The sequence below is a fragment of the Geminocystis sp. NIES-3708 genome (assembly GCF_001548095.1).
Lineage (GTDB): Bacteria > Cyanobacteriota > Cyanobacteriia > Cyanobacteriales > Cyanobacteriaceae > Geminocystis.
The window spans coordinates 3,633,307-3,863,992 of the sequence record NZ_AP014815.1 but is presented as its reverse complement, the minus strand read 5'-3'; the positions used below and the strand labels follow the sequence as shown (position 1 = coordinate 3,863,992).

The 230,686-nt window shown below is 32.8% G+C and carries 195 protein-coding genes, 3 tRNA genes, 1 other RNA gene and 6 pseudogenes (1 of these 205 cut by a window edge); 114 read left to right on the top strand and 91 right to left on the bottom strand.

What is annotated here, in order from left to right; translation table 11 throughout:
* The 3 genes from GM3708_RS19705 to GM3708_RS16920 form a co-directional block, all read left to right on the top strand.
* On the top strand, window positions 1-1,504 hold the 3' portion of the coding sequence (locus GM3708_RS19705; RefSeq protein ID WP_066349258.1) for a calcium-binding protein. It extends 395 nt beyond the left edge of the window; the window shows 1,504 of its 1,899 coding nt (coding positions 396-1,899); its start codon lies beyond the left edge, outside the window; the stop codon is at window positions 1,502-1,504.
* Between the two features lie 208 nt (window positions 1,505-1,712).
* Complete coding sequence (locus GM3708_RS16925) at window positions 1,713-2,888, top strand: hypothetical protein (protein ID WP_066349257.1); 1,176 nt, start codon at window positions 1,713-1,715, stop codon at window positions 2,886-2,888.
* Window positions 2,889-2,993: 105 nt separating this feature from the next.
* Entirely contained in the window at window positions 2,994-4,811 is a 1,818-nt protein-coding gene (locus GM3708_RS16920; RefSeq protein ID WP_066349256.1) for an ABC transporter ATP-binding protein, read from the top strand.
* Window positions 4,812-5,115: 304 nt separating this feature from the next.
* Here GM3708_RS16920 and GM3708_RS16915 read toward each other — a convergent pair.
* The 10 genes from GM3708_RS16915 to GM3708_RS16870 form a co-directional block, all read right to left on the bottom strand.
* A tRNA-Ser gene (locus GM3708_RS16915) sits at window positions 5,116-5,202 on the bottom strand.
* Window positions 5,203-5,258: 56 nt separating this feature from the next.
* Complete coding sequence (locus GM3708_RS16910; protein WP_066349254.1) at window positions 5,259-5,921, bottom strand: DUF4335 domain-containing protein; 663 nt, start codon at window positions 5,919-5,921, stop codon at window positions 5,259-5,261.
* Between the two features lie 50 nt (window positions 5,922-5,971).
* Window positions 5,972-7,411, bottom strand: coding sequence for a signal recognition particle protein (ffh, locus tag GM3708_RS16905; RefSeq protein WP_066349253.1), 1,440 nt, complete (start codon window positions 7,409-7,411; stop codon window positions 5,972-5,974).
* A gap of 160 nt (window positions 7,412-7,571) precedes the next feature.
* Window positions 7,572-8,630 carry a phosphotransacetylase family protein gene (locus tag GM3708_RS16900; protein WP_066349252.1) on the bottom strand — a complete coding sequence of 353 codons (1,059 nt, stop codon included), beginning with the start codon at window positions 8,628-8,630 and terminating at the stop codon, window positions 7,572-7,574.
* A gap of 71 nt (window positions 8,631-8,701) precedes the next feature.
* Entirely contained in the window at window positions 8,702-9,340 is a 639-nt protein-coding gene (gene hisB / locus GM3708_RS16895) for an imidazoleglycerol-phosphate dehydratase HisB (protein WP_066349251.1), read from the bottom strand.
* A 312-nt stretch (window positions 9,341-9,652) separates the two neighbouring features.
* Complete coding sequence (locus GM3708_RS16890; protein ID WP_066349250.1) at window positions 9,653-9,907, bottom strand: DUF6761 family protein; 255 nt, start codon at window positions 9,905-9,907, stop codon at window positions 9,653-9,655.
* 73 nt (window positions 9,908-9,980) lie between these two features.
* Window positions 9,981-10,673 (bottom strand): photosystem II repair protein Psb32, encoded by a 693-nt coding sequence (gene psb32, locus GM3708_RS16885; RefSeq protein ID WP_066349248.1) that lies wholly within the window; start codon window positions 10,671-10,673, stop codon window positions 9,981-9,983.
* 508 nt (window positions 10,674-11,181) lie between these two features.
* Window positions 11,182-12,246, bottom strand: coding sequence for a tRNA preQ1(34) S-adenosylmethionine ribosyltransferase-isomerase QueA (gene queA, locus GM3708_RS16880; RefSeq protein WP_066349247.1), 1,065 nt, complete (start codon window positions 12,244-12,246; stop codon window positions 11,182-11,184).
* A 122-nt stretch (window positions 12,247-12,368) separates the two neighbouring features.
* Window positions 12,369-13,052 (bottom strand): phycobilisome degradation protein NblB, encoded by a 684-nt coding sequence (gene nblB, locus GM3708_RS16875; protein WP_066349245.1) that lies wholly within the window; start codon window positions 13,050-13,052, stop codon window positions 12,369-12,371.
* Window positions 13,053-13,125: 73 nt separating this feature from the next.
* Window positions 13,126-13,584 carry a CBS domain-containing protein gene (locus GM3708_RS16870; RefSeq protein WP_066349244.1) on the bottom strand — a complete coding sequence of 153 codons (459 nt, stop codon included), beginning with the start codon at window positions 13,582-13,584 and terminating at the stop codon, window positions 13,126-13,128.
* A gap of 287 nt (window positions 13,585-13,871) precedes the next feature.
* Between GM3708_RS16870 and GM3708_RS16865 the strand changes: the two genes are divergently transcribed.
* Window positions 13,872-15,872, top strand: coding sequence for a ribonuclease catalytic domain-containing protein (locus tag GM3708_RS16865; RefSeq protein ID WP_066349243.1), 2,001 nt, complete (start codon window positions 13,872-13,874; stop codon window positions 15,870-15,872).
* A gap of 48 nt (window positions 15,873-15,920) precedes the next feature.
* Here the strand turns inward: GM3708_RS16865 and GM3708_RS16860 are convergent, their stop codons facing one another.
* Window positions 15,921-17,186: an RNA-guided endonuclease TnpB family protein gene (locus GM3708_RS16860; protein WP_066349241.1), complete on the bottom strand. Its 1,266-nt coding sequence runs from the start codon at window positions 17,184-17,186 to the stop codon at window positions 15,921-15,923.
* 121 nt (window positions 17,187-17,307) lie between these two features.
* Between GM3708_RS16860 and GM3708_RS16855 the strand changes: the two genes are divergently transcribed.
* Both GM3708_RS16855 and GM3708_RS16850 read left to right on the top strand, forming a co-directional pair.
* A complete protein-coding gene (locus tag GM3708_RS16855) occupies window positions 17,308-17,841 on the top strand; it encodes an HAD-IIIA family hydrolase (protein WP_066349239.1) in 534 nt (177 codons plus the stop codon).
* 39 nt (window positions 17,842-17,880) lie between these two features.
* The gene (locus GM3708_RS16850) at window positions 17,881-18,060 is read left to right on the top strand and encodes a hypothetical protein (protein WP_066349238.1); all 180 of its coding nucleotides are present in this window, start codon (window positions 17,881-17,883) and stop codon (window positions 18,058-18,060) included.
* Window positions 18,061-18,070: 10 nt separating this feature from the next.
* On the opposite strand, the gene ispE is transcribed toward GM3708_RS16850, so the two are convergent.
* Window positions 18,071-19,012, bottom strand: coding sequence for a 4-(cytidine 5'-diphospho)-2-C-methyl-D-erythritol kinase (gene ispE, locus GM3708_RS16845; RefSeq protein ID WP_066349236.1), 942 nt, complete (start codon window positions 19,010-19,012; stop codon window positions 18,071-18,073).
* A gap of 40 nt (window positions 19,013-19,052) precedes the next feature.
* On the opposite strand from ispE, the gene GM3708_RS16840 reads away from it, so the two are divergent.
* On the top strand, window positions 19,053-19,334 hold the full coding sequence (locus GM3708_RS16840; RefSeq protein WP_066349235.1) for a DUF3288 family protein: 282 nt from the start codon (window positions 19,053-19,055) through the stop codon (window positions 19,332-19,334).
* Between the two features lie 35 nt (window positions 19,335-19,369).
* Here the strand turns inward: GM3708_RS16840 and GM3708_RS16835 are convergent, their stop codons facing one another.
* Window positions 19,370-20,188 (bottom strand): DUF3598 family protein, encoded by an 819-nt coding sequence (locus GM3708_RS16835; RefSeq protein ID WP_066349234.1) that lies wholly within the window; start codon window positions 20,186-20,188, stop codon window positions 19,370-19,372.
* Window positions 20,189-20,304: 116 nt separating this feature from the next.
* Between GM3708_RS16835 and GM3708_RS16830 the strand changes: the two genes are divergently transcribed.
* Window positions 20,305-21,039 carry a bifunctional 2-polyprenyl-6-hydroxyphenol methylase/3-demethylubiquinol 3-O-methyltransferase UbiG gene (locus GM3708_RS16830; protein WP_066349226.1) on the top strand — a complete coding sequence of 245 codons (735 nt, stop codon included), beginning with the start codon at window positions 20,305-20,307 and terminating at the stop codon, window positions 21,037-21,039.
* Between the two features lie 348 nt (window positions 21,040-21,387).
* Here GM3708_RS16830 and GM3708_RS19525 read toward each other — a convergent pair whose 3' ends face one another.
* Both GM3708_RS19525 and GM3708_RS16820 read right to left on the bottom strand, forming a co-directional pair.
* Window positions 21,388-22,101: a PEP-CTERM sorting domain-containing protein gene (locus GM3708_RS19525; protein ID WP_231932998.1), complete on the bottom strand. Its 714-nt coding sequence runs from the start codon at window positions 22,099-22,101 to the stop codon at window positions 21,388-21,390.
* A 270-nt stretch (window positions 22,102-22,371) separates the two neighbouring features.
* Window positions 22,372-26,304: a hypothetical protein gene (locus GM3708_RS16820; RefSeq protein ID WP_066349220.1), complete on the bottom strand. Its 3,933-nt coding sequence runs from the start codon at window positions 26,302-26,304 to the stop codon at window positions 22,372-22,374.
* Between the two features lie 298 nt (window positions 26,305-26,602).
* Here GM3708_RS16820 and dnaJ point away from each other — a divergent pair, with 298 nt between their 5' ends.
* From dnaJ to GM3708_RS16795, 5 genes are all read left to right on the top strand, one after another.
* Window positions 26,603-27,730, top strand: coding sequence for a molecular chaperone DnaJ (gene dnaJ / locus GM3708_RS16815; RefSeq protein WP_066349219.1), 1,128 nt, complete (start codon window positions 26,603-26,605; stop codon window positions 27,728-27,730).
* A 122-nt stretch (window positions 27,731-27,852) separates the two neighbouring features.
* Window positions 27,853-28,071: a sulfurtransferase TusA family protein gene (locus GM3708_RS16810; protein WP_066349217.1), complete on the top strand. Its 219-nt coding sequence runs from the start codon at window positions 27,853-27,855 to the stop codon at window positions 28,069-28,071.
* An 8-nt stretch (window positions 28,072-28,079) separates the two neighbouring features.
* Window positions 28,080-29,171, top strand: coding sequence for a small ribosomal subunit biogenesis GTPase RsgA (gene rsgA, locus GM3708_RS16805; protein WP_066349541.1), 1,092 nt, complete (start codon window positions 28,080-28,082; stop codon window positions 29,169-29,171).
* Window positions 29,172-29,539: 368 nt separating this feature from the next.
* Window positions 29,540-30,457, top strand: coding sequence for a hypothetical protein (locus GM3708_RS16800; RefSeq protein ID WP_066349215.1), 918 nt, complete (start codon window positions 29,540-29,542; stop codon window positions 30,455-30,457).
* A 30-nt stretch (window positions 30,458-30,487) separates the two neighbouring features.
* Window positions 30,488-31,483, top strand: coding sequence for an aldo/keto reductase (locus tag GM3708_RS16795; protein WP_173645027.1), 996 nt, complete (start codon window positions 30,488-30,490; stop codon window positions 31,481-31,483).
* Between the two features lie 38 nt (window positions 31,484-31,521).
* Here GM3708_RS16795 and GM3708_RS18915 read toward each other — a convergent pair whose 3' ends face one another.
* From GM3708_RS18915 to GM3708_RS16785, 3 genes are all read right to left on the bottom strand, one after another.
* Window positions 31,522-31,698 carry a hypothetical protein gene (locus GM3708_RS18915; protein WP_173645026.1) on the bottom strand — a complete coding sequence of 59 codons (177 nt, stop codon included), beginning with the start codon at window positions 31,696-31,698 and terminating at the stop codon, window positions 31,522-31,524.
* Between the two features lie 141 nt (window positions 31,699-31,839).
* Entirely contained in the window at window positions 31,840-32,937 is a 1,098-nt protein-coding gene (gene tgt, locus GM3708_RS16790; protein ID WP_066349214.1) for a tRNA guanosine(34) transglycosylase Tgt, read from the bottom strand.
* A 125-nt stretch (window positions 32,938-33,062) separates the two neighbouring features.
* Entirely contained in the window at window positions 33,063-33,506 is a 444-nt protein-coding gene (locus GM3708_RS16785) for a hypothetical protein (protein WP_066349213.1), read from the bottom strand.
* A gap of 459 nt (window positions 33,507-33,965) precedes the next feature.
* On the opposite strand from GM3708_RS16785, the gene cobS reads away from it, so the two are divergent.
* Window positions 33,966-34,721, top strand: coding sequence for an adenosylcobinamide-GDP ribazoletransferase (gene cobS, locus GM3708_RS16780; protein ID WP_066349212.1), 756 nt, complete (start codon window positions 33,966-33,968; stop codon window positions 34,719-34,721).
* 34 nt (window positions 34,722-34,755) lie between these two features.
* On the opposite strand, the gene folP is transcribed toward cobS, so the two are convergent.
* The 4 genes and pseudogenes from folP to GM3708_RS16760 form a co-directional block, all read right to left on the bottom strand.
* Complete coding sequence (folP, locus tag GM3708_RS16775) at window positions 34,756-35,592, bottom strand: dihydropteroate synthase (protein WP_066349211.1); 837 nt, start codon at window positions 35,590-35,592, stop codon at window positions 34,756-34,758.
* Between the two features lie 98 nt (window positions 35,593-35,690).
* Window positions 35,691-37,142 carry a 9,9'-di-cis-zeta-carotene desaturase gene (gene zds / locus GM3708_RS16770; RefSeq protein WP_066349210.1) on the bottom strand — a complete coding sequence of 484 codons (1,452 nt, stop codon included), beginning with the start codon at window positions 37,140-37,142 and terminating at the stop codon, window positions 35,691-35,693.
* Between the two features lie 126 nt (window positions 37,143-37,268).
* Window positions 37,269-37,839 (bottom strand): annotated as a pseudogene (locus GM3708_RS16765) (Uma2 family endonuclease).
* A gap of 112 nt (window positions 37,840-37,951) precedes the next feature.
* Window positions 37,952-38,662 (bottom strand): PHP domain-containing protein, encoded by a 711-nt coding sequence (locus GM3708_RS16760; RefSeq protein ID WP_066349209.1) that lies wholly within the window; start codon window positions 38,660-38,662, stop codon window positions 37,952-37,954.
* A 334-nt stretch (window positions 38,663-38,996) separates the two neighbouring features.
* Between GM3708_RS16760 and GM3708_RS16755 the strand changes: the two genes are divergently transcribed.
* Window positions 38,997-40,574 carry a glycosyltransferase family 39 protein gene (locus tag GM3708_RS16755; protein WP_066349207.1) on the top strand — a complete coding sequence of 526 codons (1,578 nt, stop codon included), beginning with the start codon at window positions 38,997-38,999 and terminating at the stop codon, window positions 40,572-40,574.
* Here GM3708_RS16755 and GM3708_RS16750 read toward each other — a convergent pair.
* The 4 genes from GM3708_RS16750 to GM3708_RS16735 all read right to left on the bottom strand — a co-directional run bounded on the left by GM3708_RS16750 (window position 40,497) and on the right by GM3708_RS16735 (window position 46,676).
* Window positions 40,497-42,650 carry a glycosyltransferase gene (locus tag GM3708_RS16750; protein WP_066349206.1) on the bottom strand — a complete coding sequence of 718 codons (2,154 nt, stop codon included), beginning with the start codon at window positions 42,648-42,650 and terminating at the stop codon, window positions 40,497-40,499. The two genes, GM3708_RS16755 and GM3708_RS16750, sit on opposite strands and share 78 nt — an antisense overlap.
* A gap of 276 nt (window positions 42,651-42,926) precedes the next feature.
* Window positions 42,927-44,942: a SpoIIE family protein phosphatase gene (locus GM3708_RS16745; RefSeq protein WP_066349203.1), complete on the bottom strand. Its 2,016-nt coding sequence runs from the start codon at window positions 44,940-44,942 to the stop codon at window positions 42,927-42,929.
* A 164-nt stretch (window positions 44,943-45,106) separates the two neighbouring features.
* Complete coding sequence (gene cruF / locus GM3708_RS16740; RefSeq protein ID WP_396229635.1) at window positions 45,107-46,003, bottom strand: gamma-carotene 1'-hydroxylase CruF; 897 nt, start codon at window positions 46,001-46,003, stop codon at window positions 45,107-45,109.
* Window positions 46,004-46,199: 196 nt separating this feature from the next.
* Window positions 46,200-46,676, bottom strand: coding sequence for a DM13 domain-containing protein (locus tag GM3708_RS16735; protein ID WP_066349198.1), 477 nt, complete (start codon window positions 46,674-46,676; stop codon window positions 46,200-46,202).
* Window positions 46,677-46,875: 199 nt separating this feature from the next.
* Here GM3708_RS16735 and GM3708_RS16730 point away from each other — a divergent pair, with 199 nt between their 5' ends.
* Both GM3708_RS16730 and GM3708_RS16725 read left to right on the top strand, forming a co-directional pair.
* On the top strand, window positions 46,876-48,063 hold the full coding sequence (locus GM3708_RS16730; RefSeq protein ID WP_066349197.1) for a GNAT family N-acetyltransferase: 1,188 nt from the start codon (window positions 46,876-46,878) through the stop codon (window positions 48,061-48,063).
* A gap of 392 nt (window positions 48,064-48,455) precedes the next feature.
* A complete protein-coding gene (locus tag GM3708_RS16725) occupies window positions 48,456-51,407 on the top strand; it encodes a glycosyltransferase (protein ID WP_066349196.1) in 2,952 nt (983 codons plus the stop codon).
* A gap of 234 nt (window positions 51,408-51,641) precedes the next feature.
* Here GM3708_RS16725 and GM3708_RS16720 read toward each other — a convergent pair whose 3' ends face one another.
* Window positions 51,642-52,034 carry a hypothetical protein gene (locus tag GM3708_RS16720; protein WP_066349195.1) on the bottom strand — a complete coding sequence of 131 codons (393 nt, stop codon included), beginning with the start codon at window positions 52,032-52,034 and terminating at the stop codon, window positions 51,642-51,644.
* A gap of 103 nt (window positions 52,035-52,137) precedes the next feature.
* Between GM3708_RS16720 and GM3708_RS16715 the strand changes: the two genes are divergently transcribed.
* Complete coding sequence (locus tag GM3708_RS16715; RefSeq protein WP_066349194.1) at window positions 52,138-52,755, top strand: Crp/Fnr family transcriptional regulator; 618 nt, start codon at window positions 52,138-52,140, stop codon at window positions 52,753-52,755.
* Here the strand turns inward: GM3708_RS16715 and GM3708_RS16710 are convergent.
* Window positions 52,752-53,315, bottom strand: coding sequence for a Uma2 family endonuclease (locus tag GM3708_RS16710; RefSeq protein ID WP_066349192.1), 564 nt, complete (start codon window positions 53,313-53,315; stop codon window positions 52,752-52,754). The two genes, GM3708_RS16715 and GM3708_RS16710, sit on opposite strands and share 4 nt — an antisense overlap.
* Window positions 53,316-53,478: 163 nt before the next feature.
* Here GM3708_RS16710 and GM3708_RS16705 point away from each other — a divergent pair, with 163 nt between their 5' ends.
* From GM3708_RS16705 to secF, 3 genes are all read left to right on the top strand, one after another.
* Complete coding sequence (locus GM3708_RS16705) at window positions 53,479-54,462, top strand: alpha-ketoacid dehydrogenase subunit beta (RefSeq protein WP_066349190.1); 984 nt, start codon at window positions 53,479-53,481, stop codon at window positions 54,460-54,462.
* Between the two features lie 82 nt (window positions 54,463-54,544).
* On the top strand, window positions 54,545-55,957 hold the full coding sequence (gene secD / locus GM3708_RS16700) for a protein translocase subunit SecD (protein ID WP_066349188.1): 1,413 nt from the start codon (window positions 54,545-54,547) through the stop codon (window positions 55,955-55,957).
* 263 nt (window positions 55,958-56,220) lie between these two features.
* A complete protein-coding gene (secF, locus tag GM3708_RS16695; RefSeq protein ID WP_066349538.1) occupies window positions 56,221-57,159 on the top strand; it encodes a protein translocase subunit SecF in 939 nt (312 codons plus the stop codon).
* A 46-nt stretch (window positions 57,160-57,205) separates the two neighbouring features.
* Here secF and GM3708_RS19520 read toward each other — a convergent pair whose 3' ends face one another.
* Together GM3708_RS19520 and GM3708_RS19515 are read right to left on the bottom strand one after the other, a co-directional pair.
* On the bottom strand, window positions 57,206-57,295 hold the full coding sequence (locus GM3708_RS19520) for a type II toxin-antitoxin system YoeB family toxin (protein WP_304440347.1): 90 nt from the start codon (window positions 57,293-57,295) through the stop codon (window positions 57,206-57,208).
* 338 nt (window positions 57,296-57,633) lie between these two features.
* Entirely contained in the window at window positions 57,634-57,762 is a 129-nt protein-coding gene (locus GM3708_RS19515) for a hypothetical protein (RefSeq protein ID WP_231932996.1), read from the bottom strand.
* A 187-nt stretch (window positions 57,763-57,949) separates the two neighbouring features.
* On the opposite strand from GM3708_RS19515, the gene purB reads away from it, so the two are divergent.
* Complete coding sequence (purB, locus tag GM3708_RS16690; protein WP_066349186.1) at window positions 57,950-59,245, top strand: adenylosuccinate lyase; 1,296 nt, start codon at window positions 57,950-57,952, stop codon at window positions 59,243-59,245.
* A 90-nt stretch (window positions 59,246-59,335) separates the two neighbouring features.
* On the top strand, window positions 59,336-61,849 hold the full coding sequence (locus tag GM3708_RS16685) for a mannose-1-phosphate guanyltransferase (protein WP_066349185.1): 2,514 nt from the start codon (window positions 59,336-59,338) through the stop codon (window positions 61,847-61,849).
* 191 nt (window positions 61,850-62,040) lie between these two features.
* Here GM3708_RS16685 and GM3708_RS16680 read toward each other — a convergent pair whose 3' ends face one another.
* On the bottom strand, window positions 62,041-62,679 hold the full coding sequence (locus tag GM3708_RS16680) for a histidine phosphatase family protein (protein ID WP_066349184.1): 639 nt from the start codon (window positions 62,677-62,679) through the stop codon (window positions 62,041-62,043).
* Between the two features lie 253 nt (window positions 62,680-62,932).
* On the opposite strand from GM3708_RS16680, the gene GM3708_RS16675 reads away from it, so the two are divergent.
* The 6 genes from GM3708_RS16675 to rpmB all read left to right on the top strand — a co-directional run bounded on the left by GM3708_RS16675 (window position 62,933) and on the right by rpmB (window position 69,830).
* Window positions 62,933-63,928: an NAD(P)-binding domain-containing protein gene (locus GM3708_RS16675; RefSeq protein ID WP_066349183.1), complete on the top strand. Its 996-nt coding sequence runs from the start codon at window positions 62,933-62,935 to the stop codon at window positions 63,926-63,928.
* 136 nt (window positions 63,929-64,064) lie between these two features.
* Window positions 64,065-64,334 (top strand): hypothetical protein, encoded by a 270-nt coding sequence (locus GM3708_RS16670; protein ID WP_066349182.1) that lies wholly within the window; start codon window positions 64,065-64,067, stop codon window positions 64,332-64,334.
* Between the two features lie 519 nt (window positions 64,335-64,853).
* Window positions 64,854-65,036 carry a DUF4114 domain-containing protein gene (locus GM3708_RS18145; RefSeq protein ID WP_082714177.1) on the top strand — a complete coding sequence of 61 codons (183 nt, stop codon included), beginning with the start codon at window positions 64,854-64,856 and terminating at the stop codon, window positions 65,034-65,036.
* Window positions 65,037-65,287: 251 nt separating this feature from the next.
* Window positions 65,288-67,885, top strand: coding sequence for an ATP-dependent chaperone ClpB (gene clpB, locus GM3708_RS16665; RefSeq protein ID WP_066349180.1), 2,598 nt, complete (start codon window positions 65,288-65,290; stop codon window positions 67,883-67,885).
* Between the two features lie 224 nt (window positions 67,886-68,109).
* Window positions 68,110-69,324, top strand: a complete 1,215-nt coding sequence (locus GM3708_RS16660; protein ID WP_066349179.1) for a GNAT family N-acetyltransferase — start codon at window positions 68,110-68,112, stop codon at window positions 69,322-69,324.
* Between the two features lie 263 nt (window positions 69,325-69,587).
* Window positions 69,588-69,830, top strand: a complete 243-nt coding sequence (rpmB, locus tag GM3708_RS16655; RefSeq protein ID WP_066349178.1) for a 50S ribosomal protein L28 — start codon at window positions 69,588-69,590, stop codon at window positions 69,828-69,830.
* Between the two features lie 159 nt (window positions 69,831-69,989).
* Here the strand turns inward: rpmB and GM3708_RS16650 are convergent, their stop codons facing one another.
* Window positions 69,990-70,247 carry a hypothetical protein gene (locus GM3708_RS16650; protein WP_066349177.1) on the bottom strand — a complete coding sequence of 86 codons (258 nt, stop codon included), beginning with the start codon at window positions 70,245-70,247 and terminating at the stop codon, window positions 69,990-69,992.
* Between the two features lie 114 nt (window positions 70,248-70,361).
* Between GM3708_RS16650 and GM3708_RS16645 the strand changes: the two genes are divergently transcribed.
* The 7 genes from GM3708_RS16645 (at window position 70,362) to GM3708_RS16615 (ending at window position 79,305) form a co-directional block, all read left to right on the top strand.
* Window positions 70,362-74,030, top strand: coding sequence for a PAS domain S-box protein (locus GM3708_RS16645; RefSeq protein ID WP_066349175.1), 3,669 nt, complete (start codon window positions 70,362-70,364; stop codon window positions 74,028-74,030).
* A 100-nt stretch (window positions 74,031-74,130) separates the two neighbouring features.
* On the top strand, window positions 74,131-75,402 hold the full coding sequence (locus GM3708_RS16640; protein WP_071827683.1) for a response regulator: 1,272 nt from the start codon (window positions 74,131-74,133) through the stop codon (window positions 75,400-75,402).
* A gap of 150 nt (window positions 75,403-75,552) precedes the next feature.
* Window positions 75,553-76,386: a hypothetical protein gene (locus tag GM3708_RS16635; RefSeq protein ID WP_066349171.1), complete on the top strand. Its 834-nt coding sequence runs from the start codon at window positions 75,553-75,555 to the stop codon at window positions 76,384-76,386.
* A gap of 45 nt (window positions 76,387-76,431) precedes the next feature.
* Window positions 76,432-76,992, top strand: a complete 561-nt coding sequence (locus GM3708_RS16630) for a TIGR04376 family protein (RefSeq protein WP_066349170.1) — start codon at window positions 76,432-76,434, stop codon at window positions 76,990-76,992.
* Window positions 76,993-77,171: 179 nt separating this feature from the next.
* On the top strand, window positions 77,172-77,744 hold the full coding sequence (locus GM3708_RS16625) for a hypothetical protein (protein ID WP_066349169.1): 573 nt from the start codon (window positions 77,172-77,174) through the stop codon (window positions 77,742-77,744).
* A 105-nt stretch (window positions 77,745-77,849) separates the two neighbouring features.
* On the top strand, window positions 77,850-78,446 hold the full coding sequence (locus GM3708_RS16620) for a L,D-transpeptidase (RefSeq protein ID WP_066349168.1): 597 nt from the start codon (window positions 77,850-77,852) through the stop codon (window positions 78,444-78,446).
* A 112-nt stretch (window positions 78,447-78,558) separates the two neighbouring features.
* Window positions 78,559-79,305: a DUF2232 domain-containing protein gene (locus tag GM3708_RS16615; RefSeq protein ID WP_066349166.1), complete on the top strand. Its 747-nt coding sequence runs from the start codon at window positions 78,559-78,561 to the stop codon at window positions 79,303-79,305.
* A 294-nt stretch (window positions 79,306-79,599) separates the two neighbouring features.
* Here GM3708_RS16615 and GM3708_RS16610 read toward each other — a convergent pair whose 3' ends face one another.
* Both GM3708_RS16610 and mutS read right to left on the bottom strand, forming a co-directional pair.
* Window positions 79,600-80,142, bottom strand: a complete 543-nt coding sequence (locus tag GM3708_RS16610; RefSeq protein WP_066349165.1) for a hypothetical protein — start codon at window positions 80,140-80,142, stop codon at window positions 79,600-79,602.
* Window positions 80,143-80,229: 87 nt separating this feature from the next.
* Entirely contained in the window at window positions 80,230-82,851 is a 2,622-nt protein-coding gene (gene mutS, locus GM3708_RS16605) for a DNA mismatch repair protein MutS (RefSeq protein WP_066349164.1), read from the bottom strand.
* 329 nt (window positions 82,852-83,180) lie between these two features.
* On the opposite strand from mutS, the gene GM3708_RS16600 reads away from it, so the two are divergent.
* The 7 genes from GM3708_RS16600 to GM3708_RS16570 all read left to right on the top strand — a co-directional run bounded on the left by GM3708_RS16600 (window position 83,181) and on the right by GM3708_RS16570 (window position 90,373).
* Window positions 83,181-84,152 carry a GTP-binding protein gene (locus GM3708_RS16600; protein ID WP_066349163.1) on the top strand — a complete coding sequence of 324 codons (972 nt, stop codon included), beginning with the start codon at window positions 83,181-83,183 and terminating at the stop codon, window positions 84,150-84,152.
* Entirely contained in the window at window positions 84,140-85,168 is a 1,029-nt protein-coding gene (locus GM3708_RS16595) for a WD40 repeat domain-containing protein (RefSeq protein WP_066349162.1), read from the top strand. The genes GM3708_RS16600 and GM3708_RS16595 overlap by 13 nt, the downstream gene beginning before the upstream one ends.
* Before the next feature lie 360 nt (window positions 85,169-85,528).
* Window positions 85,529-86,635 carry a threonine synthase gene (gene thrC, locus GM3708_RS16590; protein ID WP_066349160.1) on the top strand — a complete coding sequence of 369 codons (1,107 nt, stop codon included), beginning with the start codon at window positions 85,529-85,531 and terminating at the stop codon, window positions 86,633-86,635.
* A 145-nt stretch (window positions 86,636-86,780) separates the two neighbouring features.
* Window positions 86,781-88,379: a 2,3-bisphosphoglycerate-independent phosphoglycerate mutase gene (gene gpmI / locus GM3708_RS16585; RefSeq protein WP_066349158.1), complete on the top strand. Its 1,599-nt coding sequence runs from the start codon at window positions 86,781-86,783 to the stop codon at window positions 88,377-88,379.
* A gap of 100 nt (window positions 88,380-88,479) precedes the next feature.
* On the top strand, window positions 88,480-88,713 hold the full coding sequence (secG, locus tag GM3708_RS16580) for a preprotein translocase subunit SecG (protein ID WP_066349157.1): 234 nt from the start codon (window positions 88,480-88,482) through the stop codon (window positions 88,711-88,713).
* A gap of 23 nt (window positions 88,714-88,736) precedes the next feature.
* Window positions 88,737-89,501 (top strand): matrixin family metalloprotease, encoded by a 765-nt coding sequence (locus GM3708_RS16575; protein ID WP_231932994.1) that lies wholly within the window; start codon window positions 88,737-88,739, stop codon window positions 89,499-89,501.
* A 53-nt stretch (window positions 89,502-89,554) separates the two neighbouring features.
* Entirely contained in the window at window positions 89,555-90,373 is an 819-nt protein-coding gene (locus GM3708_RS16570; protein WP_066349153.1) for a cyclopropane-fatty-acyl-phospholipid synthase family protein, read from the top strand.
* Between the two features lie 69 nt (window positions 90,374-90,442).
* On the opposite strand, the gene GM3708_RS16565 is transcribed toward GM3708_RS16570, so the two are convergent.
* The gene (locus tag GM3708_RS16565; protein ID WP_066349151.1) at window positions 90,443-91,492 is read right to left on the bottom strand and encodes a hemolysin family protein; all 1,050 of its coding nucleotides are present in this window, start codon (window positions 91,490-91,492) and stop codon (window positions 90,443-90,445) included.
* 130 nt (window positions 91,493-91,622) lie between these two features.
* On the bottom strand, window positions 91,623-92,141 hold the full coding sequence (gene ilvN, locus GM3708_RS16560; protein WP_066349150.1) for an acetolactate synthase small subunit: 519 nt from the start codon (window positions 92,139-92,141) through the stop codon (window positions 91,623-91,625).
* A 277-nt stretch (window positions 92,142-92,418) separates the two neighbouring features.
* On the opposite strand from ilvN, the gene panB reads away from it, so the two are divergent.
* Window positions 92,419-93,198, top strand: coding sequence for a 3-methyl-2-oxobutanoate hydroxymethyltransferase (panB, locus tag GM3708_RS16555; RefSeq protein WP_066349149.1), 780 nt, complete (start codon window positions 92,419-92,421; stop codon window positions 93,196-93,198).
* Here panB and GM3708_RS16550 read toward each other — a convergent pair.
* Both GM3708_RS16550 and GM3708_RS16545 read right to left on the bottom strand, forming a co-directional pair.
* Window positions 93,195-94,670, bottom strand: coding sequence for a hypothetical protein (locus GM3708_RS16550; protein ID WP_066349148.1), 1,476 nt, complete (start codon window positions 94,668-94,670; stop codon window positions 93,195-93,197). The genes panB and GM3708_RS16550 overlap by 4 nt on opposite strands.
* Window positions 94,639-95,139 (bottom strand): hypothetical protein, encoded by a 501-nt coding sequence (locus tag GM3708_RS16545; protein WP_066349147.1) that lies wholly within the window; start codon window positions 95,137-95,139, stop codon window positions 94,639-94,641. The genes GM3708_RS16550 and GM3708_RS16545 overlap by 32 nt, the downstream gene beginning before the upstream one ends.
* Before the next feature lie 233 nt (window positions 95,140-95,372).
* Here GM3708_RS16545 and GM3708_RS16540 point away from each other — a divergent pair, with 233 nt between their 5' ends.
* The 8 genes from GM3708_RS16540 (at window position 95,373) to GM3708_RS16510 (ending at window position 98,598) form a co-directional block, all read left to right on the top strand.
* Window positions 95,373-95,882, top strand: a complete 510-nt coding sequence (locus GM3708_RS16540; RefSeq protein WP_066349145.1) for a TIGR02652 family protein — start codon at window positions 95,373-95,375, stop codon at window positions 95,880-95,882.
* Window positions 95,883-95,899: 17 nt separating this feature from the next.
* Complete coding sequence (locus GM3708_RS16535; RefSeq protein ID WP_066349534.1) at window positions 95,900-96,331, top strand: VOC family protein; 432 nt, start codon at window positions 95,900-95,902, stop codon at window positions 96,329-96,331.
* A 104-nt stretch (window positions 96,332-96,435) separates the two neighbouring features.
* Window positions 96,436-96,783 carry a rubredoxin gene (locus GM3708_RS16530; protein WP_066349144.1) on the top strand — a complete coding sequence of 116 codons (348 nt, stop codon included), beginning with the start codon at window positions 96,436-96,438 and terminating at the stop codon, window positions 96,781-96,783.
* Between the two features lie 67 nt (window positions 96,784-96,850).
* A complete protein-coding gene (locus GM3708_RS16525) occupies window positions 96,851-97,852 on the top strand; it encodes a photosynthesis system II assembly factor Ycf48 (RefSeq protein WP_066349143.1) in 1,002 nt (333 codons plus the stop codon).
* 62 nt (window positions 97,853-97,914) lie between these two features.
* A complete protein-coding gene (gene psbE, locus GM3708_RS16520; RefSeq protein ID WP_066349142.1) occupies window positions 97,915-98,160 on the top strand; it encodes a cytochrome b559 subunit alpha in 246 nt (81 codons plus the stop codon).
* 28 nt (window positions 98,161-98,188) lie between these two features.
* Complete coding sequence (gene psbF / locus GM3708_RS16515; protein ID WP_066349141.1) at window positions 98,189-98,320, top strand: cytochrome b559 subunit beta; 132 nt, start codon at window positions 98,189-98,191, stop codon at window positions 98,318-98,320.
* 9 nt (window positions 98,321-98,329) lie between these two features.
* The gene (locus GM3708_RS18140) at window positions 98,330-98,449 is read left to right on the top strand and encodes a photosystem II reaction center protein L (RefSeq protein WP_071827635.1); all 120 of its coding nucleotides are present in this window, start codon (window positions 98,330-98,332) and stop codon (window positions 98,447-98,449) included.
* Window positions 98,450-98,481: 32 nt separating this feature from the next.
* Complete coding sequence (locus tag GM3708_RS16510; protein ID WP_015218560.1) at window positions 98,482-98,598, top strand: photosystem II reaction center protein J; 117 nt, start codon at window positions 98,482-98,484, stop codon at window positions 98,596-98,598.
* Window positions 98,599-98,729: 131 nt separating this feature from the next.
* On the opposite strand, the gene GM3708_RS18910 is transcribed toward GM3708_RS16510, so the two are convergent.
* The 9 genes from GM3708_RS18910 to folD form a co-directional block, all read right to left on the bottom strand.
* Window positions 98,730-98,882, bottom strand: a complete 153-nt coding sequence (locus tag GM3708_RS18910) for a hypothetical protein (protein WP_173645023.1) — start codon at window positions 98,880-98,882, stop codon at window positions 98,730-98,732.
* Complete coding sequence (locus tag GM3708_RS16505) at window positions 98,882-99,826, bottom strand: isoaspartyl peptidase/L-asparaginase (protein WP_066349139.1); 945 nt, start codon at window positions 99,824-99,826, stop codon at window positions 98,882-98,884. The genes GM3708_RS18910 and GM3708_RS16505 overlap by 1 nt, the downstream gene beginning before the upstream one ends.
* Before the next feature lie 123 nt (window positions 99,827-99,949).
* Window positions 99,950-101,383: a phosphoglucomutase/phosphomannomutase family protein gene (locus tag GM3708_RS16500; RefSeq protein WP_066349138.1), complete on the bottom strand. Its 1,434-nt coding sequence runs from the start codon at window positions 101,381-101,383 to the stop codon at window positions 99,950-99,952.
* Between the two features lie 194 nt (window positions 101,384-101,577).
* Window positions 101,578-103,074, bottom strand: coding sequence for a diguanylate cyclase domain-containing protein (locus GM3708_RS16495; protein WP_066349136.1), 1,497 nt, complete (start codon window positions 103,072-103,074; stop codon window positions 101,578-101,580).
* Window positions 103,075-103,378: 304 nt separating this feature from the next.
* A complete protein-coding gene (locus GM3708_RS16490; RefSeq protein ID WP_066349135.1) occupies window positions 103,379-104,095 on the bottom strand; it encodes a Crp/Fnr family transcriptional regulator in 717 nt (238 codons plus the stop codon).
* A 396-nt stretch (window positions 104,096-104,491) separates the two neighbouring features.
* Window positions 104,492-104,926 (bottom strand): IS200/IS605 family transposase, encoded by a 435-nt coding sequence (tnpA, locus tag GM3708_RS16485; protein ID WP_066349134.1) that lies wholly within the window; start codon window positions 104,924-104,926, stop codon window positions 104,492-104,494.
* Between the two features lie 342 nt (window positions 104,927-105,268).
* Window positions 105,269-108,514, bottom strand: a complete 3,246-nt coding sequence (carB, locus tag GM3708_RS16480; protein ID WP_066349133.1) for a carbamoyl-phosphate synthase large subunit — start codon at window positions 108,512-108,514, stop codon at window positions 105,269-105,271.
* A gap of 452 nt (window positions 108,515-108,966) precedes the next feature.
* A complete protein-coding gene (gene rpsD / locus GM3708_RS16475) occupies window positions 108,967-109,575 on the bottom strand; it encodes a 30S ribosomal protein S4 (protein WP_066349130.1) in 609 nt (202 codons plus the stop codon).
* An 82-nt stretch (window positions 109,576-109,657) separates the two neighbouring features.
* On the bottom strand, window positions 109,658-110,524 hold the full coding sequence (gene folD, locus GM3708_RS16470) for a bifunctional methylenetetrahydrofolate dehydrogenase/methenyltetrahydrofolate cyclohydrolase FolD (RefSeq protein ID WP_066349127.1): 867 nt from the start codon (window positions 110,522-110,524) through the stop codon (window positions 109,658-109,660).
* 84 nt (window positions 110,525-110,608) lie between these two features.
* Here folD and GM3708_RS16465 point away from each other — a divergent pair, with 84 nt between their 5' ends.
* On the top strand, window positions 110,609-111,022 hold the full coding sequence (locus tag GM3708_RS16465; protein ID WP_066349126.1) for a hypothetical protein: 414 nt from the start codon (window positions 110,609-110,611) through the stop codon (window positions 111,020-111,022).
* A gap of 24 nt (window positions 111,023-111,046) precedes the next feature.
* Here GM3708_RS16465 and prfA read toward each other — a convergent pair whose 3' ends face one another.
* Both prfA and rnpB read right to left on the bottom strand, forming a co-directional pair.
* Complete coding sequence (gene prfA / locus GM3708_RS16460) at window positions 111,047-112,159, bottom strand: peptide chain release factor 1 (protein WP_066349532.1); 1,113 nt, start codon at window positions 112,157-112,159, stop codon at window positions 111,047-111,049.
* Window positions 112,160-112,193: 34 nt separating this feature from the next.
* Window positions 112,194-112,576: RNase P RNA component class A (gene rnpB, locus GM3708_RS16455), an RNA gene on the bottom strand.
* Between the two features lie 301 nt (window positions 112,577-112,877).
* On the opposite strand from rnpB, the gene GM3708_RS16450 reads away from it, so the two are divergent.
* The 14 genes and pseudogenes from GM3708_RS16450 to GM3708_RS16395 all read left to right on the top strand — a co-directional run bounded on the left by GM3708_RS16450 (window position 112,878) and on the right by GM3708_RS16395 (window position 122,891).
* On the top strand, window positions 112,878-113,609 hold the full coding sequence (locus GM3708_RS16450; RefSeq protein ID WP_066349125.1) for a MerR family transcriptional regulator: 732 nt from the start codon (window positions 112,878-112,880) through the stop codon (window positions 113,607-113,609).
* On the top strand, window positions 113,606-115,270 hold the full coding sequence (locus GM3708_RS16445) for a VWA domain-containing protein (protein ID WP_071827634.1): 1,665 nt from the start codon (window positions 113,606-113,608) through the stop codon (window positions 115,268-115,270). Before GM3708_RS16450 ends, GM3708_RS16445 begins: the two co-directional genes overlap by 4 nt.
* An 89-nt stretch (window positions 115,271-115,359) precedes the next feature.
* On the top strand, window positions 115,360-115,494 hold the full coding sequence (locus GM3708_RS19685; RefSeq protein ID WP_255358407.1) for a hypothetical protein: 135 nt from the start codon (window positions 115,360-115,362) through the stop codon (window positions 115,492-115,494).
* 43 nt (window positions 115,495-115,537) lie between these two features.
* Window positions 115,538-116,272 (top strand): annotated as a pseudogene (locus GM3708_RS18135) (IS1 family transposase).
* Window positions 116,273-116,280: 8 nt separating this feature from the next.
* Window positions 116,281-117,051 (top strand): pentapeptide repeat-containing protein, encoded by a 771-nt coding sequence (locus GM3708_RS18405; protein WP_066349124.1) that lies wholly within the window; start codon window positions 116,281-116,283, stop codon window positions 117,049-117,051.
* Between the two features lie 213 nt (window positions 117,052-117,264).
* Window positions 117,265-117,822, top strand: coding sequence for a hypothetical protein (locus GM3708_RS16430; protein WP_066349123.1), 558 nt, complete (start codon window positions 117,265-117,267; stop codon window positions 117,820-117,822).
* Window positions 117,823-117,965: 143 nt separating this feature from the next.
* Window positions 117,966-118,529: a pentapeptide repeat-containing protein gene (locus tag GM3708_RS16425; protein ID WP_066349122.1), complete on the top strand. Its 564-nt coding sequence runs from the start codon at window positions 117,966-117,968 to the stop codon at window positions 118,527-118,529.
* 72 nt (window positions 118,530-118,601) lie between these two features.
* Complete coding sequence (locus tag GM3708_RS16420) at window positions 118,602-119,480, top strand: IS982 family transposase (protein WP_066342778.1); 879 nt, start codon at window positions 118,602-118,604, stop codon at window positions 119,478-119,480.
* A complete protein-coding gene (locus GM3708_RS16415) occupies window positions 119,456-119,674 on the top strand; it encodes a pentapeptide repeat-containing protein (RefSeq protein ID WP_066349120.1) in 219 nt (72 codons plus the stop codon). Before GM3708_RS16420 ends, GM3708_RS16415 begins: the two co-directional genes overlap by 25 nt.
* Window positions 119,675-119,692: 18 nt before the next feature.
* Window positions 119,693-119,773: pseudogene (locus tag GM3708_RS19680) on the top strand (pentapeptide repeat-containing protein); the annotation flags it as partial.
* Window positions 119,774-119,809: 36 nt separating this feature from the next.
* Window positions 119,810-120,397, top strand: coding sequence for a pentapeptide repeat-containing protein (locus GM3708_RS19105; RefSeq protein WP_255358453.1), 588 nt, complete (start codon window positions 119,810-119,812; stop codon window positions 120,395-120,397).
* 117 nt (window positions 120,398-120,514) lie between these two features.
* A complete protein-coding gene (locus GM3708_RS16405) occupies window positions 120,515-120,763 on the top strand; it encodes a hypothetical protein (protein WP_066349117.1) in 249 nt (82 codons plus the stop codon).
* A gap of 1 nt (window position 120,764) precedes the next feature.
* Entirely contained in the window at window positions 120,765-121,199 is a 435-nt protein-coding gene (locus GM3708_RS16400) for a PIN domain-containing protein (RefSeq protein WP_066349116.1), read from the top strand.
* 909 nt (window positions 121,200-122,108) lie between these two features.
* On the top strand, window positions 122,109-122,891 hold the full coding sequence (locus GM3708_RS16395) for a hypothetical protein (protein ID WP_066349114.1): 783 nt from the start codon (window positions 122,109-122,111) through the stop codon (window positions 122,889-122,891).
* 123 nt (window positions 122,892-123,014) lie between these two features.
* Here GM3708_RS16395 and GM3708_RS16390 read toward each other — a convergent pair whose 3' ends face one another.
* Both GM3708_RS16390 and GM3708_RS18125 read right to left on the bottom strand, forming a co-directional pair.
* Entirely contained in the window at window positions 123,015-123,338 is a 324-nt protein-coding gene (locus GM3708_RS16390; RefSeq protein ID WP_066349112.1) for a DNA-binding transcriptional regulator, read from the bottom strand.
* 76 nt (window positions 123,339-123,414) lie between these two features.
* Window positions 123,415-123,702, bottom strand: a pseudogene (locus tag GM3708_RS18125) (type II toxin-antitoxin system RelE/ParE family toxin).
* A gap of 395 nt (window positions 123,703-124,097) precedes the next feature.
* On the opposite strand from GM3708_RS18125, the gene GM3708_RS16380 reads away from it, so the two are divergent.
* On the top strand, window positions 124,098-125,306 hold the full coding sequence (locus GM3708_RS16380; RefSeq protein WP_082714173.1) for an RNA polymerase sigma factor, RpoD/SigA family: 1,209 nt from the start codon (window positions 124,098-124,100) through the stop codon (window positions 125,304-125,306).
* Window positions 125,307-125,546: 240 nt separating this feature from the next.
* Here the strand turns inward: GM3708_RS16380 and gcvP are convergent, their stop codons facing one another.
* Together gcvP and GM3708_RS16370 are read right to left on the bottom strand one after the other, a co-directional pair.
* Window positions 125,547-128,492 (bottom strand): aminomethyl-transferring glycine dehydrogenase, encoded by a 2,946-nt coding sequence (gcvP, locus tag GM3708_RS16375; RefSeq protein WP_066349109.1) that lies wholly within the window; start codon window positions 128,490-128,492, stop codon window positions 125,547-125,549.
* Window positions 128,493-128,587: 95 nt separating this feature from the next.
* A complete protein-coding gene (locus tag GM3708_RS16370; protein ID WP_066349108.1) occupies window positions 128,588-129,910 on the bottom strand; it encodes an FAD-binding oxidoreductase in 1,323 nt (440 codons plus the stop codon).
* A 583-nt stretch (window positions 129,911-130,493) separates the two neighbouring features.
* Between GM3708_RS16370 and GM3708_RS16365 the strand changes: the two genes are divergently transcribed.
* The gene (locus GM3708_RS16365; RefSeq protein WP_066349107.1) at window positions 130,494-131,774 is read left to right on the top strand and encodes a hypothetical protein; all 1,281 of its coding nucleotides are present in this window, start codon (window positions 130,494-130,496) and stop codon (window positions 131,772-131,774) included.
* A gap of 15 nt (window positions 131,775-131,789) precedes the next feature.
* Window positions 131,790-132,131, top strand: coding sequence for a hypothetical protein (locus tag GM3708_RS16360; RefSeq protein ID WP_066349105.1), 342 nt, complete (start codon window positions 131,790-131,792; stop codon window positions 132,129-132,131).
* 188 nt (window positions 132,132-132,319) lie between these two features.
* Here GM3708_RS16360 and purE read toward each other — a convergent pair whose 3' ends face one another.
* The gene (gene purE / locus GM3708_RS16355; protein ID WP_066349103.1) at window positions 132,320-132,838 is read right to left on the bottom strand and encodes a 5-(carboxyamino)imidazole ribonucleotide mutase; all 519 of its coding nucleotides are present in this window, start codon (window positions 132,836-132,838) and stop codon (window positions 132,320-132,322) included.
* Window positions 132,839-132,940: 102 nt separating this feature from the next.
* On the opposite strand from purE, the gene GM3708_RS16350 reads away from it, so the two are divergent.
* Both GM3708_RS16350 and GM3708_RS16340 read left to right on the top strand, forming a co-directional pair.
* The gene (locus tag GM3708_RS16350; protein WP_396229673.1) at window positions 132,941-133,813 is read left to right on the top strand and encodes an NAD(P)-dependent oxidoreductase; all 873 of its coding nucleotides are present in this window, start codon (window positions 132,941-132,943) and stop codon (window positions 133,811-133,813) included.
* A gap of 284 nt (window positions 133,814-134,097) precedes the next feature.
* The gene (locus tag GM3708_RS16340; RefSeq protein WP_066349099.1) at window positions 134,098-135,315 is read left to right on the top strand and encodes an HhoA/HhoB/HtrA family serine endopeptidase; all 1,218 of its coding nucleotides are present in this window, start codon (window positions 134,098-134,100) and stop codon (window positions 135,313-135,315) included.
* 135 nt (window positions 135,316-135,450) lie between these two features.
* On the opposite strand, the gene GM3708_RS16335 is transcribed toward GM3708_RS16340, so the two are convergent.
* The 4 genes from GM3708_RS16335 to GM3708_RS16320 form a co-directional block, all read right to left on the bottom strand.
* A complete protein-coding gene (locus GM3708_RS16335) occupies window positions 135,451-136,623 on the bottom strand; it encodes a glycoside hydrolase family 10 protein (protein WP_066349098.1) in 1,173 nt (390 codons plus the stop codon).
* 34 nt (window positions 136,624-136,657) lie between these two features.
* Window positions 136,658-137,545: an acetyl-CoA carboxylase, carboxyltransferase subunit beta gene (gene accD, locus GM3708_RS16330; protein ID WP_066349097.1), complete on the bottom strand. Its 888-nt coding sequence runs from the start codon at window positions 137,543-137,545 to the stop codon at window positions 136,658-136,660.
* Window positions 137,546-137,671: 126 nt separating this feature from the next.
* Window positions 137,672-138,505 (bottom strand): photosystem II manganese-stabilizing polypeptide, encoded by an 834-nt coding sequence (locus GM3708_RS16325; protein ID WP_066349095.1) that lies wholly within the window; start codon window positions 138,503-138,505, stop codon window positions 137,672-137,674.
* Between the two features lie 345 nt (window positions 138,506-138,850).
* Window positions 138,851-140,068, bottom strand: coding sequence for an ABC transporter permease (locus tag GM3708_RS16320; RefSeq protein ID WP_066349093.1), 1,218 nt, complete (start codon window positions 140,066-140,068; stop codon window positions 138,851-138,853).
* Between the two features lie 191 nt (window positions 140,069-140,259).
* Between GM3708_RS16320 and GM3708_RS16315 the strand changes: the two genes are divergently transcribed.
* From GM3708_RS16315 to GM3708_RS16245, 15 genes are all read left to right on the top strand, one after another.
* A complete protein-coding gene (locus GM3708_RS16315) occupies window positions 140,260-140,484 on the top strand; it encodes a Calvin cycle protein CP12 (RefSeq protein ID WP_066349091.1) in 225 nt (74 codons plus the stop codon).
* A gap of 123 nt (window positions 140,485-140,607) precedes the next feature.
* Window positions 140,608-141,201, top strand: a complete 594-nt coding sequence (locus GM3708_RS16310) for a DUF3177 family protein (protein WP_066349089.1) — start codon at window positions 140,608-140,610, stop codon at window positions 141,199-141,201.
* 93 nt (window positions 141,202-141,294) lie between these two features.
* A complete protein-coding gene (locus tag GM3708_RS16305) occupies window positions 141,295-141,579 on the top strand; it encodes a hypothetical protein (protein WP_066349087.1) in 285 nt (94 codons plus the stop codon).
* Window positions 141,580-141,782: 203 nt separating this feature from the next.
* The gene (locus GM3708_RS16300) at window positions 141,783-142,436 is read left to right on the top strand and encodes a HEAT repeat domain-containing protein (RefSeq protein WP_066349086.1); all 654 of its coding nucleotides are present in this window, start codon (window positions 141,783-141,785) and stop codon (window positions 142,434-142,436) included.
* Window positions 142,437-142,444: 8 nt separating this feature from the next.
* A complete protein-coding gene (locus GM3708_RS16295; RefSeq protein ID WP_066349085.1) occupies window positions 142,445-143,029 on the top strand; it encodes a chromophore lyase CpcT/CpeT in 585 nt (194 codons plus the stop codon).
* A gap of 81 nt (window positions 143,030-143,110) precedes the next feature.
* Window positions 143,111-144,289 (top strand): class I SAM-dependent methyltransferase, encoded by a 1,179-nt coding sequence (locus GM3708_RS16290; protein WP_066349084.1) that lies wholly within the window; start codon window positions 143,111-143,113, stop codon window positions 144,287-144,289.
* A gap of 103 nt (window positions 144,290-144,392) precedes the next feature.
* Entirely contained in the window at window positions 144,393-146,888 is a 2,496-nt protein-coding gene (locus tag GM3708_RS16285) for an EAL domain-containing protein (RefSeq protein WP_066349080.1), read from the top strand.
* Between the two features lie 113 nt (window positions 146,889-147,001).
* Window positions 147,002-147,460 carry an ATP synthase I gene (locus tag GM3708_RS16280; protein ID WP_066349529.1) on the top strand — a complete coding sequence of 153 codons (459 nt, stop codon included), beginning with the start codon at window positions 147,002-147,004 and terminating at the stop codon, window positions 147,458-147,460.
* Window positions 147,461-147,510: 50 nt separating this feature from the next.
* The gene (gene atpB, locus GM3708_RS16275) at window positions 147,511-148,266 is read left to right on the top strand and encodes a F0F1 ATP synthase subunit A (protein WP_066349079.1); all 756 of its coding nucleotides are present in this window, start codon (window positions 147,511-147,513) and stop codon (window positions 148,264-148,266) included.
* Window positions 148,267-148,517: 251 nt separating this feature from the next.
* Complete coding sequence (gene atpE, locus GM3708_RS16270; RefSeq protein ID WP_066349078.1) at window positions 148,518-148,763, top strand: ATP synthase F0 subunit C; 246 nt, start codon at window positions 148,518-148,520, stop codon at window positions 148,761-148,763.
* Between the two features lie 196 nt (window positions 148,764-148,959).
* On the top strand, window positions 148,960-149,436 hold the full coding sequence (locus GM3708_RS16265; RefSeq protein WP_082714171.1) for a F0F1 ATP synthase subunit B': 477 nt from the start codon (window positions 148,960-148,962) through the stop codon (window positions 149,434-149,436).
* Between the two features lie 161 nt (window positions 149,437-149,597).
* Window positions 149,598-150,122, top strand: coding sequence for a F0F1 ATP synthase subunit B (locus GM3708_RS16260; protein ID WP_066349075.1), 525 nt, complete (start codon window positions 149,598-149,600; stop codon window positions 150,120-150,122).
* Between the two features lie 4 nt (window positions 150,123-150,126).
* Window positions 150,127-150,678, top strand: a complete 552-nt coding sequence (gene atpH, locus GM3708_RS16255; protein WP_066349074.1) for an ATP synthase F1 subunit delta — start codon at window positions 150,127-150,129, stop codon at window positions 150,676-150,678.
* A gap of 157 nt (window positions 150,679-150,835) precedes the next feature.
* Window positions 150,836-152,341 carry a F0F1 ATP synthase subunit alpha gene (gene atpA, locus GM3708_RS16250; protein ID WP_066349072.1) on the top strand — a complete coding sequence of 502 codons (1,506 nt, stop codon included), beginning with the start codon at window positions 150,836-150,838 and terminating at the stop codon, window positions 152,339-152,341.
* Window positions 152,342-152,434: 93 nt separating this feature from the next.
* The gene (locus GM3708_RS16245) at window positions 152,435-153,382 is read left to right on the top strand and encodes a F0F1 ATP synthase subunit gamma (RefSeq protein WP_066349070.1); all 948 of its coding nucleotides are present in this window, start codon (window positions 152,435-152,437) and stop codon (window positions 153,380-153,382) included.
* Between the two features lie 63 nt (window positions 153,383-153,445).
* Here the strand turns inward: GM3708_RS16245 and GM3708_RS16240 are convergent, their stop codons facing one another.
* Together GM3708_RS16240 and GM3708_RS16235 are read right to left on the bottom strand one after the other, a co-directional pair.
* Window positions 153,446-154,726, bottom strand: a complete 1,281-nt coding sequence (locus GM3708_RS16240; RefSeq protein WP_066349068.1) for a molecular chaperone DnaJ — start codon at window positions 154,724-154,726, stop codon at window positions 153,446-153,448.
* A 49-nt stretch (window positions 154,727-154,775) separates the two neighbouring features.
* Window positions 154,776-155,132: a Spx/MgsR family RNA polymerase-binding regulatory protein gene (locus tag GM3708_RS16235; protein WP_066349066.1), complete on the bottom strand. Its 357-nt coding sequence runs from the start codon at window positions 155,130-155,132 to the stop codon at window positions 154,776-154,778.
* Between the two features lie 472 nt (window positions 155,133-155,604).
* On the opposite strand from GM3708_RS16235, the gene GM3708_RS16230 reads away from it, so the two are divergent.
* The 4 genes from GM3708_RS16230 (at window position 155,605) to dcm (ending at window position 159,826) form a co-directional block, all read left to right on the top strand.
* Complete coding sequence (locus GM3708_RS16230) at window positions 155,605-155,847, top strand: helix-turn-helix domain-containing protein (RefSeq protein WP_066349065.1); 243 nt, start codon at window positions 155,605-155,607, stop codon at window positions 155,845-155,847.
* A gap of 479 nt (window positions 155,848-156,326) precedes the next feature.
* On the top strand, window positions 156,327-157,403 hold the full coding sequence (locus GM3708_RS16225; RefSeq protein WP_231932992.1) for a DNA cytosine methyltransferase: 1,077 nt from the start codon (window positions 156,327-156,329) through the stop codon (window positions 157,401-157,403).
* A gap of 18 nt (window positions 157,404-157,421) precedes the next feature.
* The gene (locus GM3708_RS16220) at window positions 157,422-158,840 is read left to right on the top strand and encodes a protein NO VEIN domain-containing protein (protein ID WP_066349064.1); all 1,419 of its coding nucleotides are present in this window, start codon (window positions 157,422-157,424) and stop codon (window positions 158,838-158,840) included.
* Entirely contained in the window at window positions 158,828-159,826 is a 999-nt protein-coding gene (gene dcm / locus GM3708_RS16215; RefSeq protein ID WP_066349062.1) for a DNA (cytosine-5-)-methyltransferase, read from the top strand. The genes GM3708_RS16220 and dcm overlap by 13 nt, the downstream gene beginning before the upstream one ends.
* 143 nt (window positions 159,827-159,969) lie before the next feature.
* Here dcm and GM3708_RS16210 read toward each other — a convergent pair whose 3' ends face one another.
* Entirely contained in the window at window positions 159,970-160,392 is a 423-nt protein-coding gene (locus tag GM3708_RS16210; protein WP_066349060.1) for a MerR family transcriptional regulator, read from the bottom strand.
* Between the two features lie 540 nt (window positions 160,393-160,932).
* Window positions 160,933-161,006, bottom strand: a tRNA-Asp gene (locus GM3708_RS16205).
* 204 nt (window positions 161,007-161,210) lie between these two features.
* On the opposite strand from GM3708_RS16205, the gene GM3708_RS16200 reads away from it, so the two are divergent.
* From GM3708_RS16200 to topA, 6 genes are all read left to right on the top strand, one after another.
* The gene (locus GM3708_RS16200; RefSeq protein WP_066349059.1) at window positions 161,211-162,416 is read left to right on the top strand and encodes an argininosuccinate synthase; all 1,206 of its coding nucleotides are present in this window, start codon (window positions 161,211-161,213) and stop codon (window positions 162,414-162,416) included.
* A gap of 167 nt (window positions 162,417-162,583) precedes the next feature.
* Window positions 162,584-163,429: a prohibitin family protein gene (locus GM3708_RS16195; RefSeq protein WP_066349058.1), complete on the top strand. Its 846-nt coding sequence runs from the start codon at window positions 162,584-162,586 to the stop codon at window positions 163,427-163,429.
* 133 nt (window positions 163,430-163,562) lie between these two features.
* Window positions 163,563-163,934: a DUF1823 family protein gene (locus tag GM3708_RS16190; RefSeq protein ID WP_197671677.1), complete on the top strand. Its 372-nt coding sequence runs from the start codon at window positions 163,563-163,565 to the stop codon at window positions 163,932-163,934.
* 40 nt (window positions 163,935-163,974) lie between these two features.
* A complete protein-coding gene (locus GM3708_RS16185; protein ID WP_066349057.1) occupies window positions 163,975-164,316 on the top strand; it encodes a histidine triad nucleotide-binding protein in 342 nt (113 codons plus the stop codon).
* Between the two features lie 53 nt (window positions 164,317-164,369).
* A complete protein-coding gene (locus GM3708_RS16180) occupies window positions 164,370-166,901 on the top strand; it encodes a sigma 54-interacting transcriptional regulator (protein ID WP_066349056.1) in 2,532 nt (843 codons plus the stop codon).
* Between the two features lie 235 nt (window positions 166,902-167,136).
* Entirely contained in the window at window positions 167,137-169,788 is a 2,652-nt protein-coding gene (topA, locus tag GM3708_RS16175; RefSeq protein ID WP_066349054.1) for a type I DNA topoisomerase, read from the top strand.
* 174 nt (window positions 169,789-169,962) lie between these two features.
* On the opposite strand, the gene GM3708_RS16170 is transcribed toward topA, so the two are convergent.
* The 10 genes from GM3708_RS16170 to GM3708_RS16125 form a co-directional block, all read right to left on the bottom strand.
* The gene (locus GM3708_RS16170; protein ID WP_197671676.1) at window positions 169,963-170,484 is read right to left on the bottom strand and encodes a sterol desaturase; all 522 of its coding nucleotides are present in this window, start codon (window positions 170,482-170,484) and stop codon (window positions 169,963-169,965) included.
* A 94-nt stretch (window positions 170,485-170,578) separates the two neighbouring features.
* A complete protein-coding gene (locus GM3708_RS16165; RefSeq protein WP_066349053.1) occupies window positions 170,579-172,090 on the bottom strand; it encodes an EH signature domain-containing protein in 1,512 nt (503 codons plus the stop codon).
* Window positions 172,091-172,092: 2 nt separating this feature from the next.
* Window positions 172,093-172,761: an OmpA family protein gene (locus tag GM3708_RS16160; RefSeq protein WP_066349052.1), complete on the bottom strand. Its 669-nt coding sequence runs from the start codon at window positions 172,759-172,761 to the stop codon at window positions 172,093-172,095.
* 74 nt (window positions 172,762-172,835) lie between these two features.
* On the bottom strand, window positions 172,836-175,229 hold the full coding sequence (locus GM3708_RS16155) for a hypothetical protein (RefSeq protein WP_066349051.1): 2,394 nt from the start codon (window positions 175,227-175,229) through the stop codon (window positions 172,836-172,838).
* 18 nt (window positions 175,230-175,247) lie between these two features.
* Window positions 175,248-175,604: a hypothetical protein gene (locus tag GM3708_RS16150; RefSeq protein WP_066349049.1), complete on the bottom strand. Its 357-nt coding sequence runs from the start codon at window positions 175,602-175,604 to the stop codon at window positions 175,248-175,250.
* 443 nt (window positions 175,605-176,047) lie between these two features.
* A complete protein-coding gene (locus tag GM3708_RS16145; protein WP_066349048.1) occupies window positions 176,048-177,157 on the bottom strand; it encodes an S-(hydroxymethyl)glutathione dehydrogenase/class III alcohol dehydrogenase in 1,110 nt (369 codons plus the stop codon).
* Window positions 177,158-177,506: 349 nt separating this feature from the next.
* On the bottom strand, window positions 177,507-178,121 hold the full coding sequence (locus GM3708_RS16140; RefSeq protein WP_066349047.1) for an alpha/beta hydrolase: 615 nt from the start codon (window positions 178,119-178,121) through the stop codon (window positions 177,507-177,509).
* A 341-nt stretch (window positions 178,122-178,462) separates the two neighbouring features.
* Complete coding sequence (kaiC, locus tag GM3708_RS16135) at window positions 178,463-179,983, bottom strand: circadian clock protein KaiC (protein WP_066349046.1); 1,521 nt, start codon at window positions 179,981-179,983, stop codon at window positions 178,463-178,465.
* 241 nt (window positions 179,984-180,224) lie between these two features.
* Window positions 180,225-181,460 (bottom strand): tyrosine--tRNA ligase, encoded by a 1,236-nt coding sequence (tyrS, locus tag GM3708_RS16130; protein ID WP_066349045.1) that lies wholly within the window; start codon window positions 181,458-181,460, stop codon window positions 180,225-180,227.
* Window positions 181,461-181,549: 89 nt separating this feature from the next.
* Entirely contained in the window at window positions 181,550-182,530 is a 981-nt protein-coding gene (locus GM3708_RS16125; protein WP_066349041.1) for an ABC transporter ATP-binding protein, read from the bottom strand.
* Window positions 182,531-182,909: 379 nt separating this feature from the next.
* Here GM3708_RS16125 and GM3708_RS16120 point away from each other — a divergent pair, with 379 nt between their 5' ends.
* Together GM3708_RS16120 and coaBC are read left to right on the top strand one after the other, a co-directional pair.
* Complete coding sequence (locus tag GM3708_RS16120) at window positions 182,910-183,122, top strand: DUF2555 domain-containing protein (RefSeq protein ID WP_066349039.1); 213 nt, start codon at window positions 182,910-182,912, stop codon at window positions 183,120-183,122.
* Window positions 183,109-184,350 carry a bifunctional phosphopantothenoylcysteine decarboxylase/phosphopantothenate--cysteine ligase CoaBC gene (coaBC, locus tag GM3708_RS16115; RefSeq protein ID WP_066349036.1) on the top strand — a complete coding sequence of 414 codons (1,242 nt, stop codon included), beginning with the start codon at window positions 183,109-183,111 and terminating at the stop codon, window positions 184,348-184,350. Before GM3708_RS16120 ends, coaBC begins: the two co-directional genes overlap by 14 nt.
* A gap of 193 nt (window positions 184,351-184,543) precedes the next feature.
* On the opposite strand, the gene GM3708_RS16110 is transcribed toward coaBC, so the two are convergent.
* From GM3708_RS16110 to mfd, 4 genes are all read right to left on the bottom strand, one after another.
* Window positions 184,544-185,596 (bottom strand): DNA cytosine methyltransferase, encoded by a 1,053-nt coding sequence (locus tag GM3708_RS16110; RefSeq protein WP_066349034.1) that lies wholly within the window; start codon window positions 185,594-185,596, stop codon window positions 184,544-184,546.
* The gene (locus GM3708_RS16105; RefSeq protein WP_066349032.1) at window positions 185,586-186,695 is read right to left on the bottom strand and encodes a hypothetical protein; all 1,110 of its coding nucleotides are present in this window, start codon (window positions 186,693-186,695) and stop codon (window positions 185,586-185,588) included. Before GM3708_RS16105 ends, GM3708_RS16110 begins: the two co-directional genes overlap by 11 nt.
* Window positions 186,696-186,707: 12 nt before the next feature.
* The gene (locus GM3708_RS16100) at window positions 186,708-187,946 is read right to left on the bottom strand and encodes a DNA cytosine methyltransferase (protein WP_066349030.1); all 1,239 of its coding nucleotides are present in this window, start codon (window positions 187,944-187,946) and stop codon (window positions 186,708-186,710) included.
* A 74-nt stretch (window positions 187,947-188,020) separates the two neighbouring features.
* On the bottom strand, window positions 188,021-191,593 hold the full coding sequence (gene mfd / locus GM3708_RS16095) for a transcription-repair coupling factor (RefSeq protein WP_066349029.1): 3,573 nt from the start codon (window positions 191,591-191,593) through the stop codon (window positions 188,021-188,023).
* 151 nt (window positions 191,594-191,744) lie between these two features.
* Here mfd and GM3708_RS16090 point away from each other — a divergent pair.
* The 11 genes from GM3708_RS16090 (at window position 191,745) to GM3708_RS16050 (ending at window position 199,743) form a co-directional block, all read left to right on the top strand.
* Window positions 191,745-191,818: transfer RNA gene (locus GM3708_RS16090), tRNA-Met, on the top strand.
* Window positions 191,819-191,951: 133 nt separating this feature from the next.
* Window positions 191,952-192,233, top strand: coding sequence for a hypothetical protein (locus tag GM3708_RS16085; protein WP_144439335.1), 282 nt, complete (start codon window positions 191,952-191,954; stop codon window positions 192,231-192,233).
* A complete protein-coding gene (locus tag GM3708_RS16080; protein WP_066349027.1) occupies window positions 192,230-194,602 on the top strand; it encodes a type I restriction endonuclease subunit R in 2,373 nt (790 codons plus the stop codon). The genes GM3708_RS16085 and GM3708_RS16080 overlap by 4 nt, the downstream gene beginning before the upstream one ends.
* A 13-nt stretch (window positions 194,603-194,615) precedes the next feature.
* Window positions 194,616-194,852 (top strand): hypothetical protein, encoded by a 237-nt coding sequence (locus tag GM3708_RS16075; RefSeq protein WP_066349025.1) that lies wholly within the window; start codon window positions 194,616-194,618, stop codon window positions 194,850-194,852.
* Window positions 194,840-195,286 carry a PIN domain-containing protein gene (locus GM3708_RS16070; protein WP_066349022.1) on the top strand — a complete coding sequence of 149 codons (447 nt, stop codon included), beginning with the start codon at window positions 194,840-194,842 and terminating at the stop codon, window positions 195,284-195,286. Before GM3708_RS16075 ends, GM3708_RS16070 begins: the two co-directional genes overlap by 13 nt.
* Window positions 195,283-195,894 (top strand): restriction endonuclease subunit S, encoded by a 612-nt coding sequence (locus GM3708_RS16065; protein ID WP_066349020.1) that lies wholly within the window; start codon window positions 195,283-195,285, stop codon window positions 195,892-195,894. Before GM3708_RS16070 ends, GM3708_RS16065 begins: the two co-directional genes overlap by 4 nt.
* Window positions 195,895-196,025: 131 nt before the next feature.
* Entirely contained in the window at window positions 196,026-196,898 is an 873-nt protein-coding gene (locus GM3708_RS16060; protein WP_197671675.1) for a Fic family protein, read from the top strand.
* A gap of 63 nt (window positions 196,899-196,961) precedes the next feature.
* The gene (locus GM3708_RS19100) at window positions 196,962-197,150 is read left to right on the top strand and encodes a hypothetical protein (RefSeq protein WP_197671674.1); all 189 of its coding nucleotides are present in this window, start codon (window positions 196,962-196,964) and stop codon (window positions 197,148-197,150) included.
* 2 nt (window positions 197,151-197,152) lie between these two features.
* Entirely contained in the window at window positions 197,153-197,707 is a 555-nt protein-coding gene (locus GM3708_RS19510; protein ID WP_231932990.1) for a type I restriction-modification system subunit M N-terminal domain-containing protein, read from the top strand.
* A gap of 2 nt (window positions 197,708-197,709) precedes the next feature.
* Complete coding sequence (locus tag GM3708_RS19505; protein ID WP_231932988.1) at window positions 197,710-198,576, top strand: class I SAM-dependent DNA methyltransferase; 867 nt, start codon at window positions 197,710-197,712, stop codon at window positions 198,574-198,576.
* A gap of 666 nt (window positions 198,577-199,242) precedes the next feature.
* Entirely contained in the window at window positions 199,243-199,743 is a 501-nt protein-coding gene (locus GM3708_RS16050; protein ID WP_144439334.1) for a hypothetical protein, read from the top strand.
* Window positions 199,744-199,767: 24 nt separating this feature from the next.
* On the opposite strand, the gene GM3708_RS16045 is transcribed toward GM3708_RS16050, so the two are convergent.
* From GM3708_RS16045 to GM3708_RS16025, 5 genes and pseudogenes are all read right to left on the bottom strand, one after another.
* Window positions 199,768-200,271 (bottom strand): TniQ family protein, encoded by a 504-nt coding sequence (locus GM3708_RS16045; RefSeq protein WP_066349016.1) that lies wholly within the window; start codon window positions 200,269-200,271, stop codon window positions 199,768-199,770.
* Window positions 200,271-201,104 (bottom strand): annotated as a pseudogene (locus GM3708_RS16040) (TniB family NTP-binding protein). Before GM3708_RS16040 ends, GM3708_RS16045 begins: the two are co-directional and overlap by 1 nt.
* Before the next feature lie 6 nt (window positions 201,105-201,110).
* Window positions 201,111-202,625 (bottom strand): Mu transposase C-terminal domain-containing protein, encoded by a 1,515-nt coding sequence (locus GM3708_RS16035; protein ID WP_231932986.1) that lies wholly within the window; start codon window positions 202,623-202,625, stop codon window positions 201,111-201,113.
* 459 nt (window positions 202,626-203,084) lie between these two features.
* Entirely contained in the window at window positions 203,085-204,023 is a 939-nt protein-coding gene (gene era, locus GM3708_RS16030) for a GTPase Era (protein WP_066349012.1), read from the bottom strand.
* Window positions 204,016-205,140 carry a succinylglutamate desuccinylase/aspartoacylase family protein gene (locus GM3708_RS16025; RefSeq protein WP_066349010.1) on the bottom strand — a complete coding sequence of 375 codons (1,125 nt, stop codon included), beginning with the start codon at window positions 205,138-205,140 and terminating at the stop codon, window positions 204,016-204,018. Before GM3708_RS16025 ends, era begins: the two co-directional genes overlap by 8 nt.
* Before the next feature lie 157 nt (window positions 205,141-205,297).
* On the opposite strand from GM3708_RS16025, the gene GM3708_RS16020 reads away from it, so the two are divergent.
* The gene (locus GM3708_RS16020) at window positions 205,298-205,903 is read left to right on the top strand and encodes a superoxide dismutase (RefSeq protein ID WP_066349009.1); all 606 of its coding nucleotides are present in this window, start codon (window positions 205,298-205,300) and stop codon (window positions 205,901-205,903) included.
* A gap of 274 nt (window positions 205,904-206,177) precedes the next feature.
* A complete protein-coding gene (locus GM3708_RS16015) occupies window positions 206,178-207,278 on the top strand; it encodes a glycosyltransferase family 1 protein (protein ID WP_066349008.1) in 1,101 nt (366 codons plus the stop codon).
* Between the two features lie 139 nt (window positions 207,279-207,417).
* Here GM3708_RS16015 and GM3708_RS16010 read toward each other — a convergent pair whose 3' ends face one another.
* The 8 genes and pseudogenes from GM3708_RS16010 to GM3708_RS15975 all read right to left on the bottom strand — a co-directional run bounded on the left by GM3708_RS16010 (window position 207,418) and on the right by GM3708_RS15975 (window position 221,616).
* Entirely contained in the window at window positions 207,418-208,410 is a 993-nt protein-coding gene (locus GM3708_RS16010; RefSeq protein ID WP_066349007.1) for a CIA30 family protein, read from the bottom strand.
* Between the two features lie 277 nt (window positions 208,411-208,687).
* A complete protein-coding gene (gene opcA, locus GM3708_RS16005) occupies window positions 208,688-210,052 on the bottom strand; it encodes a glucose-6-phosphate dehydrogenase assembly protein OpcA (RefSeq protein ID WP_066349005.1) in 1,365 nt (454 codons plus the stop codon).
* 50 nt (window positions 210,053-210,102) lie between these two features.
* Window positions 210,103-211,632, bottom strand: coding sequence for a glucose-6-phosphate dehydrogenase (gene zwf, locus GM3708_RS16000; RefSeq protein WP_066349004.1), 1,530 nt, complete (start codon window positions 211,630-211,632; stop codon window positions 210,103-210,105).
* A gap of 84 nt (window positions 211,633-211,716) precedes the next feature.
* Window positions 211,717-212,277: a peroxiredoxin gene (locus GM3708_RS15995; RefSeq protein ID WP_082714167.1), complete on the bottom strand. Its 561-nt coding sequence runs from the start codon at window positions 212,275-212,277 to the stop codon at window positions 211,717-211,719.
* Window positions 212,278-212,302: 25 nt separating this feature from the next.
* Window positions 212,303-212,470: pseudogene (locus GM3708_RS15990) on the bottom strand (IS630 family transposase); the annotation flags it as partial.
* Window positions 212,471-212,743: 273 nt separating this feature from the next.
* Window positions 212,744-219,205: a tandem-95 repeat protein gene (locus GM3708_RS15985; protein WP_066349002.1), complete on the bottom strand. Its 6,462-nt coding sequence runs from the start codon at window positions 219,203-219,205 to the stop codon at window positions 212,744-212,746.
* 558 nt (window positions 219,206-219,763) lie between these two features.
* Window positions 219,764-220,213, bottom strand: a complete 450-nt coding sequence (gene ndk / locus GM3708_RS15980; protein WP_066349000.1) for a nucleoside-diphosphate kinase — start codon at window positions 220,211-220,213, stop codon at window positions 219,764-219,766.
* A gap of 134 nt (window positions 220,214-220,347) precedes the next feature.
* On the bottom strand, window positions 220,348-221,616 hold the full coding sequence (locus GM3708_RS15975; protein ID WP_231932983.1) for an MlaD family protein: 1,269 nt from the start codon (window positions 221,614-221,616) through the stop codon (window positions 220,348-220,350).
* 337 nt (window positions 221,617-221,953) lie between these two features.
* Between GM3708_RS15975 and GM3708_RS15970 the strand changes: the two genes are divergently transcribed.
* Both GM3708_RS15970 and GM3708_RS15965 read left to right on the top strand, forming a co-directional pair.
* On the top strand, window positions 221,954-224,536 hold the full coding sequence (locus GM3708_RS15970) for a M1 family metallopeptidase (protein WP_066348999.1): 2,583 nt from the start codon (window positions 221,954-221,956) through the stop codon (window positions 224,534-224,536).
* Between the two features lie 29 nt (window positions 224,537-224,565).
* A complete protein-coding gene (locus GM3708_RS15965; RefSeq protein WP_197671725.1) occupies window positions 224,566-227,445 on the top strand; it encodes a glycerol-3-phosphate acyltransferase in 2,880 nt (959 codons plus the stop codon).
* Window positions 227,446-227,589: 144 nt separating this feature from the next.
* Here GM3708_RS15965 and GM3708_RS15960 read toward each other — a convergent pair whose 3' ends face one another.
* Window positions 227,590-229,074: a DEAD/DEAH box helicase gene (locus tag GM3708_RS15960; protein ID WP_066348995.1), complete on the bottom strand. Its 1,485-nt coding sequence runs from the start codon at window positions 229,072-229,074 to the stop codon at window positions 227,590-227,592.
* Between the two features lie 790 nt (window positions 229,075-229,864).
* Entirely contained in the window at window positions 229,865-230,587 is a 723-nt protein-coding gene (locus GM3708_RS15955; protein WP_066348993.1) for a DUF502 domain-containing protein, read from the bottom strand.
* Between the last annotated feature and the right edge of the window lie 99 nt (window positions 230,588-230,686).

Sequence of the window (230,686 nt, the reverse complement as noted above, 5' to 3'; positions counted from 1 at the left end):
TAATGGTGGTAGTGGTAACGATATTTTAAGTGCCACTGGTAATAATAATATCCTTATCGGTGGTAGTGGTAATGATAGCCTTGATGGTGGCAGTAGTAATGATACTTTGATAGGAGATACTGGAAACGATACCCTTAATGGTGGTAGTGGTAATGATAGCCTTGATGGTGGTAGTGGTAATGATACTTTGATAGGAGATACTGGAAACGATACCCTTAATGGTGGTAGTGGTAATGATAGCCTTGATGGTGGTAGTGGTAATGATACTTTGATAGGAGATACTGGAAACGATACCCTTAATGGTGGTAGTGATAACGATAGCCTTGATGGTAGTAGTGGTAATGATAGCCTTAATGGTGGTAGTGGAAACGATACTCTTAATGGTGGTGTCGGTATTGATACCCTAATAGGTGGTGCAGACAATGACTTTTATTTCGTTGATAATATAGGGGATGTTGTCACAGAAGCCTTTAATGAGGGAATAGATACAGTATCTTCTACTATCAGCTATACTATCTCTGAGAACGTAGAAAATCTCATCTTAAGTGGTACAACAAATCTCAACGGTACTGGTAATGATGGAGATAACACCATAACAGGTAATACAGGTAACAATATTCTTATTGGTGGTATTGGCAACGATAACATTTTTGCTGGTCAAGGCAATGATACTATTAATGGTGGTGACGGCAATGACACTATAACTGGAAATCAAGGCAATGATACTATTAATGGTGGTGACGGTAATGATACTATTTTTGGTGGTCAAGGTGATGACACCATCAATGGTGGTATTGGCACTGATAGTCTAAGTGGTGACTTAGGTAGTGATACTTATATTATTGACGATAATATAAGTATCGTGGTTGAAAGTACTGCTGGGATTTCTGGGGGTATTGATACGGTTATTTCTAGTGTTAACTATACTCTTACCACTAACGTAGAAAATTTAGTATTAACTGGTAATACTGGTCTTGGTGGTACAGGTAACACAGGAGACAATCAGGTTACAGGTAATAGTGCAAACAACACATTGACTGGTGATGCAGGTGCAGATACTCTGATTGGTGGTGCTGGTAATGATGCTCTTATCGGTGGTATCGGGAATGATCTTCTTATTGGCGGTGCGGGTGCAGATAATTTAACTGGTGGTGATAATGTAGATCGTTTTGACTATAAAAATTTAAGAGATTCTCTTTTAGCTAACCCTGACACTATTACTAATTTTAATGCAGATGAAGACTTAATACGTGTTTTAAGACTTCCGGGAGCATTCAATAATTTAACGAGTACTCCTGTTACTGCTTTGACTCAATCAGCCATACAAGCCGTATTAACTTCGGGTATTTTTGTCGCTAATTCTGCAGCTACATTTACCGATGGTACGAATACTTATTTAGCTATTAATAATACTTCAGCCGGGTTCTCTGCTAGTACTGATGCAATTATTAATATTACTGGTTTTACTGGTACATTAGCTACTAATGACTTTACCAATATTTAGTAGTGATTTTTATGTAGGAATGTAGGATTTTTTTTTATTTTAACAACGGATTATCCCTCTCTATACATTATTTCAGTAAATAGTGAGGGATTTTTTTTGAGGGTAAATTACCAAATTTGAATTATTAACACTCTTAGGAAAAAAACATCTACAATAAGACACTGTGACTAAATAAGCTAATCTAAAAAAAGCCGATTTCCTGTAAGCCATGACACAAGAAACTAATCAAACATTAACAAATCCTATTTATTTCGTTTCCCCTAGTGGCAAAATTCATGCCGAAACTTGTCGTCATTGTCAACCTCAAAAAGAAGGATGGCAACGATTAGAGTCTTTTACTCGTGGGATTGATCAAGGTTATCAGACTTGTCGTCTTTGTTGTCCTTCTGATGTCAAAAAACAAGTTCTATCATCAAATTCTGTGGCTAGTTTATCACAGAAGCTTAATCCTGAAGAAAACACTTCCACAGTAACTGCGTCACAAAATCAGCCTTTAGAAGTTTTAATGATAGAAAATTCTACTGATAGTGAAACACCGGATACAGAAACTAAAATTACTTCTGTCGAAAAAGATTCTTCTAATCAGGATAAAACTGAAGCTAATAATCAAAAAACTCCTAAAAATAAATCTATAGATAAAGATAAAAAAGAGAAAAATCAACTTAATAGTAGTGACAAACAAGAGAAAAAAACTTCTAAAAAATCACAACCAGAAATAGAAAAAAAACGTTATAAAATTTTAGCAGGAAATGGTTGTCACCAAGCAATAGCAGAAGTTCAAGGCATCTTAATTCCACCTAGTGAACCAGATCAAAATTTCCTCTTAATCTTACCAGATGGATTTCAAATAGAGGCTACTTTTAAAACTCCAAGATTACATTGGATTGCTCGAAACCAAGAAACAATGTTAGGATCTCATTGGTTTAGAGGTTATCCAAAAATGAAGGATAATAAATTAATTAGTTTGCAAATTATTGCATGGGATAAAGGTATGCCTACTAATCCTAGAGGCTTTGAAACTTGGGAGTTTACGGGAGTATGGACAGCCCAAAAAAATATCACCGTACAACGATCAATGATGATAGAAGATGTGCGTCAAATTGCTAAGGAAACAGGGTTTATTAAGAAGTTTAAATATACTTTTATTAATAGTTTTGATTGGGTAAAAAATAAAAAATTATGGATGGGATATGTTTATAAAATTTTATGCCAAAGAAGAGGGGACACTTTAGAAATAAAAAAAGTAATACCCTATGCTTGTCCTAGATATAAGCCAGATCCCAAAGGTTTTGTTAAAAAAGATGATGCCAAAAATAATTATAGAAAAAATGATATAAAGAGTAAATATAATAAAGGAGAAAAAAAAGAATTTAAACCAAATTAAAATAAACTAAATAATCAGGATAATTAATAAAAAAAGTAAACTCAAAAGTAATGAAATTAAACTCATACCATTCTTTAATTGTGAATTATTCATTGTTGATTAATTATGGCTTCTTTTAAAGATTTAATTAAATATTATGATGACTATAAATTAACAGTTTTTTTAAGCATAGGTGCGGCAGGTTTATTTGAATTGATTGATCTTATTGTTCCTTATTTAATTGGACAAATACTTAATATTATATCAGGACAAAAAATAGATAATTTTTTACAAATAGCTGTTATAAATATTGCTGATATTGTTAACATTAATAGTAACTATAAAACTTTATCTTTAGTTGTTCTAGTAGCAATTATTTTTCTTATTACTGTTGTGAGAGCTCCTATTCAACCGTGGATTGGTTCATGGTTTCATTGGGAAATTACTCTAAAAACTCGTCGAGATTATTCTCAAAAAGTAATTGAAAAAATACTGAGTTTACCCCTTAGCTTTTATGATGAAAATAACCCCGGAAGAATTGCGGGTAGAGTCGCCAGAGGTATTGCAAATCATACATGGACATACCCAGAAATAGCTGGGCAATTATTACCTAAACTAATTAGGGTTTTAGGAATATTTTTCGTTATATTATTACTAGAAAAAAAGATTGCTATTGGCTTTATTTTTTCCTTTACCGCTATCTTAATTTTTACTTTAATACATCTAAAGAAATTAATTAAACAGGAGGAATTGTTAGATAAACATCAAGAAAATACAGAAAGCAGAACCTCAGAAATTATTACAAATATAAAAACTGTCAAGGCTTTTGCTACAGAATCTCAAGAATTAGTTAGACAAAAAAAACGATTAAATAGAGAATATAAAGTCGTCATCCATCGCATTCATTTAGGTTATGTAAAATTAGCCACATGGTCAAGAACAATTGTACAATTATCCTTATTTTTAATCTTTTTATCTATTTTAATTCCTACGGTAAAACAACAAGTTTCTATCGGTCATTTTATCACTATTTATACTGTAGCAAGTATGGCTTATGCGGAAATTGAACCCATTAGCACACTATCCGAAGTTTTTGCTCGTCGCTATGCTTCTATGATTCGTTTTCATGAATTTATGAATTTACCTTTAGGGGAAGATGCGTCAGTTTTAAACCCTCAAAATATCATCGAAAATAATTATAAATTTAACGGTAAAATACAACTCAAAAATCTCTCTTTTGGTTATCATGATAATCGTTTAGTTATTGATAAGATTAACATTCTAATTAATCCTTATGAAACAGTTGCTTTAGTGGGTAGATCTGGGTCAGGAAAATCTACATTAGTTAAACTTTTATATCGTTATTTTGAACCTTTAAATGGAGAAATTTTGTTAGATGGAATTAATATTAAAAACTTTGATATTTCTGGTTATCGTCGCCGTTTAGCTATTGTGCATCAGGAAGTTGATATGTTTAATGGTACTGTTTTCGATAATTTAATTTATGGCAATCCTCATGTCAATTTAAAAGAAGTTAAACAGGCTTGTGCGATCGCTAGAGTTGATGAATTTATCCAAGATTTACCCGAAAAATATCATACTGTTGTTGGTGAAAGGGGAGTTAGACTTTCTGGTGGGCAAAAACAAAGACTGGGTATTGCTAGAGCGTTAATCATGAATCCTGACATATTAATTTTTGATGAAGCTACTTCTAGCCTTGATTATGAGTCAGAAAGAGAAATTCAATTGGCAATGCGATCGATTTTCGGCACTCGTACTACCATTATTATCGCCCATCGTTTAAGCACTGTTAGAGAAGCAGATAAAATTGTAGTATTAGATCAAGGAAAAATTGCAGAAGTTGGCAACCATGAAGAGTTATTGGCAAGACAAGGAATTTATCACAGGTTACACTCTTTACAAGAAAGTGGAGATTTGTATTAAAACCTAAATTCGACATAGAAAAATAATGAAGACAAGACAGGTGGATAAGTAGAATAGTGATCAAGTAGACTGGAAGAAAAATTACCAATATTTGTGCATTTTTAAGGGAGTTTTATTTATTCACAAAAAATACAATCCACCTATCTGGTTGCTAACGAAAGTCAGTCATTATCGATTTTTATATCAAACTCGGATAAGTAGATCGGTAAAATTAACTTTGTATTTCATTCGTACGAAATCTGTGATAAAAATAGATCTAAACCTATTACTTATATACAATTAATTTTGCCTGAGTATCTATTAACGGAGAGGGAGGGATTTGAACCCTCGAAGGTTTTGACACCTTAACAATTTTCGAGACTGCCGCATTCAACCACTCTGCCACCTCTCCTCTAGCTATCTATTATAGTTGTCTGTGACTGTTTCAGCAAATAAGTCGATAAGTTCTTAAGGTTGATTGGGAAGTTGTGAAGGCGGTACAAGTCCATTATTATTTTGTGTGGGAGTTGGTTTTGGTTCTTGATTAGGATCTTTAATGGTGCTAGGATTGGGGATCATAAATAAAGCGATCGCAGCTAAAGCTAAACTAAAAAATCCCATAACTGCTGGAGTTGACTGTTCAATTAAAGAAATATCTCCCTGACGATGACGAGGTGACAGAGGTTGAGGGTTATCTTGGAGTTGGGGTAAAGTATAGTCATCAACAGAAAGTTGGTCGATAGTTTCCAACAAATCAAAAAACTGTACAGTACTTAGTTCAATTTGTAACTGATTATTCGTATCGTCTTTTTTTTCTTGCCATACTAAAAGATGACGGTTTTTATCAGGTATTTTACTAATTGAAATATAATTAGTATCATCAGTATATTCCCAACTATGATTTAAACCACTCAATAACTCTTGGGCATAGGCACTAACCGCTTTAATTAAATGTTCCATAAAAACTAAGCCGCCACTCAGAATAACCGGATGACCAATTATTTGACATTGAGCTTGACTTAACACCGACAAAATAGGTTGATTTTCATGGCTATTATTCTGATCAGTAAAACCCTGCAAAGATAAAATACAGTTGGGAGAAAGATATTGACGCTCGATAGAATCACTCATATAAATTTAAAATAATCAATAATAATCATTAATTGTTAATTGTTAATTATTTACAGATCAGCAAAACCTCTTTTTTTCTTAATTTTTTTAGGTTTTTTAGCAGGGGGCTCATTTCTAAAACCGGGGCGATTACCGCCAAATAATCCACCCATACCAGGCATTCCACCCATGCCGGGCATTCCGGGTAAACCACCACCCATGCTCATTTGTTGCATCATGGTACGCATCCGAGTAAAATCACTGACTAAACGAGAAACATCTTTTTCTTCATGCCCTGAGCCTTTTGCGACTCTACGACGACGATTAGGTGATTGGGATAATAATTGAGGATTTTCTCTTTCTTCCTTCGTCATGGAGTTAATCATGGCTTCAGTACGTTTTAATTGAACTTCTCCTTGCTCTAACGCTCCTGCACCAAGTTTATTCATCCCCGGAATTAATTTCATAACTCCAGCAAAAGAACCCATATTTTTAAGAAGACGCATTTGTTTGATAAAATCATTAAAATCAAACTTAGCTTCCATCATTTTCTTCTGCATTTTCTCAACATCGGCAATATCTAACTCTTCTTGGGCTTTTTCTACCAGAGTTACAATATCTCCCATATTCAGAATACGAGAAGCCATACGTTCAGGATAAAATGGTTCTAAGGCTTCTACTTTTTCCCCCACGCCAATAAATTTAATCGGTTGTCCTGAAATTGTCCGTACGGATAACGCTGCACCACCACGACTATCCCCGTCCATTTTCGTCAGAATAGCTCCCGTAATACCGATTTCTTCATGGAAAGTACGAGTAACATTAGCCGCTTCTTGCCCTGTCATGGAGTCCACTACTAATAAAATTTCATCAGGTTGAACTACTTCCTTGATTTGAGCTAACTCCGCCATCATATCCTGATCTATTTGTAATCGACCAGCAGTGTCAACAATTACGGTATCAATACCATTTTCTTTTGCATAAGCAATACCTTGACGGGCAATTTCAACGGGGTTAGTATCTTTGCCTAGCTGAAAAACAGGAATTTGGATTTGATTACCTAATGTAATTAACTGATCGATCGCTGCTGGACGATAAACGTCTGTTGCTACCATCAAACAACTACGTTTTTGTTTTTGTAAAAATAAGCCTAATTTAGCGGTAGCCGTAGTTTTACCAGCACCTTGTAAACCTGCCATTAAAATAACGGTGGGTGAAGTCTGAGCATTAGCCAAAGGTACATTACTTTCCCCCATGACTTTGACTAATTCGTCATAGACAATTTTAATAAACTGTTGTTGAGGGTTAACTCCAGAAATAACCTCTGCACCTAAAGCATTTTTTTCAACTTCGGCAACAAAACTTTTAACTACCTGAAAATTAACATCAGCTTCTAGTAAAGCCCGTCTAACTTCTTGTAAGGCATCTTGAATATTTGATTGACTGATTTTACCTTGACCACGTAACTTTTTCCATGTATCTTCTAAACGTTCCGCTAAAGCATCAAACATAATCAACTAATTTATAAAAATTCTAAAAATAATAATTTATTCTTTATAAGTCTATAATTCTAAAGGATCGTATCAATAAATAAACAAACAAACAAAAGGAAATTGAAAAATAGACCAAATTATTTCCCAATTTTCTTTCAATATTTTTTATAACCTTGACTTAAAAGTGTAATTTTTGTAGCAATAAATCTATATCAAAGTGTTCTTCTATTAAATTCTGTACACATTCGACTTTGATAGTTTCGTGTAATCTTACTGTTCCAAATGCTTGATCAACTATTTCGACAGTGGTGAGAGTATCAAAATCTACCGTGAGGATTGGAATTTCTAAATCTTCAGCACGGGCTAAAATCAATTGTTGTGGAGGAGTATGACCAGTTAAAATTAAACAGTTTGTAGAGCTTTCTAATGCCGCTAATTGTAAATCTGTGCGATCGCTTCCTGTTACCACAGCCATATTTTGTCGCTGACGAAAATATTCAAGGGCAGAATTAACATTCATTGCACCAACGGTAAGGCTTTCTACCATTAAATCTAAACGATCTTCACGACATAAAACCTTTGCTTTAAGTTGAGAAACTAATTCCCTGACACTAACACTTTGTAAAAGTCTATCGGTGGGCAACATTCCCAAAATATCGATATTCCTTGATTTAAAAAAAGGTTTAATGGTGTTTTCTAAAATGTCGAATTGTTCATGGGGAATACTATTAATTAAAACCCCTATAAGACGATCTCCAAAAACATCTTTGGCGGCTAAAATTTGGTCAATAATCAACAAAGGTTCATACTTTACCACCAATAACACGGAAGCATTAATTTTTTCTGCTACTTCTGGGGCACTAAGATGAAATAAATTTCCTTGAGTTAAATTTCCTGCCCCTTCTAAAAGAGTTAAATCAGCATCAATAGAATTACAGTATTCAATTAATTGATCTTGATAGTTACTTTCTTTACCCAAATGTTCGATGATGGTTTTTTCATCTAGTAATAATAAGGGTGATTTTAGTTGAGATTCTGGTAATTTTAAGATTTGACTGATAAATTGTAAATCTTGCTCATCTCCAAGGTTATCTAATGGATTAAAACAAGTGCCAATGGGCTTACCATAACCTAATTTAATGCCTTTATTTTGTAATTGATGAGCGATACCAAGAATAGTCGCCGATTTACCGGTATATGGCTCACTAGAAGCGATTAATAAATATTTACTTGACATAATAATTACCGAATATAATACGAATAGTTAATAAATAATGGAAATTTTAATACTTTTAATTCTAAATTTTTTTATAAAACTCCTTTAGAGCTAGGTATTTCCTGAATACGACGAATATCCATCTCTAAAGCCATACGCATAGCTCTGGCAAAGGCTTTAAAGGTTGCTTCAATGATATGATGAGAATTAATTCCATCTAGTTGACGAATATGTAAAGTTATTTGACTATGATTGACTAAAGCTACAAAAAATTCTCTGACTAATTGAGTATCATAATTTCCCACTCTTTCTGTCGGTATATTTAAACCATAGCTTAAATGTGGTCTTCCAGAAAAATCAAGAGCAACTTGAATTAAGGCTTCATCTAAAGGAGCAACAAAATGACCAAAACGATTAATTCCTTTTCGATTACCTAAGGCTTCAGCAATGGCTTGTCCTAATGTAATGGCAACATCTTCGTTTGTATGATGATCATCTATTTCAATGTCTCCTTTGGCTTGAATATCTAAATCTAATAAACCATGAGAACAAATTTGGTGTAGCATATGATCAAGAAAAGGAATACCAGTATTAACATTACATTTTCCGTCCCCATCAAGATTTACTTGTACTTGAATATCTGTTTCTTTTGTTGTACGACTAATAGAGGCAACACGGCTTTGATGAGCTATAGATTCTAAATTAGTGGGTAAAGTAGTAATAATTGACATTATTTAATTTTAAGTTTTAATCTGATTAAAAATAAAAGAGATTGATGATAATTAATTTTGTTCAAAAAAGAGTTCACGAGACTCAATTCATAACCGCCTCAATCAATTGTATCATTAGTAAATTCAATCTTTTTGACAAGTGATGAACTTAAGATAATTTGAATAAAAAAGACAAAGGGCAAAAGGTAATATCTTTAGTTGATAAAATCTTTATCTACAAAAAAGTAACCAGTCTTGCACATTGTCGGTTGATTTGTTCTCTAATTTTGATAGTGAATATAGAAATTCAGTGATAAGATGGTGAATAGATTATTAATAGTAATCGTGTTCTTTTTGCATTTGAGGCATGGCTAATTCAAAATTAGAAGGATCTCGAAGAAAGCGAAAAGCCTCTTCTTCTAAACGATGAATTTGATAGCCTTCGATTACGTTAGTGAGACGGAGACAAGTTAGATACCCTTCCATATATATTCTCAACTCTTCATAACGACTACCTCTATGCCATAAATCCACCATTCCATCGGTTAGTTTTTGATAGTATCGAATAACAAAGGGATCTGTGAGCATAATTTTTCTTCTTATCTGTTTATATTAAATTTGATAGTTATGAAATAGGATGCTTTCATATTTTTATTTTACCCTAATTACCAGGAAATCCTACATACCAAAAATAAGTGATCATTGGTATTAAAGTAGCTAATCCTAAAAGCACAATCATCCAAATAGTGGCACTACGATCATCAGTCTCTTCTGCACTGGTAAAAGTTCCATCTATGTCTAATTCTTTAATTTTTGGAGCTCCGGGATCTTCTTGTCCTGACAGAACAGCTACAAGGCGATCGCCAGCATCAATTAAAGCCTGATTGTACTGTGAACTTTTAAGAGGTACAACTATAGTTTCTTTGACAATACTATCGCTAATCTCAGGAGTTAAAACTGAAGCAACGCCCTCACCACTTTCTATGGCTGTACGATTAGTTAATGTATCTAATACTAATAGAGTTTGATGATTTTGTTCTTCAGGAGTCGGATACCATTTAGCGAAAATTTCTTCCGTCAGAGATTCTATCGTATCACCATATTCAAGACGATTAATAACAACCATGCGAGTTTCATTGCCTGTATTCGTTGCTAAATCTTTCAATTGATTGTTTAATTGAGCTTCTGTCGTTTTACTGATAACTTCCGCATCATCAATTATCCAAATATCATCCCCATTGTTAACTAAAGGTAGATCATAAACTCCCGTGGCTGAAGCGGAATTGACACCGACATTTAAAAACAATACTAAAAAAAGTAGTAAACTGGTAATTATTGCATTTACTTTTGTCATAAAATTATGATTTCCTCGTCTAATAAATATTTTTCAATTATGTCATGTTATTATGAGAAATGATCTTAAAATTAATTAATATTCCTTTGATTAAACTAATATATGACAAAAGCGATCGCTTAATCAATATCAATGGAAGGTTAACCTAATGTTTGAATGGCTTTAGAATAATAGTAGATAAATTAATCTGAAATTTTAACTCTTTTCATAGCAATAAGTATCTAAAGAAATCAAGAAAATATAAGTCATAAGTAACACGCTCAATAATAACTCATAAGAGGTTTAAATCGTTTGTGATGATAGATTTAGAAATAATAAAATTTATCGTAAATTTAGCATCCGCACTTTAAAAGCTATTTTGCCAAAATTACTGAAAATCTCTTAAATAAATCTTTTGTTTTAAATTATTGTCAAGTTAAATTACAGTTTCCTAATGTAGAAAATTGACCTATTTTCCTTTTTTCCAAAGCTAAAATTTTTTTTGCTACATATTGAACATTAATAAAATTTAACTTTCAATATTTTGATTTGGCATAATAAACATTCCATCTCCAAAGGAATAAAAACGATATTTTTCTTCGATAGCTTCTTGATAAATACTCATTAATCTTTTTCTACCAATTAAAGCACTCACTAACATTAATAAACTAGATTTTGGTAAATGAAAATTAGTGATTAAACCATCTATTACTTTAAATTCATAACCCGGATAAATAAATAAATCAGTTTTGCCAGAAAAAGGGGCTAATTTTTGTTGATGTTTATATGCACCTTCCAAAGTTCTAACTACTGTTGTCCCTACTGCAATTACTTTTCTTCCTTTTTCTTTTGTTGCTTTAATAGCATCAATAGTATTTTGATTAATTTCAATCCATTCTTGGTGCATTTCATGGGTTAGAATATTCTCTACTTCTACAGGGCGAAAAGTGCCAATGCCAACGTGAAGAGTAACCGTCGCAATATTTATTTGTCTTTGTTGTAATTCTGTTAATAGCTTTTGTGTGAAATGTAAACCTGCCGTTGGTGCTGCGATCGCACCTTGTTTTTCAGCGTAGATAGTTTGATATTGTTGAGGATTAGCCTGAGACTCAGTAACGTAAGGAGGAAACGGAATATTACCCACTTGATCTAAAATTTCCCAAAAAGACTGAGATTCATTGATTTGAAACTGTAAAAAACGTCCTCCTGTTGATTTATCTTTCCCTACAACTGTAGCTTTTAATAAAGAAGAATCACCAAACAAAATTTCGCTACCGATAGAAAAGCGTTTTCCTGGTTTAACTAAGGCTAACCAACAATTATTTGTAGTTTCTTCTACTAATAAAACCTCAACTTGTGCACCTGTTGACTTTTTACCGTATAAACGAGCAGGAATAACACGGGTATCATTTAAAACCAATAAATCTCCGGGCAATAAAAAATCAGGTAAGTTACAAAAAATACTATGATCAATTTTCCCTTCAGATTTAACAACTAATAAACGAGAACTATCCCTCGGGCTGACGGGATTCTGAGCAATTAAGTTTGGTGGTAAAAAATAATCATAACTAGATAATTGTTGATCGAGGTTCATTCACAAAAAAGACATAATACTAATTCAATAATTGTCAACTTTTCATCGTTAACTGTCAACTATTTGCAGAAATTTTTGGATTATTATTTTCAGTTTAATACTTAACAGTTAAGACAATGTAGTTAATCAATAGCTATATTTGTTAAATAATTTTTTGCTTCTTCTGCTACCGCCACAGATTTATCTTGAGAAAGAATAGTTAGAGTATTTAAGACTTCTTTTTTTTCTTCTCCAGCAAATTTACTTAATGCCTGTGCCAAACGGTGACGGATTTGCCAATCATCGTTATTTACAAACGGAATTAATAAACTTATGGCACGAATATCACCTAATTCACCTAATGCACTAATAGCAGCAGTTTGTAATAATCCATTATCAGAATTTAAGGCATCGCTTAGTAAATCAAAACCGTCAGGATGTCCTAATTCACCTAATGCAGCGACAATACTAAATTGGATTAACCAATCATCACTTTCATAATAAACTTTCTTTAAATCTGGAAATGCTTGAGTAAGTTTTAATCCAGCAATAGCATCTGCTGCTGCCGCACGAACATCTGATTCTGGATCATTATATAATCTTTCTAATAGTATTTCTAAGGATTCTTCTAAGTTTACGTCTCCCAAAGTATCTAATTGAGAAATAGCGGCATAACGTACTCTTACATTATCATCTTTAATAATTGGTTTAATTAACTCATAGGCTTTTTCTTTGTCTAATTGTCTTAATTCATTGATACCTCGGATACGTTCGCCAAAATTTGGGGAATAGATTAATTCTTTCACAGATTCGGGTGTAATAGCCATTTTATTATTTTTATTATTTTTTTATTAAGTAATTGATAATTGAAAATTGTAATAACTTTAATTTTGCGAGGGATTAATCTGATGCCATAGCACGGATAATATCACCTTGAGTAATAATACCTATTACGTTTCCCTCTTCGTTTAATACGGGAAGACGACGAATTTGTTTATCATGAAGTAATTGTGCGGCTTTTTTTACAGGTTGATTACCTTTGATCGTAATTGCTTTATTGCTCATCACATCAGCGACAGTTTGCCCTAATGCTTTATGAATTTCTTTTTCGTAACGCCCGAGATTTTGTAAATAAATGATACTATCTAAAATCATGATGTAAGGCGGAGGTTCAACTCCTGTTTCTTGCCACATTAAATCACTCTCAGAAAGTATTCCGACTAATTCTCCTTGTCCATCAATAACTGGTAATCCACTTATTTTATGTTCTACTAAAATGGCGATCGCCTCTTTCAAGGGCATTTCAGGAGTAACAGTGATGGGAGTCGGTGTCATCACCTGTGCAACAGTCTTATTCATGGTTTTATTTATTCCAACTTCTTAACACTGGTAATTGTATCAAAATGTACTGTCTGAATTTTTGATTTGTTTCAATTATTTGCAAAGTTTAGTTTTTATGTCTTAGCCTTCAGAAAATTTATTTTCAGTCCTAATTGTTTAATTTTAGGCAGTGCAGATAATAACAATATTGTTGAAACTTATTAAACTATAGTATATAGTATTGTTGTCCAATTATCAATTGTTTATTGTCCAATGTTGAGGTACATTAGATAAAGTCATCGAATTAAAGATTAAGGACTGAAAGGGTGGAAAAAGGTACTTTAGTTGAATTTAGAGTTAATAATGATCGCCGTTTAGCTGTAGTGGAAAAACCAGAAGGAAAAAAAGACTGGATTGCCATAGATGAAAAAGGAAATCTCCACAAAATACGTCCTCAGAAAGTTGATTATCAAATTGAAGGGCAATCTTTCAAATATACCGAAATACCTAAGTTTAAAACGGAAGTTGAGCCTTATGTAGATGAATCTAATTTAGAAATTGCATGGGAATTATTAGTTGAAGATTCTACTCCTGTCACACCTTCTGAATTAGCTTCTCTGATTTTTTCCGAAGAAACTCCTCCTGTTTGTTATGCGGCACACATTCTTTTATCTGATGATAAGATGTATTTTAAGAAAAAAGGAGATATTTATGAACCTCGACCTATTACTCAAGTTGAAGAAATTAAACATCAAATCGAAATAGAAACCCAAAGAAAACAAGAAAAAGAAGGATTTATTCATAAAATTCATCAGGCTTTAAAGGGCGAAGATATTCATTGGGAAGAGACAGAATTAGTTAAACTTAACTTTATTGAAAAATTTGCCCTACAACCTGATAACCCCCCAAAACAAGCCCAAGAAATTTTGGAATCTTTGGGAAGACAAAAAACAGGTGATTCAGCTTTGCAATTACTGATAGACTTAAAATTATGGAGTAAACATGAAAATATATTTTTACGCCGTAGTTCTTACCCTAATTACTTTACTGCCCAGGTGTCTGAAGTGGCTCATTCTATTCTCGATCAACTTTATGCAGGTACGATAAAAGATCCTAATCCTAGACTGGATTTAACTCATCAAAAAGTTTATACTATTGACGATGAAAGTACAGAAGAAATTGACGACGGTTTAAGTGTAGAACAATTAGATAATGGTTCATTACGTTATTGGATACACATAGCAGATCCTACCCGTTTAATTAACCCTGATGATACTTTAGATCTTGAAGCACGTAAACGCAGTACAAGTCTATATTTACCGACAGGGATGATTCCTATGTTTCCCCCCGAATTAGCTACAGGACCGATGAGTTTAGTTCAAGGTCAAATTTGCCCTGCATTGAGTTTTGCTATCACTCTTAAGGATGATGGTGGAGTTTCGGACTATGAAATTCATGCTACTCTTATTAAACCTACTTATAGGTTGACTTATCATGATGTTGATGAAATGTTGCATTTAGATATACAAGCTGAACTTCAAGTAAAACAGTTAGCAGAAGCTGCCAAAAAAAGAGCCCAGTGGCGCAAAGATAATGGATCGGTGATGATTTCCATGCCTGAAGCTATTATCAAAGTCAAAAATGACGAAGAAGTCAGTATTGAATTATTAGATCCTTCTTTTTCCCGTTCGTTAGTGGCAGAAATGATGATATTAGCAGGAGAAGTAGCTGGAAAATATTGTCAAGAACATAATATTCCTGTTGCATTTCGTAGCCAACCTCAACCTGAATTACCTCCAGAAGAAGAATTAATACTTTTACCTGCAGGACCTGTAAGATCAAGTGCTTTACGTCGTTGTATGCCTAAAAGTGGCACTGGTTTATCTGCGGCTCGTCATGCTAGTTTAGGATTAGAAACTTATACTCAAGTAACCTCTCCCATTCGTCGTTATACAGATTTACTAGCTCACTTTCAAATTAAAGCCCATTTAAGAGGTGATGAATTACCTTTTCATAGGGATAAAATGCAAGAAATTATTTTTGAGGTAATGAGTACTTCTTCTGAAGCGGTTTTAGTGGAAAGACAAACAAATCGTTATTGGAGTTTGCAATATTTACAAAAACATAGCAACGAAATTTGGCATGGTTTAGTATTGCGTTGGTTACGGGAAGATGATAATTTAGCTTTGATTTTATTAGAAGATTTAGGTTTAGAATTTCCTCATCGTTTTGATCGTGTTCCTAAATTGGGAGAACAAATTAAGTTACAAGTACACTTCTGTGATCCTCAACGGGATGAAATTCGTTTTAAAGAAGCAATAGGGTAGGATAAGTTGACACTCCATCGGGCTAAAGCCACGAGGATTCTTAAGAAGTTAACTTAAACTTACATTCAAGTCACTTATTCTTAAAGGGCTAGTCAAAAGACCCTTACACACTTGGGAAAATCCCTTATGCTTACTTTTACGTCCTATATTCCATGCCGCATTCGCATCGGCATTAACCCTGATACCATCCTTTGATTCATACAATCCCCTTTTTACTCGTTTACCACTAAAGGTATATTTATATTTAGCCGTGTTATCAGGATTATAGTTAGGAATATAGTCATTATCTAAAGCACTTGCTTTACTGGTATAGGATTCTTCCTGCTCTATGTACTGAATTCCATAAGTTTCACATAAAGATTTTAACTTCTCTTTTAACGAATAAAAAGGTATTTGAACAAAATTCTGATTATTCCTTTTTCCAATGTTAATATCTTGTTTCCAACCTTTGTTCGTCCCTACTATTAGAGTGCCAATATCTAGCCTGAGACAATTTTCAATAATATATCTAGCTGTTTTGCTTAGATAATCTCGAATTTGATTATTCCTTTTTAATAATAATCGTCCTTGTCTTTTAGTTACTCCTTTAGTACCTTGTTTGTCCTTGATTGATTGTAACTTAGCGTTTGATTTATTGTACCAGTGGTTATAACTTTTTAATTTGTGACCATCGATAATAAACGATGCCCCATTGGTACTTACACAAGTTGCTAAATTATTAAGTCCCAGATCTATACATAAGGCATTGTCAGACTTAAACTCAACAATTTGTAGTTCTTCCTCAGTAATAAATTCTACCTCAAAAAAATGGCAATTATATTTAGGATGTATTCGTACTTCTTTTAAACTTTTATCAACTAATCTGTCAGGGAAAGGTAATTTAACTTCACCATATTTAGCCTTAAACTCCCTAGACATAGGTACTTTAAAAAATCCATCTTTAACTTTAATTCTAGGGATAATTAAGCTAAAATAGCCATCTTTTTTAAGGTAGCGTGGCAGAGATATTTGATTGAATTGGTAATTTCCAGACTTAGCCTTTTTAATTAAATTAAAAAACGAACGGAAGCTTCTATCTACAACTTTTAAAGTTTGTTGAGCAATATCAGTATTTAATAATTGATAATTTTCATTAGTTTTACATTGATGGTAATTGGATTCGTAGCGAAGAAATGCTTTCTCAGCAAAAAAGAACTGCCTAACAGAGTATAGCCCTACATTGTAGAGGTTTTTTGACAATCTACAAAGTTCTTGTAAAGCTAAATACTCTGTTTGAGACAGTCCTCTAATTTGATTTTTTTGAGTTTTAAACATAGCCTTTAATTTCTCGCTATATTCTCATTATATGTCGAAGAACAAAAGTTGTCAATATGGTAAAGTAGAAATAAATATAAAGCCGCCCTAAAAGTGCGGGGTTTCTAACCCAAGAATCTTGATGAAAACATTATTTTTAGATAGAGATGGAGTTGTCATCGACTATATTCCTTATCTTAGTCATCCTGAGCAAGTATCATTACCTCAAGGTGCAGCCGAAGCATTAAAAATATGGCAAAATAGTGGTTACAAATTAGTTATTGTTACTAATCAATCGGGTATTAGTCGAGGTTATTTTTCTTTGGAAGAAGTAAAAGCTATACATAAGCGAATAATTGAGAAATATCGGTATTTTGGAGTAGAATTTGCTGATATTTTAATGTGTCCTCATCAACCTTCAGATAATTGTAACTGTCGAAAACCTTTACCCTCTTTAATTTTAAATTATAGTCAAAAATATAATATTAATTTATCTCAATCTTTTTTTATAGGAGATGCCCCCAGTGATATTGAATGTGCTTTTAATGCTGGTTGTCAGCCAGTTTTACTATTAACTGGAAGAGGAAAAGAAACTCAGGAAAAAATCTCAAAAGATAAAATATCTATTCCTATTTTTGAAAATTTATCTGATACTTTGCAATTAATTAATCATTGATAATTTACTATCAATACTGATGATTTTAATCAAGCATTTTTGAGACAATTAAATTCTTTAATTGAGATAGAGTTACATCAATATACTGATACTTTAGTATTGACATTAAAACCTTTTTTTGAGGAAAAATTAAGTAAAAAATTAATGGAAGATGGTGTTAGATTAATCCTTTTTAAACTTTATCCTCAAGGTTATTTTAATCTCAAAGATTATCTATAAAATAATTTTGTTACAGAGCAATAATGCCATGAGTACACATCTGAGCGACCCAACATTTTAAGTTTGGATCATTGATAGTTTGTTTTACTTCTAATGCGATCAATTCTGCTTGATTTTGACTATCACATAAAGCGAATACCGTAGGACCTGATCCTGACATGAGAGAACCTAATACATTTTTAGCTTTAAAGGCATCTATGAGAGCTTTGACGGTGGGGAATTGAGGTAAAACGATTTTTTCAAGGTCATTATATAATAACGATCCAATCTGGCGAGAATCTCGTTGACTAATAGCTTTGACTAAATTTCCACTATGAACTTGATGAGTTCGTTGATTAATACCGTGAGAATCGGATATATAAAGATGATTATATTGCTCTCTGTAACTGTTATAAGCCCAAGGGGTAGAAACACTTAAATTACTGTATTTTGCCAAAATAACCCATATATCGCTTAAATCTGGTAATGGTTCAATTTCTTCTCCTCTACCTGTGGCGATCGACGTTCCTCCAGAAATACAAAAAGGAACATCTGAACCTAATAAAGCTCCTAAATCTCGTAGTTCAGGTTGTGTTAAACCCAGTGACCACATTAAATTAATACCGACTAATACTGCGGCGGCGTTAGTTGAGCCTCCTGCTAATCCTGCGGCTATGGGGATGTTTTTCTCAATGGTAATATCAACACCACCAAAATTTTGAGCAGGTTTAGGAAATTGTTGTTGCATTAAATAAGCGGCTTTATAGGCTAAATTGCTATTATCAAGAGGTACTTCAGGATTTTGACAAAACAAACGAATTTCATCCGTACCATTAGCTCTTAAGTGAATTATATCCCCCAGATTCACACTTTGCATAATCATAACTAATTGATGATAGCCGTCAGCTCGATCACCTATAATTTCAAGATGAAGATTAATTTTAGCGGGGGCAAATAGGGAGTAAGATTGCATAGAATTTAATGATAGTCAAAGCAAGAATTAAGAATAGCATATGAGTATAGATCAAAAACATCCATTAGGTCATATTGATCGAGAAATTATCAAAAAAATTTTTGTAGAAGGCAAAACTGATTATAATTTAGCTGAAGTTGCACGTTTAACTATACGTTATCAGAATTTTCCCGGTGCGAGAGATATTCAATATGATTTACAGTCAATTTTACAACAGTGGGAATTAACGGAAGAAGAACTTTTTACAGAGGCGAGAATTTTACATAGTAAAGGTAAAATGTACCGAAAAAACCAAGAAGAAGATACGGAAGATTGGAGTTAAAATTTAACTTTCAAAAAAAGTAAGATGCTAATTCTTTAGATTAATATTTTCGTTTCTTTTACTAAAGTTACGTTAATCCAAGCCCCTTTATCATCATATTGACGTATTAACCGAAGTCTTTGATTCGGCTCAACTAACCATGCACATTCCACAAAAAAAGATTGGCGATTTTCGATTTTTAAAGGTGTTGTCGATGATGCCCCATCGGGTAATAATAATATCCGAATATCTTGATTATTTTCAGAAAAAGTAATAATATTTCCATCAATTTTTCCTTGAGATGTAATGTTTAATTCTGGAGTTTTTAAAGTTTGAATTATATTATTTCCTTCTTTTTTGACGATTAAATTAGTTGTATAAGAATCGGTATTACGCCAATCAGGATATAAAGTTAAAGCTTCTCCTTGCCACTCTCCTTCTAATTGATTTATGGTAAGTGGCGATCGCTCTACACCATGACCATTAGCACGAAATTCACGAATTAAGGTAACTTGTTCTAAATTACTTTCTTTATTAAACAACTGTACCATCCGCAAACGTCGGTCATCTACAAAAAAGCCAAATTCTGCCCCAAACACAGAAAAAGGGCTAAACTGTTGAGAGCCTTTGGCAAAATGTCCATCTTCAAATAAGAAAATATTACGATTAAGATTGGTAAATTCGTTAATATGAGGAGGTTCATTACTATCAAGACGATTAACCGTTAATTTAATAGTTTGATTATCGTTTAAACCTTCTAAATTAATCAAAGTGGGAGTATTTTTTATTAAAGTACCATCTGGAGAAAATTGTGTAAATGATCCTTGCCAAATACCAACATTTTTAAGTAATCGTAGCCACTGAGAAGAAGACATAAAATACAATTAACAGTGAACAATAAACAATTAATATAACAGTATATAGATTTATGAGATAATTAACTATTAATTTTTATTGTTCCTTATATTTATTAAAAATTAACCATCAAATTATGATTAATTTAGCTGAATTAAATCCTGAAGAATTAGCACAAGAAGTAGCGAAAGTCAAGTATTGGCATCATTATTTAGATTTTGGAAGAAATGTAGTTACAAAACAAGGAAAAGAAGGTAAATTTTGTCGTAAATTTCAACAATGGATTTTAAGTGGTATTCCCGAAGATTTAACTAATAAAAGTGTTTTAGACATTGGTGCTTGGGACGGATTTTATTCATTTTCAGCAGAAAAAAGGGGAGCAAAAAAAGTTTTAGCTACAGATTCTTTTATTTGGGAACAAAGAGAATTATATGGCTTAGATCATAATTTTTGGCGTGATTTCGGAGCAGGAAAACAAGGCTTTGAATTAGCAAGAAAAATTTATAATTCTCATGTAGAAGATTATAATATAGATGTTTTAGACTTACATCCTGATAAAATTGGAAATTTTGATGTGGTATTTTTTTTAGGAGTTTTATACCATATGAAATATCCCTTATTTGCTCTTGAAAAAGTTAGAAGTGTCACAAAAGAGTTATTAGTTTTAGAAACTCATATAAGCTTATTTTTCAGTTTATTTCCTCAACCTTTAATGCGGTTTTATCCTAGTAATGAATTAAGCAAAGATGTTACAAATTGGACAGGGGCGAATATTGCTTTAGTCAAATCATGGTTATTAACAGCAGGTTTCAGAAAAGCCGAATTAGTAAAATGGCGTAAAGATAGAGCCATTTTTTATGCATGGGTTTAGGTTAATTAAGGTGTACTAAAAAACCGTTTTGGCGAAGATAGTATTTCTCAGATCTTAATTGTTATGAATTTCTGATTACCAAAAAAACTTCCATTAATTATACATTGATTTCTATTTAAAAATATTCACTTACGAGTTTTTACGCATCTAAATTTCTAGTGTTTATTTCAAGCTATGAATAAAAATCTTATAATCTCAACAATTATTGTTCTATCAAAACTTATGAAGGTAATAAAAAGAACTCTCATAAGTTTTTACTAATAATTTAAGACTTGAAACAATTATTGAATTGTGCAATATTCAATCTTTGATCATTAAAGAGTTATTAAAAACGTAATAATTTCATCATTAACAAGATTGTTTTAGTTTCGATTTTTTGCGTTTGAATAATGTCCCGAAACCTAATGCTAAACCAGAACCGAGAATTGTTAAAGGTTCGGGAACTTGCTGATAAGCAAGGTTATCTATTTCAAACCCTCCACCACCAACTTGGGAGAATACCACTTTGTCAAATATACCACCAGAAAATTCAACAAAACCAGTTTCCTCAGAATCGACACTTCCAAATATCTGCGTTGCAGTGAAACTAGCTATTGGGCTTCCATTATTATAAAACAAGGCTGTTGTATTATCTGCATCTGCGAATCCCCAATTGAATCCTAAGTAACTAATATCTTTGGAAAAAGATATGCCTACTTCCCCATTATTCCCATTTGATTGAAATATTGCTAAATAATTACTACTATTAGCGACAGGTACACCTGCATTAGAACAAGGAGCGGTGGTGGTACAAAAACCAGGAGCAAACCCATCATTTCTTATATCTACAATTGGAGATGTGGTATCAAAAGTTGCAATACCTTCGGTATAAGGATCACTCAACGCTCCTAATGATAAAGAGTTAAAATCTATAGTTGTAGTACCTGATTTGGTGGTGAAAGCACCTTGATTTCCTAGAGTACCTGAATTGGGCGTTCCTTGACCGGTTGAAAGATTAAAAGAAATGGCAAGAGCATTACTACTAAACCCTAAACTGAGGATACTCGTCACACATGAAGCCATTGTAACATTTATCGCGAATTGTCTTAAATTAGATGATGTGATTTTCATTGAATAAATTCCTCTTCTTTTTAATTTTTAGTTAGCGAATTTGCAAGTATTTACTTACGAGTTTTTACTTATAAATATTTGTACTTCATAGTAGCGTCAAGATTATGAATGTGTCAATAACTGTAACAAAACTTTATATAATCTTGAATTTTTGGTCATTTAAGCTAATAGCCCACTAGTGATAGCTACTTCTATCAAAATAAAATACTTTTTCAGCTACTTCTAATTAGATATTTTTTGACGACATTCTTCTACTTCTTTAGCATATCCGCCCTTTTCGTAGCATTTAATTGCGGTTTCTAAATCACCCATTTTTAAACACACTAAAGCGGCTTTTTTCCAGTTTTCGAGATATTGCCAAAGTTGTGCTGCTTCTTCCCATTTTTCGAGATATTCACAAACTGTAGCTAATTTTTCCCAGTTAGACAATTTTCGCCAACATTCTTCGGCTTTTTCCCAATCTTGAGATTTTTCATAAGAAATAGCTGCTTTTTCGATTTCATTTATCAATAGCCATGCTTTAGCCGCTTCTTGCCATTTTTGTTGATATTGGCAAACGATAGCTAATTTTTCCCATTTCCACAATTTTCGCCAACATTCTTCCGCACTACTCCAGTTTTCTACTTTTTCATAACAAATTCCTGCTTTTTCATATATATTTGCATTTAAATAGGCTGATGCTGCTTCTTGCCATTGTTGTAGTTGTTCACGAGCATGACCAACTCTTTCCCAATTTTCTGATTTTTGCCAATATTTAGCCGCTTTTTCCCAATCTTGGCAGTTTTCATAGCAAAGTGCCGCCTTTTCTAACTGATTCGCTTGTAACCACTCATAAGCAGCTTTTTGCCATGTGCCTTGTTGTTTACAAGCATTTTCTACTTTTTCCCAATTTTCTAGTCGTTGCCAACAATCTTCTGCTTGTCGCCAATATTTTCCTTTCTCATAGCAAATACCAGCTTTTTCTAATTCCTTAATATTTTCCCATGCTACTCCTGCTTTTTGCCATTCTTCCAACTTTTCCCAGATTTCGGCTGCTAATTTCCATTTTTCTTGTTTTTCTAAAATTTTAGCAATGCGATCATTTTTTTGTAACTCACGCCAACATTTTTCTGCTAATTGCCAACATTCTCCTTCTTCGTAACATAAACCAGCTTTTTCTAATTCCTTAATATTTTCCCATGCTAATCCTGCTTTTTGCCATTCGCCTAAATTTTCCCAGCTTTCGGCTGCTTCTTGCCATTTTCCTTGTTTTTCACAGGCTAAAATAATTCTTGTCCAATTTTTCGCCTCTAACCAACATTTTTCTGCTTTTTCCCATTCTTGACATTGTTCATAACACAAGGCTTCTAATTCATGGGGGTTTGTATGATTCCAAGCAGAAGCCGCTTCTTGCCATCGATGTTGTTGTTGTAGTGATATAGCTACAAAACCCCAATAACCTAACTCACGCCATAAATTTTCTGCATTTTGCCATTGATTTGCCTTTTGATAACAGAAAGCCCCTTTTTCTATTTCTCCAATTTTAAGCCAATTTTGAGCAGCTAATTCCCAATTTTCTTGGGATTCATAAGATAATGCTAATTCTTGCCAATTTTCTAATTCTTCCCAACATTTTTGTGCAGAATTCCATTTTTGTGCTTTTTGCCAACATAAAGCTGCTTTTTCTACTTCCCCTTGTTTTTGCCAACAATTACCAGCTTTTTCCCATTGTTGCAAATCTTCCCAAATTAAGGCAACTTTATCCCATTTATCTAACCTAGTCCACATTTTGATAGCGGATTTTGTTAATTCATGTTCATGATAATATTTATCTGCCAATTGATAATATTTCTGTGCTTGTAAAGTTAAGTTTTTTGCTTGACATTCATCTCCAGCTAATTCCCAAAAATTATCCTTTTCTAAACATCTTAATTTACCATCAAAATCATTAGCTTTTTCATAACAAAATTTTGCTAATTTATAATCTTTTTCATCTTCAAAATAATTACCTCTTTTCTGCCAATCTTCTATAGATAAAACAGCCCATTTAGCTAACCATAATTTTTTATCAACTTCATTCCAACTATCAATTGCTTCGTCAAAAATCCCTAACTTATTCCAAATATCTCCTGCTTTTCCCCAATTACCTTGCTCTTCTTCCAATAATGCTTCAATTTTTGCCGCTCCAATAATATTATGATAACGTTGATATATTTGACTAGCTATTTGATAAGCTATATCAGTACCTTTTTTTAAATAACTATCTGCAATTAAACTTATTTGTACTTCAGAATAGTTATCATTAAATAAAGGTTCTAATTCTGTTTCATAACCAAAATCAACATAATCACTAATATTTGAGAAACTCCAAATTTTATCTATTTCTTGATCATAAAAATATAAGTTTTCTTTCGCAACTGTTGTACAGGTATATAAGTAACTATACTTTAAATTATCTACCTCATCATCATTTAGTTGGCTATTTTCTTGAAGAAATGAAATTTTTGTAAACATTTTCCAAACTAAAATCTGGTCAAATTCTATATCATTAATATTATCAAAATGTAAAATTCTTTGACTATCTTCAGGAAATATCGCTATTAATTTATTTTTTTCTTCATCATCGAAAACAATAATACCACTATTAATATTAAGATGAGATTTTGAATTTAAAAAATTAGAATTTATTTCAGAAATAATTAAAGGTTTTTTTGAAGATTTTAACCAAGAATAATTATGAATATTATGTCCTAATAAATTACTAGCAATTGAACCTAAATTAACAATATTATCATTATAAATAAAATTATAATTTAATTCTTGTGGCTCAATTAATTCTCTAATTTCTTTCCATTCAGGTAATTTATGATAGGATTCTACTAAGATTTTTTTTAGTTTTTTCCAAATAAAGCTGTTATTGATTATATTTATATCATTATTACCTACTAAAAATATTTGTGGAAAATTATTGTTATGGGGATGTGACTTTAATAGTTTCAAAATCAACTCTATTTGTAACTCCGTAAATTTATGAAGTTCATCAAGGTAAATTGCTTCATATTCTCCCAAATAATTATCAGGCAATTTATTTAAAAGATAACGAGTAAAATCTAACTCATCCCAATATTTCTCTGATTCTAGCCAATTTTGATATTCAATAGCTAAATTATAAATATTTTTAAAATCACTATTAGAGGGTAATAAACTTTGATTTTTAATCGATAAATATTCATCCAAAGAAATTAATCCATTATGATTTTTTAGAGCTTTTGTTGAGCCTTTAATAGTTTGTCTAATTTCTTGCCATAATAATTCAGGTTTCAGAACAAATATTTTTTTGACTTTACAAAATTTTTCAGTAAACTTATATAAAGTAATTTGTCTTTGAGATAAGAATTTTTGGGTAAATATTAGAGGATATTTATCAATAATTTTTTTTGCTAATGAAAGATAGTGATAAAAATCAATATTTTCAGCGAACCTAATATTATTACTTATTTTTCTGATTTCTTTTACTAAAAATTTATTTTCGGTAACATATAATATTTTTTCCTCTCCTTTTTTACTAAAAATATGAGCCTGTTTGAGAGCAGAATAAATAGCTGTAGTCGTTTTTCCTGTACCATAATTACCATTTAAAATAACAGGAAAAGAAGGTTTTTGATGAATAATATCATATTGTTGACTTGATAATATTTGTAAATGATTAAGTTGATTATCTTCAAGAAAATAAAAATAAAAATCATTATTATTAATAGCTAAATCTGCTTTTTCTAATTGATATTGATCATTAAATAATGACTCAATATTATTATTTTGCATAAGAAAATTATTAACAACATTAATGATTTCTGTAATAACTCCCCATTCTTTTCCTTTTTCTCGGATACTATGAAAATCTTGAGAATATTTGAAAATATTAATAATTTTGATAACTAATTTATGCTCTTTATTAAATGAGAAAAGAGCTAAAATTTGTAAAATATTTTCTTCTGAGAAAATTAAGATTTTTTTTGACTTGTTCTCTGATAATAGAGATATTTTTTCCTGACTATCGGAGTTTAATAATATTTGGTAAAAATTACGAAGAAAATCATCTCTTACTTGTAAAGATAAAGAATTGAGTTTTAACCAAACATCAAAGGAAAAACTAATCACTAAATCTGTTGAAGTCATATTATTTAAAATAATGATATATTTTTGAGACTAAAAGCTAATCACTATAGTATAGCAATGGATAATAAACAATGAGTTATTGATTAAGTTTCACAACTTTTATTTTTATCATCTTTTTTTGCTCCCCTAATCTGTGACAATTCCCAATATTTTCTTAAAAATAGATTTTTCATTCCACTGTGAAGCAATATTTATGACTTCCATGGAAGATTTGAGTAAAATAATGTTAAGGTTATAGATTAGAATGATTAGTGATAGTGTATAGAGCAGATTAGTAAAAGAAGTATTAACAAGTAATATGCCAGGCGACTACTACGAAATATTGGGCGTTCCCCGTACTGCGACAAAAGAAGAGTTAAAATCAGCTTACCGTAAAATGGCAAGGAAATATCATCCTGATGTCAATAAAGATGCTGATGCCGAAGAACGTTTCAAAGAAATTAATCGTGCGTACGAAGTTTTATCAGAACCTGAAACCAAGTCACGTTATGATCGCTTTGGAGAAGCCGGAGTTTCTGGTGCTGGTGGTGGATCTGGTTTTGATCCTAATGATATGGGCGGATTTGCTGATATTTTTGAAACTTTTTTCGGCGGTGGCTTTGGTGGTGCTACGAATACGACTGCTCGTCGTCGTGGACCTACTAGGGGAGATGATTTACGTCTCGATTTGAGATTGAAATTCCGAGAAGCAGTTTTTGGCGGTGAAAAAGAGATTAAAATTCCGCACCTTGAGCATTGTCAAACCTGTAACGGATCAGGAGCTAAAAATGGTTCTACACCAAAAACCTGTGGCACTTGTAGCGGTACAGGACAAGTTAAACGAGCTACCAGAACTCCTTTTGGTAGCTTTGCCCAAGTTTCAACTTGCCCTACTTGTAACGGTGAAGGACAGATTATCGAAGAAAAATGTGAATCTTGTGGTGGACAAGGTAGAAAACAAGTTAATAAAAAGCTCAAAATTACTATTCCCGCAGGAGTGGATACAGGTACACGGTTAAGAGTAAGTGGAGAAGGTGACGCTGGTACTCGTGGCGGTCCTGCTGGTGATTTATATGTTTATCTAACGGTTGAAACTGATTCCTATTTCAAACGAGATGGTAATAATATTTTGTCAGAAATAAGTATTAGTTATTTACAGGCAGTTTTGGGTTGTCGTTTCAAAGTTCCTACTATTGATGGAGAACATGAAATAACTATTCCAGCCGGTTTACAGCCTAATACCGTGATGAATTTAGAAGATAAAGGTGTACCTAAACTAGGTAATTCTGTTAGTCGTGGAAATCACTTATTAACAATTAAGGTAGAAATTCCTAATAAAATTAATTCTGAAGAAAGAGAGTTATTAGAAAAACTAGCTCAAATAAAAGGTGAACATACTTCTAAAAGAGGCTTTGAAGGATTCTTTGATAGTATTTTTCATAAATAATTAATGACTAACAATTAACAATTAACAATGGCAATAGTCACAAATTTATAATATAAGCATTTTCAGAAAAAAATTAAAATCAATTTACTTATTACTTAATTACTTCACAAAATCATTAATTTATGACTCAAACACTAGATTTAAGAGGTACACCCTGCCCGATTAATTTTGTCCGTAGTAAATTACAATTAGAAAAAATGTCATCAGGACAATTACTGGAAATTTGGTTAGATAGAGGCGAACCTATTGAACAAGTACCTAATAGTTTAACCATCGAAGGTTATAAAATAGAAACGATCGAAGATCAAGGAGATTTCTTTCGTTTGTCTGTTCGGGTTTAATTTTGATAATGGTTACACCTCAATTTTCTGATGAACCAGAATCGAAGTTATTTTATGGTACTGTTATAGCTGTTCAAGCTAATTTTTATCAAGTACTATTAGATTCAGTACAAGAATCCCTTTTATGTACACGTCCGACACGATTAAAAAAAATTGGTCAATCAGTATTAGTAGGCGATCGAGTTATCGTTAAATCGAGAGAGTTAGATCGAGGAGCGATCGCTGAAGTATTACCTAGAAAAACAATATTAGAACGTCCGCCCATAGCTAATGCACAACAGATTTTATTAGTATTTGCTTTAGAAGAACCTACATTAGATCCTGTACAACTTAGCCGTTTTTTAGTAAAAGCAGAATCAACAAATTTAAAGCTGTTATTAGGATTAAACAAAGCAGACTTAATTACTTTCTCAGAAAAAGAAATATGGCAAACAAGGCTAAAAAATTGGGGCTATGAAGGCTATTTTTTCAGTGTTAATACTGGGGAAGGAATTACTGAATTAAAAAATATTTTGCGGGATAAGATCACTATCTTAGCAGGACCTAGTGGTGTAGGAAAATCCAGTCTTGCTTCTTTGTTGATACCTGAATTAGATTTTCGTATCGGTGCAGTATCTGGCAAATTACAAAAAGGTCGTCATACCACTCGTCACGTGGCATTATTTGAACTTCCTCAAGGTGGTTTTATCGCTGATAGTCCGGGATTTAACCAACCCACTTTTGATTTTCCGTCGGAATCTTTAATTCAATTTTTTCCTGAAGCTAGGGCCAGATTAACAGAAAATACTTGTAAGTTTCATAACTGCATTCACAAAGATGAACCTGATTGTGCTGTCAAAGGGGAATGGGAGCGTTATCAATATTACCTTAAATTTTTAGAAGAAGCGATCGCTTATAGTGAAAAAATAGCCCATAAACGAGAAGAAGAGTCCACCCTTAAAACGAAAGTCAAAACCTTAGGAAAAAAAATTGACGAGCCAAAATTAGAAGCTAAAAAATATCGTCGGATTTCTCGTAAAGTTAGTAATCAAAAATTAGAAGATTTATACACTTCTCAATCTCTCAATTCCCTTGATGATGAGTTAGATTTTGATGGTTAAATGAATAATCATAATTTAGATACTTACCTTTGTAATTCTCCAAATTTGGTGTCAAAAATAATTTTATTGCACTAGATTTAGCGGTTGAGAGGCTAATTTTTTTTGTGTAAAAGTGTTGTTTTTTCTGAATTATTAATAAATAGATTTACTCTTTTTTATTTTATTTTAAAGTATTTTTTATAAAATAAAAGAAAAATATTAATTATTTAACTTTTAAAAATACTTTTTTTAACTTTATTAAATATTGCAAAATAAAAATAAAAATAAAATTATGATGGATAGTTTAAGCAAAAGATGTATAATAAAAAACCCAAGGGAAAATGGTACTAATAACGTACTAAAAGACAGTAAAATTTATATACACAACCATGAGTCAATTAATAGCAAAAAAAACAATAAGAAATAATACAGATCGTGCGATCGCTCTTCTTTATAGTTGTGGTGAAGAAAGTGATAATCAACTATTTTGGGAGACGATAAATGAACCCCATAAATCAATTTTAGAAGAATGTTATTACTTAAATGAAGAAGGAAAATATAATCAATTAGAACAAATTACTAATAGTATTAAATATAATAAAATTAGCTATATAAAGTTAGGAATGCAGTTATATCAAGTTAAGTATTATCGCTTATATAAAAATAACTATAAATCCTTCAAAGACTATTGTGAAAAGGCAGTTTACTATCCTGTTTGGAGAGCAAATCAAGTAATTGAATCTTCAAGTGTTGCTATTCAACTAATAAAAGCTGGGTTTAATATTATTCCTCAAAATGAAGCCCAAGCTAGATTATTGATTAAGTTAAATGAAGAAGAATTAATTAGAAAATGGCAAGAAGTTTTAGATACATATGAAGTTCATAAAATCACTGCAAATCGTATTGAAAACATTGTTTTTGGAGAACAAACTTTTAAAAAAGGTTCGTTAAAACTACCCATTCAAGTAATAAGAGAAATAGAAGTAAAAGCATCAGAATATAATATTTCAGTAGGAGATTTTATTAGTAAAATTATCACAGGAGAAATCACTATTAATGATGATGGAAGCGTCGAAACAAAGTTATATCAAAAATCAGAAATGTTAGAAAATCCTTCTACTGAAATGGTTAATAGATGGGAAAAAGACTTGAATAAATTAGCATTTCAAGATAGAAATAAAGTAGATGATTTTGCAGAAGATTTAGCTGACGAAATTAAAAATACGGTGACTGATTTAAAAATGGTGATTAAAAAGTGTTTCATAAAATCTTTCTTACAACCATTTCTTTGTGTAGAAAATCATTAAACTTATTATTTATTACTTATTACTCATTTGATGATGGAATTAAACATAAAAGTAGCGGAGAATTTATTTCTCTCTCCTATGGGATGTGGTACATGGGCATGGGGTAATCGCTTTCTCTGGGGCTATGATAAGACGATGGATAGAGAATTACAGCAAGTTTTTAATCTTCATGTTTCTCAAGGGGTTACTTGGTTTGATACAGGTGACTCTTATGGTACAGGGAAACTAAACGGACGTAGTGAAACTCTGTTAGGAAAATTTGTCAGTGAATATCGAGGAGATCATCAAAATGAAATTGCAATCGCTACAAAATTAGCGGTTTATCCTTGGCGTTTAACTCCCCAATCTATGATAAAAGCTTGTGAAAAATCAGCAGAGAGATTAGGTAGAAAAGTTGATTTAGTGCAAATGCACTGGTCTCCTGCAAAATATTTACCTTGGCAAGAAAAGCCCTTATGGGATGGTTTAGTGCAATTGTATGATCAAGGTTTAGTTAAAGGTATCGGTTTATCTAATTATGGACCAAAAAATTTACAACGGGCTTATGAGTATCTCGGAGAAAAAGGAGTCAAAATTAGTACTTTACAGGTGCAATATTCTTTGTTATCAACTTATCCTTTCGTGAAGTTAGGATTGAAGCAGCTATGTCAGGATTTAGATATTAAAATTATCGCTTATAGTCCTCTTACTTTAGGGATTTTAACAGGTAAATATCAAGACTTAAATAGTTTACCATCAGGTCCGAGAAAAGGATTATTTAAGGAGTTATTACCGAAAATTCACCCTTTATTAAAAACTATGGATGTGATCGCAAAAAGTAACGGAAAAACCATGAGTCAAGTTGCCATAAACTGGTGTATTTGTCAAGGCACAATTCCCATTCCGGGGGCAAAAAACCTTAGCCAAGCCAGAGAAAATATTGGTGCTTTAGGTTGGCGTTTATCTTCGGCAGAAGTAACAGAATTGGAAAATATTGCTTTGAATTTAGATAAGCAAATGATCCAAAATATTTTTCAAACTAATTAAATTTCAGTAATTGTTAATTGTCCATTGTTAATTATTAATTATTGTAAGCCTAACCAGCTTAATAATCCTTGTCCAGTAAAATATTCAATAGCTAAAGTAATGACAAAACCGATCATCGCCGCTCTACCATTTAATTTTTCAGAATAGTTATTAAAACCAAATTTTGGCTCTTCGATATTAGGGGTTTTTGTGGGTTGAGGCTGAGACTGAGTCATAGTTAAGAAAATTCCTGATTCAACAGTATTTATATTATTTTATTAAATTTTGCTAACATCTTAACATTAATTAACATTTGTTGAAGATCAAACAAGAAAATCAATCAATAAAAATAGTTTAATCATTTATTATTTATTAAATTACAGCCAATGTCCAAATTCACTGATAAAAGTATCATTAATAATTGCCCGACGAATTTTATTAGTAAAATTAACTAACTCGTGTAAATTATGGATAGATAATAAAATAAAACCTAACATTTCCCCTGAACGTAATAAATGGTTAAGATAGGCACGAGTAAAATTTTTACAAGTATAACAACTACATTCAGGGTCTAAAGGTGTAAAATCTTCTTTGTAGGGAGCATTTTTCAAGTTTATCCGCTTACCTTGCACTAAGGCTGCCCCATGTCTGCCTAAACGAGTAGGAATTACACAATCAAATAAATCTATGCCAGATGCAATAGCTATAACCATTTCTCTATAAGTGCCAACTCCCATGAGATAACGAGGTTTATTAACAGGTAAAAGGGGAGTAGTCCATTGTATAATTTGATGAATCAGCTCAGGTTTTTCACCAACACTAACACCACCGATAGCATAACCGGGTAAGTCTAAACTAATCAAATCTTGTGCTGATTGAGTACGTAAGTCGGCATAAATTCCTCCTTGTACAATACCAAATAAGGCTTGTTTATCGGACTTGGCATGAGCATTTATACACCGTTGCAACCATTTATAAGTTCGCTCAACAGCAATAATTACCTCATCTTTAGTGGCAGTGGCAGGAGGGCATTCATCAAAAGCCATAATCACATCCGCACCTAAGGCATTTTGGATTCTGATGGAATTTTCAGGAGTCATGTTAATAATTCTGCCATCTTTAGGGGAGCGAAATTTAACACCATCATCAGTAAGTTGTCGTAGTTTAGACAAACTAAACACCTGAAAACCACCAGAATCAGTTAACATCGGTCTATCCCAGCCGACAAAATTATGTAATCCACCAGCTTTTTCTATTATCCCTTCTCCGGGTTGAATATGTAAATGATAAGTATTACCCAAAATCATTTGAGCATTAACATCTTTGAGTTGTGCTGGAGTAATACCTTTGACAGTACCAATAGTACCAACGGGCATAAACTTAGGAGTTTCGACATCACCATGAGGAGTAGAAAAAACCCCTGCTCGTGCTTTAGTATGAGAACAGGATGCAATTAAAGAATAAGAAAAAGACACTAATCAATTAACAATGAACAATAAGCAATGAACAATTAATTAAAAGCAATTGTCCACCATCTACTATACATCTTTATTTGTTATTTCTTCATTCTCAATTCCTCATTCAGTAAAAAATCACTAAGCTAAAAATCTTCGTCTAATTGTACATCCCATTTAGCAGAAAGCACTTCTCCTAACATTTCTTCTAAATTATCAAAACCAAGATTTTTTGAGGTTTGTTGGTCTTGACAAGGTGTAACGAGGGGAATTAAGGTTAATTTGCGATTATCTTGGACTAAATCAAAGTGACTTTCTTGAGGAGATATTTGTGTTAATTGTAAATAATCAAAACTTTGAAGATTAATATATAAACTATTATTTATTACTACCGTTGCCTGATTTTTGTCATTAAAAACTTCTAAAATCCAACCTTGTCCTTGATTTTGTACTACGCCATCAAGGCTATGTATATAACGTACTTGAGTTAAATCGTTAATAAGACGTTTAATATCTTCTTTATTAACTAAAATTCCTGATTCGATAACACAAGGTGCTGGTAATTGACAATAGTTTGGTTGATGATTCATAGTTATTAACCCTTTTTTTCGCTCTTACTTACTAATTAGTTTGATTAAATCTGAAAAATATAAAAATACTACTTTGGAAATTGTGTTTTTATATTAACTGTTTTGATTTTTAGCATTTTTTGGCTATTTCGAAAAAAAACAACAATATTTGATTAATTCACTTCCTTATTAAGAAGAATTAGTTTTTGCTTATGGTTAAATTGGCAAATTCAAAATTGTTGGAATCTTAAGCTATAAGCCATAACAACAAAATCAAATGTATTAATTATTTACTCAATCTTCCACAACTCAATGGTGATGTCGAGATTGATAGAAACTTAGATTTTTTGACAAATTAGCCAAAATCTATTTTTATGTTAGTAGCAGATCCTATTAAATGAAATTTTATTGTTTGCTACGACACAATCTTAACCTAAAATTTCCTTTTTGTTTAGGTTTATTTTTATATGTTAATTGATTATGAAAAAATTGATCCCTTCTTTTTTTGGGGCAATAGTTTTTTACACAATAATTCCTCTGGCAGATTTTTTGCCTTTAGATTTTAAGAAAATAGCTCGATGGTTGCCCTGGGTAGGGATTTTATTGGGGATTATATTAGGTTTTATGACTGAAATATTAACTCTGATGGATTTTCCTCCTTTAACTAAAGCCGTTTTAATTACTGGCTTTTGGATTTTTTTAACAGGTGGTTTACATTTAGATGGAATAATTGATACAGCCGACGGTTTAGCGGTGCAAAATCCTGAAAAAAGATTAGAGGTAATGCGAGATAGTAATAGTGGTGCTTTTGGTATAATGGCAGGAATTATAGTTATTCTCTTAAAAATCACCAGTATCAGTGAAATTAATGATTATCTTTCGTTTTATCTTATTTTTTGTGCTAGTTACTCTCGCTGGGGACAATTAATGGCGATCGCACTTTATCGTTATCTCAGAGAAGAAGGAAAAGGAGCATTTTTGAAAGAAAACCTAAATTTACCAACAGATATTATTTTAGGCTCGTTATTTATAATTCCACTGCTGATTATGCAATATTTCTGGCTCAATCAATCACTAACGTTAATTAGCTTTACCTTAGTTATCGGTATAACAATCTCATTATTGATAGGATGGTGGTTTAAAAAACAATTAGGAGGGCATACAGGGGATACTTACGGGGCAACGGTAGAATGGAGTGAAGCCTTAATATTGTGTTTCCTAACTTTAGCTAAATGATAATTAACAAAGGGCAATGGGCAATGGTAAATGACTAATAACTAATAGCATCGGTAACTTTAGCAACATCATACATTTCTTTCACATCATGAACTCTCAAAATATTAGCACCTTGAGTAATAGCATAACTACAAGTGGCAGCAGTTCCCCAAATTCTTTCTAGGGGATTTTCCTTGTTTAAAATTGTACCAATAAAACTTTTCCGAGATGTACCGATTAACACAGGAAAATCTAATTTTTTGATTTGTTTAATGTTTCTTAATATCTCTAAATTTTGTTGATGATTTTTAGCAAAACCAAGACCGGGATCTAAAATGATATATTCTTTCTTAATACCTAATGCTATGGCTTGATTAATTCTTTCTTCAAAAAATTGATTAATTTCGGCAATTAAATCTTGATAATCTGTTAAATTTTGCATAGTTTTAGGATTACCCCGAATGTGCATTAAAATTATGGGTACATTTAATTTAGCTACGGTTGGCAACATTTCTTCATCGAAAGTCGCCCCTGAAATATCATTTACAATATCAGCACCGATGGCTATGGCTTTTTCTGCTACTATAGCTCTGGTAGTATCTATGGAGATAGGAATATTCGATAGTTGGCGTAACCGACTGATAACAGGAATAACTCTTTCTAATTCTTCTTCTAAGGTTACTTGTGAAGCATTAGGGCGAGTAGATTGCCCACCAATATCAACTATATCAGCACCTTCAGAAATCATCTTCTGAGCGTGTTTTAATGCCGTTTCAATATGGTTAAATTTGCCACCATCGCTAAAACTATCAGGTGTGACATTTAAAATACCCATTAAAAAAGTACGACTTTGCCAATTAAATTGATGATTACCAATAGTTAAATCTTTCATAATAAAAATTAGTTTTCTAATCCCTAGCCTAACCTCAATCTAGGAAATACATTTTATTTTCAAAACCATTGCCCATTACTTATTACTTATTACTCAATTTAGGCGATCGCCAATATTTTTGTATTAGATTTAAGAATAGCTTGGGCGGCTTGTTTTCCCGAAATAGTAGCCCCTTCCATGCTGTCAATGTAATCTTGTTGAGTGTAGCTACCAGCAAGGAAAAAATTAGAAATAGGTGTTTTTTGTGATGGGCGATAAACATCCATACCTGGTGCTTCTCGATACAAAGATTGAGCTAATTTTACGACACTATACCATGTCATGTTTAAGTCACAAGCAGAAGGAAATAAATTATGAACTTGTTTTAAGACGTGTTGGGCGATATTTTCGTTACTTTCTTTGATGAAAGGATCACCGGGTGTTAAAACTAATTGTAACAGAGAACCTTCCCCTTCTCGGTAATAATCCGAAGGGCTAGATAAGGCTAAATCTGAAAAACAAGAAAAGTCAGCATCACTGGTATAGAGTAAGTTATCAATGCCTTCAGCTTTTTCTAATTGTTTACGTTTTTTTTCACTATGTAATTCTGTTACCCAACCATCAAAACGTAGTTGAACTGTAGCAACTGGAACAGCTGTAAGTTTATAGATATTATCAAACTCTGACCATTTACGCCAATTTTCAGGAATAATTTTTTGAATACCCGGAATATCACAAGCACAAACATAAGCATCAGCAGTAATTAATTCTTCTGTTTCACCATTGGCAACAATTAAAGCAGTGACAAGGGTTTCCTCTTCTTCCTGATATTTAATTTCTCTAACACGGCGACGAGTATGGATTTTTACGCCTTTTGATTCTAAATAGTTAATGATGGGTTTATGGAGATATTCATGAGGTGAGCCTTCTAACATTCGTAATACGGATGCTTCAGTTTTTGCAGCAAAAAATTGAAAAATTGTTAACATACAACGAGCGGAAATATTTTCAGTATCAATAAAACCTAATGCGTAGGCGATGGGATTCCACATTTTATCAAGACTGCCTTGATTTCCTCCATGTTTACGAAACCAGTCAGCAAAACTGATACCATCTAAATCACGAATATTGCGCATTGCTCCTTCAAAGTCCACCAAACCCCTTACAATGGGACTTGTACCCAAGGCTAAAGAATTCGCTATTTTATCGACTGCGGAAAGTTGGGAAGTTGTAAAAAAAGCCTTTAAGCCGTTGAAAGGTGCGCCTGTAATGAAGCGAAAATCTAATTCCCCGACTCTACCACCTTCGTTGATAAATGTGTGTGTATGTTGTTTTAAGAGTAAGCTATCAATCGCACCGACTTTTTTCATTAAAGCGAATAGATTGTAATAGCAACCAAAAAAGACGTGTAATCCCATTTCGATATGATTACCATCACCATCAACCCAACTGCCTACTTTACCACCAACAAAGGGACGAGATTCAAAAATTTCCACTTCACAACCAGCGTCAACTAAATCGATAGCTGTCGCCAATCCGGCTAATCCTGCACCTACAATCGCAACTCGCATTCTTTTCTAATCTTTCTTAACTTTTCTTTACATTCTCTATTATAAAGTCAATTTCACCCCTCACTGCAATTCTGGGGAAATTAGTTAATTAAAAATCCTTTGTTATCTTTTTTTTGCTTGATTTTTTTACCAAATTAACTTCATTTCTAAGACGAAATCTTCTAATATATTTTCTCCTGATAGACTGTTAGGATAGGAGAAAATTTCTACTGGTTGATTAAAGCGATAAATTTTTACTTGTCTGGTTTCCCTGTTAATTAACCAACCTAATTTTATACCCTTTTCGAGGTATTCTAACATCTTATTTTGAGTGTCAATTAATTTATCAGTAGGGGATAATAACTCAATGACAAAATCAGGACATAATGGGAGAAATTTTTGTTTTTCTTTACTGGTTAAACTTTCCCATTTTTTTAGTGGTATTTAAGAAGCATTTGGCGATCGCACTCCTCCTTAATGTAGTTTAAAACCTCCTGAAGAATCAAACGCGATACCTTTTTTTTGCGACGATTTTAAAGTTGTAGCTGATAAAAATGTCAATATTTCTGTTACTGGTTTCACCTCCAGTGGGCGACATAATAATTAAATCTTCCTTACTATTTCTCTCAAATCGATAATCATGATTACTGACACATAATGAAAAAAATTGCTCATCGTTTAAATTCACTGAAGATAAATTTATTATTAAATTACTCATGTTTATTTATCCTCCATTGTGAAGTTTTTTACTATCAAATCAAACTAGATTGGGTAAAATAGAACGAATCCTTAGTAATAAAAATATCTTTTTGTTTTAAATTAATTAAGATTTAAAGACGTACTAAAATATTATTACCATGAGTGTCAGTGCCACAAGTAGTGTATAAATTATATTTATTTGCCATTTGTTTAACAATAGTAGTGTGCTTGTCACTAGGTTGCCAAGGGTTAGGATTTCCATAGGCATAATAAGTTTCTACTCCGTCAATACCTAATTCGTAAGCCTCAGTAATTAATTCCTCTGCACTACGTCTATAACGAAATGGATGTGCTAAAACCACTAACCCTTGTGCTTGATGAAGAGTTTTGATTACGATTTTCGCATCTGTATTTTTTCCTGTGGGTGCTTCTCCTGTTAAGTATTTTTGTATAACATCAGCTTCAGGATCAAATCCATAGCCTAAAATATGTACATTCGTACCGTTTAACTGAGAGGTGATTTCAATACCTGTCCATAAATAGGGTAAAACAGTTTTACTGTTAAGGTTATATTTCTCCTTTAGATAATTTTTAGCACGATAAAAACCTTGAACGCTATGATGATCGGTAATAGCAAAACCTTGTAAGCCAATAGAAACTGCTTGATCTACTAATTCTTCAGGGGTTAATTGTCCATCGGAGCAACGAGTGTGTAGGTGAAAGTTATAATCATGAGGGCAACTGTAACGATGAATATTTTTCCAGATTGATTCTAATTTAGCTTTATCTTGACTTTCTTTATTATTGGATAATGTAGAGGCTTTTTTTGTTTTTAACAGCATATTGTTGCTAAATGATTGCGAATTATTAAGTTTAATGTAACAAAAATTTGTAGGAATTGACGAACAAATATTAAAAAATCATTAAGAGATTTGTTATCACGGTAATATCTATTATTTATATCAGTAAAAATACTTACTATTTTATTCATTTTAATTTATCTAGGATTGCTATAGTATTTCTAATATAAGTTATGATATTTTAACAAACTATAATATTGAAGATAAAATATAAAACATACAAATAAGGGGAAAAAAAGTTAGTAATCAAAAATTTAGTATTTTAAACTAATAGAGAAGAAGAAATAATTTAAAATCAGTACTTTTAATTTTAACTATGGTAAATAATCTGAGATCACTTCGTAAATTTTGGTTAAAAATAGTACTTATTATTGTTATTCTTCTAGGAATATTTTTTAGGCTTAATAATATCGATAAAAAAATTTATTGGCACGATGAAGTTTATACATCTTTAAGGGTAGCAGGTTATAAAGATGATCAGGTATTAACAACTTTCTTTAACGGTGAAATCATTACTGCTCAAGATTTATTAGAGTTTCAAAAATTAAGTCCAAAAACTATCTTATCTGATACGATAGATTCCCTGATTCAAAATCCAGAACATCCACCATTATACTATTTATTTCTTCGTTTTTGGCAAGATTTATTTGGTAGCTCAATTTTTATTAATCGTAGCTTATCAGTCTTGTTTAGTTTATTAGTTTTTCTAGGTATTTATTATTTATCAGAACAATTATTTAACGATAATTTAGTTAATTTAATAAGTGTCACTTTAGTTTCAATTTCACCTATTCAGATATTATATGCCCATGAAGCAAGAGAATATAGTTTATGGATGCTAACAATTATTTTATCTAGTATCTATTTTTTCAAAGTAATTAAATTTAATAAAAATATCGATTGGATTAGTTATAGTTTAAGTTTAAGTGCGACTTTTTATACCTCTATATTGTCTATATTTATAGTCTTAATTAATATTATACATATTTTTTTACTTAGACAATTATTAGATAGAAAAACTAAAATAAAATTTATTATTTTTACTATTATAAGTTGTATTTTATTTATTCCTTGGCTTTTAATCATTTTGATGAATTTGCATATTCTTGAAGAGAAAACAAATTGGACAAATGTAGAACAATCTTTAGTGTTTCTAGCTAATTTATGGTGTTTACACTTTACTAGCTTATTTGTTGATATTGGCTTACCATTATATCATTGGGCTAGTTATATTTTTATAACTTTAATCTTTAGTTTAATTTTTTATAGTTTATTTTTTGTTATTAAAAATACCGATAAAAATATTTGGTTATATCTACTATTATTAATATTTATTCCTACACTAGGCTTAATTTTACCAGATTTAATTTTCGGTGGCATTAAATCTAGTATGACTCGATATTTTTTTCCTGCTTATGTTGGTGTATATTTAGTTATTGCTTATACTTTAACAAAAAAAATTGCACAAAAATCTAACATATGGTCAATAATCTTAGGATTAATTTTTACTATGAGTATTGTCTCTAATATTATTAGTGGAAATAGTGAAACTTGGTGGAATAAAGCACCTAGTTATTATAATGCGGCTATTGCAACAATTATTAATCAAGCTGAAAATCCGTTAGTTATTACCCAAAATCTAGATATTAACAAAGGAAATATTATCTCTATTAGTCATAATTTAAAACCTAATACAAAATTACAATTGTTAAATATTAATACACCTATTATTACTCATCAAGAATTTGACAATATTTTTATTTTTAATCCTTCTTTAGAATTTATAAATCAAGTAGAAAATGCTTATCAAAGTTCATTAGTGCTTATACATCCTTTTCTTTATGAAGTTGATTTTAGTAAAGTTAAGAATACTAATAAAAAAGGCTTTAATTAATAAGTAAATCGCTTTCAATTCATGGGGTGACTCTTTTAAAATCCATTGATTAGGCTGACAGAATAGTATTTTAATTATTTGGCGATATTGCAATAAAGAAAGAGGTTGAAATGTAACTTTTATTTTTTTATTTTTTAAGTCATAACTATTAATATCGAAAGGAATAATTAATTTTTCTTGAGTAAATATTAATTCTCCACTTTCGTTAATAATATTTGATGAGTCGATATTTATTTCTGCACCAATTTCACACATTTTGGTAACGATTCCTTGATATATTTGATTTGATATTTTTAACTTTATAGATTTATTAATTGTTAGCCATTGATAACTGTCTAATTTTGGTATTTCTATTAATATTATTAGAGATAATAGAATAGTTACAACATTTAGAAAATTCCAAAATAACATAACATCTGAGTTAATAAAATTTGATGTCTCAATTATGTCATTATTATTTAAACTTTGTGATAAGCTGAAAAAATTAATGATATTAATAACTAACAGAAAGATTAAAGGAGAAGCTAAATTCCAATTAAAGTAATAATGATCATTTTTAATCCCTTTAGGAGTAACTTTAAAAATAGATTTAAAAGGATTTATTAAAGTTTGTAATATTTCTAGGGATAAAGGTACAGCAGTAATGATATTATATAAGTCAGAAATGAATGCCGAACGACTGCGAAAATTTAACCAAGAAAATGTTAAAACCTGTACAAAATAAAAAGGTAAGAAAAAGTAGATAACGTCTTCAAAACTAGCTTGAATAGGATTCAACTTTAAAATATTATAGGTTAATGGTAATAATAATAAAACTAATCTCAGAGGGCTTAAAAACCATTGTAAAATTCCGTCTAAGTGAGCTATTTTTTGCCACCATTTTATATTTTTGATAAATAAGGGATTTTCTTTAATAAATAATGTTTGAATTGTGCCTCTTGCCCATCTTTTTCTTTGTCGAATATGCCCAAATGTATTTTCTGCAGATAATCCTGCACTTAAACTTTCTGCTAAGTAAATTATTTGATAATTTTTTGAAGCTAATTTAATACCCGTATGATAATCTTCACTGAGGGATTGAGTTACAAAACCGTCTATTTCTTCTAAATATTTTCTTTTTACGACAAAAGAACTTCCTGCACATATTGCACTATTAACACTATCTTTTACTTGCTGATAATAACGATAAAAAATTTCGACTTCTGTCGTTATGTCATTTTCTAAACCCAAATTTCTGGCAATGGGATCAGGGGAATAAAAACTCTGATAGGTTTGTAATAAGCCTATTTTTAGATCTTGAAAAAAACCAACAGTGCGTATTAAAAAATTGGTAGTCGGCACAAAATCAGCATCAAAAACTACGATTAATTCACCATTAGTTTGAGTTAAAGCATTGTTTAAATTTCCAGCCTTAGCATAGATACGATTTTCACGAGTAATATAACCGCATTTTAATTCTTGGCATAATTGTCTAATTTCTTGTCTATTACCATCATCCAAAAGATAAATTTTCTTGTGGTTATATTCTATTAATTGACAACCAACAATGGTTCGTTTTACTACTTCTAAAGGTTCGTTATAACTGGGAATTAAAATATCTACCGTTGGCTGATAAATTCCTGATTTTACAGCTTCTGACATTCTATCAGCTTGGAGTTTTCTATTCTTGATTTTGAGAGTTAAAATAGTTTGAAAAATTGGGCTAATTATAAAAGCTATTTCTATTAAAAATAAACCAATACTAAATATACTATTAATGGGATCATTTAAATTAAGTGTAGAATGAGATCGCCACCAAAAATAACGTATCATAAAAAATAAAGAAGTCAAAACTATTATGATTCTTGACCATTGTTTTTGTTGAGGAGATAATATAATTGTTACTTGGATAATAAAAATGGCGATAATAAGAGGTAAAAATAAAATAAAATTAGAACTATTTAGCCATGAAAATAATTGAGTAAAACAGTCAATAAAATTATTACTATAAACTCCCGTAAGTAAAATAGCGATAAAACTACTGACTAAACCTACGGAGATTATTCGATTGGCATAAATTTTATATTGAAGATTCATAATAATATTTCAAAGTTTTATAGAGAGATTTTTTAAATACTGGTAAAGATATAAAAAAGCCAAGTTTTATTATAAGTTATTTTTTAAAACCGAGATGATTTTAATTCTATCGAATATAAATGAAAAAATATAAAGATTTATCTGAGAAAAATTTAATCTTGATCAATTTATATTAGTTGTAAAAATATGATAAAAAAGTATTGATAATTAACAGTTAAAAAAATTGAACATCAAAAATTATAAATAAATAGTTAACTATGAGAAATTTATAAATTATTAATTAAGAGTAATTTTTAAAATCGATAAATCATCATCAAAGTTGCTAGATTTATTAATTATATGTACATGATCAATTACTTTTTGTAAATCTTGATTCTGCTCTTTTTGGACGTTTAACAGTAAATCTGTAAAATTATTTAATCCCCAAATTTCACCATTGCCGACAGGAATTTCATAAATACCATCACTGAAAATATACAAAATGCTATTGGGTTGAACTTCATATAAATTCTGATCAAAATCAATATCTTCAAGCATTCCAATAGGCATATTAGGAGTGGATAATTTATGATATTGCCAATCATTGCCTTGAGGAGAAATTAAAATTGCAGGGGGATGTCCAGCAGAAGCATATATTAATTCACGAGTATTTTTATTGTAAACTCCATACCAAATAGTAAAGTAATTAACTCGATCATTATCCATTTGAAAAAGTCGGTTTAATTCTGTTAAAATTGTCCAGGGTTGATAAGGATCTGTGTTGTACAAAGAATTATTACGGACTAAATTTAAAATAGAAACTGATAATAAAGCCGAATGAATACCATGCCCCGCTACATCAAGTAAATAAATAACTACATTTTCTTCATCTAACCAATAATAATCAAAAATATCACCACCTAATTTCGCAGAAGGAATAAATTTTTGTTCTACCAAAAACTCCTGTTCATTGGGAGAGGGTAATAATGATAAGATATATCCTGAAGCAATATTTAACTCTGATTGCAATAACAAATTTCTTTGTTTTAATTCTTCTTCAGCTTGTTTTCGTTTAATAAATTGTCCTATCTGATTACCCATGGTAACGATATTTTCTAACAAAGTACTATCATGATGATGACTTTGTCTGGAAAAAAAACAAATAACTCCTAAATGTTCATCACCTTTATTAATCGGAAAAGTAAAAATAGGTTGTAAATCATTATTTATTTTGAGATTTTCACAAAGAATTGTGTTATTGTTATGCCAATTTTCATAACTACTAAATTCCCAATTATTCCAAAACATTGTCTTCAATTTTTCTTGATGTTGCTGACAAATATTTTGAATATTGCTATCTTCAATACACCATGAATCTTGAAAATGAATTGACTGAGTATTTTCCTGAAAACTCCAGTATTCTCCTATTTCCCACCCCAAATTTTCACCGATAACTTTAATTACGCCTTGAATGCCCTCATCAATATTTTCGGATTCAGCTAAAATTTTGATAACATCCCTTTCAATTTTTTGATATTGTTCAATTCTTTTACGTTCAGTAATATCATTTAAACTACCAGAAATACCTATTATTTGTTCTTCTTTTTTCACTAAAGAAGCAAAGATTTCCATCCATCCTACGTAACCATTTTTTTTGAGATAACGTAATTGCAAATAATAAGTTAGACTTTGATTTTTTACTAGTGATTGAAAACCTTTTTCATAAAGCGGTAAATCATCAGGATAAATATATTCAGAAAAATTATGACCTAAACTTTCTTCAGGAAACAACCCTGTTAATTCTTTCCATGCTGGATTAAGAAATGTTAATTTTCCCGTTATGTTTGTGTAAAAAATTACTTCTTTAAGGTTTTCTACTAAAGAGCGGTATTTTTCTTCACTTTCTCTTAAGGCTTTTTCTGATTTTTTTGCATCTAATAGGTAACGAATACGACGACGTAAAACCGCAGGATTAATGGGTTTTGTCAAAAAATCTGTAGCACCAACTTCATAAGCTTTATTCACAGAGATTTTATCATCTAATCCTGTAATCATTAACACAGGAGTATCTTCACTGTTGGGTAGCCTTTTCAATTCTTTACAGCACTCAAAGCCATCCATTATTGGCATTAAACCATCTAATAATACCATATCAGGATGTAATTCTTGATAAGCAGTTAAACATTCTTGACCATTTTCGACTCCAACAATCTCATACTCGTCTTTTTTTAACATTAAAGTGAGATGTCTTCTACTAAGAGATTCATCATCAGCTATAAGAATTAAGGTTTTTCTTTCCTGAGAGTTTGACATTTATTTGAAGATCTGGTTTTGTGCTTAAGAATATATTAGTAAGTTTAAACCAAAAAGCAAAAAGACAAATAAATTATCAACAATTGACAATGAATAATTACGGCTAACTATTCATTATCAACTATCTAAAATAAATAGGACTTTATCTTTAAATTTAATTGCAGTTATTGAGAGACAGATGCCAAAGTTTCAGGGGAGGAGTTGTCTTCTTCCGTATTGCCTTGGTTAGCTAACCATAAAAATACTATTAAAGGTAGAATTCCTAGTAAAATCCCTAGTAAGATAGGTACATAAAATCCTGCACCAATACTCATAATCATCGCAAAACCAAAATTGCCAATATATACTCCAGCAGGAATAGTTAAAGGAATGTTGTCAAAATTAAGAGGTTTTAAACGCCAAAAAATAGTTGCAACCGTCATAAACACTACACCTGTACCGAACCAACCAGCAAAATTTTGATAGGGCATTCCAAAAAATTCTCCGGGTTGATCCCATAACCAAAATGGTACAGTAGTTTGGCTCATAGCTGGATCTAAAACAAAATCCCATGAGGTTAATAATAATGCACCAAAAATAATTGCACCTAAATCTTTTAACCAAGAATTGATTGCTAATTTATTTAAACCAACTCTTGCAACCAGATAACTACTAAAACCAAGATAAAACCAAGATAGGGGAATCGTAAAAGGTACTAAACCTGATATTTTATAACCTAAACCAGAAAGATAATGATAAGCACCAAAGGGAAACCCAGTACTTGTACCTAATAATTCACTCGTGAGGGAAATTCCTAAAGCAGGAATCATGAAGGCTAACCAATGAAATGTACTTAATTGACGATAAGCATAAATAGCGATGGCTGCCCAGCCTAAAATCATATATACAACACCTCCTCCCATCATTGACCAACGAAAAGCAGTTTGTCCGATAGGAGGTAAACTAGCGATAAATTGGGGATGAGGTAATACTAATAACAAACCCGCCAAGCCAAAAATCATGGCGATGACATGACTAATTAAAAAATAACCTTCTTTTTCTCTTAATATCTCTTTAAACAAGGGTTTTGCCTCCTCAAGTGTGGAACTGTTCTATGATCAAAATTACCAAAATCGGTAAAATCAAATTTATTCTTAATATTTTACAAATATTTATTAAGTTTTATGAACAAGTTTACCTTATTAAATGATTAATATACTTGAAGAAAGCACAAACTACTTATAATCAATTTCAATGATCAAAATCTGAATCAATTAATTAAAGAGTCGCAAAGGCAAAAGTTACGTTAAATTCACGACACCAAATACCTACAGATTTAAACTCGTTAACATTAACATAATCTGGAATTAAATAACGTTGTCCTCCTTGAAAACTTTTTAACATTGCAACATTAAAGTATTCATTTTGTTTTGGATTCACTCCAATTTGACTATTTCGGTGTAAAATTACTTGCACATCAGGACCTTTTGCTGTGCTAAAATTAGAACTTAATTCTAAATAACGTTTACCGTTTTCTGTGATAATTTTTACTTCTCCTGTGGTTTGTTTTTCTTGTTTTACTGTCACAAATTTACCCATTTTTACGGGATTTTGAGCTACTTTTATCGGAATAGAATTATCTGCTTGAACTGGTTTTGAAGGCAAAACCAAATTACTGCTAAGTAAAGAAATACTAGCAATGGTAATTAAGGAAAACGCACTATATTTAGCAGTTTTGACTTGAGAGAATTTCATTTTTATAACTCCAAAAATAATCTATTTATTGATTATTATTATTACTATCTATTCTGAAAAATATCTTGATAATTTCTGAGTAGATAATCAGTTGTTAATCATCTAAATGAGAAGAACATAGAATGTCCCTGAAGAATCTCTCAGTTAAGCTAATATGGAAATGAAGATGAACATCAATATCAATTATTAATTATTAACTATGAATACCTCAACTTCCACTAAATCCTCTTTAAAAATTCGTTCTATACAATATCGTGATCTAAATTCTGTTTCTACTTTATTACAACAACGATTATCTGTTGAATTTAATAATCATCAGGCAATTTTATTGGAAAAGATACAAAAATATCAAAGTTTTTATGGATTATTACAGTTATCAAAATTATTACCAATTCCTTTAAGTAGTGATTTTTATATTTATGTGGCAGAAAAAGATGAACAAATTCAGGGTTTAATACAAATTGCTCCTTTTAATCATACTCGTAGTACATGGAAGGTAGAACAAGTTTTAATTAATTACAATACATCCATTAGCCATTTACTCATCGGTAATCGTAGCATTGGCTCACAACTTTTAAGATACTGTTTTGAAAAAATATGGGAAGCTAGAACATGGATATTAGAAGTTAATATTAACGAAAAAAATACCCTTGGTTTATATCGAGAAAATGGATTTCAACCTCTAGCACAAATGACTCACTGGCATTGTAAACCAGAAATACTCGATAAATTAGCACAACAAGAACCTAATTTACCTAATTTATTACCCGCCAGTAATGCCGATGCAAAACTACTTTATCAATTAGACTGTGTTTCTATGCCACCTATGTTACGACAAATTTTTGATCGTCATATTGAAGATTTTAAAGTAGGATTTGGTAGTTTTATTTGTCAAAAAATTCAAGCATGGTTAAATCATACAGAAGAAATTAGTGCTTATGTATTTGAACCTCAGAGAAAAGCCGCCATTGGTTACTTTAAACTATGTTTATCTAAAGACGGTAGTAAACCCCATGAAGCAAAATTAACTGTACATCCTGCTTATACATGGCTTTATCCAAAACTGATTAGTCAAATGGCAACAGTAATTCAAACTCTACCATCCCAATCTTTATTAGTCTCTTCCTCAGATTATCAACCCGAAAGAGAAGAATATCTCGAAAAATTAGGGGCAGAAAGAATCAATCAAAATTTATTAATGTCACGTTCAGTATGGCATAAACTTAGAGAAGCAAAACCTTTAGAATCATTAGGTTTACCAGAAGTGTTAAACGGATTAAAACCATTACATACTCCTATCCCTACTCCTTGGATTAAATCATGGTTAGAAAATACTTATAATTCATCCTCTTCCAATAATCAAAATGACATTCATCATCCAGAGTAATCAAAAAAGTTTCTACCTTTAATGATTGATTAAGAGAAAGAAGGGAAAAAACTTCTAATTTTCAATTCTTTAATACCGTCATGGTCATTATCACCTGAGTTCGATATAAATTTGTGGGCTGAGATGAGAAGAGCAGACTGGAAAATTAGAAGAAAATTGACTTAAACATTATTTAAATTGATTTTATACAATTATTTATCAAATTTTATTCTTTTTAGTGGGTAAAATTTCGTCTGTCATCAATCTTAAACTTTTATTTCTCAAGGTTTTTTACATCGAACAAAGGTATTATCAATAACAAATTAAAATTGCAACAACATTTAATTTTCCTTTTTCTAGTATTATTTTTAATCACTGGTTATTAATTTATAGTTAATCTGCTCACAAAAATAATGAAAGTATTAATCGCTGATTTCGACTTATTTTTAAAAATAGGAGGAGGACAAACTTTTTATCGTCAAATTATTGAAAAAAATCCCGAAATTGACTTTTATTATCTTTTAGAAAAAGAAAATCAGAATAATTTTCGCCCTAACAATGCCCATGGTATTACTTATAAACCCATTTATCAAATTCATGATCTTAACAATTATATTAATGTAAATCCTCCCCGTTGGGCGTATCGTTCTTTTACCCTTGCGAGTAATATTGCTAATTCTGTTACTGGTTATAGCTTTGATGTGGTTGATGCCCCTGATTATGAACAATATACTCTCTTCTTGCGTCCTGCTTTAAAATATCACGGGGTAAAATGTGAGAAAATCGCCTTATCAATGCACGGTAAGATTTCCACAACTTTACAACTAGATTGGTTTGGTTCAAAAGAAGTTAATATTCCTTTAGATATAGAAGAAAAAATGCAGTTTAAAACTGCTGATATTCGTTACGGAATTAGTAAAAGCTATCTTAAAGAATGGCAAAATTTAGTAGATTTAGAAACTCAATATTTTAACCCTTTACATTTTATTGATTTGCCTCAATCTCAATCTTTAGAAAATAATCAAAATAAACCTAATTTATATTTTATTGGTAGAACCGAAAAAAGAAAAGGAGCAGATATTTTTATTGATTTAGTTTGGTGGTTATCTGCTAATAATTATAATCAAGCAAGTATCATTGGTCCTCATAGTTATAGTGAATTTGGTGATTCTTCTCAAGTTTTATTACAATCTATGATTAATAAACGATTAATTAATATTAATATATTGCCATCTAAACCTCGTCAAGAATTATATAAAATTTTCGCACAACCTGCCATTACTTTTCTTCCTTCTCGTTATGATACCCTTAATTTATTAGCTCTTGAATCTTTATTTTCAGGTTGTCCAACTGCCATCGGAAGTGGTGCTGGAGTTTGTCAGTTTTTAGAAGAGAATTTTCCCCAATTACCTTGGATTAAAATTGATGTAAATAACACCTATGAATGTCTCCCTAAACTTACTAATATTTTAGAAAATTATTATGATTATCGGCAACAATTAAATGAGGCTTTATTAACTATAAATACTAATACTAATGATCCTAATTTAAGCAGTATTTATCACACGGAGAATAATCATGATTTAGACGTTTGTGCAGAGTTAAAAGAATGGTATTCACAATTAATTAATTATTGGAATTCGAGAACTGAAAATAAAAATTATCTTAAAAGTATCCCCAGTAAAGTTATTAATAAAGCTATTAAACCATCTATTAAAAAAGTTAAAAGTAAATTGATTAGATATGCTGAAGATACTCGTTCATCTCAATTGATAAAATCCCCTTTTATTGCCTCACAATATCATAAAGTATTTACCCTCAGTGAACAAACGGAATTAGAAATAGAAAAAAAACTGCAACAAGTATGGAACTTAGCAGAAACTTTTGAGCCAGAAGCTAAAGGTATTAAAGGTAAAATACAAAGTGCTTTTCGTCTTGATAGAGTTAGAGTTTGGCGAGAAATTGCCCGTTTAGAAAGGATGAGAAATAATGATTTAGTTGCTACAACTTACTATTTGAGAAGCATGAGGGCTTTAGGTATTGATAGATTTAATGAATTACCCTATGTCATTAAAACTTTAGAAGAAAAAGGATTTAAACCCGAAGCAAAAGTTGCTGAAGCAATGTTTAAAGACATTAGTCAACAAACAGAAAAAACTTTTAATATTCTCAATGACACTTATCAAAATAACCTTAAATATCAACCTCAAGAATATGAATTTATTGACGAAAGAAGAGACAAAGAAAATTATCAAGTCTCCGTAATAGTTTCCTTATATAATGCCGCACCAAAATTACCTTTATTTTTAAGAGTTTTAGCAGAACAAACTTTAGTTAAAAAAGGATTAGTTGAAATAATTTTAGTAGATAGTGGTTCACCTGATCAAGAATATCAAGTATTTAAACAGTTACAATCAGAATTAAATTTACCCGTTGTTTATTTACGCTCTCAAAACCGAGAAACCATCCAAAATGCTTGGAATAGAGGTATTTTACTATGTCGATCGCCTTATATCACTTTTTTAGGGGTAGATGAGACGATTTTACCCGAATGTTTGGAAGTTTTAGCCCATGAATTAGAGGAAAATTCTGATATTGATTGGGTGATAAGTCATAGTTTAGTGACCGATGTCGATTTACAAGGCAATCATGTTAATGATATTATGCTTTATGATCGCAGTAATTATGACCAAAATTTCGTTTATCTCGATACTTGTTACCTTTCCTTAGTCGGTGGTTTATACCGTAAAAATATTCATGACAGATTTGGTTATTATGACTCAAGTTATCGTGGTGCAGGAGATACAGAATTTAAAAACCGAGTTTTACCCCATATCAAAACTAAAATGATTAATCGAGTTTTAGGATTATTTTGGAATTATCCTGACGCACGGACAACTCAAAGTCCTATGGCTGAAGTTGAAGATATTAGAGCATGGTATTTACATCGAACTTTAGGAGGAATTAAGTATGCTTTTAATGAAAAAAATACCGCAGAAATTGAACAATTTTTGATTAAAACTTTGGCTTATCGTAAGTCTTATTGTCAGCATATAAGCAGTGATTTAGAATATGCTTATAATTTGAGTCAATTGTTAACAGAAATGAAACCTTCTTCCTCATTTTTACAATTAAAACCAACTATTGATGAATTGTTTCTAGCTTATCGTCAACTAGATTGGATAGAAAATTTAACGACTTTTTCTCCTAGTAAAATTTTGTGGAATACTCGTAAATTAGGAGAAAAAATTGAAGTCTTACATCGTCAAATTATCTCAAAATTAGGTAACAGTAACTTTAATCCTAACTATGATATTTTCCATGATAATCGTCACGAACAACACGCTAATTTATGGCTCACCTAAATAAGCTGAAACGCATTTAGATTTACTGAGGGCGGTAAGACTGGGAAAACTAGGAGACAGGGGAGATTTGTTGATTTATTTATAACAAAATAATATGTAACTTAGATGCGTCTTGGCTTATACCCCAGTGAATCATAAAATTATCGGAGAAGATGAGTAATAAGTAATAGGTAATAAGTAGAAAATGTAAAATGTAGAGTTTATTTTTAATTCCTAATTCATAATTGTTAATTTTTAATTGTCATCATACATTAATCTATAAAGCCAATTTTTCTTATTTTTAGTGCGAATTTTTTTAATTTGTTCAATGAAATAATATTTTTCCTTATCTGATAATCCACCCCTTAAAATATAACTACTTTGCCATACTAAAACAGATGTCGCAAAAGCGATACAAAAAGTTACGCCTAATGCAGCCCAAGGATTAAATTCCATTCCTGCTCTTATGGCTGACCATGTACAATATTCTTGACAAAAAGAAATAGTTTCTCTTAATTCCCATAATGCCCAAGGTAGAATAAAAATCCACGAGATACCCACTAATACCCATCTACCATAAATAGTTAATTGATGTAATCTTTCTATTTCTTGCTCTGAAATGATTGTATCTTCAATATCGTTGTTCATATTAGCATCACATAGTAAATTTTAAACTGTTCATTACCTTTTCTTAACTTTGACAGGATAATCTTGTGGTTAAGTCAATGTATTCTTAATCACACTAACTTTTATGGTACTTACCTATCCTTCCCATCATAATTTAACCTTTCAAATTCAATCAAGTGAAAGACGGTTGCATTTTTATGAACGAGGAGAAGAAATTCCTCTAGTTAGTCAAGGTATTTGGCAAGTTAATCGTGGGGTTGTACAGTTAATCAAATGTAACTATCAAGGAGAAGAAACTTCTTTAGGATGGGTGCAATCTGACAATTATTTTGGTGGCTGGTTAACTTCTCTTGAGACTTTTCAAGCAAAAGCTTTATCGGATGTATATTTGTCATGGTATTCCTTAGTAGAAATTGAAAATGATGATAATTTAGCCCAAAAAATTCTTTCTCAGGTGGTAAAACGTTTGCGACAAAGTGAAGAGTTATTGGCGATCGCAGGATTGAAAAGGGTAGAAGATAGATTAATCAAACTACTTAAATTATTGGGAAAAGAAGTTGGAGAGAAAAAAGAATTGGGTGTGAGATTAAAAGTCAGATTCACTCACCAAAATCTAGCGAATACTATTGGCACAACGAGAGTTACTGTAACTAGATTATTAGGAGATTTACAAAAACAGGGGTTAATTTCTCTTGATAGTACTCGTCATATACTATTACATAATAACAAGGTGTCCGATTAAAGTTTTAACCAGTTAAAAATATTTTCAGGAGTCAATACTAATTCAATTCCTTCTAAAACTGGCAAAGTAATATCTCTCTGATAAACTCCAATTTTTTGTTCAGGAAATACCGCTAAAATTGCTTCATCATCAGGATTAATTAACCAACTTATTTCTGTGCCTTGTTGTGAACAATGTAATAATTTAGCTAATACTTGAGTTAAACTTTGTTCAGGGGATAAAATTTCGATCACCCAATCAGGATAAGTTGGAAAACGATTGGTTATTCTGCCTTTGTCATCAAGGGGTATTCTTGCCCAACGCATAACCGCTATATCTGGCACAATACTTCTATTGTCAAAAGTAAAACGTAATTCAGTAAAAGCTTTTGCAATTTTCTTAGATTTGACAACATGGTTAATTGCTTCGCAAACATCAACTTGTAAAGAGCTGTGTATTCCTTGAGGAATAGGTTTTTGATGAATTTCTCCGTTAATAAATTCTGAGACAGGTTTAGTTTCCTTCAGTGCCAAAAAATCTTCTAAAGTTAATTGAATTTGAGGTTTAGTAACGACTATCATAAGAAACTCAGTTGTAAGAAAAATAGAAGAATAGGATATGTAGCGGTTATAACGTGACATTTAGAATAGTCATCATTCACCATTACTTAACTTTTATGAGAAAAAGAAAGAAGAAAATGATAAGATGATTTTTGCTATAGCTAGTAATATTAGAGAAAAATAAATGGCAGAAACATTGATGTTTAATGCTTTGCGTCAAGCTATTGACGAAGAAATGGCAAGAGATGATAAAGTATTTGTATTGGGAGAAGATGTAGGACAGTACGGTGGATCATATAAAGTAACCAAAGGTTTATACGAAAAATATGGCGAATTTAGAGTATTAGATACCCCAATTGCCGAAAATAGCTTTACAGGAATGGCAGTAGGTGCGGCAATGTCAGGATTACGCCCCATTATTGAAGGAATGAATATGGGTTTTCTTCTACTTGCTTTTAACCAAATCGCCAATAATGCAGGGATGATGCGTTATACTTCTGGCGGTAACTATAAAATTCCTACAGTAATTCGTGGTCCTGGTGGTGTAGGCAGACAGCTTGGTGCAGAACACTCTCAGCGATTAGAGGCTTATTTTCAGGCAGTGCCGGGGTTAAAAATTGTCGCTTGTTCGACTGCTTATAATGCTAAGGGTTTGTTAAAATCAGCCATTAGGGATGATAATCCTGTACTATTTTTTGAACACGTATTGTTATATAATCATAAAGAAAACTTACCTGATTATGAATATACTGTACCTTTAGATAAAGCGGAAATCGTGCGTAAAGGTAAAGACGTAACAATTTTGACTTATTCTCGTATGAGGCATCACTGTATTCAAGCATTGAAGCAAATCGAAAAAGATGGTTATGATCCTGAAATCATCGATTTAATTTCTCTGAAACCATTGGATATGGCAACTATCGGCGAATCTATCCGTAAAACCCATAAGGTTATTATTGTGGAAGAGTGTATGAAAACTGGAGGCATTGCGGCGGAATTAACTGCTTCTATTAATGATCAATTATTTGATGAATTAGATGGGCCTGTGGTGCGTTTATCTTCTCAAGACATTCCTACTCCTTATAATGGTGCATTAGAGAGATTAACCATTGTACAACCAGAACAAATTGTGGAAGCTGTACGTAAAATCATGAATAACCAAATTTAGTCAAATAAACAATTAACAATGAACAATTAACAAAAATACATATTTTAAATTTTATTTCATATTTATTAAAAACTAATTATTAATGGAAAGACAAAGAGTATTTATTATCTTAATTATTGTCTTAGTTGCCACATCTATCTTCACTTTAGTCAATTTACCTTTACAATTAGGGTTAGATTTAAGAGGTGGATCTCAACTAACAATTCAATTACAAACTACTCCAGAAGTAGCGGAGATTACTCCAGAAAAACTAGAAGGCGTACGCACAGTTATTGATAATCGAGTTAATGGTTTAGGGGTGTCAGAAGCCGTTGTGCAAAGTGTAGGAAGCGATCGCATTTTAGTACAATTACCCGGTGTCAATGATCCTCAAGAAGCAGAAAGAGTATTAGGTGGAACAGCACAATTAGACTTCAGAACCGAAACGGATAACCCCGAAATTCAAGCTCAATATCAAGTTAAACAGCAAGAATTAGGAGAATTAATTTTTCAATCTCAATCATTAAAAGGAGAAGAATTAAAAGCCCAAGAAGCAAAAATCGAAACTATAAAACAAGAATTAGCAAAGGTATCTGAAAAGTTATTTGACAAAAGCGAACTAAATGGTGAAAAACTTAAAGGTGCAAGTTATCAACCCAGTCAACAAGGAAAAGATTGGGAGGTAGCCTTAGAATTTAATGATGAAGGGGGTAAATTATTTGCCGAATTGACTAAAAGCATAGCAGGTACAGGACGCACTTTAGGAATTTTTCTTGATAATAAACTCATTAGCTCCCCTGGTGTTAGTGCGGAATATGCAACTACAGGTATTATGGGCGGTAGAGCAACTATCTCTGGTGGTGGTGGCTTTACCCTCGAACAAGCTAAGGAATTAGCCTTACAGTTAGAAGGTGGTGCATTACCTTTACCCGTAAAAATTGTTGAAAATCGTACCGTTGGTGCAACTTTAGGACAAGATAGTATTCGTCGAAGCATTATTGCTGGTTTATCAGGTTTAGCATTAGTTTTGGTTTTTATGGCGGTTTATTATCGCCTACCCGGGGTTATTGCCGATTTTGCTCTAATTATTTATGCTGTACTTAATTTAGCTTGTTTTTCCTTAGCAGGAGTCACTTTAACTTTACCCGGTATTGCAGGTTTTCTCCTCAGTATCGGTATGGCAGTTGATGCTAATGTATTAATTTTTGAGCGTACTAGAGAAGAATTAAGAGACGGAAAAACCCTATATCGATCAGTAGAATCAGGATTTTATCGGGCATTTTCCAGTATTTTAGATGGTAACGTTACCACTTTAATAGCTTGTGTCGCACTTTTCTGGTTAGGTTCAGGTTTAGTCAAAGGTTTCGCTTTAACTTTAGGTATTGGTGTTGTCATTAGTATGTTTACAGCATTAACTTGTACTCGTACTTTTCTGTTAATTACGGTGCTAGGTTTTCCCACTATACGCCAACGCCCAGAATTATTCTGCCCTAATATTAAACCCGTCAATAATTAACTTATATTTAATTTATATTTATAAAATTATCGATGAATATGAGAATAGAAGAAAATTGACTTAAACATTGTTTCAATTGATTTTCGAGAATTATTGACTAAATTTAATTCTTTTCGGATCATAAGGCTTGATATGTCATCAGTCTTAAACCATTATTTTAAAAGGTTTCTTACATCGAAATCAGGTAAGTTTAGGGGAAAATAAAAAAATCCCCAGAATTAGCAATTTAGGACTAAATCCCTCATTACTCATTATTTTTTATGATTAAATTTAGCGTTGTTAAATGGCAAAAAATATGGTGGAGTATCTCCGCTATTCTATGCGTTGGAAGTGTTATTGCGATGATTGTTTCTTATACTTCCACTGGTACTATTTTACGTCCTAGTCTCGATTTTGCGGGAGGAACAAGGTTACAACTTGAATTAGATTGTACCGTCCCTAATAACTGCGATAACCCTTTGACGGTAAATGAAGTTAGAGAGGTTTTAGATTCTGAAAATTTAGGGAATAATAGTAGTATTCAAATTGTAGGTGAAGATCAACATGGTATTTCTATCCGTACAAAAACTTTAGATGTAGATGAGAGAACAAAATTACAGCAAATATTAAAAGAAAAAATTGGCATATTTGATGAAAAAACGATTCAAATTGACACTGTAGGACCTACTATCGGGAAAGAATTATTTATTTCTGGACTTTTAGCGTTAATAGTCTCTTTTGCAGGAATTATCGTCTATTTAAGTTTTCGATTTAAAACTGATTACGCTATTTTTGCTATTATCGCTTTATTCCATGACGTTTTAGTAACTACAGGAGTTTTTGCCATTTTAGGCTTATTGGGTGGTGTCGAAGTCGATACTCTTTTTCTTGTCGCTTTATTAACTATTACAGGGTTTTCCGTTAATGATACCGTTGTAATTTATGATCGTATCCGAGAAATTGGTAAAGAAGAAGAAACCGACAATATAAATGAAATTGTAGATCAAGCAGTATTACAAACCTTAACCCGTTCGATAAATACCAGCTTAACTACTCTTTTACCCGTGGTTGCAATTTTTTTATTTGGTGGTGAAACTCTTAAATATTTTGCCTTAGCATTAATTGTCGGTTTTGTTTGTGGTGCATATTCAAGTATTTTTATTGCTAGTACTTTACTTGGTTGGTGGCGTAAAGTTTCTCAAAAAAAAGCAATTACAGTATAAGGAAAAGTAAGTTGGGTTGAAAAAACTAATATAACCCAACATTTTTTTAGATAAAATCATAATGAAAACGACAGGTTAAAAAATCAATTTTAGTTTTAGTAATGTGATAAATTAAACGATGTTCTAAATTAATTATTCTCGACCAAATATTGCTATCTATATACTTTAAAAATTCTGGTTTTCCTAAAGTTTTAAATCAATTTTTCGTTACTTCAGCTACTAAATCTAATCTTTATTTCGGATTTTTTTATCATTTTTTAAACACCATTTTAAATCACTTTTAAATTGACTATTAAACTCCGTAATTTGTATAAAAGATTGTTCTGTTTCTACTTGGGGTGAAGACTTATTTTTTTTCTTTCTCTTACTCAATCGCTAACTCTCTTTTTAAATCCTCTATTGATTGTGGTTTGATTTTTCCTGTGGTAGATTCTTCTATAGCATCGAATAAATTACGAGCATTATTAGGAGATCTTATGTATAAACTATTTTTACTAAACTAAGCAAATCAGACTCCGTAATTAAAGCTACATTTTGCTCATGCCGATCATTAATAATTAATATTTCACGATTCTCAACAACTTTATCTAACAGTTGAAACAATCGATTTCTGGCTTCCGTTGAGGATGTGATTTCGTAACTAAATATTAGTTTATCCTTAATAAATTTATTTTCGTTACATAGTAATGTACATTATCTCAAAATTTTACTCTTATGGACTAAACCTTAATTTAGATTCCATATTAAGGTAAAATATACCAGTTGTATTTACGAAAAAGTAAAAATTGCAGTGATTGAACGCTATACCTTGCCCGAAATGGGCGGAATCTGGACTGACGAATATCGTTTAAAAACATGGTTACAGGTAGAAATTGCCGTTTGTGAAGCTCAAGCGGAAGTTGGTAATATTCCTAGAGAAGCCGTAGAAGAAATTAAGACGAAGGCTAATTTTGATGTAGAAAGAGTTTTAGAAATTGAAGCGGAAGTTCGTCACGATGTGATTGCTTTTTTAACTAATGTCAATGAATATGTAGGAGATGCAGGAAGATATATCCATCTCGGTATGACTAGCTCTGATATGCTTGATACTGCTTTAGCATTACAGATGGTGGCTAGTTTAAACCTCATTCTTGAATCTGTGGAAGAAACTATTCAAGCTATTCGTTATCAGGCTCAACAACACCGTTATACTTTTATGGTAGGGCGATCGCACGGTATCCACGCCGAACCTATTACCTTCGGTTTTAAACTGGCAGGTTGGTTGGCAGAAATGCGTCGTAATCGTGATCGTTTAGTAAAGTTACGTCAAGATATTTCTGTGGGTAAAATTTCGGGTGCAGTGGGAACTTATGCTAATATTGATCCTCGCATTGAAGCTATTGCTTGTAACTTGCTAGGATTAGAACCGGATACGGCTTCCACTCAAGTTATTTCAAGAGATCGTCATGCAGAATTTGTCCAACAAATTGCCCTTGTAGCGGCATCCCTAGAAAGATTTTCCGTAGAAATTCGTAACCTTCAAAGAACTGATGTATTAGAAGTGGAAGAGTATTTTTCTAAAGGACAAAAAGGCTCATCAGCAATGCCCCATAAACGTAATCCTATCCGTAGTGAACGTATAACGGGTATGGCAAGAATTATCAGAGGAAATGCCGTTGCGGCTTTGGAAAATGTGGCTTTATGGCATGAAAGAGATATTTCCCATAGTTCCGTCGAACGAGTGATTTTGCCTGATACTTGTATTTTGATTCATTTTATGTTACGAGAAACCACTAATTTGATTCAAAATTTATTGGTATATCCTGATAATATGGCGAGAAATATGAACGTTTATGGCGGTGTCATTTTCAGTCAAAAAGTGTTACTGGCTTTAGTTGCTAAGGGTATGAGTCGAGAAGATGCCTATAAACTGGTTCAAGGTTGTGCTCATCAAGCATGGAATACTCAAGATGGTAATTTCCGTAACTTAATTGAAAATAACAGCGAAGTTAAACAATTATTATCCGATTCAGAGATTGACACTTGTTTTGATCCTCAACAACACTTAAAAAATCTTGATACAATCTATCAAAGACTAGGGATTTAATAATTAACGATTAATAATTAACAATCAGATTTCAATACATTCATTACTTGTCACCTAAATTCCTAAATTAATTTTAAAAAGGAGAATCCTATGCGTGCTGTTTTAATGGCTGGTGGTTCGGGTACGAGATTACGCCCTCTAACCTGCGATTTGCCTAAACCGATGGTACCAGTTTTAAACAGACCGATCGCAGAACATATTGTTAATTTGCTTAAACGACATGGTATTCAGGAAATTATTGCCACATTACATTATTTACCTGATGTTTTTAGAGATTATTTTCAAGATGGTAAAGATTTTGACGTAGTAATGAAATATTCTGTAGAAGAAGATCAACCCCTTGGTACTGCAGGATGTGTCAAAAATGTAGAACAAATGTTGGATGATACTTTTGTTGTCATCAGTGGTGATAGTATTACTGATTTTAATTTACGAGAAGCGATCGCTTTTCATCGAGAAAAAAAATCAAAAGCGACTCTTATTTTAACTAGAGTACCTAATCCCATTGAATTTGGGGTTGTTATTACTGATGCCGATGGTAGAATACAAAGATTTTTAGAAAAACCCTCCACCAGTGAAATTTTTTCCGATACCGTCAATACTGGTACTTATATTCTTGAGCCTGAAGTTTTAGAATATTTACCTTTACAAGAAGAAGCTGATTTTTCTCAAGATTTATTTCCCTTGCTTCTGAAACAAGAAGAGCCAATGTATGGTTATATTGCCGATGATTATTGGTGTGATGTGGGTAATTTAGAAACCTATCGAGAAGCTCATTATGATGCTTTAGATGGGAAAGTTAGTTTAAATTTTCCTTACGTACAAACGACAGAAGGTATTTGGATTGGAGAAAATACTTATATCGATCCTACAGCTGTAGTGGAAAGTCCTTGCCTGATTGGTAGTCATTGCCGTATTGGCGCTAGGGCAAAAATTCGTGGTGGTACAATTATCGGTGATAATGTCACCATCAGCGATGATGCGGAGTTGAATCGTCCAATTATTTGGAATGGCGTTATTGTGGGGGAAGAAGCATCCCTTTCTGCTTGTGTTATTGCTAGAGGTACGAGAATTGATCGACGATCACAAATTTTGGAAGGAGCAGTAATCGGTCAATTATGTAATATTGGAGAAGAAGCTCAAATTAATACAGGTGTTAGGATTTGGCCCAGTAAGCGTATCGAATCTGGGGCAATTTTAAATATGAACTTGATTTGGGGTAATATTGCTCATCGCAATCTTTTTGGACAACGAGGAGTAACAGGATTAGCAAATATTGACATTACCCCCGAATTTGCGGTTAAATTGGGTGCGGCGTATGGTTCAACTCTAAAACCTCGTAGTTGTGTCGTTGTTTCTAGGGATCAGCGTAGTGTTTCTCGCATGGTGAGTCGTTCTTTAATTGCGGGTTTGATGTCTGTCGGTATTGATATTCAAAACTTAGAGTCCACTGCTATTCCTATTTCTAGAACTATGACACCTCATTTAGGAGTAGTTGGTGGTGTTCATGTAAGATTGCACCCTGACCGTCATGACTATATTTTAATTGAGTTTTTTGACACCAATGGAATTAATATCTCGAAAGCGAAAGAGAAAAAAATCGAAGGTGCTTATTTTAAAGAAGATTTAAGAAGAGTACAAGCCATTGATATTGGTGATATGTCTTATCCAGCTCAAGTATTAGACACTTATAGATATGCTTTTGAAGCACATCTAAATCTCGATGCCATTAGTAACAGTGATACAAAAATTGTCATTGATTATGTTTACTCTGTGTCAGGAGCAATTTTACCGCAATTATTAGCTAGATTTGGTTGTGATGCGGTGGTTTTAAATGCTAGTTTGCGTCAAAGGGCAATTTCAACCCCCGAAAGGGAAAATCTCTTATTTCAATTAGGTCATGTTGTAGAAGCTCTAAAAGCAAATTTTGGGGTACAAGTATCCGCTAATGGAGAATTATTAATTTTAGTGGATGAATCGGGGATTCAAATTCGAGGAGAAGAATTAACAGCGTTGATGGTAAATACTATTTTAACGGCTCATCCGAGAGGAATTGTTGTAGTTCCTGTAAATACATCTTCTGCCGTAGAACAAATCGCTCGTCGTCATGATGGAAGAGTTATTCGTACGAAAGCTAATCCTACTGCCATAATGGAAGCTACACAACATAATCATAATGTTGTGTTAGGTGGTAGTGGTGACATGGGTTTTATTTTTCCTCAACTTCATCCGGGTTTTGATGCTATGTTTACTATTGCTAAATTAATTGAAATGCTTAAAGTACAAGAGCGATCGCTTACTCAAGTCAGGAGTGAGTTACCTCTTGTGTGTCATAAATCTATTTCTTTACGTTGTGCCTCTAAAGTGAAAGGTTCATTAATGCGTTATTTAGTCGAAACAGAGTTTCAAGAAAAATTAGAATTAATTGATGGAGTCAAAATAATTCAACCTCATACGGATAATTGGGTTTTAATTCTACCCGATGCGGGAGAACCTTTAATTCATATTTATGCCAATAGTGATAGTAGGGAATGGGTGGATGAACATATACAAATTTATCGTAGTAAAGTGCAAGAATTTATTATGACACAACAAATTGTTTAAATTTTTTCAACAGACTTGCCTAAGAAATCAGAAAATAACTAATAGGCAATAGTCGTTAAAATTGATAATTTTTTCCCTTAAATTGGTTTTATTTGTGTTCAATAAAATTATTTTAAAAATGCACAAATATTAAGCATTTTTCTCCCTATCCACTTGTCTTTATTATTTTTTTCTGTCGAACTGAGGTGAACTTAAGTTCCATGTCTGGCTCTCAATTCTGGTCTTAAATGAGATCGATCTCCTAAAATCTGTAAAAGAGGACCTCTTTCAGTGAATTTGACTACTGTTACAGATGATACCCCCATGGCAATCCGATCTCGATAACGTCCTAAATCAATGCCCAGTAAAGAACAAAGCATGATACGAATAGTAGCCTTATGAGAGACAATTAAAACATTTCCTGAAGAATAATTATTTTCAATTTCTTCTAAAACTTGACTGCTACGACGAGCAATATCAATGCCTTTTTCGCCTCCAGTGGGAGCATTCCAACCGGGATCTGCTAACCAACGAACATATTCGTCATGATATTCTTCATTAACTTGTTGGGGAGTTTTTCCTTCCCAATTACCATAAGCAATTTCCCTTAATCCATCTCGTTGTTGAATTCCCATACCTAGAGTTTTAGCGATGGGTGTTGCCGTAGCGATAGTTCGAGATAAAGGACTGGAAAAAATACCCTGCCAAGGTAAATTTTTATAGGCTTGACAAAAATCTTCTGCCATCAGATAGCCTTCAGGTGTCAAGTCTAAATCAAGTATTCCACAGTAGCCACCACTCAGACTTGAAGTTGTTTCACCATGTCTCAAAAAATAAATTGTCAAACTCATATTTAGATCCTATAATCTGTTTTTTATATTGATGGTAAAGTATGGCTTTTTATTAAGCAATTAATTATTGTATTTCAAATTACCGATTACAACTTAATTCTATAATTATTGTTGTTCATGCAAAATTAGACTTATGTACTTATTAAATCTTTATGTCATTATCAAAAAGATTAAGGTCTTTTTTAAACATTTTTAACTATAAAGAACTTCTAATTAATTAAAATTATTATAATATTGTTCAATAAAAATTCCTATGAGAAAAATTATTATTACTCATCCTATTGCAGACGCAACTATAAATCAATTAAATTTCAAATTAATAGAGGATAAATTCATTTTATCTAACGAAAAAGTTTTTTACCAAGAAAATTTAGAAGAAATTATTTTATATGTACCAAATATTGGTCTTAATCAAATTCCTGATGAAGATAATGATCCCGCTATCGAAAAATTAAACAATTATTTAATTAAGTTTAAACCTGATATTTTAATTGTAGGTAGTAATGCAGTACCTTCACGGATAATAGTTAATTGGAGAAAAGCGGTAGGAAAAGATCAAAAATTAATGATTATTAGACGAGGAGTTGACACTAGATCTATAGATATCAATATGGCAAACAAACAAAATATTTTAGTAACGAATTTACCCGGAATTAATTCTCCTTATGTTGCTCAACATATGATTGAATATTTAAACTTAGATCAGGTTAAAAAATCTCATAAAATTGCTATTATTGGTATTGGTAATATAGGTAAAGAAATTATTAATAAATGTTTAAAAAATAATCTAAAAACTTATATATTTAGTCCATCTTTAATGGATAAAAAACAACAATTATTTTATTTAAAAATAAAAGGCATTAACCCTACTCAAGTTATTTGCACAACATCCATTTCTGAAGTAATAAATAATGCAACTCATGTGGCGATCTCTGTACCATGGAAAGATAAACATGGTAAACCTCAAGGGGGAATTATCACTGAGACTGACATTAAAAACTTACAATTACCAGCAAAAATTGTATCAGCATCCGTGCCTAGAATATTTACCCCTTCTGCGTTGGCGCTGATGGATAAATTAGCCAAAACACAAGAGATTTTTGTGAGAATCGATACTGCTAAACGTCGTGCGGAAGAATTTATTCCTCAATATCCCCATCTAAATTTTGGTTACAACCAAGCTTTTGCATCTGTTGAGTGTCAGATTGCTTTAGACAATGCCATGTTATTAAAAGCAAGAAATTATTAGCAAAAAAAATATGAAAAAATTGGCTGATAATTCCCGTATTATAACATTGTATTGTTAGGTCAAAATCAAAAAAATCACATGTTTCTTAATACTTTAGTTCTAAGTAAGGCTAAAGAACTAAAGGTTTTCATCCTTAATGTCAAAAATTCATGTATTAAAAATCAAAGCACAAAAACAAGAATTGAGAAATTATTTAGGTGGTTTATTAGGATATTTTCAAAGAAAAAATATTCGTCAAATTACCAGTAATAATGTTGATATTATTTATCATAAATTACACCATTTTTTAAAAGAATCCACTTATATTCAAACTAAAATAAGTCTATATTTCTCTTTAATTATTGATGATTCAGAACATTGTAAAATTAAAAGAAAAAAATTGAAAATATCTCTAAATAATTACTAAAAATAGATTTTTAGAATTAATCAAATAAAGTTCTCTAAAATAGAGAAAAAACTCTTTAGTTAGCAATAATAAATATTCAATTATCAGTATTATTAAGAGTAAAAACTTTCCCTATCCTTATCAATACGGAAAGTTTTGAAAAATCCGCAGATATTGATTATTTAATGACTAATAAAACTCGAGAAAAAGTCTGTGAAAATTTGATAGTATAAACTTATAGACCAAGAAATTAATAGGTTGTTGAGTTTATGACAATACCAAGTCAAAAATGAAAGAAGTCTTATTAAACATTTTATTTTGGTGTTTCGATGCCCCTACTTTCATTCAATGGCATCGTTTGGCAAAAGGCAAGGCTTAATTCGATAGATGAGAAATAAACCCTTGAACACTTTTGCCGAAGCGTTAGAAGCGTTTCGTACAGATTTTTGGATTTTTTGAATAGTTAAAAGAGAATATTGAAGTATTTAGTTTACATAAAGGCAGTTTGGGTTTTATTTGGAGTTAATTTTTGTCTAATTACTGATAAATAATTCTTGCAATGATTGGTCAGATTTTGTTGCTTTATTCTCTTTTGGCACAGTAAATTCTGATGAAATTAATCATATGACACGATTAAGCAGTAACTTATTTGCCTTCGAGGATATTTTGCAAGGAGGAGATTTAGATTATAATGATGTCATCTTAGAGTTTAATTTTTCTTAGTTTTAAGAACTGATTTTTTTGGTAATTACGAATTTGTGAGTAGGGTATTCCCCCTTTAATCAGAAATATTAAAACTATATAATAAATTGAGTGATAATTAATTCTTAATTGATAATAAACAAAATTTTAGTAGATTAATATTTTATTTTATTACCTTTTAATAATCATAAAAATTATCTATTTTCATCAATTACTATTTATTATTTATTCACTATTATTATTTATTATTTACATGAATTATCTAAAAACAAATGCAACCAACAAATCCGCAACAATTCACAGAAAAAGCATGGGAAGCAATCGTTAAAACCCCCGATATTGCTAAACAAAATCAACATCAACAAATTGAGAGTGAACACCTATTAAAATCTCTATTAGAACAAGAAGGATTAGCCGTCAATATTTTTAATAAAGCGAATGTAAATGTCCCTCGTTTAAGAGAAAAAATAGATGAATTTATTAACCGTCAAGCTAAAATAAAGAATATAACTGAATCTGTGTATTTGGGTAAAAGTTTAGATACTCTTTTAGACAGAGCTGATAAGTATAAAAAAGAATTTGATGATGATTTTATTTCCATTGAACATATTATCTTAGGCTATGCACAAGATGAACGTTTTGGCAAAAAATTATTGCAAGAATTTAACTTAGATGAAACTAAATTAAAAACTATTATTAAAGATATTAGAGGAAGTCAAAAAGTGAGTGATCAAAATCCTGAAGGTAAATACGAATCTTTAACGAAATATGGACGAGATTTAACGGAATTAGCAAGGCTTGGTAAACTAGATCCAGTTATTGGTAGAGATGATGAAGTACGGCGTACTATTCAAATTCTTTCCCGTCGCACAAAAAATAATCCCGTCTTAATCGGTGAACCGGGTGTTGGTAAAACAGCTATTGTAGAAGGATTGGCTCAACGTATTATAAACCGAGATGTACCTGAATCATTACTTGATCGTACCCTCATTGCTTTAGATATGGGCAGTTTAATCGCTGGTGCAAAATATCGAGGAGAATTTGAAGAAAGACTCAAAGCTGTATTGAAGGAAGTCACAGAATCTCAAGGGAATATTGTCCTTTTCATCGATGAAATTCATACAGTTGTAGGGGCAGGAGCGACTCAAGGAGCAATGGACGCAGGAAACCTCTTAAAACCCATGTTAGCAAGGGGTGAATTGCGTTGTATTGGGGCAACAACCCTTGATGAATACCGCAAGTATATCGAGAAGGATGCGGCTTTAGAAAGACGTTTTCAATCGGTTTTCGTAGGTGAACCTAATGTAATCGATACTATCTCAATTTTGCGTGGTTTAAAAGAGCGTTATGAAGTTCATCACGGGGTAAAAATTGCTGATACTGCTTTGGTTGCGGCGGCGATGCTTTCTAATCGTTATATTAGTGATCGATTTTTACCAGATAAAGCTATTGATTTAGTGGATGAATCTGCCGCTAAATTAAAAATGGAAATAACTTCAAAACCAGAAGAATTAGATGAAGTTGATCGTAAAATTTTACAATTAGAAATGGAGCGTTTATCTTTAAAAAAAGAAGAAGATCAAGCATCTGTTGAAAGACGAGAAAAATTAGAGCAAGAATTAGCCAATTTAAAAGAGCAACAATCATCTTTCAATGCCCAATGGCAAGGAGAAAAAGAGGTAATTGATCAAATTCGTAGTTTACGAGAATCTTTAGAAAAAATTAACGTTGAAATTCAACAAGCTGAACGAGATTATGATTATAATAAAGCCGCCGAATTAAAATATGGAAAATTAACGGATATTCAGCGACAAATTAAAGAAAAAGAGAGTTTATTAGCAGAAAAACAAACCAGTGGAAAATCTCTTTTAAGAGAAGAAGTTGAAGAGTCAGATATTGCTGAAATTATCTCTAAATGGAGTGGTATTCCTATTAGTAAATTAGTAGAATCTGAAAAAGCAAAATTATTACACCTTGAGGATCAACTCCATGAGCGAGTCATCGGGCAAAATGAGGCAGTTATAGCTGTTTCTGATGCAATTCAGCGATCTCGCGCAGGTTTAGCCGATCCTAATCGTCCTACCGCCAGTTTTATCTTTTTAGGTCCGACAGGTGTAGGTAAAACAGAACTTGCTAAAGCCTTAGCTGGTATTCTCTTTGACACGGAAGATGCGATCGTCCGTATAGATATGTCAGAGTACATGGAAAAACATACCGTTTCTCGTTTAATGGGTGCACCTCCGGGATACGTTGGTTACGAAGAAGGAGGACAACTTACCGAAGCTATCCGCCGAAGACCTTATTCTGTGGTATTATTTGACGAAATCGAAAAAGCTCATCCTGATGTGTTTAACGTCATGTTGCAGATTTTGGATGATGGACGTTTAACGGATTCTCAAGGGCGTACTGTTGATTTTACTAATACTATCATTATCATGACCAGTAATATTGGTTCGCAGTATATCCTTGATTTAGCTGGGGATAACTCTAAGTATGAAGAAATGCGTAGTCGGGTAATGGAAGCAATGCGAGGTAACTTCCGTCCTGAATTTTTGAACCGTATTGATGAAATAATTATCTTCCATAGCCTTGAAAAATCAGAATTGAGAAATATCGTCAAAATCCAAGTTCAACGGTTAGAATCACGCTTAAACGAGCAGAAAATGACCTTAAAAATGTCTGATACAGCCCTCGATTTCCTTGCTGAAGTTGGTTATGATCCTGTCTATGGTGCAAGACCTTTGAAACGTTCTATACAACGCTACTTGGAAACTGCGATCGCCAAGGCTATTTTAAGAGGGGAGTTTAAAGACGGAGACATAATTTTTGTAGATGTAGAAGACGAAAGATTGAGCCTGAAAAGTGCGTAACCTTGATTTTACATTCCTAACTATTCTTGGCTAAGAGAAGATACTGGAATAGACTTGTACATTATTTTTGTCAGCAAACTTTAAGTACTGATAACAAACTTGGGAAAACTATTTTTTATCAGTACACTAAAACTTAATAGACAAACTTAAAAAAGTCAAGTTTATTATCTTATTTTCTCACGTTATAATAACCTGTAATTTAATCATTAAGATAGATTGGGGTTATGATTGATCAACTTTTCGGCAAAAAAAAAGATTCTCCTTATACTCTTCGTTGGCATGAAAAAATCTCCGAAATTCCTCAATCAGCATGGGATGCGATGGCTTTACCTCTTTCAACTCCTTTTTTAGAGTGGGAATGGTTACATAATCTTGAGACTTCTGGTAGTGTTAACTTTCGCACAGGTTGGCAACCATGTCATCTAACGGTTTGGCATGAACATAATTTAGTTGCCGCCGCACCACTATATATAAAAGGTCATAGTTACGGCGAATTTGTCTTTGATCATCAATGGGCAGATTTAGCTTATCGTTTAAATATTGAGTATTATCCTAAATTATTGGGTATGACTCCTTTTACTCCTGCGGTGGGTTATCGTTTTTTGATTATGGAGGAAGAAAACGAGTTAAAAATAACGGAAATGATGGTTAATGCTATCGATAATTTTTGTCTTAAAAACAAAATTTCAGGTTGTAACTTTTTGTTTATTGATCCTCAATGGCAATCTATAATTTCTCAATTTGGTTTTACAGCTTGGATGCACCATGGTTATATTTGGAGTGATCATGACTTTTCCAGTTTTGATGATTATTTACAAATATTTAATTCTAATCAAAGAAAAAATATTAAACGAGAAAGAAAAGCTGTTGAAAAAGCAGGATTAATCACAAAAAATTTAGTAAGTGATGAAATTCCTCATTATTTATATTCTTATATTTATAAGTTTTATAGCAATACTTGTGATAAATTTTATTGGGGGAGTAAATATCTTAAAAAACAATTTTTTGAACAACTTTATCCCAATTATAAACATAGATTAATGTTAGTAACTGCCTATCGAGAAAATGATGATCATACCCCTGTAGGAATGTCTTTTTGTATTTATAAAGGAGAAAATTTATATGGTAGATATTGGGGAAGTTTAGCCGAATTTGACTGTTTACATTTTGAGACTTGTTATTATAAACCGATTGAATGGGCTATAAATCAAGGCATTAAAATGTATGATCCTGGTGCTGGAGGATCACACAAACGTCGTCGAGGTTTTCCCGCTACTTCTAATTATAGTATGCACCGTTTTTATAATCCTAGAATGAACAGTATTCTCAATCATTATATTGATGAAATTAATATGGCTACCACAGAAGAAATAAGAGCAATTAATAACGATTTACCTTTTACTAAAAAACAAATTAATTTCACAATTAGTAAAAATTGAATAGTATTTATCTAAATAATTGAACTTCACAGTTAATAATGATAACTGCCATCAAAAAATTTAATTATTATTATATTTCTTTCCTCGTTTTCCATTTCTAGTTTTGTTTTCACTCATTTTCTTCTGTGGCACTTAGCAGATTTTCTGCTTTGACTTAAAAAACTCAAATAAAAACTACCTTGCCGATAATAACTAAATCCTAGTAGAATGGAAAATTGCTGAGTAAATTAAATATTTATTAAATAAATTAGGAGATAATTATTATGGCTCGTGTATGCCAATTAACTGGAAAAAGAGCAAATAACGGTTTTGCAGTTTCTCACTCTCACCGTCGTACCAAAAAGTTACAACACGCTAACTTACAAGACAAAAAAATTTGGTGGGCAGAAGGTAAATCTTTTGTTAGATTGAGACTTTCTACTAAAGCCTTAAAAACTCTAGATAAAAAAAGTTTGAATGCAATGGCAATAGAAGCGGGAATAGATTTGCAAAAGCATTTATGCTAAGTTTTTAACATTGAAATCATTAAGAGTTGACAATCTACAGTTAATTTTTGTAGGATACTTTTATTCTATTTAAATTAGATTAAAGCATTTATTTGAATAAATCTGCCTTTATGTTAAAGGATGAAATTTTTTAAATAATTGTCTCAACTTTAGATTAAATTAAATTGAATCTCTATCTACACTACCAAAAAATACTGGTTCAACTCTTAAACAAACAATACTAGCAGGACGTACTACCATGTACTCTCCTTGTATGTTTTTTATGGGAACATTAACAAAATCTTTAGAATCAGCTTTTGGTACTAACTCCCCACTGTACCATTTTTGAAATTCCTGAATTGTCGTAAAACGAACCTCTTCTCGATGACCATTACTAATGAGTATATGTACGATATATTCGTCGGGTTTTCTCGCCATGAAAAATTATCCTTACAATAAATTTAATCTCTCTTAATTATTTTTGCATAAGTAGGTCAACCTACAAAATTATATCAGATAGAATCAGGATAAATCTTTCCTTCCCTGATTACTATGATTAATCTTCAAAAAAATATCCAAGAGCGCAGATCTTTAGATCAAGAACAATTGTTAAGATTAATTAATGCTTTGCCTATTTGTGTCTCTTACATAGATTCTCAACAACAATATCGTTTTGTTAATCACACTTATGAGGAATGGTTTGGGTTAACGTTAACAGATATTAAGGGTAAATATTTACGGGAGGTTATTGGAAAAAAAGCCTATGAAAAAGCCTTACCCAATATTAACAAAGTTTTACAAGGGGAAAAAGTAGTTTATGAGGCGGAGTATCCTTATCCTCAACAAAGCCGTTTTGTTTCTAGTACTTTAGTTCCAGATTTTGACACTCAAGGCATTGTTAGGGGATATTATGCCTATATGGAAGATATTACTGATAAAAAACGAGCGGAAATAGAATTACGACATAGTGAAGCTCGTTATCGTGCCGTTATTAATGTCATGTCAGAAGCAATTGTTGTGATGAATTCTCAAGGAATTATCATAGCTGCAAATCCTAGTTGTGAAAAAATTTTAGGTTTACCTTTAACTCAATTAATTGGTATGAGTTATGATCATTATAATTGGATAGCAATAGATGAATTTGGTCATGATTTTCCTCCCCAAAAACATCCGTCTTATTTAACTTTAACAGAAGGAAAATCTTTTGAAAATGTAGTAATGGGTATTAAAAATCAAGAAAATAATTTGATTTGGATTTCTATTAATAGTAAACCATTACAACTATCTGAAAAACCTTATGAGTTTTATGCAGTAATTTCTTTTATTGATATTACTAATCAGAAAAAAATTGAAAATAAATTAAAAAAAAATGAACTAAAATTAAGACAAATTACTGATAGTATTCCAGGAGCAGTATTTCAGTATAAATTAAATAAAAATGGAGAAAATAACTTTATTTTTATGAGTGAAGGAATTGAGCAATTATATGAAATTGAGAGAATAGAAGTCATCAATAATTGTCAAATTATGTGGGATTTAATATTACCAGAAGATACTTTATTATTTAATCAATCTTTACAAAAATCTATTGATAATTTTCAACCTTTTTTATCAGAATTTCGTATCCAAACTCCTACAGGTAAAGTTAAATGGATTGCAGCCGCTTCCACACCCTATTTTGAATCTTATAATGAAATTATTTGGAATGGTATTCTTACAGATATTACCGATAGAAAAATAAAAGAAGAAGAATTATTAAAAAGTGAAGCAACTAATCAGGCATTATTAGAAGCTATCCCAGATTTAATGATTTTTGCGGATCAAAATGGTATTTTTACTGATTATAAATTAAGTAAAGAATTTTCTATTGATTTTTCTTCAGAAGAATTGTTAGGAAAAAATCTTTATGATATTTTTGAATTTTCTTTAGCTGAAAAATTTATAAGCATTTATAAAAATGCTTTAGTTTCTGGAGAAATACAATCTTTAGAATATCAATTAGAAAAAGATGGCAAAATTAATTTTTATGAAGCTAGAGTTATTGCTACAGATACAAAAAAAATATTAACTATTATCCGAGATTTTACCTTACAAAAAAATATAGAAAAAGCCTTGAGAGATAGTGAAGAACGTCTTAAAATTGCTATCGAAGCGGCCAATATTATTTGCTGGGAAATTAACATTAAAACAGGAATAATTAAAGGAATTGGAAAAATTATTAATAATCTTTGGTATTATGAATGTTGGCAATTATCTATTAAGGATGCTTTAGGTGAAATTAATGATAATAATGAGCGTTATTTACTACACTTAAAAATTCGTCAATTAGCAGAAAAATTTGATAAATTTATTTTTGAGTACTATATCAAAGAATATGATAAATGGTTTTTAATTTCAGGAAAAGGAATTAAAAATAAAGAAAATTTATTAGAACAAATAATTGGTATTGCTTTGGATATTTCTGAACAAAAAAAGCGTGAAGAAACAATTAACCAACACCAAGAACAATTAAAAACTATTATTAATAATATTCATGATGGTTTATTAATTATTAATCAGTGTGGAGAAATTTCTTTTGCTAATTCTGCGGCTGAAAAATTATTAGAAAAATCTCTTTCTCAATTAATTGGTTATAATTTTGGTCTTCCTTTTACTACCCATACAGAATTAGAATTATTTCAAACTTCTCAACGAAAAATTGTCGAAATAGATAGTATTATTTCTCAATGGGAAGGTAAACCTGCATATGTCGTATCTATGCGAGATATTACCGTAAAAAAAGAACAAGAATACTTATTAAATTTAGCTAAAGAAAAAGCAGAAAATGCTAATCAAGCCAAGAGTGTTTTTCTCGCTAATATGAGTCATGAATTACGCTCTCCATTAAATGCTATTTTAGGTTTTAGTCAATTATTAACTCGTGGAAAAAATCTTACTTCTGAACAAATTAATAAATTAAATATTATTAATAATAGTGGAGAATATTTATTAAATTTAATTAATGATATTTTAGATATTAGTAAAATTGAAAATGGCTCAATGATTATTCATAACAATGAATTTAATTTGATTAATAATTTAAAAGAAATTTATTCTTTATTTAGTATAAAAGCTCAAGAAAAACATTTACAATTTAATTTTCAAATAGCTTCTAATATCCCTGATTTAATATATAGTGATCACCTAAAAATAAGACAAATTATTATAAATTTAGTTAGTAATGCTATTAAATATACAGACAAAGGTGAAGTCATTTGTAATTTTGATTATGAAAAATATAATGATATAGAAATAATAAAAATTAAAATAAAAGATAGTGGTAAAGGAATTAATGACGAAGAAATATTATCTATATTTGAACCTTTTGTTCAAACAAAATCAGGAGCAGAAAGTCAAGTAGGTAGTGGTTTAGGTTTAGCAATTACTAAAAGTTATCTTAATTTATTAGGTGGTAGTATTAATGTGGAATCAAAAATAAATGAGGGAAGTAAATTTACAGTGATAATTCCAATTATGAGTATTTCTAATAATCAATTAATGTGTCAAATTCCTGAACAAAAAAGAATGATAGTTCATGATAATAATCCACCTTATCGAATTTTAATTGTTGATGATGATGAATCTAATAGACAACTAATGAAAGAGTTATTACTACCAATAAATTTTACTCTTGAAGAAGCAATAAATGGATTAGAAGCAATACAAAAATATAAATCTTTTGAGCCACACTTAATTTTATTAGACTTAAAAATGTCAATAATGAACGGTATTGAAGCAGCAACAGTAATTAAGAAAATGAGCAAAGAAAAAGGAGAATCTTATCCAAAAATTATATTTATTACCGCAGATACTTTTACAGAAAATACATCAAAAATTCTTAATTTAGGTAATGGCTTTTTAAACAAACCTATTAAAGAAAACAGTTTACTTTTAGAAATAACAAAACAACTGGATATAACCTATAAATTAGTGATGGAAAAAGAAGACTTTATCCAAGAAAATATATTTGACAATGAAAGAAAAATTATTAATCCAAGTTGGTTAGAAAAAATGCACTCTGCTATTTTAAACTTAGATCATTATCTTATGAAACAATTGATAGAAGAAATAAAAATTGAAAATCAAAACTTGTATCATAAATTACAAATACCGTTAAATAATTACAATTATGAAGTTATTTTGAAAATCATGGCAGATTTCACTCCTAAAGACTTACAATAAAAAGTATCAAAAAAATTTTTTTCAAAATTAGAATAACAAATCTCAACAGTTTTTAAGTGAATTTTATTGTTAATTCTTATATCTTACTCAAATGAAAAAAATGACATATTCCCATGATATTGATGAAAATAAGAAAAAGAAAGATACGATCTTAGTAGTTGATGATTTACCTGAAAATTTAAGTTTATTAGCAAATTTACTAGAATCAAAAAATTATGATGTCAGAGTCTGTCGCAGTGGAAATTTAGCTTTAAAAAGTTTAACAAGTTTTACTCCAGAATTAATCTTATTAGATGTAAAAATGCCTAATCTTAATGGTTATGAAATTTGTGCAAAAATTAAAGAAAATCAGTTAACTAAAAATATTCCTATAATTTTTTTAAGTGCATTAGATTCAACTTTTGATAAAGTAACTGCCTTTAAAGTTGGTGGTGTTGACTATATTACTAAACCTTTTCATGAAGAAGAAGTATTAGCTAGAATTGAAACTCAATTAAAAATTAAACAACAAACAAAAAATTTAGAAAAAGAAATTCAAATCAGAAAACAAGCAGAATTACATTTAGAAGAAATTAATAAAATTTTATCAGAAAAAACTCAGCAATTAGAATTAATTAATCAGGATTTACAAGCATTTAATTATACCGTTTCTCATGACTTAAGAAATCCTTTAACCATAATTTTTTCTGCAAGTACATTATTAAAAGATAGATGTATAAATATTTTAGATAAAAAAGATCAAAGATTTTTAGACATGATTCAAGAAGCTGGGCAAAGAATGAATCAAATTATTAATGATTTAATAGTTTTATCTCAAATAGGTAATGATCAATTATTTATTCAATTTATTAATCTAAATGATATTATTAAAGAAATCATAGAAAAACTAAAATATAATAGTAAATATGCAAATGTAAATGTTATTATTGAAGATAATATTACTGGTTTTGGAGATCCAAGATTTTTAAGAATTGCCTTAGAAAATTTATTAGATAATGCTTTTAAATATAGCTACCAAAGAGAAAATCCCTGCATTAAAATCAGTCAAATCTCATGGGAATATTTAGAGAATCATGAAAATTTATTTTTAACACAATATCCTCATCTATCATTACAAAAAATAAAAGAGGAAAATAATTCAGCATCAGTATATTTTATTACAGATAATGGCATTGGATTTGAAATGGAGTACGCCCAAGATATTTTTTCTCCTTTTAAACGTTTAATCAATAGTCATGAGATTGAAGGCACAGGTATCGGATTATCTATCGTGAAACGTATTATTGATCGTCATCAAGGCTTTATTTTGTGTGAATCAGAAATTAATAAAGGTTCAACATTCTATTTTACGTTACCTGCAAAAATACAATAGTATTTGTTATCTTTGCAAATCATTGATAAACATAATTAATCGTAAAGGATAGAGATATAAAATAGATAAAAATAAACTTTAAAAATTTGTTAAGATACTGAATAAAATGAAATTGCTACACTTAAATTTAATGGTTCAATATTAAAGGCTATGAATAATTTTAAAAGTAAAATTGGTTTTAAAAATAATCTTGATAAATTATTATTTGTGATTGCTACCATTTATCTAATGATAGTATTAGGATGGTTTTGGAAACACCAAAAAATTATCTCATCATCATCAAATATAGTTAATCCTAATCAAAAATCTCAGAATAATTATCCTCAAAATTCGGAGATAAACAACGACACATCTACACCCATTAATAACACAAATTTAGTTCCATCAAACATTAAAATAAATCAGCTAAAAAACCCTATTTCTTCATTCCCTCAACCGCCCACTAATACAGATATCGCTACAAATGCTTTAAACATCCCCCCTCTACCAAATACAGACATTTCCAGTAGCAATTTTTTACCACCACCACCATCAGTATTACCTTTACCAATTTCTCAACCCCCTCAACCAAAATTATCTCCTCCAACACCTACACTTTCAAATCCTATAAATGCTTCCAGCATTAATCCTCCTCCTCCTCCCATCGCTTCAAAGCCAACGTCATCTGTCAGCAAATTAACTAAAGTGCCTACCATCAACACTTTAAATGTTAATACTCAGAATAATAATCAAATCCCACCAGTTGCAACTATCCCTCAAAAAACTCAAATACAAACTAATTATAATTACACCTTAATTGGTATTGTCGAATTAGGAAATAGTGGTAGTGTTGCTTTATTTAATATCAATAATTTAACAGAAAAAGTACCTATTGGTAATGAAATTGGTACAACTGGATGGGTGTTAATGGGGTTAAATGGTACACAAGCCGTAATTACTCGTCAAAATCAATCGGTTTATTTAAGAGTAGGAGAGACATTTTAGAGATATGATCAACATTTATGGTAATTTTATTTAACTATTAATATTATGGGTATATTTGAAGATTTTAGTAATTTTTTAGAATCTCGCCTAGAAGAATTTTTACAAAGTAATCCACACTTAAATTTAACAATTATTGCCCAAGAATTAAACACTCAAAAGCAAGATACTACTAGATTAATTTCTAGCTTAGAATTAGAACTTAAAAAAATAGAAAATGATATTTTAAATCTAGGAAAAGAAATACAAACTTGGCATAAACGCATTGAAAAAGCAAAAACTGCTGGGCGATTAGATTTAGCTACAGAAGCAGAAAATAGACAATCGTTATTGTTAAATCAAGGTAACTTACTGTGGCAAAAAATGGAACAAAATAAACAAAAAATAGTTAAAAATAAACAATTATTAATTTCTTTAGAAACAAAACAACAAGAAGTAAATTTAAAAATAGCTCAATTAAAAGCAAAAGAACAAAATACTGACTACTCACACACTCAGAATAATCAATCTTCATCCTCATCCTATAATTCTACAGATGATTTAGAAACTAAATTTCATCAGTGGGAAATAGAACAAGAATTACAAGAAATGAAAAACAATTTAAAATGAACATAAAAATTAACAATTATCAATTTTTTGTTACTTAATCTTTCAAATTACTTTAATTTTCTTAGTGATCAATATAACTGTTAATTTTTACAAAAAAAAAGTATTTCTCTAAAAAAAATTAGTATCATTTAAAGAATAAACCATTATATAGATAATGAATTTAATAGCGAAGGTAGCTCATGAATTTTAAAAATCTTTCATCTTTAACCATTATTGGTTTAGGATTATGTCTTGGTGCAAGTTCCATCAAACCTGCTCAAGCCTTTCAATTAGAAGCACAAAGTAAAGAATCAACATTTAATTCTCAATCACTTCTTCTTAGTCAATTAAGAGGTCATGATACTTATATGGGTGATCCTCAAATTGAATGGGGTGATAATGTTTTAGGTCGAGTTATCGCCAGAAGTGGAGATATTGTATTTATCAGAGTTGAAGATGGAGGAGTTTTTCATGCCAGTGGTACTTTTACCCCCGGCTCTGATGTTTTAGTCGGTAAAAACGCTGATGGTGGATACTATTTAGTCGATAGTTCTCATTCTGAGTGGATTTCCATCCTCCAATCTAAATATGGTTACAAACGATTAGGAGAAACATCTGCTTCTTTAAATGAACGTACTGCTGCTATTTGGGCAGAGCTAAATTCTTCTCGTAGCACTACTACTGCTATTCCTCCTCGTGTTCAAACTGAATCGACATACACACCTCAACCCCAAGTTGAACAATATAATCAACCCATTAGAGGATTATGGTAATTTTTCGATAGAATAAAATTTATCAAGTAACAGACTTTGCCACTATCAAAATCTATAGTGTCTTAGTTTGTTGCCCTATCGATTGGATCTGTGGAGTGACAACAAATGAAATCTGATTCTGTGAATGGTTGTTTGGGTAAAAATTTTTTTCTTTCTTTAGTGACATTAGGTTTTCTTCTTACTAATGTTTCCCCTAGTCATAGTTCTGAATCTTTTTCTGATATAAAAGAAGATTTATTACAGATAGAAATGCCTAGTGTTCCTAATCTCAAAAATTCTAATCTATATCTTTATAGTCCTGAAGAAACTATGAGTATGAAATTAGTATTAAGATTAGGCTTAAAACAAGTTCAAGTTTATGAACAAGACAAATTAATCGCTAGTTTTCCCGTGGCAGTCGGAAAAAAAGGATGGGAAACCCCAGTGGGAGAATTTGAGATTATTCAAATGGTAGAAAATCCCTCATGGCAAAATCCTTGGACAGGAAAAGTTGTTCCCCCTAGTCCGAATGGTCCGTTAGGAGAACGTTGGATTGGCTTCTGGACAAATGGCAAAGACTTTATCGGTTTTCATGGTACTCCAGGTGAACATTTGATTGGTCAAGCGGTATCCCATGGTTGCGTTAGAATGAAAAATAAAGATATTAAAGAGCTTTTCAATTTAGTCTCTTTAGGTATTCCCGTTTCTGTAGTTAAGAATTAATAATTTAGTGATTAACAATTAACAATTAAATTTGATGTTGCTAATTAGAGCTATAATTTTTCATTGAAAATACTCAACAGGCAAAGTAATAACAGTAATTATAAAAAAACCATTGACTAATTCTAACCATGATTTCACGGAAGATGACTGTAATTGGATAGATGAAGAAAGTGATCATCTTACTAACGACAATTATCCAGAAAATTATTCTCCTCCTCCTAAACTAAAATCCTATAAATTTAAACCTGCCACTATTGCCCTAGTCGAAAGTGCTTTTTTAGCCAGTACGGCTAGTTTAATTTGGTTAATAGACTATTATTTTCGCTTAGGTCCTTTTTTAAAAATGCTTTTTCCCCTACCTATTGCTTTAATTTACTTACGGCGAGGTAAAAGAGCATCAATTATTACTACCATAGTTTGTGGTTTATTATTAGGCATTTTAATGGGTCCTCCTCGTAGTATTGTTTATATTATCCCCTACGGTTTAATGGGCATACAACTAGGTGCATTATGGCGTAATGGTGCAAATTGGTATTTATCGATTTTCATGGCTAGTGTTATCGGTTGTTTTGGTTTTTTCTTTCGTTTTTGGTTATTTTCGATTCTTTTAGGAGAAGATTTATGGGTATATGTTATTAGTCAAATTACTAATTTAGCAGACTGGATCTTCTTAAAATTAGGTATTTTAGCCGAACCTACCCCTATAATGATTCAAGCATTAGTCGTGATTGTGGTTTTGACTAATAATCTTATTTATAGTTTAACAGTTCATTTAATTGGATTATTAATGTTCGATCGTCTTAATAACCCTATTCCACGCCCTCCTGAATGGATGAAAGTAATTTTAGATTATGAATAATTAATTTTTTACGTCTAATCTAATACTTCTAATAACTGCTTTTTATTTCCTAAAAATAAGGGAATTATAGCTTTTGTAATTGACTCTAAAGTATTCATGTTTTTATCTCCTATTATTTATTATTTTTGATTATAAAATTTGTAATAATTTAGCTTGAGAAGACTCTAAAATTGAATCTCGAATAAAACTACTTGCCTTGATAATTTCTAATCCTATTATTTCATCTTTTTTATTTAATTCGAGAGTGATATAATATTAAAAATAATTTTAGTGTTACTAATTTCATTAGTATTATTAATCACCTCTTAATTGTCTTTTTAATAGATCTATTTCATCGTCTATACTTATGTTATTCAAACTATTATTATTATTTTTGAATTCTAATACTTTAAATTCTAATATTTCCACAGCATTGATAGCTTTTTGTAAATAATTTTTAATTAACTTTATTTCTCCATCAATATCTAATTGTTTTTCTGTTATAAAATCACCATTAGACCAATCATTTTCTAAATTTTTATCTTCTGTTTGTTTTATTTCTAGCATTTTTTCTTCCATTTTCTGAAAAGCAGATAAAGCTAAATCTGATTGTCTTTTTTTATATTTATCAATTTCTGCTGAAAGTTGACTAAGTTGAGACTCCAAACTTTTAACTTGATTTATATAGACATTTTCTTGAAAAGAAGCCTCTTTTAATAAATCAAGTCGGTTATTCTCTTTAGATGATTTGACTCTTTTTGACCACATTAACAACTTAAATTGGGCTTCTTCTAATTCCTCCAATACTTGTTTTTTTCTTCGATTTAATATGATAATTGATTGACCAAAATTATTCATTTTATTATACTCCTAAATTTTAATTAATAATAAAATATTTAAAGATATTTCGTTTCATTGATTATGCCGTAAAGGGCAAACTATAAACTATTCAAAAATATCTAATTGGCTCATTATTTTCTCCGTATTTTCTTCCTTTGAAGGAGTTAATTTTTTGATATTTTTGCGTAAACCGATCGCAATTTTACTATGTTTTTCAATTTGACTCATTACCTGTTTCGCACGGCTAATTACTACTTTTGGCAAACCTGCCAATCTTCCCGCCTCAATACCATAAGATTTGTCAGCTCCTCCTGCTTTAACTTCGTGCAAAAATATGATGTCATTCTCTAATTCCTTCACCGTGACTTGATAGTTAGCAACGTTGTCAAGAATGGAGGCTAATTCGTTTAATTCGTGGTAATGAGTAGCGAAAATTGTACGACACTGTATCTCGATCGCTAAGTATTCCGCAACAGCCCAAGCTATAGAAAGCCCGTCAAAAGTAGCTGTACCTCTCCCTATTTCATCAAGCAATACTAATGATTTATCGGTGGCATGGTTTAAGATATTCGCCGTCTCATTCATTTCTACCATAAAAGTCGATTGCCCTGTACCGATGTCATCTACTGCACCTACTCTCGTAAATATACGATCACAGATAGATAATTTAGCGCTTTCGGCGGGAATAAAACTCCCTATTTGTGCCATTAATTGAATCAATCCTACTTGACGCAAATAACAACTTTTACCACTAGCATTTGGTCCTGTTAATATTATCAAATCTGGTGAATTTTGATCGCCTAAATAACTAGAATTAGGCACAAACATTCCAAATCCTAATAATTTTTCTACCACAGGATGACGACCATTTTTAATTTTAATAATTCTATCGTTCGTAATCTCAGGTCGGTTATAATCTTGATAGACAGATAACTCTGCTAATCCTGATAAAACATCCATCGCCGCTATTGCTCGGGCTACTTTTCTAATTTCTTCCGTTTTTTCAGCTACTAAAGAACGTAAATTTACAAATATTTCATACTCGAATTTTGCCAAGTCATCTTTAGCATTTAAAATACGATTTTCTTTTTCTTTTAACTCAGCAGTAATATATCTTTCTTCGTTCAATAAAGTTTGTTTGCGTTGATAATTTTCTGGGGCTAATTCAGCTTTTGATCGAGGCATACTGATATAATAACCAAAGGTTTTGTTATAACCCACCTTCAAATTAGTAATGCCTGTGCGTTGCCTTTCCGTCACTTCCAGATTAGCTAACCATTCTCTATCACCATCAATCAATGTGCGCATATCGTCTAACTGCTGATTGACACCATCTCGAATAATCCCTCCTTCCTTGACGTGTTGGGGTGGAAACTCCACAATGGTATCTAACACTTTTTTCCCTAATTCTTCCAACTCAGGAGGCACATTTTGCAACGCTTGAAAATAGGGTGATTTGCCTTCCTTCGCTAATTCTGCTAAATAGGTCAATTTTGCTAAAGAATCGCCTAAATTGAGTAATTCCTTGGGATTTGCTGTCCCTGCACCGACTCTCCCCGTTATCCTCTCTAAATCGTAAATACTCTTAAATAATTGCCTAATTTCTTCTCTCAAAGGCAGATTTTCCATCAATTCGGCGATCGTATCTTGACGGGCAATAATCCCTAGCTTATTGATTAAGGGTTGCAATAACCATCGTCTTAAAGCTCTTGCTCCCATAGCTGTACAAGTTCTATCCAAAGCCCACAATAAAGAGCCATGAAAGGTGTTATCTCTTACTGTGCTTGTGATTTCGAGGTTTCGCCGTGTGGTGCTGTCTAAAACCAAATAATCGGCTATACTATAAGTGCGAATTAATTGTAATGGTACTTGATTTGCCTTTTGGGTATCTTGTACATATTCTAGTAATCCTCCTGCCGCACGAATGGCTAAGGGTAAATGTTCACAACCTACACCCTCTAGGGATTTGAGTTTAAACTCTACTAATAATCTGGGCTTGGCTTCGTTGATGTCAAAGGCTTTTTGCGATCGCAAGGAGTAACAAAAGCAATCGGGAAGAAAGTCGGGAAGACTCTCAGATTTTTGACCCGGACGCAGTAAACTATTAATATCAGGAGCATTAACGGGGAAAAGCACCTCTGCTGGTTGTAAACGCAGTAATTCAGTCGATAAAGAGTTTAAATCTTGATTTTGAGTCGTAAAAAATTCTCCTGTGGAGATGTCTGCATAAGCCAAGCCCCAATAATCTTTCGCTACTACTACCGCCGCCAAGAAGTTATTTTGTTTCGAGGGTAACATCTCATCTTCAGTGATTGTACCCGGAGTTAATAACTTTGTAATCGCCCGTTTAACAATTCTTTTCTCCGCCGCCGCCGTTGCCGCATCTTCCACTTGATCACAGATTACCACTGCATAACCCTTTTCTACCAATTGTCGTGCATATCGATCAAGGGCGTGATGAGGTACACCCGTCATGGCAATTCTACCAACATTTTGCCCTGCTTCTTTACTGGTGATAACTAATTCTAATTCTTGAGAAATTGTCACTGCATCTTGAAAAAAGCACTCGAAAAAGTCACCTACCCTATAGAGTAATAATGAGTTAGGATATTGCTCTTTTACTTCCACATAATGCTTATACATCGGGGTTAAATCTTCTTGTTTGATGGGGCGATAATCCTCATGGGGGGCATTTCTCGTGGCTTTACTTGTGACAATCTCGCTCATTCTTTCAACATACTTTTACAGTTTTTTCTATTCTATTATTAATTAGGTTTAATTAACTAATCAAGTCTTAATTCTCGGAAATCCCAGATAACATTGTTGGTGAAGAAAAACAGAAGAGAGAGAAAATAAACTAATACGTATTTAACTTATATTTTTTAAAATTAGTAAAAAAATAAAAAAACTATTCTCCATTGTACTTTTTGCCTACTTTTAGCAGTCAATTTAGATGTGTCGAGTTTTTAGTAGATAGCAGTAAGAATTGATACAAACTTGATCCAATATTTGTTACACTCAACAAAATAGTTATCATCTAAGAAAAAAAGTTATCAATGTTCACACAAACCGATAAAAGCTTAGTGCCTGTAACAGTTTTAACGGGTTATTTAGGTGCAGGAAAAACCACATTACTTAATCATATTCTTACCCATGAACATGGAAAAAAAGTTGCAGTAATAGTTAATGAATTTGGTGAGGTTGGCATTGATAATCAATTGGTTATTTCCACAGATGAAGAAATATTTGAAATGAATAACGGTTGTATCTGTTGCACCGTCAGAGGCGATTTAATGCGTATTATTGGCAATCTACTTAAAAGACGAGATAAATTTGATCATCTTGTCATTGAAACAACAGGATTAGCTGATCCTGCACCAGTAATACAAACTTTTTTTGTGGATGAGGATTTAAAATCAGAACTACTTTTAGATGCTGTAGTGACAGTGGTAGATACTAAACACATTCATCAACATTGGGATGCAGATGAAGCACAAGAGCAAATTGCTTTTGCTGATATTGTTTTACTCAATAAAATAGATTTAGTTACTCTTGATGAGTTAGAAGATTTGAAAAAACGTATTCGAGAGATGAATGCGATCGCCAAAATTTATCCGACAGAAAATGCTAATATTAACATGAATAATCTGTTAGGTATTAGAGCATTTGATTTAGAAAAAGCCTTAGAAATTGATCCTAATTTCCTTTCAGAAGATGCTCATGAACATGATGAATCCGTCTATTCTGTAGCGATTATCGAATCAGGAGAATTAGATTTAGATAAATTATATAACTGGATGGAACAATTATTGCGTACTCAAGGACCTGATATTTTCCGTATGAAAGGTATTTTAAACGTATCACAAATGGATGATAGAGTGGTTTTTCAGGGAGTGCATATGTTGTTTGATGTAACTATTGATCGTCCTTGGAAACCCGAAGAAACTCGTAAAAATGAGCTGGTATTTATTGGACGTAATTTAGATGAAAAGCAATTAAAAGAGGATTTTAAAGAGTGTTTGAACTAAATAATCTTACACTAGAGTTACAGTGGCAAGGGGAATTAGAAGAATATATTACAGCTTTAAGTTGGTCAAAAGATGGAAAATTAGCGGTAAGTTCTGCGGGGGGAGAAGTTCTTGTTTTTACTGATAAACCACAATTAGTTCTCAACCCCAACGAAAAAAAAGACTCTATTAACTGTTTGGATTTTTCTGCCGATGGTCAATTTTTAGCTGTAGGGGGGCAAAATGGTCAATTAAAAATTTGGCAATTACCAGAATTAAAATTAATCAATACCCTTGATGGTAATTTACAATGGCTAGAAAATTTAGCTTGGCATCCCCATGAAAATTGCATTGCCTTCAGTGAGGGACGTTATGTCAAAATTTGGGATGTCGTTTCTCAAGAAATTTTGATTACTTTACCCTTTGAAAATTCCTCCGTGTTAGATTTAGCTTGGAATCCTAAAATAGGACTTTTAGCGATCGCAGGAAATGGAGGTGTTAAAATTTGGGACTCTACAAATTGGGAGGATGATCCTTTCTATATCGAAATGGATGCAGCCGCCTTGAAAATTGCGTGGTCTGAAGATGGGGAATATTTAGCTATGACATCCCTTGATAAAATCGTTTTAGTGTGGGGAGGAGGAAATTTAGTCCCGTGGCGATTATCAGGATTTAGAGGGAAAATCAGAAACCTTTGTTGGTCAAAAATCTCATCACAAGAAGTTCCCGTATTAGCTACTTCTTCCATGGGAGATATTATTATTTGGGAAAAAATGAAAATCAATAATAGTTGGGATGCCTCTGTTTTAACCTCCAATGATTGTAATATTAATGATTTACAATTTCATCCTCAAAAACTTTTATTAGCTAGTGGCAATAAAAAAGGTCAGTTATTTTTATGGTCAAAAGCAGAAAACTTAACTCAAAATTCAACCCTCTTATCAGGAGGATTATCTTGTTTAAAATGGGATTTTTTAGGACAAAAATTAGCATTAGGAAGTGATCGTGGTGAGATCATAATTCTTAGCAATAAATAAACAAAACTCTTACTCTGTGCATTATAATTGATTTCTTATTAACACATAAATTCGATATAAAAGTAAGTAATGACTGACTCTCTTCGACTCTATAGACAGACAGACTATATTTTTTGTGAATGAATAAAGTTCTCTCAAAAATGTATCGAAATACTGGGAATTTTTCTACCTGTCCACCTGTCCAACTGCCTTGTCTTCATTATTTTTCTTTTGTCAAACTGAGGTATCATTCATTACCCATTGCTTAATTCCACCATTCTATTAAATGGGTCTGAGTTTAAATTTAAGTTAAAAATAGAAGTGTAAAGGTGCAAATATTATGTCATAATTGAGGGTATTGTCCATTTAGATTTAACGCCCGTGGTAGCGACGAAAATTCATCAACCCCATACAAATCATCATCTAAGAACAGGCTGGAAAGGCTTAATTGAAGAATACAAATCTTACTTGCCAGTAACTCCAGAAACACCTATTATCACCTTGAGAGAAGGAAATACTCCTTTAATTCCTGTCCCTGTGATCTCAAACATGATCGGTCGTAACGTCAAAGTATTTGTCAAGTATGATGGATTAAATCCCACCGGATCATTTAAAGATCGAGGCATGACTATGGCAATATCAAAAGCTAAAGAAGCAGGAGCAAAAGCCGTAATTTGTGCAAGTACGGGAAACACATCTGCTGCTGCCGCCGCCTACGCCACAAGAGCAGGAATGAAAGCATTTGTGATCATCCCTGATGGTTACGTAGCTTTAGGAAAATTAGCCCAAGCATTAATTTATGGTGCTGAAGTTTTAGCAATAAAAGGTAATTTTGACCATGCTTTAACTATTGTGCGTCAAATAGCTGATAATTACCCTGTAACTTTAGTCAATTCCGTAAACCCTTATCGCTTGGAAGGGCAAAAAACCGCAGCGTTTGAAGTGGTGGACACTTTGGGATATGCACCTGATTGGTTAGCTATTCCCGTGGGAAATGCAGGAAATATTACGGCTTATTGGATGGGTTTTTGTCAATACCATAGTGAAAATAGATGTGATATTTTACCTCGGATGATGGGATTTCAAGCCTCTGGCTCTGCTCCTTTTGTAGAAGGGCATCAAGTTTTAAAACCTGAAACCGTAGCCACTGCCATTAGAATTGGTAATCCCGCAAATTGGGAAAAAGCTTTGGGAGTGAAAGAGGCATCTAAAGGTGAATTTAACGCCGTTACTGACAGTGAAATTTTAGAAGCTTATCGTATTTTAGGCAGAGATGAGGGTGTTTTTTGTGAACCAGCGAGTGCAGCATCTGTGGCAGGAGTTTTGAAATTAAAAGATCAAATACCCGATAATGGCACTGTTGTTTGCGTATTGACAGGGAATGGTTTAAAAGATCCTGACAATGCAATGAAAACTAGCGAACTAGGCATTAGATCTGGCATTGAGCCTGATTTACAAGAAGTAGCTCGGATTATGGGATTTGACTAATTAACTTTAAAAATCGTCATTATTTGGGTGAATGCTATTCACCCCTACGGATTTTCTACGTTATTTTGAATCTCAGTGCAAGATTTGAGTTAAATATAGGTAGAATACTAATTAATAAGCTCTAAATTATTAGCAGTCAAAAATTATGTATCAAAAAGAAGTCTCCCCCGTAGTGTTAGTAATTCTGGATGGTTGGGGTTATCGAGAAGATACACGAGATAATGCCATCGCTTTAGCAAAAACTCCCGTAATGGACAGTTTATTGGAAGTTTATCCTAATACTTTAATTAACGCATCTGGCAAAGCAGTGGGATTACCCAATGGACAAATGGGCAATTCTGAAGTAGGACATTTGAATTTAGGTGCAGGACGAGTAGTTCCTCAAGAATTAGTTAGAATCTCTGACGCTGTGGAAGACGGATCGATTTTTAAAAATCCAGTATTAGAAGAAGTTTGTCATAGTGTACTCCAATCGAAGGGTAAATTACATCTGATGGGTTTATGTTCTGATGGTGGTGTTCATTCTCACGTAGATCATTTACTAGGTTTACTTGATTTAGCAAAATTACAAGGTATTTCTGATGTTTGTGTTCATGTTATTACTGATGGTAGAGATACTAATACTCAAGTTGGTGTTAATTATGTCAAAGCCATTGAAGAACATATCAAAAAAATTGGTATAGGTAAAATAGTTACTGTCTGTGGTCGTTACTATGCAATGGATCGTGATCGTCGTTGGGATAGAATAAAAAAAGCTTATGATTTATACACCAATGAAGATCAAGGAGATGGTAGAAGTGCCTTGCAAGTCATAGAAGATTCTTATGAACAAAATATCAATGATGAATTTATTGAACCAACTCGCATCGCAAAAGGAGCTGTAAATTCCGGAGATGGAGTAATTTTTTATAATTTTCGTCCTGATAGAGCTAGACAAATTTGCTATGCTTTTACCATGGATGATTTTAATGGTTTTGAAAGAGAAAAAATCGATAATCTCAGTTTTGTCACTTTTACTCAATATGATCCTAGCTTACCTGTAAAAGTCGCTTTTGAGCCTCAACAGTTAACTAATATTCTCGGAGAAGTTATTGCTAATGCAGGTTTAAAACAATTTAGGACTTCAGAAACGGAAAAATATCCCCATGTTACCTACTTTTTTAACGGTGGTTTAGAGCAACCTTTAGAAGGTGAAGACAGGGAATTAGTGCAAAGTCCAATGGTTTCAACCTATGATAAAGCACCAGCAATGTCAGCAGAAGAATTAACCATGGTAGGATCTAAAGCTATTGCGAAAAGAATTTATTCTTTTATTGTGATAAACTATGCAAATCCTGATATGGTAGGTCATACAGGCAAATTAGACAAGGCTCAACAAGCAATTGAAACAGTTGATACTTGTGTAGGTAAACTGTTATCAGCGATTAATCAAGTAGGTGGTACAGCTATTATAACCGCAGATCATGGTAATGCAGAATATATGAAAGATGAAGACGGAAATCCTTGGACTGCACACACTACGAATCAAGTACCTTTTATTTTAGTTGAAGGTGAAGGACGTAAAATAATTGGTCATGGTGGTAATGTGCAATTACGAGAAAATGGTAAATTAGCAGATATTGCACCTACAATCCTCGAAATATTACAGTTGCCTAAACCGAAAGAAATGACAGGAGAATCTTTAATCCAAAAATCAGAGTATCAAGTAAAGCAAAATCGCACTCCTGTTAGTATCCCAGTTTAAGATGAGTAGGGGTGAATGATATTCACCCAAGATCTAAACTATAATAGTCATCCCAGATCTAAGTATAATAGACTATTGAAAATATTAAATTTAATTAGTTATGAATGTTTATCAGTTAGTACAAATTATTTGGGCTGTTTCCTGTACATTGTTAATAATTCTAGTATTGTTACATTCTCCTAAAGGTGATGGATTAGGAGGCATTGGAGGACAAGCACAACTTTTTTCTAGTACAAAAAGTGCAGAAGCAACTCTTAATAGAATTACATGGATTTTAAGTTTAACTTTTATTAGTTTAACCGTTGTTTTAAGTGCTGGTTGGTTAAATAATTAGGAATTAGGAATTAGGAATTAAATTTGGAGGTTGGAAAACTGATTAAAAAGTTAGTAAAAATTGGTTTAAATCCTATCTTGTTAATATTTTTAGTAACTTTATTGGTGGTGAATTTTAGTCATTTTGTTAGGGCTGAAAATAATAATTTACCACCGTTACAAGTTCATCCTTTACCTGTTTCTTTACAAAATTGGACTTCTGACATTCAAGAAGATTATTTTAATGAAATTGAAACTCATTTAGCAGGTTATTTGATTTGGTCAATTTTTCCTGTTAAAATTTATCTACAATCTCCTGATACTAATTTATCTCCTGCTGGTTTAAAAGATTTTCAACAATGGGAAAAAGCCGCTAAAATGGCGATCGCTTCATGGAATCCTTATTTGCCTTTAATAGAAGTAAATACCTTAGAAGAAGCTGATATTCTCATTTATCGTCGTTATCCAGAATTTAAAGCCAAAATTAACCCTGAAACGGGATTATATAATCTTCCTAGGGCAAAAGCAGCGACTACGACAGTTAAATTTTATTTAACAGAAACTCAACCTAGTCAATTACGCCATAGAATGACTATTGAAGTTAATCCTCATCAAACTTTTGAATATTTAACTAGTAATATTACCCATGAATTAGGACATGCACTAGGTATTTGGGGGCATAGTTTAAAGAATACTGATGTAATGTATTTTTCTCATACAAAAGAAATTCCTGCTATTTCGCCTCAAGATATAAATACCTTGAAAAAAATTTATCAACAACCAACTCGCTTAGGTTGGAATATTAATTGACAATGAGCAATGAACAATAGACAATTATCAATTATCAATTATCAATTACAGTCATGGGTTATTTTGATACATTAATCGACAAATTTGCGGAAGATAAAGAATTAGAACAAGCCTTCGGAAAACATATACACTGGGGTTATTGGGAAAATCCTGCCACTGCTACTGGCACTTTAACGGATTTTGCGATGGCGGCAAATAATCTTTCTAAATTAGTCATTGAAAAAGCTCAAATTAGTGATGGAGTAACCATTCTTGATGCAGGTTGTGGGTTTGGTGGTACTATTAATTTACTTAATGATACTTTTAGTAATTTAAAGTTATTTGGCGTAAATATTGATAATGCACAGATAGAAAGAGCAACAGAAATAATTAAACCACAAAATAATAATCAAATTCAATTTATTAATGGTAATGCTTGTGATTTGCCTCATTTTAGGGAATTATTTGACTATGCAGTCGCCTTAGAATGTATTTTTGCATTTCCTAGTCGAGAAATATTCTTTCAACAAGTAAGAAAAAATCTTAAATCTTCTGGAAAATTAATTGTAGTTGATTTTATTATTAATCCTACAATTAGTAACTTTTGGACATGGTTTGAAGCTCAAATTTTGAGTCGTTTAATTACTGATACTTACGGTTCAAAAGCTACCAATCAAGTAAAATTTATAGGTATAAAAGAATATGAGAAAATAGCTAATAAAACAGGATTTAAACTGGAAAAAGTAATCGATATTAATAAAAATGTTCAGCCAACTTATCCAGTAATTAATAAACTAATTGTTGATAATTTTAATGATTGGATGACAGCAAAAGGATTAGAAATATTTAGTCAATTTAACTTAATTAATTATCAGATTTTAATTTTTGAATAATTGGTTTTATACAAACAAAATATAGGATATAGTTTATCTTCTTTTTTGATGATTATATATTCTATATTCTTAATGCTCAATTTCTTCTATACCTTTAGAGATTAAAAGTCGTTCTCTTTTTTTCTTAGCAATTTCTCTCAGACTAATAATTTTATCAGTTTCATCGACAATATCCCCCGTTAAAACTTCCAAAACATCTTCAAGGGTGACAACACCTGAAACTCCTCCATATTCATCAATTACCACCATTAAATGTTGACGAATTTCTTGAAATTGTTTTAATAAATGATCAGCTTTAATTGTTTCGGGTACAAAGTTAGCACTACGCACCAAATTAGCTATCTTTTCCTCTTGTCTTCCTTGAATAATTGCCGTTAATAATTCATTTTTAAAACCAATGCCAATTACATCATCAATAGACTCTTGAATTACTAAAATTCGACTATGTTCAGAATTAATAATAATATCTTGACAGTCTTTTAAAATAGAGTCTCCCTTAAGATAAGTAATAATAATTCTGGGAGTCATCAAATCAGCCGCCGAAAGATCATTTAAGTGAAAAACACGGGTAATCATTTCTGCTTCATCCGCTTCAATTACACCCTCATGACTACCAATATTTGTTAATAATTTTATCTCCATTTCATTTGTAGTTGGGAGAACTTTTCCTTGAGTAAAAGGTTCAGTTACTTTCTCTATTAACCACACTAAAGGAATGAATAAAAATGTTAAAAATTTTATAGGTAAAGCTAAAAGTAAAGCAAAATTTTCAGCATATCTTTGACCAATAGTTTTCGGTAATATTTCTCCAAAGATAATAATTAAAAAAGTTAATAATGCAGAAAAAACACCTAACAAGTGATTACCTAAAACTTGCGTAGCTAAACTACCAATAATAATGCTACCAACAATATTAAAAATATTATTAAGCATAACGACCGTTGCAATAGGTCGATTCATTTTTTTCTTGATGTGTAATAATGCTAATGCCGCAGGTTTTTTAGATTGAGCCCATTGTTTAACCTTAATTTCAGAAATAGTCAACAATACTGTTTCGGCAAAAGAACAAAAAGCAGAACCTAACAAAACGATAATAACGATCAAGAAAAGGGATAACATAATAAGTTTAAAGTTCGGTATTTAGTTACCGATTTTAAGATGATATAAAAATTAATATAATAACTAGAAAAATAAATTAAAAGATAAAAAATTAATTGTTAATTGTTAATTGTTAATTATTAATTATTAATTAAACCTTCGTTTCTAAAGATTTTAAATATTCGGTATTAACTCCAGATTCACGCACTAATGCTACTTTTCCTGTACGAGCAATTTCTTTAATACCAAATTTGCTTAACATAGAAATAATAGCTACCATCTTACCCGGATCGCCTACTACTTCTATAATTAAACTATCATCAGATATATCTACTACCCTAGCTCGGAAAATTTGAGCGATTTGTAAAACTTCTCCTCTAGTATTAGTATTGGCACTGACTTTAACTAACATCAATTCTCTTTCTACACAAGGAATTTTTGTAATGTCAGTCACTTTAATCACATTAATTAATTTATGTAACTGTTTTGTTAGCTGTTCGATGGTATCTTCATCTTCAGGGACAACCATTGTAATTCTTGAAATACCAACTTGTTCTGCAGGTCCTACGGCTAGACTTTCAATATTAAAACCTCTACGGGCAAACAATCCAGCAATTCTCGTCAAAACCCCTGCTTCATCTTCTACTAATACAGAAATAGTGTGCTTCATTAATATTTAGATTTCGATTCGTTAAAAATAACTAATTTTCTATGGTCAACTTTTCAATTTAACTCACCATTGTATCAAAAAGCAAAAGACTGAATAATAATCAATAATTAAATACAAAGATTCGTAGGAGATTCAAATCTTACGCTGTGACAAATCTCTCCCACTTGTCTAATGTTCATCAATGAATTTAATACATTTTAGCTTAATGATTCCTAATTATTGATTACTTAACTATGGCATAATAATCTCTCTACCCATTTATTGTCGTGATTATCCCATGAAAGTTACCATCCAAAATTTACAACAGTGGAAACAAGAAAAACGCCCTATTGTTAGTTTAACTGCTTGGGATTATGCCATCGCCCAATTATTAGATCAAGCAGGAATAGACTTAATTTTGGTAGGGGATTCTTTAGGCATGGTAGCTTTAGGATATTCTAGCACCTTACCCGTTACTTTAGAAGATATGATCCACCACACAAAAGCGGTGTGTAGAGGGGTTAATCGAGCCTTAGTAGTGGTTGATTTACCTTTTTTGACTTATCAAACCAATATCACTCAAGCTATCCAATCTGCGGGAAAAATCATCAAAGAAACCAACGCAGGAGCAGTAAAATTAGAAGGCGGTTATCCAGCGATGATTGATACCGTCAGCCGTTTAACAGAAATTGGTATTCCTGTCATGGCTCATGTGGGTTTAACACCTCAATCGGTGAGAATTTTAGGCTATAAACAGCAGGGTAAAACCATCGAAGCCCAAGAAAAAATCTTAAATCAAGCCATAGCCCTAGAACAAGCTGGAGCATTTGCGATTGTATTAGAGCATATTACCAAAAATTTAGCTATTCAGATCACGAAAACCTTATCAATTCCCACCATCGGTATTGGTGCAGGAAATCATTGTGATGGACAAGTATTAGTAACGGCGGATTTATTAGGATTATCAGAAAAACTACCACCTTTTGCGAAACCTTACGCCAATTTACGTCAAAATATTCTTGATTCTGTAACTCATTTTTCTGAAGATGTTAAATCTCGTCAATTTCCTGAGAGTTAAACTAATACTTCAAAAGCAACTCCTTCTTCAATAAAGTTAGGGTTAAGGAGCATCGCTTGTCTTTCTTCTTCTCCTACAAAAATATATGTACCCGGTATTTGACTGTTTTGAAAACGGTAAAAATCAATGCCTTTTCCTGCATTGGAGTCATAGACATAAAAAGCAATGCCTTCTTCGACAAAGTTAGGATAATTAGCACGAATACTGATACTTTCTTCTTCTCCTGCATAAAGATAAGTACCGGGTATATCTTTATTTTGAAAACGATTCATCACTATTAAATCATCATCAGGTGTTATTGCTACTTTAAAAGCCTCGCCTTCTTCGATAAAGTTAGGATAGTTAGTGATAATATTTTGTCTTTCTTCTTCCCCCACAAAAATATAAGTACCCAAGACATCAGTATTTTGGAAACGATAAATAGGATGATTTAATAAATCTATTTCAATATAAGTAATATCTTCATTTTTATTTTTATTAATATCGTAAAGATAAATTTCGTCATCATTACCATCATTCCCATTCCACACTATATATTTATCACCTACCAGTCTGGGAAAATTATCAATATTATCGTTAGTAAGTTGAATTATTCCTGTGCCGTCATATAAATAAACTTCGTAGTCAGCATCTTTCTTTCCTGCCCAAACAACGGAGTTATCAAGTATTTCGAGATATTGAATATCATTAAAATAATTGTCAGTGATTTCAATTACTTCAAAACCATTATAAAATTTGATTGTATCAGCATCATACCAAACTATACTATTGCTATTATCTGTATAGGTAAATACCATGGAAGAATCATGACTAACTAATGGAGTAATCTCATTATTTTTATATAGATAAGTTTCTGAGCGATCGCCATTATAACCAGTAAAGACAAAATTATCACCAACAATTGAAGCATCAATAAAATCAAAATCATTGTCCATAAGGGTGATTACTTCATTGTCTTTGTATAGATAAACTATTGTATTGCTAACCCAAAAAAGATTGTCACCCAATATGTGAAGTTCACTGATAGACTCATTAAAATCATTCTCGGTAATTTGGATTACTTCCTCGCTATTATACAAAAAGATGTCATCAGAACGATTCCAACCATTCAAAGATGCAATCCAAACAAGATTGCTACCCATGAATTGAAGATTATTATAAGAATAGGCAGAAAAATTATCATCCGTTATCTGTATTCTTCTTTCTCCATTATATAAATAAATTGCCACATCAGAATAAAAGGTAGGATTATCCAGAACAACTGAAATAAATTGTTTACCGTTAACCCAAACAATATTGCCATTAGATTTATTAATCTTAACTTCGGAAATAAAATAAATATAAGGAACAGGATCAGTAGAATTATTGTCAGTAGAATTATTGTTCGTGAGTTGATTTACCAATTCGCCATCATACTGATATAACTGACTATCATCATTACTATCTTTTGCAACCCAAAAAAATATGGTCATCGGAGATTTGCAGTTGATTGATATAGTAATTAAAAATATTATCAGTAACTTTAGTTATTTTTTCCTGATCATATTTATATATATTAGATTCTCTGCCACTCTCTGTGTAAGTATTCGCAATCCAAATGATATAATTTTGATTAACAGAAACTTCAGCTATAGATCCATATATATTTTCAGTGATTTGGATTGTTTTCTCTCCATCATATAAATATATCGCCGAGTATGTGCCATGATGATCAGAAACCTCGGCTGTCCAGATAAGATCATTTGTGTCAGAATAAATAGGAAATCCAGTGATTTTATCATCAAAGTTATTATCACTTAATTGAACAATCTTATTTCCATCATAAAAGTAAATTTCTTTATCATGACCATCGTCATCTTCCCAAACAATATTGTCATTGCGAATTGATAGGATAAAAACAACGTCATCATCATCATTATTTGTAAGTTGTTGAATCATCATATTTACCTCCTTCTAACAATTCCGTTTTTACTGATTTAACCTAACGGAATGCCAGAAAATATATTAGAGGAGTTTTTATGTTTCCCCTTCTATTTTAGATCCACAGAATATGTGTAATTGAATATTTAGATAAAAGTTAATATGAATGAGCTTGATGCTTTTTTTTATAAGCGAACTATAATAAAAACAAACTGTGGTAATGAATGATCGATTTGATCTTGTAAGAATAGATTATGACTAATGTAAACTTTCAGTATCCTATTTTTGGTCCAGACATAAAATGCCCCCATTGTCGGCAAACTATCGAAGCATTAACTCTCACAGATACTTACTTATGTCCTCGTCATGGAGCTTTTGAAGCGGATCCCAATACTAAGGTACTTGTACATTTACAATCAGGGCGACATTGGCGATTATGGGAAGATAAATGGTATCGACAGCATACTCATCCTGATGGTATTCGCTTTGAAATTCATGAGGCTTTAGACCGTCTCTATACAGAAGGTTATCGAGCCACAAAAGTTATAATATCTGAACGTTACTACTCTTTAATTAGTTCTTATTTAGAAAAAGGAAACAATTGGCAGGGGGAAAAAGAAACTAAAGTATATAAATTGTATGGTTTACCTGTAGAATTTAGTAGTAAAGCTAGTGATGAACCTTGTTGGGAAATCATTAATTTTATCTTAGAAAAAGAAAAAGGTGCTCCTTCTCGTTACCCTTACTTTCGTTTATTTGAATAAACTAATATTTGCCGATGATACATCATGTAGCTATTCGCACGGCGGATATAATGAAATCTATCGCTTTTTATGAATTGTTGGGGTTTACCGTCAAAGAAAGATTTACTACGGGTTATACTTTAGCCTGTTGGTTGGAAGGATTAGGCGGAAGATTAGAATTAATGCAGATACCTGAACCAAAACCAGCTCCTGATAGCTTTTATGATGAACATTATGTAGGTTATTATCATCTTTCCCTTAACGTTACCGATAATAAAACTAACTTACCTTCTTGGTTAAAGGAATTAGAAGATAAGTTTTACAAAGCTAGTTTAGAAAATCCTTCTCTTTTTTCACCTTTAAAAATATTATTACCACCACAACAACAGATGATTGGCGATCGAGTTTATGAAGTCGCTTTCATCGCTGATATAGATAATTTACCTATCGAATTAATTAAACTTTGTTGAATTAACTTTTTCTATTATTAATTTTGAATTGTTTATTATTAATAATTCCCCCTTTTTATGTAATAATTCTTAAAGAACTTTTAAGATTTGCTTAACATATCGTCATGAGTGAAGCAGCCAAAGAAAAAACTTTAGCCGAACAAGCACCTCCTAGTTATGAATGTCGTTCCTGTGGTTATACCTATGCACCTTCAAAAGGTGACAGTAAAACGAATATAGCTCCCGGTACATTATTTACTGATTTACCCAGTAATTGGCGTTGTCCAGTGTGTGGAGCAAGTCGTACAGCATTTGTAAATATTGGAGCACAGGATGCACCATCAGGATTTGCGGAAAACTTAGAGTTTGGTTTTGGAGTTAATAAGTTAACACCAGGGCAGAAAAATTTATTAATTTTTGGTGCTTTAGCCTTAGGTGTTTTATTTTTCTTCAGTTTATATGGATTAAATTAAACTTCGATTTTCAGCTTTTGTCCTTTGTAAGATGAATCCATAAAATAATTATATTTTGGAAATAAAAATGAATTTGTTATTTAATCGACTAAAACAATTTTTAGTATTAATAGTCATTAGTTTTTTATGTATTAGTTGCTCTAATGTGCCTTCTATTACTCAAAATCCTTGGCAAGCAATTACTTTAAATACTGATGCTACCTTCGCAGATTTAGCCTTTACTAGCAACTCAAATCATGGTTGGTTAGTTGGTACTAAAGCTAGTTTATTTGAAACCCAAGATGGTGGCGAAACTTGGCAACCCAAAATTATTGAATTAGGGGAAGAAAAAATTAATTTTACAGGTATTAGTTTTAATGGTGATGAAGGTTGGATTACTGGTGAGCCTTCTATTTTATTACATACCTCTAATGCTGGTAATACTTGGGAACGCATTCCTTTGAGCGATAAATTACCCGGTTTACCTTACGATATAGTTGCCCTTGCACCAAATACCGCAGAAATGGTGACAAATTTAGGAGCAATTTATCAAACTACTGATGGCGGAAAAAATTGGAAAGCCTTAGTTGAAGGTTCTGTAGGTGTTGCTAGAAATATAAGTCGTTCTGAAGATGGTAAGTATGTCGCCGTCAGTGCTAGAGGTAATTTTTATTCCACATGGCAACCCGGTGACACAGAGTGGACTCCCCATAATCGAACTTCTTCTCGCCGCTTACAGAATATGGGCTTTTTAGGAAATGATCGTCTTTGGTTAATTGCTAGAGGAGGACAAATTCAATTAAGTAAAGTTGATAACTTTGAAGAATGGGAAGAACCTATTTCTCCTGAATATTCTACCAGTTGGGGATTCTTAGATTTAGCTACCCGTCAAGAGAATGAAATTTGGTTAGCTGGGGGTAGTGCAAATTTATTAGTTAGTTCTGATGGTGGTGTGAAATGGGAAAAAGATCGGCAAGTCGAATCTGTACCGTCTAATTTCTATAAAATCGTCTTTGTAAATCCAGATCAAGGTTTTGTTTTAGGACAGCGTGGCGTTCTGTTAAAATATAATACTCAAAGTGCGGCATAACTTGAGTCACTTAATGTTGTAAATTAGTTAAATAGTAAAAAAATTTAGGAGGCAATGCTTTTATGGCTGGAGATACAGGTGAACGTCCATTTACTGATATAGTTACCAGTGTACGCTATTGGGTTATTCATAGTATTACTATCCCCATGCTTTTTATCGCTGGTTGGTTATTTGTGAGTACTGGTTTAGCTTATGATGCTTTTGGTACTCCTCGTCCTGATCAATATTTTAATCAAACCCGTGAAGAGTTGCCTATTATTAGCGATCGCTATGAAGCAACTCAACAAATTGAGCAATTTAATAAATAGTTTAATTAGATAAAAAGGTAAATAAAAAATGACCAATAGTCCTAATCAACCAGTTTCATATCCTATTTTTACCGTCAGATGGTTAGCTGTACATACTTTGGCAGTACCTTCTGTATTTTTCATAGGTGCGATTACTGCGATGCAATTTATTCAACGATAGGAGAAATCAATGGACAGAAATCAAAATCCTAACAGACAATCTGTAGAATTAAACCGTACTTCCCTATATTTGGGTTTATTATTTGTAGCGGTGCTTGGTGTTTTATTCTCTAGTTATTTCTTTAACTAAAAACTACTTTATTTAATTTAGGAGGTTTCATTATGGGAGATGCAAGAATTCCCCTCTGGATCGTTGGTACAGTTGCTGGAATGGGTGTTTTAGCCGTGGTAGCATTATTTTTCTATGGTGCTTACGCTGGTCTAGGCTCATCTTTATAAGATTAAGATAAAATAGAATAAACAAGGGAAAAGGTAGAAAAAATGCTAATATTTCTACCTTTTTTTGTGATGATAAGATTTAGGGAATAGGATTTGCTAAAAAACTTTTTCATCACGTCCTCATTATAATCTCATTGTTTTTTCGCTTTACGACTACCTTTAGTTAAATAAGCCAGAAAAAAACCGACTACTCCTGTCATCCCCAATTGCCAATAATTAGGCATAATCGTAGCCGTTAAGATTAAGAGTGAGAGAAGAATAATATATTGACGTTTAATCTTCATTATTCACTGATGTTAATTAATTTATCATCATCCCATTCTAAACAATCGCCAATATTTTTACCGTTATGATAAGCCGCTAATAATACTTCACTGGTTTTACCCCATACTATTTTACCATGACAATCAAGGGCGATCGCACCTAAATCCCGTTTATTAACAGAAGCCTCTTTAATAGATTTTTCCATAGCTTCAGCTAAAGATAAACCATCGGTGGCACGGATTACGACTTTAGCCGCTAAACATTCATCAATAATATCTTCGCCGATACCCGTACAACTTACTCCCGCTTGAAAGTTAGCATAATTTCCCGCAGGCATAGCCGAATCACTAACTCTACCAATCCTTTCTAAGCCTTTACCCCCAGTAGAAGTACCAGCACTAATTCTACCTTGTGTATCTAAAGCGACAACTCCAATTGTACCTCGACGAGCATTTTCGCTACTTTCGGCAACAACTCCCGCCATTTTTCTGGTGAAGTTTTCTTTTCTTTCTTCAATCCATTCATGTAATCTTAAGTCTGTTAAAGGATCATATATGGAGTATTTTAATTCTCTTAGTAATTCTAAACTACCGTAATCTGATAAAACTCGATCTTCTTGATTTTGGAGGGTTTGAGCCAAATTAATGGGATTTTTTACTCTAGAAACATTAATGACACCACTAAATCTTTGTTTTTCACCATCCATCAAAGATGCACTCATTCTAATTTGTCCGTCAGATTGTAATACTGAACCAGTACCAGCATTAAAACGAGGATTGTCTTCTAATAACTGGCATCCTTTGATTACTGCTTCTGTGGCACTTTTTCCTTCTAATAATAATTGATAAACTTCTGCTACAATTTCATGTAACGCTTGGCGTACAGCATCTAAGCCACCTTTCCCTTTTAATGAGCTACCTGCACCACCGTGAATAATTAATTTTGGTTGAATTTGATTTGACATTTTTTCTATAAATAATTGGTTATTTGTCGTTGTGATTCGTCATTCGTCGAAGTTGAGCAATAGGAAAAAAGCATAAACACATTTTCCTCCTCTAGTCTCCCATTCTCCCAGTCTTCTAGTCTTCTAATTACCCTTTGCCCATGTTTTCGCCCAAGCTAAATTTTCCTGTACTATTTTTAAAGTAGGAGCTTCGGAATATAAACGTAACAAAGGCTCAGTACCACTAAAACGAATTAGTAGCCAACTGTCATCTTCAAGGCGATATTTATAACCGTCAATGGCTAAACAATTAGTGACTTTTTTCCCTGCAATTTCTGTTAAAGGAGTGCTTTCTAATCTTTGTTGTAATTGATTTTTTTGCTCTAAGTTTGCTAAAGTTAAATCAATGCGATCGTATGCAGAATCAAAGTTGACTTGGTGACGTAAATTATCATAAAGTTCAGTTATATCTTTTCCAGACTCTACTACAGCCTCTAATACATATAACGCTGATAATAAAGCATCACGTTCGGGAATATGATTACTATAGCCAACACCTCCCGATTCTTCTCCTCCTACCAATACTTGATGAGTTAACATTCTTTCGGCAATATATTTATAACCAATAGGAGTTTCATAAAGAGGCACTTTGAATAAATCGGCTATTTTCGGGATTAAATCTGAGCCACTGACGGTTTTAACAATTTCTCCCTCAAGTTTTTTGCGGGTAGCTAAATGTTCGATAAAAATAGGGATTAAAATCTGAGTACTACAAAAATTGCCATTTCCATCCACAGAGGCAATACGATCGCAGTCTCCATCAAATACTAAACCAACTCTAAGGCTATGAGGATGACTTTTTGCTGTTTCTTTGACCTGACGAAATAACTCAGGAATATAACGGGCTAGAGGCTCAGGGGCAGCACCTCCAAATAAAGGATCTCTTTGAGAATTAATTTCAGGAATATCACAGCCTAATAAACGACTTAAACCCGTGGAAGCCGCCCCGTGCATTACATCTACTAAAATCTTTAATTTGCCTGAAATAATAGCATTTTTGATTAAATCTATGTCAACTAAAGAACGCAATTGATTACAATAACTTTCCCAAGGATCAAATAATGTTAAAGTGCCTTTTTTATTGGCTTTTGGGCTATCCTGTTCTAAAAGTGCTTCAATTTTAGCTGTAACATCTTGTGAGACTGAACCACCAAAACCACCCTTTACTTTTAAACCTAAATATTTGGCTGGGTTATGACTAGCAGTTAAAACTATTGCCCCTAGAGCATTTTCTGCCTTCGCCGCCCAACTAAAAGCAGGAGTAGGAGCAAAACCCTCTGATAATAATACATCAAAGCCTGATGTCTGTAAAGTTTCTGCTGTTAGATAAGCAAAATCTTCTGCCATAAAACGACGATCATAACCAACTATCATTAAATTAGAATTGGGGTTAGACTCTTGTAAAACTTGAGCGCATAAAGGGGCTAGTTTTGCAACACGCTCAAAGGTAAAATCTGCTGCAATGACTCCACGCCAGCCATCAGTGCCAAATTTAATCGGATTAGCTTGGAAAGGCATAAATAATAACTAATAATTAATAATGAGTAATTAATAATCACTCAGATTTTTTTTCTCATCAGTATATTTTATCTTTAGTGCAACATCTAAGTTTAATTTCTTTTTGGTTTGTGGTAGTACATTAAAACTTTTCCATAGTCAGGTTTCTAACCTTAATTTTTCTCTTAAACCCAACCCATAATGATAATAAAAAATTAACAACGATACATAGAAAAAAGTTGTCCATTAGATTTAGCTTGATACATAGCTATATCTGCATTGGATAAAAGGTTTGAGAAATTAGCAGTTGTTACATCACCAATAACAATACCAATACTGACACTAATCATAATTTCTTTTTGATTGATGTGAAAAGAAGTAGATAAAGAATTTTGAATGCGATAAGCACAATCTTTGGCTTCTTGAGGAGAATGAATATGAGTTAAGACAATCATAAATTCATCACCACTTAATCGTGCTACATGATCACAACTTCTGACGCAGGTGATTAATCGTTTTGCGAAATTAATTAACACTTCATCTCCAATGGAATGCCCAAAAAAATCATTGATATGTTTAAATTTATTGATGTCTAAAAATAATACCGCAAACTGATTAGAATGATTTTGTTCTCCTTTAGCTAAAATATTTTCTAAAAACTCTAATAATGAACGACGATTCGGTAAATTTGTAAGAGAATCATAACGAGATTGGTAGAAAAACTCATCTTTCATTTGTTGTAACTGAGTTATATCGTGAAGAGACAAATAGTAACCAATTATCTCATTATGAATATTTTTAATTATTTCTGCTTTAATACTTACAATAATAGATGAATTATTAGGTAATATTAATTTTAAAGAGGAAAAAGAATTATTTATTGAATTATCTAATTCTCCATTGAATGTTCCTAGTATGTCAAAAAAAGACTGAAAATTATCAAGACATAAAAATTTATTAAGAGATTGGTTGATGAGATTACTTTTGTCTGTTTGTAAAAGTTTTTCAGCTTGATTATTAACAACTTTGATCACAGAATTTGTATCTATAATTAAACAACTATCAGGGGAAAATAAAAATAAATTTTCATAATATTTTTTTTCTCGCTCCACATCTAACCAATTTTTTAATAATTCTTGATTTTCTAATCGTAAATCTTCTGTATCATTTTCAATGGTTAATGAAGGAGGATTGATGAATTGAAAGTCAAAAGCTATACCTTCTGCTTTTTCCTCCATTAAATCTTCAACATAACCATGATAATTTTCTGTTGCTTCTAATAAATTATCAAATGGACCAAAATAATAAGTCATAGAAGGCTTAACAGTATCAATCCTAATCCACCAATTGACTTCAGAAAAATTAATAAAATTATCTCTTTGGTGATTCTTATTAATATTATTATTTGCCATTATAAACTCATTATATTCTTTAACTATTGTTGAAATATTATCGATGATTTGCTGATTAATTAATAGTTTTTCTTCTAATAAACCAATGCAAAAAGTTGCATCATCAGCAAAACCATGACATTCATCAATTAAAATATGATTATTGGGAATATTATTAAGTATTTTACTGATAAATTTTTGACGAAAATAAGGTAGAGATAATGCTTTTTTATATGGATGGTCAATGGAATATTTTTTTAAAAATTGATCAACTTCTGTCCTGACAATGGGTAAAGTGGAATTAAAAACTTGATAGGACATAATTTTAGTCTCCTTCAAAATCACAAATGATAAGAGGAAAAATTTAATTAATTATTTCTCCAGTAGAATATAATTTTTCACACCCTTGTACTACCACGTATATTTACTTAAGTGTATTCACATACGTATTAATCTAATTTGACTTTAATTTGTATCTTCTAATTTGTCGGTACGTTATCGTACTTTTTTATCTTTTTTTACCCTTAAGCCAAGACAGATTGAAGTTACATATATTTTTGTTACGAATAAGTAAATCAATCAGTCTTCTTTTCTTTGTATTATTAATACTTGAAGTCTGTTTTGTTTAACCTCTTCGAGCGCCTATTAATCTGATAAATTCTTCTTCCACCACTCGATAACATTCACAGGAAGTTTCTTTTAATTTTTCGTGATCAAGAATAACAATTTTTCCTCTGTTATAGCTGATTATGCTTTTTTTTTGTAACCCATTTGCCGCTATAGTTACTCCTGCACGACGAACTCCCAACATATTAGAAATAAATTCTTGGGTTAATGGTAATTCATCTATCAACACCGAATCATAAACCGATAACAACCAACGAGCTAATCTTGCTTCTATTTTATGTTGTCGATTACAGGTTGCACTTTGAGCAATTTGTGTTAATCTAGCTTGAGTATAAAGTAATAATATTTTTTGTAATGTTCCACCTTTAGCAAATTCTTGTTTTAATATCTGAGCTTTTATTTTGAGACTTGTCCCCGCTATTTGTACAATTACCTGACTCGTCGTATATTCTCCACCTAAAAATATCGGTAATCCAATCATGCCTTCATTACCAATCAAACCAATTTCTGTGGTTGCACCATTTTCCATGATCGATACTAAAGAAATCATTGCCGTCAAGGGAAAATAGGCAAATGTAATGGGATCGTAAGGATCATACAGTATTTGTCCTGCTTTTAATGTAACTTCTTGAAAATATGGAGCAATTTGTTGATATTCGGAAAGAGATAAATGATTAAGTAATTTATTTGAAGAAGTTAAGTTGTTGCTAATCAAAGTATTTCATACAAAACAGAATACTAATAATTATTGTAACAAAGTTACTTACTGTCTGTACGATACCGTACCCTTACTTACATTAAATCAACACTCTAAAAAGCTCGAATATTTGATTAAAATTCTAGTTTTATTCTAACAAATTATTTTATTAATATCGATAATTTATTCATCTGGGATAATTTTTCAATTACAATAATGAAAAAATGTGTCTATCGGTTAGTCGCTTTAGCAGACTTTTGCTATGAGCCGTGAAATTTATTTCTTGGCGGATTCATTTTTATCTTTTCTAATATGGTACTCTAATTAATGGAATTCTATGAAGATAAGAACCGCTTTGCAATAAATTGACAAAGCTAATAGTGAAAATCCGCTAAAGCGATTATGATTTCATTCTTATTTTTGAGAATATTTAAGAGGAGGATCATCTTCATTTTTGATTTCTTCTAATATGGTAATAATCCTAGAATTTGCGTGGTGTTTTTTTTGATTTTTAACGTATGCGATCGCCTGATCTAAATTTTTGTGACTAATAGAAAAAACTCCGTAACCTTTTTGCCATTGAAAAGAGGAAAAATATTTTTCTGTGAGATAATGAGAAGTACTGCCTTTAATTTTTTGCACATATTCAGAAATAGATATTTTAGGCGGAATAGAAACAATAACATGAAGATGATCAGGCATTCCATTAACACCATGAACAATACAACCAAAATGATTAGATTTGCCAATTATATAATTGTATAAATCATCTTTATACTTAGGTAAGATTAAAGGAAGTCTATCTTTTGTATCCCAAACAAGATGATAATATAAACGCCATAAAGCCACGATTTATTTTTATATACATCTCTGAAATAATTTTTGATCATAACGAAAAAATATTTTTTCTCTTAGTCGCTTTAGCAGACTTTTGCTATGAGCCATGAAATTTATTTCTTGGCATACCATGATATATAACCTAAGATAAAATGTCAGATCGAACTTTTCCTAAAATTTCATCAAAATTTCTTAAATTAATTCATAGGATCGAATCATAAACCGCTTTGCAATAAATTGACAAAGCTAATAGCCGAAATCTGCTAAAGCGACTTTTAAAAATGCATTTTTACTACAAATTTAAAAAGTCTAGCCCTCAAAAGTAGGGCAGTTAGCACCACCCCACTAAAAATATTAGAAATAATCCTGTAAAGCCTTAACCTGTAAAGGTTCTGACTGTAAAGAACGAATTGCTTCAACAGTAGCTTTTGCACCAGCAATAGTAGTAATAATCGGTAACTTATAGTCTAATGCCGATCGCCGAATTTTACGTCCATCCATTTGAGTTTCTTCGTCACTATTAGGAGTATTGATGATGAATTGAATTTGCTTATTTTTAATAGCATCAACTACATGAGGACGACCTTCGTGTAATTTTAAAACTAATTCAACATCTTTGACACCATGATCAATCAATACTTTTTTTGTACCTTCGGTGGCAACAATTTTAAAACCTAATTCTACCAACTCTTTAGCTACAGGTACAATTGCTTCTTTATCTCTATCATTCATGGAAATAAATACAGTGCCTGAGGTATGAATTGCTACGCCTGCACCTATTTCAGCTTTAGCAAATGCCTTCCCAAAATCGCTATCTATGCCCATTACTTCCCCCGTACTACGCATTTCAGGTCCGAGTAAAGTATCTGTACCTGCAAACTTATTAAAAGGCAATACAGCTTCTTTAACAGCAACGTGCTTAGGGATAATTTCTTCTGTTACCCCCAATTCCTCAAGGGTTTTACCCGACATAACTAAAGAAGCAATTTTCGCTAAAGGTCGTCCTATGGCTTTCGACACAAAAGGTACAGTACGAGATGCACGAGGATTCGCTTCTAAAATATAAGCAGTTTCACCTTGTACAGCGTATTGAATGTTCATTAAACCCACTACTTTTAAGGATTGTGCGAGTTTTTCTGTCCATGTGCGCAAAGTAGTTAAAATATTGTCAGAAAGAGTAATATAAGGAATTGAACAAGCAGAATCTCCCGAATGTACTCCTGCTTCTTCGATATGTTCCATAATACCACCAATAACGACTTTTCCTGTCATGTCACAGATAGCGTCAACATCAACTTCGATGGCATTTTGTAAGAATTTATCGATTAAAATAGGATGATCAGGCTCAATATCCACAGCATATTTCATGTATTGCTCTAATTCAGTATCATTATAAACGATACGCATACCACGCCCACCAAGTACATAGGAAGGACGAACAACTACGGGATAACCAATTTTATTAGAAATAATTTTCGATTCTTGAAAACTTCTTGCGATACCGTTAGGGGGTTGTTTTATGTCTAATTCACCTAAAATAGCCTCAAATTTTTCTCTATCTTCAGCAGTATCAATAGAATCTGGAGAAGTACCCCAAATTTTGGTTGTTACTAATGTATTAGGATCAGCAAGATAGTTTTTCAATGGTACTGCTAATTTTAGCGGTGTTTGTCCACCAAATTGGATAATTACCCCTTCAGGATTTTCTGCTTCGATGATATTCAAAACATCTTCTTTCGTTAAGGGTTCAAAGTAAAGGCGATCACTAGTATCATAATCTGTAGATACAGTTTCAGGATTCGAGTTAACCATAATGGTTTCAAAACCTGCATCTTGGAGAGAGAAAGAGGCATGACAACAACAATAATCAAATTCTATACCTTGACCGATGCGATTAGGTCCACCTCCTAAAATCATGACTTTACGTCTATCGGTGGGGATGCTTTCATTTTCTCCACTTTCATAAGTAGAATAATAGTAAGGGGTAAAAGCTTCAAATTCGGCGGCGCAAGTATCAACTAATTTATAAATTGGTAAAATACCTAAAGATTTACGAAAATCTCTCACTTCATCCTCTGAGGTTTTGGTGGCAAAGGCAATTTGGCGATCGCTAAAACCATATTGTTTAATAAAACGCATTTCTGGAGCAGTAATTTTTTGTAAAGAAGTACGTCTCATAAACTTCTCAATATCAACAATTTCCTGCATTTTATCCAAAAACCAAGGATCGATCGCCGTTAATTCATAAATTTGCTCAACACTCATACCTAAACGAAAAGCATGGTAAACACTAAAAATTCTTTCAGGATTAGGAGTGCGTAATTGAGAGCTAATTTGCGATAATGTCGGTAAAGTCTCATTTTTATCACAACCAAAGCCAAAACGTCCAGTTTCAAGAGATCTTAAGGCTTTTTGAAAAGATTCCGCAAAAGTACGTCCGATCGCCATGGCTTCGCCGACAGACTTCATTTGTGTAGTTAAAACAGGAGATGAGCCAGGGAATTTTTCAAAGGCAAAACGTGGTATTTTCGTAACAACATAATCGATAGTTGGCTCAAAAGATGCAGGAGTTTTCTTCGTAATATCATTAGAAATTTCATCTAAAGAGTAACCTACGGCTAATTTTGCCGCAAATTTAGCGATAGGGAAACCAGTAGCTTTCGATGCTAAAGCAGAAGAACGAGATACACGAGGGTTCATTTCAATTACGATAACATCCCCATTGACAGGGTTAACGGAAAACTGAATATTTGAACCTCCTGTTTCTACCCCAATCTCTCGAATAATTGCTTTAGAATAATCCCTTAATCTTTGATATTCTTTATCTGTTAAAGTTTGAGCAGGAGCTACGGTGATAGAATCTCCAGTATGTACCCCCATAGGATCAATGTTTTCGATGGAACAGATAATAACAACATTATCTTCCAAATCGCGCATCACTTCTAACTCATATTCTTTCCAACCAATGAGAGATTTTTCCACGAGAATCTGAGACATGGGAGAAGCATCAATCCCAAATTTTGCCATTTCTTCATATTCTTCTTGGTTATAAGCAATACCGCCACCAGTACCACCCATGGTAAAAGCAGGGCGTATAATCAAAGGATATGTACCAATTTCTTCCGCTACAGCTTTAGCTTCTTCCCAGTTACTAGCGATACCTGAAGGGCATACAGGTACACCAATTCTCGCCATCGCTTCTTTAAATAATTCTCTGTCTTCCGCCATTTTAATAGCGGGTAACTTAGCACCAATCAACTCAACTCCATATTTATTTAATACTCCAGATTCAGCTAAAGATACTGCGGTATTAAGGGCAGTTTGTCCTCCCATTGTAGGCAAAAGTGCATCAGGACGTTCTTTTGCGATTACTTTTTCGACAATTTCAGGAGTAATCGGTTCAACATAGGTACGTTCAGCCGTCTCAGGATCAGTCATAATGGTAGCAGGGTTAGAGTTAACCAAAACTACCTGATAACCTTCTTCTCGTAGTGCTTTACAGGCTTGTGTCCCAGAATAGTCAAATTCACAGGCTTGTCCAATAATAATCGGTCCTGAACCTAAAATAAGTATTTTGTTTATATCTTCACGACGTGGCATAGATTTATCGCTTTAATTCTTTAGTTTATATCGAACTTAGGTGATCTCGATCATTGTAATCCAATCAGTAAATAAATTCTGTATTTGTTTATCTAGTTTTCTTGACAGTTTTTTTATGGTTATTGATTTTAAGAATTTCTATAAAATTTGTTGAGCTTAATTTTTAAAATTCTTGTTTAAATTAGACTTCAAATGGATAAACTTTAATATTTTGTGCTTACAACCTCATTCAACGTCATCAATTCAAAAGGCAATGAACCAAAAGAGGGGAAAGAAGGGGAAGACAGTTAGACAGATGAAAGAGAGGATTATTTAAAAAATCTATGAAAAGATTTCCTTGTCTGATTGTCTTCCTTATCTTCTAAATCAGGAAGAAGATTTATCGGCGATACTTGATGGAAAAAATATTACCGAGAAACAGCAATATTTGTAAAATAAGAATAAATATTCGATTATGCTTTCCGAGAATAGTACTCAATTACAAGTAGTTCGTTAATATTTAAGGCTACCCATTCTCTTTCAATAATACCATTAACCTTACCTACAAGGTTATCTTTATCATATTCTAAATGACTGGGAAGATTAGCTAAACCGGGGTTGAGTAAATTATTTTTGACAATATTTACAGAGCGATCTCTTTTTCTCACACTTATGACATCACCGGGGCGACACTGATAACTAGCAATATCAACTACTTTATCATTAACCATAATATGACCATGATTCACCAATTGACGAGCACCCGGAATTGTGGGTGCCATGCCAAGACGAAAAACAGTATTATCAAGACGCATTTCTAATAATTGTAATAATACTTGACCTGTAGATCCAGTAACTCTACGTGCTTTTTTGACATAGCGAACTAATTGAGTTTCACTCACACCGTAGTTATAACGAAGTTTTTGTTTCTCTTCAAGACGAATCGCATATTCTGAACGTTTACGACGATTTTGTCCGTGTTGTCCGGGGGGATATTGACGACGAGCATTTTTACGGGTTAAGCCGGGTAAATCTCCCAAACGACGTACTACCCTCAAGCGAGGTCCTGTATATCGAGACATACTTACTAATTTCTCCTTAGATATTTTTTATATTTAGATCCAAACATACTATTTTACATTAAAAGTTGTTAATTGTTAATGATCAATTATTAATTGTTAAATAGCTTTCATAGGTGTTCTGTAATAACATTGCTACTGTCATAGGACCGACACCTCCTGGTACGGGAGTAATATAACTGGCAATTTCTTTCACTTCATCATAGGCAACATCTCCTACTAAACGCCCTTTCCCATCAGGAGTTTCTAGGCGATTAATTCCCACATCAATAACGACTGCATTCGGTTTGATCATATCAGAGGTAATCATTTCAGGTTTGCCTACAGCGGCAATTAATATATCTGCTTCTTTTGTTACTTGTGCTAAGTTAGGTGTTTTGGAATGAGCGATTGTTACAGTAGCATTTTGTTCGAGTAACATTAAAGCTAAAGGTTTTCCGACTAAAATACTTCTACCTACTACTACGGCTTTTTTTCCAGAAATGGGGATATTATATTCTTTCAAAATTTCCATAACTCCCGCAGGAGTGCAACTTCTTAAGCCTGTTTCTCCTCTTACCAATTTTCCTAAGTTTGTAGGATGAAGTCCATCAGCATCTTTCTCTGGTGCAATTGTGAGTAATAATGCGACGGAATCAAAATGGTCAGGTAAAGGTAATTGTACTAAAATTCCATCAACTTTAGGATCATGATTTAATTCTCTGATAACTGTTTCTAACTCTTCTTGGCTGATATTCTCAGGAAAATGTTTCCCAAAAGATGCCATCCCAATTTTTTGACAGGATTTTTCTTTATTATTGACATAAACAGCACTAGCTGGATTATTTCCCACCATTAACACAGCTAATCCGGGAGGACGTTTTTTTTCGGTAATTTTTTCTTGAATAGCCAACTGTAAACGAGATTGTACTTTTTTGGCTAAATTTTTACCGTCTAAAATCTTAGCTACCATGTTACTATTGATTATTAAAAATAAAATTTGACTGATACTCCAAACGATTATAAAAGCAAGTAGTCAGAAAATATCGTTTATTTAATGAATTTTTATGAAATTAGCACTAAAATCTTTCAGTTTACTTTCACTATCTTTTTTTTTTGGGGAATCACTGGTTGTACCTCTTTAATTAAGTTAGGTTTAGCTTCTCCTCAAGTTACCCAAATTAGTGAAATTCACAATCTAGCTCAGACAACACAACCCATTAAAGTTGAAGGTATTGTTAAAAAAATTGTACCTTTACTTGATCGCAAGGGCTTTGAAATTAAAGATGAAACTGGTTCTATTTGGGTTGTTACTCAAGGTACTATTCCTAAAGTTGGCGATCGCATTTCCTTAGAGGCAATCTTAAAATCTCAAGATATTATTATTGGTGGAGAAAAAACGAAGGAATTTTACTTACTCTATCAAGATATAGAAGAAGTATCTACCGATAGTATGCCAGAAGACAATTAACAATGGCTAATTCCTAATTCCCAATTAAATAAGTGCATCTGCGGTGGTAGGAGAAGAAGCCATTTGTTCTAATCTTTCTTGTTGATCTTGAGCGATACAAGCCTGTATTACATGATCGATTTTTCCTTCCAAAATAGTGTTTAAATCAAAGTTTTGACCTAATCGATGATCCGTTGCTCGATTATCTTTATAGTTATAAGTGCGTATTTTTTCGGATCTTGAGCCAGTACCTACTTGCGATCGCCGCATAGAACTAACTTCGTCTTGTTGCTCTTTGAGTTTAATATCATAGAGTTTTGCTCGTAAAATCTGCATTGCCCGTTCACGGTTTTTAAGTTGAGAGCGCTCTTCAGTACAAAAAACTCGAATACCCGTTGGTTTATGAATTAAATCCACCGCCGTTTCCACTTTGTTAACGTTTTGTCCTCCAGCACCACCAGATCGTGCGGTAGTTAACTCAATATCTTTAGGATCAATGTGTACCTCAACATCATTAACTTCGGGCATAATAGCCACCGTAGCGGTAGAAGTATGAACCCTTCCTCCTGCTTCTGTCAAAGGTACTCTTTGTACTCGATGGACTCCTGCTTCAAACTTGAGTTTACTATAAACGCTATCTCCTGTAATTTCTAAAATTGCCTCTTTAAAGCCTCCCATTTCCGCAGGAGATTCACTTAAAAGTTTGACATTCCAATTCAAAATTTCGGCATAACGAGAATACATACGCACTAAATCCCCAGCCCAAATACTTGCTTCATCACCACCAGTACCAGCTCGGATTTCTAACATAATATTTTTATCATCATTAGGATCTTTAGGTAATAGTAAAAGTTTGAGTTTTTTTTCTAAATCTTCTATTTGTATTTTTAATTCCTCAATTTCCATTCCTGCTAATTCTTTCATTTCAGGATCAGCATTAGATTCTTTATAAATTTCTTGAGTATCTTTTAAGTCTTCTTGGGCTTTTTGCCATTCCTGATAAGTAATAACTGTTTCTTCTAAAGAAGAACGCATTTTAGCAATTTTTTGGAGTTCGTCGGGATTCGTAGCAATATCAGGATCTCCTAAACGCCTAGTTAATTCCGTAAAAGTTGTTTCTACAGAGGCTAATTTTTCTAATAAATATGATTCAGCCATGATAAATTGAAAATAATAAATTATATAAATAAAAAAATGAGAGTAAGGAGTAAGCCGGGTTCTGTTCCTCAAAATTCATAGAATCTAAGGGGTAGTTATCTATCTGGGATGATTATTACTAATCACCTCAAGCGGTACACCGAAATCGGAATCGGAAAAAGATCAACCGTAATTCCTCCGACCTTGCTCCCCACCGGGGTTTACCGAGCCAATACCTCTCGATATTGCTGGTGAGCTCTTACCATCACCTTTGCACCCTTACCGAATAATTCGGCGGTATTTTTCTGTGGCACTATCCTCACGCTCGCGCGCACTGGGCGTTACCCAGCAAGTCTGATCTTTCGGGAGCCCGGACTTTCCTCAAACTAAACAGACCTTTTAGGGAAAATTTAATTTGCAACTACCTCTCTTACTCTCTTTGTCCAATATATCATTTTATCGGCAATGGGTAATGGATAATACCTAAGTTCGACATATGATTGTCAGTGAGGATAAGTTAGACTGAGATCTTACAACTGAGATATAAATTGTCGGTTAAGGTAAGGAATGGTCAATATGCAATAGTTAATAGTAGAAAAAATTGACCTTAACTACATAAAAATTGATTTTCTCTTTTTGTATCTATATAAATGTAATGATGCAAGATCTAAATTAAAAGCAATAATTATCAATTTAAAAAGTCATTGACACTTTACATTGTTTTCGTTATAGTAAAAATATGAAATTAGAAGAACTAGAAAACAGCCATCATGAATGGTTAATTGAAGATTTTGTGGAGGTAGCTAATCAATTATTACCCCATTATTTGCCTGAAATAAAAGGTAATACTAAAGTTAAAGAAGAAATTAATCCTCGTCTTGTTCGGCATTATACAAGTCAAAGATTGATGGATGAGGCTATCCGTAAAAATCGTTATGCTTTTTATTGTTATCGTCATCTTCTCCAATTACTTCTGGTAAGACGTTTATTAAGTGATGGTATCGGTGCGGCGGCAATTAATGATTTATTAACCAGTAAAACTAATGAAGAATTAAAGAGTTTATTAACTGGCGGTATTCAAATTCGTCTGACGACAGCACATCCTAATCTAACGGAAAATTCTAATTCTCATAATTCAGCGTTGGAATATTTGGCTAATCTCAAAAAAGGTAAGCAAAAAAATCTTAGTATTAATGAACAAAAAAACTTTAATATTAATGATTCAAAAAAAAGTCAAAATGCTATTGATTTAAACACAAATTTAGAGGGTATTAATAATCAACCGCAATTTAGTCAACTCCAATCATCTTCATCTAAAGTCAATCAATGGAATCATTTACAAGTTTTAGATGGTTTAGAAATACATATTCGAGATGATTTTATTTATCCTAATAGTATCAAAGAACAAGAGTCTTTAAATCAATATTTAATCGAAACATTAATCCAATTTTTAGCAAGGAAAAAATCATGACTATACAACCGCAAATCACTTTTATTCCTATCAAAAATGCTGTTGCATCTGACGCTATCACGGAATTAGATTTAATCGTCAGAATTACCGTTCCAGAAATTAAAAGTAGGAAACAAAGATTACCTTTAAATTTAGGTTTAGTTATAGATAGATCAGGTTCAATGGAAGGTAAAAAAATAGAATATGCTCGAAAAGCTGCTTGTTTTGCAGTCAATCAACTTTTATCAACAGATAGAATTAGTGTTACAATTTATGATGATCAAATAGAAGTAATAGTGCCTAGTACTTTAGCTAATAATAAGGAATATATACTCAATAAAATTAAGTCCATCACGGCACGAAGTATGACGGCTTTATATGATGGTTGGCTAGAAGGTGCAACTCAAGTTAGTAAATTCAATGAAGTTGAGCGGTTAAATCGTGTTATCCTCTTATCCGATGGTTTGGCTAATGTAGGAGAAACTAATCCAGATGCGATCGCTACGAATGTTAATGGTTTAAGTAAACACGGTGTTAGTACTACGACTATGGGTATTGGAGACGACTTCAATGAAGATTTGATGCAGGGTATCGCCCTTAGCGGTGACGGTAATTACTATTATATTCAAGATGCTGAACAGTTACCTAATATTTTTGAGAATGAGTTACAAGGCATTATCGCAACCGTTGGGCAAAAAGTCAGTATCGGTATTAAAACCTTAGCAGAAGTACGATTAGTGGATGTGTTCAACGATTTAGATAAGACACAATACGGTAACTATAAACTACCGAATCTTATCACAGGAAACTCCTTTGATTTAGTATTACGGTTAAAAATACCAGCCATGATACAGCCCATGACACTGGCAGATTTTCGTTTAGCCTATGACGACATGGAAACAAAATCAAGAAAAATATCTCATGCTCAACTACAGTTACTCGTTGTTACCAGTGCCGAATTGGCAACTTATCCAGAGAATGAGGAGGTTAATGCTAAAGTTTTAAGATTAAATATTTCACGGGCAAAAGAAGAGGTAGTCAGAAACCTTGATGAAGGTGATATTACTGGTGCAACAAAACGTTTAGAACAGGTAAAACAAGAGATAATGTCTGCACCTGCTTGTCATAGTATGTCTGAAGAAATGGAACAAGTTGATGATTTATTGCAGGATTTAGAGGGGGGAAATCAGAAAAGTATGCGCAAAAAAGCTCAATATCAAAATTATAACCAACGCCGTAATCGTTTGTTATCGATTTCTGATAACATATATTGGCATAATATTGGTTTTAATGAGCAAGATTGGTGGCAATACGTCAAAACTAATAATGTTTTAAGTTGTATTAATCCAGAAGATAGAAATGCGACCTATTTTAAAGGGGATAAAATTATTGCTTACGCTAATGAATATGGTGCGTTAGGTTGGGGAATTGTCACAAAAGACACTACCTATAGAAAAATTGAGGAAGGTTCAGTGGAAGATGTTAAAAATGGTACACATCTCTATCGATTAGATTTGGAGTGGCAATGTGTAGTGGATAATATCGAAGATGGAATTAAAGGTACTGATATTCTGAGTAAATTTAATATACATTATCCACTATCTGCTTTTTCGCGTATTACGAATAATGAGAATGCGGAATTACTAATTCAAGAGTTAGAAAACAAGTTTAATTCAATTTAATCATATCGGGAAATTAGGGGTACTCAACCCCTTCCTGTTTTTTAGTTTATAAAACTTTATTAATCATCCAAATATCAAAGGAGACTAAAATGACTCAGGAAATTTCGGTTAATCAACTTTTCAATGGTGAAATAGACTTAAATTCTCTCAGTGATGAAGAAGCTATCAAATTACATGAAGAAGTAGCCATTTATTTAGTTAACAACGAATTTGGGCGTTGGTGAATGAGGGTATGATAGAAAGAGGAAAAAAGTGAAGTAAAAAAACATGAAATGTCCAGAATGTGGCTCCAAGAATATCAATAAAAATGGCATAAAAAAAGGAAAACAAAATCATATTTGTGTTCATTGTCGCGGACAATTTATAGCTCCAGAACAACTCAGTGGTAAAGGTTATAGTGATGATCTCAGAAAAGAATGCTTAAAAATGTACGTCAATGGTATGGGTTTTCGAGCTATTGGGAGGATTAAACAGGTGCATCATACAACGATCATCTCTTGGGTTAAAGCAGTGGGTCAAATTTTGCCACAGAGCTATCATCCAGAAACGCGACCAGAAGTTGGAGAATTAGATGAATTGCAAACCTTTGTCGGCTCAAAAAAAAACCAATCTGGCGATGGACAGCGGTAGATCATTTTCACGAGGGTATATTGGAATAGGTCATAGGGGATAGAAGTGCAAAAACATTTAGACCGTTGTGGGAGCAAGTAAAAAAATGGCATTGTTATTTTTATGTAACAGAAGGGTGGAAAGTCTATGGAAACTTTATTCCTGAGGGCGACCAAATCATCTGTAAAACATACATGACCAGAGTGGAGGGAGAAAAATACGAGATTAAGACATTATCTTGCTAGAGTACATCGAAAAACTTTATGTTATTCAAAATCCATGGAGATTTTAAAGTATTCTGTTTCACTATTGATTCACTATCTCAAATTTAAAGATATACCAATTCCTTTTCGTCCTTTAGGGAGACCTACTTTTAGTCTTCTTCATACCTAAAATCACCAATGCCCGAATTTGAAATAAAGGGAGAAGCGATCGAATTTTCATTAGTAGAAGATTATTTAAAGCCTCTGTGGATACGCTGTAATGGAGAATATACGAACTATTCTGATGTTGAATTTGGTTATGATTATCACATAGAATATGCTATTCCTTATGCTTATCTTGCATCATTTGCAGATTACGACTCTCAGGGAGGAGGTGGTAATTTTTTATCTCGTATTCTTAGCAGGAATTACACATTTCTAGAACAAGAGTTTGACTTTTTGGAAACAGTAGTTTTAATACTAGGAGATAAAGTATCTGGATTTTTTTTGGGCTTGGAGATAATAGATGGTCGTGAGATTGAATACGAAGTAGTTGCTTTAGTAGAGTATTTAATTAAAAATTATTTACCATTACACAATTTTCCAACGAATGTTGATATAAATGAGTTTTTCTATCATCTATATAGATGTATTGTTGAAACTGATTGGGGTGATGAACCTCCATGCGTTTTATCAGATTTATTAAATTGTTATCGTAATGCTTTTGGGGATGAAAAATTTGAATATTTTTTCGAACATTATATTGATGAAGAGTCTAGCCTCTGTAGCCAAAATTTAACTGGTGTCAATTTCAGTGATATTAATTTAAGTGATGCAGATTTAAGTAATGCAAATTTATCAGGTGCTAATTTGAGTAATGCAGATTTATCAGGGGCAGATTTAACCAATGCCAATTTAGAAGGAATTATTACTGATGAAAATACCAAAATAGAAATCCCTGAAGAGTAGTATTTTGTAGGTGAAGTGCAATTTTTGTGATGGGGAGATGCGATCGCATTTTGTGGGGGGAGTTCGATTTTGTGAGGAGTTCAATCGTTGTAAACCCTTCGGAACTTTATCAAAAAAAATTAAAGGCAAACTGCATAAATTCTGAAAATCAACTGAATAAATAAGTAGTAACAACAAACATTAACTTTTTTGAATGTCTATAGGTATAACAACATGATTACAGTTCAATCAATCACATTAGACAAAGAGTTTTCTATTCCTCAAAACTGCTTAGAAAAAGCTAATTTCGGCGATAAAGTGAGAATTATCGTCAAAGAAGGGGAAATTCGTTTATTATCTATTTCTGGAAGCATATATTGGCATAATATAGGCTTTAATGAGCAAGATTGGTGGCAATACGTCAAAACTAATAATGTTTTAAGTTGTATTAATCCAGAACAAAAAAATGCTACCTATTGTAAAGGAGATACAATCATTGCTTACGCTAATGAATATGGGGCGTTAGGTTGGGGAATTATCACAAAAGATACTACCTATAGAAAAATTGAGGAAGGTTCAGTAGAAGATGTTAAAAATGGTACACATTTATATCGATTAAAAGATTTAGAGTGGCAATGTGTAGCGAATAATATCGAAGATGGAATTAAAGGTGCTGATATTCTGAGTAAATTTAACATACATCATCCACTAGCTGCTTTTTCTCGTATTATGAATAATGAGGATGCGGAATTACTAATTCAAGAGTTAGAAAACAAGTTTAATTCAATTTAATCATATCGGGAAATTAGGGGTACTCAACCCCTTCCTCTTTTTAAACTTCATCAATAAATATTAAGGGCAAACTGCATAAATCCTCAAAGTGAATAGGATAAATAAGTAGAGCTGAAACGAATCAACATTATAGGAGAAAAAAAATGAGTGAACAAATCCCTGTCAATCTTTTAAAAGAAGGAAAAATTGATGAATGGAATCAATGGAAGTCAGAAAATCAGGATAAACAAAGATTGTCTTTTACTATATCTAGTGAATATTTTGATGTAGAACAAATATCAAAAGAAAATTCGACTAATTTAGTTTTGAGGGATGTTGATTTAAGCAATACAGATATTACCCTTGAAAATGTAGAACTGAGAAACTGTAACTTAACACACACAGAAATTAGTATTGAAAATAATTATGGTCAGAATATAATTCAAATTGAAGATTGTAACTTAGAGAATGCGGAATTTAATTTTAATCGATACTCCTCAGAAGGGTCTGATGAGATACAACTGAATTGTATCAGCTGTAATTTTTCATGTTCAGACTTGACAATGTATCTTTTTGATCAAGAAAATTGCATATCTTTTATTGACTGTAATTTTACAGAATCATCTATAAATATAGCAGAGAATAATAGTAATTCTAATGAATGGTCTATAGACTTTAGTGGTTGCAATTTTACTAATACTGATTTTTGTGGCAGTTACTTTAATTAACCTCAGTTTTGGATAAGAAAACAGGCAAATAGTAAGCTGAATATAGCAAACTATCAAACTAACTACTGCCTTATGTTTAATTTAGACTATTTATTTTGTCATGTCGATGATTTCTGCCAACAATTTGAGACTCAATGGCAACAAAAGCTCTTATCTCATGGAGCTGTTACTCGTCTTAGAGCCAAAAGTCTTTGTCTAAGTGAAATTATGACCATCCTTATCGCTTTCCATCAGAACCATTACCGTAATTTCAAACATTTTTATCTCAATCACGTTCAACAATATTGGTTCGATGCTTTTCCAAAACTACCTAGTTATCAACGTTTTATTCAATGGGTACCATCAACTGTCATTCCTTTGTGTGTTTATCTCAAACATTGCTTTGGCAATTGTACAGGGATTAGTTTTATTGACTCTACGAAGATTCAAGTGTGTCACAATCGACGTATTTCACGACATAAGGTATTTCAGGATTTAGGGGCGAGAGGAAAAACCTCTGTGGATTGGTTTTTTGGTTTTAAACTTCATCTAGTAGTCAATGAACTGGGAGAAATTCTCCATATGAGTCTGACTGGGGGAAATGTGGATGACCGAAAACCAGTAATTGATCTTCTCCAAAAACTTTGGGGTAAAGTGTTTGCTGATGGAGGTTATGTATCTCAAAAATTAACGACCAAACTTTTGAAAGATTACGGAATCGAGTTTTTTGCCAAGAGGAAACGTAACATGAAAAACAAATTAATGCGTCTTCACGACAAATTACTATCTCGTAAGCGATTGATTGTCGAAACCATTAATGATCAATTAAAGAATATCTCACAAATAGAACATTCACGCCATCGTTCACCAATAAATTTTTGTGTCAACTTATTATGTGGATTAATCGCATATTCTCACCAAGCAAAAAAGCCGAGTCTCCGTTTAGAATGGCTTTTACCTCAATCTGCTTAACCAAAACTCAGGTTAATTATGCTAATTTAAAGGGTGCTAATTTATCTACTGTCCAGTTCAGTAACATAATTTTATGTGATGCTAATTTAAGTGGTGCTGATTTATCAGGTACTAATTTAGCTCATGCCAATTTAAGTGATGCCAATTTAAGTGATGCTAATTTATCAAGTGTTTATTCAACTAATGCTAATTGATCAGGTGCTAATTTAAGAAAAGCAGATTTATCGGGTGCTAATTTGAGTAATACTAATTTGACAGGTGCAGATTTGACGGATGCGGATTTAAGCTATGCCGAGTTAAAGGGGATTATTACTGATGAAAATACTAAAATGCAAATCCCTGAAAAACCATCTAAAGAAATTGCCCTAAATTTTTTAAAAGAAGGGAACATTGATAAATGGAATCGATGGAAATCTGAACATCAAGAAGAAGAATTAAATTTAAGTGATATTGATTTAACAGAAACTAATTTATCAGGAGTTAACTTATCAGGGGCTAATTTAACTGGTGCTAATTTAAGTGATGCTAATTTAACTGGTGCTGATTCAATAAATGCTGATTTAACTGATGCTGATTTAACTGGTGCTGATTTGACTAATGCTAATTTAATTCGTGCTGATTTAAGGAGTACTATATTAAGTGAAGATACGACAATAGATGATAAATGGCGATTAGTATGGGATATTGTCAATCATTCTATTCAAGGAAGAGATTTAATAAATGCTGATTTAAGTGATGCTAATTTAACTGGTGCTGATTCAATAAATGCTGATTTGAGTAATGCTGATTTAAGTGGTGCTACTTTATGGGATGCAGATTTATCGGGTGCTGATTTGACGAATGCGGATTTAACCGATGCCAATTTAGAGGGGATTATTACTGATGAAAATACCAAAATAGAAATCCCTGAAGAATAGTATTTATGGGGAGATTGGATTTTGTGGAGTGAGGAGTTCGATCGATTTCTGTGAGGGGAGGGTTCGATCGAGCTAAAAAATGATAAAATGGTCATAAAGTGGTCACAATTATCAATTATGAAAAGTATTGGTGTAAAACAATTTCGAGATAAAGCATCCCATTATATTGGTAGTAATGAGATTCTAGCCATTAAAAAGCATCAAAAAGTAGTCGGTTTTTATATTCCTATTCAAGAATCAACAGAGATTGAAATTCAAGAAGCATTCAGCAAATTATCAGCAACGGTAAATAATGCCTTAGCCGAAAGTGGATTATCAGAAGATGAATTGAGTAAAGCCTTTGATTTATCGAAAAAAGAAGACTAAAATGCGTTTAGTAATCGATGCAAATATCTTAGTAGCTGAGTTGATTCGCCAACGGGGAAGAGAGTTAATTCTTGATCCTATATGGGAACTTTATATGCCTGAAAAACAATGGGAGGAGTCTTGTTATGAATTAGAAAAAAGAATCAATACCATGATCAAAAAAGGAGTATTTTCTCCTTCTACTGGGCAAAATTTATTACAAGATTCTCTTAAATTGGCTCAAACAAAAGTTACATTGATTCCACTAAAGTTTTATTCAGATTATCAAACTATAGCACTCACTCGCATTCCCAGAGATCCCAATGATTGGCAAACTGTAGCCTTAGCCTTATCTTTATCTGCTAGTATTTGGACTCAAGATCAAGATTTTTTCGGGTGTGGCATAGCTATCTGGACAACCGATACATTAATCTCTTATTTAGCTAATGAATGTTAATTTATCCAATACAATCAACTTTTGTGAAGGGAGTTCGATCGATTTTGTAGAGGAGAGTTCGATCAATGTAAGCCTTTCATAGCTTCATCAAAAAAAATTAAAGGCAAACTGCATAAATTCTGAAAATCAACTGGATAAATAAGTACAAACATTAACTTTTTTGAATATCTATAGGTATAATCACACGATTACGGTTCAATCAATCACATTAAACAAAGAGCTTTCTATTCCTTAAAACTGGTTAGAAAAAGCTAATTTCGGCGATAAAGTCAGAATTATCGTCAAAGAAGGGGAAATTCGTTTATTATCCATTTCAGAAAACATATATTGGCATAATATTGGTTTTAATGAGCAAGATTGGTGGGAATATCTGAAAACTAATCAAATTATTACCGCTAACTTTACTAATCAGGCTGGTGACGAGGGAGAAAAACTTTTAACTTCTTATCATCAAGGAGATACTATAATTGCTTATGCTAGTAGTTTTGGTGCGATCGGTTGGGGTATGATTCAAAAAGATTCTAGCTATCAACTAATTCCAATTGATTCATCGGAAAACGTTAAAAATGGTCAACATTTGCATCGATTAAAAATTGAGTGGTAATGTGTAGCGGACAAAATCGAAAATGCTATTACCGCAGGGGATATTTTTAACAAATTTAATATACGTCATCCCATTCCTACATCCGTTCGTATTGTTAAAAATGAAGAAGCTGAATTACTAATTCAAGAGTTAGAAAACAAGTTTAATTAGATTCAATCGTATCGGGAAATTAGGGGTACTTGCCCCCTCCCATTTTTAAACTTCATCAAAAAATATTAAGGGCAAACTGCATAAATCCTCAAAATCAATAGGATAAATAGTAAGAACACATTAAACATCAGTAAAAATCAAAGGAATTAAAAACAATGGGCGTATCTTGGCATTCTCATGCAGAAGTAATCAGTTTAGAACCAGAAAAAGTCAAACAATTAATCGAAGAAATCGATAATGATGATGATTATGAGACTTCCGCCGTTAATGATTTAAGGATTGAAGATAACTCAGTTTTCTTCAACTCAGGAGGCTATGGTTGTTATGGTTATGAGGAGGGATATGCAGATTTACTATTTCAAAAACTATTAGAAAAGTACAAAGGGGCGATTGCCTGTTTTGAATATGTCAGACCCTCTCAAAGTCAAGGTTATTACTTTACCACCAGTTGGATTAAATCAGAAGGAGATGTGGATTGGGATAATGATGAAAATTGCTTAGTCCACAAACAGGCTGTAATTATTAATGAAGATATACTCGATGATGATGAAAAAGAGAGACTAAAGAGAGAAGAATCGGGGTGGGATTGGTTTGAGTCAGAGGAATTTCTTGATTTTAAATGGGCTTGGATTTGGTCAATAGCAGTTGACTCACTCTTTAAGCAGAAACAGAAAATGCCATCACTTTATTCAATTTATCAAAAATGTGGGGATGATGAAGCAAAAATTACGACATCTTTACTTTATAGTTGGTGTGATGATGAGACAATATCGGATGATGAACTTTACTCAGCAATAAATGAATGTGAATTAGATTGTTTACATACAATTCAAAATTTTTGGGATACTATACTGAATGATTTTCAAGGAGAATTACCTGATGATTTTCCCAGTTTTAAAACTAAATCTGAAGATGAGATTATTTCATCACAGCCTTGATTCTTATTTAAAATTAAGATGCGTTTTTTTTGTGGAAGATTCGATCGACTTTTGTGGGGGAGTTCGATTTTTATGGAGCTGAAAGTTTGATCGCATCTTAATCTTAGAATCTATCTATAGTTTTTAAATCAGGAGAGAAATACCTTTTTTTTGCACTAAAGATAAAAGTTTCAGAGAAGAACCTTGAGGTTTTTTTTCGCCACTTTCCCATTGACGAATTAAATGAGGTGAAACATTCAAATATTTAGCAAAAACTTCCTCGCTAACATCTTCTTGGAGACGAATTGCTCTAATTTCAGCAGGTTTAAGTGACTTAATAGGTGTTAAACAAATCTCATCAAATTCCTTTTTAATAGACTCATCTAATAAATTAGCAGAATGTAAATCGGATACGGTTTCATGAATGGCCGCCAGAATATCACTCTCATAAATTTTTTCATTATTCATAAAATTACTTCAGGAAATATTCCATTTTGAATTGCTTTTAATAAATCTTGTTCAGAATAAGAAAGTAACTGAATACTCAATTTTTCAAAGCTTTTAATTCTTTTTTATTTATATTTGCCCTTTGATTTTTCGCAAAACCATAGACAAAGAAAGCCTTATCACCTGCTTTAAAAATAATAATACTACGAAATCCTCCAGATTTTCCCCACCCAGAACGTGCGATTCTTTGTTTGATTAAACCGCCTCCTAAATCAGCAAAAATTCAACCTATATTCGCTCTTTCTACTGCTTCCCATAAATCCTCATCTTTAATTCCTTCGCTACGACCAAATCTGTCAAAACTTTTGTTCTTAAATATTCTCAAAACTTTTTGTCATAAATAAATTAACAATTTTTATGTGAATGATTATACTATCATTTATTCTTCTAGGTGCGATCAATTGCTATGGAGGAGGTTCGATCTACTTTTATTGAGGAGTTCGATTTTGTGGGGTGGAGTTCGATCAACTTTTGTGAGATCAAGTATGATCATCTTTTGTTGGAGAGGTTTGATAGTGGTAATCTTTTCGCACTTAACTTCAGGGCAAAAGCAGTCACTACAAATTTACTAGTAAGATATAAGTAATTAAGAAAAATTCCATAAATTTTTATAGCAAAAATGACTCATTTTGTTTTTTTTAATGTATATTGAGGGAAAGTTAAGATTCAAAGTAATCTAATTTATATAAATATTAGTCATTTAGGAAAGGAACAGAGATTATGTCAAAGTTTTATTTTCAAGCTTTAGGGAATCACTCATCGGGATTATCCACTTCTTACTCTCCCTATCCTCATCATGACTCGCCGATTCAAAATCTTTCTTTATCCCATTCTCAAAACAGTCAAAATATTAGTTCTCGTGATTTAATGCGCCTATATCTTCGTGATATTGGGCGTATTCCTTTATTAACAAAGGAAGAAGAAATTACCCTCGCTAGACAAGTGCAAATGGCACAATCTCTTCATCAAATTAAAACTGAAAATGATTCTAATCCTAAAATTAAGGAATATATTCGGGTTATGAATGCCTATGATTCTCTACAAGGAAATTATTCTCAAGATATTATTTTAGAAAAGTTAGGGCAACAATTAGATCTTTCTGCAGTTAAATTACAAAAAATTATTATACAAGGTAAAGAAAAATGGGCTAGTTTAGCTAATTTATCTGTAGAAGAATTAGATAAAACTCTAGGAATGGGAGTTAAAGCTAAACAGAAAATGATTAATGCCAATCTACGTTTAGTGGTTTCTATTGCTAAAAAATATCAAAATCGTGGTTTAGAATTATTAGATTTAATTCAAGAAGGCACTTTAGGTTTAGAAAAGGCAGTTGAAAAATTTGATTATACTAAAGGTTATCATTTTAGTACTTATTCTTATTGGTGGATTCGTCAAGGTATGACACGGGCGATCGCAACTCAAGGACGGACAATCAGAATACCGATTCACATTACTGAAAAATTAAATTTACTCAAAAAAGTTCAAAGACAATTATCTCAAACATTAGGACGCATGGCAACAGTGGATGAAATTGCTGAAAAAATGTCCATGACACCTCCACAACTGCGACAGTTTTTAAATCAAATTCCTCGCTCAATTTCTTTAGAGATGAAAGTAGGAGAAGATTATAATACTGAGTTAGTCGAATTAATCGAAACTCCATCGGCAACTCCTGAAGAAAATTTAATGCGAGTATCAATGCAGCAAGATTTACTTTTAATGATGTCCAGTTTAAATGACAGAGAGCAAAAAATCCTTCGATTACGTTTTGGTTTTGAAGACGGAAAAATTTACTCTTTATCTGATACGGCATTAATGATGAATTTATCAAGGGAAAGAGTTAGACAAATTCAGGCTAAAGCAATTCAAAAATTACGACAACCAACCCAAAAAAAACAGTTACGAGATTATTTAGAAATTATTAACTAAATAAAGTCTGCTGAAAAAGTATTTTATCTTGATAGGTTTAGCTAAATTCATCTAAGTTTACTGCTAAAGACAGGCAATAGGCAATGAATGAGTAACATTTTAAGGTATTCCCATTCGTTTAAAAAAAATGCAAGTTAAATGTGTTTCAGCTTATTACCCTTAAGTTATAAGTTTAAATAACCAAAAATCGAAATTTTTAGCTTAAAACTATTACAAATATTGTTAATTGTTAATTGTTAATTAATAATTATAATTATTAATACCTATACATGAACATATGAGATTGCGATCACCATAAGCGTTATCAATACGTCCTACCGTAGCCCAAAATTTATGTTGTTTTGTGAAGGTATCAGGATAAGCCGCCGATTCTCGACTGTAAGGGTGATTCCAGTCAGAAGCAATTAAGCTCATTGCAGTATGGGGAGCATTTTTTAAAACATTATCTTTAATATCCGCTTCTCCCTTTTCTATGGCTCTTATTTCTTCTCTAATACCAATCATAGCATCACAAAAACGATCTAATTCTGATAAAGATTCACTTTCCGTCGGTTCAATCATCATTGTACCGCCAACGGGCCACGACATAGTAGGTGCATGAAAACCGTAATCAATTAAACGTTTAGCTACATCTTCCACTTCTATCTGAGCCGTTTTGCGTAACGGGCGTAAGTCAATGATACACTCATGCGCAACCAAATTAGATTTACCAGTAAAAAGAATGGGATAATGGGGGGCAAGACGATGAGCGATATAATTAGCATTGAGAATAGCAATTTTTGTAGCATCTGTTAACCCTTCACTACCCATCATGGCAATATACATCCAAGATATAGGTAAAATACTTGCACTACCCCACGGTGCAGAAGAAATCATCCCGATTGATTGACTATCATCATCATTATTTTGTTGACAACTGATAGCTGATAGTTGATAGTTGATAGGTAAAAAAGGTATTAAATGAGGCATTACTCCGATAGGACCTACACCAGGACCACCTCCACCATGAGGAATACAAAATGTTTTATGTAGGTTTAGGTGACATACATCAGCACCAAAATCACCTGGGCGACATAAGCCAACTTGAGCATTCATATTCGCACCATCAAGATATACTTGTCCTCCATAAGCATGAATAATTCCACATATATCTTTTATTCCTTCCTCAAAAACCCCATGAGTAGAAGGATAGGTAATCATCAAAGCCGCTAAGTTTTTTTGATGTTTTTCAGCTTTAGCTTTTAAGTCTTCAATATCAATATTTCCTTCCGCATCACATTTGACTACGATTACTTTTAAACCGCACATTACTGCACTAGCTGGATTTGTGCCGTGGGCAGATTCAGGAATTAAGCAAATATTTCTATTACCTTCTCCTTTGCTGTCGTGGTATTTACGAATAACTTGTAATCCTGCATATTCTCCTTGTGAACCAGCATTAGGTTGCAAGGAGATAGCCGCAAAGCCAGTAATTTCAGCTAACCATGCCTCTAATTGAGTGAAAATAGTTTGATAGCCTTTAGTTTGAGATAAAGGTGCAAAAGGGTGAATGTTGTTAAATTCTGCCCATGTAATGGGTATCATCTCTGCAGTAGCATTCAATTTCATCGTACACGAACCTAACGCAATCATGGAAGTGGTTAAAGATAAATCTTTGGTTTCAAGACGATATAAATACCGTAATAATTCTGTTTCTGAATGATATTGATTAAAAACGGCTTCTGTTAAATAACGAGATTGACGCTTTAATTGAGAAGGAATACCTAAGTTATCAACATATAAATCCGAGCTATTGAAAGATAATTCTTTATTTTGAGCAAAAATTGACCAAATTTGTTTAATATCCTCAATAGTTTTCGTTTCATCGATACTGATGCCGATGGAATTTTCAAAGTAACGGAAGTTAATCAAATTCGCTTCTGCTTTTAAACGTACACTATTAATATCATCAACTTTTATGGTAATAGTATCGAAAAAATGATGAGATTTAGTTTTATAACCAAGTATTTCTAAACCTTTTGCAAGAATTTTTGTTAATTGGTTAACTCTTAAAGCAATATTTTTTATCCCTTCTTCTCCATGATAAACGGCATAACTAGAAGCGATTACAGCTAATAAAACTTGAGCCGTACAAATATTACTAGTGGCTTTATCTCTACGAATATGTTGCTCTCTGGTTTGTAAAGCCAGTCTTAGGGCAGGTTGATCATGTACATCTTTTGAGACGCCAACAATTCTCCCTGGTACTTGTCTTTTATACTCTTCTTTCGTGGCAAAATAAGCAGCGTGAGGACCACCATAACCTAATGGTACACCGAAACGTTGAGTATTTCCTACGGCAATGTCGGCATTTAATTCACCCGGAGATTTTAACAAAGCAAGACTCAACAAATCAGCGGCTAGGGTGACGATGCCTTTTTGTTGATGAATTTGCTCAATAATATCTTGATAGTCGTAAATTGTGCCGTCAGTGGCAGGATATTGAAATAATGCCCCGAATATAGGAGTGTTAAAGTTAAATATTTGAGGATTGTCAATAATTAGCTCAATATCGAGATATTTTGCTCTAGTTTTAATAACTTCGATAGTCTGAGGATGACAATTTATATCGATAAAAAAAGTATTAGATTTATGTTTAGTAACTTGATAACTCATCGTCATGGCTTCGGCAGCCGCAGTGCCTTCATCTAAAAGAGAAGCGTTGGCTATTTCTAACCCCGTGAAGTCGATAATCATGGTTTGGAAGTTGAGCAAGGCTTCTAATCTTCCTTGAGCAATTTCTGGTTGATAAGGGGTGTAAGCTGTGTACCAATTGGGATTTTCAAGGATATTACGTTGAATAACCGCAGGAGTGATGCAGTTGTAATAACCCATGCCAATGTAAGAATTATATACTTGATTTTCTTCGGCAATCACTTTTAAAGTAGCTAAGGCTTTAGTTTCTGTGAGAGAAGAGGGTAACTTAAGGGAATTTTGTAAACGAATAGATGAAGGTACAGCAGTATTAATTAATGAATCTAAGTTATCATAACCTAGTTTTTTTAACATCAATTGTTGTGCTTTCTTATTAATACCGAGATGACGATGCTTAAATATATCTTCAGCAATGGAAGTTTGAGCTTGAGATGAGGTGATTTGAGTATATTCGGGAGCAGTAGAAGAGGTAATATTTTTTAAGTCAAGCATTGGCTGATGGGAGTTAATAAATTGATATATATCTTAATATATCTTAATTTAATCAATTTATTATTTCGGTGAATGCCATTCACCCCTAAAGATACTTAATTGTTTTTCCATGCCTTCATTTTGCCCTGATTCATTAAACCATAAGGATCAACCTTTTTTTTGAAATTAAGTTGTTCAATATCGATATTTTTCCTTCCTCCATCTTCTAAAATATAAGTGTGAGGATTAGCGATAAACATACCATTTTCTTCGTGATATTTGATAATTTCATTTAGTCTTTTTTCAGTGGTAAATTTGACCAGTTGTAAACCAGCCGGAATAGCTTTTCCTCCTACCCTTAAAAATTCCAGGTGTATCATCACCTCATCTCCAAAATAATTATACATTTTTTCTACTTTATCAATGGTAAAAAAGAAAGTTTGTAAGTATGTGATATTAGAGTCAATATTTCGAGCATGAAAAGTAGTATGATTCCACGTAAATTCAATTAAATTAATATTACTATTTTTGGATAAATCTTGTTGATAAGTAATTTTTCCTTGATATTCTTTAACTAATTCTTGTAAAGGATATAAAGAAATTTCAGCCATGCTTAATAAAGCACAATTTTCTCCGTTAGGTAAATAAGATTTAAGGGCAATAAAATAATTAGCAATAGGTTGAGCATGAATACTAATTAATTTTTTAGTGATTCCATCACTATCAGCTAAAGCTTGACCAAATTTTAAAGCAGAAATAAAGTTATCAAAAGTTACAATAACATCGACCCAATTATAGGCAGGTGCGAGAGGAATTTCTAATTGAGTAATAATGCCATTTGTGCCATAAGCATGATTAACTTGTTGAGTTTCATCACCAAATAATTCTATAATTCTTGGCTCTTTTTCTAAGGTAACAACTCTAACTTTATTTAAGTTTCCTCGATCTCTTAATTGTCCATAATTTATCGAACCAATGCCACCACTTCCACCTCCTATAAATCCCCCTAAAGTTGCAATTTTGTAAGTAGAAGGAATCATACGTAATTCCCAACCTTGTTTTTTAGTTTCTCTTTCCAATAAACTGATTTTTATTCCTGCATCAACACAAGCAACTCCTGATTTTATCCAGTGAATTTTTTTCATTTCTGTCATGTCTAAAACGATGCCACCGTTAAGAGGAATACACTGCCCATAATTTCCTGTACCAGCACCCCTAATAGTTAAAGGTATTTTATATTTAATACATATTTGAGCTATTTTTAATACTTCTTCTTCATTGGTAGGAATAACAACTAAATCGGCTTGTTTATTTTGTAAAATTGGTATTAAGATTGGACTAAAATAATAATAATCTTGAGATAGCTTTTTGATTTCTTCTACATTTTCAATAGTTTTAATATTTTTGAGTTCTTCAATAATTGTGTAATAATCAATCATGATTTGTAGAATAAAATTTTAAATTTAAATTATAGTTAATTTTTAAGAAGTTTTCAACATTAAAGATGCTTTGAATTAAACAGTTATTTTACTTATTATTTGTTTAATTATTATTAAGGATTAATATTTTTATATATTTGTTAAATCAGTTTCTATTATAGTCATAATTGCCAAAAGAATGTTTAAAAAATTAAAAGCATAGGACATATAGTGTAATAAAATTAAATCGCAGTATTGAATACTACAACAAGAACTCTACCCCATTATTTTTATTATTCAGACATATTTTTCGTATTGTTTATTAATTACAAAGAAAGGTATATCAGTAGAAGGTTTAATTGATCAATGAAAATTGAGACTTATTGTCATAGTTTTCCAAAATTAGAACCACAAATGCTTCAAAAAACAAATTTGCAACCTTGAGATTACAATATACGAAAGTTGAAATGATAAAAAAATTAACAAAGGATTATTGTTCAATTATAGAAAGGGTTTAAGGTTATTTTTGTGAGGTCTGTTTTTTATACCCTTGTTATGCGCATAGTTTATGTGCATAATAAAAAATATAAAAATAAATAAGACTATGGCTAGTATTAATATTTATATCAATGATGATTTGAAAGAAGAAATGGCTTTGGTGGAGGCGAATTGGTCGGAAGTTTGTCGTCAGGCTATCAACCTTGAAATTACTAAAAGTAAGACAGGTGAAACTAGTTATGAGCCAAACAACTTTGAAGAGGGAAATTGGGATTATTCTTCTTTCGAGGAAAATTTTAATAATGAGAATGTAATCATTAAGCCTTATATCGATCATACCAATCCTAAATTACGCAATACTGTAAAAGTTGCTTCTCAATGGTTAGAAGAAATTAAACGAGAATTAGCGATCGCCCGATTAGACGGTAATTCATTAGGAGAGTTTTTTCAAGGAGTTAGAAAGATTGAAGTTTTAAAACCGGGGAAGCCATGGAAAACAGGGTATCTAAAAATTAATTATCACATTGATTTTTACTTTCAAGATGATGATGCTACAGACACTATTGAAGCGGAAATTATTAACACCATAAATCCTCAAATTTCATCATCAGTGGTCACAAAAATAGACACCATTGAACCCATAGATCAATCACTGAGATTCACTGAATTAGAGCATTTAGGAATCGTTAGTGTTGATTTAGAACCGTTACCGTCTGACTCTAAAGAAATACGAATGATGTATCCAGAGTTATATACACCTTTGAAAAAAGCCATTGAAAATTGTTTTTGTTTAAGTAAATCAAAATTTTCCACTAAACAAGTTAAACAATGGTGGAAAGAATGGTATGACCATCAGTTACTAATCAATTCTGGGGATATTGATATTGAATCTTTTTTAGAAGATGAAGATAAGCGGGAAGCTGATATTTCAGGTTATATCAATTCTGAATACTTTGAACTAAGAACGGAATTTTTAAAAGATTTAGAAGGTTATTGTCAAGAGCTAGGATTTTTACATTATGACTTTGTTTATTTTTCTAGTTTTATTTTTGATTTAGTTTATTTTACTAAAGAGCAAGATTTTAATGATTTAGATTTAGACAATTTTGCCCAAATTGATTTTATCAATAAAGATGAATTACCTCACAAATCAGGCTTATATTTTGTTGTAGAAGATACCAACATTTATGCTTTTGGGTTTACTAAAAATCTTTATTATCATTGGGAAAATCATAAACTTAACAAAAAAATAAACAGTAAAAATAACATTAAAATATTGTTTATTATTCTCGATTCTAATCGTTATTTACATAACATGAAGAATAACTTATTGCACGATTATCTTCAAAAAGTTAACCTAAATGATAATCCATATTTAAACAATTAAAAAGAGAGCAAAAAAATGAAATTTATTTGTCAATTATTAGGTATTGGTTTGATGCTTTTAGGGGTTTATTTATTAGGTAAAAATATTTTCTTTACCACGAGTGCTTATCCTTATTTTTGGCGTGGTATTGCGGCAGATATTTCAGTATTAGCCTTAACTTCGGGTGTTATTAGCTTATTCATGCTACCGAAAACAGAAAAAATTTTAGGATGGATTTTAATTGGTTTTGGAGTAGTTTTTGTCATTTATAGTAGTCGAGCAGTACTTAATCCCATTAGTTTATGGCATTTTTTTCTATCAATTGTGTCAATGGTAGGTGGTTTTAAACTATTAACAGATAGACAGTTCGGTGGTTAAGAAAAAATATTATTGTATTTAGTTAATAAAAACAAAAACTTATTATTAACTACATGAATGTTTTAAAAAGATTCACAACATTCAGTAAATTTTAAAAAATCAACAATAATGAGTATAAACTACTCGAAAATCTCTAAATCTTTTGATAAACTAATACTTCTAAAAATCTCACGACTTCCGCAGAATTACTAGAGTTTTTGTGTTAAATATTGTTGATAACCTAATTTATCTAATTCTGATTGTTTATCTCTAACCATCTTTTCTAAATTTTGGCTATATTGTTCAACTTTTTGTAATAATTCTGGTTGTTGACTGGCTAAAATTCTAACAGCTAATAAACCAGCATTTTCAGCATTGCCAATGGCAACAGTCGCAACAGGAATTCCTCTGGGCATTTGTACAATAGAATATAAAGAATCAACACCTTGTAAATGTTTAGTTTGTACTGGTACTCCAATTACAGGCAAAGGAGTTAAAGAGGCTACCATACCCGGAAGATGTGCCGCACCTCCTGCTCCTGCAATAATAACTTTTAAGCCTCTTTTATGAGCATTTTGAGCATATTCTACCATTCTTAAGGGAGTTCTATGGGCAGAAACAATTTCTACTTCATAATTAATGGTGAATTCTTCACAAATGGCTATCGCCGCTTTCATAGTGGGTAAGTCAGAATCACTACCCATGATAATACCAATTTCAGGAAACATTATTTTGTTTAAATATAAAAAGAATTTCTGAGGAAATGAATTTATCGTTATTTCAGTTCAATAATATTATCAAACTTAAAGGAAAATTAATCAATGAATCAATTGACTGTGAGTATTTTCGGTATGGGATTAATGGGGCAACCAATGGCAATAAAATTATGTCAGGCAAATATTCCCGTCATGGTTTACAATCGCACATTAGAAAAATTAACATCATTCAAAGCCCAAAATATTCCTATCACTAATAATGCACAAGATGCCATCATCTTTGGTAATTGTTTAATTTTGATGTTGACGGATATTAAAGCAATAGAAGCAGTAATTTTAGATTCTTATGCCGACTTAACAGATAAAACTATTATTCAAATGGGTACTATTTCCCCTGATGAGAGTCAAAAATTATTAACACAAATAGAATTAAGAGGCGGAGAATATTTAGAAGCACCAGTTTTAGGGAGTATTCCTGAAGTTAAAAATGGTGATTTATTAGTTATGGTAGGTGCAACTAAAAATCAATTTGACAGATGGCAAGATTTACTCAAAAATTATAGCCCTGAACCGATTTTGGTAGGTAAAGTGGGAACAGCCTCAGCCTTAAAATTAGCTTTGAATCAAATGATAGCAGGATTAACCAGTACCTTTGCCCTTAGTTTACGTTTTATTCAACAACAAGGGGTTGAGGTGTCAACTTTTATGGACATTTTACGTAATAGTGCTTTATATGCTCCTACTTTTGATAAAAAATTATCGAGAATGTCTGATGGCAATTATCAGAATCCCAATTTTCCGACAAAACATTTACTGAAAGATATAAATTTATTTTTGACATCGGCGGCAGAAAAAGGTTTAAATACACAGAGTTTAGAAGGGATTAAGGCGATCGTATCACAAACGGTAAATAAAGGTTATGGGGATAGTGATTATTCAGCACTCATTGAAAGCATCGCCCAACAAACGAAACAAGTGGACAAGTAAACAAGATTTATGCTTTTTAAAATAATTTTATTGATGAGCAAGAAACATAATCTTTCTGCTGATCAATTATCCATTAGAAATTAGTCAATAATTGTTCATCTCATTGTCACAGAAAAGTCAAATCAGTACTTTATATTATTAATTGTCAGCTTAAAAAAGGTTTTCCTCTTTTGCTCCTTCGCACTTAAGCTGACTTTTTTCTCAACATATATACTTATTATTATTCCTGCAATATTATTTATTTTTATTTTATTCCCCAAAAACTCAAAATAGGAGTCTTTATCATGAGCAAATATATTCAAAAAGCAACAACTTGCACTTCTTTACTTTTATTAGGTGCGGGTATTGGTGTGGGTGTCAATTATTTAGTCAATACCCCTCAAATATTCGCTAGTACAAATAATAATACAACCATTGAACAAAAAGAAAATTTAACCAGTGCTAAGTTACCCTCATTGGCAGATAATACAGACATTAATTTTGTTTCTAAAGTAGTTCAAGAAGTCGGTCCTGCTGTTGTTAGAATTAACGCAGAAAGAACAGTCGCCAGTAATCAAAATGTACCTCCTGTATTTAATGATCCTTTTTTCCGTCAATTTTTTGGAGATCAAATCCCTCAAACTCCTGAGCAACAAATTCAACAGGGTACAGGCTCTGGGTTTATTATCAGTGATGATGGTAAAATCTTAACTAATGCTCATGTAGTAGAGGGGTCAACTAAAGTAACTGTTAACTTAAAAGATGGACGAGTGTTAGAAGGTAAAGTCTTAGGAGTAGATTCTCTTACGGATTTAGCAGTTATTCAAGTTCAAGGAGAAAATTTACCTGTCGCTCAATTAGGTAATTCTGATAATCTTGTTATTGGTGAATGGGCGATCGCTATTGGTAATCCTTTAGGTTTAGATAACACAGTTACCACAGGAATTATTAGTGCCACAGGCAGATCGAGTTCTCAAATTGGTGTTGGTGATAAACGATTAGATTTTATTCAAACTGATGCCGCCATTAATCCGGGTAATTCAGGAGGACCACTTTTGAATGCTCAAGGAGAAGTAATTGCTATTAACACTGCAATCATTAAAAATGCTCAAGGATTAGGTTTTGCTATTCCTATTAATCGAGCGGCGGAGATTGCAGAAAAATTAATCTTACAAGGAAAAGTAGATCATCCTTATTTAGGCATTGCTATGGTGCCTTTAAATGAACAAACTAAACAACAACTTAATCAAAATGAAGGCTTTAAACTCACCAATGAAGAAGGAGTCATCGTCGTCAAAGTTATGCCTAATTCTCCTGCCGCAGAAGCTGGTTTAAAATCAGGGGATATTATTCAAGGTATTGAAGGAGAAAAAATTGCTGATCCTTCACAGATACAGAAAAAAGTAGAATCTAGTCAAGTGGGATCTGATTTAACTTTAGATTTAAGACGAGAAAAACAAGAGTTAAAAATACCCGTAAAATTAGGTATTTTGCCTACGAATAATAAACCTCAACCTCAATAAAATTTATCGTTAAAAAGTAACTTAGGCTGGGTTAAATATCTTAAACCCAGCATTAATTAATTTCTATATATAATTATTGCCAAAGAGAGGAGATCTCAGACTCTTACTCTCGCCAAAGGGATTTTTCACTACACCCTAATTGTTAATAGTTAATCGATCAACTTGTTGAGCAAAAATTTCTTGAAAATAGTTCTGTCTTTGTTGACTTGTTTCAGGTCCAAAATTCCAAAGACTTTCATAAAAGAAAAAACTTACTCCACTAAAATCTTGTTCACGAGTAGATTTTATTTTTTTATTAATCAAATTAAGATCCATTTTTTTCCCTTTTAAACCTGCTAAAATACCGATGGCAGAGGGAATATGATTTTTAGCTAATTGTAGATCTTTTTGAGCTAATTCACGGTTAAAAGATTCTATATTGTTGCGATAAATTTGGACAATTAATTCTTCAATTAAACCTTTTCTTTCCCATTTTGCCCAATCCATTAAAAACTCATCTTTAGAAAATTCTTGGGGATTAGGAGAAACAGAAATTATGACGTTATTTTTTACTTTTTTAATCTCTTGAAATAATGTCTCCATGTAATTTGTAATTTTATCTGATCGCCACTGTATCCATTCGGGATTTTTAGAATCTAAAGGAGGTAATTTTCCTTGATGTTCTTTTCTATATAAAGCGGAAGTATAAGGATCATAACCTAATTCTGAAGGATAGCCAAAATGATCATCAACTTGAATACCATCAATATCATATTCAGTAACAATCTCTAAGATTAAATCAGTAATAAAAGTTTGTACTTCTGGATGTAAGGGATTTAACCAAACTCTTTCATGGGTTTTGCCTTCTAACCAAATTTTACTACCATCTCGTCTTTGAGTTAACCATTCTGGATGACGTTTCGCTAATTGTGCATCTGCTGGTGCCATAAAACCAAATTCAAACCAAGGTATCACCGCCATCTTTTTTTTATGTCCTTCAGTGATGATTTCTTGTAATATATCTCTACTGTTCAAACCTTCTGTGGGATCAATTTTGATTCCTGTAACTTTTTCAGCTACTTGACTAGGATATAAAGTATAACCCCAATTCCAAACTGTGGGATAAAGACTATTAAAATTTAATTGGTGTAAATTAACGATCGCCTTTTTGGTATTTTCAGCAGTAAATAAAACATCACTATCAATATTCGTCAACCAAACCCCCCGAATTTCTTTTTTATTAAGAGGTTGAGCATGGATAAATTGACTACTGTTATAAACAAAAATGATAGTTAAAAAAAACAGAATAAATAATCTAATGATTTTCATTACTAATGTTGTGGATGAATATGATTCATCTTTACTAATTTTTTATGCCTAAATTAATAGGATAAAAAGGTTGATGTAAACTAATTAGATGTGCCAAAGTCTTTTTTAGTTGCGTACGAGACACAATGGCATCAACAAAACCATGCTGTAAAAGATATTCAGAAGTTTGGAAACCATCAGGTAATTTCTCCCTCAAAGTTTGCTCGATAACCCTTCTTCCAGCAAAACCAATAGTTGCACCGGGTTCAGCTATAATCAAATCTCCTAGCATAGCAAAACTTGCGGTAACTCCCCCAGTCGTGGGATGGGTCAGTATAGGAATATATAGCAATTTTTTCTCTCTATGACGTTCTAAAGCCCCTGAAATCTTCGCCATTTGCATTAAACTTAACATTCCTTCCTGCATTCTTGCACCGCCAGAAGCACAAATAATCACCACAGGGAAGGTTTTTTCTGTAGCATATTCTATCAATCTAGTGAGTCTCTCTCCAACGACTGATCCCATACTGCCACCCATAAAACGAAAATCCATTACTCCTAAAGCTATGGGTAAACCATCAATTAATCCTGTACCTGTTTGTACTGCGTCTGTTAAAGGGGTTTTAGCGTGTAATTCTTTAAGGCGATCGCCATAACTTTTACGATCATGAAAATGAAGAGGATCTGTGGGAATAAGATGATGATTTAAAGGTTGCCATGTTTTAGTATCGATTAACTGGTCAATTCTTTCATCACTAAAAATACGCATATGGTGATCACATTCTAAACACACCATATTATTAGCTTGTAAATCTTTGGTATAGGCTAAAACTCCGCATTCAGGACATTTTGTCCATAAACCATCAGCAATTTCTCTTTCCTGTTGGGGTTTTATTTCCGGCTCAGATTTTCTTAAATTATCAAACCAATCTAATAATGACATTTTTTAACAAAAGACAATTAATAATGAAAAATGAACAATGAACAATGAACAATTAAACTTTATTTTAACCATTGCCCATTGCCCATTACCCATTGCCTATCCTAACCTATTACTTATTAGTTCATTTTAAACTTGTGGTTCTAAACGAGCGTAGAATACACCACGAATTTTAACTTCTTCAGGATCTTCTGCACCCAAATCAGTAGAAGAAGGTTGTTCACTTTCAAAGACACCTGAAATTTCTCCAGTTTCTTGATCTACTTTAGTAATTTGTAAAGAGATTTCACCTTGGTAAGAATCAGCATTTTTGATGTTATTACGGGTATATTCTGTTTTATCAGCACCAGCAGGTAAAGCTACCGCATTATCATAACCAGAAGTTAAACCACGTCCTTTAGGATCTAAGAAAGATGCTCCACGATAGGAAGGAACTTTAAATTTACCAACAAAATCAGCAGAAGTATTTACAGCAGTAAAACCAGCTTCAGTTTGAGCTACTAATTTCTTAATAGTGAAGAAGAAAGGCACTTGATCTCCACCGGGTAATAATACTGTAGCGATTTGGAAATCAATACCGTCTAGTTCTGTTAAAGTTAAAACACCACTATCATCTACAGAAAGAGTCCCTCTGATTTGTTCAAGACTGCTTGTATCTCTAGTTAAGAGTTTACCTTGTATATATTCTGCTTTTTGTCTTTTATTAACGGGTTCTTCTTTAACGAAATATTCTTGTGGCTCTAAGCACATATCTAAGATCGCCAAGGGTTGATCTTTAGAAATAGCAATACTACCACGAGTAAACTCAGAAATTTCTGGACATTTGTTAGCCAATCCTGTATTAAGAATTTCATCATAGGTGATAGATTTAGGATCATAAGCCTTAGCAGCACCATCACTACAAGCACCTAAGAATCCTAAACATACTATTAGGAAAGCTACTAATAGGTTGCGAAACCTCATAATTTGACCTCTCTCAGTTAATCTCTTTTAAATTTTTAATCTTAAGTTGTACTTACTCCTAATTATGATTCCTAATTAATCGATTAGGATTTTTAAGAATAGGTATAGTTAGAATTATCGTGATCTACTTTACCAAATTAAGAGTCTTTATTTACAAAAATTATAATCATTAATTTAAACATAAGAATTTTTACCTCAATGATGCACAAAGTTTAAATAATAGGGAAACTTGAAGATCAAAATTTTCATATTTAAACATTAATTTTTATTAAATAATTGTTACAAAAATTAATATTTTTAAGTTTTTTTGAAAAGAATATCAAGATTTTCTTCTGTCATTATTTTTTAAGCACTTCTTAAAGCAACAATAGGGTCTAATTTTGCGGCTTGTTTAGCAGGTAAAACTCCAAAAAATAAACCTATTCCTCCAGAAACTCCCACGGCTAAGAAAATAGTTGTGATGGAGATATTAGTAGGTAAAGGAGAGACTAAACCAATAATAGTTAAGCCACTAATACCTATTATTGTGCCGACGAAACCACCTACGGCTGAGATGATAATTGCTTCAATCAAAAATTGTGATAATATGTTGTTCTCTGTCGCTCCAATCGCTTTTCTTAAACCAATTTCTTGAGTTCTCTCGCTTACAGATACTAACATGATATTCATTACTCCAATACCACCTACTAATAAAGAAATAGCAGCAATCGCACCTAACATCATCGTTAACCCGCCAGTAACAGTGCCAACAATACTAAGAATATCTTTTTGAGTTTCTACCCGAAAATCATCTTCTCCGACAATTTTATGTCTTAAACGTAATAAATTTTCAATTTGAAATCTAGCTGCGGCAATAGATTCAGCATCTCTAGCGGAAATAGAGATAAAGCTTAATTCTAGTCCATAATTAGAAGTTTTTCCCACGATTTGATTTGCCATTGTCGTTAAAGGTATATATAAAATTTCGTCTTGATTTGTGCCTAAAAAAGAGCCTTTTGACTCCATAATGCCAATTACTTCAAAAGAGACGTTTTTAATTCTTAAACGTTTGCCAATGGGGTTATTGTTAGGGAAAAAATCTTCTGCTATTTGTGAACCTAAAACAACTACTTTTTTATTACGCAGTAAGTCTGATTCACTAATAAATCTGCCTTGTGATACATCAAAGCTACGAACAGTTAAAAATGAAGGAGTTGTACCGACAATTGAGGTATTATTATTTTTATTGCCATAGGTAACCAGTAAACGAGAGTTGATTTGTGGAGCAACTTCCATAACACTAGGAACTTGAGTGGCGATCGCATCAGCATCATCTAACACAAGGGTTTTAGGCACTTCAAAAGTTGTACGGCGAGATTCTCGACTACCGGGGACGACAAATAATACATTCGCACCTAAAGATTCAAATTGATCAGAAGCTAATTTTTGTGCAGCTTGTCCAATTCCTATCATAGAAATGACTGAAGCATTACCTATAATAATCCCTAACATAGTTAAACTACTACGCATTTTGTTAGCCATTAAAGTAGTAGTAGCCATTTTGATGCTATCAGTAATTTTCATGATCAGGCTATAATATAATAATTAACAATAAAAAATCTAATGTGATTTTAACGAAAAAATTGTTATAGTTCTCTGAGATTAAGATATAATTTCTGAAATAGCAATGGGATATTTCCCGATAACGAATAATAAAATTCTGTTATAAGCTATAGAAGGATAAAGAAAAATATTCAAAGGAATATCTAAAATATATGACGAATATACAAGAAAAAATTCAAGAAGAATTAAAAGAAGCTAGGGAGGTATGTGATGTCAACGGAAAAGACTCTCCTGAATGTGCAGCTGCTTGGGATGCAGTAGAAGAGTTACAGGCGGAAGCATCTCATCAAAAAGACAATGAGCCTCATAAAACATCTTTAGAGCAATATTGTGATGATAACCCAGACGCTGCTGAATGTCGTCTTTACGAAGATTAATTTTTCAATAGATTCACGGTATAAATTCGATAGGTGGGGTTTTCCCACCTTTTTTGTGGCTTTTCAGAGGCAAATTGACCATTAGAGATACAATTAAGTTTGTTTAAGTATCTAATTTATTTTATGGAAGAAGCGTTACTAAAATCATTAGTGTGGACTAATTATAAATTGTTTATTTTATTATGTTTAATTTTGCCTTTAATTCTCTCTATTTGGGGATTATTAGCTCAAATTCCTTCTATACAACGTTTATTAGTAATTTTTTGGCGTGTAGCTAGTTTAATGGCTATTGCTATCTATTTATTTATTCCTGTATGGCAAGTGGGATATTTAGCATGGTTTTTAGCTCATATATTTGTAGTCATTAGCTTATGGTTTTGGGTTGATATTAACGATGAAATTAAAGATTTACCAAAAACTGCTCTGAAATTTATGGTTACGGCATGGCGTTGGGCAATCAGTTTCTATGGTACTATTAGTGCGATCTCGTTTATTCCTTTTTTACCCTGTGCTTTTTCCCCTGATGCTAGTGTTGAAATTTCTTGTCGAGTATGGTTAGAAGCACCTTGGCATTTTAAAACTTGGTTTCATCCTAATGCCACTCCTGGATTTTTAGGCTTTTTAGGAATGACAGGCTTAATTATTTATGGTATTTACTTTTTCTACTTTTTAACTTTTCGACTCATTAAACAGGGTAGAATTGCCTTAGAACAATAAGTGAATTTTTTTGATTTGTAGATAAAGATGAGTGGTAAAAAATAAAAAAAAAGAAATTATCCTATTAATTGTTATCAGTGTTTATTTACTGTCATGATTACTATTGAACAACTAGAAACCTATAGTCAACAAAATCCTCAAGAGGTTTTAATCGTCAAAGCCAGAGATAATCAAGAAGAAATAGAGATTATGATTTTTAAAGGTTTTTCCAGTAACTTAAGTGGTGCAACAGAATTTGATCCTGATTTACCTATGTTATCATCTACTGCTGAGATCCTCACTATTGATCGTTTAGTTAGCCCGTATAACCCTATCAATCCCAATTATATTCAAGGTAACTTAACACCATCAGAATTTTTAAATTTGTCCCAGAAATAAGAAATGATTTGTGAAAAATCGATGATGAGAAAAATATACTGAAGATACTGTTAGTTTTGCTTTTTACCTATTGCCTTTTTCATTAGGTTTTTTCTTAAAACTCATATAATATTACTATAGTTATTCAAATTCGTCTATAAATATTTCTCTTAACTTTTACCCTCATCAAGAATTTTTTCTTCACATAATTAAAATTAATCATTATGAATACCCAAACAAATATTAAAGCTATCAGTCAACTAATTGAGGCAGTAGAAAAAGCCGATTCAGCGAATCAGTTATTAGATGCCGTCAAAGAATTAGCAGAAAGTAAATCGACAGAAGCTATACCAACTTTAATTCAAGTATTAGGTTATAATAACCCGGGTGCTGCGGTTGCCGCTACGGATGGTTTAATTGCCATCGGTGATTCTGTCATTGAACCTTTATGGCATAGTTTAGATCAATACAACTATGGTGCAAGAGCATGGGCTGTAAGAATTTTTGCGGGAATTGGTGATATTCGGGCGTTAGATTTGTTGATAAAAACTGCGATTAATGACTTTTCTTTAAGTGTTAGACGGGCGGCGACAAAGGGCTTAGGTAGTTTACAATGGCATCAATTACCCTCAGAAAAAATTATTTCTACCCAATCTCAAATTTTAGATACTCTTTTAATTACTATAAATGATGGTGAATGGGTTGTACGTTATGCTTCAGTAGTTTCCCTTGAGAATTTATATCAGGCTATTGATTTTTGTCAGGAAAATTTGCGTAATAAAATTAAAGAAAATTTGATGCGAATAATGAATGAAGATGTCGAAATTACCATTCAAAGCCGTGCTAAACTAGCATTGAAAAAAATAGATAATAAATAACATTTTAAATGAGTCATTCCACTAATATTAAAGCCTTAGCGAGGTTGATGGCAGCAGATTTTAGCAACCAACAACAAGCATTAGATAATCCACCTTTTTTTGCACATATTAGAGTTTGTATGCGCCCATTACCTGAGTCTTTATTAGATGGTATAAGTTTATTTTTAGAACAAGCCTACGATTTTTTACCTAGTCAACCTTACCGCTTAAGAGTATTCAAGATTCAAGCAGTAGATGATCATTTAGAATTAGAACATTATAAATTAAAAGAAGAAACTAAATTTTATGGTGCTTCGAGAAATTTACAAAAATTAAAAGAATTAACTCTTGATGATATTGAAAAAATGAATGGTTGCGATATGATTGCCCATTGGAATATTGATCATTTTAAAGGTTATGTTAAACCGGGTAAAGCCTGTATTGTTGTTAGAAAAGGAAAAGAATCTTATCTTGATAATAGCTTTGAAATCAATGAAGAAAAATTAATCAGTTTTGATAGAGGAAGAGACTTGATTACTGATGAATTATTATGGGGTTCAGTTGCAGGACCATTTCATTTTACTAGAGTACAAAGTTTTGCTCATGAAGTTTAAAATAATTAGTAATTAATAATTGTTATCTCAGAGGTGAATGGTATTCGCCCAAATTAGTCATTCACTTTAATTATAAGTTAGATGAATATTGTTAGTAAAAATAATCCATTTTTAGAAAAAATTTTTGAGATTATTAATAATTCTCCCCATAAAAAAATAACCTTTGCTGAATATATGAATTTATGTTTATACGATTCAGAATATGGTTATTATAACTCAGACAAAATTATTATCGGCAACCAAGGAGACTTTTTTACTTCCTCCTCTTTATCTTCAGATTTTGGAGAATTATTAGCAATTCAACTAGAAGAATTTTGGCAAGTTTTAGGTAAACCACCTAACTTTAAATTAGTAGAAATGGGTGCAGGAAATGGTAATTTAGCTTTTGCCATTATTAATTATATTCTTCATTATTATCCTGATTTTGCTTCTCATGTTGAATATATTATTATTGAAAAATCTCAAACTTTAAAACTTCAACAAGAAAAGTTATTATTAGAGCATTTTAATGATGATATTTCAATCAAGTGGAAAGATTGGAATTCTCTTGGTGATAATTCAGTTACTGGTTGTTTTGTTAGTAATGAATTAATTGATGCCATGCCTGTTCATTTAATAAGATATTCTCAAGAAAAATTACAAGAAATATATATTACTGAAAATAATAATAAATTATTTACGATTACCGATTCTCTTTCTCATGAAAACATATCTAATTATTTTCAAATAATCGATATTCATTTTTCTAAAGATATTTATCCTGATAATTATCAAACAGAAGTAAATTTACAAGCTATTGACTGGCTTTACCAAGTATTTACTAAATTAAAACAAGGTTATTTATTGACTATTGACTATGGTTATTCCGCCCAAAAATATTATCATCCTCAACGTAGTCAAGGCACGTTAAAATGTTATTATCAACATCGTCATCATGATAACCCTTATGTCAATATTGGTAATCAAGATATTACTTGTCATGCTAATTTTACAGTCTTAGAAGAATATGGAAAATTATTTGGTTTAAGTAATCTAGGATACACAAAACAAGCATTATTTTTAATGAGTTTAGGATTAGGCGATCGTTTAAATGAATTATCCAATGGTAAAATGTCTTTAACAGAAATATTGCAAAGAAGACAACAATTGCATAGTTTAATTAATCCTGAAGGTTTAGGTAATTTTTGTGTTTTATTACAAAGTAAAAATCTCTCATTATTGCAAAATCAATCTACTTTGAAAGGATTTAGCTATAAATAATCAATAATTTTTGTTCTTAAAATAAATAGTATGAGTAAAATAAAAATAGTAATTTTTTTGAATGAGATATGGCATTGAAAATGAATTATAGAGAGGATAAACAATGAATGATGAATTAGAAATTCAACACGTCATTAAAATTAAATATGCTGATATTCAACAAAATATTATTTTAAAAAATGAAGTCTATTCTATTGGTCGTCATTCAAGCAATAATATAGTTATTCATCATCCTACCGTTTCTCGTTATCATTGTTCAATACTACCAGTAAAATATAAAGATAAAAATCAACAAGAATTATTTTGGATTATCGATGGTGATTTAAAAGGAAATCGTAGTGCAAATGGTCTATTTATTAATGGAAATAAATCTTTATCTCATGAATTAAAATCAGGAGATAAAATTACCATCGGTGGCAATGAAGTAGAAGTTATTTATTTAACTTGCTACTCTAACAGTGATGAAGAAATCACGATTCCTATACCATATATTAGTACAGATTTTGAAAATGAGAATATTGATGAGAGGATTTTTCCTGAATCACAATCAAGTATTACTATAACTAATAAAGAAGAACATGAAAACTTTTTTATACAAGAAATACTTTTTCTTTTACACAGTCAAGATACGAGATTAAATTGTCCTATTTTTACTATTAATTTAAGAGGAGAAATAACTTATACCAATAGTTATTTTAGGGATAAATTTCCTGATTTTAGGAATGATTTTAAAAGTAATCTTTTTCTTAAAAATTTACAAGAAGATTTAAAAAATACTAATAAAAACTTTTGTTTACGAGAGATAAAATATAAGGACAATTATTTTACCCAATACTCTCACTTTATTGAAAATCAAAATCAGATAAAAAGTTATATTTTTTCCTTTAATCAGCGAGATAAAATCGAAAAAGCCTTAATCGAAAATGAAGAAAAATATCGAGCAGTTGTTCGACAAATTTCTGAAGGTATTATTTTAGTTGATCCTGTTACTAAACAAATTATTGAAGCTAACCAGGCTTATTGTAGTTTAATCGGCTATTCCAATCAAGAAATTCTTACCCTAAAATTATATGATTTGATGGCAGCCGATGCTGATATTATTGATAGTATTATTCGCAAAGTACAAAAGAATCGTCTCAATTTGACTCAAGAATCAATTCATCGTAATAGTGACGGTTCTTTAATTAATGTAGAAGTTAATATTAGTACAATTTATTATAGTGCCAAAGAATTTATTTGCTACGCAGTTCGTGATATTACAGAAAGAAAATTGGCGGAAGAAATGTTACGTTATCAAGCCTGTCACGATTTATTGACAGAGTTAGGCAATCGTAATCTCTTCAACGAACAATTATACAAGGCGATCGCTCGTGCAGAACGGTATCAATATCAATTTGGTGTAATGTTTATCGATTTAGATCGGTTTAAGAACATTAATGATACATTAGGTCATGATATTGGAGATAAATTTTTACAAGCAGTAGCATATAGACTCAAAAAATGTTTACGTAGTTCCGACTTAATCGCACGATGGGGAGGAGATGAATTTACTATTTTATTATCAGAAATCAAGCAATCTGAAGATGCCTCTATTGTTTCTGAAAGAATTTTTGAATCCTTGAAAAAACCCTTTCAAGTAATGGAATATAAATTATATGGTCATCTAAGTATTGGTATTGCTATTTATCCTCAAGACGGCGACACATCAGAAACATTATTGAAAAATGCCGATATAGCTTTATATAGAATGAAAGATCAAGGAGGGAATAATTATCAATACTATAACCCCTCAATGAACCATAAAAAGAATGAATTACTACGTATGGAAGGATATTTATATGAAGCGATTAAACAAAAACAACTTGAACTATATTACCAACCACAAATTAACATAAAAACGGGAAAAATTATTGGTATGGAAGCCTTAATTCGTTGGCATCATCCCATCTTAGGCAAAGTTTCACCAGCCCAGTTTATCCCCATAGCCGAACAAACAGGCTTAATAAAATCTATTGGAGAATGGGTTTTATTTACCGCTTGTACACAGAATAAAAAATGGCAAAATTTAGGTTTACCACCATTAAAAATAGCTGTTAATTTATCCCCTAGACAATTTCAACAACAAAATTTAGTTAATCGTTTCAACGATATATTAAAACAAACAGGATTAGATCCAAAATATTTAGAACTAGAAATAACAGAAAGCAGTATCATAGAACATCCAGATCTAACTCAACATATATTAAATCAACTAATAAACTTAGGAATTTCTATTTCTATGGATGATTTTGGCTCAGGTTATTCTTCTTTGGGGTATCTAAAAAAATTTCCTTTCAATAAAATAAAAATAGATCAAAGTTTTGTAAAAGAATTAACAAATGAACCTGAAGATTTAGCCATTATTTCTGCTGTTCTTACTCTTGGGAAAGGATTTAACTTACAAGTAGTAGCGGAAGGTATTGAAACCTTAGAACAATTAACGTTATTAAAAGAATTACAGTGTGAGATGATGCAAGGATACTATTTTAGCCATCCTTTAGCCGTAGAAGATGCCACTAATTTTATTGAATCGATGTACCAAGAAAAATTTTCTTTCTAATAGAAAAACTCAATCAGAAAGTAAAAAATAAAGAAATTAATAAAAATTAACATCATTGATCGCTATCATGGTAAAATTTCTACCAGTAATTCCCAGTGAATCTGGCAGTCAAAGTGATCAACTCTGAATCCTCCCAAACGACAATTATATCTCAAACCATTGAAGTTGAGAATAATGCACCCGAAAAAATGAAAGATTCTATGAAAGAGTTCTATGAACTTCGGAATAATCTTTTAATCGGAACTATTACAATCGCTGTAATTAGCTTTATTTTAGTTGGATGTTTTTATAACTTCAATACGAGCCTAAATTATTTATTAGGAAGTTGCTTCAGTTTGGTTTACGTCAATATGTTGTCACGGGAAGTAGAACGAGTTGGAACATCAAAAAGAAGTATTGGTGCAACACGATTAGCTATTTTCGCTGGTTTGATGATCGTTGCTACTCAAAGGCAACAATTACAAGTGATTCCGATTTTTCTCGGTTTCATGACTTACAAAGCCGCTATTCTTTTTTATATTTTACCCATGAGTTTATGGGGTAATCTAAATAAATCAGAACAAAATGGCTAATTTTATGATAAATTGTCAAAGATTCCTAAAATCAGGAAAAATCTTGTTCAATGGAACTTGCAAACACAATAAATTTATTCAACTCTGTTAACTTAGCAGCTATCGAAGTTGGGGAACACTTTTACTGGGAGATCGGTAAATACAAAATACACGGACAAGTATTTCTATCCTCTTGGTTCGTCATTGGTGTTCTTCTTATTGCTTCATTTGTTGCTACTAGAAATGTCCAAAGAATCCCGACGGGTTTCCAAAATTTTATGGAATACGTCCTTGATTTCTTACGTGGTTTAGCGAAAGAGCAAATTGGTGAAAAAGAATATCGCCCTTGGGTACCTTTTATCGGCACATTATTTTTATTTATATTTGTGTCTAACTGGGCTGGGGCTTTAATTCCTTGGAAGTTGATCGAAATCCCCGAAGGAGAGTTGTCCGCTCCTACTGTTGACATCAACACTACCGTCGCATTTGCTTTATTAACATCCTTAGCTTATTTCTATGCGGGGATTAGTAAAAAAGGTTTAGGTTACTTTGCTGATTATGCACAGCCTTCTCCTATAATGGTTCCCTTCCGTGCTATTGAAGACTTTACTCGTCCTCTTTCCCTAAGTTTCCGTTTATTCGGTAATATCTTAGCGGATGAATTAGCTGTAGGGGTATTGGTTTTATTAGTACCTTTAATCGTTCCTTTACCTTTAATGGTATTAGGATTATTTACCAGTGCTATCCAAGCCTTAATCTTTGCTACCCTAGCCGCATCCTATATTGGAGAAGCTATGGAAACTCATGGGGGAGAACACCACGATTAGAGTAGGTTGGATTCATGAGTAAAACTCTACCAACCTCTATTTAACTTGGTGTTAATAAAAATAAGTCGGAATTTTATCCAACTGACTATCATAAAAACCCAAAATATAGTTAAATACTTTTTGGGATAAAATTAATGACCATTGTGTGATTAACTAACATAAGAGAAAGATTGCTCAATCAATTCTCTTATTTAAACCAAAAACTAAATTTTTTGTTGTACTAAATTAATTAAAAGGAAAAAGAAAGAATTATGGATCCATTAGTCGCTGCTGCTTCCGTCATCGCTGCTGCCTTAGCTGTTGGTATTGGAGCTATCGGACCTGGTATTGGTCAAGGTACAGCTGCTGGTCAAGCAGTAGAAGGTATCGCTCGTCAACCTGAAGCTGAAGGTAAAATTCGTGGTACTTTACTTCTCAGTTTAGCGTTCATGGAAGCGTTAACTATTTATGGTTTAGTTGTTGCATTAGTATTATTATTTGCCAATCCTTTCGCCTAATAATTTAATTAGATCTAGGATAACCCAAAGCAAAGAATTCAGTTATTAGGTTTTAGGTATTTAAGGTATTTTCTTCAAGGAAACCTAGCCTAAAGCCTAAGTACTGAACAAAATATACAATTGCAGTAATATTTCTAAGCATAATTGCAGATTAAAAAAACGGAACAAATAAATTCTGCCCCTAAGTCAAATTATGATGACACAATGCATATTATTGGCGGCTGAAACCGCAGAAGGTGGATTATTTGATATTAATGCGACTTTGCCTTTAATGGCAATTCAGTTTTTACTGTTAGCAACAATACTCAATATCCTCTTTTATAAACCTTTAGGTAAGGCTATTGATGACCGAGCAAATTATGTTCAAGGTCAGTTAGATCAAGCCAAAAAACAGAAACAAGAGGCGATCGCCCTTGCTCAAAAATACGAACAAGAATTAAAAGAAGTCCGTAAACAATCTCAAGGAATTATAGCTACTGCACAATCTGAAGCTCAAAAAATTGTATCAGATCAGGTACAACAAGCACAGCAAGAAGTAATTGTTGAGCGTCAAAAAGCCTCAGATCAAATTGAAGCAGAAAGAGTAGCGGCTTTAAGTTCCCTAGAACAAGAAGTCACTACCTTAACTAGACAGATTCTTGAGAAAGTCGTCGGACTTGAATTTGTAAAATAATCAAGGGAAAAAAGAGTCAGATATCAGGATTAGGAAAGATTAAAGAAAATCAAAGACAAGAAGATCATTAATTTTCTAGCTTATGATCATACTCGTTACTTAATACTGATGACTGAAGACTCTATCCCATATATAAGCCTAATTCCACTAAATATTAATTTATGGTGACTTTATTTTATCTAGCCACGGAAGAAACTGCCGGCGGATTTGGTATAAGTTCAGATATTCTCGGCTCTAACTTAATCAACTTAATCATCGTAATTGGGTTGTTAGTAGTCTATGGTGGAAAAATTGTGGGTAATATTCTCACAGAAAGAAGCAATAGAATCGCTGAAGAAATTCAAGAAGCGGAAAATCGTGCTTCCGTTGCTGCTAAGGCTTTAGCTGAAGGAAAAGAAAACTTAAACCAAGCTCAAGTTAAGGCTCAAAAAATCAAATCTGATGCAGAGTCCACCGCCGAAAAACTACGGGCGGAAATTTTGGCACAAGGACAAAAAGACATTGAAAGAATGAGAGCTACTGCCGTACAAGAGTTAGACTCCGAAAGGGCGAAAGTAGTAGCAGGTTTGAAAAAAAGAATTGCTGTATTAGCTCTCGAAAAGGCTGAACAGCAGTTAAGAGAAACTTTGACTGATGAAGTTCAAGGTAAGCTCATTAGTCGTGCGGTTGACCAATTAGGAGGTTAAATTTATGCAAAGTGCTATTACCGCCGAAGTAGTAGAGCCTTATGCTGAAGCCCTAATGTCCCTAGCAGAACAAAAAAATGTTACTGAGGCAATTGGTGAAGATGTCCGTAATTTATTGACATTAATCCGAGAATCAGCAGATTTAAAAACATTTTTTGCTAGTCCATTGGTGAAAGGTGAGGACAAAAAAGTTATTATCAAACAAATAACGGGGCAAATTAATCCTTATTTGCTCAACTTTTTGTTGTTATTGGTAGATAAAAAACGTATAGGTTTTATTGAAGGTGTTTTAGCTAAATATCTCGAAATTCTGCGTAAGTTGAATAACGTTGTCTTAGCTGAAGTTACGTCTGCAGTGAGACTCTATGAAGGCGATGCAGAAAAATTAGTAGAGAAGATTAAAAATCTTACCGGTGCTACTGGTGTGGAGATTCAGACTAAAATTGATCCTGATATTATTGGTGGTGTAATCATCAAAGTCGGTTCTCAAGTGTATGATGCTAGTCTGAAAGGGCAATTGCGTCGTATTAGTCTTAGTGTTCTAGGTGGAAACTAAAGTTCAGTAGTGACAACTTCAGTTGTTATTTTCATAACAATCCGAAAAGATTTACTACAAACTTTACACATAAAAATAAACTGTAAAAAGTTTAGTAAAAAGATCAATTGTATTAACAAGCAAACTTTTAAATATAAGTCGCTAAAAATAAAGGAATATGATCAGACCAGACGAAATTGCTAGTATTATTCGCCAACAGATTGAATCTTATGATCAACAGGTTCAAGTTTCTAATGTTGGCACAGTGTTACAGATAGGTGATGGTATCGCTCGTGTCTATGGCTTGGATAAAGTCATGTCCGGTGAACTTGTAGAATTTGAAGATGGCACTGTTGGTATCGCCCTTAACTTAGAAGCTGATAACGTAGGGGTTGTATTAATGGGTGACGGTATCGGCATCCAAGAAGGTAGTAACGTTAAAGCTACTGGAAAAATTGCTCAAATTCCTGTTGGCGAAGCCTTAGTCGGTAGAGTTTTAGATGCTTTAGCTCGTCCTATTGATGGTAAAGGGGAACTTGCTACCTCTGAAACTCGTTTAATCGAATCTCCTGCTCCCGGTATTATTGCTCGTAAATCAGTTTGTGAACCCATGCAAACTGGGATTACTGCGATCGATGCGATGATTCCTGTTGGTAGAGGACAACGGGAGTTAATCATCGGTGACAGACAAACAGGTAAAACTGCCATTGCTGTTGATACCATCATTAACCAAAAATCCGAAGACGTAATTTGTGTTTACGTTGCCATCGGTCAAAAAGCCTCCACCGTTGCTAACGTAGTGGATACCTTAAGAGAAAAAGGTGCTTTAGATTATACCGTAGTTGTGGCGGCTAACGCTAACGATCCAGCAACCTTACAATATTTAGCACCTTACACTGGAGCTGCGATCGCTGAGTACTTCATGTACAAAGGTAAAGCAACTCTCGTAATTTATGATGACTTATCCAAACAGGCTCAGGCTTACCGTCAGATGTCATTATTATTACGTCGTCCTCCCGGTCGTGAAGCATACCCCGGAGATGTATTCTACTTACACTCTCGCTTATTAGAAAGAGCGGCTAAACTCAGCGATGAATTAGGCGGTGGAAGTATGACTGCACTACCTATCATTGAAACCCAAGCTGGTGACGTATCTGCGTATATTCCTACCAACGTAATTTCTATTACTGATGGTCAAATCTTCCTATCTTCTGACTTGTTTAACTCTGGTTTCCGTCCTGCGATTAACGCTGGTATTTCCGTATCTCGTGTGGGATCTGCGGCTCAAACCAAAGCGATGAAACAGGTTGCAGGGAAATTAAAATTAGAACTAGCTCAGTTTGCAGAATTAGAAGCATTTTCTCAATTTGCTTCTGACTTAGATGCAGCCACTCAAGCACAATTAGCCAAAGGGCAACGTTTACGTCAGTTACTTAAACAGCCTCAAAATTCTCCTTTAGCGATTTGGGAACAAGTAGCCCAAGTATATAGTGGTATCAACGGTTTATTAGATGATATTGCTGTGGACAAAGTTGTAGAATTCGTGGCTGAGTTAAGAAACTACATCAAAAATAATAAGCCTAAATTTGTGGAAATTCTTAGCAATGAGAAAAAATTAACGGACGAAGCTGAAACCTTATTGAAAGAAGCGATCGTCGAAACTAAACAGGCTTTCTCAGCTTAATTTAATTGATTACTCTTTGATTTTTTGGTGGGCATTGCCCACCTGATTTGAGTAACATTTTCAATTCGATCTTTTCCATTATCAATTAATATTATGTCTAATTTAAAAGCGATACGCGATCGCATTGATTCAGTAAAAAATACAAAAAAAATTACTGAAGCGATGCGTCTAGTAGCGGCGGCGAAAGTTAGAAGAGCACAAGAGCAAGTTACAGCTACCCGCCCTTTTGCGGACACTTTAGCACAAGTTCTTTACGGCTTACAAAATCGTCTCCGCTTTGAAGATGTTGACTTGCCTTTGCTGAAGGAAAGAGAAGTTAAAACTGTTGCTTTATTTGTTGTAACAGGTGATCGTGGCTTATGTGGTGGTTACAATACTAACGTAATCAAAAAAGCAGAACAAAGGGCTGCAGAATTAAAAGCTCAAGGCATCAACTACACTTATGTAACGGTAGGAAGAAAATCGAATCAATATTTTAAACGTAGAAATGAACCAATCATTCAAAAATATTTTGGTTTAGAACAAATTCCCACGGCAAAAGAATCCGGTGCAATGGCTGACGAATTGTTATCTTTCTTTTTTTCTAATAATGTTGATCGGGTAGAATTAATCTATACTCGTTTTGTATCTTTAATTAGTTCAGAACCAGTTATTCAAACTCTATTACCTTTAACTCCCCAAGGTTTAGAAGTTAAAGACGATGAAATTTTCCGTTTAACAGTGCGTGGTGGTGCGTTTAAAGTTGAAAGAGAAACCATTGCTAACACGGTGGATAACTTTCCTAGAGAGATGATTTTTGAACAAGATCCAGTTCAAATTCTTGACTCTCTTTTACCCTTATACATCAATAATCAATTATTGAGAGCATTACAAGAGTCTGCTGCCAGTGAATTAGCGGCAAGAATGACTGCTATGAGTAATGCTAGTGAAAATGCTAAAGAATTAATGAAAACCTTGACTCTTTCTTATAACAAAGCTCGTCAAGCATCTATTACTCAACAAATTCTTGAAGTGGTATCTGGTGCAAATGCTTTAGGTTAACTTATCAAGAATTAAAACAAAATTAAGCCTTTCTCTAATAGAGGAAGGCTTTTTCCGTAAGCCCTATTTATTTATGTTATTTGTGAAAAAATAGTGATTAATTTTTAAACGAAAAACAGGATTACTTTTCCATAAATAATAAAGATAAGTACTAACAATAATTAATAAACAAATAAAACCTAAAGTATTATAAATATTAATAATTTTATTAATACTCCAACCAATATCATTTAAAACGTTCAAATCCCCTCCAGAATCTCCTCTTCCTCCCCAAAAAGTGCCCCAAGGAATTTGATCTTTACCTCTAGCAATTCTATGCCACTTTGTAAAACTTCCCCAAAAAGTAACTGCACCAATTATTAAAGCAAAAAAACGCCAAAATTCCCAATAAAATTTCTTAGGTAAACGCCAATAAAAAGCAATAATTAATAAAGTACTTAAATAAAATTCGCCACCAATTCCTCCAAAATATAATAACATTTCATAAGTAGAATAAGAGATTTTCCATGTTAAAATAAATTGAACAATACCTAAAATAACACAACCAATCATAGTATTTTTTTTCTGTTCTTTCCAACCATGATAAAAGGTTAAACTAATCAGAATTAAAAGACCTAAATAAACAAAAAATGAACGATTAGGAGAGATAATTGTTCCAGCAAACGTTACCATTGCACGATAACCAGAAAGCCATGCTACAGTTCCATGACCAAATTCATGAATCCACATACTGATAAACCACGCCAACGGATCAATAAAATTAACGACAAAGGCAATCAAAAAAGCAAAAGGTAAACCGTAAGTATTAGTATTTATTTCCGCTTCTTTTAAGAGAATATTTGTGTTATATTTATAGGCTTTATAGGCATAAATTCCTGTACAAATTATGATTTTTTCTTGCCAAATTAAGTTATTGTTATAATCCATACTAGAAATAACAACAGAAATTTCTGAATCCTTTAGAGTTTGATGAAGAATATCATAAATTAATTTAGTTATAACTACTTTTTTAGTTGGTTTAATATTATTAAAAATAATTTGTAAATCATTAGGATTAGATTCTACTTTTACTTTGATTCCTAAATCTTTTAATTGTTTATTAATCGTCTTCTCTAAAAAAGATTGATAACGGTTTTTTTCTTTTTTAGCTTTTTTTTCTTCGTTATTTTGATAATATTCTATTAATTGAGAATGAGCTTGTTTTAAATCAACCAAATCTTGTTTATTATTGGTTTTTAATTTGTCCCCAATAAGTTTATAATAACTTGCTTCAATATCTTCTAATGTTGCTTCTGAAGAAAGATTCAGTATTTTATAACATTCTTCAAGGGTTAAATTATCCATTTTTTCAAGGATATTGCGACTAATCTTTATTCAAAATATATCATCAATTTTAACTACACAATATATTTTTTTTTACCGTCTCATTGGCTCTGAATCCGACTAAAACTGCTTCATTTTCCTTAACAAATAAAGGTCTTTTTAGTAACATTGCATCTTGAGAAAAAGCAATCACCCATTCCTCTGGCGTCCAAGAATTTTTTTCTTCTCCCAAGGCACGATAAGACAATCCAGAAGTGTTACGCATAGATTTAACCCCAAGAGACTTAACCCAACTAGCAATAGTATTTATATCTGGTGGATTTTCTTTAGTATTAATAAATTGATATTCAACATTATTTTCGTCTAACCATTGTAAGGCTTTTTTGCAAGTACTACAGTTAGGAATCCCAAAAACTAAAAGTGTCATTTTTTGAATCGATTTTTTATAGTTAGTTAAATATTATCTTTGATAATGTCAACTAAATAATTAATATAAAATTATCACATTATTATTGTACAATAACAAATATATGACGTTATAATGAATTAGTGTCGTCCAATAATAAGACTCTTCAAATCTTTATATGGCAATAATAATTATACCCCAGAACTCCACAAAAGATGATCTTGATCGCACCTTAAACTAGATTAACAAATTAAGTGTCATTTTCCCTAGAAATAACAAATTAAATGTCTTAAAATTAGTATAAAACTATTGTAATTTTATTGAATATTATTGGAAACGTTATGACCATCGATGATCAATTTTCTGATTCTCCAGAGTTGATCTCCCAACTTTCTCCTGAAGAACAAAAAATCGCTCATTTCATTGAAGATTTACTTCAACCTTGAGCCACCGAAAGCACAGCGTAGCTGTACGAAAAACCTACGGAGAAAAGTTGAAACAAGCATCAACTCAATTGAATAAGTCAGTTAGAACTATCCAAAGATACGTTAAGCAATGGCAAGAAAATGGTTTAGTCGGTATTGCTCAAAATAATCGAACCGATAAAGGTTTTTATCCTATTGATCGACGCTTACAGGATTTCATTGTTAAAACCTATCGTGAAGGAAACAAAGGTAGTAAATCAATGACTCCTAAACAAGTTTATTTACGCGCAGTTGCCCAACCCAAAAATTAGGATATTAAACAACCCTCTCACATGATTATTTATCGAATTTTGAATCATATTATTGAGGAGAAAGAAAATAAAAAAGAATTAGAAGTTCTGGTTGGAGAGGTTCTCAGTCTACTTCCCCTGAAGAGTTACAGAAGTTAAGTGAGATTCTACAAGTAAAAATGGCAACCTTACAAACAATGTTTCCTTCTGCCCCTATGAAAATGACTCTCATTCGTCTTTGTTCTGTTTGTTATGGGGAAAAACAAACCATATCATAAAATGGAATGGCAGTATAAGGAGATTTATAGGTGCGTGCAGCAAAGCGGATCAGTGCATGGCATGATCGACATCAAATGAAACTGTTATCGGAATGTCCCAATTGTGGGGCAAGATTCAAGTTTCCTAGTTTTATTCCTTTTGCCTAGATCGAGATGAAGAAAGATAGTTAATATTAACCAAAAATTAACATACAATGATATTGCCCCAATCAATCAAGATCTGTGCAAATAAATATTCAAAAACAAATAAAACATAAAAAATACACTGTTGTAGATTTATTCTCTGGCTGTGGAGGTCTTAGCTATGGTTTTGAATTAACTAATAAATTTGAAATAAAATTAGCAATTGATCATGATAAAAAAGCATTAGAAACACTGAAATTTAACAAGCCTAGTATTAGTATTTTCCATGAAGATATAAGAAATATTAATCCTGAATCAATAATTGAAAAATATGGTTCGATAGATTTAGTGATAGGTGGACCACCGTGTCAAGGTTTTTCTATCGCGGGAAAAAGAGAATTTAAAGATGATAGAAATAATTTATTTTTAGAGTTTATTCGATTTGTAAAGTATTTAAGACCTAAAATGTTTGTGCTGGAAAACGTTACTGGTTTTACTAATTTATACAAAGGTAAAGCTAAAGAATTATTCAAAGAAAAAATGAATATTTTGGGCTATCACGTTCAAGATAAAATTTTACTAGCTTCAGATTATGGCGTTCCTCAAATACGAAAAAGAGTTTTTTTTATAGGAAATATATATGGAAAAAATTTTATTTATCCCGAAGTCAAATTAAAGGAAAAAGATTATATTACTTGTGAGATGGCTATATCTGATTTACCTTCTTTAATTAATGAAGTAGGTTATGAAGGGATGAATTATCCTACTAATCCAGAATCGGAATATCAAAAACTAATGCGACATAATTCAGAGTTAATCTACAATCACATTGCAACAAAACACAGTCCTAAGATAATTGAAACTATTAAACTTGTTCCCGAAGGTGGTAATTATAAAAATTTACCACTAGAATTACAAAAAACACGAAATTTTAATATTGCATGGACAAGGTATCACAGCAAAAAACCTTCTAATACAATTGATACAGGACATCGTCATTATTTTCACTATAAATATAATCGAGTTCCTACAGTTAGAGAACACGCAAGATTACAGTCTTTCCCTGATTCTTTTCGCTTTATGGGCAACAAAACAAATCAAAATAGACAAGTGGGTAATGCAGTACCTCCTTTATTAGCGAAAGCCCTAGCAGAATCTATTTATAATTTTTTGTAAGAAAACAAAAAAATAATTATGTATCATATACCTAATAAATATTATTATAGACTTCATCAAATTAGACCTCGATTTAAAAATGATGTTGAAAATGTCTTAATTTACATGGCAACTTGTTTAAGTAACTTGTCAGAAATGCCAATTGATAAATTTGCGAAAGCTATGAATAATGCTATTAAATTATTCCCTGGAAATGCTAACAAAAAAGATAAAACTATTAATAATTGGAGGACAGAAATTTCTGCTCTATTTGGATTAATTGAAACCAACTCTATAAATCAAAAAAGTAAGCCTTCTAACTTAGCTTTTAGACTTAGCGAAAATCAGGATTTAGTAGAATTTTTTAAATACTTTTTATTTTATTTTCAGTATCCTGGTGGTTATTTAAAGCCTCATGAAATATTAGATTATATAAATCAAGGAATACTTTTTAAACCAGTTAGTTACCTAATAAAAGTCTTACAAGAAGGCGAAAAAATAACTGAAGGTAGATTTTACATAGATAAAGCAGAAGCCACTCATTGTATATTTAACGATTTACGGGTAACTCGTCAAAATAACCCCAGAAAACCAAAAAATACGGCATATTTAGTCATTCATAATCGAAAAAATAATATTAATTATAATTGGACAGGTGATGTAATTAGATATGCAGGTGATATTTTAGATTACATGGTTATTGCCGATTTATTAGTTTGTCACGGCAATAAATTTTATCTAAACAATAAGAATCAAGAGGTGATTGTCTCTTTTATTGAAAATGAAGTAATATTTTTAGATTATATTCCTCTTTATAAAAAATTAAACTTAAATATTAGTGATATTAAATCATTAAATGATGCTTGGTTTTATTTCGTTAATTCTAAATTAGATCAAGAAATTTTCAAGACAGATTTATATAAGTATTTAGGTGTTGATTCAACTACTTACCAAGATTTGGTTTTAGACTCTATTAATGAATTTGAAAGCAAACTTGAACAAGGGGTACAAATAAAAACAAAGGAAATTGGTGATTTCGGAGAAGGATTAGTTTTAGGACATGAAAAAATGAGGATAAAACTAGGAAAAAGAGAAGATTTACTCCATCTAATTCAAAAAATTCCGACACAATTTGCTGTTGGTTATGATATTCAATCTGTAGAACTTGATGAAAGAAAAAGATATATAGAAGTAAAAACAACCATTAGTAATAAAAAAATTAATTTTTTTAGTTTTCACTTAACGCCGAATGAATGGAATACTGCAGAATCATTAAAAGACAGATATTATGTTTATCGACTTGCAATATCAAAAATAAATAGAGAATTACATTTAATTCAAGATCCAGTTGGATTATATAAGTCTAATAAAATAACAATGTCACCTAAAGACGGTGCTGACATAACATTTACGGAGGAATCTTCTCAAAAAGAGCAATTATTATTATGGATAGACTAAAAGTATTATCACTTTTTAGCGGTTGTGGTGGCATGGACTTGGGCATACTAGGTAATTTTAAATACTTGAACCAAAATTATCATAAATTGCCGACAGAAATTGTTTATGCTATCGATAATGATCCTTCTGCCGTTGAAATTTATAACGCAAATTTTCAACATAATTGTTTGTTGGGGGATATAAAAACCATTAATGAAAAAGAGCTACCTAATCACGATATTTTAATGGGCGGATTTCCTTGTCAATCATTTTCTATTGTTGCGCAGAATCCCCCTAGATTAGGTATAAAAGATGAAAAAGGTCAATTATTCTTTGAAATATGTCGAATTTTAAAAGAAAAACAGCCGAGATTTTTTATCGCTGAAAATGTAAAAGGAATTTTATCCGCTAATCAAAAAAGGGCTTTTCCTTTGATTATTCAAGAATTTCAAAAAGTCGGTTATAACATTTCTTATCAAGTATTTAATGCCTCTGATTATGGTATACCTCAAAAAAGAGAAAGAGTTTTTATTATCGGATTTAAACATTTTGAAGATTGTTTTAAATTTCAATTTCCTCAACCAATAACCACCAGAAATAAAATACCTCTTAAATTAGTTTTAGATGAGCAAATAGAAGATAAATATTTCTTTTCTCAGAAAGCAGTTGATGGAATGCTAAAGGCAAAAGAAACGATGAATAAAGGAAGGGTACAAAATATTGATGAGCCTTGTAATACTATTAGTGCTCATTTAGCCAAAGTTAGTTTAAATAGCACAGATCCTGTTTTAAAAGAAGGTCAATTATATAGGCGTTTCACACCAAGAGAAACAGCTAGAATACAGTCTTTCCCTGATAATTTTAGATTAGATGTGGTTTCCGAAAATCGTCAATATAAAGCGATTGGCAATGCTGTTCCGCCTGTTTTAATGTGGCATATTTCACAACAAATAATTAACTTAATAGTAGAAGAAGAAAAACAAAAATACTCTCTTGAGTGTGCTTAAAATGGAATTTATTAAGCGCAATCAATTGATAATAAATCAAATGGTAGTGGTGTACAAGTAGTGATTTTCTGCTCTGAAACTATTATCCAATCATTTTCAAATCACTACATCTACAGGACTACCGAGATTCATTTTTGCTCACTTCAACCCACCTTCTCTGTTAATTTTTGATGAATTTGATCAATCCACAAAGGCACGATCGCCTTCCCCTCTTCTAAAAGTGCGATCGCATCTTCCCGTTGATAAGGCAATAACTCAACACTACCATCATGAGCAATTACCATAAAACGCTTCTTAAAGTCCGCATCGGTAAATGATGGCTCTTTTTCCCTCAAATCATTGAGGATTTTTTGTGCCATCTCTAAATTCAAACCAACAGAAAGCATATATACCATTACCGACACCTCTACCAACTCCACAAAAGAATAGTAGATTGTCTTTCCCGTACCTGTCCCCATAATAAAAGGCACAATAATCTCCTTCTCCTTCCAATACTGGAATTGCCGGAGGGAACAACCCGTAATTAATGATATATCTTTAATACTAAAAAATAATTCCTGTTTCATAAGCAGAATTATAAAATGATTTGCTATTATACAATTACATTTTATTAAACAATGACGTAAGCAATGGCTCAGGTAACTATTCAATGTTGTTTAATCCTTAGATACTCAACGAATACGGTATGTTGAAATAAGAAAATACCTTCTTTAGGGTTTATAGTATTAACAGTGCCGTAGATCCAGTTTTCATAACCTCTGTTCTATGGAAAATGAGGAGTAGTTTACTTTTTCCTAGAAGTTTGCTTTCTGCTCCTGCTAATTACTTGCCCTGATGCTAACTATCTACGGGGATAGAAACTAGACGCACTCCCAGCAACAAAGATCTAAGTGTACTGCTATAGCGGTTAGCAAATAACTTCCGAGCAAGGAAGAATTCTATTTGAGAATTGAAAGCGAGTCCCGTCAGTTCCTAATTAGATGAAATTAACTGGTTATCACGTCATTTAATTTGTTAAGACGACACTAATCTGTTACCAATGACAAATAATCTGTTATTGTACAACACTATTATTTTATAAACTATAAACATATTGATTTATTAGACGGGACTGACGGGACTCGAACCCGCGACCTTCCGCGTGACAGGCGGACGCTCTAACCAGCTGAGCTACAATCCCATTTGATTTGACTCACGTGTTCTATGTTAACGAACTTAAAAACAATTGTCAATATAAATTTTAAAATTTTCTTAAACAAACGGTAAATAGTAGATAATATCAGGGTTATCAAAAAAAAGTATGCAAATCTTGACTTTTAATTGGTTAAAAATACTCTTATTGTTACAATAACCACTTAGTTCTATCGATAATAGAGTAAATTTTATGAGTCGTGCTAATAAAGTCGTTTTAGCTTATTCTGGAGGGGTTGACACCTCCGTCTGTATTCCTTATCTAATGAAGGAATGGGGGGTTAAAGAAGTTATCACCCTAGCGGCAGATTTAGGACAAGGGGAAGAATTAGGTCCTATTCAAGAAAAAGCCTTAAAATGTGGTGCTGTAGAGTCTTTAGTCGCTGATGCGACAGAAGAGTTTGTGGTTAACTATGCGTTTCCTGCTATTAAAGCCAATGCGTTATATGAAAATCGTTATCCCCTTTCTACGGCTTTAGCTCGTCCTTTAATTGCAAAATTGTTGGTAGAAGCGGCGGAAAAATATGGTGCTGATGCAGTAGCCCATGGTTGTACAGGAAAAGGAAATGATCAAGTCCGTTTTGATGTGGGAATTACCGCTTTAAATCCTAATATCAAAATTTTAGCCCCCGCTAGAGAATGGGGTATGAGTCGGGAAGAAGCCATTTCCTACGGCGAAAAATTCGGTATTGAAGCACCTGTTAAAAAATCTTCTCCTTTTAGTATTGATCGTAACTTATTAGGGCGTAGTATTGAAGCAGGACCTTTAGAAGATCCTATGACTGAACCTCCAGAGGAAGTCTATGCTTTAACAAAATCCGTTGCTGATGCCCCTAATGAACCTGAATATGTAGAAATTACATTTGAAAAAGGTATTCCCGTAGCCATAAATGGTGAAGGTTTATCTCCTGTTGCTCTTGTTACCAAAGTTAACGAAATTGCTGGTAATCATGGTTTTGGTAGAATTGACATGATTGAAAATAGAGTAGTAGGAATTAAATCCAGAGAAATTTATGAAGCTCCTGCGTTATTAGTTTTGGTTAAAGCCCATGAAGATTTAGAAAGCCTTACATTAACCAGTGATGTCACTCACTATAAACGAGGTCATGTGGATGAAATGTATAGTCGTTTAATCTATGAAGGTTTGTGGTATAACCCCCTCAAAGATGCTTTAGATGCTTTCATCAATGAAACCCAAAAACGAGTAAGTGGTACTGTTAGAATTAAATTTTTTAAAGGTAACGCTACTATTGTTGGTAGAAGATCAGATTATTCGTTATATAGTCCCGATTTATCTACCTATGGTGGTGATGATAAATTTGATCATAAAGCGGCGGAAGGTTTTATTTATATTTGGGGATTATCCACTAGAGTGTGGGCTGAAAAAAACAGATCATAAACAATTAATTAACAATTAACAATCAATAATTAATAATTAATAAAGGTAGAAGATAATAATACATATTTTTTCCTCTTCTCCTTTTCTCCATCTCTCCTAATAAAAAACGAAACTCAGGTAATGTTAGAATTAATCTGTATTTATCGAACTTTTAGGAGTTTAAACAATTGGATCGTCAAGCAAACACCAGTATTACTAATTTGATTGCGGGAATTTTAGCCGCTTTATTGGTATTCGTCGGTTTTAATTCTTTTATTATTATCAATCCTGGACAAGCTGGAGTATTGAGTGTTTTAGGGAAAGCTCAAGATAGTGTCTTATTAGAGGGTATTCACTTCAAACCGCCCCTCGTATCTAACGTGGATGTTTATGATGTAACTGTACAGAAATTTGCCGTACCTGCTCAAAGTTCAACAAAAGATTTACAAGATTTATCCGCAAGTTTTGCGATTAATTTTCGTCTCGATCCTTTAAAAGTGGTAGAAATAAGAAGAACACAAGGAACTTTACAAAATATTGTAGCTAAAATTATTGCACCCCAAACTCAAGAATCATTTAAGGTTGCTGCCGCTAAACGTACCGTAGAAGAAGCCATTACCAGACGTACAGAGTTAAAAGATGATTTTGATAATGCTCTGATTACTCGTCTCGAAAAATACGGTATTATTGTTTTAGACACCAGTGTAGTTGATTTAGCTTTTTCTCCTGAATTTGCTAGGGCTGTCGAAGAAAAACAAATCGCTGAACAACGGGCACAACGGGCTGTTTATATTGCTCAAGAAGCCGAACAACAAGCCCAAGCTGATATTAACCGTGCTAAAGGTAGAGCCGAAGCTCAAAGATTATTAGCCGAAACTCTTAGTAATCAGGGTGGAAAACTGGTATTACAAAAAGAAGCCATTGAGGCATGGAAAGAAGGAGGTGCACAAATGCCCAAAGTATTAGTTACTAATGGTGGCGGCAATGGTGGCAATGTGCCTTTTCTCTTTAATTTGAGTGATTTAGAAAAATAAATTAATAATTAATAATGAGTCGAATATTTTTATTTATAAATATTTCTCCTATCTTCTACTTTCACCAAAAAAACTTTTTCATAACCTCCTAATTAATAATTTAATGTTCTTATTTTTTTCAAATTTTTAATGTATGTTGGATAATTTACCACCTCTTAATGATGATACTATTTGGCAAATTATTAACGGAGAATTAGAAGATGATGTTGTTAATAAATTAGTGTGGTATCACCTAGGTTATCGTTATGATTCTCTTAACGAAAAATGGGATGTTTCTCAGGTAGAAAAGTCTTGGGGAGAAGAATATCCAGAGCCTCCAAATTTTATTACAAATCGTCCTCCTAACGTAAAGTTAACTCGTTCTATTTCTCCTGAAAATAAACAACTTTTAAAGGAAGAATTAGGTTTTAAAGGTTATAAAATCGGTGAATTTGGACCGACTCAAACTCGTCGAGCTACTATAGCTAATTGGTTATTAGGGTATAGAAAAATGTATAATTTATAATGTTTAATTAATTGAATAAATACCACTAAAAATTTAATTTATGAGTGAAACTATTTTTGCTAAAATCATCCGCCGAGAAATTCCAGCTAACATCGTTTATGAAGATGATTTATGCTTGGCTTTTAAAGACGTTAATCCTCAAGCACCAACTCACATTCTTGTAATTCCTAAAAAACCTCTTAAATGTATTGACAGTGGCGAAAATGAAGATCAATTATTGTTAGGGCATTTACTATTAACTGTAAAAAAGGTTGCTGAAGAAGCTCATTTAAGTAATGGTTATCGAGTAGTAATCAATAACGGTAAGGATGGAGGGCAAACTGTGGATCATCTTCATTTACATATTTTAGGCGATCGCCAAATGCAATGGCCACCGGGTTGAGTAACTAATAAGTAATAAGTAATAAATAAAATTATCAATAAGTAATTGTGCCAATGAAAACATTTCCTGAGTTGGTGACTTGGTTAAAAGAATCTACAGCTATCGGTATCTTACCCGATGAAATTCTCAAAGCGATCGTATCTTTGTTAGAAAAAGTTTCTTTTCAGGAAAATGAAATTATAATCTCAGAGAATCAGTCCATTGAAAAGGTATATATTTTAGAAGAAGGTCAAATTCAAACTCAAAGAAATAACGGAAATTATAGTTTACTTTCAGGTTCGGTAATTAATCTTAAAGAATTATTATTACAACAACCAGCAAAAAATACTATTAAAACCATTACAGAAGCGAAATTCTGGTATCTCTCCGCAGTCAATGTTGAAAAATTAGTCGCACAATATCCTCAAATTAATCAAGCCTTTACTCAAAAATTAGCCCAAGAAGTCGCTGATTTATCTTCTCAACTGAGTTTTGAACAAGAAAGACAAACTGTATTGCGTCCATATTTAGTTACTAAAGCAAAACGAGGAATTATTGGTAAAAGTCGTTATGCCGTGAGGCTACGACAACAGGTAAAAAACGCTACCGAAGATTGTCAACCTGTAGTTATTTTTGGTGAACAAGGATTAGAAAAAGATAATCTTGCCGCCTTAATTCATTATAGTTCACCCTATCGTCGAGAGCCAATTATCAAAGTTAATTGTGGAAAATTACAAGCCAGTGGTGCAGAATTATTTGGACGGGCGGGAGGAAAATTAGGTTTAATTGAAGCATTAGGAAAGGGTACTCTAATTTTTAATAATATTCAAGATTTACCCCCAGAATTAAACGATGACATCTTACAACTATTAAAAAATAAAACTTATACCCCTGTTAATCGTTCTGAAAATGCTAATAATTCAGTAAAAACTTGTCAAGCCCGTTTAATATTTATCAATGAAAAAGCCATTTCTACTATTAATAACGCCGCCACCCACTTAATCAAAGTGCCTCCTTTACGAGTGAGAAAAGCGGATTTAGAAGATCAAGCGAACTATTATATAAGTTTAATTTCCCGAAACCAAAGAGTTAATAAACCCAAAATAACACCCGAAGCATTACGCCGTCTTCAAGGTTATGATTTTCCTAACAATTTACGAGAATTAGAAAACCTCATTGAAAGAGCGATCGTACAACTTTCAGGTTGCAATGAATTAACAGAAGAAATTATTTGGCAATCCCGAAATAAAAAGCAACAATTTCGTTTTAATTTACTAAATGCCTATCCAAAATTGCGTAGCTTTCTCCGAAGTAGCTGGTATCCAGATCGCATCAATTACGGTTTTACTTTAATACTTTTTGCTTTAGTTGTCGGAATTTTGTTTTTAGCCCCTCAAAATCGTCAGGAAAACTTTGCTCTTAATCTTTTTTGGGCATGGTGGTGGCCTTTAATTTTAATCTCTTTTCCCTTTGTCGGTAGATTGTGGTGTTCTTTCTGTCCTTTTATGATTTACGGAGAAGTGACGCAAAAAATTTCTTTGTGGCTATTTCCTCGACAACTGAAATCATGGCCTCGACAAGAAGCGGAAAAATGGGGAGGATGGTTTTTATTTACACTTTTCACCCTTATTATATTATGGGAAGAATTGTGGGATTTGCCTAACACTGCTTATCTTTCTGCTTGGCTATTGCTATTAATCACAGCAGGAGCAATGATATGTTCAGCTATATTTGAAAGACGTTTTTGGTGTCGTTATCTTTGCCCTATTGGTGGCATGAATGGTATGTTTGCCAAACTTTCCATGACAGAATTACGAGCACAACAGGGAACTTGTTCGGCAGAATGTACTACTTATCAATGTTATAAAGGTGGAGTGCAAAAAGGTGAAGGATTAGAAACCCTCGGTTGCCCTTTATATTCTCATCCTGCCCAATTACAAGATAATCGAGATTGTGTGTTATGTATGACTTGTTTAAAAGCCTGTCCACATCGCTCTGTTACCGTCAATCTGCGCCCTCCAGCTATTGAATTATGGACAACTCATCAACCTCGCACTTCTGAAGTGGCTTTATTATTTTTGCTCTTAAATGCTGTTTTTCTGCATAAATTGCCCGAAATCAATTTTATTCTCCGTTTAGGCTTAGATTTAACTAAATTTTGGATACATTCGGTATTCGCGATCGCCGTTTTAATTGTGCCTATGATATTACCTTTTTTGGGATATGTAATAATTCGGTTAATTTGTCAAAGAAAAAATATGCAATTTCGTGGTTTTACGGAATTAGCCTATGGTTATTTACCTTTAGCGTTATGTGGGAATTTAGCCTATTATTTACATCTTGGTTTAGGGGAAGCAGGACGAATTTTACCAGTAACTTGGGCAACTTTTGGTTTAAATGGTAGTAATTTACCAATTCTTGTAGCTCATCCGGCGGTAATTACATTTTTACAAGGAATTACCCTACTTTTCGGTGTTATTATTACTATTATTTTGAGTCAAAAAATTTCTCGTCAATCGATAAAAATCTTATTCCCACAACATTTTTCCACAGTCAGTTTAGGCTTTCTTTTTTGGTGTGTGATTTTGTCTAATTTTACTAATTAGACAAAATATCTAATATCAACATTTTCTGGTTTAGTAAATGAATTTGAAAAAGACTAGAAAATGTACAATTTTTCAATCATAATATTTTAGCAGGTATTACTGGGAGGATAACTTTAGGAATAATGAAAATGTTTTTCCTAATCTCTAATTGATTCGGAGAGTATTATTTAGATCTTAATTGCGCTAAATAGTTAAAGTATATATAGTAGCAAAAGAGAGACCTTAATAATATTCTATGTCAACTTTAGTCATCGTTGAATCACCTACCAAAGCCAAAACCATCCGTAACTATCTGCCCAAAGATTATCAGGTAGAGGCATCTATGGGGCATATTCGAGATTTACCTTCCTCTGCTGAAGAAATTCCAGCTGAATACAAACAGTTTGATTGGGCAAGATTAGGAGTTAATATTGAGAATAATTTTGAGCCTATCTATGTTATTCCTAAAGGTAAAAATAAAACAGTTCAACAGTTGAAACAAGCCTTAAAATCTGCTGATGAATTAATATTAGCAACCGATGAAGATAGAGAAGGGGAAAGTATTAGTTGGCATTTATTACAGCTATTAAAGCCTAAAGTGCCTATCAAGCGTATGGTTTTTCACGAAATTACTAAAGATGCCATTCAAAAAGCCTTGAATAACTGTCGTGACATTGATGAAAATTTAGTACACGCCCAAGAAACACGACGTATTCTCGATCGCCTTGTGGGTTATACTCTCTCGCCTCTACTATGGAAAAAAATTGCGGCAGGATTATCAGCAGGTAGAGTACAATCTGTCGCCGTACGTTTATTAGTACAACGAGAAAGAGAACGAAGAGCATTTAAGGAAGCTCAGTATTGGGATTTAAAAGCATTACTTAACCATGACAAAACTGACTTTGAAGGGAAATTAACTACTTTAAAAGGTCAAAAACTGGCAAATGGTAGCGATTTTGATCCTAAAACGGGAAAATTAATCAAAAACAAGAAAGTAATTGTACTAAATGAACAAGAAGCTACAGAATTAAAAGCTTGTTTGAAAGGCAAAACATGGGAAGTAACCGATACCGAAGAAAAAGCTACTATCCGTAAGCCCTCCCCTCCTTTTACTACCTCAACTTTACAACAGGAAGCTAACCGTAAACTGGGATTAGGTGCAAAAGATACTATGCGCATTGCTCAAAGTCTTTATGAAAATGGTTATATTACCTACATGAGAACTGACTCGGTACATTTGTCCGATCAAGCGATCGCCGCTGCTCGTAGTTGTGTAGAGGAAATGTATGGTAGAGAATATTTAAGTCCTCAACCAAGACAATATAAAACTAAAGCTAAGGGGGCACAAGAAGCCCATGAAGCCATACGCCCTGCTGGTAGTACTTTTAGAATTCCGAAAGAAACAGGATTGAGAGATAAGGAATTAGGGTTATATGACTTAATTTGGAAACGCACGGTAGCCTGTCAAATGGCAGATGCTAAATTAACCCAAATTGTGGTAAATATCGCCGTAGAAGACGCAATTTTTCGATCTTCAGGAAAAAGAATCGATTTTGCTGGGTTTTTTAGAGCCTATGTAGAGGGTAGTGATGATCCTGAAGCAGCGTTAGAAAATCAAGAGGTAATTTTACCTAACTTGCAAAAAGGTGATAAGCCTAAATGTAAACAATTAGATGTACTTAACCATGAAACTCAACCTCCCACCCGTTATACGGAAGCATCTTTAGTCAAAACATTAGAAAGTGAAGGGGTAGGGCGACCAAGTACTTATGCTAGTATTATTGGTACGATCGTTGATAGAGGTTATGCTCAATTACGCAATAAAGCACTAATACCAACTTTTACTGCCTTCGCCGTTATTTCTTTATTAGAAAAAAATTTTGCTGAGTTAGTTGATACTAAGTTTACGTCAAAAATGGAGCAGAGTCTTGATGACATCGCTTCAGGTAATGAAAAATGGTTGCCTTACCTAGATAAATTTTATCGAGGAGAAAATGGCTTACAAAATCAGGTGAAGGTGAGAGAAACAGACATTGATCCTCAAACAGCAAAAGCCATAGAATTAGAGAATCTTGACGTTACCGTGAAAATAGGCAAGTTTGGGGCTTATTTTGAAGCAAATTACGGTGATGAAGTTGTAAAATCTTCTATTCCCGCCGATCTTACCCCTTCAGATCTCGATCCTAAACAAATAGAAATATTATTGAAACAAAAAGTAGAAGGACCACCTATATTGGGAATTCACCCTGAAACACAAGATCCTATTTATTTGTTAATCGGCACTTATGGTCCTTATGTACAATTAGGAGATACACCCCAAGGCAAAGCTAAAAAACCCAAAACAGCTTCTTTCCCTAAAGGTGTTAATGCTGAAGATATTACTTTAGAAATGGCGATCGGTTACTTAACTTTACCTCGCACATTAGGGGAACATCCAGAAACAGGAAAGCCGATAAAAACCAGTTTAGGACGTTTTGGGGCATATGTTGTCCATGATCAAGGTACAGAGGGCAAAGAGTATCGCTCCTTGAAAAAAGAAGATGATGTCTTAACTATTTCTCTTGAACGTGCATTAGAATTATTAGCACAACCTAAAACCACAAGAGGAAGAAGAGGTGCAACGACAAAAGCAGCACTCAAAGAATTGGGATTACACCCTGATGATAATGAACCAGTGAATATTTATCAAGGTCCTTATGGGGTATATTTTAAACATGGTAAAACTAATGTCAAATTACCAGAAGGTGAAACCGTAGAAAGTATGAATTTAGAGAAGGCTTTATTACTTTTACAAGATAAAACTCCCACTAAAAAAACTGCGACTAAAAAGACAACAACCGCAAAAAAAACTACTACGAAAAAAACGACTACTACCAGAAAAACTACTGCTAAAAAGACAACTAAATAAAAAATTTATTTACTGCTTATAAAAAATTATTAGTGGTAAAATAATTAGTATTGCTGAATGAAAGTATGAAAGAATTAAGATCTCTTAAAGAAAAAATAAGGTTTGAATTACTTATTCGTTTTTCTAATTTTATTCCTCTTTTCAGCAACCCCTAATTATTAATCCTGTTAGTTGTTATTTCCAAGAGTGTCGCCATTTATATTTAAAAGATAAAAGAATCTTAAACCAAACTTGAGCAGGAGGATCAAAAAAATTGAAAATATCTCCAAAGGCAACTTTCGCATCTTTGTGGTGTAACCAATGACGCTCTGGAGTTGTTATCATCAGAAAATTACAAATTTTTAAAATAACGGCGGGAGTTTTCCATTTCATAACGCAAACGTGTCGCCAAATAACGTGTAATTCCCCTAATATTAACCCTAAAACAGTTCCCATGGGCGATATTTGCCATAGCCAAGGTGCAAAAATAAAGTAAGGTAAAGCACCTAATATTCCATCTAACAATACTAAAGGATTTTTTGTTAAAACGGCATAATGTAAAAAACTGCGATTGTTACTATGATGAATTAAGGAGTGAAATTTGCCAAAAATATGTTCAGGAACATGATATAAAAAAGTTGAAAAAAAGTCACCAATCAACAGTAATAATATTGCTATGAAAGTAATTTTAGAAATCAGTAAAATAATTATCAACAAAATTGATTCCTCTGAATATAATGTGGTTTTCAGAATCAAAATAATTGATAAAAGTTAAGAATATATAAAATCTAAGTTAACATTGGGTGAAAGCTCAAAATATTTTGTTTTTTGCTTCTGCTTCTAACTGTTGAATGTCTCTTTTCCAATCAATTAATTGTCTATTTCTATCATTAATCTGGCTTTGTTTTAGTGGTGGCATCCCTGAATTAAAATTATAAGGAAATCCGGGCTGACGCTCTACAATTTTAAAATATCTAGTACCTTGATTCGGTAAAATATTTTTACTTCTTAAAAGTGTTTCACAATCACTTTGCCAACAATATCGATGATCATGTACATTATTTCTAGCTATAGATAAACTTCTTAATTGTTTAAGAGAAATATCATCACTATTAAAAAATAAATTTTCCAATTCGTTACTTTTAGGAAAAATTCTGGTTTCACTTCCTTTTCCTCTAAAAAATTCTACAATAAACCATTTATCAAAATCGAAAATACAAACTTCAGTGGCTTCACTACCATCATAAATTAATGAAGTTATATCTTCTTGATTAATATTATTTCCTACAATTTGTATGGAAGAAGCAGGTAATAAAATTCTAATTCTATCAAATCTATCAGTATAATTAGACCAAAAAACTTTTCTATTTCTTAATTGCCTTATTTCCCAATCTTCTAAATTTAAACGATTAATTATTAAATCAACTAATTTTTCAAAATCACGATAATTTACCGCACCAATCCATTGTTTTAAAGCCTTTTTAGCTTCAATTGATAACTGATTCCAACGAGAGTTATTACCTGTTAAACCATAATTATTTTTAAGCCAATTCACCAATTTTGGATATTTACCACCAACATCAGCAGAAATATTATTTAATAGATTTTCTACTGTTTTTAATTGGGGATAAGGAGATAATATATTTAAGGTTTCGATTAAAAAATTAATTTGTTTTTCATTAATATTTTGAATAGTTTTTAAGGCTAAGGGAAAAGATAATTGTATCGCTTCTACTAAAGTTAAATTATCATCAATATTTATTTTATAGGGTAAAGAGTATTGGGTTAATAATTTATCGGGTTGTATAAGTTTATTTAAGCAAATTTCGGCTAATTCTTTATAAGCATTTTTAATAAGTAAGTTAAGAATTTTAATTAATGACTTATCAAATTCTGTTTGAGGTTCAAAACTAGGACAAGTATCCGCTAAAGAAAATGGTAAAATTTTTTCATTGGGGTTAAAAGTATATAAAACTAAACGCCAAAATAAACGCAATTTAAGGGCATCAGATTCTTTGGTAAATTTCCAAATTTTTTGAGAAGTTGGTAAACTTTTATTCGGATTTTCTATATCCCAACTATGTTTACTAAATAAGCAATAAACCCATTCTAATAAACTAATATTTTCTAAATTATTATTTTCTATCTCATTAATAATTTGATCAATATTTCTAACTTTTTTATTTTTATCAAATTCGATACCATTAGGTAATGGAGGAGGTATTATTATTTCTCCTTGAATACCATAACCTAGTTTAAATAATTCTTTAGGCTCAGGTTTTTGAAATTCTAAAGGTTGAAATTTAGCGGTAAAAAATGCCATAATCAATTATTATTTTTATCCTTAACTTTATTCTTAAATACTTGTCCTAAATCTTCTCTTTTAAATTGAAAACGAAACATCACTTTTCTATCTTTTGGATCATCAAATGCTTTATTTGCATCAATATTTCCTCTTCCTGCGGCTAACAATTTTTTTCTAAATTTATCTTGATTAGAAAAATTAATTGTATCAATATATTCTGTTACTGCTAATGCTCGTTGAAAACTTAATTCCATGTTATCTTTTTGTGAGCCTTTTAAGCTAGTATGCCCTTCTATAATAATTCTTGAAACTTGATTATCAAATCTTTCGTCACTAAATATAGTATCAGCATAAAGGGGAATAAAATCTTTTAAAAAACGTTTACCTTGAGGTTTTAAGATAGCTTTTCCTTCGTCAAATAAAATTTTATCATCTAAACTTAAATCACCATTAGGATCAACTTTTATACTATCTCCAATACCCGGAATTTCTTTAGTTTTTTGAATAATAGCTAATGGAATTTTTTTGATGATATTATCATATTCTACTAATTGGGCGGAAACAGCGATAAATAAGAGGGCAAAAAACATCAATAATCCCGACATTAAATCTCCTACGGATAACCATACTCCAGAATCTTGCTCTTCTAGTAATTCTTCTTCGGTTTCGTATTCTAAAAATTCGCTCATTTTCCCTCTTGTATTAATGATAAGTTAGTCAATATTTTGGTTGAGTTTGTTTATTAACCCAACTGATAATGTTATTAGTTATTACTCAGATTATTTTGCTTTAAATCATTAACAGAAGCGACTAAATATTCAGCAACATTCATTAAACCATGGGAAGTATAACTTAATTTACTACAAATATTAGCCATTGCTTTGTCCGCATCATTGAAACTCTCATTATAACTATTACTAGCATTAGTCAAATAATTATTAATTTGAGTATTAGTGTTAGTAGAAAGTTGATTAAATTCTTCTACAATTTTCGTGATAGTCTCTTCAAATTTATTAGTCATTACTTCCACATTATTATTAACTTTTTCATTCATTTTTTGATAACTATTTTCAACTTTTTGAGCTTCATTACCGATGGTATAAGCTAATTCTTGAAGTTGAGCAAATCTTTCACTAGAATTCATACCGACAACGTTAACTAAGTTATTAACTATTTTCACCGTTTCTTGAATTTTTCCTAAACTTTGATTAACTTCATGACTTAACTCTTTTCTCATTTCTGCTTCTTCTTTAAAAGTAGTTTGTAAATTGTTAACAACTTCTGCTAAACCTTCTTTTTGTTTGCCTAAAGTTTCCTCTAATAAGTTATTTTGTTGGGTAAAAAATTCCGTTAAAGATACTTGATATTCCAGTCTAAATCTTTCTAATTCTTCCTGCAAAGTAATGCGAGTTTGATCTAAAATAGTATCAATATTTTTGAGAGTTTCAAGGAGATTTTCTTTGGCTTGACTCATTAATTGAGATGCTTCTTCTCCCACATTTTTTATAGTTTCTGTTTGTTGAGTAAAAGCAATCGTTGTTTTTTCTAAAATGCTTTCAGTGGAATTTTTCACCCCTTCTAACATTTCTTTTTGTTGGGTTGCCTGAGTGGTTAAAGCCTCCTGTAAATCTTCCCGAATTCCTCTAAAAGTATTGGCGGCAGAATTAGCACTTTCTTCAAAGGCTTTTCTCTGGGCTTCCATGCCAGTTATACTTTCAGCAACGGCGTTATTGATTTCTTCGGCTACCTGTTGTAAAACATCTTTGGTGTCACCACTAAATTGATTTAAAATCTGCTGTAAACTTTGGGCAAATTCCTGCAATTTAATGAGGGTATCTCGTTGAAATTCTTGGATAGTTTTTACTGCACCTGATAAACTTTCCGCAATACCGCCTAACTCGTCTTTCAATTCTCTGACGGCGAGGGATGCTTCTTCTGTGAGTTTAGCACTTTGATCCAATCTTTGCACTACTGGCTCAATTAATTCGTTGCGTAACTGTTTGATTAATGATTGTATGGTAGATTCTTGCTCGATTTGTATTTGTTTTAAAGCCGTTAATTCTTCCTGAATTGGTTTTACTAAAGGTTGAATTACATTGGCGATGGTAACAGGTGTAAGATTTTGTAAATAGCGATTTTGTGCTTGTAATTCTTCAACAATAGCAACCTTTTCAATGGCGATCGCATCTCTAACTACTTGTTGAATATTTGCAGGGGTAAGATGTTGTAAATAATCATTTTGTTTCTGTAATTCTGCAAAAATAACTGATTTTTCTAAAGCAATAACTTTTTGGATAGTTGAAGCAATATTTTCAGGTGTTAAGTTACTTAAACCATCAAGACTTTGAGTTTGTAACTGTAATTGTTTGATTAAAATACTCTCATCAGAAATAATGGCTTTTTGAATTGCTAAAGCGATATTTTCAGGAGTTAAATCACCGAGAGAAGAAAGATTATTTGCAGCTATTTCTAAATTTTGTGCAACGTCTTCCATAGAAGAATTATCTAATCTTGATAGTAACTTTTGAGGTGATTCAAGAAAAGCAATTTTACTGAGTTTTAGCCTTAAATCATTACGAATTTTTTGTCTTGATTTTGCTCCTTTTGCTAAATATCCCATCATAAAAATAGCACCACTCATTCCAGCTAAAGAAGTAGAAAAAGCTGTTTTCATTCCCTCTAATAATTTAGTGGAAGAATCTAATAATGATTGTGTGTTATTAATTCCACTTATCCCTATTTCTTGTAAACCTAAAAAGATTCCTAAAAAAGTGCCTAAAATACCTAATGCTGTTAATAAAGTTGGTGCATAATAAACAGGGCTACGAGGGACAGAATTACTTAATAAGCTAGGATAAGATGAAAGAATATAATAATTATTTTCTAGCTTTGGAGTAAATATTGATCCTTCATTATTACCTTTTAAGTGTTTGAATATCCATTCTTTAATATCTTTATTGCAATCTTTGAGGTTAATAATTTTTGTATTTTGTTTTTTTTCATTTTCTAAAAAATCAATAACTTTACTAATTAATTGAGAATCTTTTGTTTGATATTTTTTTATATCGTTATTTTCAATCATGTAAAAATAAATCCCAGCAAGAAAGATTAAAAACCATCCTAAATAATTAGATATAGTTAAGAAAAAATTGAGCATAATTTGATATTTTATTGATTAAGATTGATTATTTTTTGAAAATTTATTGATTTCTTCTAAAGATAAAACTTCCTTTGCCGCTCTGACAGGTAAATGGGCGGCATCTTGATAATTACCTACATTAGAAATCAATTGCAAACTATAAAGTTCTTCCTCTGATTCTGTTTCTTTATCCTCTACTAAATAAACAAAATTAGGAGCATAATTTCTTAAAAGTTTTACTTGTAATCTTACTTTTAAATCTCTTAAAGATTTAGCTAAAAAATGTTCATTATTAAATATTTCATCGGATGCTAATTTCCATGAATGATTAACGGCATGAATTTCTTTAACTAAACTTTCAAAAGGTGGTGTTAATAAAGTATATAAGTCCATCCTTAATTGATTTATTGCATAATTTTGTACTAAATCTTTTTTCTTCTTATCTACTTATCAGTAACGATTTAGTCTTTTATGCAAGTTATCAGATAAATTTATTCAAAGTTTCTTTTGTATCTCATATTTATACGTCATTATGTAGCTAATAAGAAACAATAAAAAGAATTATTGAAGCAGTCACCTATATAGTCATTTAAGTCAACTTTGACTGAGAACTCAATATTAGAACAAAAATACTTAATAGATATTGTAGAGACAATCAATGTAAAATAAGTTTGAGTCAATTCTTACTACTATCTCTTGTCTCCTGTCTCCCACCTTCATCGAAAATTTTATGTCAAACTCAGGTACATTTCAATTGGAATACCTATTTAGCTCTTTAGAATCTATTTTTTTGTCGAAAACTAGGGGTAGGAGTTTTTGTGACATTGAAGTTAAAGTTAAAATGTTACGACACTACGAATAGATTTTCCTTCGTGCATTAAATCAAAAGCAGTGTTAATTTCTTCTAAAGGCATCACGTGAGTTATTAAATCATCAATATTAATTTTTCCTTCTTTATACCAATCAACAATTTTTGGTACATCAGTTCGCCCTCTAGCTCCACCGAAAGCACTACCTTTCCAAACTCTACCAGTAACTAACTGAAAAGGTTTTGTACTTACTTCTTCTCCTGTACCAGCAACTCCTATAATAGTACAAACTCCCCAGCCTTTATGACAACATTCTAAGGCTTGACGCATAACTTTGGTGTTACCGATACATTCAAAACTATAATCTGCACCTCCTTTGGTTAAGTCAACTAAATAGGCGACTAAATCTCCTTCGACTTCTTGAGGATTAACAAAATGTGTCATACCAAATTTTTCGGCGATCGCTTTTTTGGTAGGATTAATATCCACACCGATAATCATATTTGCACCAACCATTTTCGAGGCTTGGATAACATTTAAACCGATACCACCTAAACCAAAAACAATAACGTTAGCACCAACTTCCACTTTAGCAGTATTAATCACCGCCCCAATACCAGTAGTAACACCACAACCAATATAACAAACCTTTTCAAAAGGTACATCTTTACGAATTTTGGCTAAGGCAATTTCTGGCACAACAGTATAATTAGCAAAGGTAGAAGTACCCATATAATGATATAAAGGTTTACCACCGAGGGAAAAACGACTGCTACCATCAGGCATTAAACCTTTACCTTGAGTAACTCGAATAGCTTGGCAAAGATTAGTTTTAAAACTGAGACAATATTCACATTCTCGGCATTCTGGTATGTATAAAGGTATTACATGATCGCCAACTTTAAGACTTTTAACGTCTTTACCTACTTCTACTACAATTCCTGCCCCTTCATGACCTAAGATGCTAGGAAATAAACCTTCTGGATCTTTTCCTGATAAAGTATAAGCATCAGTATGACAAATTCCTGTCGCTTTTATTTCTACTAAAACTTCTCCTGCTTGAGGCGGTTGTAAATCTACAGTTTCGATGACGAGAGGTTTTCCAGCTTCTAAGGCAACGGCAGCTTTTACTTTCATAATTAACTAACTTTGTTGATAAACTTCATTATAAGCTCAGACGCATCTAAGTTTACCTTTGTTTGACAGAAAAAAAATGATGAAGACAAAACAAGTGCACAAGTAGAATGGTAGAAAAACTTCTAATATTTGTAAATTTGCGAGAGAATTTTATTCCTTTACAAAAAATATAATCTTCTTATCAGCTCGTCAATGAAAGTCGGTTATCACCTATTTTTAGATCAAACTTAGGTAAGTTTGCAGGTGAAGGTAAGCAATAGCTAAAAGTTTTTGAAATTTTTTACTAATTTTTAACAATACAAGTTAAATAGGTTTTAGCTTATAACAAAAGGCAAAAAAGAAATAGAGATTATAAATTGATTGACTTTAATACAAAATCTCTGACTAAGTGTATTTGAGCGGGGATAATTTCATGGGTGATGTCAAATTCTTTATATTCCACCTTAACCCCCACTGCTTCTAATTTATTTTTTGCCTCTTGGGCTGTATTAATGGGTACAACGGCATCAAGTCTTCCATGGGAAATAAAAGTAGGGGGGAAAGGATTTCTATCAGGGGTGGGTTTGAAATGTAAATAACCGCTTAAACTAACTACTCCAGCTACAGGTAATTGTAAGCCCACATCTAAACTCATTGCTCCCCCTTGAGAAAAACCACCGATAATTGTTTTAGAAAGAGGAATTTCTGTTCTATCTTCTAAGGATAGTAACCATTGATAAAGTTGATTTAAACTGGCTTCTATACCTTCATTGTCATTTTCTAAAGCATACCATGCTCTACCATCTGGTACTTGATAATGAGGATAAGGTGCATTGGGAAATAAATATAAACAAGAGGGCAAATTTAACATGGAAGTAAGAGCTGTTAAATCATGATAATTAGATCCCCAACCGTGCAACAATACAAATACAAATTCTGGTTTTTGTCCTTGTTTGGGTTCAATGGAAATTACATCTAAAGTCATAGTTATGGATAATAATAATTTTTGATTCAAGGTTAATTTCTAATAAACTTCTTTTAGAAGTCAGGTAATAGGCAATGAATGATAGTAATAAACATTAATAATTTTTAAATAACAATTGATTTTAAATTTATTTTTTTTGAGATTTATAATTATTTAGCTCAATGATATTTATCCTTACATAAGCAATATTTCAATCATTTATAGACAATTTTAAAAATTAAAAAATAAATATGTAAATCTCACTATACTTAAAAACTGACCACTGATAGGTAAACCTTTAAAAAACTCACAAGTCACATAGTAAGATTGCTATGTTTTGTTAATTAATCATTAATATTTTTCTATTCATCAAATAAATTACTAAGACGCTCAACTTCTGTTTGCGTTGTGTACATAGGTGTACCAGCTAAAATACCAGTAACATTACGGAAAGGATGTCCAATGTGCATACCACCATGATCAATGGTAAACTCCCTAATATCTTTGTCGTGCATTGAACCTCTCATTTTTAATACTGTTATGCCTCTACGCATTTCCCCATACATTTCCACATAACGTAATAAAATAATTGAATCAGTAATGGTAGAAATATGAGCTTCAGTAATAGATGAGCCTCCTAATAAAGTAGGAGTGGTAGAAGTAAATAATCCTCCAATTTCTTGTTGTTTAATGAAGGAAGTTAAGCCGATAATAAATTCACGAAAACCTTTAAGATTAGAGACTCTTTCTAGGGCGGAAAGGCTATCTACCGCTACTCGATTCGGTTTAAATTCTTTGATGGTTTCTTTCATATTTATGAGATGATTCTCTAATCCTGTAGTTTCAGGATAACGACAAACAACTTTTAATTTGCCATCTTTTTCCATCTGTTGAAAGTCAACTCCCCAACCAGTAGCATTTCTAAATAATTGTTCCCTGCTTTCTTCAAAGGCAAATACTAAACAACGTTCATTATTTTGGACTCCACCTGCCATAAATTCAGTTACCATCAGGGTTTTACCCGTACCCGTTGCTCCCGATACCAAAATAATTGAGTCTCGAAAAAATCCACCCCCGCACATTCTATCTAATTCTTCACTACCTGAAGTTATACGAATATTTGATGAATGTTGTTCTAATTCAATGGCACTTAAAGGCACAACTACGACTCCTTGGCGAGGAATAATTGTAAAGGGATATTCTCCTTTCTGGTGATCTGTGCCACGATATTTTAAAATTTCTATCGTGCGACGACGCTTTTCGTCATTTAAAACGTTACGCAAAATTACCACATTATCAGCCACAAATTCCTCAACTCCATAACGGCTAATATCTCCGTACTCCTGAGTCCTTTCCGCCGTCATAATTGCGGTTACTTTTAATTCTCGTAAGGCTGATGCTAATCGAAATAAATCATTTCTCACTTGTGCACTATCGGCTAAATGACTAAAGATTGCTCCTAAAGAATCAAGAGAGACTCTTTGGGCGGAATATTTTCTGATGGCATATTCAATTCTGGCAATTAATGCACCTAAATCATACTCTCCTGTAACCATCGGTCTTTCTCCGGGTTGAGGTGAGGCATCGACAAAAGCCCATTGTCTATTTTGTTCCCATTCTCGTATTTTCCAGCCAAAACCTGACATATTTCTTCTAATAGCTAGAGGAGGTTCTTCAAAGGTTACAAATACTCCGTTTTCTCCTTTTTTTATTCCTTCTACCAAAAATTGTGAAGCAAATACCGTTTTTGCACTTCCTGCAGTACCTGAAATGAGTGTCGCTCTACCTTTTGGTAATCCGCCTTCTGCTAAAAAATCAAATCCCGGAATCCCTGTTTGTAATTTTTCTATGTAGTCAATATCTAATTCTGGTTCTTGACTCATTCATTTTCTCTCTATCTATAATCAACAATAATATATTATCTAATGTGATTTACTGCTATGCAAGTTTATCCTTGATTATTCTATCTTGAAAATGTCAAAAAATGGGCAGTGGACAATAAACAGTAGGCAATGATAATTAAAATTGATAATTTATTGCCTTAAATTGATTTTATTTTTAATTGTTGTAGATGTTTATTGAATATTTTACAATAGACAGATAAATATCTATATCATTTAATGATTATGATATTAAACGAATAAATTTTTTCTTGCCCACTTGTAAAATTTTATTTGCTAATTCCAAAGAGTTTTCGATAGTGAAATTAGGATCATTAATGCGATCGCCATCTAAACGAACACTACCGCCTTGAATTTGCCTTCTACCGTCACCACTACTATTAACTAAACCACTGACATTGAGGATATAGAATAATTTGGCTGGAAATTCGACGTTATTTAAAGAAAATTCGGGTACAGCTTCGGCATTAGCAAGATTTTGATTGCTAATAAGTTCTAATGCTGTTTTTTGTACAGTTAAAGCCGCTTCTTTGCCATGATATTGAGAAACTACTTCCACTGCTAATAATTTTTGGGCTTCTCTGGGATTTTCAGGAATTTCTTGTAAGGATAAATCTGTTAATAATTCAAAGTAATTAGCAAGAAGAGAATCGGGTGTTTTTTCAAGTTTAGAATACATTGATAGAGCATCCTCTTTTAAGCCAACATAATTATTAAGAGATTTCGACATTTTTTGCTCTCCATCAGTGCCAATTAAAATCGGTAATAAAACGCCAAATTGAGGTTTTTGTCCGAAATATTTTTGTAAATCTCTACCAACGGCGATGTTAAATTTTTGATCTGTACCACCTAATTCTACATCTGCATTTACAGCCACAGAGTCATAACCCTGCATTAAAGGATAAAGAAATTCATGAAGATAAATCGGGGTTTCTTGGGTGTAGCGATTATTGAAACCTTCTTTAGCTAACATTTGTTGCACTGTCATGGTAGCTAATAATTCTTGAATTTTGGCAAGATTAAGACTAGATAACCATTCGGAATTGTATCTTATTTCAAGGCGATCGGGAGTATCAAAGTCTAAAATGGGGCGTAATTGCTGAAGATAAGTTTCGGCGTTTTGTTTAACGTCTTCGGCGGTTAACTGTTTTCTAACTTTATCTTTTCCTGTAGGATCACCAATTTGAGCAGTAAAATCTCCTATAATTACAACGGCGGTATGTCCTTGATCTTGAAATGCTCTTAGCTTACGAAATGGAATACTATGACCTAAGTGTAAATCTGTACCAGTAGGATCAATCCCTAATTTTATCCTTAAAGGGCGATCACGCGGCGTGCCTTTGGCATCGCTTTTCAACAAAAGTTGCATTAAATTGTCGGTAATATTTTCAGAGTCTAATTGATTAGGGAAAATTTCTGTAATTCCCCTATGTAACCATGCAAAATTATTGTTAGTCATTTTTATTTATTTTCTACTCAAAAACTGCAAATAATATATTATCATTCAGTTGATTAGTCGGGCTATAAAAACTGATTATTGGTTATTTATTATTGACTAAAAGTAATGCCTTTTTCTTCTAAAATACGAATAAAATATTCTTCTAAAGAATCTCGATTTAAAGTCATACTAATTAATTTACTATCAGTAGTTTGTAAATAAGTTAGAAATCCGTTTTCATTGCCTTGTAATTCTCCACTGATAAAATCATTTTCTCTTGTTATGTGAGTTAACCACTGTTCAAAATCTTCTTCTTTTCCATCTTTTATTATTATATGATAAGTCTCTTTTTTACCTAAAATATCATCTAATGAACCGATATTTAATAACTCTCCTCGTCCTAAAATTGCTATGCGATCGCATATTTTTTCTACATCAGATAACACATGAGAATTAAAAAAAATAGTTTTGCCTTGTTCTTTTAACGATAGTATAATTTGTCTAACTTGATAACGTCCCATAGGATCTAAACCAGACATAGGTTCATCAAAAAAAACAATTTCAGGATCATTGATTAAGGCTTGTGCCATTCCCACTCTTTGCAACATACCTTTAGAATATTGTCTTAATTGCTTTTTTTGGGCTGTATTTTTTGCTAATCCAACTAAGTCTAATAAATGCACAATTTTTTGACTTTGTTGAGCTTTAGGAATTTGAAATAAATCCGCAATAAAACCTAAAAATTCCCATGCGGTTAAAAAGTCATAATAATAAGCATTTTCTGGTAAATAACCAACTCTTTGTTTAACAGTTTTATCTCCTAATGGCTTTCCTAATAATAAACCTTTTCCTGAACTTGGACGAATAATACCTAATAAAGTCTTTAATAAGGTTGTTTTTCCTGCACCATTAGGTCCTAATAAACCAAAAGTTTCCCCTTGATAGACTTTTAATGTACAATCTTTTAAGGAAGGTACTTTGGTATTCATCCAAAAACCAGTACGATAAATTTTACTTAATTGATAGGTTTCTACTACCGCAGGTTTATCTGATGTATCTGTCGGTGATTGTATATTAAGAGTTGAAGTCATAGTTATTTTTGTAACAAAAAACCTAATTTTATAATAATTTTACTTAGAAATTTATTTTAAGATGATTGATAATAGCTGAAATAATTTATTTTTTAATAGAATTTACAGCGTAGAAGTTTTTCAAAATTAGGCTAAATATTCTTTAACTAAAAGCAAATAAAATCCTAATTTATTGTGATGAATTAAGTAGTTAGTCTCGATAATTTATTTTTACATTTTACTTCCTAAACTGTATTCTTCTGATTTTATCAAAGATTTATGTTAAGAGCTAATGATAAGTACAATGTTATATTTATTAACAATTAAAGATGACAATAGAGTTAGAATAAGACTGGGGTAAAAAATTAAGTTTCTCTGACAACAATGGGGAGGTAAAGCCATGACAACTTTAACATTAAAAGAAGAAGACTATAGCACATTCACCGCAGAACAAGTTGCGGAAATTGCGGCTCGATTAGAATTAGATGATTATAGTACGCCTTTTGAAGGTTTACAAGACTGGCATTTATTAAGAGCGATCGCATTTCACCGTCAAGACTTAGTTGAACCATACTTTTATCTACTTGATATTGAGGCTTATGACGAGTCATAATCCCATCCTACCATTTAAAGATAAAAATATCTTAATTTGTATTGGGGGAGGCATTGCCGCTTATAAAGTGTGTGAAGTCATTTCCCAACTATTTCAAGAGGGTGCAAATATAGAAGTTATCCTCACTGAATCCGCACAAAAATTTATTACACCTTTAACTTTATCTACCTTAGCTCGAAAACCTGCTCATACAGATCAAAATTTTTGGCAACCTATTCATTCTCGTCCTTTACATATTACTTTAGGAGAATGGGCTGATATAATGGTCATTGCACCTTTAACAGCTAATACTTTAGGGAAATTAGTTCATGGTTTAGCTGATAATCTTCTTACTAACACTGTTTTAGCTTCAACCTGTCCTATCATTGTCGCCCCTGCTATGAATACGGAAATGTGGTTACAAAAATCCGTACAAGATAACTGGCAAAAATTATCTCAAGACAGTCGTTACCATCTTTTACATACTAACACTGGTTTACTTGCTTGCGATCGCATCGGCAAAGGTAGAATGGCAGAAGGCAAAGAAATTTTAACGGCGATAGAATCGATTATAAATACGGAAGGTAAACGAGATTTAATCGGTAAAAAAGTGTTAATAAGTGGAGGAAATACCAGAGAATATCTTGATCCCGTACGCTTTATTGGCAACCCTGCCACTGGTAAAATGGGAATAGCTTTAGCTAACGCTTGTTATTATCGAGGTGCAACTGTTACTCTTGTGGCTGGAAATATTAACCCCGAATGGTTGAATTTATTACCTCCAATTCAAATAATAACTGTTACCACAGCCCAAGAAATGGAATCAGCCATGAGAAGTAATTTTCCTTTGGCAGATATAATTTTTATGGCGGCAGCAGTGGCAGACGTAAAACCACGTCAATATTCTTCCACTAAATTAAGTAAGCAATCTTTACCATCAATGCTGGAATTAGAGCCAGTCAATGATATTGTGGCTAAATTAGGGGAAATTAAGCAACCATCTCAAAAAATAATCGGATTTGCCGCCCAAACTGGAGATATTATTACCCCTGCTAAGGAAAAACTAATACGGAAAAAATTAGATGCGATCGTAGCTAATCCGATAGACAAAGATAATGCAGGTTTTGCTAGTGATACTAACGAAGCTATAGTGATTACTGCTAAGGGAAAAGAAATTGCGATTCAACCTTGTACAAAACTAACTTTAGCCCATCATATTATTTTTCATAGTTATAGTCATTTTGAATAAGAATGAAACAGTTTAATAATATTAAAAATTCTCAAAAACCTTGATTTGTGAGCATTATTCATCCTGAATATTTTTTCTAACTGTCTCAGTGTTATTTTAATTAACTATACTAATTTTATCTACATTCATTCTATCTAAAATCGGTATCGAATCCTCAACTATAATAAATTGATTTTTATTTAAATATATTGGTTTAATAACTACATAATAAGGCTAAATCTAACAAAGACATTTGCTTTGGTTTTAATGAATATTGTAGAGCATAATCTTTATTAAATAATTGTTCTTTTACTTGTTTAGCTATTTCTTCAACCATTGGAATAACAATAGAATTTCCCACTCGATTATAAAGCTTTCCTTTACTACCAATTAATTTAAAATCATCCGAAAAACCCATTAAACGATAACATTCTTTCAAAGTTAATTTTCTTACTTTTCCATTATGTAAAAGATAATATCTCCCAGCTGATTCTTGAGAAGATAATGTGGGATGACTGCCTTGTGATGAGTAAATTCTGTTTGGTTGTTTATGTACTCTTGATAAATGTTGGGTATCTGGACGAGTACCATTAACTCTGATATTCTTATTGCGATAACCTGCAAAAATTAGCCCTGACATTTGTTGTTTAGGATTTTCAATTAAGGTATATTCATTTTCTTTTAAATACTCAAATTCTTCACTATTATCTTCTAAAACATCTTTTAATTTTTTATGATTAACTTTCTTTAATTTATTAAAATCAAATTCAATATCTCCTAAATAACCTATGATTATAGTGCGTTCTCTGTTTTGAGGTACACCAAAATCAATGGCATTTAATAAAGCCCAATTGGTTGTATAACCCAGTTTATTTAATGTTATTAAAATAGTATTTAAAGTCTTACCATGATCATGATTTTTAAAATGCTTAACATTTTCTAAAACTACCACTTTTGGTTGATGATATTCTAGTATTTTAGCAATATCAAAAAATAATGTTCCTCTAATATCATTAAAACCCTTTTTTTCTCCTGCAATACTAAAAGGTTGACAAGGAAAACCAGCAAGTAAAATGTCAAAATTAGGAATAGTTTTTATGCTTATTTCTCGTATATCCCCAAAAGGTAATTCTCCGAAGTTATCAAAATATATTTCTCTAGCGTGGGCATCAATTTCAGAACTAAATACACATTGAAAACCCACTTTTTCAAAACCTAATCTAAATCCTCCAATTCCTGCAAATAAATCAATAAATTTATAAGTCATTTTCTAATTCCTCCATAAGTTCATTCCATTTATTTTTATGTATTGCTTGTAGTTCAAGTTCATTTTCTATTAATTGAGAATAAATATTTATAAATATTTCTAAACTAGAAATTAACCTCAAATAATATTTTAATGAAGGAATCACTCCGTTAACAACAATTTGACAACCATGATTATTTTTTACTTGATATATAATATCATTTATAATATCAATTTCATCTTTTTTTACATCTGCATAAGATAATATATAATATCTTTCTGGATTATGTTTAATAATTTTTTCCTGAGCAATTCTAAGAATATTACTATCAATTATTTTATCTAATTTAATTTCTAAAACCTCAAATAATTTTTCGAGTTTAATAATTTCAATATCTCCTGCACTTTTTGAACTTTGATCAGAAGCTGTATGACTTCCTAATGATTTTAATTGACAATTATTATATCTAGCAATTTCATCTACAAGTATTTGATAAATAGCATAAAAAGCTAATACTGGTAATTTAGAACCTCCAAAAACATTATAATTAAATGAGAATTGTTTATTTAATATGTCTATTATTTTAGAAATAGTTAATTTCTCAGGGTTATTTAATGGTTTAATAATAACTTGATTTTGTTTCTGTATATTGATTATTTGTTTGAACAATTCTACCAATATATATTTGGGATGAATTTTTTGAACTTCTATGGCATCAATTAACTCTAAAAATGCCTTTTTAACTTCTTTATTCCCTATTTTACCCTCATAATTTAAAGTATAAGGATAAGGTTGCTCTAATGAAAGAGTAAGCCAACCACTTTCTGCCATTGAAGGTAAACCTAATTCTTTCAAAGTTGGGGTTATATATTGTGTATCAATTGTTCTACCAGAAAAACCATTTTCAATTTGTGTTTGATGATTTCTAATATCTTGTTCTGGATGTAAAATCTTGTAAATAGATAAAGTCACGAAAACTGTATAAACACCTTTTTGAGTAAAACATTTTTCAGAAATAATTTTAATATTTTCTAACAAATTTATATCTATTTTTGAGATGTAAGAATGTCCTTTTCTTGCTTCATCATAAATATATATTAACCACTCTTTATAATTCATTTATTTTTTGTATTATTTATTTAAAATATTAAGTTTTCTTTTCGGAATTATATCATTAGTAATATTCCAGTAATTTGATGCTTTATCCATATTATATGCCATAAATTCTAAATCTATTTTTTCTAATTTTTTTATTTCTAATTCGCTAATATCTACTTCTAAAACTTTAATTATTTCGTCTCCAATGGCTTTAGCTAATATAGGAATTACAGCGTTACCAATTTCTCGAAAACCATGCCAAATTGTCTCATGAAATAAAAACCAATCAGGAAATGTATGCAATCGAGCGGCTTCTCTTACTGTAATACATCTTGGTTGATTGTAGTGAATAGGACGGGCGGCAGTATATGCACCTTTATCTCTAGCAGTTCCAGCCCTTAACGTATTACATAATCCTGTGGGTGAAAGTTTCAAAAAGCGACTGGTTTTTTCTACCTCCCCTTGAGGTGTTGCTTGAAAACGCTCGATGGATTTTTCTGTGTGATTTGAACCTACATGATTGTAGATAAAATTATCTCGCTGTCGATGATGACATAATTGATAGATGCCTTGAGAATTTAAGGCAAAACTACGCTTAAATCCTGAATAATCGAGTTTTTTTGAATTTATACCTTTATTTTCACCGATAAATGCTGGAATTGAGCTTAAATCAGCGATCGCACTTTCTACATTATTAAATTCTTGAGTTTCTAAGGGATAACTAACAGGTTTGACATCATGACGACTACCCATGAGAATTAAACGTTTTCGTTTTTGAGGCGCACCAAAAAGACTAGCATCGAGAATTTTAACAGGTTTAGCGATGTGATAACCGATATTCTCAAATTCTGTAATTAATTCTGCTAAAAATTGTTTATGACTACCAACAGCAATACCAGGTACATTTTCAAAGATAAAATATTTCGGTTTTAAGTCTTTTATGACTCTAAAATATTCAAAAACTAGAGAATTACGAGGATCATCTAGTTGTCTTTTTCCCATTAAAGAAAAACCTTGACAGGGTGGTCCACCTGCAATTAAATCAATATCATTATCAATTCCTTTTTGTTTAAGAATATCCTTTAAATAATTAGTTTTTAAATTGTTTATATCTTGACAAATAGTAGTGGTGTAGGGAAAATTAAGATGATGAATTAAAGCATGAATTGCATCAAATTCTACGGCTACGGCTACATCAAATCCAGAGGCTTCTAAACCTAAAGACATTCCACCACATCCAGAAAATAAGTCGATCGCGATCGGTCTTTTCATTAATTATACTGAGGAGAATTAAACTGTTATTTCACTTTAAAGATAAAGGGTTTTAATTTCAAGGTACTGCGTCATTACTCACTGACTAAATAAGTAAACCAACTATTTAAACTATCTAATTGTTGACTGGCTTTCATTGCACCTAAACCCCTAACAATCACCTTATTTTTGCCATAGACAAAACGACTACGCAAATGAGAGGGTAATTTTTCATTTAATAATAACCATGCTGGTTCTTGCATGGGTGTTTCAAGAATAATATTTTGTTTACCTTCTGGTTTTATCCGTGAAAAGCCGATAGATTTCGCTTTCTGTTTTAACTCTGCTACTTGTAATAATTGTTGTGTTGGTTCGGGAATATCTCCATATCTATCTCGCCAATCTGCCTCAATTTGCTTGATTTCTTTATGACTAGATACAGTTGCGATCGCACGGTAAGCATCCATTTTTTGTTCTAAATCAGAAATATAACGATTAGGAATTAACGCCGTCAGAGGTAAATCAATTTGAGTATCTTCTACTTGGGGAATTTCTTGCCCTTGAATTTCATTGATTGCCTCTTTCAACATTTCAGTGTACATTTCAAAGCCGATAGCTTCCATTTGTCCTGATTGCTCTGCACCTAATAAGCTACCAACCCCCCGAATTTCCATATCACGCATAGCTAAATGATAACCTGATCCCAGTTGCGAAAATTCCTGCAATGCCCGTAATCTTTTTCGAGCCACATCTGATAAAGTTTCGTTATTAGGATACAATAACCAAGCATGAGCCTGTATGCCCGAACGTCCTACTCTTCCTCTAAGCTGATAAAGTTGAGCTAACCCGAATTTTTGGGAATCTTCGACAATTATTGTGTTAACCCTCGGAATATCTAATCCTGACTCAATAATAGTTGTGCATACTAGTAAATCTGCATCACCGTTATTAAATCCTAACATTGTCGCCTCTAATTCACCTTGTTGCATTTGTCCATGGGCAATGGCTATTCTTAAACTAGGTATCATAGACTGAAGCATCTCAATTACTTTTTCCATACCCTCAATACGTGGTAAAACATAGAAAATCTGTCCACCTCGATCAAGTTCATTCCGAATTGCCGTACGAATTACCTCCCCATTAAAAGGCAAAATATGAGTTTTGATAGGGCGACGACTAGGAGGAGGAGTAGTAATTAAACTCATTTCTCTTACTCCAGAAATGGACATATAAAGAGTACGAGGAATAGGAGTTGCACTAAGGGTTAAAACGTCAATAGATGCTTTCATGGCTTTGATTTTTTCTTTTTGGTTAACCCCAAATCTTTGTTCTTCGTCCACTACTAATAAACCCAAATTTTTATATTTAATTTTATTACTTAAAACTAACTGAGTGCCAACAACAATATCTAATTCTCCCGTTGCTAATTTTTGGATAATTTCTCTTCTTTCAGACTCAGTGCGAAAGCGATTTAATAAGCCAATATTAATGGGATAAGGGGAGAATCTCTCGACTAGAGTATGATAATGTTGTTGAGATAAAATAGTTGTAGGAGCAATAAAAACTACTTGTTTATTAGCCGCAGTAACAGCTTTGAAAATTGCCCTAATTGCTACTTCAGTTTTACCAAAGCCCACGTCACCACAGACTAATCTATCCATAGGACGATCACTTTCTAAATCCCTTTTTACATCTTGAATTGCCTTTAATTGATCGGGAGTTGGTTGATAAGGAAAAGAATCTTCTAATTCTAATTGCCAGGGAGTATCTTCAGGGCAACAATTGCCTTTTAATTCTGCTCTAGTTGCATATAATTTAACTAAATCAACCGCTAATTTTTTAATAGATTTCTTAACTTTATTTTTGACATTTTCCCACTCTCTTCCAGACATTTTATTTAACTTGGGGGGGGCTTCTCCTGTATGTCTATAGCGAGAAACTAACTCTAAACTGTCAGCGGGAACTCTTAATAAACCATCACTATATTTAATTACTAAATATTCTCTATTTTCATAAATCTCTAACTCTAAAAACTGTCCTACTCCATGATATTTATGAACAATAAAATCTTTGGGTCTAAGTTTATTTACATCTACTTGTTTTGATGCCGCCTGACGACGTTTTCTAATATAGGTAGGACTGGCTAAATTATGTTGTCCAAAAAACTCTCTATCTGTAACAATAGCGATGCGAAAAGTAGGTAAAATAAATCCTTCTAATTCTGCTTGTCCTGAATATTTTAAAGCGGTAGAAATATTTTGACGATGGAGTTTTTCAATAATACCAAAATCAATAGGATTAGCGATAAATTGAGCGGGGCAATCATGCTCCTGTAAAAGGGCAACACTACGAGAAGGTTGAGCAGAAATTAACCATTTATTATACTTACTCAAATCAATAGAATTATATGCTTCTTTTTTCCCTCTTAAAATTTTAGCTAATTTTGCAAATTGATGAGGAGAAATAGGTAAAGGGCGAGAAGATAAATTAATAGTAGGTATTTCGTTATCGTGAATTTCTAATGCTATTTCTGAAAGACGAATTTGAGGATATTTAATCAACTTTAAAGACTTACTAAAATCTCGATGAATTTTCGGAATAGTTTCCATATCCTCAACATTGAAAACTTCTTTACTACCCTCTTGATAAGGGGGTTTAGAAATCATTAATTCATTTATTAATTGCCATTTTTCCTCCGCTTGTTCTACCCAGATACGACTATGAGCTTGACATTGCTCTATTTCATCGATGGCAACTATCGTATTTTCAGGGAAATAGTCTAAAATCGAGGCAACTTGACTATTTTCACCATTAAAAGCTAATCCTAAAAAGCGAGTCATGGCTTCAGGATAAATGCCATTTTCCAAATTCTCTAGCTCTAAAGTCGAAATATATGGTTTGATAATTTCTATGCTGGATAGATTATGACTAATTATGTGTTGCCAATTTGTGGGAGTTAAACTTAACTGATCAATTTTATCTAAACTTCGTTGAGAAACGGGATCAAATTCTCTGATAGATTCTAATTCATCTCCAAAAAACTCTAATCTCACGGGTAATTCTGCCGAAACAGGGAAAATATCGATTAAATCCCCTCGTTTGCTCCATTGTCCTTCGATTTCTACGAGATTAACCCGCTCATAACCCATCCTGGCTAAAGTTAGATCAATTTTTGGCAACAATGGGCTTAAGTCTTTTGTCTCGTTTCTATTACTCAAAGTCATGCCCTTGCATAAATTTAAGCAATAGTCCGCAAAAACAGATGGAGGAGGTAAATGAGGTTGTAAGGCTTTTTCTGTGGTGACAACCGCTAAAGGTAAATGTGTAACATCTTGATTGATTAGGTTTGAAAGAGTCTGCATCTGTCCCCAAATCATCTCTGATTCACTGTTTAAAGACTCATAAGGAGTTGCTTCAGAAGTTGGATAGAAAAAAACTTGTTTCCAACCCATAACTTCAATATTTGCCATCCAACGAGATGCTTCTTCAATGGTCGCACAGATTACAAGTAAATTCTTCTTTTCTTCTTGAATAATGGCAGAAGTAACTAAACCTTTAGGTAATCTCGTGACTCCTTCTAACTGAAGAGTTTTACTGGTATTGAGTTTATGAATTAATTCTGTTGTTAGAGGAGATTTAGCGATCGAGCGAATTACAGAGTTGAGCATGAATTAGCATTGATAAAAACACGAAAGCAAATTATAAACTTTATTATCTAGCTTAACTAAATTGCAACTATAGATTATTTTAACACTGAAGATTAAAAAAACTTGAAAAATTAACAGTAATAGTTTATAATGGTTGATTGTGTATAAAGAAGGCTCGGTAGCTCAGTAGGTTAGAGCAGGGGACTCATAAGCCCAAGGTCGGCAGTTCAAATCTGCCTCGAGCCATTTTCAGGGGTCATTAAATCCCACTCTCAGGGTTTAAGAAAACCCTTAAAATCTTTACATAATGTACAGTTGGCTGGTTTTGTTCACAGTTTGTTCACAGTCAAATTTTAACGCATTTATAGGATTTTTGGGATTGGACTTTCAAATTTGTTGTCAGATATTAAGTGAATTTAAAGAGCGTCATGAAGAATTTATGAAAGATCCTCTGGATTTTTCCCCTCTCAAATATACTCTGTGTCCAGATCCCGAAAAGGGTTTTACTCTCAAACATCTTTCTCCCATTGAAATTACTCAGGCTTTATCAAGGGGTGAGAGTGTTCTTCTGTTATGGACGGAGAATGTTAATCAAAGACTGATTGAAGGTTTATCCCTCGTTTTAACTCCTAAAAAAAAACCTTTGTTGACAAGGAAATGAATGAAGCAGAAACTAGAGCGAAATTAATTGATCCGAGTTTACATCGAAGGGGGTGGACGGAAGATCATATTCGTAGGGAAGAAACGGCGGGGAGTATCGTTCTTATTGATGATCAGCCCCGTAAATTGGGTAAGGGTAGGGTGGACTATATTTTAAGGTTAAGATTATCAGAAACAACTCAACCCGTAGCAGTGGCAATTATCGAAGCTAAAGCGGAATATGCACCACCCAATCAAGGTTTAGAACAGGTGAAACGTTATGGCAAGTTGTCGAATGTGCCTTTTGTTTATAGTTCTAATGGTCATTTATTTGTGGAGTATGATGCTTTTACAGGGAAAACCAGTAAGCCTAAACCGTTGAGTCAGTTTCCCACTCCTCAAGATTTACAGGCTAGGTATGAACAACACAAGGGTTTTAAGTTAGATGCGGAAATAGCGAAACCGTTATTAACTCCCTATCGTGGAGGGGAAGCGTCAAGGCGATATTATCAGGATGCGGCGATTCGAGCGGTATTTGAGAAGATTGCTTCTTGTTATGAGGGTAATGAGGCTTTAAGGGCTTTATTGAGTTTGGCTACTGGTGCTGGAAAAACCTATATTGCGACTCAAATTCTCTGTCGTATAGCCGATGCTGGGTTGTTAAGACGGGCTTTATTTATTTGCGATCGCACTGAATTAAGAGATCAAGCTAGTGGGGCGTTAAAGGGTATTTTTGGGGATGATGTGGCGGTGGTTTCGGGTAAGAATCCTCAGAAAAATGCACGGATTTTAGTGACTACCTATCAAACCTTAGATGTGGATAGTAATGAGGATACAGGTAATTTCTTAGTTAATAACTATCCTGAAAACTACTTCAGTCATATCATCATAGATGAGTGTCATCGATCGGCGTGGGGTAAATGGTCATTAGTTTTAACTCGTAATCCTGATGCGGTGCAAATTGGTTTAACTGCCACTCCTCGCAAGTTAGAGACTACCGAAGACACTCCCGAAGTGAGGGAAGATTTACAGATTACGGCGGATAATTTACGTTATTTTGGTGAGCCTGTTTATGAGTATGATATTGGGCAAGGTATTGAGGATGGTTATTTAGCGGTTTGTTCTATTCACCCTCGTAATATCAATTTAGATCATACGGGTATCACTATTGAGGAGATTTTGGCACGGAATCCAGTAGATAGTATTACAGGGCAACCCGTCACGGAGGAGGAGATTCGAGAGCGTTATGAGTGTACTAGCTATGAGCGTCGCATTGAGCTTCCTGACAGGGTTTTAGTCATGTGTCAAGACTTATTCTCGGCTTTAGTACAAAGGGGCAAACCTGAGCAAAAAACTGTGATCTTCTGTGTCAGTGATAAACACGCTGATGAGGTGGCTATTACCATGAATAATATTTATGTGGATTGGTGTGGTCAAAATAACCGTCAGCCTTTGCCTGATTATGCTTTTAAATGCACAGCAAAGGGTTCGGGTAATGATTATTTACCAGATTTGAAGGAGTCTTCGAGAAGTCATTTTATCGCTACTACGGTGGATTTGTTGACTACTGGGGTGGATGTGCCTCCGTTGGAAAATATTGCTTTTTTCCGTTATATGCGATCGCCCCTCACTTTTTATCAGATGATTGGTAGGGGTACAAGGTTACATCCTCCTTCGGGTAAGTTGATGTTTCGGGTTTATGACTATACCAATGCTACTCGTTTATTTGGGGTGGAGTTTTTGACTAAGTTATCTCCCCGTAAGGATGACAAGACAGGCAATAAAGTTAAGGAGAAGGGCGGTAGTTATAATGTGGAATCTCAGAAAATTATTACGGTGGAAGGTTTTGATGTACGCATTAGTGCAGGGCAAAAGTCTATTTTAACGATGGTAAATGGTGAGACGATTCCTGTGAGTGTGGAGGAATACCGAGAAAGGTTAGGGAAACGGTTAATGGAGGAGGTGTCGAATATTACTCTATTTCGGGAGATTTGGATTAAGCCTAATACCCGTAATCAGTTAATGAGTATTTTACCCGATGGGGGGCGATCGCCTCTAGTATTAAGAGCGGTGTCGGAGTTGGAAGACTATGATTTATTTGATATTTTAGGGGAATTGGGTTATGGTATTCAGTTACGCACCCGAAAACAACGGGCAGAAGCCTTTGAGTATAAGCAAGAAAAATGGTTAGAAATGATGCCAAAAGCCACAGGAAAGACTATAAAAGCCATTACGGCTCAATTTGCTCAAAATGGAACGGAGGAGCTAGAAAACCCTAAATTATTTCAGTTACCAATGGTGAAAAAGGCAGGGGGAATCAATGCGTTAAAAGAGTTTGGCGATCCTAAACAGATATTATTAGATACTAAAATGAAGTTATTTGCTGCATAAGGAGTTAAAAACGATGAGTAACATTTCACCTACTTTACTTGATCAAATTCAAGAAATGAATGTTAATGAAAAGCTAGAATTGATGGTCTTTTTAGCTAATTCAATTAAAAATAATCAACAAAAAATGATAGATTTTTCTGAAAAAAAAGGTTCTTTAAGTAGATTTATTGGTATTGGTAAAGGTTGTTATCTAACTCCTAAAGATGCTGATAATTTTATTCGTCAGGAGCGTGATAAGTGGGATTATTAGAAGTTATTAAAGGTAAAAAAATTTATTTAGATACTAATATTTTTATTTATGCTGTTGAAGGCTATGAAGAATATTTAGAACATTTAGACTTGTTATTTAATTATTTAGAATATGGTCTTTTACAAGCTATTACCAGTGAGTTGAGCCTGTCAGAAGTTTTGGTTAAACCAATGATAGATAAAAATATTAATCTACAAAATATTTATCAAGATATGATTCAAAATTCTTCTAGTTTAGAGGTAATAAACATTGATAGAAAAATCCTAATAGAGTCAGCAAAGATAAGAAGCAAAACGAAAATTAAGTTACCTGATTCTATTCATGGGGCTACCGCAATTTTAAATAATTGTTCCGATTTTTTAACTAATGATAAACAGTTAAATTTGTTACCTGATATTAACGTTATTATTTTGGAAGATTTACTGAATAAATGACTAAAAATAAGCACCATTTACCTGATGGTTGGCAATGGGTTAAATTAGGCGATATTTGCCAAGAAGATAAACAAATTATTGAGCCTAAAACAAACTTATGGGCATCTTTAACTTATATCAGTTTAGAACACATTGAGAGTCAAACAGGTAAGATACTTAAAACACCTTCCGAATCCTCAGAAGATAAAGGAATTAGCTCAACTTATGCTTTTAATACATCTCACGTTCTATATGGCAAATTACGTCCTTATCTAAATAAAGTCGCTATACCTAATTTTTCTGGTAGATATACCACTGAGTTAATCCCTTTTATTCCCAAAGATGGTATAGATAGAGTATTTTTGGGGTGGATTTTCAGGAGAAAAGAGACTGTAGAAAGAGCGATGCAGGGTAAAACAGGTTCTAGGATGCCTAGAGCAAGTATTTCTGATTTACTAAAATTAGAAATCCCTTTACCGCCAATAGATGAACAAAAACGCATTGCATCGATTTTGAATGAGCAAATGTCAACAGTAGAAAACGCAAGGAAAACAGCAGAAGCTCAATTAGAAGCAATAAATCAACTACCTTCTGCTTTGTTAAGACGTGCCTTTAATGGAGAACTGTAATAGAACAATAGTTTGTTATATTAACAAAAAGCCTTATTTCATAAAATGACCTTTTACTGAAATAAGAAAAATAAAATCAATCCTTATTTCAATTTCATGAAATAAAACAATAAACTTTATATTTGACTTAAATGCGTGCAGGTTATTATCAAGAACAACTAGAAGGCTATAAGGCTTTTATTCCCGCCAATTTACCTCCGAATCCTCCTATTGAAATGGATAATGAGTTAGTAAATTTATTATCTTCTGCCGATCGTTCTTTGGGCAGATTAGATGGTGCAACGTCAGTATTACCCAATCCTGATTTATTTGTAGCGATGTATGTAAGACAGGAAGCCGTTTTGAGTTCTCAAATAGAAGGCACACAAAGCACCTTAGAAGATGTATTGGAGTTTGAAATAGACGAGCAAGGTAATGAACACCCTAAAGATGTTCAGGAAGTTGTTAACTATATAAATGCGATGAATTATGGTTTACAGCGTCTTAATGAATTACCTTTATGCTTACGTCTAATTAGAGAAATTCATCAAAAATTACTTGATGGAGTTAGAGGAAGCGATCGCAGTCTAGGGGAATTTAGAAAAAGTCAAAATTGGATTGGTCATGAAGGTTGTAATCTTAAAACTGCTTCATTTATACCACCTCCAGTGGCACAGATGCAACAAGCCCTAGATAATTTAGAAAAATTTATACACTACAATAAGAATTTACCAGTGTTGATTCAATGTGGACTCATACACGATCAATTTGAGACAATACACCCTTTTTTAGATGGTAACGGTAGAGTTGGGCGACTATTAATTACATTTCTACTTTGTCAGAAAGGTATATTACAAAGACCCTTATTGTATTTGAGTTATTACTTAAAAGCCCACAGACAAGAATATTATGATGTATTAATGAACATACGGACAAATGGAGACTGGGAAGGATGGTTAAAATTCTTTTTACAAGGAGTTTATGAAGTAAGTCAAACAGCACAAATACCGCTCAAAATATTTTGAAATTACAACAAAAACATCGTCAGTTAATTAGTTAACAATCTGGGGGTAGTAACAATAGTCTATATGCTATTAGATTTATTATTTACACAACCTATTGTCAATATTAATCTTGTACAAACTCATCTCAATTCTAGCTATAACACCGCTAAAAAAACAGTAGATCATTTCATTCAATTGGGATTATTTAAAGAAATTACAGGTTATCAGCGTAATCGCCGTTATCGTTATGATCCCTATTTAGCATTATTTTAATTATGACCAAAAACAACATCAAACAATTTAACACCCAACAAAGCCTCAACAGCTATATTAAAGGTATCTGTGACATCATGAGGAGATCGAACTGTACCAGTGCCTTACAATACGTTCCCGAATTAACATGGTTGTTATTTTTGCGTATTCTTGACGACATCGAACGACAAGAAGCCGAAGGCATGGAAGCATTAGGCTTAGACTTTCATTACTCCCTTGAATACCCTTACCGTTGGCAAGATTGGGCATCTCCTAACGGTACAAAACGGCTAGAGTTAACCATGAGTGGCAACTTAGGAGATTTTATGAACTTCGTTAACGGCGGTTACGACAATGACGGTAAACCCTTTGGTTTATTGCCCACCCTCAAAGCCTTAAAAGATCAACCCAACGCTACTCCTAGACAAAAGATTGTCAGTGAAGTTCTCTCGGCTACTGATAAAGTAAGAATTGATAGTGAGCGTAACCTTCTCGATGTGTTAGATAAAGTTCAAGAAATTCGCAACGTTGACGATACCCATATTTTTCCCATATCCCAAGTAATGGATGACTGTTGAAAATGGGGGAGAAAAATAATGATGGTGGGCAATTCTTTACCCCTAGAGAAGTCATAAGGGCGATCATCACGGCTATTGATCCCCAAATCAGAGAAACTGTCTATGATCCAGCCAGTGGTACAGGAGGCTTCCTTGCTCAAACTTACGAACATATTAGCAATCAATTAGGAGATGACATCACTGCCGAACAATTAGACACCCTCAAACATCAAACCTTTTACGGTAGGGAGAAAGAAAACCTTATCTATCCGATCGCCTTAGCTAACCTTATGTTACACGGTATCGATCAACCTAACCTATGGCATGGTAACACCTTAACAGGTAGTGCTGTCTATGGCGACTTGTTTAAAAATGCCCCTCAACTATTTGATGTTATCCTCACTAATCCTCCTTTTGGTGCCAAAGAACATAAAGAAGTACAAGCCAAGTTTAGTTATAAAACCAGTGCCACTCAAGTTCTCTTTTTACAACATCTCATCGATAGCCTCAATCATAACGGTAGATGCGGAGTTGTCTTAGATGAAGGGGTATTATTTCGTACAAATGAAACCGCCTTTTTACAAACCAAGAAGAAACTACTCAATGATTTTGATTTATGGTGTATTGTCAGCCTTCCTGCGGGGACATTTGCTGCGGCGGGAGGGGGAGTTAAAGCCAATATTCTATTTTTAGAGTTACTCCCCGACAGACAAGACAGTGAGAGAAGTTGGACTGTTACCCGTGAGGAAATAGAGGCAAAAAACTATGATCTTAAAGCCGTTAATCCAAATATAAAAGTAGAGGAGGACGATCAAACCCCTGAAGAACTGATACAATTAATTGAAGATAAGGGAGAAGAAGTAATGAAAGTATTAGCCCTACTTAAATAATTGAGTCAATGATTTATCCTTGCGTGTATTTTTTATATCCAGTTATAGCTCATGAATACGATTGGCTTTATGATACTCCCTATCCAGTTTATTATATTGGCTCTACTTTCAATATACGCAGGAGACTATCAAATCATGTGTACCAACTCAAGAATAATAAACACCCGACTAAGTATCTACAGAGAGACTTTAATATTCTCAATCAACGATGCTATCGTCACCCACATCCCCAACTGATATATGGACTGATATGGACTTTAACCCCACAACTGTTGAATAAATTCCACTTAACCCCTACTTTCCGTTTCGAGGAAGCCTATAAGTATGGCTTTAATTGGAGCAAAACAAACGAAGATTATATTCTTCGACAGGTTGAACGCCATATTATTGTCACTAATTACAAAATTTTATACAACTTCAGAGTATGCAAAGAAATAGAGATTTCCATGCCCTCACCCCATCAATCCTTTAAAGACTTTATTGAGCAAGGCTTAGTTCATAAACCTTACAAAATAGAGATTTAGACTTAATTTACACATAATTTTTATAACGCTATATACATTACCATTATGATTGAATGTTTAGTCCATGAATATATCCCAAGGAAATATCTACAGTGTTATCTCCGCAATTAAGAAAGTTGAGCCTGATTTAATCATTTACCAAATGCCATTGCATCGAGAATGTACAACAGACCATTATATTCCCATGATGAATGTTGCCGAACTAGCAAAGCCAGGAGATTACTTTTTAGTGATTAGTCCACCCTATCAGATACCTGATGTAATCAGAACTCTAGATCGCAGTGGACTGAATGTACAAACTCTTTGTCATCTAACACGTCCGAGAAAAATCCTAATTCCCCATATGGAGATGATTAATTGTTGGTCTTGTTTGTCAGTTGCTTACAAACCACCTATTCAGTCTCGTACTCGGGTAATGGAAGATATGATCTTTGAAGAACGCAATTCGAATAGCAATATGGTATCTTACCAAAGAGATCCAGAGACTCATCTCGTTGAATATATCAACTTGATTGGTACGAAAGGAGATAGAATTGCCTGTGTTTATGCGGGAATACAAATTGATTTTAAGGTTGCACACCAACTATTTGATCAAGAACTAAAAGCTAACAGGCAACTATTCTACTTCAATTTATGCTTCTAATATGAAGAATTATCGGTGTTAACCTCAAAGAGGCTTTTGATAGTTAATCATACTCTCAAAACTACTAAAGCACCGATGACAACATCCTTGTTCCCATTGGCTAGATATCCTAAATCTAGCCCCACAAAAAGGACATTCGGATAATAAAGTTAGATTATGGGCAAAGCAGCGATCGCTTGTCTTAAACTGCCATTGTATTTGGTGACAGGGTGATTCAATATAACAACTAGGATAAAGCCTAATCGGTTCTAGTTTCATCCCCGTTCCTTGTAGCGGTAACATTAACTGTAAATCTTTAGTATCCAAGCGAACTAACTCAGCTAGTTTATCTAACTCTTTTTGTGTGGGAGGAGGATTGAGTCTAAACTTCTCCCAACGTGCGATCGCACCTCCTAAACCTGTTATGGTAGCCAACATAGAAACACTTAATTGATTCTCTCGCCTAAATCTACCCATAAAATGACTGATACTCTCATTAGCCATAGGTGTAGGTGTTAAATACCAATATTCGAGCTCATTTACCAGCATTATTTATACTCCTGTGCAACTTCTTTAAGGGTGTTCAAATCTATTTTTTTATTACCTTTCTGTAGAGTTCTAATAGCTGCTTCTTTGAGAATCATATCAATTAAGCCAATGTAACCACGAGTTGATTGGGCAATAACTTGCATCATACTTTTCTGGGCTAAATTAGATGGAAGAGGAAGGCATAGAACTTGTTTCTCCCATATCTCTACGACTTTGATTAATGAGTTTCCCGTCAAAGTCCCAAAACTATAACAAGCACGAAAGCGGTTGTAAACTTGTTCATCCTTTTTAATTACCGTATCCAGTCGCTCTGTTCCCACTAAAACCACTGCGATACCTAGATCGTATATATCTCTAACATCAGCAAATGTTTTCGGTTTTAAACGATCTGCCTCATCAATAATTAACATTTCTACTTGACAAGTTTTCAGCACATTGTAAGTGCGATCTCGAATGTCGCTAACAGTACCCTTCGTAATTTGATATTTAAGATGTTCAATAATTGTTTGAAATAAATCCCGAGAGCTACACTCTTAAGGTCGTTGAACATATACCACTGGAACTTTTGGAGCTTTTCCTGGTTGTTGCTCTGGTTTGTGTCTTAATCTAAAAGCATTACAGGCAAGAGTTTTACTATTTCTTGACTCCCCTACTACACGACAGCACTGGCGAGAATGACGCTTATTCTCCAGCCAATCATGTAGTAATTTAACCGCTTCCAATTCTACAAAACTGGGTTTTCTTAACCTTTCTATCTCAGTTTTAAGATTATCGTCATCTAGTTGTGAGTTAATAGAGCCTAAGTTATTTGCGATAATTTCTGCTTTAGTCATAATTATTTACCATCCATACTCTTCAATCATTTCGTTATAGTCATAAACATTGACAGACTCACCTTCAGTTTCCACAACTAAATCTGGCTCATTCTCCTGTAAATTTTCCTCATCTTCTATCGGCTCAACCTTTAGAGGTGATAATTGTTCTTTGAGCAAATTATGCTCTTCTTTCTGTATCTGTTTTTTACTTTTTTTCTCTTTGATGATTAACTCACGAGCCTGAACTTCAGCAAGAATAGAGTTATTCGTTATTGATTTGCCTTTTTCTCTGATTTGACGGGTTATTTCCTTTGCTTCATAAAACGAGAGAGATTCCGACTCTAAATCTTGAGCAAAAGCACGACAAAGAAACACCTCTTTATCGCCCTCGTTTTTATATACATAAATAGTGGTTATGTCACTAGGCTCATATCTGAGGATGACTTGCTCTCCCCCATAACCCGACAAATACTCTCCTTTATAGGATAAATTATTGAAACTAATGTAAACCCCTTGATAAACCGTACGGCGAGTTTGTTTCATTAAACATAGATCCAATTCTCGTTCCGTTGGCAAGGAAGGTGTTACCGCTAAACCTGCTTCCCACCTCTGATAACGAGTTTGTCCCGTACGCTTATCCAAACTCTGATTGTAATTATTAACTATATAACGAACTACGAGCTTATGAAAATTATTAAGAGTGAGACAGGCACCTTTTTCGGCTTCTTTTGGTCGTTCTTTGATATTTGACCCAGTATATCCAGGCAAGGTAGATAGCAATTGTGTATTAATAGTGCCAAAGGGTCTTTCCACGATACCACCTTCAGAAGGACGAGAACGAAACTTCCAGGTTATACCTAGCTGAGAAGCTATTTGCTGAACATGATGAGACTTAAAATCTGTACCGCTATCAGTAAAAATATACTCTGGTTTACCATAAGTTCCCCACTGTTCATGTAATTGATAGTCCGAAGGGTAGTCTTTGGGCAAAATAGCATGACGAAGGGCTAAACCTACTACCATTGAACTGGGAGCATCAAAACCTAAGTTTATACCTACAATACAACGGGAATAAGTATCGATTACGGTGGTCAACCAAGGACGTTTAAATATCTTACCAGAGCTATCAACCAATAAAATATCTGCCTCTGTATGGTCACATTGCCAGACGTGATTACTGTATTCTGGCTCTAAAATTGTGCCATCCTTTGTTCTCAAACTTAATTTAGTGCCCTTCCATCCGGGGTTACGAATATTTTTCTTCACGGCTTGTTCATCGATAATTGTTTGAAGAATGCGATAAACAGTCATGTGGCTGGGTACTTTCAACCCTTCTTGTTTGGCTTTAACTTGTGCTTTAACCGCAATCTGAGAACGATTAACTTTAGTGCCTCCCCGATTCCCTTCTATATACTGTTTTTTAATGAAATCAACTAAAACTTGGTCGATACGATGTTGACCTTTATCCGTTCTTTGGGTTGAAAATAGACCGTTAATTCCCTCCTCTTCCCATTTTTTTTTACCATTTTTTTTTACCATGCGTTGCACTGTTCAACGAGAGCAGTTTAACTTCTGACTCACTTCATCTAACTTTTTCCCATAAGAGATGCGATCGCACGGTTCCATTAAATAATTGATGAGTTCAATCCTCCTCTGGACATCTTCAGGAATATCAACAGGGATTATATTTTTTTCTTTGCTCATAAATACCATTTATAAAAACATAATATTATTTCAACAGCGTTATTAAAAAATGACAACTATTATGTTATAAATTTTGAAAAGTCAAATCAGAGGAAATGACAATCAATTTGTTAATGTTCAGAATAATGACAAGTAATTTGTTAAACCTATCTTCGATGATGAGGAGGGATCAAAGATGGTTATGATTGTTTAGGGAAGGGGATTTGAGGAGGAATTATCCCCATGACAAATAAAATGTTAAAGCGACAGATAAAATGTTACTCGACAAATATGATAAAATTCTTGTAATAGGATTTAAGATATTACATCATAACCAAATTCAGCTAATCTTAAGCGAGATTGTCGCCATTTTGGCTCAACTTTAACGAATAATTCTAAGTAAACTTTGCCACTTAATAATTTTTGCATTTGTTGACGAGAAACTGTACCAATTTCTTTTAACATACTGCCTTTATGACCAATAATAATCGATTTTTGAGAAGTTCGTTCGACACTTATCGCTGCATAAATTTTAGTGAGTTTAGCACTTTCTTCCATTTTTTCCACCGTTACAGCGACAGAATGAGGTATTTCTTCTTTCGTTAACAGTAAAATTTGCTCTCTAATTAATTCGCCGACAATAAATCTTTCTGGTTGATCTGTAATTAAATCAGGGGGATAATAATAAGGACCAAAATCTAATTTAGTGATCAATTTTTCTTGTAAGTTATCTAAGCCATCTCCAGTTACGGCAGAGAAATCTACCATTTCCCAATTTTCTTGACAAATTTCTTGATAACTTTCTCTTAATTTATCCCTTTTGTCTTCTTGTAAATCTATTTTATTTAACCCTAAAATGATAGGCGTTTTACTATGTTGCAATAAGTCTGTAATATAACGATCTCCTCCTCCTGCTGGTGAAGAAGCATCAACGACAAATAACACGACATCAACATTATTAATGGCAGAAACTGCATTTTGTACTAAAACTTTGCCTAATTCATGATGGGGTTTATGAATACCCGGAGTATCAACAAAAATAATTTGTGCTTCTGAGGTGGTTAAAATGCCTTGCAAACGGTTGCGAGTAGTTTGGGGTACAGGAGAAGTTATGGCAATTTTTTCGCCAACTAATCGATTCATAAGAGTAGATTTACCCACATTTGGGCGCCCAATAATAGCGATGAAACCCGACTTAAATTCAGGAGAAGCAACGGGAATAACAGGCAAAAAAGATTCAACGGGGTTAGACATGGGGAAAAATACCTAAAATATACTCGCCTTGATTAACAGTATCGTTAGTAGAGACATCATAGATAATGCCTTTATCTGCGGATTTTATTTCTATTATAGTAGGCATATCCCCTTGTTTATTAAAGGATAAAATTTCATAAAGAAGATCACCATGAATAACTTTTGTTCCTTCAGGTAATCTTTTTTGAATAATTCCCCCTTCAGGTGCATAATAACTTTTGAGATTATTTTTTGAGATAAATTTAGTAGGATTTTTCGGTAATTTTACTTCTAAATTGAGAATATTTTTTGCCGATAAATAATTAATAATACCTTTAACACCTTTGCTGACAGATTCTTGATTAATGATCATTCCTGAGCCTAATTCTAATGTCCATGATTCTATATCAAAAGTAATATTTCTTCCTGCTTGAATTAACTTTTTTTCTAAAACTAACCAAGGGTTTAAAAAGGCTTCATCAAAGGCATTACCATCATATTTGTTCATTAAAATAGCATATTCAAAAAGAAAATAATCTGCACTTTTTTGACGATAGTCAAAGCAATATAAATAGTCGATGGCTTTAACACTAGAACTATGAATATCAATGATATAATTAGCATCTAAAGATAAAGAATGTAACAGATTACGATAATGTTCAGAAAAAGATATTCCTCGATTTTCATCAATAGATTTAAGTTTATCAGCAAATTTAGTCAATATTTGATCTAAAAAATTGTGTTGTATTTTTTCTTTGTTTAAATTAAGATTTGCTTGTACAAATTTATTAATATCAACATTTTCATGAGTATAGTCCCAAAAAATTCGATTCCAATTAAGTCCATCATAAGGGCTAAATCTTCCCGTAGAGAAAAACAAACTTCGTTGATTAACTCCCGTAGGATTGCACATCGGTACTAATAAAATTTCTCCTTTAATATTATCATCATTTAACTGACTTAAAAATTGAATTAATTCATAAATAACTTTATTTCCTACGATTTCTGCACCATGTAAATTAGCTTGTATATAAACTTTTTTATCTTTAGTTTTGCCTTTAAATTGATACGTTTTTAATTGTAGAATATCGCCACTAGCTAAAGTTTGAAGATTAATTAATTCACAAATTGGCTTCATAAATATTAAGGAAAGAATCACTATCTAAAATTATTAATAATCATAGTATCAATTATTAAATAAAAGCCGAATTTTATTGCTTATAACTGATTCCATTGACAGTTGAGACATGATTCAGATAGGATAAACAAAGTAACCGATAATATGATTAAATAATATGGCTTATCAATTACCAACTCTTCCTTTCGATTACACCGCATTAGAGCCTTGTATCTCTAAAAGTACCTTAGAATTTCATCATGACAAACATCACGCTGCCTATGTAAATAACTTCAATAATGCAGTCGCAGGTACAGATTTAGACTCTAAATCCCTTGAAGAAGTCATTAAAATCACGGCTACTAACCCCAGTCAGGCTGGTATTTTTAATAATGCTGCTCAAGCATGGAATCACAGTTTTTATTGGCAGTCTATTAAACCTAATGGTGGTGGTACTCCTAGTGGTGCATTAGCTGATAAAATTGATGCTGATTTCGGTAGTTTTGACAAGTTTGTAGAGGCTTTCAAAACGGCTGGTGCTACTCAGTTTGGTAGTGGTTGGGCATGGTTAGTATTAGATAATGGTACTTTAAAAGTCACTAAAACTGGTAATGCCGATAATCCCTTAACCGCTGGGCAAATTCCTTTATTAACAATGGATGTATGGGAACACGCTTACTATTTAGATTATCAAAATAAACGCCCTGATTACATCAGTGATTTTCTAAGCAAATTAGTTAATTGGGATTTTGTTGCGGAAAATTTTGCTAAGGCAACGGCTTAATTAATTCTTAAAAATTAGAAATGAATAATTAATAATTAGTCTATAAATTTTTTATGGACTAATTTTTTTATATAATCTGTTTATTAAAATAAGCTATTTTTTACTAATTTTAAAAGATATAAGTTAAAAGCGTTTTAGCTCATCAGCTTTTAGTTATCGGCTTTCAGGTATATTAAAATTTACAGATTTATTTTTTAATCCTTAATTGTTTACAAATGATTGAAAAATTACTATAAAATTTATATTATAAAAATTCTTCTTTGAGATTTAGAGGATGAAAATGGAGCAAGAATTAATAATTAATCTATCAATGCTGGTTGAAAAACCGACGGGAATAACTAACTATATACAAAATATTTTACCTCATTTTCATGGTTTAGAATATCATAGTTTATTACCCGAAAAATATAATAATAATAGTTATGAAAATCCTTATTTTATTGATGAAAAACTTAGTCCAGATAATGGTAGTAAAGGTCATTTTTTAAGACTAAAATGGACACAGTTTCAGTTACCAAATATTTATCGTAATTTAAAAGGAAGTTTATTATTTTCTCCAGTGCCTGAAATTCCTTTATTTAGTAAAACTAGAGCGGTAATAATGGTGCATGACTTAATACCTATTCGTTATCCTAAAAAAAAATCTCCTCTTACTCCTTATTTCCGCTATTATATTCCTCAAGTTTGCCGTCAAGCTGAACATATTATCTGTAATTCTCAAGCAACAGCAGATGATATTATTAATTATTTTGGTATTTCTGCCAATAAAATTACTCCCATTTATCTAGGTTATGATCATCAAAAATTTCGAGTAATAGAAAATTTAAGAAATAATTATAAAAATCCTTATTTTCTTTATTTAGGACGACATGATCCTCATAAAAATATCAGCAGAATTATCTCAGCTTTTGCTAATTTTAAACAGTATAATAACTATGAATTATGGTTAGTTGGTCCACCTGATACCCGTTATACTCCATTATTAAAACAACAGGCAAAAGAATTAGGTATTGCAACTCAAGTTAAATTCTTAGATTATGTCTCTAGTGATAATCTACCTATTATTATTAATCAAGCTCAAACTCTTGTTTTTCCTACTCTTTGGGAGGGTTTTGGTTTCCCTATTTTAGAGGCGATGGCTTGTGGCACTCCTATTATTACTTCTAATGTTTCTTCGTTACCAGAAGTAGCAGGAGAAGCAGGATTATTCGTTAATCCATTAGAAATTGATAGCATTACTCAAGCAATGAATATAATGGCAGAGGATAAAAACTTACGAAAACAATTAAGAGAATTAGGATTAAAAAGAGCCATGAATTTTAGTTGGAAAAAGACAGGAAAACAAACCGAAAAAGTGATAAAAAAATATCTCTAATTTGGTGTAATTTGGGTTTTTAGCAGGGAAAGAAAACTAAATAAATATTTAGGATTTATAATTATTTCTCTCGACTTGTTTGTGGATAATTAATGAATTACCCTGACTAATTCTTATCTTCATCAAGAAAATTTTGTGATTAACTTTTATTTATATTATAATCAGCCCATAATTCTGGATTTCCCATAAAAATAAGTTCTGGAGAATCTTTTTTACCATAAGCTTTAATCGATTCAATTTCTAAAGCAAATCTTCCTGCCTCAAACGTGGGATTATAACCACCATCATATTCAAATTTACTCAACATTAATTGTAAAGAATAAACTTTACTTGAATCAAATTTATCAGCATCCTGAAGAGTTTTGGCACGAAAAACAGGAATTAAATTATCAAAAATAATATCAACAATAAGCCACTCATTTACGATAGTATCGAAGGAATAACAATAACTAATGCCATCCCATTTTCCTTCACATCGGGTAATAAATTTATATCTTTTACCATCTCCTTTAACTTTTAATCTGATGCCTTGATAATTAGATAAATCCCATGGTTGATTAAAATTTTTACTCCTAACTGAAGCAAAACCACCATTATTATTAGTGGAAACAATACCTGTAAAAATCGCACAATGAGAGCTTAAAATTAAATTACTGCTACTAACTCCACCCATTACAACATCATCTACTGCACCCCAAATATTGCGTAGATTTTGATTAGGAGTTTGAAAATCAAATAATATTATTTCTCCCTGTTGTAAATTTTGATTGACTAATTCTAATAATTTATCGATGCCATTTTGAGGAAAAAAAATAATTTTATTAACTCTTTCTAATAATGAAGAAAAAGGAGTATCTACCTCTAAATTCAAATCAATAATTTCTGTCAAAGAGGAAGAAAATGCAGTGGTTGGTGATGGACTAATAATTCTTAAAGGTAAGTTTTTTTGTTGTAGAGAATTAATTGTTTCTTGAGCTAAACTACTGCGATCATCACTAATTAAAGTTAAATTTACCATAGAATCAATCATATTTTTATCAATATTTTTTGACTGAAATAATTTTAGAAGACAATAAGGAAAAGGGATTACTTCAAAATAGGTTAAAGTTTTCCAAAGACGTTTTAATTCCATAAATCTAATACAATACAGTAATTTTTAGACAGGTGATATATAGCAATTCTCATATATGATTTGTAAGATTTTGAGAAATATGAGCCATTAGCGTTCATGTATAGTGAAAATTATTTTTAATCTTTAATGATTTACAAATGATTTAGGATTACTATAAGTCTCTAGGTAAAATTAATCATGAATTTAGCTTACCCACTTATGAGCTTAATTACTGAAAAAAATAGGTAAGTTAATTTTTGTCCTTACCTATCTTATCATTTACATTGTTAAGCAAACTTTAATGATCGATTGCTAATTTTAAAATTTGAGTAGTTACTTTCATGCTTTCTTGATATAGAACATCTTTACCAGAACGTTGTAACTGTTGGCTTAATAATTGTTCAGTATCTTGATCTGCTAAAGAGGTTACTTGTTGAATCCGACAAGATTGTGCTCCTCCTCCTGCTTCCATTCTCATACAGCCTGTGGTTTCGGAACATAAAACAGTACAACAATCGGCGTTAAGGTTAGTAGAAGTAAGTTTTAAACTAATTAAATCCCCTAAAACTGCACCCCAATCCGCAATGGGCACTCCTGCTAATTCCGTATTAATTTCTTTGCCTTCAGGATTCAAAAATTTAATGGTAGTAATGTTATAATCACCGCTTTCATAATGATATTCAGTAGGTTGCCAATTTAAACGACTAGCTAACCAACCTAAATACATCAAGGCTTGAGTTGGATTACCTTTTTCATAGTCAACCGTAACTTGATCTACTTCCCAAATAGCACTACGTCTTTCTGGAGGATCGAATGCTTCAGCTGTCAACTCTTGCCATGCCGATAATCTTGCCCAATTTAAGTCAATAACAGGTAAATCTCGATCTAATAGTTTACCTATTTTTAGTAACTCAATTTCTGGTTGTATAAAAATACTTGAATCAATAATTAGGCGATCGCATTCATTAACTAGCCGTTGAAAGAGAGGATATTCCTCATCAATCCCAGCTTTCCACCACATAAATTTGGGTAAATCAGGAATCATCAACTCAGAAATAACACCGCCGATACGTTCAAAAGCAGAGGAAATTCCCGTAATATTAATATATTCACAACAGATTAAAGTATTAGCCGAGCGTTTATTTACAGGACAATACGCTGATACTCTAGCTTTTACTCCTTCATCTCCTTCGGTAGTAGGGGATAAAGTAATAATACGACAGGGATTAATAGAGGCGATGGCATCAGCAATTCCAGCACCTTCCATATCGAGAGAATACTGTTTTACCGAAGCTAATTCCACTAAATCAATTTTACCCTTAACCTGTTTCGCTTCAAATTCGATTCTAAGTTTAGTCAATAATTCGGGTGAAGAAAGCCCTGTCACTTCTAAACCATAGGCTTTTTGAGCCGCCTTGATCGCTGAAGTAGTACGAGGTCCGCCAATTCCATCTACAGGACCACTATAAAAACCAAGGGCAGACAGTAATGGTTGAGTAGCTTCTGGCTCATATACTAAAAAGCTAAAAGTAGAAGCCCTAGTGGCGGCTAAACCATCACCTGTGCCCGTATAAGTTTGCCAGATTTGTCTTAATTCGCTGTCGATGTATTCTAAGTTAACATCTTTAGGAGCTTGTAAGGATACGAGGGGAGTTGTTTTCATGATCTTTTTTTTGTAAGTAAAGTTTTTCGTCAAATTACATAGTCTTCAAATTACAAGCGTCGCCATTTTCTACCGTCTCGGTTAAGCAAAAATTCCGCTTCTGGTGGTTGCCATGTACCTGCTTCATATAAAGGTATGGAATCGGGGGCTGAAGGGGCATCCCAAGCGGTTAAGGCAGGGGTAACAATACGCCACGCTTCTTCTACTTCATCAGCACGGGTAAATAAAGTTTGATCCCCCAACATACAATCTAATAGTAAGCGGTGATAAGCGTCTGCGGTATTGATACCAAAAGATGAACCATAGCTGAAATCCATATCCACTGTACGAGTGCGTAATTCAGATCCTGGTACTTTTGCTTCAAATCTCAAAGAAATACCCTCATTGGGTTGGATGCGTAAAGCGAGAATATTAGGGTTTGTTTGTTGTGCCGCCGAGGGGAAGATGGTTAAAGGTACATCTTTAAATTGAATGGCAATCTCAGAGACTTTTTTCGGTAATCGTTTCCCTGTGCGTAAATAAAACGGTACACCTTGCCAGCGCCAGTTATCTACCATTAACTTTAAAGCGACAAAAGTGGGAGTTGTAGAGTAAGGATTTACATCTTTTTCGTCACGATAACCCGGAATTGCTTTTCCTTTCATCCATCCTGCTGAATATTGCCCCCTAATGGCACTTTTTTCTAAATTTTTGACATCCGCTAAACGAGTTGATTGTAAAACCTTGACTTTTTCTCCCCTAATACTATCTGCATTAACCCCGTTAGGTGTTTCCATCGCCGTTAAACAAAAAAGTTGTAATAGGTGATTTTGCACCATATCTCGCAACGCCCCTGCGGTTTCATAATAACCTGCTCTTTCTTCAACTCCAACGGTTTCCGCTACGGTTATTTGAATATTATCAACGTAGTTACGATTCCATAAAGGTTCAAAAATGGCATTGGCAAAACGAAAAACCATCAAATTTTGTACCGTTTCTTTACCCAAATAATGATCAATACGATAAATTTGTTCTTCTTTACAAACTTTTTGTACAATACGGTTTAAAACTTGTGCACTGCTTAAATCTTTACCGAAGGGTTTTTCAATAACTAGACGATGTTTTAAAGCATCATCTAACATTCCTGCCGCACCTAATTGCTTAATGGCAGGAGGAAAAAATTTAGGAGAAACAGCCAGATAAAAAACTCGATTACCTCTTGTGCCTCTTTTACCGTCTAATTCTTCGAGGAAAGCCTTTAATTGTTCATAGCTTTCTGCTTCATCCATGTTTCCAGCACAGTAAAAAAGTCCTTGTGCAAAATCATCCCATAACTCTTCTTTACCAATACCATCAGAAAATTCTTCAATACCTTGTCTCATTTGCTCACGAAAATAGTCATGACTCCATTCTCGCCTAGCAACTCCTACGATAGTCATTTCTGCTGGTAGTCGCCCTTCTTTTTTTAGTTGATACAAAGCTGGTACTAATTTTCGTTGGGTTAAATCTCCTGATGCTCCAAAGATAACTAATATTAACGGTTCTGGAGTTTTAGCCTGTTTTAAACCAACTCTGAGAGGATTTTCTTGTAGTGTCAACATTTTATTCTATTCTTGAACAACCACTTTTATTCTAGTTTCTCTCTCAAAATGTGATTAATTTTAATTCCTATAAGTAAAGTTTTGTTAACTTAATCCGTTTTCTGATTTCTGTAACTCTGTTAGGGCTCTTAAAATTTCTTGAGAGTGAATAGCAGGGTGCACCCCTAAAAATTGAGCGACTAAAACGCCATCGGGGTTGATAATATAAGTATGACGCATGGATCTTCCACTTAACCATGAACCATAATCTTTACTTACTTTACCTTCAGTATCGGCTAATAAAGGAAAATTTAAACCTTCTTCCTCGCCAAAATCTTCATGAGAATGAACATCATCAACACTCACGCCAATTATTTCGGTATTTAGGGCTTGATATTTCGCCAAATCTTGTTGAAATCTTTTCGCTTCGAGGGTACATCCGGGAGTAAAATCTTGAGGATAAAAATAGAGTACCACCCATTTACCTCGATAATCTTTCAAGGAAATCTCTCCATCTCCTTTATTCGTGGGTAATATAAATTCTGGGGCAAGTTCGTTTAAAGGCGGTTGTATTCCTCCTAATGCAAGAGCAAAATTACTGAAACTAAATAATAAGCAAAAAATTACGCTGAAAATAATTGCTATTTTTACCAAGTATTTAAACATTTTAACAATTAATATATTGATTATCCCGATGAATTGGTGCATTATCTATGATTAATACTGATAATATTTCTAATGATGGCAATAAATATTTTTCTAACCATCCTTCAAAACTTTCTGCATTTAAACTTCCCGTAAAGAGCATTGATAACATTAAATCTTTTTTTCCTTTTCTTCTTCTTGGTACTAAATTTTCTTCTAAGATTTTACTCTATTTTTGTCTCATTCTTAAGTTAAATAACTATAAGTTAATTTTTCTGAACAAATTTTATATCTTTGGTATATAAACATTAGTTTCTAGCAATAAAAATCAGCCAAAGAACGATGATTTTTGATGACAAATTTTAATGATTTATCCTCAACAATATCATTTTATCGTATGTATAGTTTCATTAGCGGATTTATCTTATTCTATTTCAAAATAGTTCCACTTTGAAATAGAATACTTAGGAAGCCTCAACTGTCCCTGTTAAACTGATGGAATCTGAATTATGGTTAGGTTTGAGATAGCAGAAAAGTTGCCAAGACCATCCCCTGTTAAGATACCAGCATTATTGGTTAAATTATTGGCCACTCTTAAGTCTAGGTTACTATCGCTATTGAAGTCTCCTACCGTTACACTGTAGGCAGATAAATTAGCACTGAGGGCGATATCTGTTTTTGGACTAAACCCACCACTGCCGTTGTTGAGGAAGACAGACAGGGTATTCGATTTGTTGTTATTAACGACTAAATCAAAATCCCCGTCCTTGTCAAAATCGCCAACAGCAACGGAGTTGGGGCTTGTACCTGTCAGATAATCCGTCTTTGTCCCGAAGGTACCATCACCTGCTCCCTGGAAGATAGAAACTGTATTGGCACTATAATTGGTTACGGCTAAATCTGATTTACCGTCTCCGTTAAAGTCCCCCACGGCCATGGCCGATGGTTTAGAACCTGCGGTTAAAGAGGTAGGAGAGGAGAAGCCACCCACTCCATTGCCTAAAAAAACGGAAACGGTATTATTGCCATAATTAGCTACGGCCATATCTTTGTTACTATCTTCGTTAAAGTCTCCAGTCACCACAAACACAGGATTAGTACCAGTGGTAACGGTGGTGATTGTTGGTGAGGCTGTACCATTGCTGAGAAATACTGAGACATTATTCGTTGTCTTATTTGGTAAAATTAGGTCCAGACCTGCATGACCATTCAAGTTGGTTACTGCCCCTCCTCCTGGTTTTTTATTAGTGGGAAAGGTGACACGAGAAAGATAACCCCCCGCACCGTTATTGATAGCCACATAGAAAGCATTGAGGGAGTTTGTATAACCAATGTCAGAGAGATTATCGTTATTAAAGTCGGCAATGATGGTGGTGCGTACAGAGTTCACTGCTAAAATATCCGTAGATAAAGAAGGTGCTGTTTGAGTTACGGCTTTAACCGTCACGGCAATGGAGTCACTATCTTGTTTAGCACCACCTGAGCCTGTATTGCCATTATCATTGACTGTCAGGTTAATTGTATCTGAGCCGCTAAAGGTACTATTACTTTGATAGATGAGGTTCTTTAAAGCGGCATTGACATTATTGAGGGTACCGCTAAAGGTTAGGTTACTGCTACCACTACCCCCTGCCAAGATGGTCAAACCTGCGGTACTGGCTAGGGTGATGGTTCCTGATGTGGCGGAAAGGGTGACAGTTTGGTTGCCACTACCTGCATCTGGATCTGCGATGCTTATACCACCGAGGATCAGGGGGGTATTTTGGTTGACAGTTTTTGCAGTTGGCACGGTTAATACAGGGGCTTGGTTTAAATCAGGGGTTACTTCGTCTAGGTTATTTATGCCTAAAGTAACAGCTTTTTCTGAGGCATTATTAGCCCCATCGGTGGCAATAACCGTAAAACTATAGCTTGATTTAGTTTCAAAATCAGGATTAGCTATCAGGCTGACTTGTCCTGATGTGCTGTTAATAATTAAGGCAGCAAAGTCTCTTTCGTTTTTCAGGCTATAGGTTACAACACCATCAGTAAAATCTACTAAGTCGGTAGCAACGATGATGTAAATAATCTGATTAGCCCCACTATTTTCATTAATGGTGGTGGCTGTAACCCCAGAGGTGATTGTTGGAGCTACTTCATCGAGGTTATTTATGCCTAAAGTAACAGCCTTTTCTGAAGCATTATTAGCCGCATCGGTGGCAATAACGGTAAAGCTATAGCTTGATTTAGTTTCAAAATCAGGATTAGCTATTAGGCTGACTTGTCCTGATATGCTGTTAATAGTGAAGGCGGCAAAGTCTCCTTCGTTTTTCAGGCTATAGGTAGTTGCACCTGTTGCAATATCGCCTGTATCAATAGAGGCTACAGAATAAACTATCTGACTTGCTCCACTATTTTCATTGATTGCTTTGACGGTTGAGCCAGAAGTAATTGTCGGGGCTACTTCATCTAAGTTATTGATAGTAACAGTGAAGGTTTTTTCAGTGGATAAATTGCCTTGATCCGTCGTTTTTACCCGAATGCTGTAACTACTTTTCGTTTCAAAATCTGGGGAAGCATTAATTCGCAGTTGGTTACCCACAATCTCGAAGTTGGCGTTGTCGGTGTCTCCCTCACCCGATACTAAACTATAGCTAAAACTGTCGTTTACGTCTGGGTCGATGGCTGTGAAAAGACCAATTGCGGTTCCAGGCACTACGTTTTCAATAACGGTATTGTTGCTAAGGCTAATGTCAGTCGGCTCTCCAGTTGGAGGACTATTCTGGACTAGGGTAAGCGTCAGGGTACTGTCACTGAAGGCTCCAAACTCGTCGGTAACTCGATAGTTAGCGATCGCACCAACGGTTTGACCAAAAGAAAATGAGAAGTGAGTTGCATCCAAGCTGTAACTCCCGTCAGCGTTGAGAGTCAGACCGTCCAAAGGAGCGATCAGGCTGTAGGTTAAAATTGCTCCATCATCAACATCACTATCGTTAGTAGCAACTGATCCTTCAATAATAGTATTAGTCAAACCACTATTGGTATCTGCTACGGCGACGGGCGCATCATTTACCCCAGTAAAGGTGACGGTGAGAGGCGCTGTACCCGTTTTGTAAAAGTCATCTTGAACGGTATAAGACCCCACGATGGTCTTAGTTGCCCCTTGAGCGAGATGTTGGTAAGCCGCATTACCTGTGTCAGCAAGTACAACATCTGAGGGATCCCCCTCATAATAGAGAATACTTTGCCTTAGAGTCTGTAGTCCCGGAATTCCATCGACACGGACAAGAGCATTCTGGGCGAACCAGCTGCTAGGGTTCGAGGAGACAATTTCATCCTCAACCCCTGGTAAAAGAAGCCCCAAAGCAAAATCAATCGTAGATTGAAGTTCCGGATAGAAAAAGCCCGCGTCTTCTGTGAAGGACAATGATTTAGGCGTGGCTACAGGAGGTGCGTTTTGCTCCAGGCTCAAAGTCACATAGTTATAGTATCCATAGTATCCATACCTCGAACGAGGATGGTTTACTGTGTTGTCAATATGCAGTACCCAGTAAGCGTAGGATTCGGTGATTGGTTTATCTTGCTCCAACGCAAATTTAAGGTCTGGATTGCTGAGATTTACGAAACCTGCATGAGAACCATCCACGTTCATGTACAGACTAGTTAAGTAGTTTGTAACGGTCGCGCTGCTCTGCCCGTATGGGAAATTTGGATCGAGGATGCTGCCGAATCGCTCTAACAAGCCTAGAATATCCCGTATTCCACTCTGACCGCTACCAATACCCGAATTATTACTCGCGCTGATACCAGCTACGCCAATCATGCTGGGAGTGGCTGCTAAGACTTTGGTAAAATTAATGCTCTGGATATCATTAACTAATATGTTCGGAGTCCAGAACCTAAGCTCCGCAAAGCTTCTAGCTGAGCCGATAATATTTCCGTTGGTATCATAGCCCCAATAGACCTTAATTAGATCGCTAACTCCAGCCTTATTGCTATATGATGGATCGCCACCGTCAAAGACAGGGAAGAGTTGGTTTGTTACTTCTACCGTACGAGTTTGCTGGCTGGGAGGATTTTGCCCATCACTGACATCGTAGGTAAGGGTTATTAATCCAGCAAAGTCAACGGGAGGAATGAAGGTATAACTTCCATCACTTTTATTGATTAAAGTGCCAATACTCGCCGTTAAGTTAGATACTGATAAAGGGTCATTATCAACATTAACAACCCCTGCCAATAAAGTGCTGTTATTAACAGTAACGGCCGTATTTTTCGGAATGGAGAAGTCGTATGGTAAGACATTGAAAGTGCGAGTTTGTCCCCTGAGAGTATAAGTCCCATCACTGACACCGTAGGAGAGATTTACAACGCCAGTAAAGTCAGCTGTAGGCGTAAAAGTATAAGTCCCATCGTTGTTATTGACTAAAGTGCCATTACTCGCTGTTAAATTAACGAGGGAGATACTATCCCCATCTGGATCGCTAAATCCATCCAAAAGATCAGCGGCACTGAAAACAAGAGAGGTAGGAACAAGAGAGGTATTTTTTTTAATATCTTCTAAGGTAGCGGTGGGTGAGCCAATGGGGGCATTTCCTGAAAGGTTAATCGTGAGGGTGCTGTCGCTGAATGCTCCAAACTCATCAGTAACTCGATAATTAGCGAGCAGGGTATCACTCGAATTTCCAGACGTAATAAAGACATTTGGATTGAAAAGGTAACTCCCATCTGGGTTGAGGGTCAGACCGTCAACAGGAGCAAGCAGGCTGTAGGTCAGAATCGAGTTAACGTCAACGTCGCTATCGTTAGTAGCTACCGAACCCTCAATCGGCAGGTTATAAGAGCTAAGAGCTATATCGGCTAACGCTACAGGCACGTCATTAACGGATGTTACAGTTAGCACGAAAACGTCGCTTATACTAGCATTGTTATTGGTGGCAGTAACTTTGATGGAAATAGCACCAGAAAAGTTCAAGGGAGGCGTTCCACTAAAACTGCGACCATCAAAGCTTAACGAACCAGGTAGAGGACTACCATTCGCTAAAGTTGCCGTATAGGTTACACTGCCTCCTGCACTGTCCACAAAATCTTCAAAAGCATTATCTGGCACAGTGAAGTTAAAGGAACTATCCTCTTGAATAGATTGGTTGGCGATGGGATTGACTACTATCAAGTCAAAGATAGTACTGACACTCGCCTTACTGGTATTAAAGGCTGTGATTTTGATCTGAAGAGTGCCATTAAAGTTGAGGGAAGGCGTACCACTAAAACTGCTTCCATTCAAGGTTAAAGAACCAGGTAGAGGACTACCATCAGCTAATGTCGCTACATAGGTAAGGCTTCCTTCCCCATCCACATCATTAAAGAGACCAGTGGGCAGAATAAAGTTAAAGGGGCTATTCTCTATGATCAATTGGTCGGCAATCATCCCAACTAACGTTGGCGCTGGAAAAGTAGTCGGACCAAACAAATTATCATTATTGGCCACAACACCAGCATCGTTACTTGCGGAATTATTTACAAAGCTAACATTAGTGCCAGTTACGGTAGGGGCTGGTCTTCCCGTTTGCCCTGTCAGCTCGGCGGGAACAACAAAAATGGCACCCCCCAATCCTTGCCCACCAGAATCACCGATACCGCCAACGGTGCTGTTATTGGTAAAACTGGTGTCTTGCAGATCGAGAGACCCAGAGCGGATGAAGATTGCCCCGCCAAAACCGGCACCACCACCACCACTAGCATTAGGGGCAGGATTGCCACCACCGAAGCCACCGAAGCCAATCGACGCCGGGGTGCTGCCACCACCACCACCACCGCCGAAACCTCCGTTGCCTCCTCGGAAGAAACTGCTACCGCCACCACCGCCAAAGCCTGCGTTGTTTTCTCCGGGCGTTAGAGTACCAGTACTAGCACCGCCCAAGCCATCGATTCCAACGTTGTCAAGACCTTCGTAGCCACCGAAGCCTCCCCCTCTACCACCATAAAGTGCGCCGCCCTTCAAACCGCCATTGCCTCCAATAGCTTGGTTGTTGGTGAAGGTTATATTACCCAGTTTCACTATGCCATCGTTGATAAATAAAGCTCCCCCCATACCCGCTCCACCACCACCGCCGGACTCTTGTCCGTTGCCTCCTTGACTCCGACCGCCACTTAAGGTCAAGTTTGAGAGGTTGACAGTCCCTTGGTTAACGAAGAACAGGCGGACGTCACCCCCGTCATTATTACCGCTGTTATTGGCATCGCCGCTGAGGGTGAGTTGGTTGATGCCCGTGCCGATAATTGTCAGGCTGTCATTGATAAACAGTTGTCCGTTAGTTAGGATAATCTTGTCTGGGGTATCATCAGTGAAAACTGAGCCGCCGAAGGTAATGGTGTCTGCTCCGCTACTGGCATTAGCTGCATTAACCGCCTCCCGCAGAGTCGTTACACCATTATTAATGTCGCCATCATCTGTGTCATCGGTACTGTTGACGATGAAGGTACTAGCATCCATCTCAATGGGGGTTTCCTCTCCATTGATAACAATGGTTGCATGGTCATTTTCTGTGGAGATATTATGTAACTGAGCTTCGCTTAGGATAATCCCCCGCAGTAGGTTAGAGAATAATTCCCCTTCATCCCCTAGGGTATCGGTGACATTAAGAAGTCCGTCAACGTGATGTCCGTACTCCTCTAACAAAATTCCGATAATTAAATCTGTATTGTTACTATTTATTAATTCTTGAGATAAATAAATCTTACCTGTTTGTAGCGAATACGCCCCTAATGCACCATTAATCACCGATGAACTAACTAACTCTACGGTTGGCAAAACCCAAGATTCATTTTTCCACTGTTGCCGTAAAATATCCACTTCTGCACTAATGCCAAAGATTTCTGCCATTTGAACTGTAAAATCATCAGAATCGGCGAAATTAGCTAGGATTGGTTTTAACATTTGCGATAAATAGCGCACGGTACTATCTGTCATAATCTTTACTCTAAATTTTGTATGTACTTAACTAAAAGTTGGGTAAGATATAATGTCAATTCTCATTTTGATCCATAATCAATTATGGTACATACATTGAAATTTTAACTTTCTTTTTTCACTAAATTTTCTGAGCTAATCCACTAGATAGAGCTAACTACGTCATCGTCATCAATTTGGAAGTACAAGCCTTAGTGGTGTCAATCTTGATTAATTCTGCTCACTGGAATCGGGATTATTGTCGGAAGTTGGATCTTGTTTCAGCTAATCTGGCTAACAGCTTTGTTTTTTATAGTTATCTATCTTTAGTGGTTTCTTTTCCTCATCCTAGATTTTCATATGAATTTTTCCTGGTGCAAGATATAAGTATTATATTATTATTTTATAAATTTTATTCCAAGTTATTTTAAATGTTAATTAACTGATTAATTGATAATTCTTGAGGTTTAATATTTCTAAACCCCTAATCATAAAAAATTATAAAAGGCTTAATATTTCCATCGATAGATTCTCAAATACCATTTGGGTGAATGGCATTCACCCCCAGAAACTTTCTAATTATTCAACTAGCCAAGGTTTTGCGACATTTTCCCATGAAGCTAATTCGCCTTCTTTAAACCATAAAGCAATTTCTCTTTGGGCAGTTTCGATCGCATCTGAACCATGAATGAGGTTACGTCCAATACTAACACCAAAATCTCCTCTAATTGTACCGGGTTCAGCCGCTAAAGGATCAGTTGCACCAATAATTTTACGAGCGGAAGCCACAACACCTTCTCCTTCCCATACCATGGCAACAACAGGAGAAGAAACTATGAATTCAACTAAACCTGCGAAAAAAGGTCTTTCTTTATGTACGTCATAATGTTGCTCGGCTAATTCACGAGAAACTGCCATTAATTTTAAACCAACGAGGGTAAAACCTTTTTTTTCTAAGCGTTGGATAACTTCACCGATAAGGTTACGTTGCACACCATCAGGCTTCACCATTAAAAAAGTACGTTCCATATTTTTATATTTACAAATGTTAATTTTTAGTTCCCTAAAAAAGATTAGCTTAATGTGTGACTTTCTAAAACTAAATTTAAAAAAAATCCTTTATCTGTTCATTTTTATTATTCTTCCAGAAAAGATCTTTATTTTTATTGATTGGACTTCTTTACTTCTAAATTTTGGTCAATATGTATAGCCGCAGGAAATTGTTTTTTTGTAATATACAATGTTGTTTTGGGAGGTAATGTTATGGAAGAATTTTCGGAGGTAACTTTTTCTACTTCTTCTAATAGTGTTGCTAATTCGACTTGCTTTTCTAATAAATCAGTATAAGAGACTAAATTACTCAATCCGTTTACTAAATTTCTCAAGTTACGCCTAAATTCAGCATCTCCTGTAAATTCCTCAATTTCTGAGGTGATTTTCGCCGTATTTGCAAAGGTTACTCTTGCTGAGTCTAAAGTTTGTTGAAGAGTTACGAGATTAGTAGGATTATTTAATTCTTCGGAAATAGCTAATAAATTTTTGCTAATTTGTGTCAAATTTTGACTGCTGGTTTCCAAATTTTTTGATATTTTTTCGACATCTGTTTGATTAACTCTAGTTATTAATTGATCGGTATTTTTGACTGCTCGACTAATTTCTTGGGCGGTTTGGCTTAAATTAGCGATGGCAGTGCTAAGGTTAGATCTATTTTCACTGACAACTGTATTAACATTATTGGTTAGAGAAGTAATTTCAGAAGAAAGTCCACTATAATCATCCGCTAAACGTTTGACTTGTTCTGAGGTGACATCAGCAGTACGAGAAAAAGATTGAGCAGTCATAGCCACAGAATCAGCCGTTGTACCAATTCTCTCGGCTGCGGTAGAAACTTTATTGAAATCTTGTTTAACTTGGGTGGTTAATGTTGAAAGATTATCTGTTAATTTCGATACCTTAGTACTAGCACTATTGACACTAATAATGGCATTATTAACGTTATCAAACAATTCATCATTATTGAAACGATCCGCTAAACGACCTAATGTTTCTACTAAATCAGGACTAGCTTGAGCGTTGATACTTGATCTATTACATAAAATTAGATTTTGCGTCGAACAATCTTGACTTAAGGGATTAATCTGTTTTGCTTCTTCTGTTAGATCATTCTTGGGAATAATATTAACACTAACATCTCCTAATAATCCAGAACGTATTGTTGAAACTCGAACATCAGCCGGTATCCTTAATTGTCCATCAATTTCCGTAACAATTTCTACCCCGTTACTACTTGGACTAATTTGTGTAATTCTACCTACACCTACACCACGAAAAAAAACTCTCCCACCTTCTCTTAATCCTCCTGCATTGGCAAATAAAAGTTTTAATTGATAGTTATTATTCTGAAATCGATGACCTTTTAAAAAAAATACCATTCCTCCAAATACAATTAAACCTAATAATAAAAATAATCCGACTGACCCTTCCCTTACTAATCTCGATCGTAACATTTAAAATACCATCCCAAATTACTTTAATTGATTAGATCTTCACATGAAACTAAAATACTATTAATTTTAATTTATATCTGAGATTTTGAAATTATTTATTAATATCATTGCTCATTCCTAAGCTATCAGCTTTTAGATGTACTAAGATTTCCAGATTTATTTTTTAATCTTTAATTAATTATTCACCAATGATTTAAGGATTGGTATATCAACAATTTGTTAACATATTCTTCAATATAGTTAATTCCCGTTTATTGAGATTATGAGTCATTTGCAATATTATTTTGACACTGAAGAAAAAAAAAGTTTTGAGTTACCCGGTGCGAAACCTCATTATAATCCTGATCGTTACGGACAAGTTCAACACATTTTTCTTGATTTAGATTTAGATATTCCTCATCAAAGTTTTAGGGGTATTTGTACGATTATTTTAACTCCCGTGAGAAATAATATTACTCAATTAAGTCTCGATGCCATCGATTTAACCATCGAATCAATTTTGATTGATAATATAAGTCAAGCGTTTGAATATAACGGTGAAATTATCACAATTAATCTTTTACAGCCTACCACTGAAGAAGATTTGAAAATCGCGATCACCTATAGTAAAGAAAAACCCCAACGAGGCTTATATTTTATCGCACCTGATGAGTATTATCCTGACAAACCAAGCCAAGTTTGGACACAAGGAGAAGATGAAGATTCTCGATACTGGTTTCCTTGTTTCGATTATCCAGGGCAATTGACAACATCTGAGATTAGAGTAACAGTACCTTCAGATTATATTGCAATTTCTAACGGTGAGTTATTTAAAACAGAAGAAATAGGAGAAAATAAAATCTATCATTGGTTACAGCCTCAAGTTCACCCTACTTATTTAATGACTTTGGCAGTAGGAAAATTTGCGGAAATAGAAGATAAATATCAAGAAATTCCTGTTAATTATTATGTGGAAAAAGGAAAAGAAACTGAAGCCAAAATTAGTATGGGTAAAACCCCAAAAATGATTGAATTTTTCAGTCAAAAATATGGTTATCCTTATCCTTACACTAAATATGCTCAAGTTTGTGTCGATGATTTTATTTTCGGCGGCATGGAGAACACATCTACTACTTTGTTAACTGATCGCTGTTTATTAGACGAAAAAGCATCCCTTGACAACCGCAACACAGAAAGTTTAGTCGCCCATGAATTGGCACATCAATGGTTTGGAGATTTAGTGGTAATCAAACATTGGAGTCACGCATGGATTAAAGAGGGTGCAGCTTCCTATGCAGAAGTATTATGGACTGAACACGAATACAGTAATGATGAGGGTGCATATTATTTATTAAAAGAGGCTCGAAATTATTTACATGAAGATTCTTCTCGTTATCGTCGTCCCATTGTTACTAATATTTACAGAGAAGCTATAGAATTATACGATCGCCATTTATATGAAAAAGGTGCTTGTGTTTATCACATGATTAGAGGGATTTTAGGAGAGGAATTATTTGATAAATTTATTCATACTTTCGTTAATGATAATGCCCATAAAACTGTAGAAACTATTGATTTATTAAGAGCAATTGAAAACTCAACTGGTTATAATTTAAGCCCTCTTTTTGATCAGTATGTTTTTAGAGGAGGACATCCAGATTTTAAAATTAATTATAGTTGGGATAGTGAATCAAACTTAGCTATTATAACTATTAAGCAAACTCAAGCTAAAGAAGAAAACGGTAAATTTAAGGATTTATTTGACTTAAAAATACCTTTTGCTTTCGGTTATATAAAAGAAGGAGAAAAACCAGACTTAAAACTCATTTCTCTTAAACTTAATCAACCAGAACAAGTATTTTATTTTCCTTTAACAAAAAAGCCTGATTTTATCTCCTTTGATGTCGGTAATTATCATTTAAAAACCGTTAAATTAGAATATGGGTTTAGTGAGTTAAAAACTCAATTACAACATGATCCTAATGTCATATCTCGTATTTATGCGGCGATCGCTATTGGGAAAAAGGGTAACTTAGAAGCAGTAAAAACCTTAACAGAATCCCTCGAAAAAGAGAAATTTTGGGGGGTAAAAGTTGAAATAATTAAACAATTGGGCAAAATTAAGCTAAATCAAGCTATTGACGTATTAATAGCTCATATTAACGATAATGATGCAAAAATTAGAAGAACAATTGTAGAAGCCTTAACTCACCATAAAACTGAATCTAGCTATCAAGCTTTAAAAAATATCGTTATCAATGGTGATGAAAGTTATTATGTTGAATCCTCTGCTATTCTTGGATTAGGCAAATTAGCAACAGGCACTTTAGAGAGTAAACAATCAGAAGTCATTGAACTATTAGAAGTAATTTTAGCAGAAAAAAGCGGTTGGAATGAAATTATCAGATCATCTGCTCTTAATGGTTTAAGTCATCTCAAAACCAATGAAAAAGCTGCTGATATAATTGCTAAATACACAGAATTAGGTATTCCTCAACCTTTACGTTTAACTGCTATTCGTTGCCTAGGCGTAATCGCTCACGGTCAAAAACCTGATAAGCTAACTCTTATTCTGCAAAGATTTGAGTCCATATTGACAGATACCTTCTTTTTGACTCAAATGGCATTAATAAGTGGTTTAAGTCATATAGAAGACTCTGAAGCCATTGCTCTGTTAATAAATTTAGCAGATACCACCCCGGATGGAAGAGTTAAACGCAGAGCGGAAGAAGCGATTAACGAAGTGCGAGAAAAACTAGGTAAAGACAAAACTTCTAAAGACTTACAAAAAGCCATTGATAAATTGAAGGAGGAAAATCAGGATTTGCAAAGTCGTTTAGCAAAACTAGAAGCGATTAACCATTAATATTTATAATTGAAAATAAATTCATGACAATCACACAACTTTGGGGCGTATTGTTAATATTATTCATTAGTCCGATAATCGGTGCAATACCCCTCATTGATTGGTTTACCTATGCAGTATCAGGGAAAAACTTGCAAAAATTAGGCACGGGGAATATTTCTGTCTCAGCCGCTTTCTATCATGGAGGAAAATTAGCGGGAATTTTAGCCGTTTTATGCGAAGCAGGAAAAGGTATTGCTGTAGTCTTATTGACAAGAACATTTTTTCCCTTTGGCTCAACTTGGGAAATTGTTGCCATCATAGCATTAGTGATGGGGCGCTATTGGGGCGGAAAAGGTGCGGGGGCAACGAATGTTACTTGGGGTATAATTACTCACAATCCTATAGCTGCATTGTTAATTTTTCTCATCGGTGGTGTTAGCTTTACTCTGTGGCGAGAAAAAAAAACTGGAAGAGTCGGAATTCTTGTGTTGATGGTAGTTATTTTATCCGCTCAAAGAATTAATGAATTAGAATATATTTTGATGACAATAGCATTAGCTAGTTTATTAACAGTAATTTATCGGCGAATGCCTGACGATTTAGATTTACAAACCAGTCAAGTTAACCCAGAGTCAGCTAAAATGTTTCGCTTTTTTCGAGGAGATTTTGGTATTCTCAGTTTAAATGAATCTTTAAATCCTGCACAAGTTGGTGCTAAAGCAGCCAATTTATCTTTACTTACAAAATGGGGTTACAATGTTCCTAAAGGCTGGGTAGTTAAAGCTGGAGATGATATTGGTAAATTAAGTCAATTTTTTCAACCTTCTTTTAGTAAGCCTTTAGTAGTACGATCATCTGCTCTTGACGAGGACTCTCTTAATGCTTCTGCGGCGGGAATTTATGAAAGTTTTTTAAATATAAATGATATTCCTAGTTTACAACAGGCTATCATCAATTGTCTTTCTTCCTATGATACCTCGATTGCTATCAATTATCGTCAAAGTAGGCATAAAAAAGATCAAGGCATTGCTGTTATTATCCAAGAACAAATTAATGGTATATTTTCAGGTGTAGCTTTTAGTAGAGATCCTGTTAATCAATTACAAGACTGCGTTTGTATAGAAGCCATTGAGGGAATGGGTTTACCTTTAGTATCAGGAGAAGTTACCCCAAAACAATATAAAGTTAACTTTCCTGAAGAAACTTTAGAAGGAGAAGAAAACGAGAAAATTCCTGCTCATATTTTAATTACTATCGCTAAAATTGCTAGAGAAATTGAAAATATATCCAAAGGAGTTCCTCAAGATATAGAATGGACTTATGACGGTGAAAAAATTTGGTTATTGCAAACTCGTCCTATCACCACATTACAACCTTTATGGACGAGAAAAATTGCCGCTGAAGTTATCCCCGGAGTGATAAAATCATTAACATGGTCAATTAATCAACCTCTTACCTGCGGAGTTTGGGGTGATATTTTCGCTATTGTATTAGGCAAAAAAGCTGCTGGTTTCGATTTTAATCAAACGGCTACCTTACATTATCATCGAGCATATTTTAATGCTACCCTTTTAGGAGATATTTTTCTGTTAATGGGTTTACCCCCAGAGAGTTTAGAATTTCTTACCCGTGGCAGTAAGTTTACAAAACCGCCTTTAATAGCAACTTTCAAAAATTTATTTGGTTTATGGAGATTATTCAAAAAAGAGTTAAAATTAGAAGCTGATTTTATTTATGATCATGATCGATATTTTGCTCCTATTTTAGATGAATTAAAAGAGATTAATCCTGATATTTTATCCTCTCAAGAATTATTAAATCGAATTAAGAGTATTTTAGACACTCTAAAAAAAGCAACTTACTATAGTATTTTTTCTCCTCTTAGTTATGCTTTAAGACAAGCAATTTTAAAAGTGTCTCCCCATGATTTAGATAATAATGATATTCCAGAAATTTCTTCTTTTAATGCTTTAAAAAATATTGCTATTGACACCAAAAAATTAATTTATAATAAGGAATTTAATAATTTAGATTTTGATAACTATGCAGCTTTCTTTGCTTATTTAGCTGAATTAAATGAAGGAGAATGTGTCTTAAATCGTCTTGATAAATGGTTAGATAAATATGGTTATCTAAGTGAAGTTGCCACAGATATTTCAGTTTCTCGTTGGCAAGAAAATGCAAGAGAAATGAAAGTAATGTTTACTAAACTGGTTTTTGAAAAAGAAAATAATTCTATTGCTACTAAACAAATAAATAAAGTTACTTGGCAGATAAAAGCTGTACAAAAAAGACTCAATTTAAAAGGCAAAGTTACCGAAATTTATTCACAATTATTAGCTTATTTACGTTATAGTTTTTTAGCCTTAGAAAAACAATGGTTGCAAGAGAATATTTTAACAAAAGAAGGAGATATATTCTTTTTAACCTTAGGTGAAATTAGTAATTTTATTGAACAAGAAAATAATGAAATTAACTTAATAGAATTAATCCAACAACGTCAATATCAATGGCAAGAAAGCAAAAAAATTACCTCTATTCCTTACTTAATTTATGGTAAAGCACCTAACATTGATTTAATGTATAAATATACTCCTATTTCTTCCAATTCACGTTTTATTGGTATTGGTGCTAGTGCAGGAATTATCGAAGGTAAAATAAAAATAATATCAACTCTAACACAAGCTATTGAAATAAGCCGTGAAACTATTATTGTTGTGCCTTATACTGATTCGGGTTGGACAACAATTTTAGCTCAAGCTGGAGGAATTATTGCTGAAGTGGGGGGCAAACTTTCCCATGGTGCAATTATTGCTAGAGAATATGAAATTCCCGCAGTGATGGATATTCATCATGCCACAGGAATTTTTAAAGATGGTCAATTAGTACGATTAAATGGTAATCAAGGTACAGTGGAAATTTTATAGTTTTTATCTTTCTAAATCAACCTCATCTGAGTGACTAACTAATGATTCAGGTTAAAAAACTAAACTAGAGAAATTGGCAATTAATTGAGGGAATACTATTCAACCCTAAAAATTATTAATTGCTAATTCCTAATTTATCATTAATTATCTGACTTTGACAGGGCGATCATAATTACGTTTGGGTTTGGCACTACCACCGCCTCCAAAGGCTTGTTTACGCTCATAACTACCACTACCACGACTACCGTATTTACGTCCAGAAGAAGGCTTACCTTTACCACTAATATTTGGTTTCAAAGAAGATTCTGGGGGTATTTCCCAATCCTGTTGTAACCATGCGGGGCAATTGGCATCATATAAAATTTGTAAAGTTGCCGCAGCGATAGCACTAGGCTCATATTCACCGTGTAATTCTTTAATCAGAGGTAAGAAAGAAGCTAATCTTTCACCTGCTAGAGATTCTTTAATTTTTTCAGTGAGTTTTTCCATGCGTTTGGCTTCCACCGTCGAACGATTAGGAATTTGTTCGATTCTGATAGTTTGATTTACACGACGTTCAATTTGACGTAACAAACGGCGATCGCTAGGTTCAACTAAAGCAATGGCTTTACCTTCTTTTCCAGCTCTTCCAGTACGCCCAATACGGTGAATATAAGTCTCACTATTATCAGGTAAATCGAAGTTGAAAACGTGGGTTAAATCTGAAACATCCAAGCCACGAGCGGCAATGTCAGTAGCCACTACTACTTTTACTTTACCTTCACGCCAACGTTGAATTAAACGCTCCCGTTGTTGTTGACTTAAGTCACCATGATACTCGTCCACACTTTGACCTGCTTCTTGCAACTTAGCGGTCACTTCAGAAGCAGTACGTTTGGTTCGTACAAAAATAATTGCCGTTTGAGGATCTTCAATTTCTAAAATAGGTTGAATTGCCTTAATCTTTGACCAACCACGAGGTACCATATAAACTACTTGGTCAATACGAGAAGGAGTATCTTGGGGTTTTTCTCCCATGATACTGACAGGATCACTCATAAATTCATTAACTAATTGCTTAATCTCACGAGGCATTGTCGCTGAGAAACAAGTAGTTTGACGAGTAGCAGGAGTAGTTGATAGAATTTGTTTTACATCATCAATGAAGCCCATGCTTAACATTTCATCAGCTTCATCAAGTACTACGTATTTTAAATGATCTAATTTTAAGTGTTTGCGATGTAATAAATCGATTATACGTCCCGGAGTACCAACAACAATATGAGCACCTTTTTCTAAAAAGCGAATTTGACGCTCCATTGATTGCCCACCATAAACGGTTAGTACATAAATACGTTCTTTACCAATTAAATCTTTAAGAGACTCAGCTACTTGTTGAGCTAATTCTCTGGTGGGAGCTAAAATTAAGGCTTGAACCTCTTTAGCATGACGATCGATACGATCTAAAATAGGCAAAGAATAGGCTGCAGTTTTACCAGTACCCGTTTGGGATTGTCCCACTACATCACGTCCTAAAATCAATTCAGGAATAGCTAAAGTTTGTATTTTTGTGGGGGTAGAAAAACCTAAATTTTCTACTTGAGTAACGAGGGATTCTGATAGTCCTAAACTTGCGAAAGAAGTTGTCATCTGTATGATTAATATGAATTGTTTAACTTAAAGTGTCTCGACAGATGAAGGGGGAAAACAATCACGAGAAGCAAAACTTGTAATGGTAAGGGTTTGAGATTAATGATATACACTTGACTAAAAAAAATACATAATTCAGAAATTATGGCATTAGTCCTTACTTTCCTATTCTTACTTCTAAAGATACTCTTCCTTTGAGATAGCGATTGAGTAAACGGAATGAGTTTTTCAGTTTACTTACAAAGTTTACTAATTTATCTCAATTTCACCATAGAGATCATAGACATCGACTGAGGTAATTTGGGAGAAAATATAAATACTCTCCATTGAGCAAATTGATGCCTTTTAACAAATTGTAACAAACATTGGCAATATTTTACGTTTTTGAAAAAAAATCTTATTATATATCTCTCAAAGCAGCAAAAGCAAAGGACAAACATTAATTATAATTAGTTTTTCATCCTTTATCATATCCTAATAAACAGGTTTTTTGTTATTTTTACCTCAGTTTCGATGTAAAAATCTTTAATTAGGGTGAGATAAACAAATTTTTTGATGGAGGTAGAGCAAAGAAAAAATAATTTGATCTTTAATTCAGGTTATCTTTACCAAAAAATGGTAAAAAAAAACCGACATAGTATGTGTCGGCAAATATTTGTTGTCGTTTAATCTTGAGGAAATCTTTGCAAGGAGTTTCCAATGTTTCTCTGTAAGATTTCTTTACAATAATCGTAGCAGTAAGTACACATTTTGTAAAATCTTTTTGCGATATTTATTTCAAAGAATCAAATTAACTAATTTCTGAAGTGGTGGTTGAAGAAAGATCATTGGTTAAAGATGTGGCTGATATGGAAGTTTTATTGTTATTGTTATGAACCATTTCCCCACTGTTAGGACTAACTATACCCCCAGAAATCAAAACTTTGAAAGCATCTTCAATGGATAAAGAAAGGGTAATAACTTCTTCTGCAGGAATAACGGCATACCAACCAGAGGTAGGGTTAGGAGTTGTGGGGATAAAAATGCTTAATACTGGTTTATCAAATTGTGATTGAATCATATCACTGACTTTTCCCGTAACAAATCCTACACTCCAGACACCTTTGCGAGGATACTCTACCATAACAACTCTTCTAAATTTAGTTTCAGAATCTTGAAATAAGGTTTCTAAAATTTGTTTAAGAGTTTTATAAATTGAACCTGCAAGAGGTATTCCTTGTAAAATTTTTTCCCCTACATCTAATAACCATCTACCAACAATATTTCTCGCCATCAAACCAATTAACAATATTAAAGCCAGAGGTACGGTTAATCCCACAAAGAAATTTAATAAATTGGTAACAATGGGGTTAAGTCCATCAAAGGGATTAATTTGTTTTGGTATTTCGGTGAGAAATTTAATTGCCCAGTTAGCAATGACATAACTTAACCAAATTGTTGTTGCTAAAGGAATAACGACTAACAAACCGGCAATTAAATCATTTTTTAAATCTTGCTTTATGCGTTGCAACACAACTTCCCTATCTCTTTTATTTATTTATGAATGATTATCCCATTATCAACTAAAACTTAATCATTAACAATGTTTTGTCGTGGATTAAGTTTAAGAACA

Coding starts and splice junctions, on each gene's coding strand:
- GM3708_RS16925 (WP_066349257.1), top strand. CDS start 1,713: ATGACACAAGAAACTAATCAAACATTAACAAATCCTATTTATTTCGTT.
- GM3708_RS16920 (WP_066349256.1), top strand. CDS start 2,994: ATGGCTTCTTTTAAAGATTTAATTAAATATTATGATGACTATAAATTA.
- GM3708_RS16910 (WP_066349254.1), bottom strand. CDS start 5,921: ATGAGTGATTCTATCGAGCGTCAATATCTTTCTCCCAACTGTATTTTA.
- ffh (WP_066349253.1), bottom strand. CDS start 7,411: ATGTTTGATGCTTTAGCGGAACGTTTAGAAGATACATGGAAAAAGTTA.
- GM3708_RS16900 (WP_066349252.1), bottom strand. CDS start 8,630: ATGTCAAGTAAATATTTATTAATCGCTTCTAGTGAGCCATATACCGGT.
- hisB (WP_066349251.1), bottom strand. CDS start 9,340: ATGTCAATTATTACTACTTTACCCACTAATTTAGAATCTATAGCTCAT.
- GM3708_RS16890 (WP_066349250.1), bottom strand. CDS start 9,907: ATGCTCACAGATCCCTTTGTTATTCGATACTATCAAAAACTAACCGAT.
- psb32 (WP_066349248.1), bottom strand. CDS start 10,673: ATGACAAAAGTAAATGCAATAATTACCAGTTTACTACTTTTTTTAGTA.
- queA (WP_066349247.1), bottom strand. CDS start 12,246: ATGAACCTCGATCAACAATTATCTAGTTATGATTATTTTTTACCACCA.
- nblB (WP_066349245.1), bottom strand. CDS start 13,052: ATGGCTATTACACCCGAATCTGTGAAAGAATTAATCTATTCCCCAAAT.
- GM3708_RS16870 (WP_066349244.1), bottom strand. CDS start 13,584: ATGAATAAGACTGTTGCACAGGTGATGACACCGACTCCCATCACTGTT.
- GM3708_RS16860 (WP_066349241.1), bottom strand. CDS start 17,186: ATGTTTAAAACTCAAAAAAATCAAATTAGAGGACTGTCTCAAACAGAG.
- GM3708_RS16855 (WP_066349239.1), top strand. CDS start 17,308: ATGAAAACATTATTTTTAGATAGAGATGGAGTTGTCATCGACTATATT.
- ispE (WP_066349236.1), bottom strand. CDS start 19,012: ATGCAATCTTACTCCCTATTTGCCCCCGCTAAAATTAATCTTCATCTT.
- GM3708_RS16840 (WP_066349235.1), top strand. CDS start 19,053: ATGAGTATAGATCAAAAACATCCATTAGGTCATATTGATCGAGAAATT.
- GM3708_RS16835 (WP_066349234.1), bottom strand. CDS start 20,188: ATGTCTTCTTCTCAGTGGCTACGATTACTTAAAAATGTTGGTATTTGG.
- GM3708_RS16830 (WP_066349226.1), top strand. CDS start 20,305: ATGATTAATTTAGCTGAATTAAATCCTGAAGAATTAGCACAAGAAGTA.
- GM3708_RS19525 (WP_231932998.1), bottom strand. CDS start 22,101: ATGGCTTCATGTGTGACGAGTATCCTCAGTTTAGGGTTTAGTAGTAAT.
- GM3708_RS16820 (WP_066349220.1), bottom strand. CDS start 26,304: ATGACTTCAACAGATTTAGTGATTAGTTTTTCCTTTGATGTTTGGTTA.
- dnaJ (WP_066349219.1), top strand. CDS start 26,603: ATGCCAGGCGACTACTACGAAATATTGGGCGTTCCCCGTACTGCGACA.
- GM3708_RS16810 (WP_066349217.1), top strand. CDS start 27,853: ATGACTCAAACACTAGATTTAAGAGGTACACCCTGCCCGATTAATTTT.
- rsgA (WP_066349541.1), top strand. CDS start 28,080: ATGGTTACACCTCAATTTTCTGATGAACCAGAATCGAAGTTATTTTAT.
- GM3708_RS16800 (WP_066349215.1), top strand. CDS start 29,540: ATGAGTCAATTAATAGCAAAAAAAACAATAAGAAATAATACAGATCGT.
- GM3708_RS16795 (WP_173645027.1), top strand. CDS start 30,488: ATGATGGAATTAAACATAAAAGTAGCGGAGAATTTATTTCTCTCTCCT.
- GM3708_RS18915 (WP_173645026.1), bottom strand. CDS start 31,698: ATGACTCAGTCTCAGCCTCAACCCACAAAAACCCCTAATATCGAAGAG.
- GM3708_RS16785 (WP_066349213.1), bottom strand. CDS start 33,506: ATGAATCATCAACCAAACTATTGTCAATTACCAGCACCTTGTGTTATC.
- cobS (WP_066349212.1), top strand. CDS start 33,966: ATGAAAAAATTGATCCCTTCTTTTTTTGGGGCAATAGTTTTTTACACA.
- folP (WP_066349211.1), bottom strand. CDS start 35,592: ATGAAAGATTTAACTATTGGTAATCATCAATTTAATTGGCAAAGTCGT.
- zds (WP_066349210.1), bottom strand. CDS start 37,142: ATGCGAGTTGCGATTGTAGGTGCAGGATTAGCCGGATTGGCGACAGCT.
- GM3708_RS16760 (WP_066349209.1), bottom strand. CDS start 38,662: ATGCTGTTAAAAACAAAAAAAGCCTCTACATTATCCAATAATAAAGAA.
- GM3708_RS16755 (WP_066349207.1), top strand. CDS start 38,997: ATGGTAAATAATCTGAGATCACTTCGTAAATTTTGGTTAAAAATAGTA.
- GM3708_RS16750 (WP_066349206.1), bottom strand. CDS start 42,650: ATGAATCTTCAATATAAAATTTATGCCAATCGAATAATCTCCGTAGGT.
- GM3708_RS16745 (WP_066349203.1), bottom strand. CDS start 44,942: ATGTCAAACTCTCAGGAAAGAAAAACCTTAATTCTTATAGCTGATGAT.
- GM3708_RS16735 (WP_066349198.1), bottom strand. CDS start 46,676: ATGAAATTCTCTCAAGTCAAAACTGCTAAATATAGTGCGTTTTCCTTA.
- GM3708_RS16730 (WP_066349197.1), top strand. CDS start 46,876: ATGAATACCTCAACTTCCACTAAATCCTCTTTAAAAATTCGTTCTATA.
- GM3708_RS16725 (WP_066349196.1), top strand. CDS start 48,456: ATGAAAGTATTAATCGCTGATTTCGACTTATTTTTAAAAATAGGAGGA.
- GM3708_RS16720 (WP_066349195.1), bottom strand. CDS start 52,034: ATGAACAACGATATTGAAGATACAATCATTTCAGAGCAAGAAATAGAA.
- GM3708_RS16715 (WP_066349194.1), top strand. CDS start 52,138: ATGGTACTTACCTATCCTTCCCATCATAATTTAACCTTTCAAATTCAA.
- GM3708_RS16710 (WP_066349192.1), bottom strand. CDS start 53,315: ATGATAGTCGTTACTAAACCTCAAATTCAATTAACTTTAGAAGATTTT.
- GM3708_RS16705 (WP_066349190.1), top strand. CDS start 53,479: ATGGCAGAAACATTGATGTTTAATGCTTTGCGTCAAGCTATTGACGAA.
- secD (WP_066349188.1), top strand. CDS start 54,545: ATGGAAAGACAAAGAGTATTTATTATCTTAATTATTGTCTTAGTTGCC.
- GM3708_RS16685 (WP_066349185.1), top strand. CDS start 59,336: ATGCGTGCTGTTTTAATGGCTGGTGGTTCGGGTACGAGATTACGCCCT.
- GM3708_RS16680 (WP_066349184.1), bottom strand. CDS start 62,679: ATGAGTTTGACAATTTATTTTTTGAGACATGGTGAAACAACTTCAAGT.
- GM3708_RS16675 (WP_066349183.1), top strand. CDS start 62,933: ATGAGAAAAATTATTATTACTCATCCTATTGCAGACGCAACTATAAAT.
- GM3708_RS16670 (WP_066349182.1), top strand. CDS start 64,065: ATGTCAAAAATTCATGTATTAAAAATCAAAGCACAAAAACAAGAATTG.
- clpB (WP_066349180.1), top strand. CDS start 65,288: ATGCAACCAACAAATCCGCAACAATTCACAGAAAAAGCATGGGAAGCA.
- GM3708_RS16660 (WP_066349179.1), top strand. CDS start 68,110: ATGATTGATCAACTTTTCGGCAAAAAAAAAGATTCTCCTTATACTCTT.
- rpmB (WP_066349178.1), top strand. CDS start 69,588: ATGGCTCGTGTATGCCAATTAACTGGAAAAAGAGCAAATAACGGTTTT.
- GM3708_RS16650 (WP_066349177.1), bottom strand. CDS start 70,247: ATGGCGAGAAAACCCGACGAATATATCGTACATATACTCATTAGTAAT.
- GM3708_RS16645 (WP_066349175.1), top strand. CDS start 70,362: ATGATTAATCTTCAAAAAAATATCCAAGAGCGCAGATCTTTAGATCAA.
- GM3708_RS16640 (WP_071827683.1), top strand. CDS start 74,131: ATGACATATTCCCATGATATTGATGAAAATAAGAAAAAGAAAGATACG.
- GM3708_RS16635 (WP_066349171.1), top strand. CDS start 75,553: ATGAATAATTTTAAAAGTAAAATTGGTTTTAAAAATAATCTTGATAAA.
- GM3708_RS16630 (WP_066349170.1), top strand. CDS start 76,432: ATGGGTATATTTGAAGATTTTAGTAATTTTTTAGAATCTCGCCTAGAA.
- GM3708_RS16625 (WP_066349169.1), top strand. CDS start 77,172: ATGAATTTTAAAAATCTTTCATCTTTAACCATTATTGGTTTAGGATTA.
- GM3708_RS16620 (WP_066349168.1), top strand. CDS start 77,850: ATGAAATCTGATTCTGTGAATGGTTGTTTGGGTAAAAATTTTTTTCTT.
- GM3708_RS16610 (WP_066349165.1), bottom strand. CDS start 80,142: ATGAATAATTTTGGTCAATCAATTATCATATTAAATCGAAGAAAAAAA.
- mutS (WP_066349164.1), bottom strand. CDS start 82,851: ATGAGCGAGATTGTCACAAGTAAAGCCACGAGAAATGCCCCCCATGAG.
- GM3708_RS16600 (WP_066349163.1), top strand. CDS start 83,181: ATGTTCACACAAACCGATAAAAGCTTAGTGCCTGTAACAGTTTTAACG.
- gpmI (WP_066349158.1), top strand. CDS start 86,781: ATGTATCAAAAAGAAGTCTCCCCCGTAGTGTTAGTAATTCTGGATGGT.
- secG (WP_066349157.1), top strand. CDS start 88,480: ATGAATGTTTATCAGTTAGTACAAATTATTTGGGCTGTTTCCTGTACA.
- GM3708_RS16570 (WP_066349153.1), top strand. CDS start 89,555: ATGGGTTATTTTGATACATTAATCGACAAATTTGCGGAAGATAAAGAA.
- GM3708_RS16565 (WP_066349151.1), bottom strand. CDS start 91,492: ATGTTATCCCTTTTCTTGATCGTTATTATCGTTTTGTTAGGTTCTGCT.
- ilvN (WP_066349150.1), bottom strand. CDS start 92,141: ATGAAGCACACTATTTCTGTATTAGTAGAAGATGAAGCAGGGGTTTTG.
- panB (WP_066349149.1), top strand. CDS start 92,419: ATGAAAGTTACCATCCAAAATTTACAACAGTGGAAACAAGAAAAACGC.
- GM3708_RS16550 (WP_066349148.1), bottom strand. CDS start 94,670: ATGACCATATTTTTTTGGGTTGCAAAAGATAGTAATGATGATAGTCAG.
- GM3708_RS16545 (WP_066349147.1), bottom strand. CDS start 95,139: ATGATGATTCAACAACTTACAAATAATGATGATGATGACGTTGTTTTT.
- GM3708_RS16540 (WP_066349145.1), top strand. CDS start 95,373: ATGACTAATGTAAACTTTCAGTATCCTATTTTTGGTCCAGACATAAAA.
- GM3708_RS16530 (WP_066349144.1), top strand. CDS start 96,436: ATGAGTGAAGCAGCCAAAGAAAAAACTTTAGCCGAACAAGCACCTCCT.
- GM3708_RS16525 (WP_066349143.1), top strand. CDS start 96,851: ATGAATTTGTTATTTAATCGACTAAAACAATTTTTAGTATTAATAGTC.
- psbE (WP_066349142.1), top strand. CDS start 97,915: ATGGCTGGAGATACAGGTGAACGTCCATTTACTGATATAGTTACCAGT.
- psbF (WP_066349141.1), top strand. CDS start 98,189: ATGACCAATAGTCCTAATCAACCAGTTTCATATCCTATTTTTACCGTC.
- GM3708_RS18140 (WP_071827635.1), top strand. CDS start 98,330: ATGGACAGAAATCAAAATCCTAACAGACAATCTGTAGAATTAAACCGT.
- GM3708_RS16510 (WP_015218560.1), top strand. CDS start 98,482: ATGGGAGATGCAAGAATTCCCCTCTGGATCGTTGGTACAGTTGCTGGA.
- GM3708_RS18910 (WP_173645023.1), bottom strand. CDS start 98,882: ATGAAGATTAAACGTCAATATATTATTCTTCTCTCACTCTTAATCTTA.
- GM3708_RS16505 (WP_066349139.1), bottom strand. CDS start 99,826: ATGTCAAATCAAATTCAACCAAAATTAATTATTCACGGTGGTGCAGGT.
- GM3708_RS16500 (WP_066349138.1), bottom strand. CDS start 101,383: ATGCCTTTCCAAGCTAATCCGATTAAATTTGGCACTGATGGCTGGCGT.
- GM3708_RS16495 (WP_066349136.1), bottom strand. CDS start 103,074: ATGTCCTATCAAGTTTTTAATTCCACTTTACCCATTGTCAGGACAGAA.
- carB (WP_066349133.1), bottom strand. CDS start 108,514: ATGCCACGTCGTGAAGATATAAACAAAATACTTATTTTAGGTTCAGGA.
- rpsD (WP_066349130.1), bottom strand. CDS start 109,575: ATGTCTCGATATACAGGACCTCGCTTGAGGGTAGTACGTCGTTTGGGA.
- folD (WP_066349127.1), bottom strand. CDS start 110,524: ATGGTAGCTAAGATTTTAGACGGTAAAAATTTAGCCAAAAAAGTACAA.
- GM3708_RS16465 (WP_066349126.1), top strand. CDS start 110,609: ATGAATTTTTATGAAATTAGCACTAAAATCTTTCAGTTTACTTTCACT.
- prfA (WP_066349532.1), bottom strand. CDS start 112,159: ATGGCTGAATCATATTTATTAGAAAAATTAGCCTCTGTAGAAACAACT.
- GM3708_RS16450 (WP_066349125.1), top strand. CDS start 112,878: ATGAAATTAGAAGAACTAGAAAACAGCCATCATGAATGGTTAATTGAA.
- GM3708_RS16445 (WP_071827634.1), top strand. CDS start 113,606: ATGACTATACAACCGCAAATCACTTTTATTCCTATCAAAAATGCTGTT.
- GM3708_RS19685 (WP_255358407.1), top strand. CDS start 115,360: ATGACTCAGGAAATTTCGGTTAATCAACTTTTCAATGGTGAAATAGAC.
- GM3708_RS18405 (WP_066349124.1), top strand. CDS start 116,281: ATGCCCGAATTTGAAATAAAGGGAGAAGCGATCGAATTTTCATTAGTA.
- GM3708_RS16430 (WP_066349123.1), top strand. CDS start 117,265: ATGATTACAGTTCAATCAATCACATTAGACAAAGAGTTTTCTATTCCT.
- GM3708_RS16425 (WP_066349122.1), top strand. CDS start 117,966: ATGAGTGAACAAATCCCTGTCAATCTTTTAAAAGAAGGAAAAATTGAT.
- GM3708_RS16420 (WP_066342778.1), top strand. CDS start 118,602: ATGTTTAATTTAGACTATTTATTTTGTCATGTCGATGATTTCTGCCAA.
- GM3708_RS16415 (WP_066349120.1), top strand. CDS start 119,456: ATGGCTTTTACCTCAATCTGCTTAACCAAAACTCAGGTTAATTATGCT.
- GM3708_RS19105 (WP_255358453.1), top strand. CDS start 119,810: ATGCAAATCCCTGAAAAACCATCTAAAGAAATTGCCCTAAATTTTTTA.
- GM3708_RS16405 (WP_066349117.1), top strand. CDS start 120,515: ATGAAAAGTATTGGTGTAAAACAATTTCGAGATAAAGCATCCCATTAT.
- GM3708_RS16400 (WP_066349116.1), top strand. CDS start 120,765: ATGCGTTTAGTAATCGATGCAAATATCTTAGTAGCTGAGTTGATTCGC.
- GM3708_RS16395 (WP_066349114.1), top strand. CDS start 122,109: ATGGGCGTATCTTGGCATTCTCATGCAGAAGTAATCAGTTTAGAACCA.
- GM3708_RS16390 (WP_066349112.1), bottom strand. CDS start 123,338: ATGAATAATGAAAAAATTTATGAGAGTGATATTCTGGCGGCCATTCAT.
- GM3708_RS16380 (WP_082714173.1), top strand. CDS start 124,098: ATGTCAAAGTTTTATTTTCAAGCTTTAGGGAATCACTCATCGGGATTA.
- gcvP (WP_066349109.1), bottom strand. CDS start 128,492: ATGCTTGACTTAAAAAATATTACCTCTTCTACTGCTCCCGAATATACT.
- GM3708_RS16370 (WP_066349108.1), bottom strand. CDS start 129,910: ATGATTGATTATTACACAATTATTGAAGAACTCAAAAATATTAAAACT.
- GM3708_RS16365 (WP_066349107.1), top strand. CDS start 130,494: ATGGCTAGTATTAATATTTATATCAATGATGATTTGAAAGAAGAAATG.
- GM3708_RS16360 (WP_066349105.1), top strand. CDS start 131,790: ATGAAATTTATTTGTCAATTATTAGGTATTGGTTTGATGCTTTTAGGG.
- purE (WP_066349103.1), bottom strand. CDS start 132,838: ATGTTTCCTGAAATTGGTATTATCATGGGTAGTGATTCTGACTTACCC.
- GM3708_RS16340 (WP_066349099.1), top strand. CDS start 134,098: ATGAGCAAATATATTCAAAAAGCAACAACTTGCACTTCTTTACTTTTA.
- GM3708_RS16335 (WP_066349098.1), bottom strand. CDS start 136,623: ATGAAAATCATTAGATTATTTATTCTGTTTTTTTTAACTATCATTTTT.
- accD (WP_066349097.1), bottom strand. CDS start 137,545: ATGTCATTATTAGATTGGTTTGATAATTTAAGAAAATCTGAGCCGGAA.
- GM3708_RS16325 (WP_066349095.1), bottom strand. CDS start 138,505: ATGAGGTTTCGCAACCTATTAGTAGCTTTCCTAATAGTATGTTTAGGA.
- GM3708_RS16320 (WP_066349093.1), bottom strand. CDS start 140,068: ATGAAAATTACTGATAGCATCAAAATGGCTACTACTACTTTAATGGCT.
- GM3708_RS16315 (WP_066349091.1), top strand. CDS start 140,260: ATGACGAATATACAAGAAAAAATTCAAGAAGAATTAAAAGAAGCTAGG.
- GM3708_RS16310 (WP_066349089.1), top strand. CDS start 140,608: ATGGAAGAAGCGTTACTAAAATCATTAGTGTGGACTAATTATAAATTG.
- GM3708_RS16305 (WP_066349087.1), top strand. CDS start 141,295: ATGATTACTATTGAACAACTAGAAACCTATAGTCAACAAAATCCTCAA.
- GM3708_RS16300 (WP_066349086.1), top strand. CDS start 141,783: ATGAATACCCAAACAAATATTAAAGCTATCAGTCAACTAATTGAGGCA.
- GM3708_RS16295 (WP_066349085.1), top strand. CDS start 142,445: ATGAGTCATTCCACTAATATTAAAGCCTTAGCGAGGTTGATGGCAGCA.
- GM3708_RS16290 (WP_066349084.1), top strand. CDS start 143,111: ATGAATATTGTTAGTAAAAATAATCCATTTTTAGAAAAAATTTTTGAG.
- GM3708_RS16285 (WP_066349080.1), top strand. CDS start 144,393: ATGAATGATGAATTAGAAATTCAACACGTCATTAAAATTAAATATGCT.
- atpB (WP_066349079.1), top strand. CDS start 147,511: ATGGAACTTGCAAACACAATAAATTTATTCAACTCTGTTAACTTAGCA.
- atpE (WP_066349078.1), top strand. CDS start 148,518: ATGGATCCATTAGTCGCTGCTGCTTCCGTCATCGCTGCTGCCTTAGCT.
- GM3708_RS16265 (WP_082714171.1), top strand. CDS start 148,960: ATGACACAATGCATATTATTGGCGGCTGAAACCGCAGAAGGTGGATTA.
- GM3708_RS16260 (WP_066349075.1), top strand. CDS start 149,598: ATGGTGACTTTATTTTATCTAGCCACGGAAGAAACTGCCGGCGGATTT.
- atpH (WP_066349074.1), top strand. CDS start 150,127: ATGCAAAGTGCTATTACCGCCGAAGTAGTAGAGCCTTATGCTGAAGCC.
- atpA (WP_066349072.1), top strand. CDS start 150,836: ATGATCAGACCAGACGAAATTGCTAGTATTATTCGCCAACAGATTGAA.
- GM3708_RS16245 (WP_066349070.1), top strand. CDS start 152,435: ATGTCTAATTTAAAAGCGATACGCGATCGCATTGATTCAGTAAAAAAT.
- GM3708_RS16240 (WP_066349068.1), bottom strand. CDS start 154,726: ATGGATAATTTAACCCTTGAAGAATGTTATAAAATACTGAATCTTTCT.
- GM3708_RS16235 (WP_066349066.1), bottom strand. CDS start 155,132: ATGACACTTTTAGTTTTTGGGATTCCTAACTGTAGTACTTGCAAAAAA.
- GM3708_RS16220 (WP_066349064.1), top strand. CDS start 157,422: ATGTATCATATACCTAATAAATATTATTATAGACTTCATCAAATTAGA.
- dcm (WP_066349062.1), top strand. CDS start 158,828: ATGGATAGACTAAAAGTATTATCACTTTTTAGCGGTTGTGGTGGCATG.
- GM3708_RS16210 (WP_066349060.1), bottom strand. CDS start 160,392: ATGAAACAGGAATTATTTTTTAGTATTAAAGATATATCATTAATTACG.
- GM3708_RS16200 (WP_066349059.1), top strand. CDS start 161,211: ATGAGTCGTGCTAATAAAGTCGTTTTAGCTTATTCTGGAGGGGTTGAC.
- GM3708_RS16190 (WP_197671677.1), top strand. CDS start 163,563: ATGTTGGATAATTTACCACCTCTTAATGATGATACTATTTGGCAAATT.
- GM3708_RS16185 (WP_066349057.1), top strand. CDS start 163,975: ATGAGTGAAACTATTTTTGCTAAAATCATCCGCCGAGAAATTCCAGCT.
- GM3708_RS16180 (WP_066349056.1), top strand. CDS start 164,370: ATGAAAACATTTCCTGAGTTGGTGACTTGGTTAAAAGAATCTACAGCT.
- topA (WP_066349054.1), top strand. CDS start 167,137: ATGTCAACTTTAGTCATCGTTGAATCACCTACCAAAGCCAAAACCATC.
- GM3708_RS16165 (WP_066349053.1), bottom strand. CDS start 172,090: ATGGCATTTTTTACCGCTAAATTTCAACCTTTAGAATTTCAAAAACCT.
- GM3708_RS16160 (WP_066349052.1), bottom strand. CDS start 172,761: ATGAGCGAATTTTTAGAATACGAAACCGAAGAAGAATTACTAGAAGAG.
- GM3708_RS16155 (WP_066349051.1), bottom strand. CDS start 175,229: ATGCTCAATTTTTTCTTAACTATATCTAATTATTTAGGATGGTTTTTA.
- GM3708_RS16150 (WP_066349049.1), bottom strand. CDS start 175,604: ATGGACTTATATACTTTATTAACACCACCTTTTGAAAGTTTAGTTAAA.
- GM3708_RS16145 (WP_066349048.1), bottom strand. CDS start 177,157: ATGAAAGTAAAAGCTGCCGTTGCCTTAGAAGCTGGAAAACCTCTCGTC.
- GM3708_RS16140 (WP_066349047.1), bottom strand. CDS start 178,121: ATGACTTTAGATGTAATTTCCATTGAACCCAAACAAGGACAAAAACCA.
- kaiC (WP_066349046.1), bottom strand. CDS start 179,983: ATGAGTCAAGAACCAGAATTAGATATTGACTACATAGAAAAATTACAA.
- tyrS (WP_066349045.1), bottom strand. CDS start 181,460: ATGACTAACAATAATTTTGCATGGTTACATAGGGGAATTACAGAAATT.
- GM3708_RS16125 (WP_066349041.1), bottom strand. CDS start 182,530: ATGACTTCAACTCTTAATATACAATCACCGACAGATACATCAGATAAA.
- GM3708_RS16120 (WP_066349039.1), top strand. CDS start 182,910: ATGACAACTTTAACATTAAAAGAAGAAGACTATAGCACATTCACCGCA.
- coaBC (WP_066349036.1), top strand. CDS start 183,109: ATGACGAGTCATAATCCCATCCTACCATTTAAAGATAAAAATATCTTA.
- GM3708_RS16110 (WP_066349034.1), bottom strand. CDS start 185,596: ATGACTTATAAATTTATTGATTTATTTGCAGGAATTGGAGGATTTAGA.
- GM3708_RS16105 (WP_066349032.1), bottom strand. CDS start 186,695: ATGAATTATAAAGAGTGGTTAATATATATTTATGATGAAGCAAGAAAA.
- GM3708_RS16100 (WP_066349030.1), bottom strand. CDS start 187,946: ATGAAAAGACCGATCGCGATCGACTTATTTTCTGGATGTGGTGGAATG.
- mfd (WP_066349029.1), bottom strand. CDS start 191,593: ATGCTCAACTCTGTAATTCGCTCGATCGCTAAATCTCCTCTAACAACA.
- GM3708_RS16080 (WP_066349027.1), top strand. CDS start 192,230: ATGAATGAAGCAGAAACTAGAGCGAAATTAATTGATCCGAGTTTACAT.
- GM3708_RS16075 (WP_066349025.1), top strand. CDS start 194,616: ATGAGTAACATTTCACCTACTTTACTTGATCAAATTCAAGAAATGAAT.
- GM3708_RS16065 (WP_066349020.1), top strand. CDS start 195,283: ATGACTAAAAATAAGCACCATTTACCTGATGGTTGGCAATGGGTTAAA.
- GM3708_RS16060 (WP_197671675.1), top strand. CDS start 196,026: ATGCGTGCAGGTTATTATCAAGAACAACTAGAAGGCTATAAGGCTTTT.
- GM3708_RS19100 (WP_197671674.1), top strand. CDS start 196,962: ATGCTATTAGATTTATTATTTACACAACCTATTGTCAATATTAATCTT.
- GM3708_RS19510 (WP_231932990.1), top strand. CDS start 197,153: ATGACCAAAAACAACATCAAACAATTTAACACCCAACAAAGCCTCAAC.
- GM3708_RS19505 (WP_231932988.1), top strand. CDS start 197,710: ATGGGGGAGAAAAATAATGATGGTGGGCAATTCTTTACCCCTAGAGAA.
- GM3708_RS16050 (WP_144439334.1), top strand. CDS start 199,243: ATGCCATTGCATCGAGAATGTACAACAGACCATTATATTCCCATGATG.
- GM3708_RS16045 (WP_066349016.1), bottom strand. CDS start 200,271: ATGCTGGTAAATGAGCTCGAATATTGGTATTTAACACCTACACCTATG.
- GM3708_RS16035 (WP_231932986.1), bottom strand. CDS start 202,625: ATGGTAAAAAAAAATGGTAAAAAAAAATGGGAAGAGGAGGGAATTAAC.
- era (WP_066349012.1), bottom strand. CDS start 204,023: ATGTCTAACCCCGTTGAATCTTTTTTGCCTGTTATTCCCGTTGCTTCT.
- GM3708_RS16025 (WP_066349010.1), bottom strand. CDS start 205,140: ATGAAGCCAATTTGTGAATTAATTAATCTTCAAACTTTAGCTAGTGGC.
- GM3708_RS16020 (WP_066349009.1), top strand. CDS start 205,298: ATGGCTTATCAATTACCAACTCTTCCTTTCGATTACACCGCATTAGAG.
- GM3708_RS16015 (WP_066349008.1), top strand. CDS start 206,178: ATGAAAATGGAGCAAGAATTAATAATTAATCTATCAATGCTGGTTGAA.
- GM3708_RS16010 (WP_066349007.1), bottom strand. CDS start 208,410: ATGGAATTAAAACGTCTTTGGAAAACTTTAACCTATTTTGAAGTAATC.
- opcA (WP_066349005.1), bottom strand. CDS start 210,052: ATGAAAACAACTCCCCTCGTATCCTTACAAGCTCCTAAAGATGTTAAC.
- zwf (WP_066349004.1), bottom strand. CDS start 211,632: ATGTTGACACTACAAGAAAATCCTCTCAGAGTTGGTTTAAAACAGGCT.
- GM3708_RS15995 (WP_082714167.1), bottom strand. CDS start 212,277: ATGTTTAAATACTTGGTAAAAATAGCAATTATTTTCAGCGTAATTTTT.
- GM3708_RS15985 (WP_066349002.1), bottom strand. CDS start 219,205: ATGACAGATAGTACCGTGCGCTATTTATCGCAAATGTTAAAACCAATC.
- ndk (WP_066349000.1), bottom strand. CDS start 220,213: ATGGAACGTACTTTTTTAATGGTGAAGCCTGATGGTGTGCAACGTAAC.
- GM3708_RS15975 (WP_231932983.1), bottom strand. CDS start 221,616: ATGGTATTTTTTTTAAAAGGTCATCGATTTCAGAATAATAACTATCAA.
- GM3708_RS15970 (WP_066348999.1), top strand. CDS start 221,954: ATGAGTCATTTGCAATATTATTTTGACACTGAAGAAAAAAAAAGTTTT.
- GM3708_RS15960 (WP_066348995.1), bottom strand. CDS start 229,074: ATGACAACTTCTTTCGCAAGTTTAGGACTATCAGAATCCCTCGTTACT.